Raw genomic sequence first — 229,846 nt, 5'->3', positions numbered from 1 at the left:
CTGAGCTTCCTGCGCACCGACCCGCAGTTCTATGCCAAGACCCCGCAGGAACTGCTCGATCGCGCTGCGTGGATTTCCAAGCGGGTGGACGGGCAGGTCGGCAGGTTCATCGGCACGCTGCCGCGCGGGCGCTTCACCATCAAGCCGGTGCCGGACGATATCGCCCCGTTCTGGACCGCCGGCCGCGGCGGCGCCACCACCTACTGGGTCAACACCTACAACCTGCCGTCGCGGCCGTTGTACAACCTGCCGGCGCTGACCCTGCACGAGTCCTCGCCCGGGCATTCGCTGCAGGGCTCGCTGGCGCTGGAGCAGGGCGACCAGCCGGCGTTCCGCCGCGAAAACTATATCTCCGCCTACGGCGAAGGCTGGGCGCTGTACACCGAAAAGCTCGGCCAGGAGATGGGCATCTACGAGACCCCGTACGAGGAATTCGGCCGGCTCACCTACGAAATGTGGCGCGCCTGCCGGCTGGTGATCGACACCGGCGTGCACCACGACGGCTGGAGCCGCGAGCAGGCGCTGGCCTACCTGCGCGACCGCACCGCGCTGAGCGAGCACGAGGTCACCACCGAGGTGGACCGCTACATCTCCTGGCCCGGCCAGGCGCTGAGCTACAAGCTGGGCGAGATCAGCATCGTCAAGCTGCGCGCCGAGGCCGAACAGCAGCTGGGCGACCGCTTCGACATCAAGGCCTTCCACGACGCGGTGCTGAAGCAGGGTTCGGTCACCTTGCCGGTGCTGGAGCAGCAGGTGCGCGCCTTCATCGCCGAGAGCAAGGCGCGCCCGGCAACGTCCAAGCCCAGCGCTGCCGCGCCCTGACCCTGGCCACCGGTCCGCTCCACGTAGGAGCGGACCCGGCCGCGACGCCGTCCCGACCCTGGCGCCGCCATGGCCTCGATCCCAGGTCCAGGTAATCGTCGGCAGCTTCTCGCCCTCCCGGACGCTGTCTGCGACCAACCAGCATGTAGGCGAAGTGCCATCGCGCTGACCAGGACGGCGTCGCGGCCAGGTCCGCTCCTACGACCGCCCGTGTTGCTGCGTCGCGCCCGCCTGTTGCGTCTGATGGCGCCGCCGCGCCCTGACCCTGGCCACCGGTCCGCTCCACGTAGGAGCGGACCCGGCCGCGACGCTGTCCCCGGCCCCGTCCTGGCCTCGATCCCAGTTCCAGGTAATCGTCGGCAGCTTCTCGCCCTCCCGGGCGCTGTCTGCGATCAACCAGTCATGTAGGCGGAGTGCCATCGCGCTGACCAGGACGGCGTCGCGGCCAGGTCCGCGCTCCTACGACCGCCCGTGTTGCTGCGTCGCGCCCGCCTGTTGCGCCTGATGGCGCTGGCCAAACGGTCCGCTCCACGTAGGAGCGGACCCGGCCGCGACGCCGTCCCCGACCCCGGCGCCGTCGTGGCCTCGATCCCAGTTCCAGGTAATCGTCGGCAGCTTCTCGCCCTCCCGGGCGCTGTCTGCGATCAACCAGCATGTAGGCGAAGTGCCATCGCGCTGACCAGGACGGCGTCGCGGCCAGGTCCGCTCCTGCGATGCTGCGCGGCAGGCATGCGATTGTGTAACTGCCCTGGCCCCGATAGGCTGCGCCCATGCTGCTGCGTCGTGCCCGCCTGTTGCACCCCTTGCTGCGCCTGATGGCGCTGGCGGTGCTGGCCATGGGCGTACTGGTCGCACCGGTGGCCTGCGCGCTGGGCGATGTGCATGCGCTGGCGCACGACCAGATGCATCTGGAAGACACCGCGCCGCACGGCCATGACGGCGCCGACGAAGGCGATGCCGGCGAGCGCGATGGGGCCGGCCTGATGCACGCCTTGATGCATAGCGGCTACTGCCACGGCCAGAATCCGGCCGTCTTGCCGGCGCTGGCCTGGCTGCCGTTGTCCACGCACACTCAGGCCCAGCCCGTGGCCGTGCTCGCGTACTACCGCTCGCACCTGAGCGAGACCGGATTGCGTCCCCCGATCGCGGCCTGATGCATCGCCGGCAGCTGCCGGCCTGTCCATCGATCCCGATTCCGGAGACACCCTCATGTGGTTGCGACTGACGGCGCTTGCCGTCTTCGCGGTCGTGCCGTGCGCCATGGCGCAGGACGCACCGCCCAAGCCCGTGCTGACCCTGGACGACGCCATCGCGCGCGTCGCCCGGCAGCACCCCGACCTGCGTCTGGCCGATGGCCAGCGCGCGGTCCTTACCGCCGACGCCGAGCGCGACGCGCTGCGTCCGCCGTTGCGCATCGGCGCCGAACTGGAAAACGTGTTCGGCAGCGGCCCGACCCGCGCGCTGGACCAGGCCGAACTCACCGTCACCCTGGCCGGCGTGCTGGAACGCGGCGGCAAGCTGGACGCGCGCCGCACCCTGGCCCAGGCACGCATCGACGCACTGGCCCCGCAGCGGGCGCTGGCGCGGCTGGACGTGCTGGCCGAAGTCGCCCGGCGCTATCTGGCCATCGGCATGGCCGCGCAGCGGCATGCGGCCGCGCTGGAAACCCTGGCCCAGCGCCAGCGCACCGTCCGTGCCGCGCGCCAGCGGCTGCAGGCCGGCGCATCGCCCGAATCGGTGCTGCTGACCGCCCAGGCCCTGCAGGCGCGCGCGGAACTGGAGCGCGATCGCGCCCAGCAGGAACTGCTGGCCGCGCGCCGCCAGCTGGCGGTGTTGTGGGGCCAGCGCACGCCTGACTTCGGCGATGTTACTGGCGACCCATTGCAGCTGCCGGCGGTTCCCGAGTTCGAGGTGCTGGCGCAGCTGCTCGATGCCACCCCCGAACTGGCGCGCTTGAACGGTGAGCAGCGCGTGCGCGAGGCGCGGGTGCGGCTGGCACGCAGCCAGGCGCACCCCGACCTGGACTGGCAGGTGGGCGTGCGCCGGCTCGAAGCCAACGACGCCACCGCACTGCTGGGCAGCGTTTCGCTGGCGCTGGGCAGCGCCGCGCGTGCGCAACCGGAGATCCGCGCCGCCGAAGCGGAGCTGTCGTTGCTGGAGATCGAACGCCAATCGCAGGCACTGGCGCTCTACGCCACGCTGGCCGACGCGCATGGCCGCTACCGCGCCGCGCAGCTGGAAGTGGCGCGCATGCGCAGCGATGTGTTGCCCGCACTTGCGCGCGCCGATGCCGCCGCCGAGCGCGCGTACCGCGCCGGCGCCACCAGTTATCTGGACTGGGCGCAGCTGCAGGCACAGCGCAGCGATGCACGCCAGCAGCAACTGGCCGCCGCGTTGGAAGCGCAGTCCGCATTGATCGAAATCCAGCGCCTGACCGGGCAGCCGTTCGTGGCCGACAGCACTGCGCGGGTGGGGCCATGAGCGCTACCTCCGCTGCGCATTTTCGCCCTGCCTGCGTCCGCCTGGAGCCGCTGCGTCGGTATCGGCCTTGGCGCTTGCAACCGAATCGGCATCCAGCAGTCGCCAAGCGCTGCGCGCGCCTACCGCGCGTACTGCGCATCCAAGGCATCCGGCGCACACCATCTTCGTTCGTTCGCCCGACGCACAGCGTCGGCGCCAACCAGGATTTTCTTCGATGACACGTTTTCTGCTCGCACCGCTGTTGCTGGCGCTGCTGCTGCTGGGTGGCTGCGGCCGCAGCGGCGAACAATCGCATGACCACGCAACGCCCGGTGCCGAGGACGACGCCGACGCACATGGCGAGGAAGCCGAAAAAGGCACGCACGGCGGGCGCCTGCTCGAACAGGACGGCGACAGCGTGGAGCTGGCGATTGCCGAAGACGGCACGCCACCGACCTATCGCGCCTGGCTGTACCGCGACGGCAAGCCCTTGCCGCCCAGCGCCGGCAGTGTCGAAGTGCGTTTGACCCGGCTTGGCGGTATCAACGAAGTGCATCGATTGCGCGCACGCGACGATGGCAGCCTGTTGGCCCACAGCACGGTCGGCGAGCCGCATTCGTTCGATGTGGAAGTACGCGCCACCGTGCAGGGCAGGTCGCATCGCTGGGCCTATCCCAGCTATGAAGGGCGCACCACCATCGCAGCGAAGATTGCGCAGGACGCCGGCATCCGGGTCGCGCCGGTCGCTCCCGGCAGCATCGCCGACCAGCACGAAGTGCAAGGCCTGCTGACGCCGGCAGAAGGTGCGCAGGCGCAGGCCACCGCACGCTTCCCCGGGCCGGTGCGCAGCCTGCGCGTCAATGTCGGCGACCAGGTGCGCGCCGGCCAGGTGCTGGCCACGGTGGAGAGCAACCTGAGCCTGACCACGTATTCGGTCAGCGCGCCGATCAGCGGCACCGTGCTCGCCCGCAATGCCAGCCTGGGCAGCAACGCCAGCGAAGGCCAGGCGTTGTTCGAGATTGCCGACCTGTCGAGCCTGTGGGTGGATCTGCACATCTTCGGTGCCGATGCCGGGCACATCACTGCCGGCGCACCGGTGACGGTGACCCGCATCAGCGATGGCGTGGTGGCGCAGACCACATTGGAGCGCGTGTTGCCGGGCACGGCCACCGCAAGTCAGAGCACGGTGGCGCGCGCGGTGTTGCGCAACGACGACGGCTTGTGGCGGCCAGGCTCGGCGGTGAAGGCGCGGGTGACGGTGGCGCAGCAGCCGGCGGCAATGGTGGTGCCGGTGGGGGCCTTGCAGCAGTTTCGCGACTGGGAGGTGGTGTTCGTGCGGGTGGGGGATGTGTACGAGGTGCGGCCGGTGACGCTGGGCGCGCGCGATGCGCAGCAGGTGCAGGTGGTGTCGGGTCTGATCGCGGGTGACGCGGTGGTGGTGGAGCAGAGTTATCTGGTGAAGGCCGATATCGAGAAGTCGGGGGCATCGCATGATCATTGATCGCTGCGCTTCCGGTTTGCGTCTGCTTCGACCGCAAGCGCGTGCTTGCGCACAGTTCATCCATTCTTCGGTGAAACGTTTTTTACGTCGTCCACGCACTCAAGGTGCAGGCGATCACGCCAGTAACGGCGTGAGAATCTGTGCTGCGAAAGTCCGATGCGTCGGGGGCGAGCGCGATAGCGGCGAGGGTCGGGATCCTGGCTGCAGTGCCGCCGGCCGACGGCAGCCCGCTGCGATTGCACAGGCGTCGTGCGTGTGTACGCACGCGTTGATCGACGTGGCTGCGCACGCCGTTGCGACGCGTGTGCGCGGAGGTGCGCGTCATGCTCACTAACATCATTCGGTTCGCGATCGCGCAGCGGTGGTTGATGCTGGCGTTGACGGCGGTGTTGATTGCGATCGGGGCGTGGAGTTTTTCGCGCCTGCCGATCGATGCCACCCCGGACATCACCAATGTGCAGGTGCAGGTCAATACGGCCGCGCCGGGGTACTCGCCGTTGGAGTCGGAGCAGCGGGTGACGTTTCCGCTGGAGACGGTGCTGGCGGGCTTGCCAGGGCTGGAATCCACACGCTCGTTGTCGCGCTACGGCTTGTCGCAGGTGACGGCGGTCTTTGCCGATGGCACGGACCTGTATTTTGCGCGGCAGCAGGTGGCCGAGCGGCTGCAGCAGGTCAAGTCGCAACTGCCGGCCGACCTAGAGCCGCAGCTGGGGCCGATCGCGACCGGCCTGGGCGAGATCTTCATGTACACGGTCGAAGCCAAACCGAATGCGCGCAAGCCCGATGGCAGTGCGTGGACGGCCACCGATCTGCGCACCCTGCAGGACTGGGTGGTGCGCCCGCAGTTGCGCAATGTGCCCGGCGTCACCGAGGTCAATACCATCGGCGGCTACGCGCGGCAGATCCACATCACCCCGGATCCGGCACGCCTGGTCGCCCTGGGTTTCACGCTGGACGATGTGGCGCGCGCGGTGGAGGCGAACAACCGCAACATCGGTGCCGGCTATATCGAACGCAACGGCCAGCAGTTCCTGGTGCGGGTGCCGGGGCAGGTGGACGATATCGCGCAGATCGGGGCGATCGTGCTGGATCGGCGCCAAGGCGTGCCGATCCGGGTGCGCGATGTGGCGCAGGTCGGCGAGGGGCGCGAGTTGCGCACCGGTGCGGCCACCCAGGACGGCACCGAGGTGGTGCTGGGCACGGTGTTCATGCTGGTCGGCGCCAATAGCCGCACCGTGGCGCAGGCCGCCGCGCAGCGCCTGGAAGTGGCCAATGCCAGTTTGCCGGCCGGCGTGCAGGCGGTGCCGGTCTACGACCGCACCGCGCTGGTGGACCGCACCATCGTCACCGTTGCCAAGAACCTGATCGAAGGCGCGTTGCTGGTGATCGTGGTGCTGTTCCTGCTGCTGGGCAATGTGCGTGCGGCCCTGATCACCGCGGCGGTGATTCCGCTGGCGATGTTGTTCACCCTCACCGGCATGGTGCGCGGTGGCGTGTCCGGCAACCTGATGAGTCTGGGTGCGCTGGATTTCGGTTTGATCGTCGATGGCGCGGTGATCATCGTGGAGAACTGCCTGCGCCGCTTCGGGCAAGCGCAATTGCGGCTGGGGCGGGTGCTCGAGCGCGACGAGCGTTTCGAACTGACCGCCGAAGCCACGGCAGAGGTGATCCGGCCCAGCCTGTTCGGCCTGGGCATCATCACGGCGGTGTATCTGCCGGTGTTCGCACTCACCGGCATCGAAGGCAAGATGTTCCATCCGATGGCGATCACCGTGGTGCTGGCGCTGAGCGGTGCGATGTTGCTGTCGCTCACTTTTGTCCCCGCAGCGATCGCCTTGTTGCTCGGCGGCAAGGTGGCCGAGCACGAAAACCGCGCGATGCGCTGGGCGCGCGGCGCGTATGCGCCCTTGCTGGATCGCGCGCTGCGACACGGCCGTTGGGTCGGTGTCGGTGCGGTGGCGGCGGTGGCGCTGTGCGCGGTGTTGGCCACGCGCCTGGGCAGCGAGTTCATCCCGAACCTGGACGAAGGCGACATCGCGCTGCACGCCTTGCGCATTCCCGGCACCAGCCTGGAACAGGCCATCACCATGCAGTCCACGCTGGAAAAACGCATCAAGCAGTTTCCGGAGGTGGCGCATGTGTTCGGCAAACTCGGCACCGCCGAAGTGGCGACCGATCCGATGCCGCCGTCGGTGGCCGATACGTTCTTGATCATGCATCCGCGCGCGCGGTGGCCGGACCCGCGCAAACCCAAGGCGCAGTTGGTGGCCGAGATCGAGGAAGCGGTGAAGCAGCTGCCCGGCAACAACTACGAGTTCACCCAGCCGATCCAGATGCGCATGAACGAGCTGATTTCCGGCGTGCGTGCGGATGTGGCGATCAAGGTCTACGGCGATGACCTGGACACGCTGGTCAAGCTGGGGCAGCGCGTGCAGGAAGTCGCCAGCACGGTGCCGGGTGCGGCCGACGTGAGCCTGGAACAGGCCACCGGCCTGCCGATGCTGGCGGTGGTGCCCGATCGCGCCGCGCTGGCCGGGTACGGGCTCAATCCCGGCGTGGTGCAGGACACGGTGTCGGCGGCGGTGGGCGGGCAGGCGGCTGGGCAGTTGTTCGAAGGCGACCGCCGGTTCGACATCGTGGTGCGCCTGCCCGAAGGCCTGCGGCAGGACCCGACGGCGTTGGCCGATCTGCCGATCCCGCTGCGTGGCGATGGCGAGCGCGCCGATGTCGACGAGTCCAGCCGCGCGGCCGGCTGGCGCAGTGGCGAACCGACCACGGTGCCGCTGCGCGAGGTCGCAAAGGTACAAACCGTGCTCGGGCCCAACCAGATCAATCGCGAAGACGGCAAGCGCCGCATCGTGATCACCGCCAATGTGCGCGACCGCGACCTGGGCGGATTCGTCGCCGAGGTGCAGCAGCGTGTGCAGGCCGAGGTCGTGCTGCCCACCGGCTACTGGATCGGCTACGGCGGCACCTTCGAGCAATTGATCTCCGCCGGCCAGCGCCTGGCCTGGGTGGTGCCAGGCACCTTGCTGCTGATCTTCGCGCTGCTGTACTGGTCGTTCGGCTCGCTGCGCGATGCGCTGGTGGTGTTCAGCGGCGTGCCGCTGGCGCTGACCGGCGGCGTGGTGGCGTTGGCGCTGCGCGGCCTGGCGTTGTCGATCTCCGCCGGTGTCGGCTTTATCGCGCTGTCGGGGGTGGCGGTGCTCAACGGCCTGGTGATGATCGCCTTTGTGCGCAGCCTGCGGGCCGGGGGCATGTCGCTGGAGCAGGCCTTGCGCGAAGGCGCGCTGAGCCGCCTGCGCCCGGTGTTGATGACGGCGTTGGTGGCCGCACTGGGCTTTGTGCCGATGGCCTTCAATGTCGGCGCCGGGGCCGAGGTGCAGCGCCCGCTGGCCACGGTGGTGATCGGCGGCATCGTCTCGTCGACCTTGCTGACCCTGCTGGTGCTGCCGGTGCTGTATCGCTGGCTGCACCGCGAGCGGGCGGGAAGTGCAGGCTAAGTGCTTGCGGCACATAGGAAAGCCGTGCATAATGCGCGGCTCGCTGTGCCCGGATCGCTCCGGATGGCGGCACCCAGCGCGATGGGGTTGCCGGCTTGTTCCCAGCGTAAGTTCTTGATTCCCAACGTTGCGTGGCAGCTTGACGCTGTCGGGGCCGCCGCTCCCCAGGCTATGGGTGGCAATTCATTTATCGAGGTGCGTAATGTCCCGCGTATGCCAAGTGTCCGGCAAGCGTGTGCAGACGGGTAACAACGTCTCCCACGCAAACAACAGAACCCGTCGTCGCTTCCTGCCCAACCTGCACGAGCGCCGCTTCTGGGTCGCCAGCGAGAACCGTTGGGTGAAGCTCCGTGTCTCCGCGCATGCATTGCGCACCATCGACAAGAACGGGATTGATGCCGTTCTGAAAGAGCTGCGTGCGCGCGGCGAAAAGGTCTGAGGAGTAAGCAGTCATGGCAAAAGGCAAGCGTGACAAGATTCGTATGATTTCCTCGGCCGCTACCGGCCACTTCTACACCACGGACAAGAACAAGAAGAACACTCCGGGGAAGATGGAAATGATGAAATACGACCCGGTCGTGCGTAAGCACGTGATGTACAAGGAAGGCAAGATCAAGTAATCCACCGATTACCCGATCTGCATCCAGACAAACACCCGCCGCAAGGCGGGTGTTTGCGTTTGGGGAGTGTTGCGGGGGGTGATCGCAACAATGGTCGGCGTGCACTCCCCCTTCCCTTTGGGAGAGGGGTTGGGGTGAGGGTACGGGGCGAAGCCACTCGCAAGCGAGACGTCGTTTTTCCGATTGCATGCTCCGTCAGTCGCTGGCAGTTCGAGGCGAAGCAGCCGGCGTTTCACTTCCGAAGGCGCGTGGCGACGCGTTTGACATCGCAGACGGTGACCGCTCTCCGAGGCGCCCCTTATCCGCCCCTGCGGGGCACCTTCTCCGGCAGGTAAGAAAGAGTTACAGCCCGCGCGCACGCAATTGCGCATCCAGGCGTGGATACACCCGTCGCGCATTGCCTTCGAATACCTTGCGCTTGTCGGCGTCGGAAATCGCCAAGGCATCGATGTAGCGCTTGGTGTCGTCGAAATACTGGCCAGTCTGCGGGTCGATGCCGCGCACCGCACCGACCATCTCCGAGCCGAACAGGATGTTGTCGATGTCGATGACCTCGAACAGCAGATCGATGCCGGGCTGGTGATACACGCAGGTGTCGAAGAACACATTGCGCATCACATGCGTGGACAGCGGTGGCTTGCCGAGCATGTCGGCCAGGCCGCGAAAGCGTCCCCAGTGATACGGCACCGCACCGCCGCCGTGCGGGATGATGAAGCGCAAGTCCGGGAAATCAGCGAACAGATCGCCTTCCAGAAACTGCATGAACGCGGTGGTATCGGCATTGAGATAATGCGCGCCGGTGGCGTGGAAGTTGGCGTTGCAGCTGCCCGACACATGCACCATCGCCGGCACGTCGAGCTCGACCATCTTTTCGAAGAACGGATACCAGGCGCGATCGGTCAATGGCACGCCGTTCCAGTGACCGCCGGACGGGTCGGGATTGAGATTGCAGCCGACAAATCCGAGTTCGGTGACGCAACGTTCCAGCTCGGCGATCGACTGGGCGATCGGCACGCCCGGCGACTGCGGCAACTGACACACGCCGATGAAGGTCTGCGGATACAGCTGCACCACGCGCGCGATCAGGTCGTTGCAGTGGCGCGTCCACACCTGGCTGACCGCTTCGTCGCCGATATGGTGCGCCATGGTGCTGGCGCGTGGCGAAAAGATCGTCATGTCGGCACCGCGCTCGCGCAACAGGCGCAGCTGGTGCTGTTCGATGCTTTCGCGCAATGCGTCGTCGGAAATATGCGGATACACCGGCGCGGGCAAACTCGGATCGTCGTACTGCGCGATCTGCGCCTTGCGGAAGGCATCGTGCGCCGCGGGCGCGGTGGTGTAGTGGCCGTGGCAGTCGATGATCATGGCGAGGGTCTTGTTGAGGCGGCGGGATCGGTGAGCAAACGACCACGTACGCGAAAGGCGGGCCCACCCGGTGCGCGGAACCTGCAGGTGCCCACGTGGGGTGTGGTGCGCGCATTGATGCTCACGCGCAGGTCGCTGCGGCACGCGGTGTCGGCCATGCCGCGCCGCAGGCGCAGATCGTGGGACGGGCATGGCCGATGGCGATCGATCCAGCGTGGTGGCGCATCCATCCGCTCAGCCATACAACTGCCCATCGAACAGCTTGCGTGCAGTGCGCAGCACGGCGGTGCGCACCACCTCGCCGTGCGAATCGACCGTGATCACACAACTGCTCGCGCCGCTGGGATGCTCGACCTCCAGCTGCTGGGTGGTGCCGCCAGGCAGCTGCGCCAGGGCATGCGCGGGCGAGCCGGGCAGCAGGCAGGCAGTGGCCACGGTGACGGCGCCGAGCACGCCGATCGAGGCGTGGCAGCGGTGCGGAATGAACGAGCGCACGCTGATCGCGCCGCCATGGCGCGGGGCGGCGACCAGCATCATCTTGGGCACGGTGGCCTCGGCAACATCGCCCAGCTGCATCAACGGACCGGCCCGCAAACGAAGTGATTCCAGGCGGATTTTCAATGCCTCGTCTGCATCGAGGGTGTTGCGGTCTTCGTAACCGCTGATGCCCAGATCGCTGGCGCGCAGCACCACGCAGGGCATGCCGTTGTCGATCAGCGAGACCTCCACGCCATCCAGGGTGTCGACCCTGTTGCCTGTGGGCAGCAACGCACCACAGGAAGAGCCGGCGATGTCGGCAAATGCCAGCGCAATCGGCGCAGCGGTGCCGGGCACGCCGTCGATGCGGGCGTCGCCGTCGTAGCGCACCTGGCCACCGGGCGTCTGCACGCTGGCGGTGGCCAGCGTGCCGGTGTTGCGCATGAAGATGCGCGCCTCGGTTTCGCCATCGCGTGCCGGCAACAGGCCCCGCTCCAACGCGAAGGGGGCAACGCCGGCCAGCATGTTGCCGCAGTTCTGCGCGTCGCTGACCTGTGCCTGGTCCACCGACACCTGCAGGAACAGATAGTCCACGTCGGCATCGGCGCGTGCCGAGCGCGACACGATCGCGACCTTGGAGGTCAGCGGGTCGGCGCCGCCCATGCCGTCGATCTGGCGGACATCCGGCGAGCCGTAGGCGCGCAGCAGGAAGGCGTCGCGTGCGGCGCGCTCGCCCGGCAACTCGTCGGCCAGGAAAAAGCCGCCCTTGGAGGTACCGCCGCGCATCCACATCGCGCGGACGTGCTCAGACATAGCGCAGGCCCTTGGCCGCCAGCCGCTCGCGCATGGCGTAGATGTCCAGGCCCAGTTCGCCGCGTGCCAGGCGCTCGCGTTTGCGCAGTTCGCGCGCTTCGCGTGCCTGCGCTTCGGCCAGCACCGCGGCGGCGCTGGCGCGCGGCACCACGCACACGCCATCGTCGTCGGCCACCACCACATCGCCCGGCTGCACCAGTGCGTCGGCGCAGACCAGCGGCACATTGACCGAGCCCAGCGTCTCCTTGATGGTGCCCTGCGCGCAGATGGCGCGGCTCCAGGCCGGGAACTGCATCGCCGTGAGGTCGCGCACATCGCGTACCCCGGCATCGATGATCAACCCGCGGCAGCCGCGCGCCTGCGCCGAGGTGGCGAGCAGGTCGCCGAAATAGCCATCGCAGCAGGCGCTGGTCGGGGCGACCACCAGCACATCGCCGGGCTGCAGTTGCTCGATGGCCACATGCATCATCCAGTTGTCGCCGGGCGGGATCGACACGGTGACGGCGGTGCCGGCGATGCGGCAGCCGGCGTAGATCGGGCGCAGGCGATGGTGCAGCAGGCCGCTGCGCCCCTGCGCCTCGTGCACGGTGGCTACGCCGGCCTGCGCAAGCCCGTCGACGACGGCCAACGGGGTGCGCGCGATCCGGGTGACGACCTGGCTCATCCATCCATCCTCGTTAGGCGTGCACCGAGTCTGTGCGGCGAGCGCCTGCTGGCTCAAGATTCATTTGAGGTATGCATATTGGTTTTGCTTATAGTTAGAGCATGCCGCCGACTCCCGAGCCGAACCTTCGCCATCTTTACGCCCTGGTGGTGGTGCACCGGCTGGGCAGCATCAGCGCGGCCGCGCCGCAGGTGAATCTGTCGCAACCGGCATTGACCCAGGCGGTGGCGCGGCTGGAACAGCAGCTCGGCGTGCGCCTGTTCGAGCGGCATCCGGGCGGCATGGTCGCCACCGAGGCCACGCAGTTGCTGGTGCCGCGCGTCGCGCGGGCGTTGGAGCAACTGGGTCGCGGCATCCGGGTGGCGCGGCGGGCGTTGCGGTTGCCGGCCCGGCCCGGCCTGGAGCGACGGGTCTCGCTGGGGCAACTGCAGGCGCTGGTCGCGGTGGATGTGGCCGGGAGTTATTCGCTGGCGGCGGCGCGCGCCGGGGTCTCGCAACCGGCCATCTACCGCGCGGTGCAGTCGCTGGCCGATGTGATCGAGGTGCCGCTGACGGTGCGCCGCGGCAAGACCATGCAGGCCACGCCGGTGGCCACGCGGCTGCTGCGGCAGGTGCGCCTGGCGCTGGCCGAATTGCGCGCTGGCCTGGACGAAGTGAGCGCGTTGCGCTCGCAGCACGCCGGCCGGATCGCACTGGGAGTGATGCCGCTGGCGCGGGCGATCCTGCTGCCGCAGGTACTGGCGCGGTTTGTGCGCGCGCATCCCGGTGCCAGCGTCAACGTGGTCGAAGGCCCGTATGACGAATTGCTGGCGCATCTGCGCGAGGGCGGGCTGGACCTGCTGATCGGTGCGCTGCGCGAGCCGTTGCCGGTGCGCGATGTGCTGCAGGAGCCGTTGTTCGACGACGAGCCGGTGATCGTGGCGCGCAGTGGGCACCCGCTGGCCGGGCGCGCCTACGCGTTCGCGCAGTTGCTGGAGTACCCCTGGGTGATCGCCACCACCGGCACGCCGGTGCGCGCACGCTGGGAGTGCATGTTTCGCGATCAGGGCGTCGAGCCGCCGGCGTTGCGCATCGAATGCGGCGCGGAGCTGACCATCCGCGGGCTGTTGCTGGAAGGCGACTGGCTCACGCTGATGTCGCGCGACCAGTTCCTGTTCGAGCGCCGCGCCGGCTTGCTGTGCGAGGTCGGCCGCGCCGGGCCGCAGCTGCGCCGCCAGATCGGTATGACGCTGCGCAGCGACTGGCATCCCACCCGCGCGCAGTCGGCATTCGTGCAGACGCTGCGGCAGGTCTGTGCCGAGCGCGTGCAGCCGGCCGATGCGCAGGGTGGGCCGTTTCGCTATTGCGCGCCGATCGACGCGCCCGCCCCGTTGCGTTCACGCACCGGGCGGTCAGAATCGGAGCCTTCTTGAGAACGGATCGCTGATGCTGCCTGACTGGTTGCAAGGGACCTGGCTGTTGGCACTGGACTGGGCGATTCGCCTGGCCGCGCTGTTGTGGATTCCGGCCCGCACCACGCCGGGTGCGGCACGCAGCTGGTTGCTGCTGATCGGCTTCGTGCCGGTGGTCGGCCTGCCGCTGTATCTGCTGTTCGGGCATCCGTGGCTATCGCGGGTGCGGGTGGAACGCCAGGCCACTGCCTCGCAGGTGATCCGCGAGCAGCAACTGCCGCTGCATGCCTTGCGCTGGACCCCGCAGGCGGACACCAGCAGCGCCGAGGTGGTACCGCTGATCGAACGCCAGGGCGATTTCATGCCCACGCTGGGCAATGCGGTGGACTTGTTGGACGACTACACGCAGTCGCTGCAGGCCTTGATCACCGCGATCGACATGGCGGAAAAGCGCGTGCATCTGCTGTATTACCTGATGTTCGACGATGCGGTGGGCGATGCGGTGGTCGCCGCGCTGCTGCGTGCCGGTGCGCGCGGCGTGCGCTGCCGCGTGCTGCTGGATGCGGTGGGCGCCAAGCGCGGTCTGCGCCATTACCGCAAGCAGCTGCAGGCCGGTGGAGTGGACGTGCTGGCGGTGTTGCCCGGAGGCCTGCGCTGGCGCCGCAGCGGGCGCATGGATCTGCGCAACCACCGCAAGATTGCGGTGATCGACAACCAGGTGGGCTTTGTCGGTTCGCAGAACCTGGCCGAGGCCGGTTTCATCGATGGGGTGCCCAATCGCGAGCTGGTGGCGCGCGTGCGCGGGCCGGTGGTCAATCATCTGGAAGCGGTGTTCGCCAGCGACTGGTTCACCGAAACCGGGCAGCGCCTGGACGTATGGCCGGACGCACCGGTGTGCGAGGCCAACATCGCCACGCAGCTGCTCCCCAGCGGGCCGGCGTATCCGTTCGAGAATGCGCGCGATGCGATCAACGCGGTGATCCATCTGGCGCGGCGCAAGGTGGTGCTGGTGACACCGTATTTCGTCCCCGACGAGGCCTTGCTCAGTGCCTTGCGCATTGCCGCGGTGTCGGGCGTGGATGTGCAGCTGATCCTGTCGGAGAGCAACAACCAGATCCTGGCGGCCTGGGCGCAGGAGGCGTATTTCGAGGAGCTGCTGCGCTGCGGGGTCAAGATCGCGCTGTATCGCCCGCACTTCCTGCATGCCAAGCACCTGAGCATGGACGAGGACATCGCACTGGTCGGCTCGATCAACCTGGACATCCGCTCGTTCGCGCTCAATGCCGAGATCGGCATGCTCTGCTACGACCAGGGCGTGGTGCAGCACCTGCGTGCGATCGAGCAGGATTACCTGGCCAACGCACGCCAGCTGGAGCTGGAGCAGTGGCGCACGCGCCCGGCCTGGCGCCGCAGTCGCGAGGGCATTGCGCGGCTGGCCGATGCGTTGATGTAGTGCGGGCGGGGTCCACGCGCGCGCAGTGCCCGTTGTGGCGCAGCGCGATGCCTGTGGTGGCAGGTGAAGTGGGGGGGCGCGTCTGGGGCGGCAAGATCGCGCTGCATGCGAACGCGCCCGCGCTCGAATGGACGCGTCCGGCGACCGCTTTGTTGGACGGGGTGCGTCGCGCTGGCATGTGCGCGCGGGGCGATCCCGGCCATCGCGGCGGGCATGGCCGCTGTCATCGGTGCGACGCGACGCATCGCCTACAATTGCCGGATGAATGAATTGCGTGATCCCGGCGATGCAGTGATCGCCATCGTTGGCGGTGGCGCATCCGGGGTGCTGGTGGCGCTGCAGCTGTTGCGTCAGGCCGTGGCGCCGGTGCAGATCGTGCTGATCGAGCCGCACCCGGTGCTGGGCGAGGGCGTGGCCTACTCCACCGCGCGTCCCGAACATCTGCTCAATGTGCCCGCCGCGCGGATGAGTGCGTTGGTGGAGGCGCCGCAGGATTTCGTCGATTACCTGCGTGCGCACGCCTGCTGCCCGGAGCTGGAAGACGCACGGCTGCCGCAGGCTTTCGTCGGGCGCCGACACTACGCGCCCTACCTGCGCGAACGCCTGCAGGCCGCGCGCGCGCAGAGCCCGGCGACGCTCACCGTGCACAGCGCCCGTGTGCAGACGCTGCAAGCCGATGCCGACGGCGCGCGGTTGCAGCTCGACGATGGCCAGACCCTGCACGCCAGCAGCGTGGTGCTGGCGGTAGGCAATGCGTTGCGGCCGCTGCCGCTGCGCGGGGCCACCGGCCTGTCGGCAACCCAGCGGGTGGAAGCCTGGGATACCGAGGCGGTCGCCGCGTTGCCGCAGGACGCGGCGGTGTGCATCGTCGGCTCGGGATTGAGCATGGCCGACACGGTGGTGACGCTGGCCGCGCAGGCGCATCGCGGGGCGGTGCACGTGGTGTCGCGGCATGGGCTGCTGCCGTTGCCGCAGGCGCACTGCGTTGCGGCCGACTTCGATCCGCAGCCGTTGCTGGCGCTGTCGCTGCGTGCACGGATGCGTAGCTTGCGGCAGCACGCGCGGGTGGCGATGGCGCAAGGCCTGCCCTGGCAGAGCGTGATGGAGCGTGTGCGCCCGCTGAGTCAGGCCCTGTGGCAAACGCTGTCGGCTGCCGACCAACGCCGCTTCCTGCGCCACGTGGTGCGCTATTGGGATGTGCATCGTCACCGCATCGCCGCGCCGGTGCATGCGCAACTGCAGGCGATGCGGGCGCGCGGACAGTTGCAGCTGCATCGCGCGCGGCTGGATGTGGCGTTCCAGGCCGGCGCCTGCGTGCGGCTCAGTGCCGGCGCCAGTGCCGGGCATGCCTTGCAGCTGGATGTGCAGACGCTGGTCAACGCCACCGGCGTGGAAATGCGCGTGCAGGCGATGCGCAACCCGCTGCTGCAGCAACTGCTGGGGCAGGGCGTCGCGGTGGCCGGGCCGCATGGGATCGGGGTGGATACCGCTGCCGATGGCAGCTTGATCGATGCCGAGGGGCGCGCCAATCCGCGGTTGCGGGTGATCGGCAGCCTGCGGATCGGGTCGTTGTGGGAGAGCCTGGCAGTGCCGGAGCTGCGTGGGCAGGCTGCGGCGATTGCGCGGGATGTGTTGGGGCTGCCAGGGGGCGATTGATCGGCGTTGTTCCCTTCCCCCGCCGGGAGAAGGCGGCGCGTAGCGCCGGATGAGGGCGCCTCAGACATCTAACCGTGCCTGCAGTGACAAACGCGTCGCCACGCGCCTTCGGAAGTGATGCACCGACTGCTTCGCCCCGTACCCTCACTCCAACCCCTCTGCCGATGCAAGAGCGGCTTACCCAACCGCTTCATCCCAATCTCAGCCGCAGCGACGCCACAACCGGTAAAATGCGGCGGTGGATGTCTCTCATTTGCTCGATCATTTAAACCCCGCCCAGCGCGAGGCCGTTTCCGCGCCGCCGGGGCATTACCTCGTGCTGGCCGGCGCCGGCTCCGGCAAGACGCGCGTGCTGATCCATCGCATTGCCTGGCTCAACGAAGTCCAGGGCGTGCCCAACCACGGCATCTTCGCGGTGACCTTCACCAACAAGGCCGCCGGCGAAATGCGCCACCGCACCGACCTGCAGCTGCGCAACGGCAGCCGCGGGATGTGGATTGGCACCTTCCATGGGCTGGCGCACCGGTTGTTGCGCCTGCACTGGCAGGATGCGCGGCTGCCGGAAGGCTTCCAGGTCATGGACAGCGACGACCAGCTGCGGCTGGTCAAGCGCGTGGTGCAGGCGCTGGAGCTGGACGAGGGCAAGTATCCACCCAAGCAGATGAGCTGGTGGATCAACGAGCAGAAGGACGAAGGCCGCCGTCCGCAGCATATCCAGCCCGAGCCCAACGACGACTGGACCGAGGTACGCCGGCAAGTCTACGCGGCCTACCAGGAACGTTGCGACCGCTCCGGCCTGCTGGACTTCGCCGAGTTGCTGCTGCGTGCGCACGAACTACTGCGCGATACCCCGGCCTTGCTGGCGCATTACCGTGCGCGCTTTCGCGAGATCCTGGTCGACGAATTCCAGGACACCAACGCCATCCAGTACGCCTTCGTGCGCGTGCTGGCCGGCGAGACCGGGCATGTGTTCGTGGTCGGCGACGACGACCAGGCCATCTACGGCTGGCGCGGCGCCAAGGTCGAGAACGTCCAGCGCTTCCTGAAGGATTTTCCCGGCGCGCAGACCGTGCGGCTGGAGCAGAACTACCGCTCCAGCGCCAATATCCTGGGCGCGGCCAATGCGGTCATCGCGCATAACCCGGACCGGATCGGCAAGCAGCTGTGGACCGATTCCGGCGACGGCGATCCGATCGACCTGTATGCGGCCTACAACGAGGTCGACGAGGCGCGCTATGTGGTCGAGCGCGCGCGCCAGTGGGTGCGCGACGGCGGCAGTTATGGCGAAGTGGCGGTGCTGTATCGCAGCAACGCGCAGTCGCGCGCGCTGGAAGAAGCGCTGATTTCCGAGCAGCTGCCGTACCGTGTGTATGGCGGCATGCGCTTCTTCGAGCGTGCCGAAATCAAGGATGCGTTGGCGTACCTGCGCCTGCTCACCAACCGCAGCGACGATGCCGCGTTCGAGCGCGCGGTCAATACGCCCACGCGCGGCATCGGCGATCGCACGCTGGATGAAGTGCGCCGCCTGGCACGCGCCAACGCCTTGTCGCTGTGGGAAGCGTCGATGCTGTCCACGCAGGAAAACACCCTGGCCGCCCGTGCCCGCAATGCGCTGGCCGCGTTTCTGAGCCTGGTCGGCCAGCTGCATGCCGAAACCGGCGACATGGAACTGGCCGAACGTATCGATCACGTGCTGATGCGCTCGGGCCTGCGCGAGCATTGGGCCAAGGAAAGCCGCAGCGGGCTGGATTCGGAATCGCGTACCGAGAACCTGGACGAACTGGTGTCGGTGGCTTCGCGCTTCACCCGCCCCGACGATGAAGACAGCCAGGGCATGACCGAGCTGGTGGCCTTCCTGGCCTACGCCTCGCTGGAAGCCGGTGAAGGCCAGGCCCAGGCCGGCGAAGAAGGCGTGCAGCTGATGACGCTGCATTCGGCCAAGGGCCTGGAATTCCCCATCGTGTTCCTGGTCGGCCTGGAGGATGGCCTGTTTCCGAGTGCGCGCTCGCTGGAAGAAAGCGGGCGGCTGGAAGAAGAGCGTCGCCTGGCGTACGTAGGCATCACCCGCGCGCGCCAGAAGCTGGTGCTGTGCTACGCCGAATCGCGACGCATCCACGGCCAGGACAACTACAACGTGCCCTCGCGTTTCCTGCGCGAGATCCCGCGCGAATTGCTGCACGAGGTACGCCCGAAAGTGCAGGTCTCGCGCACCGCCTCGCTGGGCGCGGCCCGCGGTGGACCGGTGCATGGCGTGGTCGAAGCCGCACCGATCAAGCTCGGTGCCAATGTCCAACACCCCAAGTTCGGCGGCGGCGTTGTCGTGGACTACGAGGGGGCCGGTGCGCACGCGCGGGTGCAGGTGCAGTTCGACGACGTCGGCGCCAAGTGGCTGGTGATGGCGTACGCCAATCTGACGGTGGTGTAGGCCGGCAACCGCGTCGCATCGCCGGGCAATGCGCGGCAGGGATTACGCGCCCGGATCCGGCCGGGGCGGCGTGTTCGTCGCCAACACGCCGCTGGCCAGTATTGGTGCATCGCCCGATGCATTCCCCGCGGCATCCGTGACACCCTTGCGTTCGAATCGAACGTCCAGAGATCCACGGCCCGATGCGCACCGAAAAACACAAGATGCTGGCAGGCGAGCTCTATAACGCTGCCGATGACGAATTGCAGGCCGACCAGGCTGCAGCCGCCGACTGGATGGCGCGCTACAACGCCTGTGCCGCGCAGCCGCCCGCCCAACGGCACGCGCTGCTGGTCGAGCGGTTGGCCGAGGTGGGCGAAGGCGCGGTGATCCGCCCGCCGTTCCACTGCGACTACGGCTACAACATTCGTCTGGGCGCGGGCGTGTTCCTCAACTTCAATTGCGTGATCCTGGATGTCTGCGAGGTCAGCATCGGCGAGGGCACGCAGGTGGGCCCTGCGGTGCAGTTCTATGCCGCCGACCATCCGCGCGACGCGGCAGGCCGCGCCAGCGGGCTGGAGTTCGGGCGGCCGATCCGCATCGGGCGCAACGTGTGGATCGGTGGCGGTGCGATCATCCTGCCGGGCGTGTGCATCGGCGACGGCGCGGTGATCGGCGCCGGTGCGGTGGTCACCCGCGACGTGCCGGCCGGCGCGATCGCGCTGGGCAATCCGGCGCGCGTACGCGCAAGCCGCGACGCTGCCGATGCCGCGCCAACCGACTGAGTGTTGCAGCACGCCGCGTGGCCGCATTGATGCGCATCAATGCGTGTACCGCAGCGCACTGTCAGGCTGAGTGCGCCGGCAGCCAGGCCGGTCATCCAAGGAGGTCACCATGTACAAACGTATCCTGATCGCCATCGATGCGTCCGAGTTGTCGCATCGCGGTTTGTTCCAAGGCCTGGAATTGGCCAAGGCCACCGGTGCCAAGGTGGATATCGTCACCGTGTCCGAGCCGTGGGCCATGGGCATGTACGACGCGATGGGCTGGAGCGTGGGCTACGAGGCAAGTCCGGAGTACCGCAAGGAACGCGAAGCTGCCGCAGAGAAGATCCTGCGCCCGGCGCTGGAGCTGGCGGCTGCGGCCAATATCAAGGCCACGTCGCGCCACGTGCTGGACCGCTTCGCCGCCGAAGGCATCGTGCAGACCGCCAAGGAGTGCAACAGCGATCTGATCATCATGACCTCGCACGGCCGCCGTGGCATGCGCCGCATGCTGCTCGGCAGCCAGACGGTGGAGGTGCTGACGCACAGTTCGATCCCGGTGCTGGTGATCCGCTGATCGTTGGATGTTTTGCTGCGCCAGAGCAGATGCAAAGCGTCCTACGTTCCAAGTCGCACAATCTCTCGTAGGAGCGCGCCTGAGCGCGACGGGGCGTTATCGGTAAAGCCTCATCGCGCTCAGGCGCGCTCCTACGCGGATTGCGAATTGGAGGTCAGTTTTCCATTGGTGCCGGCTGTGCAAGACGCCGTAACGCGTCGGTATGCAAGGGAGCGGGGCGCACCGGTGGCAGGCCGGCACGCACCGGCGCGTCGTCCCGGCGTACGTGCTGGTTGAGCTCGCGCAGGAAGCGCCCCACCGGAATGTAGTGTCCGCGGCGTGGCGCATGCGTCGGCGGCGCGGCGCGGCACTGGCGGCGCCAGTGCATCGGCGGCATGCCGAAACGCTGCTGGAAACAGCGTTGGAACTGCCGCTCCGACGCAAAGCCCATCTCATATAGCAGCCAGGTCAGGCTGCACTCCGGGTAGGCTTGCAGGTAACGGTACGCGGCGTACAGGCGCTGCTCGCGGATATAGCTGGCCACGCCCCCGCGCGACTGGAACAGCCGGTACAACGACGCACGCGACAGCCCGAACGCCTGCTGCAGGGACTCGGTACCGAGCTCGGCCTCGCCGATGTGCTGCTCGATGTAGGCCAGCAGACCGCTCATCAGTGGCGCATGCGCCTGCACCGATGCCGATGCCTGCGGGACGATGGCGCCGTAATAGTTGGTGTTGCTCATGCGGGTGCTGCCTGCGGCCCACTCCCCGGGGCCTGTCATCTGGTCAACCGAGAAAAGCGGCGCCAACCCATCATTGCCTGTCGTGAACCCGGTGCTGCGTCACGCATTGGTGCGATCGACCGCAGTCCAGATCGATCGCCCGGTCCTTTCCTCGCTGCACCGCGACACTGGAAGCGCCTGGCCCGGCCTACGCGTCGGTGTGGTGGCTGATGCGGAGCCAATGGCATCGCATCGAGATCTGGGCTGGCAACGGCCGGCACGGGGTTGCGTGGGGTCGCACTGATTCGCCGCGTCGAACGGACAAATCCTGCAGCGCGATGCCGGTCGCCAAGCGAATACCGAGGGCACCACGGCCCGACGACCCGCAGCAAAAGCGGTCGCAGATCACATGCTCGATGTCGCGAGACGATTTGTCGGGTGGTTGGCGGAGCCGCTTCTAAGGTGGTGCAACGGTAGACGCAACAGCCGTCGCAATCACTTCCGCACACCTGCGATTGATCCCGACAGCCAACGGTATCGCGCGCTGGACGGGCAGTCGGACAGCTTGTTCTTGCCGCCTTTGCCGCACACGTTTCAAGCCAGTGCCCGCTCTGCAGGAGACTTCAATGTCGTTCAATATCATCAGTTGCGATGGCGGCGGAATTCGCGGCCTGATCACCGCGATCCTCATCCAGGACCTGGATCAACACAGCAGTATCCTCAGCCACGCCAATTGCTTTGCCGGCACTTCCACTGGCGGCCTGCTTGCGCTGGCATTGGTGAAAAACGTCCCGATCGGCACGATCATCGAGATGTACATGACCAAGGGCGCCAGCATTTTCGAACCCAATGGGTGGTTGCTCGATCAACAGGCGCAGGTGCAACGGCAAAGGGTGGATGCGGCACTGGGCAGCGGGCCGGGCTTCTTCAGCAGTCAGTACAAGAATGATGGCTTGATCCAGATCGCAAGCGGTCTCTTGGGTACAACGCAACTTGCACAAGCGCAGCGCCTCGTCGTCGTCAACGCCGCACGCCTGTGGGATGCGAGCAGTGCAAACTGGATGCCTGCCACGTTCTCCAACGGCGCCAACAATGCGTACAGGCAGATCAGCATGGTCGATGCCGCATTGGCGACGTCTGCCGCGCCAACCTACTTCCCGCCTTATCGGATCGCCGGCACGAACGAGGATTACGGTTTCTTCGCCGACGGCGGCGTGTTCGCCAACAATCCGGCAATGACCGCAGTGGCCGAGGCCATCGCCAGCGGCCAGGTGACCAACATCGGCGATATCCAGCTGCTGTCGCTTGGAACCGGCAGCAGCCCGCAAGGAATTCCGGCCGCCGCGATCGGTAATCCGCTGGGCTGGGGCGCAACGTCCTGGCTGCATCCCTGGGCCAGCGGCCCGGTCCCGGCCATGCCGTTGCTGAATCTGACCATGGACGCGACGGCCGAGCTTGCAAGCATCCAGGCCGAGCAGGTGCTGGCCGGCAACTTCAGGCGCGCCAATGTCGAGCTGCAACATCCCTACGCACTGGATGACTGGAAGCATGTCGCCGATCTGGCCAGCCAGACCCAGGCTTACCTGCAGACAGATGCCTGGAAACAGACGCGTGACTGGGTCGCCAGCCGCTGGACATAGGGCGGCTAGCGGATCTATGCGCACGCGCAGCGTGGAGCTTCCGTGCGTGCAGCCGCGTCGGCAGCCCGCTCGCGGCATTCAATCGTTTTGCCCGCAGCCACCAGGCAGCTCGCCGTGCGTGGCGTGCCGGCCCGGCGTTGACCCGGAATCCGGACGCGTTGGCAGCGCCAGCGTCGTCGTTTCCAGGTCGTAGCTGTGTTCCAGCCGGAACACATTGTGTTGGTTTGCCACCAGGAGAAAAAGAATGAGCATTGCATCGCCACATCTGCAGGATGAATCCGGCATCGAATGGACCGACGCCGTCAGTGACAAGGGCATTCCCTATCAGGTCGGGTTTCGCGGCAGCAACCAGGAGACGGTGCCAGCGGATGCTGCAGGTGAAGAAGCGAAGAAAGATTTCGGCATTGCGGTCGCTTGGCCGCTGACCGGAAACAACTGGACCGATACCACCGCAGAGGTCAAATCGATTGCTGCGATTCCTCGCTACAGTCTCGGAGCCTACGGCGGAACCTGGGCCTACATCCTGTATTTCAGCAACACCGAGCACTACGACTACTATTTCTACGACAAGACAGGCGATAGCTATCAGGTCAACACCTATCGCAACGGCGATCACTACGTCCGCTACAACTCGAGTGATCCGGCGATTGCCTTTATCAAAGGCAGCTGATTGCCGGACGTCGGCCAGGCGCCGGCCGCAACGCCGCGATTGCGGCCGGCGTCAATGCATCTCGATCCCGGCAAGGACCTGAAATGTTGTCTCGGTGGGTGTGTCCATCTGCTCCCTGATGTCGAGCGAACGTGGCAGAGGTTGGAAGCGGCATGAGTGCAGGCGCCGCCTCAAATGGTGTGCATGCTCTGGCGACATTCACGACTGCGGCGTCCAGCGACTCAGGGTTGTTTGCCACTGCAGGAGCTAGACCGCAACCGGGTGCGTTGTGCGTCAGTCCCACGTCTGTTGCCACCACCCGCGTCACGATGTCCTGGAAACCCGACGAAGAATGCGGAGTTGCGCATCCAGGGTCGCTGCAGGCTGCGTCAATGGTGTGCCAGGGTGCCGGGTGACCGGCAGCCCATGGCGAGAGGCGAGTCGGGGCAGCCTTCCCAGCCCCGAAAAAAGGGCACTTATCATGGCGATCACGATCCTTTCCGCTGTATACGGTACCGGCAATGCAGGAGTCGATGTCACCCAGCTATGCCAGAGTAGCGTCGATACAGGCAATGACGATATCACCGCAAGCAATACCTTCTTCGGGACCGACCCCGATCCGGGCACAGTCAAAAACTTTGCGATTCTTTACAAGAATCCGGCGTTGAACAATGGGAATCCCATTGCGCTCGGTTGTGCGGAAAATGGCCAGATCGATCTGGTGCCTAATCCGCCTACTGCCAGTACGCCCATTCCGGTGCCTAGCAACCCCAGTTTTACCGTCGTGCGTGCGATGTACGGGACCGGCAACAACGGTTACGACGTCACCTCGATCTGCCAGTGGCTGCTCAACAACGGCGGCACAGCGATCCCGGTGAGCAACGCGACGTTCGGCGGGGACCCAGATCCCAACGTCAAGAAGAGTTTTGCCATCGTCTACACCGCCGTGGGCGGCGGCGCGCAACAGTTCCGTGCCGGTGCAGAAGGTTCGACATTGAACTTGAGCTAGTCTTTTTTGAGCGGGGATCTACAGAGCTCACATGCCGCACATCAAGCGGACTGTTGGATCCGTGACGGTCCAGTGCCTTCTCCCATCAGCGGGGAAGGACTGGAAGGCATGCAGCGCAGGAGACGCTGCCGGAAGAGCGCAATACCGGGTCGTGAGGAGCAAAACCCTGTAGCGCAAGGAGCGATATCGTCAATCCGTATCCGGGCAAGCGCAACAACCCGATGGAAGGCACGCTGATCCGCAGCGAACTGGTGGATGCCGTGGCTCTGTGGAAAGGCAGGATCTACGGCCCGGCATCCGGCAAGACCGGCAATGCCACGCTCACGCATGGGCGGATGGCTTCTTGACGGTGGCGGGCTGCGTGGCCTTCTTCCGTCAGGGGCCGACCTGGTAGCCCGCACCGTGGTGGCTGTCCGACCCGGACGGCCCGACGCGCGTGGTTGGGGGACCAGGCAGGCGAGCTAAACCGTTTGGTTTTGAAGTGCCTGCCCGGTCGCCAATGCGGGATACTGCGCTCCCACGCAGGCGAGATGGACCGGATGTCCGAGCTGCCGATCACCGAGTTGTTGCAGGCCTGGCAGCGCGACGAGCCCGGCGCGGGCGACGCATTGGCGCGGCAGGTCTACGAGGTGCTGCGCGCCACCGCGTTGCGCGAGCTGCGGCGCGATGTGCGTGCCGGCCTGCAGGCGACCGAGGTGGTGCACGAGGCGTGGATGCGGCTGGAGCAGGGCCAGCAGGCGTTTCGCTCGCGCGCGCATTTCTATGCGGTGGCGGCGCTGCAGATGCGCCATTTGCTGGTGGATCTGGCGCGCCGCCATGCCAGCGCCAAGCGGCTGGGGCAGGCAGTGACCTTGACGATCAGCCTGTCCGACGGTACGCCACGGCCGGAGGCCTTGATGGTGGTCGCCGATGCCTTCGACAAGCTGGCGCGGGTGGACGAGCGCAAGGCCAAGGCCTTCGCGCTGACCGAGCTGGTGGGTTTCAGCGTGGCCGAGGCGGCCGAGCAACTGGAGGTGTCGGTGCCGACGCTGGAGCGCGATCTGCGCTTCGCGCGCGTATGGCTGGCGGCGCAGCTGTGAGCGGCGCCGCCACCTCCTGGCAGCGCTTGGAGGCCTTGTTCCATCAGGCCTGTCAGCTGCCGGTAGAGGCGCGCGAGGCATTCGCGCGTGCGCAGGCCGGCGACGATGCGGTCCTGCGCGATGAGTTGCTGGCGATGCTGGCGGTGGAATCGCAGGCCACGCTGCGCGTGCGTGCGCCGTTGCAACAGGCCGCCGCGGCACTGCGCGCGCCGCTGCCGGAACTGCCGGCCGGCACGCGCTTTGGTGCCTGGGCGATCGACCGCCTGATCGGCGCCGGCGGCATGGGCCAGGTCTATCTGGGCCATCGCGCCGACGGTGCCTACGAGCGCGAGGTGGCGATCAAGCTGGTGGCCGCCGAAGCCCTGGATGCGCAGGGCCGCGCCTTGTTCGAATTCGAATGCCGGCTGCTGGCGCAGATGGTGCACCCGGCGATCGCGCAGATCCACGACGTGGGCACCGATGCGCACGGCCGTCCGTATCTGGTGATGGAGTATCTGCGCGGCGAGCCGATCACCTGGTGGTGCGATGCGCACCTGCTGTCGCTGCAGGCGCGCGTGCTGCTGATGCTGCGGGTGGGCGAGGCGGTGCAGCATGCGCACCAGAAAGGCGTGATCCATCGCGATCTCAAACCGAGTAACGTGCTGGTCAGCGCGGTCGACGGGCGACCGATGCCGGGCGTGATCGATTTCGGCATCGCCGTCGATGCGTCCAACCCCGGCATGACCTCCGCGCATGGCCGCGGCACGCCCGGCTACATGAGCCCGGAACAGGCGCGCGGCGCGCCGGAGGTGGACGCACGCAGCGACATCTATGCGCTGGGCGCGATGTTCTACGAACTGAGTTGCGGGCTGGTTCCGGTGGCAGACCGCGACGGCGTGCCGCAGCCGCCATCGCAGCGGGTGGCTGCGGTGCCGGCCGATGCGCGCGCGCGAATCTGCGCGGCGCGTGCGACCAGCCACGGCAAGCTGCAGGATCAGCTGCGCGATGGCCTGGATGCGATCGTGCTGCGCGCGCTGGCGCCGGAACCGGGCGCGCGCTACGCGTCGGTGTCGGCCTTGCTGGAGGATCTGCACCGTTGGCTGGATGGTTATCCGCCAGGCGCGTCGCAGGCCGGCGGCTGGTTGCGGCTACGCAAGTTCACCCAACGCCATCGCAGCGGCGTGCTGGCTGCTGCACTTGTTTCGATCGCGCTCGTTGCCGGCCTGGGTGCAACACTGTGGTCGCTGCAACACGCTGCGCGCGATGCGCAGCGCGCGCAGGTCACCGGCGACTTCATGGGTTCGGTGCTGTCCAGCGTGGACCCGGGCATTGCGCAGGATCTGGACAAGACGCTGATGCTGCGCGTGCTGCAGCAGGCCTCGCAGCGTGCCGCGCGTGAGTTGGCCGATCAGCCGGATGCTCGTACGCAGGTGGAGCTGACCCTGGGCCGCACGCTGATCGCGCTGGGCGACTATCCGCAGGCGGTGCTGCATCTGCGCATCGCCCAGACCTTGGCGCGGCAGCACATGGGCGCGGCCAGCGTGCCGGCCCTGAAAGCGGCCTCGATGCTTGGCCAGGCGCTGACCGGCGCCGGCAAGGCCAGCGAGTCCGAGCACGTGCTGCGCCAGAGCATCGCGCTGGCGGCAGGCGGCGATGCAGAACAGCAGGCGCTGGGCAACGAGATGCGCGCGCGCTTGGCCTGGGCGTTGCGCGACCAGGGCCGCATGGCCGATGCCATGGCAGAGGGCCGGCATGCCTATGTCGCCGCGCTGGCCAACGGCGCCACCACCGCCGATCAACGCATCGATGCCGGCAATGTCTATGCTGGCCTGCTGGCCGACGTCGGCCAGCTGCTGCCGGCGATCGCCCTGCAGCGCAGCCTGCTGCGCGAGCGTATCGCCATGCGCGGGCCGGAGCACCCGCTGGTGCTGTCGATGCGCAACAGCCTGGCGGTGTTCCTGCTGATGCAACGCGACTTTGCCGCTGCCGAAACCGAACTGGCCTCGTTGCTGCGCCTCACCCGCAAGCTCTACGGCGACAACGCCGCCGACACCTTGATGGTGGAAAGCAACCTGGCCCACGCATTGCGGCAGCAGGGCAAGCTGGCCGACGCCGGCCCGCATTACCGCGCAGTCCTGGAGCGCGCGCGCACCCTGTTCGGCGACGATGCGCCGGCCACCATCGGCTATCGCAGCAGCCATGCGTTGTGGCTCTTGGACAGTGGTCAGCTGGATGCCTCGCTGGCCGAACAGCGCGCGTCGCTGGCGTCGTCCATGCGGGTACTGGGCCGTGCGCATCCACAGACCGCCGAGATCCTGCGCGGCCTGTCCGAAGCCGAGCGCAGGCTCGGCCAGCTGGCCGCCGCGCGCGACCACGCGCAGCAGGCATTGCAGATTCTGACCGGCATCTATGGCGATGCCGAGCAACCCTTGCGCGCCGCACGCCAGACCTTGGCACTGGTTGCCCCGGCCAAGGCGCTTGCCGCAACCTCCAACGCAGAAACCATGGAGTCGGTGGCGCAACGCTGAGATGAAGTATCGGGCCGGCCAGGTGCCGCCGGCCGTCTGCTGCCGCAGGGCGACAGCACAGGCAATCCCTGTCGCCATGCGGCGGCGTACCGAAACCGGCGGGCCATCGCGCCCGGCACTAGGCTGTCACCGAAACCAGCGCCGCAAGACCCGCCAGGCTTACGCTCTACGATTCCCGATTCCCGATTCCCGATTCCCGAATCACCAGCTATACAGCTTCCAATACACCTTGTTGACCTTGTCCTTCTCCGCATCGGTATGCCCGTCGTGGTCGCGGTCGTACAGGAAGTAGGGCGCACCGCGGGCAGGCGTCACCCGCACCATTTCCAGCTGGCCGTTGACCCGGTACTCGTCGATCTTGTCGCCGTTGCCCATGGTCTTGCTGGTGACATCGGCACCGGCGGGGATACCGTCGCCGGCAGTACCGCCGGAGGTGGTGGCGCAGCCGCCGAGCAGCAGTAACGGCAGCAGCAAAAGACTCGCTCTCTTCATCGTCGTCATCCGTTCTAGGTCGTCGGCAAGTATGCGCCGGCACGATGTGGCGTGAGCGTGCAGCGTAGAATTGGCGCATGAGCAGATTAGTCCTGATCGACGGGTCCAGTTACCTGTACCGCGCGTTCCACGCGCTTCCGCCGCTGACCAATGCCCAGGGCGAGCCCACCGGTGCCTTGTTCGGCGTGGTCAACATGCTGCGCGCCACCCTGAAGGAACGCCCGGCCTACGTCGCGTTCGTGGTGGATGCGCCGGGCAAGACCTTCCGTGACGATCTGTATGCCGACTACAAGGCCAATCGTCCGTCGATGCCCGACGACCTGCGCGCGCAGGTGCAGCCGATGTGCGACATCGTGCATGCGCTGGGCATCGACATCCTGCGCATCGACGGCGTGGAAGCCGACGACGTGATCGGCACGCTGGCCCTGCAGGCCGCCGCCGACGGCCTGAGCGTGACCATCTCCACCGGCGACAAGGACTTTGCCCAGCTGGTCCGCCCGGGCATCGAACTGGTCAACACCATGAGCGGCAGCCGCATGGATTCGGACGAGGCGGTGATCGCCAAGTTCGGCGTGCGCCCCGACCAGATCGTCGACCTGCTGGCGCTGATGGGCGACACCGTGGACAACGTGCCCGGCGTGGAGAAGTGCGGCCCCAAGACCGCCGCCAAATGGCTGGCCGAATACGATTCGCTCGATGGGGTGATCGCCAACGCCGACAAGATCAAGGGCAAGATCGGCGACAACCTGCGCGCCGCATTGCCACGGCTGCCGCTCAACCGCGAACTGGTCACCATCAAGACCGACGTGACCCTGGCCAGCGGCCCGCGCGCGCTGGACCTGCGCGAGCCCAACGCCGAAACGCTGGCGGTGCTGTACGCACGCTACGGCTTCACCCAGGCGCTGCGCGAACTCGGCGGTGCAGCCGCCCAGGCCGGCCTGCCGACCGAACCGATGCCGTTGGGAGCCGCCGCAGCCAGCGCCCGCACCGAACCCGGCCGCGCGCGCGGCACCGGCTTCGTGTCCGGCCCGGCCAGCGCCCCGGTGGACCTGGACCCCGCGTTGTCGGCGCCCGGCCAGTACGACACCATCCTGACCCAGGAACAGCTCGACAGCTGGATCGCGCGCCTGCGCGCCGCCGGCCAGTTCGCCTTCGATACCGAAACCGACAGCCTGGACCCGCTGCAGGCCGACCTGATCGGCCTGAGCGTGGCCGCCGAGCCCGGCCAGGCGGCGTATCTGCCGTTCGGCCACAACTTCCCCGGCGCCCCGGCCCAGCTCGACCGTGCCCAGGCGCTGGCGCAGCTGGCGCCGCTGCTCACCGACCCTGCGGTGCGCAAGCTCGGCCAGCACGGCAAGTACGACCTGCACGTGATGCGCCGCCACGGCATCGCCCTGGCCGGCTACAGCGACGACACCTTGCTGGAGAGCTTCGTGCTCAATTCCGGCAGCGCCCGCCACGACATGGACAGCCTGGCCAAGCGCTACCTGGGCTACGACACGGTCAAGTACGAGGACGTCTGCGGCAAGGGCGCCAAGCAGATCCCGTTCGCCCAGATCAGCCTGGACGACGCCACCCGCTACGCCGCCGAAGATGCCGACATCACCCTGCGCCTGCACCAGGTGCTCGGCCCCAGGCTGGCCGCCGAGCCGGGCCTGGAGCAGGTCTACCGCGACATCGAGATGCCGCTGGTGGAAGTACTGGCACGCATCGAAGCCAACGGCGTGTGCGTGGACGCGGCCGAACTGCGCCGCCAGAGCGCGGACCTGTCCAAGCGCATGCTCGCCGCCCAGCAGAAGGCCACCGAGCTGGCCGGGCGCAGCTTCAACCTGGATTCGCCCAAGCAGCTGCAGGCGCTGCTGTTCGACGAGCTCAAGCTGCCCGCCGTGGTCAAGACGCCCAAGGGCCAGCCTTCGACCAACGAAGAGGCGCTGGAAGCCATCGCCGACCAGCACGAGTTGCCGCGGGTGATCCTGGAATACCGCGGCCTGACCAAGCTGCGCAGCACTTACACCGACAAGCTGCCGGAAATGATCCACCCGCAGTCCGGGCGCGTGCACACCAGCTACCACCAGGCCGGCGCGGCCACCGGGCGGCTGTCCTCGTCCGATCCGAACCTGCAGAACATCCCGATCCGCACCGAAGACGGCCGCCGCATCCGCCGCGCCTTCGTCGCCCCGGCCGGGCGCAAGCTGATCGCCTGCGATTATTCGCAGATCGAGCTGCGCATCATGGCGCACCTGTCCGGCGACCCGGGCCTGGTCGGTGCGTTCGAGTCCGGCGCCGACGTGCACCGCGCCACCGCCGCCGAGGTGTTCGGCCGCACCATCGACACCGTCAGCGCCGACGAGCGCCGCGCCGCCAAGGCGATCAACTTCGGCCTGATGTACGGCATGAGCGCGTTTGGTCTGGCCCGCCAGCTCGGCATCGGCCGCGGCGAAGCGCAGGACTACATCGCGCTGTACTTCAGCCGCTACCCGGGCGTACGCGACTTCATGGAAACCACCCGCCAGCAGGCGCGCGACAAGGGCTACGTGGAGACGGTGTTCGGCCGCCGGCTGTATCTGGACTTCATCAACGCCGGCAGCCAGGGCCAGCGCGCCGGCGCCGAGCGTGCCGCCATCAACGCACCGATGCAGGGCACCGCGGCCGACATCATCAAGCGCGCCATGGTCAGCGTGGACGGCTGGATCGCCGACCACGCCGAGCGTGCGCTGATGATCCTGCAGGTGCACGACGAACTGGTATTCGAAGCGGAGACCGATTTCGTCGACACGCTGCTGAGCGAAGTGACCACGCGCATGTCGGCCGCGGCCGAATTACGCGTGCCGCTGGTGGTCGATTCCGGCGTTGGCGATAACTGGGATGAGGCGCACTGACGCAGCAGATAAGGCGGATATGCTGAATGCGCAGACCAGACATAATACGAATCGAGCCTGCGCCAATGGAATGAATAACCGCTAAATTCTACATATTTTTAACAGTTATCTTCACGATCCATCAATGTAGAAAATGGTGTTATATCCCTCGACGGGCGCAATGCCTGTCGGCAGATCTCTCCCATCCCCTGGAGCAGATCTCGGAGCGGAAACTACTCCCCAAGTTTCCGTTCCCTGGCCCCGCCGACCTCCCCCTGGTCTGCGGGGCTTTTTATTTCCGGCCTGCAATTATTTTGCTACGCAACATAACCGGTTCATCGTATTGCACGCTCCACCGGCGTCGCTGGAAATCACAAATTTAAATAGGTCGAATTAACTCAATCGATCAACACAGCGTTTCATTAGCGCTGCGTTTTTTTAATTGACCGATTCAACCGAGCCAGTCGCGCGGGACCAGATAGTCCATCAGCCGCGCCTCGGCGCTGCCCGGTTCTGGCGTAAAGCCGTATTCCCAGCGCACCCGTGGGGGCAGGCTCATCAGGATGCTTTCGGCCCGCCCGCCACTTTGCAGGCCGAACAAGGTGCCGCGGTCGTAGACCAGGTTGAATTCCACGTAGCGGCCGCGGCGGTAGAGCTGGAACTCGCGCTCACGCTCGCCGTAGGGCGTGTCCTTGCGGCGCTCGACGATCGGCAGGTAGGCATCCAGGAAGCCGTCGCCAACCGCGCGCTGGTAGGCGAAGTCGCGTTCGAAATCCTGCCCCAGGTCGTCGAAGAACAGCCCGCCCACGCCACGCGTCTCGTTGCGGTGACGCAGGAAGAAGTACTCGTCGCACCAGCGCTTGTGCGCGGCATAGCGCTCCTCGCCGAATGGCGCGCACAGTGCCTGCGCGGTGCGGTGCCAGTGCAGCACGTCTTCGTCCACCGGATAGAACGGGGTCAGATCGAAGCCGCCACCGAACCAGGCCGCCACCACCTCGCCATCGCGCTCGGCACGGAAGTAGCGCACATTGGCGTGGGTGGTGGGGATGTGCGGGTTGTGCGGGTGGAACACCAGCGACACGCCGCAGGCGCGCCACGTCGCCCCTGCCAGCTCTGGCCGGTGCGCACTGGCCGAAGGCGGCAGGCGCGAGCCGGACACGTCCGAAAACCCGATGCCGGCCTGCTCGAACACCGCGCCATCGCGCAGGATGCGGGTGCGCCCGCCACCGCCTTCCTCGCGCTGCCACAGGTCTTCGGCAAAACGCGCGCTGCCATCGATGGCTTCCACGGCAGCGCAGATACGGTCCTGCAGGCCGGTCAAATAATCGCGTACACGGTCGAATTCGTTCATGCCACGATTCTAAGCGGTGCATCGCGCTTCATGCAGTCGGGCAAACGCGCCCGTTTGTCGCAGGGCGAGGCGCTGCGGCGTGTAGGCAACGGGTGCTTGGCCAGCCGGGCTTTACCGGGTCGTCCCACGCCAGGATTCATATGCCGGCTGTTTTCTAGTTGGGACCGGGCAGTGTGGGCGAGGCAGAAGCAGCAGAAGCGGAAGAGGAAGCAGAAGCAGGGCATGCGATCGGCGGTCTGGCTGCAGGGCCCTTACCCGCCCACCCTCGCAGGACACGCCGCAAGTACGTCCCTGTAGGCTCTTACGCGGCATCCATGCCGCGTAAGGTCCCGCGAGGGTGGGCGGGCAAGGACCTGTCAAGATGGTCGGTGTGCATGGTTTCGACAGAGCAACCGGTAACCGGTGCGGTGTCCTCGCCGCGCCCTCGACGCCGTGAGTTGGCTGCAGGGCCCTTGCCCGCCCACCATCGCAGGACACGCCGCAAGTACGTCCCTCTTTAGGCGCTGACGCGGCATCCATGCCGCGTCAGGTCCCGCGACGGTGGGCGGGCAAGGACCCGTCGCGATGGTGGGTGTGCATGGTTTCGACAGAGCAACCGGTAACCGGTGCGGTGTCCTTACCGGTTCCGGGACCCTTGGCGGCATGGATGCTGCCAGGAAGCCTCCACAGACGGATTCCCGGCGTGTCCCGGAAGTGGTGAGGGCATCGCGCCCTCGACTCACCGAACCTTTGATTCAAGCCTCGTGCCGTTTTTAACCGTCGCCACGGCTCAAGATCTCGATTCCCTCATGCGTTGCGCCCGCGCGAGGCGGCAAATTCGGCGCGCACTGCGGGCGTGCACAACCGCCATGCCAGCGCTGTGTGGAGACAGCCGATTGCCAGCACGCCCAGGCCTGTCAGCAGCAACGCCGCCTGGCGGGTTGCCTGCAGGCGTGCCTGCAGCTGCGGCCACTCGGGGCTGTGCACGACATCGGCAGGCAGCATTGCCTGCACGCCCTCGAACAGCGGCCCGATCAACGCCAGGCCACCGACATTGAGCAGTGCGGTCACCAGCAACACCGCCACGAACCCGACCCGCGCCCACTCGCGTCGCTGCAGCAAGGCCCAGCTCAACCATGCAAATGCCACCGACAGCACCACGCCTACGACTGACAATGACAACCCATGATCGATCAACCACTGCAACGAGGTGGGCAGGCTGATCCCTTCGGGCAAGCCCAGCGCCGCCGCGTCGGGCATCAGTACGATCATCGCGATCTGCAGCAGGTTGGACATCGCACTGACGACACCCAGCAGCAGGGACACCCATGCCAGCGGCGTGACGAAGCCGCCGCGCGGTCGAGGGCGCGGTGTCGGCGCGCTCATTGCAGCGATGCGATATGGGCGGCCACGGCGGCCTGGCCATCCGGATCCAGGGCCGGCTGCAGTTGCGCGTACCAACCGGGCAGCGCGTCGGCCGGCAGGCACTGGCGCAACAACGGTGTGCTGCGCTCCAGGAAGGCTTCGAAGAAGGGCAGCCCGCGCACGTAGAGGAAGTGGCTGTCGGTGATCGACATGCCGGCGTAGGCCTCGCGCAACCACTCCAGATGCGGCAACGCGTGCGCGCCGTGACCGGCGCGGGTCAGCGCGGTGAGGAAACTGGTGCGTGCGGTGGCCGGCGAGGTAGAGCGCTCCTGCGCATTCAGATCGTCGAAGGTCAGCAACCACTGTTCGCCACGATCGATCTCGTTGCACATCACCGAAGTGGTCGCCAACTGCAATGCGTTGTGCGCGGTAGGCTCCAGTTCGTATAGCGCCAGCCAGTGCGGGTATGCCTCGCGATAGCGGTCCAGCGCGCTCAATGCCAACGCGCAAAGACGTTGCGCGTCGGCACCCAGGTGCAGCTGCGCTTGCGCAGCGTTGTAGGCGCCCAGCTGATCGCCGCGCTGGAACAGGCTCAGTGCGGGCTGCAGTGCCGGGTCGATCTGGACCTCGGTATCGGCGTCATCCGCTGCAGCTGCCGGCACTGCGGTCGGTTCGGCTCGGGGCGTCTTCGCCACCGGGGTCTTGCGTCCAAACAAACGGTCCCACAGGCCCATCGCAATTACCTTCTGCGCGCCGCGAATCGGAAACCGCTGCGGTGCCGGCGGCGCTCCGGTCGGGCGGCGGGCCGGCAAAGGGGAGCGCAATGCGCCAGCGGTCTGCCGATCCTGCGCCAAGCTTAGGGCCAGTTGCGTACGTGCAGGTGAGTGCCGGGCAGGGTGATGCATGGCGATGGCTAGCGTGGCAGCGCATCACGCGTGCAACCTGGGCGATCTGTCGCTTGCTGCAGCATGGGGATGCCGGCGCCGCGCGCCACGTCATCGACCGGGCGATGCAGCACGCATCGCCCGGCCGCAGCGGCATGGCTTACGGCTTCACCTGCTCATTGAACAGCTTGAGGATGCGCTTGTATTCGTCCAGCCACGAATCGGCACGCGTAAAGCCATGGCGTTCCAGCGGATACGGTGCCACCTGCCAGTTGTCCTTGTGCAGCTCCATCAACTTCTGGGTCATGTCGACCGAGTCCTTGAAGAACACGTTGTCGTCGATCATGCCGTGCGCGATCAGCAGATGGTCGCGCAGTCCGTCGGCGTAGTTGATCGGCGATGAGGTCTTATAGGCCTCGGGATCGAGCTCGGGCGTGTTGAGGATGTTGGAGGTGTACTCGTGGTTGTACTGCATCCAGTCACCGACCGGACGCAGCGCCGCGCCGGCCTTGAAGGTGCCGGGGCTGCGGAACAGCGCCATGTAGGTCATGAAGCCGCCGTACGAGCCGCCGTAGATGCCGGCGCGGGCGCGGTCGCCCTGCTTCTGCGTCACCAGCCACTCCAGCCCGTCCAGATAGTCTTCCAGCTCCGGGTGGCCCATGTTGCGGTAGATCGCGGTGCGCCAGTCGCGGCCGTAGCCTTCCGAGGCGCGGTAGTCCAGGTCCAGCACGATGTAGCCCTGCTGCACCAGCAGGTTGTGGAACATCTGCTCGCGGAAGTACGGCGTGTAGCGCTGCGAGACGTTCTGCAGATAGCCCGCGCCGTGCACGAACATCACGATCGGATACTGCTTGCCGGGCTCGGGGTTCTGCGGCCCGTAGTACTTGCCCCAGACCGTGCCGGCGCCATGCCTGGACGGTACCTGCACGTACTGCGGTGCGATCCACGGCTGCGCCTTGAACGCGGGCGTGCGGGTGTCGGTCAGCAGCGTGGCCTGGCCGCCTGCGGCCGGCACCACCGCCAGCTGCGGTGGCAGGTAGCTGCCTGAGTAACGCACCAGCAGTTGCTGCCCGTTCGGCGACAGGCTGAAGCCTTCCACGCCATTCAACGCAGTGACTTCGCTGAGCTGGTCGCTGCGCAGATCCAGCTTGCACACCTCGTAATCGCCCGGCCATTTCTGGTTGCACAGGAAGAACATGCTGCTGCCGTCGGCGCTGGGCACCGGCATCGACACTTCCCACTTGCCGCGCGTGCGCTGGCGCGGCTTGCCATTGCCTTCCACCGTGTACAGCTGCGAATAGCCGGATTCTTCCGACAGCAGCCACAGCGTGCGGTTGTCGGGCAGCCAGCCGAAATCGTTGAAGTCCCAGTTGATCCAGGCGCTGTCGCTCAGGCGGTGCCGCGGCTGCAACGTGGCGTTGGCCAGGTCCACGCTGGCGATCCAGCGGTCCTTGTTGTCCACCGCGCGAATCTCCACCGCCACGTTGCGCCCGTCGTCGCTCCAGTGCACCGCCGGCCCGCTGCCGTCGCCGTCGCTTTCCACACGGACGGCGCGGTTGCCCTTGAGCGCGTCGCGCTTGGCGGCCTTGCGCAGCGCGGCCAGCGGGTCGGTGGCGATACCCGGCAGGGTGTCGAAGGACAGCGGTCTTGCAGTGCCGGCGCTGACATCGACCAACCACAGCGCATGCGCCACCGGCGCATTGCGACCGACGCGGGTGCGCACTTCCTGGAATTCCTCGTAGCCGGATTCGGTCACGTACTTGGGCATCTTGCCGGCCTGGCCCTCTTCGGCACCCTTGGCCTGGGTGACCACCAGCAGGTGGCGGCCGTCCGGCGACAACGCGCTGTCGACGATCTCCACCTCATCGCCCAGGTACACCGGCGCTGCCGCACGCGTGGCATCGGCGCGGCGCCAGGCGTCTTCCTGGGTGCGTAACGCATCGCGCTGCTCACGGTCGCGCCGCAGCGTGGCCAGCGTGGCCAACTGCTGCTCGCGCAACACATCGGCCTTGGGCGCAGCGTTGGGATCGCGCTCGGCCTTGACCATTGCAACCTGCGCCGTGCCGCCGTCGGCGCGCCAGTGGTACCAGTTGTTGCCCGCGCGCCAGATCGCGCCGCCATCGCTGGCAAATTGCGGCCGCGATTCGACCTCGTTGCTGCGGGTCAGCTGGGTCAGCGCGCCGGAACGCAAATCGCGCAGGAAGATGTCGCCATTGCGCGCGAACAGCATGCGCTGGCGGGTCGCGTCGTAGCTCGGGTTATCCGCATCCAGGCCGGCGCGGGCGTTGTCGGCCACGCGTTCGGCGCTGCCGCCGCCGGCGCCCTGGCGATAGGTGTCGCGCACCGGGGAACCGTCGCGCTTGAGCAGGTATTGCACCTGTTTGCCGTCCCACTGCCACCAGGCCTGATCCACCGACGGCCCGATCCAGTCCGGATCGGCCATCACCTGTTCGATGGTGAGCGGTGTGGCGGATTGCGCATGCGCGGTGACAGCCAGCAACAACAAGGACAGCGGCAACAATCTGGGCATCGGTAACAACTGGACGCAACGAGGAGCGGACAAGCCTAGCAGCTCGCTTCCGCCGGGGGCTTGGGCCACAGGTCATGTGCGCGGTGGGGCGAGTACGTCATCGAACAGGCAAGGCATGGACGAGTGGCGGACGCGACCACAAGCGGTTGTGCGCGCATTGGCTCGCACGGGCGTACGCGCTTGACGGCCAATGCACTCCAGGTGCGATGCGCTGCTGCAATGAGTTGGAATGCGCTTGGCGCACGGGCCTTGCCAAGGTTCCCGACCGCCGCTTCCGTGGCGCAGCCGGAAACCTCCCGACTTGCCAGCAGGGCAGGTGGCGGCCAAGCTAGCGCGCTTTTGCGATTGCCGGTTCTCATGTCCAGCCTGCCTGTTCCTGCCGTTTCCCACCCGATGGCCGTCGGCGCGTCCGGCCGGCCGCTGGCCTGGCGCGCGGGGCAGTCGGTCGATCTGGCCACCTTCATTGCACACGTGCATGGCCTGGCGCAGCAATTGCCGGACGGTCGCCACGCGGTGAATCTGTGCGAAGACCGCTATCGCTTCATGGTCGCGTTCTATGCGTGCGCATTGCGCGGGCAGGTGTCGCTGCTGCCGTCCTCGCGCGCGCCGGCCGTGGTTGGCGAGGTGCAGGCGCGGCATGCCGATGCCTACTGCCTGGGCGATCTGGCACTGGAGCTGGCACCGCCGCGCTATTGGCAGCTGCCGGCCGAGTTGCCGCAGGCCGCAGGCCCGATTCCGCAGCTGGCCGACGATGCCCTGGTGGCTATCGGCTTCACTTCCGGCAGCACCGGCAGCCCGCAGCCCAACCCCAAGACCTGGGGCAGCTTCCTGACCAGTACGCGTCAGGATCTGGTCGCGCTGGAAAGCCTGTGGGCGCACACCGATGCGGTGCCGCACGTGGTCGCCACGGTGCCGCCGCAACATATGTACGGCATGGAACTGTCGGTGCTGCTGCCGATGGTGACCGAGCTTGCAGTGCATGCGGGCCGCCCGTTCTTTCCGGACGATGTGGCGCGCGCGCTGTCGGACATTCCTGCCCCGCGCGTGCTGGTGACCACGCCGGTGCACCTGCGCGCGCTGGTCGAATCCGGCGTGGCGTTGCCGCCGCTGGTCGGCATCGTCTCGGCCACCGCGCCGTTGGCGCAGGACGTGGCCGCGGCCGCCGAAGCGCGGTTTGGCGGCGAGGTACGCGAAATGTTCGGTTCCACCGAAACCTGCGTGTTCGCGGTGCGCCGCACCGCGCTGGAGGCGGCGTGGACACCGCTGCCCGGTGTGCGCCTGGAAACGCAGGCGGCAGGCACCTTGGTGCACGCACCGCATCTGGCCACGCCGGTGCTGCTGGCCGACATGATGGACGTGGCTGCCGACGGCACCTTCCAGGTGCGCGGCCGGCAGGCCGATCTGCTGGAAATCGCAGGCAAACGCGCCTCGCTGGCCGATCTGACCCGTCGCCTGCTGGCCATCCCGGGCGTCGTCGACGGCACCATCGTGCAGCTCGCACCCGAGCCCGGTCAGGCGGTCGGCCGCATCGCCGCACTGGTGGTCGCCCCGACCCTGGACGAAGCGCAGATCCTCGCCGCCCTGCGCATCAGCGTCGACCCGGTGTTCCTGCCGCGCCGCCTGCGCAAACTCGCCGCCCTGCCACGCAACGAAACCGGCAAGCTGCCACGCGATGTGGTGCTGGGTTTGCTCAACGGCTGAGCGCAGGCCTCGCCACGGAGCATTGCTGCTGCGTGGCTGCAGCGGTCATCAGTACTGATGACCGCAATCGCTCACCCATGCACCCCATCGATCTCCACCGCCAGCTCGTCGCGGCAGATCACCGCGTGCAGCAGCAGACGCGGCACCGCGTCGCCGAAGCGGGCGTCCAGGGCCTGCGCGACCTTGGGCAGATCATCCTGCTCGCGCACGTAGACCTTCAGGCGGGTGCCGGCGCCGAACTGCGCGGGCAGGGCGGGGGCGTGCTGGCGGGCGGCGCCGAGCAGGGCATCGAAGTTGGCGAAGGTCTCTTCCAGCTGCGCCAGCAACTGGCCGGTGTGCATCGAGGCATGCCCGACCACCGCGGCGGTGCCTGACAGCAGCAGCGGCATGTCGCTGCCGGCCGGCGGCAGCATGGCGCGCGCGAAACTCGGCGGCTGCGGGCCGTACTGGCGCGGGTAGTTGTAGGCACTGACCTGGCGCGGGTTTTCCAGCGGGGTGCCGGCGTCGCTGGCGGCCAGCCAGTAGATCTGGATGATGCGCTCGGCATCGCAGCGTCCCACCGCGGTGGCGGCCGGCAATTGCGCATTGTCGAAGGCGCCCAGGCCGCGCGCACGGCCCACGCAGAACTGCCGGTAGCGTTCGCGGTCGCCACTGCCCAGGGTGATGGCGTCCAGATAGTTCCAGATACGCAGCAGGCGCGGGGTCTGGCTGCCGGTGACGAAGGCGGTGATTTCCGTATAGGCCTTGGCGGCGGCGGCTTCGATATCGACATCCTGCTCGTCGATTTCGATCACGCCGAACTGCAGGCGGCCGTCGCTGGCCCAGGCGATGTTGCCATCGCGGCCGCTGTGCACCGCCGCGTCGGTCCGCCACACTTCCAGCACGTCGGCGTGGTACGGCTGCAGCGGCACGCGCAGGTAGCGCGGGTCGTCCAGGCGCGGCGCCGCCGTGCCGAAGCCGAACACGGCCAGCACCTGCGGGTCGGCCAGCAGTGCAGACGGGTCGGTCTGATCGACATAGTCGACCTGCAGGCGGGGATGGCGCACGGTATGCGGGGTCTGGGCCGGGGAAACGGTCATCGTGTGTCTCGTTGTTGCGTGTCGCGTTGCAAGGTGTCGCCATCGAAGCCGAGCGTGGCCTGACGTCGGCGTTGGCGCCAGGACTGCCAGGCGCGCGGCATCATCGACAAGGTGGTCAGTGCATAGATGGCGCGGAACGCGCGCAGACGCAGGCGCACCCTGGGGCTGTCGAATACGTCGCCGGCCAGCATCGCCACCACCGCTTCCTCGATCTGCCAGGTGTTCTGCGGTTGTGCGAACAGGGCGCGCATGGTCGGTGAGGTGAAGCGGTAGATGAACCACTTGAACTCGTCCACGCCGCGCTTGAGCTCGCGCTGCAAGGCGCGCTGCAGCCTTGCCTCGTGCTGCGGCATGCGCAGGGCCTGGTCCACCATCGCCGCACCGCGCTCGGCGCTGTGCATGGCCAGGAACACGCCGGACGAAAACATCGGGTCGACGAAGGTGTAGGCATCGCCCAGCATCAACCAGCGCGGGCCGGACATGCGCGTGCATTCGTAGGCGTAATTGCCGGTGGCATGCACCGGGGCCACGCGTTCGGCGCCGAGCATGCGCGCGCTGAGCTCGGTATTGAGCGCAAGCGTGCGCATGAAAAAGCCCTCGCTGTCGCCTTTGCGGGTCTTCATGTATTCCGGGTAGCAGACCGCGCCCACGCTCATGATGTCGTCCGGCAACGGGATCAGCCACATCCAGCCATGCGCATGGCGATAGATGCTGATGTTGCCGGCATCTTCGCCCGGTCGACGCGTCACGCCGCGGAAATGGCTGAACAATGCGGCCGATTGATGCCTGGCATTGGCGCGCTTGAGCTTGAGGCGGTTGCCCAGGAAGGTGTCGCGGCCGCTGGCATCGAGCAGATAGCGCGGGCGGAACTGCTGCGCACCCGCCACGCCCTGCGCCTGCAGTACCGGCTGCTGCCCGTCGAACTCCACCGCTTCGACCTTGACCTGGTCGCGCGCATCCACGCCCACCGCCCGCGCGCGCTCGAACAGCACCTGGTCGAACTGCGCACGCGGCACCTGGAAGGCGAAATCGGCCTTGGCCTCCAGCGCATGCGCGAAGCGGAAGGTGTTGTAGCCGCCGCTGTCATTGGGAAAGTCCGCACCGCGCTTGAGCACGCCGATGCTGCGCACCTCTTCCAACACGCCCAGGCGTTCGAGAATCGGCATGTTCATCGGCAGCAGCGACTCGCCGATATGGAAGCGCGGATGCTGCGCCTTCTCCAGCAAGGTCACCTGCCAGCCCTGCTGGGCCAGGACGATGGCCGCCGCGCAGCCCGCCGGCCCGCCGCCGATGATCAGGACATCCGGACACTCGGGTCCGGGGGCCGGCCCGGCTGCCGGCTTGGCGGTCGGGGTAGGGCCAACAGCGGTGGAAGTCATCCTGGAACGAACCTGCAGCGGGCGAGCGTCATGCAGTCATGATAGCCTGACCGGCGGCCCGGACAGGTATGCCGGCCGCCGACTCGCTGTTGCAGACCGATCGACACCCTCGCCAATGCGGCCGCAACGCCGGTGCGGCGGGCGCTCGGAATCGGCCGGCACGGCAACGTACACTGTCTGTGCCCTGCAGCATCGCCGATGCCGGCCTGACGGTTGTCTGCGCCGCTGTGGTTGTTCTGCAATTTCGCTGTGAATCTGTCGCCCGACCCTCACCTGGAAGCTCTCTGGATGTCCTCGCAAACCGCTGCCGAACGTGAACTGGCCGAACTCCTGGTCGAAAGCCTGAACCTGGAAGACGTCCAGCCCGCCGACATCGACCCGGAGGCGCCGTTGTTCAATACCGGGCTGGGACTGGATTCGATCGACGCGCTGGAACTGGCGCTGGCGATCAGCAAGCGCTATGGCTTCCAGCTGCGCTCGGACAATGACGAGAATCGTCGCATCTTCGCGTCGCTGCGCGCATTGTCGGCGCATGTCGAAGCCAACAAGACCGTCTGAGGTCGCGAACGCCGCGCCCGGCGATGCGCCCCCGTGGGTGCTGGGGCTGGGCGTGTTGCTGGCGGTGGCGTATTCGCCGCTGGCGCACTGGGCCAATGCCAGCCATCGCCCGGAGCTGGCTGTCATCGCCGGTGGCTTGCTGGTGCTGATGGTGCTGATCGAACCGATGGTCGCGCGCCGCGCCTGGGCCTGGGTGCTGGCCGTGCTGACCTTGCTGGGCCTGAGTGCGTTGTGGCACTCGCCGTACGCGATGCTGGTGCTGGCCGCGCCGCCGGTGGTGTTCACCGGCTGGGTCGCCTGGTTCTTCGGTCGCAGCCTGCGCCGTGGGCGCACGCCGTTGATCACGCGCATCGTCGAGGGGCTGTATCGCCAGGCCGGCATGCCGATCACTCCCGAGCAGTACCGCTACACGCGCCGCCTCACCCTGGCCTGGGCGCTGCTGCTGTGCGCGCTGACCCTGGTCAACCTGGTGCTGGGCCTGTGCGCCGAACCCAGTGGCGTGCTGACGCAACTGGGTTATGTCTCGCCGCTGCCGATCAGCGACGCGCGCGCATCGTTGTTCGCCAATCTGCTGGCGTACGGGGTGGTTGGCGGGTTCTTTGTAGGCGAATATCTATTGCGCGGCCGCTGGTTTCCACAGCGCCCCTATCGTAATCTGCCAGACTTCTTGCGCCAGATGGCGCGGCTCGGGCCGGAATTCTGGCGCGATCTGCTGCGCTGAGTGCGTGGCCAGGGGCAGCGACGTACGTGCACATTTTCGGGGACAAGACAAAGATGCCGCTGGCAAGGATGCCGTCGCGCCTGGCGTGGGCCGTGTTCAATCTGCTGCAACTGGCCTTCACGCTGACGTTTACCGCGGGCGGAATCGCCTATGGCCTGGCGTTGCTGGCGATCACGCGCGACACCGACCGCCTGCTGCGCATGGGCGCGTGGATGTGGTCGCCGGTGCTGTTTCGCGGTGCCGGCGCCACGGTGATCGTGGAAGGCCGCGAGCGCGTGGACTGGTCCAGGAACTACCTGTTCGTCAGCAACCACCAGTCCATCATCGATATCTGTGCGTTGTTCTACGCCTTGCCGGTGCCGCTGCGGTTCCTGCTCAAGGACGAAATGCTCAAGGTGCCGTTCGTGAACTGGTATGCACGGGCCACCGGCATGCTGTTCCTGGACCGCGACAGCCGGCGTGCCGGGGCGATGGTGCGCCGGCAGGCCGCCGCGCTGCTGCGCGAGGGCAAGCAGTTGTGTCTGTTTCCCGAAGGCACCCGCAGCCGCAGCGGCGCATTATTGCCGTTCAAGGCCGGGCTGTTGCAGGCCGCTATCGATGCTGGTGTGCCGGTGGTGCCGGTGGCAGTGGATGGCTGCGGCAAGGTGCTGCCGGTGGAGGGTGTGTTCAGGGTGCGCCCGGGCATCATCCGGGTACGTATCGGCGATCCGATCCCGGTGACCGGGCCGGATGCGCCGGACCGCCAGCAATTGACCAAGCAGGCACACGACGCCGTGGCTGCGATGCTCCAACCCAGGATTTGAGTTACCCGCTTATGGATTTCGTCGTGCCGCATGATCATCCCTGCCTGCCCGGGCACTTTCCGGGGCGCCCCGTGGTGCCTGGTGTGGTCGTGCTCGACCATGTGCTGCAGGCAGTGGAGGCCGCGTATGGCCCACGCGCGGCGGCACGCCTGCCGCAGGTGAAGTTCGTGCAGCCGTTGCTGCCCGGGCAGACGGCATCGGTCATGCTGGACGGCGCCGGCCCACGCTGGCGCTTTCGCGTGCAGCGCGCCGACGAGCTGCTGGTCAGCGGCGAACTGGTGGCGGAGGCGGCGCAATGAGCAGTCAGTGGAAGCAACGCCCGGAAGGCGGCGGACGTTTCGCGCTGTGGCTGATCCGCGGCATCGCCCAGCATGCCGGGCGTGCGGTGGGGCGCGCGCTGCTGTACCCGATCACGCTGTACTTCCTGCTGGTGCGTGCGCCCGAGCGCAGCGCCTCGCGTGCCTATCTGACGCGCGTGCTGGAGCGCCCGGCCACGCTGCGCGATGTGGCGCGGCATATCCACACCTTCGCTTCGACGATTCTGGACCGCGTGTACATGCTGTGCGGGCAGATGCAGCGCTTCCGGGTCGACATCACCGGGCTGGACCAGCTGCATGCGCAGATGGATCGCGGCCGCGGCGTGCTGATCTTCGGCTCGCACCTGGGCAGCTTCGATGCGCTGCGCGTGCTGGCCACCGAGCGGCCGGACGTGCAGGTCAAGGTGGTGCTGGACAAGGCGCACAACCGCGCCATGACCGAACTGCTGGGCGCGCTGAATCCGCAGCTGGCCGCCAACATCATCGACGCCGGCATGGACGCCACCTCGATCGTCATGGCGATCAAGGACGCCACCGACGCCGGTGCGCTGGTGGCGCTGCTGATCGATCGCCCGCGCGAGGGCGACCCGGCGTTGCCGGCGACGTTCCTCGGCCGCAACGCGATGTTCCCGACCTCGCCGTGGCTGATCGCCGCAGCGCTGAAGGTGCCGGTGGTGCTGGCGTTCGGCCTGTACCGCGGCGGCAATCATTACGAGCTGGCGTTCGAGACCTTCAGCGAGGGCCTGGACGTGCCGCGTCGCCAACGCGCACCGGTGCTGGCGGTACTCATGCGCGATTACGCGGCCAGGCTGGAACATTACACACGCTATGCGCCGTACAACTGGTTCAACTTCTACGATTTCTGGAACACCCACCATGCCGATGTGCCGCACCCTGCCGTGGATGCTGATACTGCTGTTCAGCGCCGCACCGCTATGCGCCGCACCGCCTGAGACGCTGGACGTCGGCCAGGTGCTGCAGCGCCTGGCACGCCCTGCACCGGTCAGTACCGAGTTCGTCGAACTGCGTGGCTCGGCGCTGCTGAAGACGCCGCTGCGCGTGCAGGGCCATTACCGTCGCCCGGACGCGCAAACCCTGGTGCGCGAGGTCAGCGCGCCGTATCGCGAGACCACCACGTTGCAGGGCGACGAGGGCGTGCTGGAACGCGAAGGCAAATCGCCGCGGCGTTTTTCGCTGAGCCGGGTGCCCGAGCTGGCCGGCCTGAAGTCCGGCTTCGGCGCGTTGCTGGCCGGCGACCGTGCGCTGCTGGAGCAGCACTACCGCATCAGCGGGCAGGGCCAGCCGCAGGCCTGGCAACTGACGCTGCAGCCCAAGGACGCTGCCGTGGCCAAGCAGGTGCGCGAGTTGCGGCTGTACGGGCGCAATGACGAGTTGCGCTGCATCGAGAGCCAGCCGGCCAAGGGCGACGTGCAACGCACGCTGCTGGCCGGTGCGGCGCGCGCGGCCGCAAGCGTGACCGATGCGGCCGCGCTGACCACGCTATGCCACGGATCGGGCGCGTGACGCAGCGCGCCCACGGCGCAAGCAAGCCGCTCGCACGATCCCATGCCGCGCGCGCGGCCGGTGGACGTTCCGCTGGCACAGCGAGGCTTGCGCATGGCGTTTAAGTTGAACGCAAACCGCCGCATCGGCCTGGCGCTACTGTGGCTGGTGTTGCTGGCGGTGGCCGGGTTCTGGTTGAGCGAGACGCTCAAGGTCACCGGTGATCTGCGCAAATTTATGCCCGCCCGCAGCAACGAGAAGGCGCCCGCACAGCCCGATGCCGCGCGCGCGGCCGGTGGACGTTCCGCTGGCATAGCGAGGCTTGCGCATGGCGTTTAAGTTGAACGCAAACCGCCGCATCGGCCTGGCGCTGCTGTGGCTGGCGTTGCTGGCGGTGGCCGGGTTCTGGTTGAGCGAGACGCTCAAGGTCACCGGTGATCTGCGCAAATTCATGCCCGCCCCGCGCACGCCGGCGCAGAAACTGCTGATCGAAGAGCTGGGCGAAGGCCCCGGCTCGCGCCTGTTGCTGATGGCTTTGTCCAACAGCGACCCGGCCACGCTGGCCGCGCAGTCGCAGGCACTGCAGCAGGCCCTGGCTGCACAACCGGAACTGTTCGAGCTGGTCGGCAATGGCGGCACTGCGGGGCTGGATGCGATCCCCGAGCGCCTGCTGCCGTATCGCTATCTGCTCAGCGACAGCTTCGACACCACGCCGCTGGATGCGCACACCCTGCAAGCTGCATTGCAGTCGCGCGTGCAGGATCTGGGGTCGCCGGCGGCGGCGCTGGTGGAGCCGTTGCTACCGCGCGACCCCACGCTGGAAGTGCTGCATCTGGCCGAAACCCTGCAGCCGGCCGCGGCGCCGCAGACGCGCAACGCGGTGTGGTTCGACCGTGCCGGTACCTCGGCCTTGCTGGTCGTGCAGACGCGCGCAGCCGGCTTTGATCCCACCGGCCAGCAACTGGCCTACGACGCGGTGCAGGCGGCCTTCGCCAAGGTCAGCAAGGGCAGCACGACCCGGCTTACCTTGACCGGCCCCGGTGCATTCGCCGTGGAAATCACCGCGCGCACGCAAGGCGAGGCGCAGTGGATCGGGACGCTGGATACGGTGGGACTGGTGTTGTTGCTGCTGGTCGCCTATCGCAGCTGGAAGATTCCGGTGCTCGGCGTGCTGCCATTGGCCAGCGCCGGCCTGGCCGGTCTGGCTGCGGTGGCGCTGCTGTTCGATGGCGTGCATGGCATCACCGTGGCCTTCGGCTTCACCCTGATCGGCGTGGTGCAGGATTACCCGATCCACCTGTTCAGTCATCAGCGTCCGGGTCTGGATCCACGCGACAACGCGCGTCATCTATGGCCGACGCTGGCCACCGGCGTGGTGTCCACCTGCATTGCCTATGTGACCTTCCTGTTTTCCGGGGTGGACGGCTTGCGGCAGCTGGCGGTGTTCACCATCGCCGGGCTGGCGACCGCCGCGATCACCACGCGGTGGCTGTTGCCGTCGTTGATTGACCCGGCACCGCGCGACTACGCCGATTCACGCATGCTCGCCGCGCTGTGGCGCGGCATCGCGCGCCTGCCACGGCCGCGCATCAGCCTGGCGCTGATCGCGCTGGTCGGCATCGCGGTGATCGCGTTCGCGCCGGGGCAGTTCTGGCAGAACGATCTGTCGAAATTGACCCCGGTGCCGCCCAAGGCCCTGGCGCAGGACACGCATCTGCGCCAGGAACTGGGCGCCCCCGACGTGCGTTACGTGCTCGCGCTGCCTGCCGCCAACGACGAGGCCGCGCTGCAGGCCAGCGAGCAGTTGCGCCCGCGCCTGGATGCCCTGGTGCGCGACGGCGCATTGACCGGTTACGACATGGCCGCGCGCTATCTGCCCAGCATCAAGACCCAGCATGCGCGTCAGGCCGCGTTGCCGGATGCTGCGCAAGCGCGCGCATTGACCGACAGTGCGGTGGCCGCCACACCGTTTCGCAGTGACGCGTTCGCGCCGTTCCTGCAGGACCTGGACGCTGCCAAGCGCGCCGCCCCGCTGTTGCCGAAGGACCTGGCCGGCTCGCCGATGGCAACGTCGGTCGGCGGACTGCTGCTGGGTCGCGGCGATCGCAGCACTGCGTTGGTGTCGTTGACCGGCCTGCGCGATCCGTCGGTACTGGCTGCCGCCGTGAAAGGCAGCGGCGCGCAGTTGCTGGATCTGAAGGACGCGTCAGAGTCCCTGGTGGCCGCGTATCGCGGACGTGTGCTCGGCGCGCTGGTACTGGCCGCGCTGTTGCTGGCGGTGACGGTGGCGATCGCGTTGCGCAGCCCGCGCCGGATCGTGCGCGTATTGCTGCCGATGGCGCTGACCACGGTGCTGATCCTGGCGATCCTGCGCGGCATGGGGGTGGAGCTCAACCTGTTCCATCTGATCGCGCTGATCCTGGCGGCAGGCCTGGGCCTGGATTACGCATTGTTCTTCGACCATGCCGGCGACGATCACGCCGACCAGCTGCGCACGCTGCATGCGCTGATCGTGTGCAGCCTGATGACGCTGCTGGTGTTCGCGCTACTGGCTGCCTCCAGCATCCCGGTGTTGCGTGCGATCGGCAGCACGGTGGCGCTGGGGGTATTGTTCAATTTCATCCTCGCCTTGCTGGTGTCGCGCGAGCCGACGCTGGAGCGCGTAAGACACGGAGATGCACATGCAGGGACGTGAGGCAATTGCCGCGCTGATTCCACACCAGGGCAGCATGTGCCTGTGGGAAGCAGTGCTGGAATGGGATGCGCAGCGCATTGTGTTGCGCAGCGATGCCCATCGCAGCGACACGCATCCGCTGCGTTGCAATGGCCGCCTGCGCGCGCTGCATCTATGCGAATACGGCGCACAAGCCATGGCTGTGCATGGCGGCTTGCTCGGCCGGGAATCGGGCAAGCCGGTGCGCCCGGGCATGCTGGTGGCGCTGCGTGCGGTGGACTTGCACGTCGCGTATCTGGACGACCTGCCCGATGCGATCGTCTGCGACGCACAGGTGTTGATGCAGGGCGAGGACAGCCAGCAATACAGTTTTCGCCTGAGCCACGCCGATCAGTTGCTCGCCGAAGGGCGCGCCACGGTGATGTTGGGCGCCGCGCAGGCCACCCCGGCCCCGTAGGAGCGCGCTTGCGCGCGATGGCCTTACCGCTGACGCCGCATCGCGCGCAAGCGCGCTCCTACAAGATGTAGGCGATCAATGCTGGATCTATTCCTGCGCCTGCTGCGAGTCGTTAGGATGAGGCTCTTTCCGCCGTCGCGTCTGCGGCTTTCATTGAGGCTTCCATGAGCACTTCCATTCCACAGCGCCGCGCACTCGTCACCGGCGGCAGCGGCGATCTTGGTGGTGCGATCTGCCGTCAGCTGGCGGCGCAGGGGCGCCATGTGATCGTGCATGCCAATCGCAATATCGCCCGCGCCGATGACGTGGTTGCAGCGATCGTGGCCGACGGCGGCAGCGCCGAGGCGGTGGCGTTCGATGTGGCCGATGCGCAGGCCAGTGCGGTGGCGCTGGCAAGCCTGCTGGAGGGCGGCCCGATCCAGATCGTGGTCAACAACGCCGGCATCCACGACGATGCGCCGATGGCGGGCATGAACGCCGAACAGTGGCATCGGGTCATCGACGTATCGCTGCACGGGTTCTTCAATGTCACCCAGCCGCTGCTGCTGCCGATGGCGCGTACGCGCTGGGGCCGCATCGTCAGCGTGTCGTCGGTGGCGGCGGTGCTGGGCAACCGCGGGCAGACCAACTACGCCGCGGCCAAGGCCGCCTTGCACGGCGCCAGCAAATCGCTGTCGCGCGAGATGGCCAGCCGCGGCATCGCCGTCAACGTGGTCGCGCCGGGCGTGATCGAAAGCGAGATGGTCGGCGAAAGCTTCGCGCCGGAAGTGATCAAACAACTGGTACCGGCCGGCCGGGTCGGCAAGCCCGACGAAGTGGCCGCGTTGGTGGCGTTTCTGTGTTCGGAGTCAGCCGGCTACATCAACGGCCAGGTCATCGGCATCAATGGTGGGATGGGCTGAGGGCGCCTAACGAAAACGACCGTGTTCGCCACCTGATGAGCACGATCCCCGACCAGCCCTGCTTTGGGATGTCGTAACGACGCTGAAGTTCAGCGCCTTGTTTGGCGTGAGAGCGATTGACCCGTGCAGATGCGTCGGCTGTAGAGCGGAGGAGCTGCGGCTTGGCCGCAGGGAACGTTGCGGGACAGGCTGCAAGTACGTCCATGTAGGCTCGGGCTGGCCGCCGGTGTCGCCGTGGTGCATCACACGCGCGGGGCAAGCTAGTGCAAATCAAGAAAAAACGCGCCGTTGCCGGCGCGGTTTTCAAACTCACGCCGCGTCGGCGTACCAGGCGGCGGTGAGGATCGGCTCGCCGATGGCGTTGGCGGTCAAGGCGTCCAGCCCATGGTCCGGCAGTGCGGCATGGCGTTGGCGTGCCTGCTGCAGGATCTCGCGTGCCAGCACCGCCATCTGCGCCACGTTGCTGTGGATGCGTGCGGCAAAGGCATCGTCGTCGAGGGTGTCGTTCAAGGCGCCATTGAGTTCGTTGAACCAGCCGATCAGGTATTGATCGAGCAGGCGCCCGTCGTCAGTGGCCAGGCCTTGTGCAGTGTTGTGCTGGCCCCAGTCGTGCAGCACACGCTGCATTGCCAGATTCATGTCGCGCGCATAGAAGAAATCGGACTTCATGCGCGAGAGCAGGCTGAGGTCGGCGATGCGTCCGCTGCAGAACAGCGGCGCCAGCAGCGACCAGTAGTAGGTGTAGTCCCAGATCACCTTGACCGGCATCACCTGCGCGTCGCCGAACAGCGCGTACTGATCCTGGTACAGGGTCAGGGTGTTTTCGTAGAACGAGAAATACAGCTGCTGATACAGCTCCACATACGGGCTGAGCGATCTGCCGGCGCGGTCGCGGCCGATCAGTTCGCAGATGTAGGTATTGGAAATCGCAATGAAGTCGCTGCCGGGCGAATAGAACGGGTCCAGGAACAAGCCCGCCTCGCCGGTCAGCGCCCAGCGCTGCGGCGAGAACACCTGCTTGCAGCCATAGGAGAAGTTACGCAGGAACAGGAAGTCCTGCAGCCGGTAGTCGGCCTTGTCGAGTGTGGCGGCGACCTGCGGCTGATGCGTGCGCAGCCAGGTCATCGCCTTGTCGTGGGTGTTCATCGTGTCCAGCGGGTGCATCGTTGCATCGCAGACGATGCCCAGCGAATGCGCGCCGGACGATAGCGGAATCAGCCAGAACCAGTAGCCCGGCCCGCACATGTGGTTGGTCGAGCGCCAGCGGTCCGGCGGCGTGCAGCGCTGCAGCCAGTTGCTGTCCTGCGACCAGCCATTGGGGTCGATCAGGCCTTCCACACGCCACCATACCGCATTGGCGTCGTGCGCATTGTCCTGCGCCAGGCCGAGCTTGCGCTTGAGCAGGCCGGCGCGGCCGCTGGCATCCACCACCCAGCGTGCGCTCAGCGTGCCGGCCTCGCCCGCGCGCTCGTAGCGCACGGCGTGGTCGGCCTGGTCATCGGACAGGTCCACGCCCTTGACGCTGCAGTTGTCGACAAACGTGATGCCCTGCGCGCGGGCGCGCTCGCCGAGGAAATTTTCGAAGCGGCCACGGTCGATCTGCCACGACGGCGTCGGCAGGATCTGGCTCACGCCCAGCTCGGTGCAGCGGTCGATGTCCTCGCGCTTGTCGGAGAAGAAGAAGCGGAACCCGAACTTGCGGATCTGCTCGGTTTCCAGATGCTCGCGCAGGCCCAAGACCTCGGCGAAGTAGTGCGCGCCGATCTCCACCGTGGACTCGCCCACCTTGAACGCCGCCTCGCGCACCGGGTGCGCACGGCGCTCCAGCACGGTGATCGCCAGTTCGGGGTCGCGTTGGCGCAGCTGCAGGGCCAGACTCAGGCCGGCCAGGCCACCACCGGTGATAACGACATCGGCACGCTGTGCATTCATGGGGATGGCTTGCTCTTGGTAACCGCCGGCACAGTAGCAAATTCGCCGTCAGCGTCGTCGATCAGCACCGGGTTGGCGCGCACGCGGCGGTACTCGCGCCAGATATGCCCGTAGCTCCAGGCCTGGACCACCACATGCGAGGTGATTTCCCACAGATCGCGTACCAGGCGGAAATGGCTCTTGCGGAACGCGCCCGGCGAGGTGCCGGCGTAGCGGGTTTCGATCGGCACCGCGACCACGCGCGCGCCGGCCTGGCGTGCGGCGGAAATCAGCAGTTGCGCTTCGAACACGAAGCCTTCGCCGGGCACGTCGGGCAGGGTGAACACCGAGGCCGGATACAGGCGCTGGCCGCTCTGGCTGTCGACCAGCTGGAAGCCGCAGGCCCAGGCGATGCCCCAGTCGCCGAAATCGTTGCCGATGCGGCGGATGGTGGGCTGGGTGGCGCGCTTGCGCATGCGGGCGCCGACGATGACGCAGCCGGGGTGGCGGTTGGCCGCCGCCAACAGGCGCGGGAAATCGGCGGCCTTGTGCTGGCCGTCGCCGTCCATGGTCATCACCGCGCGCATGCCCATCCGCTGCGCCTGCGCAAACCCGCTGCGCAACGCGGCGCCCTTGCCCTTGCGCTGCGGGTGCCGGATCAAGGTGATCGGCAGGCCGGCGATGCAGTCGGCAGTGCCGTCATCGGAGCCGTCGTCGATCACGATCACGTTGGAACAATAGGTCAGCGCATCGTTGACCACTTCACGGATGCGCAGCGATTCGTTCAGCGCCGGCACCAGGATCGCGGTGTCCTCGCGGGTCAGTGGCTGCCGGCTCACTGCTGGAGCTCCACGCGCAACACCCGGCCCGGGCCGGCGTACAGCGCCACGCGTTCGCCGCCAGTGGCGATCAGGTCGAACAACGGCAGCATCGGCGCCATCGCATTGGCGGCGACATGCCGCGCCAGCGGGCCGGCGCCCGTCGTCGGCGTGCCGTCGTCCAGCCACGCCCGCAACTGCGGCTTGCCGGCCTGGCCGGGCGCACCTAGCACCAGCGCGCCACCGAGCAGCCCCTGGCTGGGGGCGACCCGACCCAGCGGCCCGACCGAGCGGGCGTCGTAGCCGGCCAGCAGCACTGCGTCCATGCCGGCGGCACGTTGGACCAGCGCCTCCAGCAAGCCTTGCGCGAAGCTGCCCAGGCTGGCGCTGATCGCGGTGGCCGGGGTCATCGCCCCGGCGCCGATGGTCCAGTAGCCGGCCGCGGCGTTGTGCACCGAGTTGTGGAACTTGGTCGGCGAGATCGCCGTGGGGTCGCTGGCCAGGGTGGTGCACATGTAGTCGGAGATGGCCAGGTCGCCGTACGTGGAAGTGAAGATCGACGGCAGGCTGGCCGGCTCGCGGCCGGCGGCGGTGCAGGCGGCCAGCGCGGCCTCCAGCGAGACCGCCACCGTGTCCGGTGCGCGACGGCGCTCGTTGGCGGCCAGCAGCTGCGGCGCCGGGCGCGCGCCGGTGTCCTGCAGCGCGCCGCCGCGCACGAACGCCGCAGCGGCGTCCCAGCTCGGCAGGCCCTGGGTCCAGAAGCCGATCCCCTCGATGGTGGCAGCCAGCATCAGCGGGCCTGCCCGAACAGCAGCGAGCAGTTGTTGCCGCCAAAACCGAAGGAGTTGTTCATTGCGTAATCGATCTTGGAATGGGCATTGTCGAAACGGATCTGCGGGCCGCAGGCGGGGTCGGGCACTTCGCTGTTGAGCGTGCCCGGCAGCACGCCGTCACGCAGCGCCAGCAGCGCGATCACCGACTCGACGATGCCGGCTGCGCCCAGGGTGTGGCCGGTCCAGGCCTTGGTCGAGCTGGCGTGCAGGGTGGCCGGGAAGATCGCCGCCACTGCGGCGGCTTCGACGCTGTCGTTGGCCGGTGTGGCAGTGCCGTGCAGGTTCAGGTAGCCCACCGCGGCCGGCTCCAGGCCGGCGCGTTCGAGCGCGCCGCGCATCGCCAACTGCGCGCCCAGGCCCTGCGGATGCGGGGCGGACATATGGTGCGCATCGCTGGATTCGCCATAGCCGTACAGCCACAGCGTTGCGTCCGGTGCGGCAGCGGTGCGTTCGAGCATGGCAAAGCCGCCGGCCTCGCCCAGGCTCAGGCCGACCCGGCGCGCATCGAACGGCTGGCACAGCTCCGGTGCCACCACCTGCAGCGAGTTGAAGCCGAACAGCACGCTGCCGCACAAGGTATCCACGCCGCCGACCAGGGCGGCATCCACCACCCCGGCATCGATCAGGCGCGCGGCCTGGGCAAACACCTTGGCGCTGGACGAACAGGCGGTGGCCACGGTCACGCTCGGGCCGCGCAGGCCGGTGGCGTGCTGCATGAAGTCGCCCAGCGAGTGCGGGGTGTGCACGATCGGGCGATCCAGGTCGTCGGGGAAGCGCGCGCCGTCGGCGTCTTCGACCAGCCGCGTGTAGGCCTCTTCGCTGGCGCCGATGCTGGAGGTGGAAGTGCCGATGATCACCGCCACGCGCTCGGCGCCGTAGCGCTGCGCGGCGGCCTGCACCGCCTCGGCCATGCCGTCCTGCTGCAGGGCCAGCCAGGCCAGGCGATTGTTGCGGCAGTCCCAGCCTTGCAGGGCCTCCGGCAACACGATGTCTTCCACGCCGTCGACGCGGCCGATCCAGCACGCCAGCGGCTGCGGGCCGAAATCGTTGCGACGCATGCCGCTGCGGCGAGCAGTCAGGGCGGCGGCCTGGGCATCGAGCCCGGCGCCGAGCGCGGTGGTGGACGTAAAAGCGGTGACGGCGACCGGGGCCATCTGGGACGAATGCTGCGCTTGGCTCACGGTGGTCTGGCTGGCAAGAAGTGGGCTCAGTATATCGATGGCGGGTGCGCCTCCCGTCGATGGCGCAACTGAACGTGCCGGTCATGTCGCTGACGGGGCTGGAGTTTTCGCGCGTTGCCGCGCTTTCGCCATCGGCGCAATTGGGACACAATCCTGCGACACACTTGCCGATCGAGCGCGACCACGCGCGCATGCACGCCTACGTCTATAAAAGCCAACGCAAGCAGGACACCTTCGTCTATCTCGCCACGCGCGACGACTTCTCCGGTCTTCCCGCCGCCGTGCACGCGCAGCTGGCGCCGTTCGCGTTCGTGCTGGAGGTGGCGTTGACGCCGGAGCGCCGTCTGGCGCAGGCCGACGTGGCCACGGTGCGCGAAGCGCTCGCCAGGCACGGCTTCTATCTGCAACTGCCCAAGACGGTGGTGCTGGCGGGCGAGTGCGACTATGACTGAGGCCGCACGGGCCGCACGCTTGCGGGCCGCAGCGCTGGCCGGCCTGGCCGGCGTGGCGTTGTCGTTGCTGGGCGGCATCGGCGGCGGTGTCGCCGCGGTGACGCTGTGGCTGGCGCAGCCGGCGTTCGCGCTGGCGGTGTCGTGGGCGCGCGGTAGCCGCGCACTGCCCAGCCAGCCGCGTGCGGTTGCGCAGGCAGTGCCGCCGTTGCTGACGATCTGGGGTGTGGGCCTGCTGGCGCTGGCCGCCCTGATCAGCTGGCCGCTGACCGCCCTGCGCGACAGCGGCAGCCTGGCCGCCGCATTGGCCTTGAGTGTGGCGGTCAGCGCCGCGTTGCTCGGGTTGTGGCGGACCTGGCCGCTGTGGGGCGAGGTCGAACGCGATGGCGGCGCCCTGGCCCCGCGCTGGCATGCGCTGGCGACGCAGGAGTTGCACGCCTGGCGCGGCCTGCTGGCCGCTGCCCTGGTGCTGGCGATGTGCACGCTGGTGGTGGCGCTGGCCTGGCCGGGCTGGTTGTCGAGCAGCCTGCGCTGGAGTCTGGCGATCGCGGCCAGCGTGCTGCTGCCCGCTGCCCACCTGCTGTTGCAACGCACGGCCGCCCCGGCGCGCAGCGATGCCCCGGCGGCCCTGCAGGCGGCCGATTTCTTTTCCGAAGCGGCGGCCGAGCCGCGTCCGCTGGAGCCGGTGGCCCAGCACCAACTGGTGCCGGAGCTGTTCGAGGCCGCGCGCAGCGGACGCGTGGACCGCGCGCTGCAGTTGCTCGACGCCGGGGCCGACCCGCAGGCGATGCCGCTGCCGGAGTGGCGCGACCAACGCAGCCTGCCCGCGCTGGCCGCGGTGCTGCCGGATCTGCGCCTGCTGCGCGAGCTGATCGTGCGCCGCGTCGACGTCAACCAGCCGCATCGCGGCATGACCCCGTTGCTGGCCGCCACCCGCGACAGCTGGCATGGCCGCCCGGATGCGGTGATGACGCTGCTGGCCAACGGGGCCGACCCGCGCGCCTGCGACAACGACGGCAACACGCCGCTGCACCACGCGGTGCGCAGTTCCGACCCGGGCGTGGCCGCGCTGCTGCGCGATGCCGCCGCCGAACTCGATGCGCTCAACAACGAAGGCCACTCGCCGCTGGCGATGGCCTGCCAGGTCGGCAACTGGCGGCTGGCCAAGTTCCTGCTGGAACGCGGCGCGCACTCCGAACCGGAAGGTGGCGCGCCGGTGCTGCTGGCCGCGGCCGGCACCGAGGAAGACGACCCGGCCGGCGTGCAACTGCTGCTCAAGCACAAGGCGCGCGTGGATGCGCGCGACCGCCAACGCCGCAGTGCCCTGCACGAAGCCGCGTTGGCCGGACATGGCGACATCGTCGAGGCGCTGCTGGCGGCCGGCGCCAATCTGGAAGCGCGCGATCTGCTCGGCCGCACGCCGTGGCTGGATGCGGCGCGGCAGGCGCGCAGCGGGGTGCTCGAACGCCTGGTCGCACGCAAGGCCGACGTGCTGGCCATCGACGGCGAGGGCCGCAATGCGGTGATGCTGGCCTGCGCCGCCGACAGCGTGTCGCCGGCGCTGATCCGGCGCCTGCTCGAGCTGCAGGTGCCGGCCGACAGCGCCGACGCGCACGGCCGTCGCGCGGTGGATGTGGCCGCCGAAGCCGGGCGCTGGGCGATCGTGCAGTTGCTCGATCCCGGCTATCCCTTGCCGGCGGCGGTCAGTGACGCGCACGGCGAGAGCCCCGGCGTGACGGTACTGCCCGATCGCCCGCCACTGGTTCTGCTGCGCGAAGGCCTGCAGTTCGGCCAGCGCGACGGTCTGGTCGCACTGGCCCGCCTGTGCGGCCCAGAAGAACTCGGCGGCCTGCTGCACGACGCGCATCTGGCCTTGAACGCCGATGCGGTGGACTGGCTGCTGCGCCACGGGGCCGATGCCGAAGTGCGCGATGCCTGCGGCGATGTGCCGATGTTTGCGCTGCTGTCGCGGGGCGTGGAGGCGGTGCCGGCGCTGCAGGCGCTGCTGCGCCATGGCGTGTCGCCGGCCGGTGCCGGCGGCCTGACGCGGCTGCTCAGCGCCTGCGTGCAGCACGATGCGGCATCGCGCGGGCTGGAACAGTTCGCGCTGGAACTGCTGGAACGCGGCGCCGACCCGTTCGCCGCATCGGCGGCCGGCGATCCGCCGTTGTCGCTGGCGGTGCGGCTGGGCTGGCTGCGCCTGCAGCAGTGGCTGCTGGAACACGGCGTGGACCGCGAGGCGCGCGACAGCCATGGCATGACCGCGCTGCACCTGGCCACCGCGCTGGGCCGCGAGGCGTCGCTGAAATTGCTGGTCAAGCAGGGTGCCTCGCCGGAAGCGCGCGCTGCCGACGGGCAGACCCCGCTGGGTGTGGCGCTGTCGATCGGCCGCCGCGACCTGGCCGACTGGCTGGACTGGCGCATCTGGTCGCTGCCGCAGCGCAGCCTGCGCGAAGCGGATGTGCCGGCCGCCGCAATGGTCGGCGACACCGATGCGGTGCGTCGGCTGATCGATCTGGGCCTGCCGGTCGATGCGATCGATGCCCAGGGCTGCACCGCGTTGCTGCGTGCCGCCGGTGGTGGCCATCTGGGCGTGGTGGCGCATCTGCTCGGTCGCGGCGCCGACCCGCAACGCGCGGCCAATAGCGGCGCCACGCCGTTGTCGGCGGCGGTGAGCATGCGCCAGACCGAGATCGTGGCCGCGCTGCTGCAGGCCGGCGCGCAGATCGAGCACCGCCTGCCCGGCGGCGTCACCGTGCTGATGCTGGCCTGCGCGCTGGGCCTGCCGGATATCGTGGCGCGCCTGCTCACCGCGGCGGCCGATGTGCACGCCAACGACGGCCAAGGCCTGGCGCCGCTGCATTGCGCCGCGCTGTACGGCTTCACCGCGCGCGACAAGAGCCGCCTGCTGGCCTTGCTGGATACCTTGCTGCTGGCCGGCGCCGACCCGGACTACCTGGCCGGCGGCCGGGTCAGCCCCTTGCTGCTGGTGCTGGGCGCGCGCGCCGAACCGGGCACCGCCTGCGACGAGCAGGTGGTGCTGGCCGGCGTGGAACGCCTGCTCGACGAAGACGTCTCGCTGGACGTGGCCGATCAACGCGGTTTCGGTCCGCTGCACCTGGCCGCACTGCACGGCCTGCCGTTGCTGGTGCAGCGCCTGCTGCGTGCCGGCGCCGATGCCGACCGCCGCGACGCGCTCAACCGCACCCCGCGCGAGATCGCGATCATGCGCGGCTTCATCGATGTGGCCGGCCAGTTCGAACCCGCCTTGCCGGGGGTGTCCTCGATGGCGCGCTTCCTGCGCGAAGGCCGCTGAGCCAGCGCGGCGGCACACCGCTGCGGGTGCTGTTCGTGTGCAGCCGCAACCGGCTGCGCAGCCCCACCGCCGAGCGCGTGTTCGCCGACTGGCCGGGCGTGCAGACGCAATCGGCCGGGCTGGCCGCCGATGCGGAGGTACAGCTCACCCCGGAGCTGTTGCACGAAGCGCAGCTGGTGCTGGTGATGGAGCGTCGTCACCTGCAGTTGCTGCGTAAGCGCTTCGCCGCGCATCTGCGCCATTGCCGGGTGATCTGCCTGCAGATTCCCGACGATTACGCGTACATGGATCCGGCACTGATCCGTCGCCTGGAACACACGGTGCCACCGTTGCTGCGTCTGCCGGCGCAGTCGTAACCTGATCCCGACACCGCGCATGCAAAACTTGGCGCTCCCTCGCACGAAGGAAGCGCCTCTACGATGAGCGTGCGTATCGAGGACCACGCCATGCTGGGCAATTGCCACAGCGCGGCCCTGGTCGACCACCGCGGCACCATCGACTGGCTGTGTCTGCCACGTTTCGATTCCGATGCGTTTTTCGCGTCCCTGCTGGGCGATGAGCAGCACGGGCAATGGGCGTTGTCGCCGGCCGGCGACTTTCGCAGCGAGCGTGCCTACGAAGACGACAGCCTGGTGTTGTGCACGCGCATGCACACCGACACCGGCATGGTGGAACTGGTCGACTTCATGGTCGCCAGCGATGAAGGCGACGGCCACCAGCACCTGGTGCGGATCGTGCGTTGCGTGCAGGGCCAGGTGCCGATGCACATGCGCCTGACCTTCCGCTTCAACTATGGCCGCACCGTGCCATGGGTGACGCGCATCGACGGTGGCATCCGCGCCATTGCCGGCCCCGACCAACTGGCGCTGCGCTCGCCGCAGGCGCTGCACGGCGAGGACATGGGCACCGAAACCGACTTCACGCTGCGGCAGGGCGAGAGCACCTGGTTTGTGCTCAGCCACGGCCTGTCGCATCAGCCCACGCCGGCGGCGATCGATCCGGAACAGGCGCTGCAACGCACGACCGCGTTCTGGCATGGCTGGGCGCGGCGCTGCACCGATGTCGGCCCCTGGACCGCGCAGGTGCGCCGCTCGCTGGTGGTACTGAAAGGGCTCAGCTATCTGCCCACCGGCGGCATCGTCGCCGCACCGACTGCCTCGCTGCCCGAGCATCTGGGCGGCAGCCGCAACTGGGATTACCGCTACTGCTGGCTGCGCGATTCGGTGTTCACCCTGATCGCCTTGCTGCAGGCCGGCTATCGCGACGAAGCAGAAGCTTTTCGCGACTGGGTGCAACGCGCCATCGCCGGTTCGCCGGATCAGTTGCAGGCGCTCTACGGCATCGCCGGCGAGCGCCGCCTGCAGGAGTGGGAGGCGCACTGGCTGCCCGGCTATGAAAATTCCGGGCCGGTGCGGATCGGCAACGGCGCGGTGGACCAGTTCCAGCTCGACGTCTACGGCGAGTTGATCGGCGCGTTCCATTACGCGCGCGAAAAGGGCGTGGCGCCGCCGTCCGATGACGATGGCTCGTCGGCATCGTTGCTGGAAAAGGTGCTGGAAACGCTGGAAACGCTGTGGCGCCTGCCCGACGAAGGCATCTGGGAAATCCGCGACGAGCGCCGTCATTTCGTGCATTCCAAGGTGATGGCCTGGCTGGCGTTCGACTGCGGCGCGCGCGATGGCATCACCAACGCCGATGCGGCCAAGCGCGCGCACTGGGGCCGCATTGCCGACGACATCCGCGCCGAAGTGCTGGAAAAAGGCGTGCACCCGGACGGGCACTTCGTGCAGAGCTACGGCTCCGATCGCCTGGATGCGGCGTTGTTGCTGATCCCGATCGTGGGGTTCCTGCCGGCCGACGACCCGCGCATCGCCGCGACTGCCGATGCGATCGCACGCGATCTGACCATCGATGGATTGGTCGAACGCTATCGCGCCGACGACAGCGCCGACGGCTTGCCGGCCGGCGAGGGCACCTTTCTTGCCTGCAGCTTCTGGCTGGTGGAAAACTACGCCCTGCTTGGGCGCACCGAGCAGGCGCGCGCCCTGCTCGAGCGCCTGCTCGGGCTGTGCAACGACGTGGGCCTGCTCGCCGAAGAGTACGACCCGCGCAGCAAGCGCATGCTTGGCAACTTCCCGCAAGGGTATTCCCACGTGGCTCTGGTCAATGCGGCATTGCGCCTGCACGGACGCATGGGCAAAGAGGAAACACATCCATGAACGAACAAGCCACCACCCCGCCGTGCATCATCGTGGTGTTCGGTGCACGCGGCGATCTGACCAAGCGCCTGGTGATGCCGGCGCTGTACAACCTGCGCCGCTCCGGCGCACTGGGCGAGCAGTTCGCCATCGTCGGCATGGATCACGGCGATATCAGCGAGCGTTCGTGGCGCACCATGATGGGCCAGTCGATGACCCAGCTGCTCAGCAGCCGTGATGCCGAATTCCAGACCGACGAGTTCGACACCGACACCTGGGAGTGGCTGCGCGAGCGCATGCATTATCTGCGCGGCGATTTCACCGACCTGGGTGCCTATCAAACCCTGGGGGGCGCGCTGGAGAAGCTGCACAAGCGCTACGGCACCCAGGGCAACGTGCTGTTTTACCTGGCCACCGCCGCACGCTTCTTCGAGCCGGTATTGCTCAACCTGGGCGAAGCCGGGCTGGTCAAGCAACGCGAGGGCGAGGGCTGGCGTCGGGTGATCGTGGAAAAACCCTTCGGCCACGACCTGCCCAGCGCCGTCGCGCTCAACGCCACCGTCGCCAAGGTGCTGCATGAGGACCAGGTGTTCCGCATCGACCACTTCCTCGGCAAGGAAACCGTGCAGAACATCCTGGCGTTCCGCTTCGCCAATGGCCTGTTCGAGCCGGTGTGGAACCGCGACCGCATCGATCATGTGCAGATCACCGCCGCCGAAACCATCGGCGTGGAAGGGCGCGGGCGCTTCTACGACCCCACCGGCTGCCTGCGCGACATGGTGCCCAATCACCTGTTCCAGTTGCTGGCGATGATTGCGATGGAGCCGCCGGCTGCATTCACCACCGAAGCGATGCATCGCCGCCGCGCCGAAGTGATCGAGGCGGTGCGCCCGATCAGGCCCGAAGACGTGGTGCGTGGCCAGTACGCCTCCGGTGCGGTCAACCGCAGCGCCGTGCCCGGCTATCGCGAAGAAGACACGGTGCCGGACGATTCGGAAACCGAAACCTATGTGGCGATGAAGCTGCAGGTCGACACCTGGCGCTGGGCCGGCGTGCCGTTCTACCTGCGCACCGGCAAGCGTCTGCGCGAGCGCACCACCGAGATCGCGATCCGCTTCAAGCCCGCGCCGCTGGCGCCGTTCCGCAGCACCGAAGTGGGCGGCTATGGCCCCGACTGGCTGGTGCTGCACATCCAGCCCGACGAAGGCATCTCGCTGCAGTTCGACGTCAAACGCCCCGGCGCGCAGGTCAGCCTGGCACCGGTGCGCATGGACTTCCGCTACCGCGACTGGTTCCCCAAGGAATACACGGTGGGCTACGAGCGCCTGCTGCAGGACTGCATGAACGGCGAGGCCGGCCTGTTCCAGGATGCGGCAATGGTGGAAGGTGCCTGGCGCATCGTGCAACCGATCCTGGATGCCTGGAAGCAACCGCCCAGCGATTTCCCCAATTACGCCGCCGGCAGCGCCGGCCCCTCGGCCGCCGACGCCTTGCTGGCGATGAACGGTGGACACGCCTGGCGCGCGCTCACCCCCGGCCGCAAGCCACCGCCGCGCCGCGCACCGGAAGCGCGCAGCAGCGCCACCACGCCGATCAAGAAAGCCACCGGGAAGACGGTCAAGAAGGCTGCCAAGGCGCCGGCCAGGAAGATCACCAAGGCGGCAGCCGAAAAGGTCACCAAGGCGCCAGCCAAACGCGCATCCGCGGCTGCAGCAAGACCATCGCAGGATGCGGCTACGTCGCCGGGCAGTGCGGCAAAGAAAGCCGCGGGCAAACGCGCAACCAGCAAGGTCGCAAAGACCGCCGGCAAAACCGCGGCAGGCAAGAGCGCAGCGAAGAAGTCGGCCAGCAAGACCGCGGTGCGCGCGCCACGCCGCTGACGGAGGCAGCCGCCGCAGCTCCACGTAGGAGCGTGCCTGCGCGCGACGGGCTTTATCGGTAACGCCCGGGTCGCGCGCAGGCACGCTCCTACGAACGGCGCAGCGATGGTGGGTGGTTGGTGGGGGCGCTGCTGCAGGTGGTGTTCGCCTATATCGGCCCGGCCGCCATCACATCGGCGTATGACTTGGACGCAATCGGCCGCTTGCGTGCAGGTCGTCGCCGAGGCAACGATGGCGCCGTTGCCGTTGACGAACGATGCACCACATCCACGTAGGAGCGTGCCTGCGCGCGCCGGGATTTATCGGTAACGCCCGGTCGCGCGCAGGCACGCTCCTACGAACGGCGAAGTGATTGTGGGTGGTTGGTGGGGCTCGCCATCACATCGGCGTATGACTTGGACGCAATCGGCCGCTCGCGTGCAGGTCGTCGCCGAAGGCAGCGACGGCGCCGTTACCGTTGACGAACGATGCACCACATCCACGTAGGAGCGTGCCTGCGCGCGACGGGCTTTATCGGTAACGCCCGGGTCGCGCGCAGGCACGCTCCTACGAAGGGCTCAGCGATCCTGTGTGGTAGGCGCGGGCTCGCCGTCCACATCGGCCTTGATGTCGGCTTCGAACAGATTCATCAGGTCGGCGCGTGCGTCGCGCGAGGTCTGGATCACCTTGGCTTCGTCGTCGTAGACCAGGTGCTGGCGATGCAGCAACTCTTCGTCGTGCTGGCGGAAGCGTTTGACGTGATCCTTGGCGACCGCCTCGCCCAGGCCGAGCGAGGTCAGCACGCGTTCGCTCAGTTCCAGGCTGGAGGCGAACACCTCGCGGAACGGTTCGGCGCCCAGGTCCATCAGTTTCCAGGCGTGCTGGCGATTGCGTGCGCGCGCCAGCACCGTGGCCTGTGGATACAGCCGGCGGATCAGCCGCACCGTCTTGATGTTGGTGTCCGGGTCGTCCACCGCGATCACGAATACCTTGATGCGGTCGGCGCCAGCGGCGCGCAGCAGTTCCGGTCGCGTGGGGTCGCCATAGTACAGCTGGCTGCCGAAGCGGCGCAGATCTTCCACGGTGTCCGGGTTGTGTTCCAGCGCCACGAACGGCACATGCCGCGCGGTCAGCAGGCGCGCGACCACCTGACCGAAGCGGCCCATGCCGGCGACCAGCACCTTGGGCGTCTGCGCATCGATGGTGTCGAACGGGCGGTCGGACTTGGGCGCATGCAGCCGCAGCGGCCCGTTGAGGATGCGCTGCATGCCCAGCAGCAACAGCGGGGTCAGCGCCATCGACACGCCGACGACGGCCACCAGCCGGTCGTGGTTGGCGCGCTCCAGCAAGCCGACCCGATCGGCCTCGTTGAACACCACGAAGGCGAATTCGCCACCCAGCCACAACACGCTGCCCAGCATCAGGCTGCTGCGCAGCGGCAACTTCGCCACGCTGCCGATGCCGACCAGCAGCGAGAACTTGACCACCAGCAGGATCGCCACGCCGCCGGCGATCAGGCCTGGCTCGGCGACCACCCGGTTCAGATCGATGCCCATGCCGACCGAGATGAAGAACAGCCCCAGCAGCAATCCTTCGAACGGCTCGATCTGCGATTCGAGCTCATGGCGGAATTCCGAATCGGCCAGCAGCACGCCGGCGATGAAGGCGCCCAGGCTGGCGCTCAACCCGGCTTCCTGCATGATCCAGGCGGTGCCCAGCACCACCAGCAGGGCGCTGGCGGTGAACACTTCCGGCATGCGCGTGCGCGCCACCACGTTGAACAGATGGCGCAGCACGAAGCGCCCGCACAGGATCACCAGCGCCAGTGCTGCGACCGCCTTGGCCACGTCCGGCCATGCCAGCGTGGCGTTCTTGCTGCCGCCGAGCAGCGGAATGGCCGCCAGCAACGGAATGGCGATCAGATCCTGGAACAGCAGGATGGCGAACGCCAGGCGCCCGTAGTCGCTATTGAGCGCCTTGCGCTCGGCCAGCAGCTGCAGGCCCACCGCGGTGGACGACAACGCCAGCGCCACGCCGACGATCAACGCGCTCTTCCAGCCCAGGTTGCCGAGCATCAGCAGGCCACCCAGGATCAGCGTGGTCACCACTACCTGGGTGGCGCCGGCACCGAACACCGAATGACGCATCACCTTCAGGCGGGCCGGCGACAGTTCCAGGCCGATCACGAACAGCAGCATCACCACGCCGATCTCGGCCGCGCCGCTGATGCGCTCGGCATCCTGCACCACGCCCACGCCATCGGGCCCAAGCACCACACCGGCGACCAGATAGGCCAACACCGCGCCCAGGCCGAAGCGCTTGAACACCGGCACCGCCACGATGGCGGCCAGCATCAGCACCAGAGCCAGTTCCAGACCACCGCTATGCATGCACGTTCTCCGTTGAGGTTCGCATTATGCCGCCCGCGGTCGGCTGCTGGCCTGGATCGGCGTGCGCTGCGTGCAACTGTGTGGATTGGCGGTGTGCTCTGGTCCGGTGATGCAAGCCGGCAGCACCACATCGCGGGCAGCAATGCGCCACGTCGTCCGCATGACTGAGCCGCATGTCGCCAGGTCGTTCCGCATTGCATGCGTGCACGCAGCCGCCGTTGCAGGCAATGACCCACGGTCCTGGTCGGTCGCGCACGGCCGGTCGTCGGGTGCAGTGCAGTCGCTTGTCGACATGACAGGCCCGGCGTTGTGGCGTCCGCCTGGACGCCCGCTGAGCATGGCCTGCGCAGGGCATTGACCAAGCGGGCGCAGGCGCGCAGACTGCGCCGCGCTGCCGCCCGGATCACCGGTCGGTACGCACCCTTCGGAGCCCTTACTCATGTCCAGCGACAGTCACCCTAGACCCGGGTCGATGACCCAGCTGGCGCACGCCTGAGGCTCAGGTTCGCCGGCTGTCATCGACGACGGTCGTCACCAGGCGAACCACCATGTACAACGAAACCCTGCGCCTTGCCCAAGGCGTCGATGCCTTGATCGCACCCATCGCCGACTTCAACACGGCCGATGCGGTGGAATACCTCAACACCCTCGACCGCGACGAGGCCGCACAGGTGCTGGCCGCGCTGCCGCAGCCGCGTGCGGTGAAATTGCTCGAACAGCCCGAGCTGCATGCCGCCAGCGCGCTGGTCGCGTTGCTGCCGGCCGAGCAGGCCGCCTCCCTGCTCGGGCAGATGGCCGACGACCGCGCCACCGACATCTTCCATGGCCTGGATGCCGAGCAGCGCCAGCCGCTGCTGTGGCTGCTCAGTGCCGAGGCGCGGCTGTCGATCCAGGCGTTGATGCGCTACCCGCCCAATACCGCCGGCGCGCTGATGACCACCGAGTTCGTGGCGGTGCCGGCCGACTGGACGGTGGGCCGCACGCTGCAGCACATCCGCGAGGTGGAGCGCAGCCGCGAGACGGTCTATGCGATCTATCTGCTCGACCCGCACAGCCGCGTGCTGACCCAGGTGGTCACCATGCGCCGGCTGATCACCGGCGCGCCGGAGGCGCCGATCCTGGACGTGGCGCAGGTCAACCCGCCGGTCACGGTGGACCCGGCACTGGACCAGGAAGAAGTCGCCCGCCTGATCCGCCGCCACGACCTGCTGGCGATCCCGGTGGTGGATGCGCACGGCCATGTGCTCGGCATCGTCACCGTGGACGATGTGCTGGACGCATTGATCGCCGAATCCACCGAGGACGTGCACAAGTTCGGCGGCATGGAAGCGCTGGACAAGCCCTACATGCAGATCGGCTTCGGCCAGATGATCAAGAAGCGCGCCGGTTGGCTGAGCGTGCTGTTCCTGGGCGAAATGCTCACCGCCAGCGCGATGCAGCACTTCGAGGACGAGCTGTCCAAGGCGGTGGTGCTGACCCTGTTCATTCCGCTGATCATGAGCTCGGGCGGCAACTCCGGCTCGCAGGCCACCTCGCTGCTGATCCGCTCGCTGGCACTGCGCGAGCTGCGCCTGGGCGACTGGTGGAAGGTGGCGCTGCGCGAGCTGCCGACCGGGCTCACCCTGGGCACCATCCTGGGCATCCTGGCGATCGTGCGCATCACCATCTGGCAGACCGCCGGCCTGTACGACTACGGCCCGCACTGGCAGATGGTGGCGCTGACCATCGGCGCGGCGCTGATCGGCATCGTCACCTTCGGCTCGCTGTCCGGCTCGATGCTGCCGTTCGTGCTGCAACGGCTCGGCTTCGACCCGGCCAGCGCCTCGGCGCCGTTCGTGGCCACGCTGGTGGATGTCACCGGGCTGGTGATCTATTTCAGCATTGCCGCGGCGATCTTGAGTGGCACGCTGTTGTAATCGGTTGCCTTGGAGGCCTGGCGAGCAGTCGCCAGGCCTCTATCCATGCCGGACGTGTCTCGACTGACCGGAAGGGTGAATGCCTGCGTCCTTGGCGCATCAGGTGCATCGGCCTGGCGCATCGCCGACTCTAGCGATGCCTCTGCACCCCGGTAAGGGTGGTGACCCCGGCGTGACACACTCATGGTGCACAGCGCGCCGATGCCTGGATCCATCAGTGCGTGTACCGTAGCGCGATGGCATTGTTCTCTTCCGCACGATGAGTACCTACCACCTGCAGCAGGTCTTTCGTCCCACCACCGTGGCGGTGGTCGGCGGCAGTCCGCGCGATCGCTCGGCCGGGCGGGCGGTGGTGCGCAATCTGCGCGCGGCCGGGTTTCCCGGGCAGATCGGCTGGGTGAGCCCGCGCTACAGCGAGATCGATGGCGTGCGCACGGTGGGGCGGCTGACCGATCTGCCGTGGGTGCCGGACCTGGTGGTGATCACCGCGCCAGCGCGCATCGTGCCGCGCATCGTGTCGATCGCGGCGCGGCGCGGGGTGGCCGCGGCGATCATCCTCACCGCCGGGCTGGGCAACGGCCCCGGCTCGCCGGCCGCGCGCATGGAGGCAGCCGCGCGCGCCAAGGGCATGCGCATCCTCGGCCCGCACTGCCTCGGCGTGATCGCCCCACATGCGCGGCTCAATGCCAGCATCGCCGCGCATTGCCCGCAGGCCGGCGACCTGGCGCTGATCTCCGAATCCAGCGCGATTGCCGCAGCCTTGGTGGAATGGGGCGTGGCACGCTCGGTGGGGTTCTCGGCGGTGGTGTCGCTGGGCGATACGCTGGATGTGGATTTCGGCGATCTGCTTGACTACTTCGCTACCGACTACCGCACCCGCGCGATCCTGCTGTACGTCGAACGCATCGGCGATGCGCGCAAGTTCATGTCGGCCGCACGCGCCGCCGCGCGCGCCAAGCCGGTGGTGGTGGTCAAGTCCGGGCGTCAGTTCCGCATCAATCCCAATGCCGACACCCACGCGCAGGCGCTGGCCGGCTCGGACGCGGTGTATGGCGCGGCATTCGCACGTGCCGGCCTGTTGCGGGTGGGCGCGCTGGACGAATTGTTCGCCGCCGCCGAAACCCTGGGCCGGCTCGGCAGTTTTCCCGGCCGGCGGCTGGCCATTCTCAGCAACGGCGGCGGGGTGGGGCAGCTGGCGGTGGACCAGCTGGTGCTGCGCGGTGGCACCCTGGCCGAGCTGTCGGCCAAGACGCTGGAGCGGCTGGATCAGTCGCTGCCGCAGGGCTGGTCGCGCAGCAATCCGGTCGACATCATCGTCGATGCCGACGGGCCGCGTTATGCGGCGGCGATCGAAGCCCTGCTGGACGATCCGGAGAACGACGCGCTGCTGGTGGTCAACGTGCCCACCGCGTTCACCTCCTCGGCCGATGCGGCCAAGGCGCTGACCCGCGCGCTGGACCAACGCAACCGCTACCAGCGCGAAAAGCCGGTGTTTGCCGTATGGCTGGGCCAGGACGATGCGGCGATCGCCGCGCTCAATGCCGCGCGCGTGCCCACCTATGCGACCGAGTCGGACGCGGTGCGCGGCTTCACCCACCTGGTGCGCTACCGCGAGGCGCAGGCGGCGTTGATGGAGACCCCGCCCAGCCTGCCGGAAGATTTCGTGGTGGATGCCGGCATCGCCCGGGCGGTGGTCGACGACGCCCTGGCCGCCGGTCGGCGCTGGCTGGACCCGGTCGCCACCAACCGCCTGCTGGCCGCCTACGGCATCCCGATCGTGCCGCTGCAGGTGGCTGCCACCGCCAACGAGGCCGCGTTGCTGGCCGACCCGTTACTGGCCGTCGGCCGCACGGTGACCTTGAAGGTGCTGTCCAGCGACATCGCGCACAAGTCCGATGTGGATGGCGTGCGCCTGAACCTGTCCAGCGTGGCGGCGGTGCGCGAAGCGGCGACCGGCATCCTGGCGCGTGCGCGCGCCGCGCATCCCAATGCGCTGATCGAAGGAGTGATCGTGCAGCCCACCGTGCTGCGGCCCAAGGCGCGCGAACTGATCGCCGGGATCGCCGACGACCCGGTGTTCGGCCCGGCGATCGTGTTCGGGCGCGGGGGCACCGCTGTGGAAGTGATCAACGACCGCGAACTGGCGTTGCCGCCACTGGATCTACGCCTGGCCCACGAGCTGATCGGCCGCACCCGGGTGTCGCGCATCCTCAAGGCCTACCGCGACGTGCCGGCCGCCGACGAGCGCGCGGTGGCGTTGGTGCTGGTCAAGCTGGCGCAGCTGGCCGCCGACATCCCCGAAATCACCGAGCTGGACATCAACCCGCTGCTGGCCGACCGCGATGGCGTGATCGCGCTGGACGCGCGCGTGGCGGTGGCGCCGGCGCGCAAGCTGCACAAGGGCCGCGGCCATCCGCGTTTTGCGATCTTCCCGTACCCGAAGGAATGGGAGCGCCAGATCGGGCTGGGCGATGGCACGCATGCGCTGGTGCGCCCGGTGCGCCCGGAGGACGACGCGCTGTTCCGCGCGTTCTTCGCACGGGTCACCGACGAAGACCTGCGGCTGCGCTTCTTCCAGTCGGTCAAGCATTTCAGCCACGAATTCATCGCGCGGCTGACCCAGCTCGATTACGCGCGCTCGATCGCGCTGGTGGCCATCGACCCCAAGACCGGCGACATGCTCGGCGCGGTGCGGCTGCATGCCGACGCCGACTACGAGCGCGGCGAATACGGCATCCTGATCCGCTCCGACCTCAAGGGCCACGGCATCGGCTGGCAGCTGATGCGCATCATGATCGAGTACGCGCGCTGGCTGGGCCTGAAGCAGATCGAAGGCCAGGTGCTGCGCGAGAACCGCACCATGCTGGCGATGTGCCAGAGCCTGGGCTTCGGGGTCCGCCCGGATCCAGACGATGCGACCCTGATGGCGGTGACACTCCCTATAATGGGCGAGCCACGCCCGGCCTGACCTCGCGTCACGCCGCGGTCCCCCATCCTCCACCGCATGCCGGATCTGCCGGGCCTCACCCTGGCCGGTTGCTTCGGCTGTCGTCTCGGCCCGCCTGGGAGTGTCAATGTTCCGCGATTTCAGAATGTCGTTTTTGGTCACAGCGATCTGCCTGGGCCTGGCTGCCTGGTGGGGTCATACCTCCTCGATGGGTATCTGGCAGGCGCTGTGGCTGTGCCTGGTGCTGAGCGTGCTGGAGGTGTCGTTGTCGTTCGACAACGCGGTGGTCAACGCCGGCGTGCTCAAGCACATGAACGCGTTCTGGCAGAAGCTGTTCCTCACCGTCGGCATCCTGATCGCGGTGTTCGGCATGCGCCTGGTGTTTCCGATCGTGATCGTGTCGGTGGCCACCGGCATGGGCCTGGTGCCGGTGATGCAGATGGCGCTGAAGGAGCCGGACCGCTACAGCCAGGTGCTGACCGACAACTACCCGTCCATTGCCGCCTTCGGTGGCATGTTCCTGTTGCTGGTATTCCTGAACTTCCTGTTCGACCAGGAGCGCAAGCTGCACTGGCTCGGCCCGGTGGAACGGCTGGTCGGCAAGCTGGGCAAGGCCGATGCGATGTCGGTGATCGTGGCGGTGACGGTGCTGCTGTGCACCAAGCTGTTCCTGCCCGAGGCCATCTTCCAGAGCGTGCTGTTCGCCGGCCTGGGCGGCATCCTGCTGTACCTGCTGGTCGGCAGCGTGGATGCCTTGTTCGAGTCCGAAGAGAGCGAAGACGGCATGGGTCCGGCCAAGCGCTCGGGCATTGCCGCCTTCCTGTACCTGGAAGTGCTGGACGCCTCGTTCTCGTTCGACGGGGTGATCGGCGCGTTTGCGATCACCCGCGATGTGGTCATCATCATGCTGGGCCTGGCGATCGGTGCGATGTTCGTGCGTTCGATGACGGTCTATCTGGTGCACAAGGGCACGCTGGACGAATTCGTGTTCCTGGAGCACGGCGCCCATTACGCCATCGGCGTGCTGGCGATCATCATGCTGGTCGGCACCGTGTACCACGTGCCGGAAGTGCTGACCGGCCTGATCGGCGTGGCCTTCATCGCCGCCTCGGTGTGGTCGTCGATCCGCTACCGCAAGCGCCACCACATCGGCCCGACCGAGATCTGATCTCGCGCAAGGCGTCACGCCATCCACTCAGCGCCTTTGTGGCCATCTGTGGCTTGGCTGCAGGGCCCTTGCCCGCCCACCACCGCGGGACACGCCGCAAGTACGTCCATGTAGGCTCTTACGCGGCATCCCTGCCGCGTAAGGTCCCGCGACGGTGGGCGGACAAGGACCAGTCGAGATGGTCGGTGTGCGTGGTTTTCGATAAGGCAACCGACGGACTTTCTAGTGCGGTGTCCTCGCCGATTGCGGGACCGTGCGGCGGCATGCATGCCGCCACCGAGTCCCCAGGGACGGGTTCACGGCGTGTCCCGCGAGCGGTGAGGGCGCCGCGCCCCTCGACCCAACGTCGGCAGCGGCGAGTTCCTCCCATTGCCGGTGTCAGGGCAGGCGCTCCAGGCGTGCGGTGCCGCCTGAGGCAGGGATCGCACAACTGTGACCAGCTTCAGTCTCGATGGGTGTCGCAGCCAACCCAACCGGACCCAACTGATCGACAGAATTACCGGTTTGGGCCTTGACTGCGCAGTCCAATTGGACGGGTTCGCAGCTCCGCGCCGACCGTTCGTCAGACAGTGCTTTGTGCTGTAAGGGTTTTCGGGATTTTCCTACATTTGGTGTTGACCCCTCCGGGGGACCCCACTATCTTGGGGGAGTCGGTGGTTGGTCGCCCCAAGGCGTCCGGACCAGTGAGAGCATGATTTGCAGCAGGTTGCCAATCAAACGCCTCTCCGCGGCGGCAGCAACGAACGATCACAGCCATCCGGGCGTCGCCTGGAGCAGGCGGCGTGGTCTCGTTGCGCCGCGGTTGTTTCGCCACCGACCACTGCGCGACAGCACACCGCGCGGTGGCGGCCGTGGAATCTCCGGGAAGGAGATGGCTGGTGAAGGCGATGCCGCCGCAGACCGTGGGTCTTGCGTGCTGGTCGTCGCGCACCGCCATCGCTATCCAGGGAGTCCGGATCCGGCCGCAACCCGTCCCCAGCCGGGTTCGTGTGCCTACGCATGGAGGACGCATGACCACCAACGACACCCTTGCCGCGATCGCCACCGGTACCGCAACACCCACCAGCGTTCCTGCCAGTGTCAGCGCGCCCGGTTGCGGCGCGCCGGAGTTGACCGACCCGTCGGACATCGTGCCGCCTCCCCGCCAAGCCATTGCAATGCACGCACAGACCATCGAAGAACAAGCCGTCGCCACCTGGATCACCAAGGAAGCCGGCAACCGTCGGATTCCGTTCGAGCCGGAGCGCCTGGAGCGCGCCATCGACCAGATCCATGCCGAATTCCCGCAGCTGGACGTGGCCGACTACAAGCGCTCGGTGTTCGGCTTCGTCGACCGCAAGGACAGCGTCAACGCTGACGACCTGGTCGACCACCTGATCCGCGAGGCCGAGGCCCGCGTCGATCTGACCACCCCGGAGTGGGAGCACTTTGCCGCGCGCCTGTACCTGCGCCGCCTGTACAAGCGCGCCAGCCGCAACCGTTTCTACGACGCCAGCCAGAAGTACGGCTCGTTCGTCGGCCTGCAGGAGAGCCTGGCCGACCGCAATGTCTATTCCAACGACATCCTGCGCCGCTATTCCAAGGACGAGCTGATCGAAGCCGGCAAGATGATCGAGCCTGAGCGCGACAAGCTGTTCGCCTACAACGGCCTGTACCTGCTGGCCACGCGTTACCTGGCCACCGACAACTCGCGCGGCGTGTTCGAGCTGCCGCAGGAGCGTTGGCTGACCATCGCGCTGTACCTGATGCAGGACGAGATCGGCAACGGCAAGGGCAGCCGCGAGCGCCGCATGCAGTTGGTCGGCGAGGCCTACTGGGCGCTGTCCAACCTGTACATGACCGTGGCCACCCCGACCCTGGCCAATGCCGGCAAGGTCGGCGGCCAGCTGTCGAGCTGCTTCATCGACACCGTCGACGACAGCCTGCAGGGCATCTACGACTCCAATACCGACGTGGCGCGCGTGTCCAAGCACGGCGGCGGCGTGGGCGCGTACCTGGGCTATGTGCGTTCGTCTGGTTCGGCGATCCGCGGCGTGTCCAATTCCTCCGGCGGCGTGGTGCCGTGGATCAAGCAGCTCAACAACACTGCGGTGTCGGTGGATCAGCTGGGCCAGCGCAAGGGCGCCATCGCGGTCTACCTGGACATCTTCCACCGCGACATCGAGGCGTTCCTGGATCTGCGCCTGAATAACGGCGACCAGCGTCTGCGTGCGCACGACGTGTTCACCTCGGTGTGCATCCCCGACCTGTTCATGGAAGCGGTCGAGCGTCGCGGCGACTGGTATCTGTTCGATCCGCACGAAGTGAAGCGGATCAAGGGCTGGTACCTGCAGGACTTCTACGACGAGAAAAAGGGCGACGCCAACAGCAGCTTCCGTCGCAAGTACGAGGAAGTGGTTGCCGACGAGCGCATCACCCGCAAGACGGTCAAGGCGATCGAGATCTTCAAGCGGATCATGGTCAGCCAGCTGGAAACCGGCAACCCGTTCATGTTCTATCGCGATGAAGTCAATCGCAAGAACCCGAACAAGCACGAGGGCATGGTCTATTCGTCCAACCTGTGCACCGAAATCCTGCAGAACATGAGCCCGACGCGGATGATGCAGGAGATCATCAGCGGCAATCAGATCGTCACCACCAAGAAGGCCGGCGACTTCGTCGTGTGCAACCTGTCCTCGATCAACCTGGGCCGTGCGATCACCGTGCAGGCAGACCAGGCCGATCTGCTGGGCGCCGACGTGCTGGAGCGCTTGATCCCGATCCAGGTGCGCATGCTCGACAACGTGATCGATCTGAATCAGTTGCCGGTGCCGCAGGCCACCATCACCAACCAGAAGTACCGCGCCATCGGCCTGGGCACCTTCGGCTGGCACCATCTGCTGGCGCAGAAGTCCATCCACTGGAATGCCAAGGAAGCCGAGGACTACAGCGACGAGCTGTACGAGCGCATCAACTATCTGACCGTGCAGGCGAGCATGGAGCTGGCCAAGGAAAAGGGCACCTACAGCGTGTTCCGCGGCAGCGATTGGCACACCGGCGAGTACTTCCGTGCGCGCGACTACAACAGCCCGCAGTGGCTGGAGCTGTCCGCGCAGGTGGCCGTCAACGGCGTGCGCAATGCCTGGATGCTGGCGGTTGCGCCGAACATGAGCACCGCGCAGATCGCCGGTTCCACCGCCTCGATCGACCCGATCTACAGCGCGTTCTACTACGAAGAAAAGAAGGACTTCCGTCGTCCGGTCGCCGCTCCGGGCCTGTCGCTGGAAACCTGGCCGTACTACGAAAAGGGCGCCTACAAGGTCGACCAGTTCGCCAGCGTGCGCCAGAACGCGCGCCGCCAGCGGCACGTCGACCAGTCGATCAGCTTCAACTTCTACGTGCCCAGCACCATCCGTGCGAGCACCTTGCTGGACCTGCACATGACCGCCTGGCGCGAAGGCCTGAAGACCACGTACTACGTGCGCTCCAACGACATCGACATCAGCGAATGCGAGTGGTGTTCGAGCTAAAGCGCATGCAGTAGCTAAAGCGCATTCGCGCTTTCGCTTCCACGGTTCGCGTTGCGAACCGTGGACCCTGCTTCACCAGCTCCCACACCCCGCGCCTTCGGCGCGCCCCCTGACTCAGGGGCTTTCCTCCAGATTGATTTGTTGCGCCGCCGTACGCGCGACGCCTGAAACACGAGTAGAAACCCATGTCCGCAACATCGCTTGAGCGCATCAAGATCCTGGAGCCGCGTCACCCGAACCGCTCCACCGCCATCATCAATGGCCAGACGTCCGGCATCCTCAACTGGAACGACATCCCGTACCCGTCCTTCTATCGGGCTTACAAGGAGCTGTCGACCAACTTCTGGATCCCCGACGAAGTGGACATGAAGGGCGACGCGCGCCAGTACAACGAGCTGTCGGCGCGCGAAAAGAACGCCTACGACTCGATCATCGGCCTGTTGGCCACGCTGGATTCGCCGCAGACGCGCTTCATTTACAACGTCGCCGAATACATCACCGACCCGGCTGCGCATGCCAATGCCGCGATCATCGGCCAGCAGGAAGTGATCCATAACGAGAGCTACAGCTACGTGCTGGCCTCGATCACCGGCCTGGCCGATCAGAACCGCGTGTTCGAGATCGCGCGCACGCATCCGACCATCATCAAGCGCAATGCGCCGATCATGGGCGCCTACGAAGACTTCATGCGCGACAAGACGGCCGAAACGCTGATCCGCGCGCTGATCCAGTCCTCGATCCTGGAAGGCATCAACTTCTATTCCGGCTTTGCGTATTTCTACAATCTGGTCCGCCAGAACCGCATGACCGGCACCGGCAAGATTATCAGCTTCATCAACCGCGACGAGCTGGCCCACTCCAAGTTCATCAGCGAGCTGATTCGCGCCATCATCGGCGAGAACCAGGCATTGCAGGGCGACCAGCTCACCGACTACGTGCACAAGGCGTTCGAGCACGCGATCGACCTGGAAACCCAGTGGACCGCCGAAGTGCTGGACGGCATCGACGGTATCGATGTCGACGAGATGATCCGCTACGTGAAGTACCGCGCCAACAAGATGGCCGGCATGCTCGGCATCGAGAAGCTGTACGAAGGCGCCAACGACAACGTGATGCCGTGGATCAAGGCCTACGCCGACAACTTCACCGAAACCAAGACCGACTTCTTCGAGATGCGGAATGCCTCGTACAAGAAGACCAACTCGGATAACGGCTTCGACGATCTCTGAGGAGCCGGGATTAGGTATTCGGGATTTGGGATTCGTCGCAGCCGCATCGATGCGCTTTACGAATCATCAAGATCCGGGATTGGAGAGTGGGTAGGTGGGATTTGCAACAGCAACTTGATGTGCTTTGACGAATCTCCAGTTCGACTCTCCAATCCCTGCTTTAGACGAATCCCTAATCACGACTCCCGAATCCCCGCCCCATGAACATCCTGCTCGCACTGGCCTCGTTGAGCGGCAACACGCGCGATGTCGCGCGCAGTGTTGCACTGCGCTGCGAAGCGGCCGGGCATGCGGTGACCTGGGTGGAAACCGATGTGCAGACGCTGGCGCAGGTGCCGCATGCGCCGGGGCAGTACGAACTGTTTCTGCTCGGTAGCTGGACCGACAACGGCGGCCGTACGCCGGCAGAGATGAAACGCTTCATCGTCGAGTTGGTCGAGACGCTGGGCAAGCCGCCGCGGGTGGCGGTGTTCGGCACCGGCGAAACGCAATGGGGCGAGGACTATTTTTGCGGCGCGGTGCATCGCATCGCTCAGTTCTTCGCCAGCCCGTTTCCACGTTTGACCATCGAACAGATGCCCCACGGCCAGCGCGACGCGCAGGTCATCGCCGCCTGGACCGACGAGGTCCTGGCCCAATGCAAGAACGATCCCCATGATGCAGACCATTACCGTCACGTCGCCTGAGCACTACACCGCCGCCCTGGCTGCGCATCCGCGCTTGCTGGTCGACTATTACAAGGACAATTGCCCGGGCTGCAAGATGCTCGACATGTCGCTGACCAAGTTCGCCGCGAGCGAGGACGCCGCGGGCGTCGCACTGCTCAAGGTGAAGCTGGAAGTGGTTGGCGAGGAGTTCTTTCGCAGTCTGGGCCTGCGGCAGACGCCGACGTTGGCCTTGTTCAAGGACGGTGCGGAAGTGACACGTCTCCCCGGTTTCCAGTCGCCGGCGCAGGTCGAAGCGGCGGTCCGTAGCGGGCTGTGAGCGCGCCGGAAGTCCATCGCAACCGCGCAGGCTTCCGGCGATGAACGCCACCGTCACCATCGTCGCCTGGAGCTTCCTGCTGGCGGGGCTGGGGTTGTTGACCGGTGCGGCGCTGTTGCCCGATCAGGCGCGCTGGATCTTGTTGCTGCTGGGCGTGGCGTTCGGCGGCGTGGGGGGCGGCATCCTCGGTTATCGCGTCTGGCATGCGCGGCGTGCTGCGTGGTTGCGCCGGCATGGCACGGTGGTGGAAGCCCGCTTCGTGTGCGTCGAACGCAATGCGTCCTTGCAGGTCAACGGCGTGCACCCGTTCCGTATCCTTGCCCATCGCCAAGACCGCACGCACAACACCCTGACTGAGTATCGCAGCGACAACCTGTGGATCGATCCGCAGCCGTTTCTGGTCGACGGGCAACCGCTGCGGGTCCTGGTCGATCCACGACGCCCGGCGCGCTACCACATGGACCTGAGCTTCCTGCCGACGCTGCGCAGCTGATCTGGCTGGCTTTCCTTCCTCCTTCCGGTACCGCCTTCATGAGCAGCTCCACCACCGTTGCACCGACCGAGGCCCGCATGGCCGAGATCGTGTTTCCCAACCACACCAACCACATGGGTACGCTGTTCGGTGGGCAGGCGCTGGCGTGGATGGACAAGGCCGCATTTCTGGCAGCATCGCGCTATGCGCGGCGTTCGGTAGTCACTGCACGCTCGGATCAGGTGGATTTCAAGCTGCCGATCCGCCAGGGCCAGATGGTGGAAACCATCGCGCGGGTGGTGTCGGTGGGGCGCAGTTCGATCAAGGTGGAAGTGGAACTGATCGCCGAAGACCTGCTCAGCGGCGCACGCGAGCTGTGCACCCGCGGCCACTTCGTCATGATCGCGCTCGGCGACGACGGCAAGCCGACCACGGTGCCGCCGCTGCCCGCGGTCAGCAGCTGACGGCGCTTATTCCTCGACCTCGCGGTCCTCGCGCTTGGTTTCCGCCATCGCCTCGGGCTCCAGCTCTTCGGCGCTGCGATTGAGTTTGACGAATACGCCCCAGGCGATCAGCAACAGCGCCGCGCACAGGCCCACCGCCGCCGCATACGGCAGCTTGGCCGGGTCGTCGTGCATCAGCTCGAAGATCGACACGAGCGTTTCGATCGCCAGCGCAATCACGATCACCACGAAGAACCGCGACAGGTAGCGGCGTACGCGCGTGGGGCCGCTGACCTTGACGTCGCGCAGGATCTCTTCCTCGAAGATGGTCTGGCCCAGCTCCAGCGTCACCAGCGCCACGGTGAGCAGGCCGATCGCCTCCAGCACCACGTTGAAGCGGTCGCGCACCACCATGTCGCCGCCCGGGGTAAAGCCATGCCACAGCTCCAGCCCGGCCATCGCCACCAGACCCGCCGCGCACAGCACGAAAAACGCCAGGATCACGAAATGACCGGCACGGAACAGGTGGCTGAGCGCTTTCATCGGCGGCGACACGGGCAAGGGGACGCAGAGCATCGTGTGCACCGCGTCGTTGCAGTGCGAAGGCAATGGCAATGCCCACGCCCATGTCGGCGGTGGCGCGTTGCGGCAGATGTCGCCTTGCAGTGGTCGTGCGTTGACACTGCAACGCACGCGCCCGATCGAAGCAGGCATCAGGAACCGGCTTCTTTGCGAAGACCGCTTCAACGATCAGCGCCGAAAGGACACCAATCAGCTGCAACAAGCGTGGAGGTGCCAGAGAGGGAGGGCGCCACGCGAAAAGCCGTCCGCTCCAGGTCACAGCCCGTCCCCCACCGGGGGAAGGTGCCCGCAGGGCGGATGGGGGTACGGTGCACACGCAGCCCAACAACCGCCCAAAACCCTCAGCTATGCCGCAACACCTGATACGCCTGCAGATGCACATTCGCCGCCATCAGCAGCGGCGCGTTGCGCCCTGTCTCGCGCACCCGCTTCAACATGTCGCCGACGATCTGCGCCGCTTCCACGTCCTGGCCGGCTTCCAGATCGCGCAGCATCGAGGCCTTCAGCGGCGAATCCACCTGCAACAAGGTCTGCAGCGCCTTGGCGCGCGCAGCTTCCGGAATCGGCTGCCCGGCCGCATCGGCGGCCCACAGGCACTCGTTGTACAGGCCGTTGATCAACGCCCGGCCGTCGTCGGTGGCCACGATCGCCCCGACCGGCGCACGCATCAGGCAGGTGGCCGCCGCCAGCGCGGTGAGGAAGCTGTACTTGATCCATTGCTCCTGCGCGATCTGCTCGCTGGCCACATGATCGATGCCGGCCTGCGCGCAGGCCGCCGCAAGCGCCTGCACCCGTGCCGACGCGGCGCGGCCATCGCGCTCGCCGAAGGTCATCGCCGCCGGCTTGCCCAGGTGCAGGATTTCGCCGTGCTCGCCCTTGGTCGCGCTGATGAAGCACAGCCCACCCAGCACCCGCGCCGCACCGAAACGCTCGTCCAGCGTCGCGTAATGGCGCAGGCCGTTGAGGATCGGCAGCACCGTCGTGTGCTCGCCCACCGCCGGCGCAATCGCCTCGATCGCGCTATCCAGGTCGTAGGCCTTGCAGCTGAGGATCACCAGATCGAACGGCCGCTGCGCCACCAGGGCCGGCAGGTCCTGCGCGGTGACATGCGCCACCGGCAGATCTGCATCGCCCAGCGGGCTGCGGATGCGCAGGCCATCGGCCTGCAACTGCGCCGCCCGCGCAGCGCGTACCAGAAAGGTCACATCGACCCCGGCCTGCGCCAGGCGTCCGCCGAAATAACCGCCGGTGCCGCCGGCACCGAGGATGAGGATACGCATCGCCATCGTCATCAGCTCCGCAAACCCACGCCACGGCGCAGCAGCCACAGCGCCAGCGCGCTGAGCACCGCGACAAAGCCCAGCATCAGCGCGTAGGCGACCCAGATCGGCACGTCCGAGCTGCCGAGCAGGCCGTAGCGGAACGCGTTGACCATGTAGAAGATCGGGTTGGCGTGGGTGGCCGCTTCGGCCCACGGCGGCAGCAGCTTCACCGAATAGAACACGCCGCCCAGATAGGTCAGCGGGGTCAGGATGAAGGTCGGCACGATCGCCACGTCGTCGAACTTCTTGGCGTACACCGCATTGACGAAGCCCGCCAGCGAGAAGATGGTCGCGCCCAGCAGCACCGTGGTCAGCGTGACCAGCGGATGCGGGATGCGCACCGGGGTGAAGAACATCGCGATGATCAGCACCAACGCGCCGACCATCACCCCGCGCAGCACCGCGCCGGAGACGTAGCCCCACAGGATCACCCAGTTGGGCATCGGGCTGACCAGCAGCTCCTCCACATGCCGGCCGAACTTGGCGCCGAAGAAGCTGGAGGAGATGTTGCCGTAGCTGTTCTGGATCACGCTCATCATCACCAGGCCCGGCACGATGAACTGCATGTACGAGTAGCCGCCCATGTCGCCCACGCGCGAGCCGATCAGCCCGCCGAAGATCAAGAAGTACAGCGTCATGGTGATGGCCGGCGGCACCAGGGTCTGGCCCCAGATGCGCAGGATGCGCTGCACTTCGCGGCGCACGATGGTGCCCAGCGCAGTCCAGTTGCGGCGCGCGTTGGTGGGTTCGGTCACGGTGCGAATCTCGTTCATGGCTGGCCTCCGCTGCGCGGCTGCGCGGGCGGTGTGCCGTTGGGGGCGACGGGCGTGGGGGCGGTGGCCGGTACCGGGGCGTCACCGGTCAGGCGCACGAACAGCTCTTCCAGGCGATTGCTCTTGGTGCGCATCGAGCGCACCCGGATGCCGGCGCTGCCGAGCGTGGCGAACACGCGGTTGAGGTCCATCGCGCGCGGCATGTCCAGGTCCAGCGTGTGGCCATCGATGGCGGTGAGCGTGGTGCCTTCGATCACCGGCAGTTCGGCCGGCAGCACACCGTCGATATCGAACAGGAAGCCTTCCACGTCCAGCTTGGCCAGCAGTTCGCGCATCGGCCCCTGGGTGACGATCTGGCCGTGGTTGATGATGGCCAGGTTGCGGCACAGGTGCTCGGCTTCTTCCAGGTAATGCGTGGTCAGGATGATGGTGGTGCCGGCGGCGTTGATCTCCTTGAGCACGCGCCACATGTCGCGGCGGATCTCGATGTCCACGCCGGCGGTGGGCTCGTCCAGGATCAGCAACCGCGGCTGGGTCATCATGGCGCGGGCGATCATCAGCCGGCGCTTCATGCCGCCGGACAGCGTGCGGCTCATCACCTGGGCCTTTTCCCACAAGTGCGAGCGGCGCAGCTCGGCTTCGGCCAGCGCGGCGGCCTGCTCGCGCGGCATGCCGTAGAAGCCGGCGTAGTTGACCAGGATGTCGAAGGGTTTTTCGAACAGGTTGAAGTTGACCTCCTGCGGGACCAGGCCGATCAGGCGCATCGCATCGCTGCGTTGGCCGACCAGGTCGGTGCCGAACACTTCCACCTGGCCGGCGGACAGGTTCACCAGCGAGCTGATGATGCCGATCAGGGTGGATTTGCCGGCGCCATTGGGGCCGAGCAGGGCGAAGAAATCGCCTGGCGCCACGTCCAGCGAGACGCCCTTGAGCGCCTGGGTGCCGTTGTCGTAGGTCTTGCGCAGATCGCACACACGCAACGCGGGTGCGGTGATCGGAGATGGAGAATTCAAGATGTTCCTTCGCGTCAGCGTGACGGCGCAGCGAGTTGCAGGCCGTTATTATAGAAGCCCGCGGGGGCAAGCCCCGATCACAGACTGTCCCAAATACGTTCGTGCCCGTTCAATTCCCCCTCAAGCTTGTCGACCGGCGCATGATTGCGCCCACCGTGGCCCACTGCCAGTTCCTGCGTGACGACGGGCAGCCGCTGGATTTCCAGCCCGGGCAGTTCATCCAGATCCATTTCGATGCCGCCGACGGTACGCCGACCAAGCGCAGCTATTCGCTGGCGACCATCCACGACCATGCGCTCGGACCGGGCGAGGCGGTGGATATCGCGGTGAGCTTCGTGCCCGGCGGCTCGGCCACCGCGCTGTTCGAAGGCCTGCAGATCGGCGACCAGTTGCAGGCCAGCGGGCCATACGGGCGCTTCTGCCTGCCGCCGGGCGACCACAACCGGCGTTATGTGCTGATCGCCACCGGCACCGGCGTCACCCCGTACCGCTCGATGCTGCCGCTGCTGGCCGAGGCGATCGCCACCCGTGGCGCGCAGGTGCTGCTGCTGCAGGGCGCACGTACGCCGGCCGAGCTGTTGTATGGCGACGACTTCCGCGCGTTTGCCGATGCGCACCCGCAGTTCCGCTATGTGCCGTGTTTTTCGCGCGAGCTGCCCGAGCAGCCGCATGCCGATGTGCGGCACGGTTACGTGCAGCAGCAGCTAGCCGAATGCGCGCCCGACGCGCAGGGCGATATCGCCTACCTGTGCGGCAACCCGGACATGGTGGACAGCTGCATCGAGGCGTTGAAGGCAGCCGGCCTGCCGAACGCGCAGATCCGCCGCGAGAAATACGTCAGCCCGGCTCCGGCGAAAACCTGAGCCAGTCGCGCGGTGCCGGGCTGGCTTGCTCGGTACCCGCCGATCGCGCCCGGTACGCGGGTCCCGACGCGTTCAAGGCCGCTCGACAGCATTGCGATGCTGTCCCGGGCATCCTCCCCGCCCACTGTGCGCTGCTGCAGTCGCATCCTGTGCTCCGGCGCGTGGTGCAACTGGAGCCACTGCTGCTCGGGCTGGCATTCTCGCTGACCGCTTCCGCGCTCACTACTGCAGGGGGCGCCGAATGCAGCGCGCCGCCGAATCGTCAGGCTGCAGCCCGCGTCGCTGGCGGGCGCTGCAGCTCGACGGTGATGTGCACCAGTTCTTCGTGGATCTGCAGGGCAGCGCGGACTAGGTCCGCATCGATGTCGGCCGCCGTGACCAGGCTGACGACGCAGGCATAACGATCGCTGCCCACGCGCCAGACATGCAGGTCGCCGATGTCGATGGCGTGCGGCAGCTCGGCGATGACCTGCTTCACTTCTTCCACCACCGGCGCATCCATTTCCGCATCCAGCAGCACGCGGCCGGTACTGCGCAGCAGCCCCCACGCCCACACGGTGACCAGCACCGCGCCGAGCATGCCCATGATCGGATCCAGCCAGGTCACGCCCCAGTACATGCCGGCGAGCAGCGCGACGATCGCCAGGACCGAGGTCGCCGCGTCGGCCACCACGTGCAGATACGCGGCACGCAAGTTGAGATCGGCATGCCCATCGTGGTGATGACCATGACCATGACCGTCATGCGCGTGGTCGTGGTGATGACCATGCGCATGGCCGTGCGAGTCGCGTAACCACCAGGCGCAGATCAGGTTGACCAGCAGGCCGATGACGGCAATGACGGTGGCTTCCTGGTACTGGATGGGCTTGGGCGAGAACAGCCGTTCCAGCGACTGGAACGCCATCAGGCCGGCCACGCCCAACAGCAGGATGGCGCTGGTATAGCCGCCCAGCACTTCGACCTTCCAGGTGCCGAAGCTGAAACGCAGGTCGTTGGCATTGCGCCGCGCGAAGCGGTAGGCAAACAGTGCCAGCCCCAGCGCCAGTGCGTGCGAGCTCATATGCCAGCCATCGGCGAGCAGGGCCATGGAATTGAGCGTCCAGCCGCCGACGATCTCCACCACCATCATGACCACGGTCAGGATGACGGCCTTGCGGGTGCTGCGCTCGGCAAGCGGGTTGGCGCTGGCGAATGTGTGCGACTGCGCGCAGTGCGGTGCGGCGTGCGTGATCGACATCGGAGGGGGCTCTGGCTACGATACCCCCCTAGGGTATCTCAGGTACCCCCGGGGGGTATACGGCAATGGCACATCTGAATCAGGACAAATCCAAACTGCTCGCCCGCGTGCGCAGGATCCGCGGGCAAGTGGAGGGGCTGGAGAAAGCCCTGGCGCAGGACGTGGACTGCACCGCGTTGCTGACGCAGGTGGCGGCGTTTCGTGGCGCTGCGCAGGGCTTGATGGTCGAGCTGCTCGGCGAGCACTTGAAGCACCACGTCGCGGCACCGGAGGCGCTGGGCGAGCGCGAGCTGGCGGTCGACGACATCACCGCCATTCTCAAGACCTATCTCAAGTAAGAGCGGTCATCAAAACGACCGCGCTCACCGTCAGATAGGCGCGGCCGGTGCTTGGAATGGGCGTGTACCACTCGTGCACTGCGGCTCCTGCGCGCTACGTTTTGTTTGCAGCTTCAAGTCCTGCACATCGGGTCCAAGCGATCCCGCCGATTCGATTTCAACCTTGTGCGCTGCGCGGGCTGAGCGACGGCCCAGCGCGCTGGACCTTGATGATGTCGTGCCTGCAATGTCCTGCGGCGATGCGCGCGACATGCCGCAGCGCACGCATGCCGCACCCGATGTCGCGAACGATGCACGGTCGGGACATCGCGCCGAACTGCGCGCATCGTTGCGCGCACGCAATCCACACCCAACGCCTCGCCTGATTGCAGGCGCAACGGCGTGCCGGGCGCTCAGCGTGCCGACGGCTCCAGCGTCATCAGCACCACATCGTTGCTGCGCATCGGCACGCGGATCTCCACCACGCCATCGGCGCCGACGCGCACGCGCCGGTCCTGCTCGGGCGTGTCGCGCGTGGCTTGCTGCAACTGCGCCAGCTGCCGCGGCGCCAGGTCCTTGGGCATGCCCATGTCGATGTACAGCGACAGCGGATCGTTGCGCCGGTAGCCGGTCTTGCGCACCTGCAGCCTGTAGTTGCCGGCCGGCACGTGCGCCAGGCGGAAGACCAGCGCTGCGCTGTCGGTGCTGGGCACCTGTTTGGTATAGAACGGGGTATTGCTCACCGCCTGCACCGGCTGCTGCCAATCCCAGGCCAGCGCGGCGATGCGCTGGCCATCCACCGCCGCAAATGCGTGCGCATCGCGCAGCGGAATATCGCGGCCCTTGAGCGCGTTCAAGTACTTGTAGGCAAACCACGCCGGCTTGCGGATGCCCTCGCGATTCATCAGCCCGAAGCCGCCGTGGAAGGGCGTGGGCGGCGGACCGGGTTCTTCGAACAGGTCGGTGTAGGTCCAGTAGCTCATGCCCTGCACCAGGCCTTGCACCTGCTTGAGCTTGGTCAGGATGTAGGGCGCGTTGATGTAGCTGTCGTGGACGAAATCGCGCGGCGTATAGCTGCTGCTCCACTCGGTGAAGTACAGCGGAAGATCCGGAAATGGCGAGGCCTGGATCTGCGCACGCACGCGGCGCACGTCGCCGACGATGGCATCCGGCGATGCCGACAGCTTGACGTCCTGCTTGCCATCTTCATCGAGAAAGCCGCCCTCCACGCCATAGGTATGCGTGGTGACGAAGTCGATCGGCAGTTTGTGCTTGGCAACGAAGGCCAGCAGTTCCGGCACCCAGTCCGCACCGGCGGTGGAGGGGCCACCGACGCGCAGCTGCGGATCGATCGCCTTGATCGTGCGCGCGGTGTTCGCATACAGGTCGAAGTAGGCCTGCTGGTCGGCGTTCTCCCAGAAATCCTTGAGGTTGGGCTCGTTCCACACCTCGAAATACCACTGCCGCACCTCGTCGGCACCGTAACGCGCACGGATGTGGCGCACGTACGCATCGATCAGCTGCGTCCACTTGGCCGGGTCCGGATGCGAGGTGTTGCCCTTCCAGTAGAAGAGCGTCTGTTCGGAGGTCTTCATCGCGGCGGGCGTAAAGCCCAATTCCACGAACGGACGGATGCGCTTGGCCAGCAGCGCATCGTAGAGCTGATCCAGTTTGGTCCAGTCGTAGACGAGCGTGCCGTCGACGTCTTTCACCGTGCCGAGCACGTCATGGAACACGTCGTGGAAGCGGATATAGCGAAACCCCAGCTCCTGCACCGCCGGAACCAGTTGCGCCTGGCTGTCGCTGCGGATCAAGGTGCCGGGAAAGTCCGAGCCGATCGACAGGTCGTAGAACCGGTCGACCGGCCCGGCGGCGCTGGCCAGATCCAGCTCGATCGTGCGAGGCGCCGCCTCCTGCGCCATGGCAGAGCTCGCCATGCAGCCGCTCAGTGCAATTGCCAACCAGATCTTCAGACGCATCACCGCTCCCGCCAATGTTCGATCGCGGAGCGTAACCCAGCTCCGGCCCGGTGCTGCGGACGGGCGTGCTTGGTCTTCCTGCTGCCAGCGTTGCGTGGCGATGGGCAGGGATTGCACGCGGTCGAGTGTGTAAAGGGTGCTTGACAGCCGGCCGCGCCCGGCGCATCGTGCCTGTCAAGTTGACTTGACAGGCGAAGGGAATGCGTCAGCAGCATCGGCAATGGGAGTGCATACCGGCGTGGTCGGCGCAGCGGTCGCTGCGCAGCGATACCGGGATGGAGGGCACTGACCTGCCAGTGCGTCCATCGGACCGCGCGAGGCAACGCGCATGACCCGCTGCAGACGCAATGCGCTACTGGCGCTCTGCCTGGGAGCCGGCCTGCTCGCCGTCAGCGCGCTCGGTCGTTGGCAACTGCTGCCGCTGAGTGCCCACCTTGCCGGGCTCTGTGCCGGCGCGGGCGTGTCCTGCCTGGTGCTGTCGCTGCTGCTCTTGCTGTCGCGCGGCAGCCTGCGCGACAGCACACGGCCGGCATTGGCGCGGCGCTAATACCGCGAATTCGGCGTGCCGATGGGCTTGTATGTGGTGGTGATGCTGTTCTGGAGATATTTGCTTGCGCATGTGGATCCGAGCTGGGCACGCGTGCTGATCGCCTTGTTGCCGGCCGTGCTGGTCGCCCTGGTGATCCGCGCGGTGGCGCGCTACGTGCGCGACTCGGACGAAATGCAGCGGCGCATCGAATTGGAGTCGATCGCCATTGCCGCCGGCCTGGTCAGCGGCGCGTACATGACCGGCGGGTTCCTGCAGGCCGCCGAGCTGATCGACATCCCCGCGACGGTGGCGATGTTGTGGGTATTTCCGATGTTGTGCGCCATCTACGGCATCACCAAAAGCATCAATGCCCGACGGTTCGAATGAATAGCCGGGTGCGCGAATTGCGCGAGGCCAGCGGCTGGTCACAGGGCGAGTTGGGCGAACGCCTGGGCGTATCGCGGCAGACCATCAATGCGCTGGAAACCGGCAAGTACGATCCCAGTCTGCCGTTGGCATTTCGCATCGCGCGTCTGTTCGGGGAATCGATCGAGCACGTCTTTCTTTACGAAGACGGGCAGTAGCCGCGCCGGTCACACCCGACCGGATGCGGCGTCAGGGGACAGGAACTATCAGGAGAGATGGTGAACATGGTGAAGCAACCCACACTGGTGGCGGCGCTGCTGATCGCATTGCTGGCAACCGGATGCCAGCCTGCGGACCAGCCGGCTGAAAACACGGCTGCCACGACCAAGACGGGCGCAGCCACGCCCGGCCTCGCGCAGCCGCAGACCGGCACCGCCGCAGGCAATCGTTACGGCACGCTGCAATTTGCACCGTGCACGCTGAGTTCCGGCAGCGCGGCCGGCAATATCGAGGCGCAATGCGCCAGCCTGCGCGTGCCGGAAAACCCGGCCGCGCCGACCGGGCGCAGCATCGATCTGAAGATCGCCTGGCTGGAAAGCGAGGCCGGCGCCGGCAGCACACCGGATCCGGTGTTCTTCATTGCCGGCGGGCCGGGACAATCGGCCACCCAGGTCGCCGCGATCGTGGACATGGGGCTGCATGAAGTCCGCAAGCGGCGCGACATCTTCCTGGTCGACCAGCGCGGCACCGGCGGTTCGCATCCGCTTGCGTGCCGCGATGCCGCCGGCAAGCCGCTCGTACTGGAAAACAGCAGCGCCGCCACCGCCGAGCAATTGACCGATTACGCACGCCAATGTGCACAAGGGCTACGCAACGATGCCGATCCGCGCTATTTCACCACCAGCGAGGCGATTGGCGATCTGGATGCGGTGCGCGCCGCACTGGGCGTGCAGACGCTCAACCTGATTGGCGGCTCCTACGGTACCCGGGTCGCACAGCACTATGCGGCGCGCTATCCGCAACACACACGCACGCTGGTGATCGATGGCGTGGCGCCGAACGATCTGGTGATCGGCGGCGAGTTCGCGCGCACGTTCGAAGATGCGATCGCGTTGCAGGCCACCCAATGCCGCAAGGACGCGGCATGCGCCAAACGCTTTCCGGTGGACACGCGCACGCAGCTACGGCAGGTGGTGGAGCGCTTGCGTCAGGCGCCGGTGGCGGTGGATTACCGCGACCCGCGCACCGGTGAGCTGCACCACGAGCAGGTGACGGCCGATACCGTGGTCGGCCTGGCGTTCGGGTTTTCGTATGTGCCGCAAACCGCCTCGTTGTTGCCGCTGGTGCTGGACGAGGCGGCGGCAGGGCGTTACGCCTCGCTGATGGCGTTGGCGCAGATGAGCGCCTCGGACATGTCCGACCAGATGAATCGCCCGATGCAATGGTCGGTGCTGTGCAGCGAAGACGCCGGCCGCTACACGCCGCCATCCGGCAAGGACGACACCTTGCTGGGAGCGGAAGTGGCGCAGATGTTCTTTGCGCCCTGCAAGGCCTGGCCGACCAAGCCGACCCCGGCTGCCGACGCCGCACCGTTCAAATCCAAACTGCCGGTGTTGTTGCTGTCGGGCGAGCTGGACCCGGTGACGCCGCCGCGCTATGCCGAGCGTGTGCTGCAGGGCCTGCCCAATGGCCGTCACCTGGTGGCGCCGGGGCAGGGCCACGGGGTGTTTCGACTGGGCTGCATGCCCAAGGTGCTGGGCCAGTTCCTGCAGACCGCCAATGCCAAGGCACTGGATGCGCAGTGCGTGGCCAGCCTCAACAATGTGCCCGCGTTTACCTCGTTCAACGGATGGGAACCATGAGCCGCACCGACCACGCCACGGAGGCGCACGCATGATCGTCGTCGACAAGCTGCACAAGTCGTTCAAGACCAAGACCGGGCTGGTGAAGGCGGTCGATGGGGTCAGTTTCAGTGCTGCCGATGGCCAGATCACCGGCCTGCTCGGTCCCAATGGCGCCGGCAAGACCACCACCTTGCGCATGCTCTACACGCTGATGTCGCCCGACCAGGGCAGCGTTACCGTGGATGGCGTGGATGCCGCCCGCGACCCGGTGACGGTGCGCCGCGCGCTGGGCGTGTTGCCGGATGCGCGCGGCGTCTACAAGCGGCTGACCGCGCGCGAGAACATCGCCTACTTCGGTGAGCTGCATGGCCTGTCGCGTGCGCGGATCGCCGAGCGCACGCGCCTGCTGTCGGCCGCGCTGGACATGGACGACATTCTCGACCGTCAGACCGAAGGCTTCAGCCAGGGCCAGCGCACCAAGACCGCGATTGCGCGCGCGCTGGTGCACGACCCGCGCAACGTCATCCTCGACGAGCCCACCAACGGGCTGGATGTGATGACCACGCGCGCCATGCGTGGCTTCCTGCAGCAACTGCGTGCCGAGGGGCGTTGCGTGATCTTTTCCAGCCACATCATGCAGGAGGTGGCGGCGCTGTGCGATCGCATCGTCATCGTCGCCAAGGGCACGGTGGTGGCCTGCGGCAGCGCCGACGAACTGCGCGCCAGCACCGGCGAAGACAATCTGGAAGACGCCTTCGTCAAGGCGATCGGCTCGGACGAGGGACTGCACGCATGAGCACCACATCGTTGTTGTCCACGCTATGGACGGTGCTGCGCAAGGAGTTGCGCGACATCGGCCGCGATCGCCGCACGCTCGCACTGGCCTTGCTGCTGTCGCCATTGCTGTATCCGGTGCTGATCCTGGGCATGGGCGCATTGAGCGAAAGCCGCGTGCGTACGCAGATCGACAAGCCGTTGGAGATCCCCATGCTCGGCCGCGAGAACGCGCCCAATCTGGTGCGGTTCCTGGCCGCGCAGGGGCTCAATGCGGTCGATGCGCCGGCCGATCTGACCGCCGCGATCCGCAATCAGGATGTGGATGTGGCACTGCGCATCAGCGACAGCTACGCCGACGATTGGCGCGCCGGGCGTCCCGCGCTGGTGGAGGTCATCAAGGACAGCACGCGGCGCGAGGCCGACGTGCCGAGCCTGCGCCTGCAGGCCGCACTCGGCAGCTATAGCCAGCAGGTGGGTGCACTGCGCCTGCTGGCGCGCGGCATCGATGCGCAGGTGGGCAGGCCGCTGGAAATCGCCGCGCAGGATCTGGCCACTGCCGACGCCAAGCGCGGGCAGATGATGGCGATGCTGCTGCCGGTGCTGCTGGTGATCACCTCGTTTCTGGGTGGCGCCTCGCTGATTCTGGATGCCACTGCCGGCGAGCGCGAACGCCAGTCGCTGGAACCCTTGCTGGCCACCCCGGCGCCGCGCAGTGCGATCGTCAGCGGCAAGATCGCCGCCGCCTGCGTGATCGGCATGGTGTCGCTGTTGCTGACCTTGCTGGCCTTCAAGTTGAGTGCGCAGCTGTCCACCTCGAACCTGGGCCGCCAGCTCAACGTCGGCTTCGTGCCGATGCTGCAGATGCTGTTCATCCTGGTGCCGATGCTGTTCATCGGCACCTCGCTGCTGACCTATCTGGCCGCCGCCGCCAAGAGCATGAAGGAAGCGCAGGGGCATATGACCTGGCTGTTGCTGCTGCCGATGCTGCCGGGCTATGCGCTGATGGCGTATCCGTTGAAGACGCAGCTCTGGCATTTCGCGGTGCCGTTTCTGGCGCAGAACCAGATGCTGCTCAAGGTGATCCGCCACGAGCAGATCAACGCGCAGACCTGGGCGGTGTATTTGCTGGCGGGCTTCGGTGTGGCGGCGGTGCTGTGGTACGCGGCAGTGCGGCGCTATCACCAGGAGCGGCTGGCGATTTCCGGCTGATGTTCCTTCTCCCCCTCGGGAGAAGCTGCCCGCAGGGCGGATGAGGCTAGGGGTCACCAGCAAACAAAAAGCCCGCAGCGATGCGGGCTTTTTGTTTGGTGCCCGACATTCGCCGGGAGTGCAGTGCATCGATCATCGGCAGCCATCAGCCATCAGCCATCAGCCATCAGCCAGCAATCAACAAACGATCGACCAATCAAGCGATCAACGACCAAGCAACCAAGCAACCAAGCAACCAAGCAATCAAGCAATCAAGCAAGCAACAGACTCACTCACTCAGCCGCATGCAGATGTACCCGATCGCCAAACGCCCAACTCAGCCGCCCGGGTTGAACGACAGCGTGCGCCGCGTGGTCACCGGTGCGGCCACAGGTTCGAAGCGCCAGCGTTTGACCGCATTGAGCGCTTCGCGGTCGAACACGCGCGGCGGGGTGGCGCGCAGCACGCGCGAGGCGGTGATCGAACCGTCGGTGCCGACGGTGATCTCCACCAGCACTTCGCCGGAGGTGCCGGCGCGCAGCGCCTCGGGGGGATAACGCGGTGCCGGGGTGCTGATCGGGCGCAGCGACTGCGCGGCCGGTGCAGCTGCGGCAGTCGCCGGGGCCGGACGCGGGGCAGCCGGAGTTGGAGCCGGCGTCGGGGTCTCGGCCTGACGGCGCGCGGCGGCCTGGCGTTCGGCCTCGGCGCTCTGCTGGCGGGCGGCTTCCTGTTGCGCGGCGATCTGCTGCGCAGCGGCCGCCTCGCGGGTCTGCTGCTCGGCCAGACGCTTCTGCTCGGCCGCCTGCTTGGCCTTGTCTTCGACCAGCTTCTTGGCCTGCTCGGCATCCTGCTCGGAGCGGCTGGCGGCGGTCTTCATGCCGGTCTCCAGGCCGCTCTTTAGCCGCGGCAGTGCCGGTGCCTTGGGGTCGACCTTTTCGATCAACGCGATCAGGCGCTGCGCCTCGGGGAATTCTTCGCGGCTGATGCCCTGTTCGGCGGCGATCAGCGTGTACGGCAGCAGGTCGGTCAGCGCGCTGTTGACGGTGGCGTCCTGCGGCTGCTTTTCACGCAAGGCCAGGTAGTACTCCACCGCGTTGTCGCCGGCCGGGGCGTACATGCGATTGTCCTGCAAGGCCTTGGTGGCCGATGCGCGCAACTGGTCGGCGGCCATCGATTGCACCTGCGGCGACACTGCGGTGGCCGGCGTCGGCGCGGCGGCCGGTGCCGCAGGCGTGGCGCCGGTGGCAGGCGCGGTGGCGGCGGCCTTGTCGTCCTGCTTGGAGCAGGCGGCCAGGCCGACCAACAAAATGACCGGCGCGATCCGGCGTGCCATACGGCCCTGTGTCAGATCCAACATGCGTCCCCCTTACCCCGATTGCGAAAGATGCTGCGGCGAGGCCGGCCATTGTTCCCGCAATGGACGGCAAAGCGGCAATCTAGCATTGCTGGGGCGGTCTAAGCCAAGGGGAGCGCCTGCCGGGCGCGAAATTCATCGCACTCCGGTTGCAAGTGCGGCGTCGGCCGGCAGCCGCGTGGCCGGCTCGGGCAGCGGCGGCGCAGGGCAGTAGCGGCGCAGGAAGTCCGCATGCGCAGGCAGCCGCGCCAATGCGGCATCGACCCGCGTGCGGATGGTTTCCAGGAAATGACGAAGCTCGGCATCGCCCATCAGGTCGGCCACCGGGTGGTGGTGCTTCGGCGTGATGCCCTGGCCCAGCATCACCTGCACCCAGGAATTTTCTGCAAACAGCTCGTTGGCCTGGTGGAACACCCGCCCGCTCTGGCGGAACAACTCCACCCGGTGACGCAGCGTGTCGGGGATGTCCATCGCCGCGCAATCGCGCCAGAACGGCGTGTCGCGGCGGTCGGTGGCGTGGTAGTGCAGGATCACGAAATCGCGGATATGGGTGATTTCGGCGGCGGCCTGGCGGTTGTATTCGGCGATGTCGACATCGTTGATGACCTGCGGAAAGGTCTGCATCAGCCGGATGATGCCGCGCTGGATCAGATGGATGTTGGTCGATTCCAACGGCTCCAGGAAGCCGCTGGCCAGCCCCAGCGCCACGCAGTTCTTTTCCCAGACCCGATGCCGCTGATTGGGCGTGAAGCGCAGTGCGCGCGGCTGGGTTAGTGCGCGGCCGCTGAGATTGCGCTGCAGTACCTGCGCGGCGCTGTCCTGATCCATGTAGCGGCTGGAGTACACGATGCCGTTGCCGACGCGGTGCTGCAGCGGAATGCGCCACATCCAGCCCGCCTGATCGGCGCGCGAGCGGGTGTAGGGCACCGGCGCGCCGACCGATTCGGTCTGCACCGCCAGCGCGCTGTCGGCGAACAGCCACTGCGACCAGTCGTCCGTGCCCACACCCAGCACCTTGCCGATCAGAAGACCGGCAAAGCCGGTGCAATCCAGGAACAGATCGCCTTCCACCCGCGTGCCGTCGTCCAGCGTCAGCGCGGTGAGATAGCCGCTGTGCGCGTGGGTCTCCACGCTGCCGATGCGGCCTTCGATGCGCTGCACGCCGAAGCCTTCGCAGAAGCGGCGCAGGAAGCGCGCGTACAGGCCGGCATCCAGGTGGTAGGCGTAATTCATGCCGCCATTGGGCAGATGCGCAAAGCGGCCTTCCTGCGCGGCACGCAGTTCCAGGCAGTAGTCGCCGAAGTCGCGCGCCAGGCCACGCTGCCGGCCCTTCAACCAGAAATGCTGGAAGCCCGCGCTCCAGTGATCGGTGCCGGTGTGGCCGAAGGAGTGGATGTAATGCCGGTCCACATCGCGCCAGTGTTCGAAGCCGATGCCCAGCTTGATGGTGGCCTGCGTGGCGGCCATGAACGCGGCCTCGTCGATCTCCAGCAGGCGGTGAAAGGTGACCAGGCTGGGAATGGTGGCTTCGCCCACGCCCACCGTACCGATCTCGTCCGATTCCACCAGGGTGATCTGCAGGTGCCGGCCCAGCACTTTGGATAACGCGGCGGCGGCCATCCAGCCGGCGGTGCCGCCACCGGCGATGACGACGCGGCGTACCGGGCGCTGTTGTGGGTCGGAAGGGGCGGTGTCGGTCATGGCGTCAGATCCTCAGCGATTCAGGCGTTGCAGCAACCGCGCGCGCAGGCTGCGGGCACGGGCCTCGTCCATCGGCGCCAGGACGCCGCGCGCAGACTCCGGCATGTGTGCGGCGGTGTCCGCATCGGCATCGAACACGTAATGGTCGAACACGTCCTGCCAGATCGCGCGTTGTTCCGCTGGCAGGTCGCGGAGGGTGAGCAGCGCCAGCATCAGCGCGTTCATCGGCGAATCCATGTAGGCCGGGCTCTGCCGCCACCAGAAATTCACCAGCACGTTGAACGGCGTCAGCGCTTCGACGTGATGCCACCACATGCTGGGAATGAACAATGCATCGCCCGGTTCCAGCTCGGCCACCAGCGCGTGTTCCAGCGCCTGCGCATAGCGTGGAAAGCGCTGCAGGTCCGGCGCGGCGATATCCACCAGGCTGACCGGCTGACCGGCCGGGGTGAGATCGAGTGGGCCGATATACAGATTGGCCAGTTGCTGCGGCGGAAACAGGGTAAAGCGGCGGCGCCCGGCGACCACGCAGGCCAGGTTGTCGGGCAGGTCCTGATGGGCGGCGATGCGGGTGCGGTTGCCGATCCAGATACTGGCCAGCGGCTCGCGCTGCGGCAGCGCGATCGGGTTGTGCGCGCGCAGGCCGGGCAGGTAGGTGTCCAGCGTGGTGGAGCCGACGTAGATCGCCGGTGGCTGCGGGTTGTGCAGATCGCGCAACAAGGTCTCCAGCACCACGCCCAGTGGCACGCGCTCGGGACGGAAATTGAAGCCGCTCATGTCCGCGTTGTAGAAGAAGCGCCCGCCGATGTCCGGCGGGCCGACCTGTGCCACCACCGCTTCACCGCGATCGAAACCGCGCAGGTAGGCCGCCGCCGCCTGCGCCGAGGTGGCGCCGGCCTGCGCCAGTGGCCAGTCGCGCACCAGCCCGCGCAACACCAACGGCGTTGTCGAGCGCAGCACGGCCGGCTCCAGCTGCTGCGGGTCCAGTCCGTGCCGTTCTTCGATGGCGCGCGGCTCAGCCAGCATGACGGCGCTGCATGCGGTCGAGCAGATGGCGGAACTGCGCGATCGAGGCCACCGCCATGTACAGCGGTTCCAGATCGCCGTGCCGGTGCAGATTGAGCAGGGCCGCATCGTCGAGTGCGCGCAGGCGTTCCTCGTGCACGGCATAGAGCCCGGTCAGACGGCATTCCAGGCCGTTCTGCAGCGTGGCCTCGAACACAAACGGTTCGAGCAAGTCGTAGCCAAGCAAGCGGTCGACGAACGCCTCGCTCGCGGCCAGGCCATCGTGCAAGGTGCGCAACACCTGGCTGATGTGGTCGAGAAATTCGGTGGTACCGCCGTGTTCGCGAAACAGCACCTCGCCTTCGCTGCGGCTGATGCGCGGGCTGTCCAGGTCCACGTGCACCATCGGCCCGTCCGCCTGTTCGCCGATCAAAAACGGTTGCCGCTGGATCGCCAGCGGCACGTACGGCGCATCCCAGCGCGCGCCGTCCAGGAACAGGTTCTCGCCCAGGCGTAATCCCAGCAATGCCAGCGGCTGAAAACTGCGCTCGCCGCTGCGATGGAACACGATCGGGTACTGCGCCTGCAGTTGGCGGAACTCCTGCGGAAAGGTCGCGGCCGACATCACGTCGTCGCCGTAGGCGGCGCCGTGCGTGGTGATCACGCGCAGGTCGCGGTGATCGAGATTGTTCAACAACACGGCATTGGTCATGGGGGGGAAGACACATCACGCGGGGCGCGTGGCCCATGCTTGGACAGTTGCTTCGGCATGGCAAGTCCCGGATGCGACACATCCGGGAAACGCCACGAGAGCGCCGTGCGAAACGCCCCGGCAGACTCGCTGCCGGGAGCGCTTAAAAGAACATCACTGCATGACCAACGCGCTGCATCACCAGAACTTGTAACGCACGCCCAGCATGTAGCGCGGGCCGGTCTGGGTGGCGTAGATGATCTGGTTCGGGTGACGGCCGTGCTGGCGCTGCACCTCGTCGGTGAGGTTGATCGCCTCCAGGCTCAGCGACAGGTTCTCGGTCCACTGGTAGCCGATGCTCAGGTCCAGCTGGCCATAGGCTTCGGTGTAGACCGGGTTGGGCTGGCCGCTGCCGTCGAAACGTGCAGCCAGGAACTCGTCGCGCCAGTTGTAGGCCGCACGCACCTGCCACTTGTCCCTGTCGTAGAAGCCGACCACGTTGGCCGAATCGCTCAGCCCTTCCAGCGCGAACTGCTCGCCGATCACGTAGTTGTCGTAAGTCAGGCCGGAGTCGACCTTGGTGTAGTTGGCCGACACGCCGAAGCCGCTGTCGCCGAACATGTGCTGCAGGTTGAATTCCCAGCCGTCCAGCGAGGCCGAGCGCTGGTTGGCCGGCGCGGTGATGGCGAAGTTGGCCACCGGATCGCCCGGCTGCCCGCTGATCACGCCGGTGGCGTTGCCGTTGGAATCGTCCTGCCCGCGTACCACGCCGGGCGCACCGCCGCGGTTGCGGAAGATGTAGTTGCGGATGCAGGTCAGGTCGGCCGAGGCGCAGCCGTTGCCCAGCGCTTCGTTCCAGTACGCACCACCCACCGGCGTGTTCAGCCCCAGCGAGGAGTCGTTGCGCGTGGTCACACCGATGTAGTTGTCGATGTTCTTGCGGAAGAAGCCCACCGAGGCGTAGCTGGCATCGCTGTAGTACCACTCCAGCGAAAAATCGATGTTGTGCGAAAGCAGTGGCTTCAGGCCGGGATTGCCTTCCTGGCCGGTGCCGCCTTCCAGGCGCGCGATCTGGTTGAGCGTCTGCCCGCCCTGGATATCGCCCCAGCCGGGCCGGCCGATGGTTTCGCCGTAGCTGCCGCGCAGCACCAGATCCTCGGTGAGCTTGAAGCTCAGGTCCAGGCTGGGCAGCCAGTATTCGTATTTGCCGCTGCCGCTGGCGAACGCCGAGTCGGCCAGGCGGATCGGCAACTCGTTGTTGGCGACCCAGTCGATGCCCACCGCCACCGGCACCAGTGCCTGCGCCTCCACCTTGGTTTCTTCGTAGCGCACACCGGCGGCCAGGCTGATCGGCACGCGCAGATCGTCCCAGCTGTTGTTCCACTGCAGGTAGGCGTTCTTGGATTTTTCGGTCACGCGGCGGTCGGTGGTGAACACCGGCGAGGTGCGGTACAGCGCATCGTCGCCGGCCACCTGCGCGGCCGCCTGGCGGGCACGTTCGAAGTCGAACAGGAACAGCTGGTTGAACTGCGCCGGATTGCCGCTGCCGTCGATCGCATCGAAATACTGCGCAAACGAACTAGGAATCCACAGATCGTCCGGATAATCGGCCGCGGTGCCGGCACCGCCCCAGGTGTCGCGCTGCACGTTGGAGAACGCCGAGCGGTTCTTGACCTCGGTGCTGCCGATACCGAACTTCAACTGCGAATAATTTTCGAAGGTGAAGTCGCCGTTGACCTGGGCCTGGTCGATCTCCGACTTCATGTAGCTGTTGCGGAACGCCGAGCCGGTGACCAAGGTGCGCGACGGATCCAGCCCGGTCAGGCCGAAGCCCAGCTGCTGCTGCAACACCGGGAAATCCTTGCTGAAATCCACTACCGAGGTGCCGCGGTAGAAACCGGACACGCCCAGCGAATTGCTGGAACCGAACGGGCTGTCCGCACCGGCTTCTGCGGTGGAGCGGTGGATGTCGAAGTTGAGCTTGAACTGGTCATTCACCGCCCAATCCACGTTGAAGCCCAGCGACTTGTTCTGGTTGCGCGTGGCCGCATTGGAGCCGGCGGTGGCCAGATCGCTGGTGGCCGGATTGACGATTTCCGAATAGGTCACCGGCCCGGCGACCGGGCCATTGGTCCAGGCGCTGGCCGACGGCCCATAGTTGAACCACACCGACATCTCGTTGCGCTGCTGCTGGATCTTGTTTTCCGAATAGGTGTAATCCAGCGTCGTGGTGACGTTGTCCAGCGGCTTGTACTGCAGCGTCAACTGGCCGTTGGTGCGCTGGCGCTCGACGCCGACCACGCGGTAGTTGAGGTTCTGCGGCACCGAATAGATGTCATTCGGGCCGGGGCGGTTGACGATGTTTTCCGAGCCCGGTGTACCCGGCTGCGGGATGGTGCCGTAGGCGGTGGAATCGCCGCGGAACGAACGCCAGCCGTTGGGCACGCCGACCTGGCTATAGCCGAAGTCGCGTTCCTGGTAGCTGCCGCTCAGCGATACGCCGAAGCGTCCATCGGCCGAGGTGTTGCTGAAGATGCCGGAGATTTCCGGGGTCAGCGCATCGCCCTGCAGGCGTCCGGGCAGATTCTCGTTGGAGCTGTCGTGCACGCCCTTGAGGCCGACGTTGGCATGCAGGCCCGGGTTGTCCAGCGGCCGGCTGGTCTTGATGTTGATGGTCGCACCGATGCCGCCGGTGGGCGTGCTGGCGCGGCTGGTCTTGAACACCTCGATGCCGGAGATCGACTCCGACGCCAGGTTGGCGAAGTCGAACGCGCGCGAATTGGAGGCGTTGGATTCCTCGATGCTGGCGCCCGGCATCTGCCGGCCGTTCAACAGCACCAGGTTGAAGTCCGGGCCGACGCCGCGCACGGTGACGCGCGAGCCTTCGCCCAGCGAACGGTCGATCGACACGCCGCTGATACGTTGCAGCGACTCGGCCAGATTGGTATCGGGGAACTTGCCGATGTCTTCGGCCACGATGCCGTCAACGATGCCTTGCGCATCGCGCTTGACGTTCATCGACGAGGTGAGGCTGCCGCGAATACCGGTGACCTGCACCGCATCGAGCGTGGCGGGATCGGCCTGGCTCGCGCCGGGGACGGTGGATGCGGACTGCGGTGCCGGCGCGGTCTGCGCGGCCAGCGGCGTCGACAGGGCAAACAGCAGGGCAGACGTCAGACGCCGCGTGCGCGGCAGGGTGCGTGGCTCTCTCACGATGATTTCTTCCCCAAATGAAGATAGCCGGCCCCAGGCGGGGCAGGCAAAGGTCGATGACACAATCGTGCATTTGTGAGCGCAGGCTTAACCAAGTCAACTTGCACTGCAGCATCGGCCACGAGCCAATCGCGTCACACATCGTTCCAGCCAGCACCACCGCACGCGCACGCGCCGGTAGCGGGCTTGGTCGTACCATCGATCGCCAAGGCGCGCGCTGCGTGCCACCCCCTGCCGAACTGGAGCGCACGATGATCGACCTGTACTACTGGCCCACCCCCAATGGCCACAAGGTCACCTTGTTCCTGGAAGAGGCCGGGCTGGACTACACGCTCAAGCCGGTCAACATCGGCAAGGGTGAGCAGTTCGAGCCGGCCTTCCTGCAGATTTCGCCCAACAACAAGATGCCGGCGATCGTCGACCACGCACCGGCCGACGGCGGCCCGGCGCAGAGCGTGTTCGAATCCGGCGCCATCCTGCTGTATCTGGCCGAGAAGACCAGCCGCTTCCTGCCGCGCGATGCGCGTGGCCGCATCGCCGCGCTGGAATGGCTGTTCTGGCAGATGGGTGGGCTGGGGCCGATGAGCGGCCAGATGGGCCACTTCAACGTCTACGCGCCGGAAAAGATTCTCTACGCGATCGAACGCTACAACGCCGAGGTGCGTCGCCTGCATGGCGTGCTCGACAAGCGCCTGGCCGAGCAGGCATTCCTGGCCGGCCCCGAGTACGGCATCGCCGACATGGCCAGCTATCCGTGGATCGAGGTCTACGCCGACATCCGCCCCGATTACGCCGAGTTCCCGCACCTGAAGCGCTGGCACGACGCCATCGCCGCGCGCCCGGCCACGCAACGTGCGTATGCGCTCAAGGAGCAGGTCAACCCCAACGCCGGCAAGCCGCTGAGCGAGGAAGAGCGCAAGCATCTGTTCGGCAAACGCTGAGGGCGCAGTAACAACAGCGCGGCACGCACGGCAGTTCCACCCGGCGCCCGAGTTCCTCTCCCCCGGGAGAGGGGTTGGGGTGAAGGTACGCAAGTGGAGCCAGACCCACCGCCCCCCGTAACCTGCGCACCACGAAACGCGCATGTACCATCCGCAGCCCGCCAACTGCGACCATCAGCCCAAACGCACCTCTGCTCGCTAGAAACTGAGCGACAACAACCCAGCACCATGCTGCAGCACACGCGCAGAACCGCGCGCAGCCCTTCATCGCGCACGCGCAGCATCGCCGCGCTTCTCAAACACCCCACACGCCCGCATCCTGTGTGCTATCTCAAGACAGGATCTTCGATGCGCGCCCTGTTCGCCGCCCTTGCCCTCATGCTCAGCACGATCACCACCGCCCACGCCGAAAAACTCACCCTCGACGCCATCACCGGCCCATTGCCGTTGTCCGGCCCGACGCTGATGAAACCCAAGGTCGCCCCCGACGGCTCGCGCGTGAGCTTCCTGCGCGGCAAGGACAGCGACCGCAATCAGCTGGATCTGTGGGAGTACGACATCGCCAGCGGTCAGACCCGGCTGCTGGTGGATTCCAAAATCGTGCTGCCCGGCACCGAAACGCTCAGCGATGTCGAAAAGGCCCGCCGCGAGCGCCAACGCATCGCTGCCTTCGCCGGCATCGTCGATTACCAATGGGCGCCGGACGCACATGCACTGTTGTTCCCGCTCGGTGGCGAGCTGTATCTGTACGACCTGCGCAAGACCGGCGCGGCGGCAGTGCGCAAGCTCACCCACGGCGAAGGCTTCGCCACCGACGCCAAGCTCTCGCCCAGGGGCGGCTTCGTCAGCTTCGTGCGCGAGCGCAACCTGTGGGTGATCGACCTGGTCAGCGGCAAGCAGCTGCAGCTCACCAGCGACGGCAGCGAGACCATCGGCAACGGTGTGGCCGAGTTCGTCGCCGACGAGGAAATGGATCGCCACACCGGCTATTGGTGGGCGCCGGACGACTCGGCGATCGCCTTCGCGCGTATCGACGAATCCGGCGTGCCGGTGCAAAAGCGCCCGGAGGTCTATGCCGACCATACCGAGGTCATCAGCCAGCGCTATCCGCAGGCCGGTCAGCCCAATGTGGCCGTGCGGCTGGGTGTGATCGCACCGCGCGCCAACGCCGCCCCGCGCTGGATCGAGCTGGGCAGCAATCCCGATATCTATCTCGCACGGGTGGATTGGCGCGATGCGCAGCGGCTGACCTTCCAGCGCCAGTCGCGCGACCAGAAAACCCTCGAGTTGATCGAAGCCACGCTGGCCAGCGGCAAGCAACGCGTGCTGATCACCGAGACCTCGCCGACCTGGGTACCGCTCCACAACGATCTGCGTTTTCTCAAGGACGGCCGTTTCATCTGGAATTCCGAGCGCAGCGGCTACGAACATCTGTATGTGGCATCGGAAGATGGCCGCACGCTCACGCCGCTGACCTCCGGCGCCTGGGTGGTCGATGCACTGCTCGCCGTCGATGAGCAAGCCGGCACGGTGTATTTTTCCGCCAGCAAGGAATCGCCGACCCAGGCCCACATCTACGCCGTGCCGCTGGCCGGCGGTGCGATCGAACAACGTTCGACAACCCACGGCACGCACGCCGCCAGCTTCGCCAACAACGCCAGCGTGTATGTCGACAGCTGGTCCAACACCGCCACGCCGCCGCAGATCGAGCTGTTTCACGCCAATGGCGAAAAAATCGCCACGTTGCTGAAGAACGATCTGGCCGATCCCCAGCACCCGTATGCCAGATACCGCGACGCGCAGCGCCCGGTGGAATTCGGCACGCTCACCGCCGCCGACGGCACCACGCCGCTGCAGTATCGCCTGATCAAACCGGACGACTTCGACCCGGCCAAGCGCTATCCGGTGATGGTGTACGTGTATGGCGGCCCCGCCGCGCAGACCGTGCTCGATGCCTGGCCAAGCCGTGGCGATGCGCTGTTCGATCAATATCTTGCGCAGCGTGGTTACGTGGTGTTTTCGCTGGATAACCGCGGCACCCCGCGACGCGGCCGCGACTTCGGTGGCGCGCTGTACGGCAGGCAGGGCACGGTGGAAGTGGACGACCAGCTGCAAGGCGTGGCGTGGCTCAAGGCGCAGCGCTGGGTCGATCCCACCCGCATCGGCGTGCAGGGCTGGTCCAACGGCGGCTACATGACGCTGATGCTGCTGGCCAAACACAGCGACGCCTACGCCTGCGGCGTAGCCGGCGCACCGGTCACCGACTGGGGCCTGTACGACACCCACTACACCGAGCGGTACATGGACCTGCCGGCCGGCAACGCCGCCGGCTACCGCGACGCACGCATCGCCACCCATCTGGACGGCCTGCGCGCCAAGCTGCTGCTGATCCACGGCATGGCCGACGACAACGTGCTGTTCACCAACTCCACCGCGCTGATGAGCGCGTTGCAGGCGCGCGGCACTGCCTTCGAACTGATGACCTATCCCGGCGCCAAGCACGGCTTGTCCGGCAGCACTGCCCTGCATCGCTACAAGACCGCGGAGGCATTCATCCAGCGCTGCCTGATGCCCTGAGCGGCCGGCAATCGGGTGCCGGGGAGACGGAACTGCAGTGGTAAACGGTCGCCGATGCCTGGTATCGGCGACATTCACCAGAGCGGTCGGGCAGGAGATGCCCGTTGCAGTGTGGACCTGCACGGGCCGCGCGGCGAGGGAAGCCGGCGCCAGGTGGACGCCAGCCGCAAGCACGGGCGATGGCGCTAGCAAATGCTGACATTCGCCAGCACACCGCCAATCCAATCAACCTGGTAGCCGACCCGCAAGCGCCGCCGCACTCCTGCCGACCATGACCTAAGACGCATTGCCGCAGCCGCCGCGGATGGGTAGGGTCGCGCTACTCAACTTGCGGATCCGCCCCATGAAACCACTCGTTCTCGCCATTGCGCTGGCGCTCGGTGCTTCGCTGCCATTGCAGGCACAGACCGGTAAAGCCGCGCAGGCCCAGCCTGCCACGCCGGCCTGGGTGCAGACCAGCAATGGCTATGCACAGATCCTGCTGAACGCGCAGGCGCCGTTCCAGCCCGAATACGCCAGCTTCTTCGGCGTGCCCGGCTACGACGACCAGGTCATCGACCTGGGGCCAAACAACGCCGCGCGCTACCGCGATGCGATGAACAAGGCACGCGCCGCGTTGCAGGCCAAGCTGGCCACCGAGCGCGACGTCAATGTGCGCCAGGACCTGCAGATCATGATCGCTGCGGCCGAGCAGAACATCGAAGGCAGCGAACTCAACGAGCGCTATCTGTTGCCATGGAACGATGCCCCGCAGCTGGTCTTCAGCGGCCTCAATGGATTGTTGTCCGACCAGACCGTGCCCGAGCGCCGCGCCAAGGCGCTGGATCGCCTCAAGCGCTACGTCGGCCTGGTGCCGGGCAGCACGCCGACCACCACGCTGGCCCGCCAGCGCTACGAAGAACAGCTTGGCAACACCACCTTGCTGCAGCCCACCCAGCGCGAAGTGGAGCAGGCGCTGGCGAACGTGGACACCTACGTCGCCGGCATCGGCGAGTTGTTCGCCAAGTACAAGATCGCCGGCGGTGACGAAGCGCTCAAGGCGATGTCCACCCAGTTGAAGGATTACGCCAACTGGACCCGCACCAAAGTATTGCCGAAGGCACGCAAGGACACCCGCCTGCCCGAACCGCTGTATGCCTTCCAGCTCAAGCAGGTCGGCATTGATGTCGCCCCGCAGCAGCTGATTCAGCGCGCGCAGCTGGAATTCATGGAAACCCGCTCGGCGATGCGTCAGCTGGCGCCGCTGGTGGCTAAGGCCAAGGGCGTGCAGGGCAGCGATTATGTACAGGTGATCCGTGCGCTCAAGGGCAACAAGATCGCCGACGACCAGCTGGAAACTCACTACCGCGGCGTGATCGACCAGATCGACCCGATCATCCGTCAGCAGCGCATCGTCGATGTGCCCAATCGCCCGATGCAGATGCGCCTGGGCAGTGCCGCCGAAAGTGCCGCGCAACCGGCGCCGCACTTCCTGCCAGCACCGCTGATCGGCAATACCGGCCAGCAGGGCCAGTTCGTGCTGCCGCTGGGCAACCCGACCGCCGACGGCGCCAAGAAGGAGCAGTACGACGACTTCAACTTCGGATCGGCCGCCTGGACGCTCAGCGCGCACGAAGGCCGCCCCGGCCACGAGCTGCAGTTCACCGCCATGGTCGAACGCGGCGTGTCGCTGGCGCGCAGCCTGTTCGCGTTCAACTCGGTCAACGTCGAAGGCTGGGCGCTGTATGCCGAAGCCGAAATGGTCCCGTACGAACCGCTCGACGGTCAGCTGATCGCCCTGCAGTTCCGCCTGCTGCGCGCCGCCCGCGCCATGCTCGACCCGATGCTCAACCTCGGTCTGATCGACCGTGAACGCGCACGCCAGGTACTGGAAGACGACGTCGGCCTTTCGCCGGCGATGACCCGCCAGGAACTGGACCGCTACACCGTCCGCGCCCCCGGCCAGGCCGGTAGCTACTTCTACGGCTACACCCGCATCCTCGAACTGCGCATGCGCACCGAGCTGGTCCTGGGCAAGAAGTTCGACCGCCTGGCCTTCAACAACTTCCTGCTCGACCAGGGCCTGCTGCCACCAGACCAACTGGCCAAGGCGGTGGAAACGCAGTTCATTCCAGCGCAGCGAAAGTAACTGCGGTATCCGTGGTACCGGATAGCCGCTCTTATGGATAACTGCTTGGCCAGGTCGCGCGCTGAAACGCACGATCTGGCTTAGCGTTGTGCTGGTGAAGTATTTGCCAAAAGTCGTGTGCGGCTCGCCAGTCAAGGCCAGTCCGCTTGCGGGTTGAGTCCTCCAAGGCTCTGGGATGCGACTTATATAGATCTCGGGGTGAGCGTTTGTGTTGCTTGAAGCTGTCCTCTAACGACTCGCTGACCAATGGCTGTAGGCGCTTCATAAAGGCTGGCCGGTAAAGATGAATTAGCACCCCACCTGCTGTGGAGCATATGACCTGGCGGCTGCCCTTGGGGACCAGGAGAAGCGCTGCTCGCGCCAGCGGTACCAAATGCCGAGTACGCCATAAAGGTTCCCATGCTTCCTTGCCACAGCGCTGCAGCAACGGTAGGCATAGTGATGATGACAGTGGTAAGCAATAGACCGATGCCGCCTTGCTGCAAGGCTTGCAAGCTCAGGCCGTCCACGTCACTGCCCATCAGGCCGTTATTGATGGCTTTTGCGGCCCACAGTGCTGCTGCCACCTTGTAGGAGAGCTTGAGCACGATGGCCGAGACCACCGAGAGCATGGACATCGAGAACAGCGGGCCGATGACGTAGAGCAGCCATTTCTTGAACAGGTCCTTGGTGGAATCGAACATGAGCGCCAGGATGAAGATCGGCCCGACGTCGATCAAGAAGGCCATGGTGAACTTGAACAGCAGCAGCATGGAGCCCGCCGCCATCGCAGGACTTGCTGTGCCAAATCCGGCAAGCAGCATGGCATTGCTCTTCTTTTGAAGCGCCTCCGGATCATCGGAGTCGATGTTCACCACGTCTACAGCGGTTAGGGTCGTGAGATGAATTTACGATCACATAACTGCCTAAAACTCTTGAAATTTAGAATCTGAGCATGCTTGATATATGATCTTGCATTCGGCCTGTGGGGCGATTTTATTATCCTTCTCGCATCTTTTTAAAGCAAGACTACTTGCTTTTTTAACTGTGGCTGCGCCGACAAATCTCGAGAACCCAGCCGTCAGGGGTTTTCCATTTATTTGCGGTTCGGCTATTACGGCACACTGATTATAATAGCTGAGTCCCACCTGGCAGTTTTTCTCGCCATGAGATGCGCATCGCTTTAAGGCGTCTGATTCAGCTTCAGCTTTAGATAATTTCCCTGTAGTGACACCGTAACTCGTGGTTGAGTCAATGGACCCTATAGCTATAGCACCCCAGCTATCTATCCATTTCCCGGCGGGCTGGGGTGGTGGCTGTTTTGTTTTGTCTTGAGGAATTGGCGCGCAAGATACGGCGCCCTGGCCGCCTATCGGATATTGTCCAGGAGGACAGCCACCCTCCGCATGCGCAGCACCCATGTGAAATGGCAGGACCAATAAAATCAGATAACCGAACTTCATAAAATTTCCCTGTTTAATTCAGCTGATTCGGCTGTCATTTTGATTTGCAAGTCCTCTGGAGCCAGCGATTTCAGAGGTGGATGCCTGCTGGGAGTGCTGCGGTCCAGAGCGGTCCAGAAACGCGTTGGGTGGTCAAAGCTTGCACTGGCGCTGATTCTGAGACGGAGTTATTTCTTGTTTGCTGTGGAACATAAGACCCAGGCGGCTGCCCCTGTGGCCCAGGGGATGCGCTGCTCGCGCCAGCGGTACCAAATGCCGAGTACACCATAAACGTTCCCATGCTTCCCTGCCACAGTGCTGCCGCGACGGTAGGCATGGTGATGATGACCGCGGCTGCAATTAGCAATGATAATGCCGCCTAGCATCAGCCGGGTTGCAAGCTACTTTCAAGTATCCAATGAAAAGTAATAGAGTTAGAATTCTTGAAAAAATTGCTCCGTGCAATTCTTATATACAATTTTACATTCGACGTTGGCGGTAGTGCTGTTTTCACTTTTGCAGTTTCTTAATGCTATCCCACTTGCCTTTGAGACTGTTTCAGCGCCGGTGAATCTGACAAATCCTTTAGAAAGAGGTTTTCCATCGATTTGTGGTTCGGCAATGACTGCGCACTGATTTTCATAAGAAAGCGCAATTTCACAATTATCCTCGCCATGAGATGCGCAGCGTCTTAGAGCATCCTGTTCCGCTTCTGACTTTGAGGATTTACCAGAGGTAACCCCATAGCTCGTAGTCGAATCAATTGAACCCATAGCAATCGCTCCCCACGTTTTTATCCACTTTCCACTTGGACGAGATTTTTGCTGAACACTTCCTTGTGGGATTGGGGCGCATGTGATTGCTCCTTGACCTCCAATTGGGTATTGCCCCGCCGGACATCCGCCTTCAGCGTGCGCTAGAGGTGATAAAAAAATAATCAAAACTAGTGAGAGGATTACAGCTTGGATTCTCATATTGTTTCGCTCAAGTAAAGCGGCTGGTGTTATTGGCTGCACCCCTCGAGCCGCTACTTTCTTGTGGCGTTGAGGTCTGTAGGGCTCCTGAATAATTATGAGTACTCGGCAGCTGGTGTGAGGTTTCTGGAGTAGGGTTGTTACTTCCGCCGTGCTAGCGAATATGCGACCCAAGCGGCTGCCCTTGAGGCCCAGGGGCAGCACTGCTAGCACCAGCGGTACCAAATGCCGAGTACGCCATAAACGTTCCCATGCTTCCCTGCCACAGCGCTGCCGCGACGGTAGGCATGGTGATGATGAGGGTGGTCAACAGCAAGCCGATACCGCCTTGCTGCAAGGCTTGCGAGCTTAGGCCTTCGGTATTGTTACCCATCAGCCCGGTGATGCCTTTGGCAACCCAGAGCGCGATGGCGACCTTGGTGGAAAACTTGAGCACGATGGCCGAAGTCACACTAATGCATACGTACTGTGATCAGTCTAGGCTGTAAAACGTTCCCGAGGAAATTCCTTGGCTAGACGCCGAAAGGCTATGGGGAATTTGCAATTGATTTTACCTGAAATATAAGCGGAGACAAAAGGAGGATGGCTAAACGCATACTATTTCACAGCCATTCCGACCGTTCTGTGAGTCTGTGTTCTATTTAAACTAATTCAAAACTTCTCAAAAATTTGCTCAGAACAAGCGGTGTGAATTATTTTGCACTCAGTGCCTGGATTTTCCTCGCTACATCCACGAAGGGCTGCGCCTTTTGCAAGTTGTTCGGTAGGCTGCCTTGAAAACTCAATAATACCATCAGGTTTTGGCGATCCTTCGATTTGAGGTTCACCTATGGACATGCATTGATTGCGAAAAGTCGTCGAGGGCCGGCAGCCCTTGGCGCCTGACTTATTGCATCTATCCAAGGCCTCCCTTTTTGCTGCATCTTCTGAGGCAAGCCCAACCGGGACAGCATACAGAGGCTTGGCGTTAAGTACGCCTACTGCAACCGCGCCCCAAGTTTTTAACCACTTTCCAGCGGGGCGGGGCTGCGCGACCGTGGATTGCTGCTGCGGAATAGGGGCGCATGAGATCGCTCCCTGTCCTCCGATAGGATACTGACCTGTTGGGCAGCCTTGTTCCGCAAAAGCAGGATAAGACAGAGCAATCCCGGCGAGCATCATAGTTGCTTTTAGCATCAGTAAAAACCTCTGCAAACCAAAACTAGACAACCCGACCAGGATCGCCAGTCGGCGCGATGCCGCGCGATCCAGGCGCGGGCGCAACAGGAGCGCTACAGGAAACTCCCGATACTCGTGCAGTACTTAAATCGCGGATCTCTGTTGATCATTGCCTCTTGGCCCATCATTTCCTCGTTGTTGAGGACATGACGAGCCAGGCGGCTGCCCTTGGGGACCAGGAGAAGCGCTGCTCGCGCCAACGGTACCAAATGCCGAGTACGCCATAAACGTTCCCATGCTTCCCTGCCACAGCGCTGCCGCGACGGTAGGCATGGTGATGATGACAGTGGCCAGCAATAGACCGATGCCGCCTAGTTGCGATGCTTGCTAGCTCAAGCGTTCTACAACAAGTATAAAATTTATATTTTCTTGTCAGCTGGCGGCCTTGTTTGGCTGCTGCTGATTAATTCTGATAATTGAATAAATAAATTAAATCAATATTCTTCGAATACTTGCTCTGTGCAATCGCTATAGATAACGCTGCACTGGGCAGGAGTTGGGTTGCTTTTTTTGCATTGAGCTGACGCCGCAGTCGATGCTTTAGCGATGGTTTCGCCGCCAGAAAAGTGAACCGTACCTCCTGATGGTTTGCCCCCTATTTCCGGCGTTGATATTGCTGCGCATTGATTTTGATAGGTAAGCGTGATTTTGCAATCCTGTTCGCCGTGGGATGCGCATTTTTGCATTGCTTCACGCTGCGCATCGTTTTTAGAGAACTTGCCCGTCGAAACTCCGTAGTTTATGACTGAATTTACAGAGCCCATTGCGATTGCACCCCACGTTTTGATCCATTTTCCACTTGGTCGAGGCCGTGACTGTGAACTGTTTTGTGGGATTGGTGCGCATGCAACTGCCCCCTGTCCGCCAACAGGGTACTGCCCCGGGGGGCAACCTCCCTCTCCGTGTGCCGAGCTAACAGAGAAAGCTAAGATAATAATAAAAAATTTATAAATTCTCATAATGCCTCAGCCCAAAATTTAGATGACTTGGTTATTGCTCTGGGATGCGACACCTCTAGATCCCGGGGCGGGCGTTTGTATTGCTTGAGGCTGTCCTCCAGTGATTCGCTGACCGGTGGCTGTAGGCGCCTCATAAGAGCTGGGTGGCACAGATGAATTAGCACCCCTCTGCTGTGGAACATAAGACCCAGGCGGCTGCCCCTGTGGCCCAGGAGAAGCGCTGCTCGCGCCAGCGGTACCAAATGCCGAGTACGCCATAAACGTTCCCATGCTTCCTTGCCACAGCGCTGCCGCGACGGTAGGCATGGTGATGATGAGGGTGGTCAACAGCAAGCCGATACCGCCTTGCTGCAAGGCTTGCGAGCTTAGGCCTTCGGTATTGTTACCCATCAGCCCGGTGATGCCTTTGGCAACCCAGAGCGCGATGGCGACCTTGGTGGAAAGCTTGAGCACGATGGCCGATACCACCGAGAGCATGGACATCGAGAATAAGGTGCCGATCACATAGAACAGCCACTTCTTGAAGAGATCCTTGGTTGAATCAAACATCAGTGCCAGGATGAAGATGGGGCCAACGCCAACCAGGAACGCCATCGTGAACTTGAACAACAGCAGCATGGCGCCTGCCGCCATCGCAGGACTTGCTGTGCCAAATCCGGCAAGCAGCATGGCATTGCTCTTCTTTTGAAGCGCTTCCGGATCATCGGAGTCGATGTTCACCACATCCACGGCGGCCATCGCGAGCTGCGTATAGCCAAGATTTTCGTCGATTGCATCGGCTGCTGACGTACCGCTTTCGCCTGTGAACAGTTCGTGGATCTCCTGGTCCAGGTTCTGCGTCATCGTCTTGTGCAGCATCGCGCCGTTGCTTCCCACTGCAGTGGCGATACTCAGGATAAAGACGATTTTGGCGGCCTTGCCCATGGTCTCCATTGCCGAATTGCGAGACTGCCCGGTCGCCAGCCGATAGCCAACGATCATCACCCACAGCGTGACCAAAATCATGGCGATCACGCTCACCCACGTCATGGCACGGCCGATCAGCTCCATGCCGAACGTGTCGATTTCCTTATTCAGGTAATCATTGATCAGCTTGAAAAAGACATAGTCGCCAATGCCTGTATCGGCCATCGGCCTAAGCCAACTCAATGCACCCTGAAAAACGCTGTCCATATCCGCCCCGATTTGATCCTAATAAAACTGCCTGCCGTGCCCAGCAAATGTACAAGTGCACTCAATCAACTGATAATGCCGCCTTCAAAGCCGCAGCCTGTACCAGCTGGGTGACCAGTGGGATGCCGCCCTCCTTATTGCCGTCAAAGGCGCGCTTGGTCAGCTTTCGCTGGTCGCTTTTCAAAGAAGCTTCGTAGTAGTCGTAGGCTTTTAGCTTTGCCTGCCAGTAGTCGAGATCCATCGAGTTCTGCGCCACAAAACGCGCGACCTCGTTGTCATTTGCAGCAAGCGCGCCCTGGCTGGTTCCTACACCTTTCCGTTGCGACTGAATCTTCTGATCGAACTCTTTGTTGCGCTGAATCAATCGTTTGAGCATGCGGACAGACTCGTTGTAGCGCGCGTTTTCAGTCATCACCATCAACTGACAGATCTTGGTCTGCTCAGTCACCAGGTTGCCATCCATGTTGGGCAGCATACTTTTGATGCTTGTCATGATGCTTCCCAGGCCACTGCCTGCACCGGAGCATGCTGCTGCCATCCCGTAGTTGGGGTCACGCTCGGTGAAATTGTCTTCCATGTTGGTAATGCCAAAATTCAGGCTCTGCAGCTTGATCAACTGTTGCTGGTAGTGCGCATATTCTTTCTGGTATTGCGACAACGTTTCCTTCCAACGTTCGAAGTCCTTTCCGTATTCAGCAATCATGCTTTCCAGCGTTACCGGGTCATGGGTAATCACTTGTGCCTTTGCTTGACCAGCGCAAAGCCCCACGGAGAGGAGCAGGCCTGCTGCAAAGCGTGAAAATGGCACGCGTGAACGACGGACATGGTCAGTCATGGCAAGTCTCACTGAATTGGCTTGATACGGGAAAAAAGACAGGCGAAAGCACCAACGGGTCCTGTTGGCGGCTTGCCTGGGAGCGGGCGCAACGCCGCCGATACAGCCACAGGCGCCCGCGCTGGCGCTACTGTCAGCGCGGAAATTGTTCGTTTGAGTGCCTGCCACGGCCATCTTCCTTGTGTGCGGTTAAACGCAGGTCTGCCGTAAGGTGCCACAGAGCATGGCGCATTTCCAGACTTTTAATGCTCGGTTGTTTGATGAATACCTTCAGATTTTCGGGGGAAGCACTCTAGGGAGACGTGCGTGCTAGCCATTCGTCATCGCAAGGAAGCTTCGGCCCAGGCTGTAGTGAAGCGCCTCTCAGAGTTCTTTCGTAGATGTATCCCTGGCCCCCGCCGGCACCCAGATCGCCATGCCGGCCGCACGCTTCTGTGTGGTCGGGATGCCGATGCCCAGGCCACCGCCGACCCGGCCGCCGTAGCTGCCGCCGCCGACCGACAGGCCGCCGCCGGAGCGTTCCGAGCCCACGCCGACGATGACCACGCCGTTGGCGCCAAGCTTGGCGGCTTCGCGCTTGAGCCGTTGCACGGCCGCATCGGTCTGGCCCTGGGTGCCGAAACCGGCAGCGCTGGTGGATTCGAGCTGGGCGATTTCCACCGAGCCGACCGGTGCATTGGAGTACACCTGCACCAGTGACGGGTCGATCGGCGCGCGCGCCTGGCCCAGCATCACCTTGGAACTGCTGGCGCAACCGGCCAGCAAGGCAACGGTGGCAGCCGCGATGGCGGCATTCCTGATCAGCGATTGCATGTACATGGTGGAACCCCCTGTGGGTAATGGCAACGATGATCCGGCGCCCGGACTGAATCGCTCTGGACTTTGCCGCACCCTAGCCATGCCCACGTGAGGCTACCGCCAAGCCGCCATTGGTCAGGGTGAACATCTGCCCACAGCGCCTTGGCGGGCGCGGCGCTAAGCTCGTGGCTTCTTTGAATGGCGAGGTGGCACGTGGGATTGATCAGCCTGCTGTGGGGCATTGTGGCGCTGCTGTGGATGGTGCTGGCCTTCATCCCGTTGCTGGGCTGGGGCAACTGGTTCCTGATCCCGTTTGCGGCGTTGGGCGCGCTGATCGCGGCGATCGCGCTGCTGTTCACCTCGGCCGGCAATCGCGGACGTGCCAAGACCGGTCTGCTGCTCAACGGCCTGGTGATCGTGGTCGGGGTGATCCGCCTGAGCCTGGGCGGCGGCGTGATCTAGCACGCGGCGTCGCCTTCCAGGCAGGTCGCGCGAGTTCGGAGGGCCGTGCGCCGGCTGGCGATGGAGAAGATCGACGCGTGGCACCGCCGCCAGCCGGGCGCGTTCCCTGTGGGGTGAGCTGACCGCGTGGTCCAAGCGGATCACGCTTGCATTGCATTGATCACGGCGTGATCCGGCCCGTTGCACCGCTGCGACACAGCGTCGCAGCGCGTCCGGCGGCGGGTCGCGGGCGTAAACTTGCGGGCTGCTGACAGGAGCCCACGATGGCCCATCCCCACTACCGTCCCCGCCGCATGCGCCACGATGCGTTTTCGCGCCGTTTGATGCGCGAAAACACGCTGACCACCGATGACCTGATCTGGCCGGTGTTCGTGCATGAGTTGTCCGGCCGCGCGCCGATCGCGTCCATGCCCGGCGTCGAGCGCCTGTCGCTGGACGAATTGCTGCGCGAAGCCGAAGCGGCCCTGGAGCTGGGCATTCCGGTGATCGACCTGTTCCCGGTGATCGACCCGGCCGGCAAGAGCCTGGACGCGGCCGAGGCGTGGAATCCGGACGGCCTGGCGCAGCGTGCGGTACGCGCGCTGAAAGCGCGGTTTCCCGAACTCGGCATCATGACCGACGTGGCGCTGGACCCGTACACCACGCACGGCCAGGACGGCATCATCGATGCCAAGGGCTATGTGCTCAACGAGATCACCGTCGAGGCGTTGGTCAGGCAGTCGCTGTCGCATGCCGAAGCCGGTGTGGACATCATCTCGCCGTCGGACATGATGGATGGCCGCATCGGTGCGATCCGCCGCGCGCTGGATGCGCAGGACCATCTCAATGTGCGCATCATGGCTTATTCGGCCAAGTACGCCTCGGCGTTCTACGGCCCGTTCCGCGATGCAGTCGGCAGCGCCGGCAATCTGGGCAAGGCCGACAAGACCACCTATCAGATGGACCCGGCCAACAGCGACGAGGCCATGCGCGAGATCGCGCTGGACCTGGAAGAGGGCGCGGACATGGTGATGGTCAAGCCGGGCATGCCGTATCTGGATGTGGTGCGGCGGGTGAAGCAGGAATTCCGCGTGCCCACCTTCGCCTATCAGGTCAGCGGCGAGTACGCGATGCTCAAGGCCGCCGCCGCCAATGGCTGGCTGGACGAACGCAAGTGCGTGCTGGAAGCGCTGATGGCGTTCAAGCGCGCCGGCGCCGATGGCGTGCTGACCTATTTCGCACCGCAGGTGGCGCGTTGGTTGCGGGAAGGCTGAGTGCGCCGAGGCGGTGCTGTGACGCCCTCCAGGCCGCAATCGGCGCCTGCAGGCTTGGCCCGATTCGAAAAACCCAACGATCTCGCAGGCCGCGTTCTGTCCCGGCCTGCGCTGCGTGCGGCGCGCGCCATCCTTCCGGATGGGGAGGGAAGGTGTGGCGCAGGCAGCTTGATCAATCTGCTTCCCGCAGATCAATGGGTACCGGCGTTGCTGCAATGATCGAGTGACATAGCAGTCGCTGACTGACGGCGCTGCGGCAGTGGCATGAGCCTCGCAATCCCACGCAAACTGCGATAACGATTCTCATCTACAATGGCGAGCCCACTGTTTGCGGCTGCTCGCGCGTGCTCAAGACCGTCCTGTTCCAATTGCACTGGCTGCTCGGCATCACGGCCGGGCTGGTGCTGTCGGTGATGGGGCTGACCGGCGCGTTGATGTCCTTCGAAAACGAGATCGTGCGGTTGGCCAATCCGGCCATCGCGCAGCTGGCACAGCGGCATGCCGCAGGCGAGCGGCCATTGCCGGTGGATGTGCTGCTGCGCCGGCTGGACCTGGATCAGCAACAGGCGGTCACCCGTATGCTGATCGATCCGACTGGTAAGCGTCCGTCCAATGCACGCCTGGCCGGCAAGGACGGAGGCCGGGTGTACTTCGATCCTTACACCGGCGACAGGGTCGCCGCCCCGCGGCTGAGCGGCGCGTTTGCCTTTATCGAAGACCTGCATCGCCATCTGACCGCCGGCAAGCGTGGCCAGGCGGTGACCGGTGCGAGCACCCTGATCCTGCTGTTTTTCTGCGCTTCCGGCCTGTATCTGCGTTGGCCGCGACGCTGGTGGAGTCTGCGCACCTGGTGGGCAGTGGAATGGCGGCGGCAGGGGCGCAGTTTTCTGTGGAGCCTGCACGCGGTGTTCGGCACCTGGTGTCTGCTGGTGTACCTGCTGGTGGCGCTGACCGGGCTGACCTGGTCCTACAACTGGTACCGCGACGGCATGGTGGCCTTGCTCGGCACCGAGCCGGCGATGCGTGGCGGCGGGCGCGATCACCGCCCGGCCACGGTGGATTTTGCAGCCGTGCAACGCACCCTGGATGCCATCCCGGCCACACACAGCGCGGCACTGGACCTGCGTATCCCGCCGCGTGCGGGGCAACCGCTGAGCGTGCGGTTCCTGCCCGACCATCCCGATCACGATCGCGCCTACGACAATCTGGAGATCGAGCCGGGCAGCGGTGCGTTGCTGCGTCGCCAGGACTATGCACTGCTGCCGCGCGGGCAGCAGTTGCTGGTGAGCATGTTTCCGCTGCATTCGGGCAGCTTCTTCGGGCTGCCGGGCCGCATCGTGGTGATGCTGGCCAGTGTCGGCATGTCGGTGTTCTTCGTGACCGGCTGGCTGTTGTACCTGGATCGCCGCCGCAAGAAGCGCGCGCTGCGTGCCGCGCGCGATGTCCTGCACGGTGCCCCAGCGGCCTCGCAGGCCGAGCCGTGGTTGATCGGGTTCGCCAGCCAGAGCGGGTTTGCCGAACGGCTGGCCTGGCAGGCGGCCGGGCATCTGCAGGCGGCCGGTCTGCCGGTGCAGGTGCGCTCGCTGGCACAGCTCACCGCGCAGCATCTGCAGGGCACCCGGCATGCCTTGTTCGTGGTCAGCACCTTCGGCGATGGCGAGCCGCCCGATACCGCCCGCAGCTTCGAGCGCGAACTGTTGCGTCAGCGCATGACGCTGCCACAGCTGACCTATGCCCTGCTCGCCCTGGGCGACCGCCAGTACGCGCAGTTCTGCGGGTTTTCCCGACGCATCGAGCAGTGGCTGCAGGCGCAGGGCGCGCAGCCGTTGTTTCCGGCAGTGGAGATGGACAACACCGATCCGCAGGCCCTGGCGCAATGGCATGCGCAACTGGCGCAGATTGCCGGTGCGCCGGTGGCCGCCGTGCCGCTGGCCCGCCCGACGCTGCTGCACTGGACGTTGGCGGCGCGCACGCATCTCAACCCGGGCAGCGAGGGAGCACCGATCTGGCAGATCGATCTGCTGCCACCGCCCGGCACGCACTGGCAGGCCGGCGACATCCTCGAAGTGCAGCCGGCGCACGCCTACACGCACGTGCGCGCGTGTCTGGCCGCCTGGGGCCTGCCGCCCGACGCGCTGGTGCATGTCGATGCGCAGTTGCTGCCGCTGCAGCAGGCCGTCGCCGAGCGCGTGCTACCGGAGCCGCCCACGCGCCCGCCCACGCCGCATCCGGATCCGCAGACCTGGCTGGACGCCTGCGCCTGGCTGCCGACCCGCGATTACTCGCTGGCCAGCGTGCCGGCCGATGGCGTTGCGACCGCGGTGGTGCGCCTGACCACAGGCGCCGACGGCAGCCCCGGCCTCGGTTCGGGCTGGCTGATCTGCCACGCACCCATCGGTGGGCAGATACGCGCGCGGTTGCGCACCAATCCCGGATTCCATCGCATCGAACAGGCGCCGATGGTGTTGATCGGCAACGGCACCGGTATCGCCGGTTTGCGCAGTCTGCTACGCGAGGCCGAGCTGGCCGGCGTGCACGGACATTGGCTGCTGTTCGGCGAACGGCAGGCCGCGCACGATGGTCTGTTTGCCGACGAACTCCAGGCCTGGCACGCGCGTGGCCATCTGCAGCAGCTGGACCGGGTGTTCTCGCGCGACCAGGCGCACAAGCGCTACGTGCAGCATCACTTGCGCGAGACCGGCGACACCTTGCGCCACTGGATCGATCGCGGTGCGGTGATCCATGTCTGTGGCAGCCTGGACAGCATGGCGCGTGAGGTCGATGCCACGCTGCGCGAATTGCTGGGCGAGACGCGGCTGGAGTCGCTGACCGCAGCGGGACGTTATCGGCGCGATGTGTATTGAGCGCGGTCATGGCCACTACATCGCTGGGTTGGAGCGGCTAGTAAAACGTGGCGTGCGGTCGTCAAGCGGATGCGAACGGTTTGGGAAAATCCCGGTGAACGACGGAGACATGCTGCGTCCTAGCAAGCATCGACCGCGCCCTCCTTGCAGCGTGTGCGCTGGTTTTGTTAGCTGCCAACCATGGCGGCGTCTAAGCGCGGTCCGATGCTTGAATCAAAAGCCTGGTTGGTCGAGGACGTGATGCCCTCACCACTTCCGGGACACGCCGTGAATCCGTCCATGGAGGCTCCTTGGCGGCATCCATGCCGCCAAGTGTCCCAGAACCGGTAAGGACATCACGCCTGCCAAGTTGGTCGTGCGCTGATGGAACCGCACAAGCGGGATGACTTAAGCGAGGCGACTTAACGCAGCTGTCTGGCTGCTTGTATCCATGTGTGGATGACTATTAGCGATAGGGGGCAAACCCAATCCACTTACTGCCTGCATTCGACGGAAAGTTTTGGAAATCAGACCACGTCTGCCAGATCACAAGGATCATGCAACCACCGCTGCATCTGACCGCAGGCTGCCGGTCCCGCTTCTGACCATGCACACCGACCATCCCGACTGGTCCTTGCCCGCTCACCGTCGCGGGACCTTACGCGGCATGGATGCCGCGTAAGAGCCTACATGGACGTACTTGCGGCGTGTCCTGCGATGGTGGGCGGGCAAGGGCCCTGCGACCAAGCCTCAGATCAGCAGCTCTGCAATCAGACCTCGTGCAGCCAAACAGCAGATCAGCAGTCCTGCAGCGAGGACCCAGATCATCCGCTCTGCAACAGCTTGGCGTGAAGTCGTATTCCCAGCAGCCCCTTGGCAAGGGTCTGCGCACCCACCCATCCTCAACGGCAGCTCGTATCCCCCTCCACCGCCGGCGCCTTCATCCGGTAGATGTCCAGCTGCCCCGCACGCGGTGCGCGCGCGCTGCCGGTCACCAGCAACTCGCCTGGCTTGGCCGCATCCACCACCGCACCGAAGGTGCGTTCCTGCGGCCCGTTGAACGACAGCGGCACTGCCTGGCCCACGGCGTAATGGCCGTCGCTGCAGGTCGCCAGCAATAACTGGCTGGGACCATTTTGCTGGCCGCGTGCCCATACCAGCCCCCGTCCATCGCCAAGCCAGGCCGCATCCAGCTCGTCGGCAGCGCTGTTGATATCGCTCAATGGCACCGGCGCGATGAAGGCCTGCCCATCCCAGCGCGCCACGAACATGTCCATGCCGCCGGCGCCGCCGTGGCCGTTGCTGGCGAACAACAGGCGCGTGCCGTCCAGCGACAGTGTCGGGGAGCGCTCGTCGCCGCGGCTGTTGATCGCCGCGCCCAGCGATTGCACCGCACCGATCCGGCCCTGCGCATCCACCGGTGCGCGATACAGGTCGGCGCCGCCGGCACCGCCAGGGCGGCTGGAGGCAAACAGCAGCCAGCGGCCATCGGCACTGAACAGCGGGGAGGTCTCGTCCTGCGCGGTGTTGATCTGCAGCACTTCTGCGTTCTGCCAGCGCCCGCCATTCAACCGGGCCTGCCACAGATCCCAGCCCCCGGTGCCGCCGGCGCGGTCGCTGGCCCAGACGATGCGTTGCCCGTCCGGACTCAGCGTGGCGCGCGCTTCGTTGGCCGGCGTGGAGACCACGCCCATGCCTTCGATGCCGAATTCGGCAAGCCCCGACGCGGCCGGGACGCAGAGTAAACTTGCCGCCAGCGCGAGCAGTGTCCATCGAAGTTGCATGCGGGGTTCCTGCCTCAAGTCGCGCACAGTCTAGTCAACCAGAGAGCGTTTCATGCCCGTATCCCGTTATGCCGTGTTCGGTCACCCCGTCGCCCATTCGCTGTCGCCGGCCATCCATGCCGACTTCGGGAAGCAGACCGGCATCGCGCTGGACTACACCGCCATCGACGCACCGCCAGAAGAGTTCGCTGCCGCGCTGGAGCGCTTCGCCGACGAAGGCGGCAAGGGCGCAAACGTCACCCTGCCGCTGAAGGAGGCCGCCTGTGCGTTGTCGGCCAGCCTGAGCGATCGCGCGCGTCTGGCCGGTGCGGTCAACACACTGGTGCGCAACGACGGCCAGTGGCAGGGCGACAACACCGATGGCGCCGGTCTGGTACGTGACCTCACCGACCGCCACGGGCTGGATCTGCGCGGTCGCCGTGTGCTGCTGCTCGGCGCCGGTGGTGCCGCGCGCGGCGTGGCGCCGGCGCTACTGGAAGCGGGCATCACCGAAATGGTGGTGGTGAACCGCTCGCCCGAGCGTGCCGATGCCTTGTGCGATGCGCTCGGCGAGCCGGGGCGGGTGGTCTCGCGCTACATCGAAGACCTGCGCGATCTGGGCGACTTCGAACTGATCGTCAATGCCACCGCGGCTGGGCGCGATCGCGACGCCGGTGCGTTCGCCATGCCGCTGGGCCTGGTCAACAGCCTCACCGCGGCGGTCGATCTCAATTATGGCCCCACCGCCATCGCCTTCCTGGCCTGGGCACGCGCGGCGCAATGCCGCTACGCCGTCGATGGCCTGGGCATGCTGGTGGAGCAGGCCGCCGAGAGCTTCGCGCTGTGGCACGGAGTGCGCCCGGACACCGACCCGGTCTACGCCGCGCTGCGCGCGCGCGAGGCCGTTCTGGTCAGTGCCGACTGAGGTGGGCAGCGTCACCGCCACCGATATCCTGCTGACCCTGGTCACCAGCCTGCTGTCGCGCGTGCCGATGCTGATCGCGTTGCTGCTCGGGCTGGTTCTGCTGTGGCGTGCCTCGCAAAGCCCGTTGCGGCGTGCCGGGCTGGCCGCGCTCTGGCTGCTGCTGGGCTGCTTGTTTGCCGAGGTTGCCTTCCAGGCGATTCCGATGCTGTTGCTGCAGCAAGGCAATGTGCGTCAGATCAGCATGGTGACCAGCATCGCCCACTTCGTGCTGATGGCGATGCAAGGCGTGGGCATCGGCGTGCTGGTGTGGACGCTGGCAGGCAGCCTGCAACGCGTGCCGCCCGCCGCCGGCCCGCGCCCATGATTCCGCTCAAAGCCATCGCGCTGGTGGTGGTCGGGCTGGTCAGTGCCGGGCAGGGCGGGTGGACGCTGCTGCATCCGCAGGCGCTGGCTGCGGTCAATCGCGGCGGCCTGCTGTATGAGCGCTTCGGGCCCACTGGCGTGGGTGCCGGCATGTTGCTGATGGGCGTCGCAATGGTGGTCATCGGGCTGGTCTGGGCACGCTATGCATGGCCGCCGCGGACGCAAGGCCGCTGACAACGTGGAGCGACGCTGCCTGCTCGTTGTAGGCAGCGCAGGGTGATTGGGGCGGCATCCGTTGCGCGCCCCTTCGGGTCAGAACTTGCGGGCAGTGCCCGCCAGCGATGATCGGATCCGACGCATGCAGTGGCCGTGCAGCGTGCGTACCCGGGACCAAGATGGCGGTGGCGCCGCCCCGCGCCAGCAAACACGTTCAGCCGAGTGCCACGCCGGTCGCAGGCGCTGCGCCGGTCCGTGCGAAAATAGCGCGATGAATGAAGTCGCCCCACCGGCCGCGCCGTCGGCGCCGGTTCCCACCCAGCGCGTTCTGACCGATCCGATCAAGGCCGGCATCCGCGAGGCCTACGCCAAGCTGCAGGCCAACACGCCCGGCTTTGCCACACGGCGGGCGCAGAGCCAGATGATCGGCCTGGTCTCACGCGCGCTGGCCACCTCCGGCGGCATCGGCATTGCCGAGGCCCCCACCGGGGTCGGCAAGAGCCTGGGCTATCTCACCGCTGGCGTGCCGATCGCCCTGGCCACCAAGAAGAAGCTGGTGATCAGCACCGGCACCGTGGCGCTGCAGTCGCAGTTGGTGGAGCGCGATATTCCGGCTTTCCTCAAGGCCACCGGGCTGGAAGCCACGGTCGCACTGGCCAAGGGCCGCACCCGCTACCTGTGCACGCGCAACGCCGCCGAGCTGCAGGGCGAGACCAGCCAGGAAGGGATGTTCGACGACGAACAGGTGCTCTACGACCGCCCGCTCAGCCCGGCCGACGCGGATCTGGCCAAGCGCCTGGCCACGGCCTACGCCGAGCGCAGCTGGAACGGCGATCTGGACGATGCGCCCGAGCAGGTCTCGGTGCCGCTGCGCCTGCGCATCACCACGCCGGCCTCCGGCTGTGCCGGCCGCCGCTGCAGCTACGCCGCGCAATGCCCGGTGCTGAAGGCGCGCACCGACGTGCGCGAAGCGCAGATCGTGGTCACCAACCATGCATTGCTGTTGTCGTCGCTGTCGCTGGGCGATGCCGAGAATGGCCAGCCCTTGATCGCCCCGCCCGCCGACATGCTGCTGGTGCTCGACGAAGGCCATCACATCGCCGGCGTGGCGATCGACCAGGGCGCCGCCAGCCTGCCATTGGACGAGATGGCCAAGCGCACCGGTCGGCTGCAGATCCTCATCGCCGCCGCCTACCGCGCGGTGGACAAGGACAAGCTCGGCAATCTGCTGCCCAACGAGGCCATCGAGGTGGCCGCGCGCGTGTCCAAGCTGCTCAAGGCCTTCCACGCCGAGGTCGAACGCGTGTGGAAGCCCGAGCCCGGCGAGCGCGATCCCTTGTGGCGTGCGGCCAACGGCAAGCTGCCGCCGCAATGGGGCCCGGCCATCGAAGAACTCGGCGAAGAAACCCGCGCGTTGTTCAACTGGGTGCATGCCGCGCACAGCGCGATCGCCAAGGGCAAGCAGGACGACTCGGCGCGCGAACGCCTGCAGCGCAGCCTCGGCCTGGCTCTGGAAATGGCCGAGCAGCAACACAGTCTGTGGAGCGGCTGGCGGCGCGAAGACAAGGAAGGCCAGCCGCCGATGGCGCGCTGGATCACCCTCTCGCGCGACGGCGATCTGATCTGCCATTGCTCGCCGGTGTCGGCCGCGCAGGTGCTGCGCACGATGATCTGGAACGAAGTGGATTCGGTGGTGATGACCTCGGCCACACTCACCGGCGGCGGCGATTTCCAAGCGTTCGCGATCGACAACGGCCTGCCCGATCACGCCGAAATGGCCTCGCTGGCCTCACCGTTCGACCTGCCCAATCAGGCCGAATTGATCGTGCCCAATTTCCCGGTCACCCCAGACGATCGCGAAGGCCACCCGAAGGAAGTTGCGCGTTACCTGGTGCGCGAACTCGACTGGACCGGCAAGGGCAGCATCGTGCTGTTCACCTCGCGCTGGAAGATGGAAAAGGTCGCCGACCTGATGCCGCTGGCGCAGCGCAACCGCGTATTGGTGCAGGGCGAGGGCAACAAGTCGCAACTGATCACCGAACACCTGCGCCGTATCGCCGCCGGCGAAGGCTCGGTGCTGTTTGGCCTGAACTCCTTCGGCGAAGGCCTGGATCTGCCCGGCGATGCCTGCACCACGGTGGTCATCACCCAGGTGCCATTCGCGGTGCCGACCGACCCGCAGACCTCGACCCTGAGCGAATGGCTGGAAAGTCGCGGCCATAACGCCTTCAACCTGATCGCCATCCCGCACGCGCTGCGCACGCTCACGCAGTTCGCGGGCCGCTTGATCCGCAGTTCCAGCGACCACGGCCGCGTGATCATCCTCGACTCGCGCCTGCTGACACGCCGCTACGGCAAACGCATCATCGACGCGTTGCCGCCGTTCAAGCGGGTGATCGGGCGCTGATATTGGCATTGCGCGTGCCGTGCAGCGACAAAGCGCGCAACGGGTGAATAAGTCACCCGTTGCGCGCGTATCAACACTACACTGCTGCTGCACCACACCTGCCCGCCCAACTTACTGGCCCGCCAAGGGGAGCCATGAGCACTCGTTTTTATGCCTTGGCACTGTTCCCGATGCTCTTGGCGCATGCAGGCAGTGGCATGACCACGGTGCCGGATCGCTTTGTTGGTCAGTGGGCTGGGAGGGCCGAGTCTTGCGGGTCGGACGCAGACGATTTGATGCTGCGCATTGCGCCTGGGCATATCACCTACTGGGAGAGTGACGGCCCAATCAAGGCGGTTGTGGTTCGGGGAGATGCGGAGATTGCGTTGATCGTCGAGCTCTCGGGTGAGGGCGAGACGTGGCTGTCAACTGCACAGTTCACGCTGTCCCCAGACGGGATGCAGTTAGCGGACACGGTGACCATGCCAGGGAAGACATTGGTTCGTTACAAGTGCCCAGATGCCGTGCGCACGCCGCCTGAGCGTGTGTCGGAGCCACGTCTGCTTCGTGAGCCGGCTAAAGTGAGGCATTGAATAACACTTCAAGCGCCAGCGTTGCATTGCAGCATCGGTGCATCGCATTCGGCAGTTTCGTCATGCATTGCAGACATCGATAACGCAGCGCCGCCCAGGAAAGCGCTGTTATCTGCAACACGATGCCACATCGAAAGCGATGCTTATCACGCAACGCAGTCATCATCATGTTCGCCTATCGCAGCGATCATAACTAACGACTTCTCACGCTTCGGTCCGCTGGCCATGATTCAGCTCCCTCAAACGAGCTGACGCCATGCGCCCTGGATCCCTCATGGTGCTAGCCCTGCTAGCCCCGACGCTGATCGCCCCGCCGGTCTTCGCCCAATCCGTCCTGACCCGCGACAACGGCGCCAAGGTCGGTGACAACCAGAATTCGCAGACCGCCGGAGCCAATGGCCCGACCCTGCTGCAGGATGTGCAGCTGATCCAGAAGCTGCAGCGCTTCGATCGCGAGCGCATCCCCGAGCGCGTGGTGCATGCACGCGGCACCGGCGTCAAAGGCGAGTTCACCGCCACCGCCGATCTGTCCAGCCTGACCAAGGCCAAGGTATTCAGCGCCGGCGAAAAGACCCCGGTCTTCGTGCGTTTTTCCTCGGTGGTGCACGGCAACCACTCGCCGGAAACCTTGCGCGACCCGCATGGCTTCGCCACCAAGTTCTACACCAGCGAAGGCAACTGGGATCTGGTCGGCAACAACTTCCCGACCTTCTTCATCCGCGATGCGATCAAGTTCCCCGACATGGTCCACGCGTTCAAGCCGGACCCGCGCACCAATCTGGACGACGATTCGCGCCGTTTCGATTTCTTCTCGCACGTGCCCGAGGCTACACGCACGCTGACCCTGCTGTACTCCAACGAAGGCACCCCCGCCGGCTATCGCTTCATGGATGGCAACGGCGTGCATGCCTACAAGCTGGTCAATGCGCAGGGCGAAGTGCATTACGTCAAGTTCCACTGGAAGACGCTGCAGGGCATCAAGAACCTCGACCCCAAGCAGGTCGCTGCCGTCCAGGCCAAGGACTACAGCCACCTGACCAACGATCTGGTCGGTGCGATCAAGAAGGGCGACTTCCCGAAGTGGGACCTGTACGTACAGGTGCTCAAGCCGGAGGACCTGGCCAAGTTCGATTTCGATCCGCTGGACGCCACCAAGATCTGGCCCGACGTGCCGGAGCAGAAGGTCGGCCAGATGGTGTTGAACAAGAACGTCGACAACTTCTTCCAGGAAACCGAGCAGGTCGCGATGGCGCCGGCCAACCTGGTGCCGGGCATCGAGCCGTCGGAAGACCGTCTGCTGCAGGGGCGCATCTTCTCCTACGCCGACACCCAGCTGTATCGCATCGGTGCCAATGGCCTGAACCTGCCGGTCAACCGTCCGCGTGTGGCCGTCAACAACGGCAACCAGGATGGCGAAGGCAATAACGGCCACACCACCAGCGGCGTGAACTACGAGCCGAGCCGGCTGGAGCCGCGGCCGCAGGACACCGCTGCGCGTTACAGCGCGTTGCCGCTGTCGGGCACCACCCAGCAGGCCAAGATCACCCGCGAGCAGAACTTCAAGCAGGCCGGTGAGTTGTATCGGTCCTACAGCAAGAAGGATCGCGCCGATCTGGTGCAGAGTTTCGGCGAGTCGCTGGCCACCACCGACACCGAGAGCAAGCATCTCCTGCTGTCGTTCCTGTACAAGGCCGACCCCGAGTACGGCACTGGCGTGACGCGTGTCGCCAAGGGCGACCTGGCCCGGGTCAAGCAGCTGGCCTCCAGCCTGCAGGACTGACCCACCCACGGCATCGCGACCTGTGCCGCGGTGCCGTTTTCGCTATCGGGAGAGCCATATGCGCACCCTGCTGTTTCTGATGCTTGGCACCCTGTCTGCAGCTGCCAATGCTGCCTCGCCCGCGCCGATGTCCGCCAGCGCCACCGCTGCCGCCGCCGACCCGGCGCAGATCAAGCTGCAGTTGCGCGAGTACTTCTTCGACGCGGCACGCGAAGGGCGGCAGGACATGCTGGCCGAGTTCATCCGCTCGCACTACGACCTCAATACCCGTGACGAGAAGGGCTACACCGCCCTGATCCTGGCGGCCTATCACGGCCAGCGCCCGGCAGTGGAGCAGTTGCTCAGCGCCGGTGCCGACCCCTGCGCGCAGGACAAGCGCGGCAACACTGCGCTGATGGGCGCGATCTTCAAGGGCGAGCTGGGTATCGCCAAGCGGCTGATGCAGGCCGACTGCGCGCCGGACCAGCGCAACAATGCCGGTCAGACCGCCGCGATGTACGCAGCGCTGTTCCAGCGCACCGACGTGCTCAAGGATCTGGCCGCCAAGGGCGCAGACCTCAGCCTCAAGGATGGGCAGGGCAACGATGTGACCAAGCTGCAGCGCGGCGAGTTTGCGACGACCCCGGCGCGCTGAGCGCGCCTGTCATGCGTGGCGGGGCAGGTATGCGTGACGCCAGGCGTCAGCAGGCTCGCACCGGCGCCATGCGGCCGATACCGGCGTGAGCCGACGGCGATGCGTGCTGCAGCGTGCCGTACCACGATGCACCTGATGCACAGGCCAATCGCCTGCAGCCCGCATCCTGGCGGATTGCACGCATAGCGCTCGGCCGTCTTCGAAGCGCTGTAGGTGGCTGCGACGGCAGCTCCATCCCGGTGGCCGTCGGATGAGTCGCTGATTGGTATCGCCCGAGTCCTGCACCTCGATACCCGGAACCTCGACGGCCTCGCCTGCAGCACTCCACCGCGCGTACCGGCGACACCCGCTCAGTTATGACCACCGACGTGGTTCGGGAGGTAGCCGTTGCGTACCGAGCGCACCGCATGCTCGCTCTTAGATCGGCTGGCCGCGCGGTGACTTACTCAATCTGCCTTCATCACCTGCCGAGAGGCGCAACCATCGCCTCGGCCAGGTTCGGAGGTCAACCACTGTGCACCGAGCGCAGTGAATCCTCGCTCCCGGGTCGGCCAGTGGCTCGCCGACCTGCTCGATTTGTCTCCACGACCCGCTGGAAAACGCAGCCACCGCCTCCGCCGGTTTTCCGCCGCAGGCGCGTTGGATCTTTGGCGGCGGTGGTGATTTTTGTGCCACTGCGTCAGGAGTCCCCTGACACGGAAACCTTTGTGCGCCAAGGGTTTGACATAAGTCTGAGTGCGCGCTGACTTGCCTGAAATTTGTTCGGAAAAATCGCAAAAAACAGTTCAAGAAAGCACTGCGAACGCCGATGCTTCCGCTATCGCACACTGGAACCCCCGGACCATGAAGCTCGATCCCTCCATCCCTTTCCTGATGTCCCTGCTGGCGATGGTGCTGTGCACCGCTACCGCCGTGGTCGCGCTGGTGTTCGGTCAGGTACACGTGCTGGCCACGTCGTGGAGCTTCTACACCGTGCTGGGTACCGCCCTGATCACCCTGGTTGCCTCGTACCATGCGCTCGGCAAGCCGCTGAGCGCCGAAGAGCGTGTGGGCTTCCGCAACCCGTAACTGCAGATCCTGTCCAGGCGCAGTGCACGACGCCAGCACTGGACGACACAAGCTCCGCTCGTCATTGACGATGCACCGCGTTCGCCCGTTACGGGCGAACGCCCAGGCACTGCGCATCCTGCAGCGATGCCGCCCGATAACGCGCGCACCTGGCGTGCGAGGGCAACGACAGCAGCGCCAGCAGGGTGTCGTTCGTCTCTTTCGGTGGCAGTGATAGCCGCGATACCGGACGCCCAGGCGCGCCGCCAGCGGGTTCCATCAACGCGCGGCATGCCGACCTTCGCCAGCCCCTAAGGGTCGATCACATGGCGCAGTAAACCGGCGATCGATCAGCGGGCTCCAGCAGGACAGCCTCGCAGGATGCCATGCCGCGCTGCGGCAGATTCATCGACACCCGTGTAAGCTGTTGATCCTGCTCCGCATTCCGATGGCTGCCCGCTGCGGCCACATGTCAATGACCGCTTCCACAGATCGCTACGCCGCCTCCCTGCGCCTGTCCGTCGCCCCGATGATGGATTGGACCGACCGCCATTGCCGGGTCTTCCATCGCCTGCTGGCACCCTCGGCACGTCTGTACACCGAGATGGTGCACGCCAATGCGGTGATCCATGGCGATCGCACGCGGCTGATCGGGTTCGATCCGGTCGAACACCCGCTGGCGCTGCAATTGGGCGGCAGCGAGCCGGCGCTGCTTGCGCAGGCGGCGGCGATCGCGCAGGAGTGGGGCTACGACGAGATCAACCTCAATTGCGGCTGCCCGTCTGATCGCGTGCAGGCCGGGCGCTTCGGTGCCTGCCTGATGCGCGAGCCGGGCCTGGTGGCCGACTGTGTTGCCGCCATGTGTGCGGCGACCACGCTGCCGATCACGGTCAAGTGCCGCCTCGGCGTGGACGACGATGACGACTACGCCGTGTTCGCCAGCTTCGTCGATCAGGTGGTCGCAGCCGGTGCCGCCATGGTGGTGGTGCATGCCCGCAACGCGTGGCTCAAGGGCCTGTCGCCCAAGGAAAACCGCGAAGTGCCGCCGCTGCGTTACGACTGGGCGTATCGCCTCAAGCAGGAGCGCCCCGCGCTGCCGGTGGTGCTCAATGGCGGCATCGCGGCGGTGGAGACCGCGATGGAGCATCTGCACCAAACCGACGGCGTCATGCTCGGCCGCGCCGCCTACCACGACCCCTACGTACTGCATCGCCTGGATGCAGCCCTGACGCATCGTGCGGAACAGCCGCGCGACCAATTACTGCGCGCCTTGCGGCCCTACGTCGAGTCCCAACTGGAGCAAGGCCTGGCCTTGAAACACATGACCCGACACGTGTTGGGGTTGTTCCATGGCCAGCCGGGCGGACGCGCGTTCCGGCAGGTCCTGAGCGAGGGCGCACACCGGCCAGGTGCCGGCTGGGAGCTGGTCGAGCAGGCCTTGCAGCGGACCGACACCCAGGGCTGGCGCGTTGTGGCCTGAACTGGCCTGCCGCTTGCATTACCTGAACAGGCATTTCCGCTGTCTGCATCTGACCGGGATGCCAACTGCCGGGCACGGGCACGAGTTCCAAAAAAGTGCCGTTCCAGGCGTCCAAGGGTTCATTTCACTGAACAGCGTTAACACAAAGCTAAAAAGTTCAGATGGGATTCACCCCGAAAAATCAAGAATTTGGACCATTCTCGGGCTCGACCATGCTGTCACCGGTGGCCGGTTTCACGAATTTTGAATGTTCCTGAACAACCCGCTAGGATTCATTGTGACCCAGCCCTCCTGCCGCGCTTGCTATATCGTCCTGGTTGCCCTCGGGCTAGCCATGGCAGCGCCATTGGCGTGGGGGCAGGCATATCCGATGTCGCACGCGGGACGCGATCCATTGCCGCCTTCCGCGCGCGGTAACGGGCGCACGCTCTCGGACACCATCCGACAGGTGCAGCGGTCCACCGGTGGACAGATCCTCAGCGCCGAACGTGTGCCGTTCGACGGGGGCAATCTCAACCGCGTCAAGTACATGAAGGACGGCCGCGTGCATACCGTGTACGAGTCGGAGCAGATGCAGGCCGCGCCGCCGCGCAGCCAGGCGCCGCCGGATGCGCCACCACGCGACGATAACCACTAGACGTAGATAGTTCTGCGTTCAGTCTTATAAATTCCCCGGCCATTGGCCGACAACGTAACTAGGGAGAGTGCATGCGTATCCTTTTGGTCGAAGACGAAGCTCCGCTGCGCGAGACCCTTGCCGCGCGCCTGAAGCGTGAGGGCTTCGCTGTCGACGCTGCACAAGACGGCGAAGAAGGCCTGTACATGGGCCGCGAAGTCCCGTTCGATGTCGGCATCATCGACCTCGGCCTGCCCAAGATGTCGGGCATGGAGCTGATCAAGGCGCTGCGCGACGAAGGCAAGAAATTCCCGGTGCTGATCCTGACCGCGCGTTCGAGCTGGCAGGACAAGGTCGAGGGCCTCAAGCAGGGTGCCGACGATTACCTGGTCAAGCCGTTCCATGTCGAAGAGCTGCTGGCGCGCGTCAATGCGCTGCTGCGGCGCGCGGCGGGCTGGAGCAAGCCGACGCTGGAATGCGGCCCGGTCGCGCTGGATCTGGCCGCGCAGACGGTCAGCGTCAATGGCGCCAACGTGGACCTGACCAGTTACGAGTACAAGGTGCTCGAATACCTGATGATGCATGCCGGCGAACTGGTCTCCAAGGCTGATCTGACCGAGCACATCTACCAGCAGGATTTCGATCGCGATTCGAACGTGCTGGAAGTGTTCATCGGCCGCCTGCGCAAGAAGCTCGATCCCGATGGTGAGCTCAAGCCGATCGAGACCGTACGCGGTCGCGGCTATCGTTTCGCCATTCCGCGTACCGAAGGCTGAGTCCGCGCATCGGCAAACAGGAAGATCAGGTGCCGGGCCGCTCCAAGTGGTATAGACGCTGGCGGCCGCGCTCGCTGCAGGCCCGCCAGCTGCTGGCCGCCAGCCTCAGCCTGGTGGCCTTCCTGGCGCTGGCGGGTTACGCGCTGGATGTGGCGTTCGCCGATACCGCCGAAAAGAACCTGCGCGAGCGGCTGAAGAACTACGCCTCTGCGTATGCCGCCAATATCGATTTCGTCCGCGACGGCTCGCTGTACATCGGCGGCCAGCCGCCGGATCCACGTTTCGATGTGCCCGGCGGCGGGCTGTACGTGGAAGTCGTGCGCCCGGACGAAAGCTGGACCTCGATGTCGGCCGAAGGCCCGAACATTCCGCACGGGCGCATGCTCGAGCCGCGCCAGGAAGAATTCATCGGCCCGCTGGAGATGACCCAGATCGACGGCAGCGTGGGCCAGTTGTACCGCTACGGCCTGGGCGTGAGTTACGTCGAGCGCGAACACGGCGGTGAGATTCCCTACACCATCTACGTGATGGAAGATGCGCGCTCGATGGGCGCGCAGCTGCGCGTGTTCCGTGGCGCAGTGTGGTTCTACCTCGGCAGTGCCGGTGTGGTGCTGCTGGTGCTGCAGGCCTTCATCCTGCAGTGGAGTCTACGTCCGCTGCGGCGGGTCATCAACGAGTTGACCAAGGTGCAGCGCGGCGAGATCCAGCGCATGAGCGAGCAGCATCCGCGCGAACTGGAGCCACTGACCGAAAGCATCAACGCCTTCATCGAGAGCGAGCGCGACAATCTGGACCGCCAGCGCAACACGCTGGCCGATCTCGCGCACAGCCTCAAGACGCCGATCGCGGTGTTGCGCACCCAGCTCGATAGCGGCCAGTCCGAGCGCGACCTGCACGAGGAAATGGATGTGCAGTTGCGCCGCATGAACGATCTGGTGTCCTACCAGCTCGCTCGCGCGGCCTCCAGCGGGCACAAGCTGTTCGCCGCACCGCTGCCGATCGAGTCGACCGCCGAGGAGATCGTGCGCGGGCTGGAGAAGGTCTATTCGGTCAAGGGCGTGTTGTGCGAATTCGATATTTCGCCCGACGCGCGCTTTCATGGCGAGCCGGGCGATCTGCAGGAACTGCTGGGCAACCTGCTGGAAAACGGCTTCAAGTGGGCGCGTAGCCGCGTACTGCTGACCGCACAGCCTGGTCCCACCACTGGTAGCCGTCGCGCCGGATTGATCTTGTCGGTGGAAGACGACGGCCCCGGCATCGCGCCGGAAGACGTGGCCAAGATCCTGCAGCGTGGCGTGCGTGGCGATGAGCGCGTGCAAGGCCATGGTATCGGCATGTCAATCGTGCAGGATCTGATCAAGGCCTACCGCGGCGAGCTGCAGGTGGTGCGCTCGCAGGAACTGGGCGGCGCCCGCTTCGACGTGACCCTGCCGCCGGGACTGTGACCGGTGTGGGGCGCGGAATGAACCCGTGGTCAACGCTGCAGCGCACTCCGACAACCGTTTAACGCCCCGCGCGTTGGCTTGACCATACTGGGCCCGTTTCAGGCCGTTGCGATGGAGAGCTGCATGTTCGAGCGCAATGCACAGACGCGCTGGCTGAGCGCACGTCCAGCAGGCGCGCCCCGCCATCACCGGTGGCAGCTGGCATGGCTGTTGGCGGGCTGTGCTTTGGCGATGTCGTGCAGTGCTGCCAATTCAGCACTGACGCCGGCGCAGACGCGCTGGCTGCAGCGTGCGACCTACGGCGTGGATGCCGACAGCGCCGCGCAACTGCAGCGGCTCGGCCCCAAGCGCTACGGCAGGTCGCTGTTGCAGGCCAGCGACGATGCGGCGTTGCCAGCGCCGATCCGTGCACAGCTGCAGCACTTCGATGCGCTGCACACGCCCTTGCTGACCTTGCTCACGCAGTACGAGGCCGACAAGATCCGCCTGCAAGACATGCCCGATGGTGAGGAAAAGACCGCCTTGCGCAAGGCATGGCAGGCGCGTGGTGGGCAGATGCTGACCCAGGCGCGTCAGGCGCAGCTGTTGCGTGCGGTGTATGCGCCGGAGCAGACGCGCGAGCAGCTGGTGTGGTTCTGGCTCAATCATTTCAGCGTGTACGCCGACAAGGGGCGGGTGAAATGGATGGCGGCCGATTACATGGAAAACGCGATCCGCCCGCATGCCACCGGCAAGTTCGCCGACCTGGTGATGGCGACGCTGGAAAGTCCGGCGATGCTGGAATATCTGGACAACGCCAAGAACGCCAAAGGCAAAGTCAACGAAAATTACGCGCGCGAACTGATGGAACTGCACACGCTGGGCGTGCATGGCGGTTACAGCCAGAAGGATGTGCAGCAACTGGCGCTGATACTGACCGGCGCCGGCCTGGTGCCGGTCAAGGCCGAGGGCGCTCCGCCCTTGCCGACTGCCGTGCCGGGGCAACCGCAGGTGGTGCGCAAGGGGCTGTTCGAATTCAATCCCGCACGCCATCAACCCGGCGACAAGACCTTGCTGGGCCAGCGCATCGCCGCGGGCGGCCTGGATGAGATCGAGCGGGCGGTGCAGTTGTTGGTGCGGCAGCCGGCATGCGCGCGTTTCATTTCGCAGCGCTTGGCCGAGTACTTTGTCAGCGACAAGCCGCCGGCCGCGCTGGTCGAGCGCATGGCAAACACGTTTCAACGCAGCGATGGCGATATCGCCAAGGTGATGCAGGCCATGCTGGACGCGCCGGAATTTGCGCAGGCGCAACCGCGCAAGTTCAAGGATCCGAATCGGTTCGTGGTTTCGGCCATGCGGCTTGCGTACGAGGGCCAGCCGGTGGTCAATGCCGCGCCGATGGCGAGCTGGCTGCAGCAACTCGGCGAGCCGCTGTTCGGGCGCATCACCCCCGATGGCTGGTCGCTGCAATCGCAGGCATGGGCCAGCTCCGGGCAACTGGCGCGACGCTTCGAGGTGGCACGTTCGCTGGGTAGCGGACCCAAGCAACTGTTCCGCTTCGATGGCGATAACGACACGCCACTGCCGGCGCTGACGCAGATCGACATGCGCCCATCGTATCGCTGGGTGGCGCCGTCGCTCTCCAGCGGCACGCGCGATGCCTTGGCGCAGGCGCGTTCGCCTTCGGAATGGAACGGATTCCTGCTGTCATCGCCTGACTTCAACTATCGCTGATTCGAGAGTCGCCGATTCAAACCCGCTGTTCAACGTTCGACCAGCGATCACCGCCACGGGAGCGCGCCATGCAACGACGTCAATTTCTGCTTGCCTCTGCAGCGGCCGCAAGTCTGCCCTGGAGCGGTCGCCTGTTTGCTGCGCCACGCGACAGTGCGCGCATGCTGGTGGTGTTCCTGCGAGGCGGCTACGACAGCAATAATCTGCTGGTACCGCATGCCAGCGATTTTTATTATCAGGCGCGTCCGACCCTGGCGATCGCGCGGCCGGATGCGGCCAACCCGAACAGTGCCGTTGCGCTGGATACGCAATGGGGTCTCAACCCGGTGATGCGCGATGCGCTGCTGCCGCTGTGGCAACGCCGGCAACTGGCGTTCGTGCCGTTTGCCGGTACCGACGATCTGTCGCGCAGTCACTTCGAAACCCAGGACGATATCGAATCCGGTCAGGCCGGCCGGCAGCGCCGCGATTATCGTTCCGGCTTCATGGCGCGCCTGTCGGGTGTGCTCAGCGGAGTGCCGGCGATTGCCTTCACCGATTCCTTGCCGCTGACCTTCCAGGGCGGCGGCGACTTGCCCAATGTGTCGTTGCGGGGCATCGGCAAGGGCGGCCTGGATGCGCGTCAGGCGCAGATCCTGTCACAGATGTACGACGCAACCCCGCTGGCGGCGGCTGCGCGCGAGGGACTGGCATTGCGTCAGCAGGTTACCGCGCAGCTGCGCGAAGAGATGGAGCAGGCCGGTCGCGGCGCCGCCAGTGCGCGCACCTTCGCCGACGAAACCCGGCGCATGGCAAGCCTGATGCGCGAGCGTTATCGGCTGGGCTTTGTCGATGTCGGTGGTTGGGACACGCACGCCAATCAGGGCAGTGTCGAAGGTGGCCTGGCGAACAATCTGCGCAATCTGGGCGAAGGGCTGGCGGCGTACGCCGACGCCCTCGGGCCGGCATGGAAGGACACCGTGGTGGTGGTGCTGTCCGAGTTCGGCCGCACCTTCCGCGAGAACGGCAGCAAGGGCACCGATCACGGACACGGCACCACCTATTGGGTGCTGGGTGGCGGCGTGCGCGGCGGCCGGATCGCCGGCGAGCAGGTAGAAGTTGCGCAGGCGCAGCTGCTGCAGAACCGCGATTATCCGGTGCTCACCAATTACCGCAGCCTGTTCGGCGGTGTATTGAGCCGGTTGTGGGGATTGTCGCCTGCGCAGCTGGAACGGGTGTTTCCCGGAGCCAGGCCGCGCGATCTTGGGTTGGTGTGAGTGCGTGGCAATGCGCTGGCGATGTCGATCCGTCTCGCGTGCGGCCGCGTGCGGCATCGCGCATTGGTGTGGTCAGTTGCCTGAAACGCCTGCGATTGATGCGCGCGACAGCGTTGCATGACGACAGTCCCAACGCATGCAGGCATGTCGCCCCACCATCAGCGCTGCGTTGACGCCGCAAACGGCGACGGCCCATAGAAACGCGTCAGCTGTGCAGCGACATCCGGCATGAGGCGCGCCAGCAGCTGTGGCGCGGAGAAGTGGTATTCGCTTACGACCGCGAAGAATTCTTCCGGTGCCTCGGCGGCATACGGGTCGATCTCGGTGTCTTCGCCCGCATCGACGCGTTGGCAAAACGTATCGAAGGCGCGCTGGAAATCGCGTGCCCAGGCACGCTGCGCAGCGCGCGGCAGCGGCGGGGTGCCGTCGAGCGCGCCATCGAGTGCATCGAGCTTGTGCGCCATCTCATGCACGATCACGTTGAAGCCGGCCTGCGGGTCGTCCAGGTCGGCCTGTACGTCGGCCCAGCTGACGATCAGCGGCCCTTGCTCCCAGGCCTCGCCAATCAGGGTGTCGTCCCAGGCATGCATCACTCCGGCCGCATCCACATGCGTGCGTTGCACGCGGAATGCGTCCGGGTAGACGATCAGCTGCGACCAGCCACGCCAGCCGGCCGCGCCGATGTTCAGCAGCGGCAGGCAGCAGGTGGCAGCCAGCAGAACGTGATCGTGCGGTTGCAGCTGCAGCCCGTCGAGCGGGGAAATGGTTTTTTGCCGCAGGAACTGCGCGGTCAGTGCACGCAGACGGTGCTGGCGGGGCGGATCGAGCGCAGCGACCCAGGCGCAGCGGCGGCTGACCGGCAGCCATAAGGCATCGGGAATATCGGCCGGCGGCCGGCGCAGCCGGCGCAACAACCACTGGATCAGCGGAACATGCCCGGCAGGAAGCTATGCCAGCGCGGCATCGTGCGCATACGGGGGAACAGTCCGTCGCCGTCGCCACCACCACCGCCGGTGGCCGGCGCGGGCTTGTGCGCGGGAGCACGTGCCGGGGTTGCCGGCTCGCCGTTGGGGGTTCTGCCGCGTGCCGCCGAGTTGCTGCTGACGCAGCTCTCATGATCGCCATCGGCCAGCTGGTCCGATGCCAGTGCGGCAAGCGGAGCCAACAACAGGAGCAGGCAAACCGTGATTCGGCGCATCGTCCACATCCAGGGCAAGCGGCGTGAGTCGCCGATCATAACGTGCTTTTCACTCCCTCACGCAAGCCAGGCTGGGCGGGTGCGGACGCTTGGCGCATACTTTCGCGGATCGATTTGGGGACTTGCCGTGGATGACCGCGCCTTGCTGGCCAAACTTGCGAGCGGCCGGCTATCCGGCGATGCGTTGGCGCGCGATGCCGGGTTGACCCGTGCGGCGGTGTGGAAGCGGATCCAGAATCTGCGCGCGGCCGGGGTCGAGATCGAAGGGCGGGCCGGGGACGGCTACCGCCTGGCGGCGCCGCTGGACCTGCTGGACGACGCGCGCATTCGTGTGGCGATGGCGGCCGAAGCGCTGGCAGGCCTGGCGGCGCTGGAGATCGCCTGGACGCTGGAATCCACCAATACCAGCTTGCTGGCGCGCCCGGCGCCGGCGCAGGGCGTGGCGGTGCTGCTGGCCGAGCGGCAGACCGGCGGGCGCGGCCGGCGTGGGCGTCAATGGACCTCGCCACTGGGTGCGCACATCTATCTGTCGGCCTCGCGCCGTTTCAGCGGCGGATTGGGCCAGCTGGCCGGGCTCAGCCTGGCCGTGGGCGTGGCGGTGGCCGAGGCCCTGCGCGGTTGTGGCTTTGCCGATGTCGGGTTGAAGTGGCCCAACGATCTGCTGGCGCGCGAGCGCAAGCTGGGCGGCCTGCTGATCGAAGGCGGCGGCGAAATGGCCGGCAACGCGCGCGCGGTGATCGGGTTGGGTTTGAACGTGCATATGCCGGCGGCAGCGGCCGCTGCGATCGACCAACCGTGGGTGGATCTGGATACGCTGGCCGGCCACGCGGTGTCGCGCGATACCGTGGTGGCTGCAGTGTTGTCGGCGCTGCTGCCGGCGCTGGAGCTGTTCGAGGCGCAGGGGCTGGCCCCGTTCCTGGGCCGCTATGCGGACCTGGACGTCCTGAGCGGCCGCGCGGTGCAGGTCGAGGAAGCCGGCACCCGGCATCACGGCATTGCGCTTGGCCTGGCGGCCGACGGCGCGTTGCGGGTGCAACTGGGCGAGACGGTACGGCTGTTCCACTCCGGAGAAGTGAGCGTGAGACCTGCATGAGCGAGTGGTTGTTCGACCTGGGAAATTCGCGGTTCAAGTACGCACCGCTGCAGGGCGACCGCGCCGGCGACGTGCAGGCCTGGCCGCACGGTGCCGAGGCGATGGACGCGGCCGCGTTGTCGGCCTTGCCCACCGGACGCATCGCGCATGTGGCCAGCGTGGCTGCGCCGGCGTTGACGCAGCGCATGCTCGGCTGCCTGCGCGAGCGTTTCGAACAGGTGCGCATCGTGCGGACCGCGGCCGAATGCGCCGGCATCCGCATCGCCTATGCAGACCCGGGCCGCTTCGGGGTCGATCGCTTCCTGGCGCTGCTGGGCGCACGCGGCGACGTGCCGGTGCTGGTGGCCGGCGTGGGCACCGCGCTGACCATCGATGTGCTCGGCACCGATGGGCGGCACCACGGCGGCCGCATCGCCGCCTCGCCGACTACCATGCGCGAGGCGCTGCATGCGCGCGCGGTGCAGTTGCCGGCCAGTGGCGGGACCTATGTCGAGCTGGCCGACGACACCGACGACGCGCTGACCTCCGGCTGCGATGGCGCGGCGGTGGCGCTGATCGAGCGTAGCCTGCAGCACGCGCAACGCAGTCTGGGCGTGCCGGTACGGCTGCTGGTGCACGGGGGCGGCGCGCCGCCGCTGCTGCCGTTGTTGCCCGATGCCAGCTTCCGCGCCGCGCTGGTGCTGGACGGGCTGGCGACCTGGGCGAGGTCTGCGTCGGCGCCTTGAACGGCGGGCCATGCGATCGTGCGGCCACGCGGCGGGCGCGGCCGGGAGACGGAATCGGTCGGCAGCGCTCGTACACTGCGCCCACTACCCGGCATGGGCAGCAAGCCGACCAGCGCTCGCCGGTTGTGACTGCCCGCGCTTAGAATCCATCGCATGTATGTCCGCGCACTCATCGTCGTCCTGATCGTCCTCAATGCCGGTGTGGCCTTGTGGTGGGCGTTGCAGCCGGCACCGGCAGCAGTGGTGGCACCACCGCAGCCGGCCGGTGTGGCGCGCCTGGAAGTGCTGCCGAGCACTGCGGCAGCAGCGCCAGGCGAGGCGAGCGAGGCAGGCATGGGCCCGGCAGCTGCGGTCACCGCACCATCGGATGCACCTGCACCTGCACCTGCACCTGCACCTGCACCTGCACCTGCACCTGCACCTGCATCGACACAGACACAGACACAGACACCGACGGCAGCAGCGGCAGCGTCTTCTTCGATAGATGCGGCCGCCGCGAAGGTGGCCGCAACGTCGCAGACGTCGGCACAGGTTCCACCACCGACCAAGGTCGCTCCAACACCGAACGAGGTTGCGGCAGCGGCGATCAAACCATCGCCAGCGGTACCTACTCCCGCCGCTGCGCCGGAACGCTGCGCCAGCCTGGGGCCGTATGCGGCGCGCGCCGATGCCGATGCCGCGCTGGCACGCCTGCGTGGCCAGGCCCTGCGCACCAGCGTGCGCGAGGACAAGGACGCCGGGGTCAGTACGTTCCGGGTGATGCTGCCCAATGTCGGCGATCGTGCAGCGGCGCAAGCCTTGGTCAAGCGCATCGCCGCCGCCGGCATGGGCGACTATTACGTGATTGCCCAAGGCGAGAACAACACCATCGCGCTGGGGCAGTACCAGAGTCGCGAGCGTGCCGAGCGACGGCAGACCAGCCTGGTCGGTGCGGGGTTTCCGGCGCAGTTGCTGCCCAGCGGCACCGGGCAATCGCGCTGGTGGATCGATGTGCGCAGCACGGCTGCGATCGGCACATTGCAAGGCACCGCAGGTGCAACGCGTCAGCGGTCGCTAGATTGCGCCGCGCTGCGCTAGAATGCGCACCGGCGCGCAACGCGCCTGCCTTTGCCGGCATAGCTCAGTTGGTAGAGCAACCGCCTTGTAAGCGGTAGGTCCCCAGTTCGAATCCGGGTGCCGGCACCACGAAGGTTCTCTCGTCCTATCCCGAAATGTCCATGTAGCTCGGGGCTGACTGCGCTGTTGGGTCAGCGTCTCCGGGCCGCGCCTTGTCCGGTGTGATCGGCCGAAACAGCTATCTGCCCGCGGCCCGCCAATCACAACGCGCCAGTTGCTGTTGCCTGCGCGCAGGACGCGCAGCGACTCAGGCCGGGCGACCGGCCGACAGCAGTTCCAACGTGGCCTGGTCGGCATCGGTGGCGTCGACGCGCAGGCGTTCGGCCAGTGCGGCAACGACGATGGCGTGGGCCTGGCGGAGCACGCTGTCCGCATCGGCGCTGGCGTCCACGACGTGCTTCCCCGGCAACTGCAGCTGCGCAAAGATGCTGCGGCAGCGCTCCAGGTTGTCCTGGGTTTCGAAGTGATTGGGTGCATCGCCGCGGGCGCGGATACGCGCCAGGCCGGTGGGCGGGGGCAGGTCGAGCAGCAGCAGCACGTCCGGGCGCGGCGCGAAGGCGTTGCGGTCCAGCAGATCGTCCAGCGGCAGGCCGGCGGCGCCTTGGTAGGCGACCATCGAGGGGAAGTAGCGGTCCAGGATCACGATGTCGCCGCGTGCCAGCGCCGGCGCGATCAGGGTGTCCACGTGTTCGTGGCGGTCGCGGATCAGCAGCTCGGCTTCTGCGTCGGCGCTGAGGCGGCCGGTGGCGGCGGACTGGCGCAGCTGGGTGCCCCAGGGGCCGTTGGTCGGCTCCTTGCTCAGCACCACGCGCGCGCCGGCCGATTCCAGCGTGGTGGCCAGGCTGCGGGCGAGGGTGGTCTTGCCGGCGCCGTCGATACCTTCGATCGCGATCAGTAGACCGCCTGGCTTCAGTTCGATTGTCATCGCGCTACTTTATCCGATCATGGTGCTGGATCAGCACCTGGCATTGGCGCGGACGTCGCCCTGCAGCGGCCGATCCCGGCGCATCGGGTCTGCGCTGCGCGTTACCGATGGCACCGCCGCTGCCGCGCGTCGGTGCCTGTGCGAGATGGCTTGACGACCGTTATATCCAACGCAGTGCCGGGCATGCACAACAACCGCATCACGACCGCCGGCTGCTGGCGCTATTGCATATGCCGTATGACCGGTATGTCCTGCGCGATGTCGGGAACGTCCCGATGCCCTGATTTCTGGCTGCGCGGCATACTGAACAAGTCAGGCAAAGCGCTCGAATGTATGACGTTCGCGTCGCGTGTCTGGCATCAAGGAAGATGGACGCGTCGCCGCCACCCTAGAGGCGGCATCCCCCGCGTGACGCCCGATCAGGCACCGTCGTGACCGGATTCCTTGTTTTGCTCGTTCGCCGACCATGTCGGCATGCGCCACGCGCACGGCCGCTCAGCTGGTCGCCGAGGTGTAACGATAGGACAGCAGCGACTTCACCAGGAACGTGATCTGGGTGGCCGAGCGCGCGTCCACGCGCATGACCGGGATGCGGAAGCCTTCGGCCACCAGCGCGTCGCGGAACGGCGGCAGCAAAAAGTCCTGCATTTCGTCGGTCATGGTGATGCCCACCGCCAGGCTTGCCGCAGGTGCGATCTGCGAAAACTCGCGCAGCAAGGCCACGGTGGCATCGCGCATCTGCGGATCGCGCGCGCTGACCAGCACGATCACGCCCAACGCGCCGTCGCACACCAGCGGCCACATGAAATCCAGGTACTTCTGCCCGGGCACGCCGTAGACGTGCAGCAACTCGCCGTCTTCCAGTTCGATCGAGCTGTAGTCCAGTGCGACCGTGGTGTAGGTCTTGTCCCCGTAGGCATCCTGGCTGAGCGGCATCTCGGTGCTGACCGGCTCCACGTCGGAGATGGCGCGCACGGCGGTGGTCTTGCCGGCGCCCATGCCGCCAACGAACACCAGTTTGTTGGCCGGAAGACTCATGACTGCGCCTGAAAGAGAGAGAGGCCAAAGCGACGTGCGACCCAGGAGAAAAACCGGGAGTTGCTGCTGTCCGGACGGGGCTGCGTTGCAGGCACGGGAATCTCCGCAGTCTGGGCAAGGCCGCTGGCAAGTGCAGCGGCGAACAGGCATTCCACCGTTTGCAGCGGCAGCTTGCAAGCATTGGCCAGCGCCTGCGGGCGCCACGGGCGCGCATGCAGGTGGGCAATGGCAAGCAGCTGCGCCGGCGAACTGGTCTCGGCACTCAGCTCCGGCCATTGCCGCAACCGCAGCGCATGGCTGGGTTCGACCGCCGGCAGCGCGGGGCGCAGGTGCTCGGGCAGGGCGAAGTACAGCGCTTCGAAGGAAATACGTTGGCTCAGTGCGCTACCGGCGGTGTCCGGCGCAACCTGCCAGCCGGGGCGATCCAGGGCCGCCAGCAGCTCGGTCAAGGCGATGCCGGCGGGAAGCTGCACGCAGCTGTCGGCCGGGTCCACGCGCACCTGCAAATGTCCGTTGCGCAGCAGCACCGCAGCGGTGCCGAATTCGCCGCGGCAATGGCGGACCAGCAAGGCCGGCTCGGCGACCTGCGCATGATCGGAGGACGACAGCAACAGGCGCATCTGCTCGTTGAGTTCGCGCACGGTGGCGCCGTGCTTGAGCCATGCGCCGCCGACCGGTGTCCGCGACACCACCAGCACACGCACCGGTTGCCCCTGCAAGGCCTGCCAGGCGGCCAGGCCATCGGGGCTTTCCAGCCCCAGCACCACCACCTCGGCGGCGTGTTGCGGCCATTGCCCCAACTGCACGTCGATGCGCTCGGCCAGCAGCAACGAGCACGCCAGTTTCAGGCGCGTGGTGTGCAGCAGGTCCAGGCCGGCCGTGGCGACCCGCATGGTGTGAATGGGTGAGGTCATGACAGGGCGCCGCGTCGGCGCGTAGCAAGTGCGGTGCCTGCCGGTGCGCACCGGCAGGCCGGGCAGGCGACGCGTGCGCGCCGCCTGGTTGGCATCAACCGAAGTCCAGGGTCTTCTCGAACGCCTTGAGCTCATGACGGGCCATGGCCAGATTGGCCTTGGCGCGATCCAGCACGACGTACAGGAACAAGGTGCCGTTGCTCTCCAGCGGGCGCAGCAGGTGGTATTGACGCGCCAGGGTGATCAGGATGTCTTCGATGGTGTCGTTGAGGCCGAGCTGCTCGGCGATACGGCGCTTGGCACGCACCACCTCGGTGTTGCCGGCTGCGGCAAGTTCCAGGTTGAGATCGGTGCCGCCGGTCATGCCCAGCGCCATGCCGCTGTCGCTATCGACCAGGGCAGCGCCGACGAAGCCGGCGATCGAATGCAGGTGTTCCAAATTGAGTTTTGACACGGGTCGTCCTTACGAGCGGTGAGAAATTCAGTGCACTGGCACAAGCACGAACAGTGCCAAACGCTCAGTCGGCCGGCTGCGCCAGCGCTGTCGCCAGTCGGCCGGCGCAGTCGCGTGCGTTGAACAGCAGCGCTGCGGCATTGAGATCGCTGCTGCCCACCGCGGTGAGCGTCAGCGGTTTGTCGGCGCGAATGCGGATCAGCACCAGCTGCCCGCCGCGCGTACTGATGGTGGCGTAGTCGGCTTCGCTCAGACTGGATTCGCGTGCCAGGGTCTCGCCCAGGGTCAGGAACGAATTGGCCATCGCTGCCAGCCGGCGACCGTCCACATCCAGGCTGGATTGTTCGGCGATGGCGCGCCCGTCGGCAGTGGACAGCATCAGCAGACGGATGCCCGGCTCGCGCTCGATGGTCTGCGCGAACTCGCGCCCGATGCGCTGCAGATCGTATTGGTGCGACGCCCGCGCGACCTCGCCCACGGCAGCCTTGACGACCTGGTTGACGGCGTTATGCGGCATGAAATCCTCCCCTGTACGAAACCCGCTGCGCGATGAAAGACCTTGTCGATGACACCGGGTCCCGCGCTGGCGGGCGAACAGTAGCATCGGCACCTTCCGTCATCGTCATAGCACCCTCAATCTCTTAACTGTGCGGTCAGACAAGCACAGTCCGTAAAGCGCAGATACGCCACAAACTGCCCAACCACGTCACTTCAAGCGGCCAGAACGCGTTGGTCGCCGCCGCCAAGCGGGCGCGGCCGATGCACTGCCAGTGCTCCGGCCTGACTGCAGCGCGCCTGTACCGCGGTGTTGCGCCTGCCGTCCGTACCGGTCCGACCATTTGCCCGCTACGCACTATCGGCCGCACTTTCGATTGCTGCAGGGGCAAATGCGATTGCGTGATCGGTGACGCAGGCCGGACGCCGTGCTGCGCTGCCGCGCGTCAGCGCACGAGCCGGCGACTAGACTGCAGCGCTTTCTCGATGCTGGAGCAATGCATGGCGACGCAATACCTGCCGGTTTCCCTGATTGGCGTTCCCACCGACATCGGTGCCGGCCACCGTGGTGCGCGGATGGGGCCGGAGGCGTTGCGCATCGCCGGGCTGCAGGAGGCTTTGATCGGCCGCGGCGTGGAGGTGCACGACCTGGGCAACCTGGATGGCCCGCGCAATCCCTGGCAGGCCCCGCAGGCCGGCTACCGGCATCTGGACGAGGTGGTGGCCTGGAACCAGGCGCTGATGGAGGCCAGCTATGCGCAGCTGCGCGCCGGCCGCATGCCGGTCATGCTCGGTGGCGACCACTGCCTGGGCATCGGTTCGATCACCGCGGTGGCCAAGTACTGCCGCGAGCAGCAACGCCCGCTGCGGGTGCTGTGGCTGGATGCGCACTCGGACTTCAATACCAGCGAGGTGACGCCGTCGGGCAACGTGCACGGCATGCCGGTAGCCTGCCTGTGCGGGCTGGGCCCGCAGGCGTTGACGCATCTGGGCGGCAGCGCACCGGCGTTGCTGCCCGAGCAGGTGCGGCAGATCGGCATCCGCTCGGTGGACCCGGAGGAAAAGCGCCTGATCAAGCAGCACCGCATCGATGTCTACGACATGCGCTACATCGACGAGGCCGGCATGAAGCGCACCATGGAGACCGCCCTGCAGGGGATGAGTGATGACACCCATCTGCATGTGAGCTTCGACGTGGATTTCCTGGACCCGAGCATCGCACCGGGCGTGGGCACCACCGTGCCGGGTGGGCCCAACTACCGCGAGGCGCAGCTGGTGATGGAGATGATCGCCGACACCGGGCGTATGGGGTCGCTGGACATCGTCGAGCTCAATCCGGTCCTGGACAACCGCAACGCCACCGCCGAGCTGGCGGTGGATCTGGTCGAGAGCCTGTTCGGCAAGTCAACACTGATGCGAGATTGATCGATCGCTGAACGCAGCACGCCGCGTTCACATCAAATCCACGGCCGCGCAGTCAGATTTGTCGCCAGACACGGTGCGTCTGCACCGAACGCAGAACTGAGGAAGACCGATGAAGCGACTGCTGACACTGATGGTACTGGGCCTGTTTTCGGCCGGCGTGATGACTGGCTGCAACACCATGGCCGGCGCCGGCAAGGACATGCAGGGTGCAGGCGAGAAGGTCGAAAAGAAGGCCGACAACTGCAGCGACGGTAAGTGCTGATCCTTGCGTTTTGAACCCTAGTTGTTTGATTTGATTGATCTGCGGCAAGCCGCCGCTTTACCCACGAAGGAGTCTGTTATGAAGCGTGCAATTGTGCTGCTGGTGCTGTCGGTGTTGTCGGTCGGTATGCTGTCGGGTTGCAACACCGTCGCAGGTGCCGGCAAGGACGTGCAGGGCGCTGGCGAGAAGGTGGAAGACGCTGCGCGCAAGTAATCTAGCGCTGCATGCAGAAAAAACGGGCCGCAAGGCCCGTTTTTTTTGCCTGATGCCTTGCGCAGGCAGGGCAGCGCGGCGACGCATCTGGGCATGCGACGGCGCGGTCATGCGTAGAGCTGCGCCGCAAGCGTCGGCAACCGTTCAGTGCGGTGAGTGCGGGTTTGACGGCTTTTGATCTGCGGCGAACGGTGCGGTGGGCAACCTGCGCAGACGGTCAATCGCGGCCGCATCAGCGGAGTCGACGCAATGAACACTGACATCATTTCCGGCAAGTGGACCCAGCTCAAGGGCAAGGCGCAGGCCAAGTGGGGCGACCTCACCGACGACGATTTCAAGGTTGCCGAGGGCAACGCCGAATATCTGCAGGGCAAGCTGCAGGAGCGCTACGGCTGGGATCGCGACCGCGCCCAGACCGAGGTGCGCGCCTTCGAAAAGTCGTTGCGCGACGACACCTGACGGTGCCACGCAACCGCGCCCACCCGCCGTGGTGAGCGCAACTGCGCAGGACGGGCCGCTCGATGCGGCCCGTCTTGCGTCTGCCGCCGCTGCCGGTAGCGGCAGGTACAAGGCACCGTCTCGTTCATGTCAGGGGCACGGAACCGCTAAACTTGCGTGCTGACTCCCTGGCCTTACGCAGATGACCACTCGCGTCCTTACCGGCATCACCACTTCCGGCACCCCGCATCTGGGCAATTACGTCGGCGCGATCCGCCCGGCCATCCAGGCCAGTACGGCTGCCGATGCGGAAAGCTTCTACTTCCTGGCCGACCTGCACAGCCTGATCAAGGCGCAGGACCCGGCGCGGACGCAGCGCTCCACATTGGAGATCGCCGCCAGTTGGCTGGCCTGCGGCCTGGACCCGGAAACGGTGTGGTTCTATCGCCAGTCCGATGTGCCGGAGACCACCGAGTTGCTGTGGCTGCTGACCTGCGTGGCCGGCAAGGGCATCCTCAACCGTGCGCATGCCTACAAGGCGGCGGTGGACAAGAATCGCGCCGACGGCGAAGACGACGATGCGGGCGTGACTGCCGGCCTGTTCATGTACCCGGTGCTGATGGCCGCAGACATCCTGATCTTCAACGCGCACAAGGTGCCGGTGGGGCGCGACCAGATCCAGCATATCGAGATGGCGCGCGATTTCGCCCAGCGCTTCAACCACGTGTATGGCCGCGACTTTTTCACTCTGCCCGAGGTGGTGATCGACGAGCAGGTCTCGACCTTGCCGGGTCTGGACGGCCGCAAGATGAGCAAGAGTTACGGCAACACGATTCCGCTGTTCGCCCCGCGCGAGGAATTGCGCAAGCTGGTGTTCTCCATCCTCACCGATTCGCGCGCGCCCGGCGAAGCCAAGGACACGCAGGGGTCGGCATTGTTCCAGCTGTACCAGGCCTTTGCCACGCCGCAGGAAACGGCGGCCTTTGCGCAGGCCTTTGCCGATGGCATCGGCTGGGGCGACGCCAAGCAACAGCTGTTCGAGCGTATCGACCAGGAGATCGCACCGCTGCGCACGCGCTACGAGGCGCTGATGGCCGAGCCGGCCAAGATCGAGGCGATTCTACGCGCCGGTGGCGCACGTCTGCGCGCACGCTACGCCACTCCGTTCCTGACCGAGCTGCGTGCTGCGGTGGGGCTGCGCGATCTGTCCAGCCAGGGCGATGCGGCTACGACGCCAGCGAGCGAGAAGAGCGCGCCGCCGGTGTTCAAGCAATACCGCGAGAGCGACGGGCAGTTCTATTTCAAGTTGACCGACGGCGCCGGTGCGTTGCTGCTGCAGAGCGATGGCTTCGCCTCGCCACGCGATGCGGGCCAGCTGATTGCGCGGCTGAAGCAGGCCGGGCAAGGCAGCGACCTGCAATTGCCGGGCGTGCATGCGCAGGTGGAGGCGGAGGTGATCCTGGCGGCGCTGCGCGTGTTGCGCGAGGCGTAACGACACCTCTGTGGAGCCGGTGGCTAGACTGTGGCCTCTCGCATAGCCGTGAGGGAGCAATGACAGCGACCGCCGATTCCAGCATCCACACCATCGACGCCGGCTTTGGCGGGGTGCAGTTCGATGCGGCGTACCTGATCGTCGAGGCGCAACGCGGCGCCTTCGTCGATTGCGGCACTTCGCTGTCGGTGCCGCAGATGCTGGCCGCATTGCAGTCGGCCGGGCTGACGCCGGCGCAGGTGGACTGGCTGATCCTGACCCACGTGCATCTGGATCACGCCGGAGGAGCGGGTGCCTTGCTGCAGCATCTGCCCAATGCGCGGGTGCTGGTGCATCCGCGCGGCGCGCCGCACATGATCGACCCCGCCCGACTGATCGCCGGTGCCACGGCGGTGTACGGCGCGGCGGAAATGGCGCGCAGTTACGGCGCGATCGTGCCGGTGCCGGCCGAGCGCGTGCTGGAAGCGGCCGACGGACAGACCGTGATGCTGGGCGAGCGCGCGCTGCGCACCATCGAGACGCCGGGCCACGCACGCCATCATCTGTGCGTGTGGGATGCGCGCAGCCGCAGCTGGTTCACCGGCGACACCTTCGGCCTGTCGTATCGCCAGCTTGATAGCGCGCAAGGCGCCTTCATCCTGCCGACCTCCTCGCCGGTGCAGTTCGAACCGGAGGCGATGCTGCACTCGATCGCGCGGCTGATGGAGACCGCGCCGCAGGCGATGTATCTCACCCACTACGGCCGGGTCGAATCGCCGGCACCGTTGGCGCAGGCACTGGTCGAGCAGATCCATGCGATGACCGCCATCGCGCTGGACTGCGCGCAGCATGCTGACCGCCATCGCTGCATGGTGGCGGCGCTGACCGACCTGTATCTGCAACGCGCCCGCCTGCACGGCTGCCGGCTGGACGATGCACGCGTGGCGCAGTTGCTGGGCACCGATATCGAACTCAACGCGCAGGGCCTGGCGTGCTGGCTGGATCGCGCGACGCGTACCAATTAGCACCACTGGAGTGGGTAACACCCCACTAGAACGCTGCAGCGAGTCGTCGCGTCGTTCGGCGACAGTCAAAAGCCGCGTCGGTCGAGCGCGCGGTGCCCTCACCGCTTGCGGGACTTGCCGTGAATCCGTGCGTGGAGGCGCGGTGGCGGTATCCATGCCGCCACACGGTCCCGCAACCGGCGAGGACACCGCACCAGAGAGTTGGTCGGCTGCTTTTGAAAGCTTGTTGCTCGGCTAGTGGTCGTAGCTGAGACGTTTTAAGTTGCGTGTTGACGCGTGTCCGCCGCTCGGCTTGTGATCGAAAGATGGTGAGGCGCTAATCGAACGCACAAGTGATCCGACCGGCGCAGGTCATGCACCGCTTTTAACCATGCACACCGACCATCCCGACGGGTCCTTGTCCGCTCACCGTCGCGGGACCTTACGCGGCATGGATGCCGCGTAAGAGCCTACATGGACGTACTTGCGGCGTGTCCCGCGATGGTGGGCGGGCAAGGGCCTTGCAGCCAAGCTGCAAATCATCAGCTCTGCAGCTGATCTATCCGCACTGTCCAGGCTCTCGAAGCACAACGCCAAAGCAATCGAGACTTCGAACCGTAGTCATGTTTAGGCGCGATCAGAGGCGTGAACCAAGAGCTCTGTGAGCGGAGCGCGCGGTGTCTTTGCCGCTTGCAGGACACACGGTAAATCCGCCATCGAGCTCCGTGACAGCATCCATGCAGCCCAAGGGGCCTGCTAGAGAGGAAGACATCGCGCCTGCCAACGCTGGTCAAAGCGCTCCCGTGACGGCCGCGCGCTTGTAAACTGTGTGTCATCTATCTGTTGCAAGGCCATGCCGTGAATCCGATGCGCATCCTGTTGTTGTCCGCCTGCCTGTTCGTGGGGGGCGTGGCGCAGGCCGCCAACGATCTGCCCGGTGGCGGCATCGATGCCGAAGCGTTGTCGCGGCATGTGCGCCTGCTGGCCTCGGACGAGTTCGAGGGCCGTGCGCCGGCCAGTGCCGGCGAGCAGCGCACGGTCGATTACCTGGTCGAGCAGTTCAAGGCTGGCGGCCTGCAGCCGGGTGGCGAGCAGGGCGGTTGGACCCAGGCGGTGCCGTTGGTGCGCGCGCAGGTCGATGGCCCGGTGCGCGCCAGCCTGCGTGTCGGCGGCAAGAGCCAGACGCTGGTCAATGGCACCGATGTGACCCTGCAGAGCCTGCGTCCGCAGGACGCGGTGCGCTTGAAGCATGCACCGCTGGTGTTCGTGGGCTACGGCATCAGTGCGCCGGAGCGGCAGTGGGACGACTACAAGGGCGTGGACCTGCGCGGCAAGATCGCGGTGATGCTGATCAACGATGCCGACTTCGAATCCAGCCAGCCTGGCGCCTTCGATGGCAAGGCGGTGACCTACTACGGCCGCTGGACCTACAAGTACGAAGAGGCCGCGCGTCGTGGTGCCGCCGGTGTGTTGATCGTGCACGAGACCGCGCCGGCCGCGTACGGCTGGGCGACGGTGCAGAGTTCGGGCCTGTCGCCGTTGTTCGATATCGAACGCAGCGATGCCGATGCGAAGGCGCAGCATGTGCCGGTGCGTGGCTGGATGCAGCAGACGTTGGCGGTGTCGCTGTTTCAGCGCGCCGGGCTGGATTTTGCGCAGTCCAAGCTGCGCGCGCAGCAGCGCGACTTCGCCCCGGTGGCGTTGGGCGATGCGACGCTGTCGGTGGACTTCAAGCTCAAGCGCGAGCGCGTGGTCACGCACAACGTGGTGGCCAAGCTCACCGGCAGCCAGCATCCGGACGAGACGGTGATCTTCTCCGCGCACTGGGATGCCTTCGGCGTAGGCAAGGCCGATGCCGGCGGCGACACGGTGCGGCGTGGCGCGGTGGACAACGCCACCGGCGTGGCCAGCGTGCTGGAACTGGCGCGCGTGTTCGCGGCCGGCCCCAAGCCGCAGCGCACGCTGTATTTCATCGCGTTGACGGCGGAAGAGAAGGGCCTGCTCGGCGCCAACTATTACGCCGCGCATCCGCTGGCGCCGCTGGACAAGACCGTGGCGGTACTCAACATGGAGATGTTCAGCCCCGATGGCCCCACCCGCGATATCGCCTCGTGGGGACGCGGACGGGTGTCGCTGGAAGGCGATCTGGAAACCGCGGCCAAGGCGCGCGGCCGCAGCTATTCGCCGGACCCGAATCTGGAAGCGGGCTTCTTCTACCGCGCCGACCATTTCGCCTTTGCGCGCATGGGCGTGCCGGCGATCACCGCCGGTCCCGGGCTGGACATGCTCGACGGCGGCGTGGCGGCCGGCAAGGCGCTGCGCGACAAGTATTTTGCCGAGTGCTATCACCAGCCCTGCGATCGCTGGACCCCGCAATGGGATGCCAGCGGCCACGCGGCCGACACCACCCTGGTCTACGACGTCGGCGTGGCGCTGGCCAACGGCCGGCAGTGGCCGAGCTGGCAGGACGGTTCGGAGTTCAAGGCGATCCGCGCCAGCAGCGACGCCGCGCGCAAGTAGGGCCAGCGGTGTGCAAACGCCTGCTGCTTTCGAGCCCGGGCGTCGGGCGATCGGCGAGGCGAACGTCAGTGCATCCGGCCATTGCGTGGCGGTTGGTCTAGCCGGCTTGCGGCGACCGAGCCGCCTATTTGCGGCACGGGTAGCGCTTGGCCAGCGCCTGCACGATCAATGCGGGTGCGGCCTCGTCCAGGCGTGCATCGGGTAGCGCGCCGATATCGCTGATGATCGCCTGCATGTCCGGCGGGCCGCTCTTGCCGGCCGGCATGCACCATTGCGTGCGGTAACTGCTGCTGGCGACGCCGAGCAGGTAAGCGCCGGCGCGGTTCGCCGAGAGCATGACCTTGAGCTCGGTTTGTTCGGGCGCGATCTCCGGCGCCAACGAACCGTCCAGCCCGGCCTCGAGGAGCTTGCGCCCGCTGGGCTCCCAGGGTTCGGGTACGCGTGCCAATGCACTGGCCGATAGCACGGTCAGGGCGGCCAACATCAACCAGGGGACGCGACGCTGCATATGCACTCCGGGCCGGGGATCAATGCGCACCATACCGCGGCAGGCGCCCGAGAGGCGTACGACGTTGGCGTGGGCAGGTGATCTAGAATTGAAGCTTCCGCTGTATTTGGCAATCTTCGATGTCCTCTTCACACGATGCTGTAGCGCCTGCGCGCAGCGGCCTGGTCGTTGTCGCGTTGTTGCTGGTCTATGTGGTCTGGGGCTCGACCTATCTGGCGATCCGCTTTGCGTTGGAAGGCGGCGCGCTCCCGCTGACCATGGTGTCCGGGGCGCGCTTCATCGTGGCCGGCACGGTGCTGTATGCGGTGCTGCGCTGGCGCGGGGTGGCTGCGCCGACGCGCGCGCAATGGAAGAACGTGGCGATGATGGGCGCGGCCCTGTTGCTGCTGGGCAACGGCATGGTGGTGCTGGCCGAGCGCAGCGTGTCGTCCGGCCTGGCCGCCACCTCGGTGGCATCGGTGCCGCTGTGGATGGCCTTGTTCGGCGCCTTGCGCGGGCAGCACGCCAGCCGTGGCGAATGGCTGGGTATCGTGATCGGCTTTCTGGGCGTGGTCTGGCTCAACGCCGGCAGCAGCCTGACCGCCACGCCGGGCGGGCTGGTGTTGTTGCTGATCGCGCCGATCGGCTGGGCCTTCGGCTCGGTGTGGTCGCGCGGACGCGACCTGCCGTCGCCGTTCATGACTGCCGCCGGGCAGATGCTGTGCGGCGGCGTGTTGCTGGTCAGCACCGGCCTGCTGATCGGCGAGCGCCCACAGAGCCTGCCGACCTCGCAGGGGCTGCTGGCCGTGGCCTACCTGTGCGTGTTCGGCTCGATCGTGGCGTTTACCGCCTACGTGTGGCTGCTGCATCACGTGCGCCCGGCGTTGGCCGGCAGCTACGCCTACGTCAACCCGGTGATTGCGGTGGCGTTGGGTGCGTGGCTGGGGCATGAGCGTTTCAGCGCGCACGACATCGGCGCGATGGCGGTGATCCTGTCCGGCGTGCTGGTGGTGACCCTGGCCAAGGCGCGGCGATGACGACGGTCTCGCCGACCGAGGCGCGTCGCGGGCTGTTGATCACCGCATCGACCTTCGTGATCTGGGGCCTGGTGCCGCTGTACTGGCACCTGCTCAAGGCGGTGCCGTCGCTGCAGATCATCGCGCACCGCATCGTCTGGAGCGCGCTGCTGGTGGTGGCGTGGTTGCTGGCCACCTCGGGCCTGCGCTGGTGGCGCGCCATCGCCACGCAGCCGCGCGCGCTATGGATGCTGGCGGGCAGCAGCGTGGCGATTGCGTTCAACTGGGGCCTGTATATCTGGGCGATCAACGCCGGGCATGTGATCGAGGCCAGCCTGGGCTATTTCATCAATCCGCTGCTGAGCGTGTTGCTGGGCGTGCTGGTGCTGAAGGAACGCCTGCAGCGCATCCAGTGGGTGGCGGTGGTGTGTGCGGCGGTGGGCGTGCTGTGGCTGACCCTGGATGCCGGTGCGCCGCCGTGGATCGCGCTGGGGCTGGCGTTCTCGTTCGGTGCCTACGGCCTGCTGCGCAAGCTGGTGGCGGTGGATCCGGTGGCCGGGCTGGGCGTGGAAAGCGTGTACCTGTTCGTGCCGGCGCTGCTGCTGGCGGGCTGGGGCGAGCAGGGCCATGGCGGCGCCTTCCTGAGCGGCTGGGATCTGCGTACCGATCTGCTGCTGATCTTGGGCGGCGTGCTGACCGCGGTGCCGCTGATCGGGTTTGCGTATGGCGTGCGGCGGATTCCGCTGTCGCTGGTGGGCATCCTGCAATACATCGCGCCGAGCCTGCAGTTGCTGCTGGGCGTGTGGTTCTTCCACGAGCCGTTCGATCAGGGGCGCGCGATCGGATTTGCCGCGATCTGGGTGGGGCTGCTGCTGTTCGTCGGCGATAGCCTGTGGCGGCAGCGGCGGCCGGTGGTGGTGACGCCTTAAGCATCGGTCGCTGCGCGATCCGGGCGATCGCGCAGCGGCTGCGTTGCGCGGTGGGCAGCAGCGCGGTGCGCGCTTCGACAGCCTGCCGTTGCGCAGCTCCTGCCTGGATTCAGGGCGAGCAACAGACCACTGCGTTCACCGCAGGGCGGGTGCAGTCAACGGCATATCATTCAGACCCACCGTTTCGTAACGCGCGGTTAGCTACCGCCTGACGACTGTTGGCGACGTCTGTCAGCCGCTCTCAGCCGCGCGGCGCCAACGCCGGTGTCGCCACCGCCAGCGTGGAGGTCGGCAGTGCCTGCGGCGCGGGGCAGTGGCCTGGATCCTGTTGCGTCTGCGCCAGCCACTGGTCGATCGGCCCACCCAGCAGATCCAGCCGCAGCGGCAGGCTCAGATGGGTTTCGCCAGGCAGCTCGACGTAGTGCGCGCGCGGGCTGGCCAGCGCCAGCGCACGCCCATGCGCGACTGGGATGTGCTGATCGGCATCGCCATGCACCAGCAGCACGCAGCTGCGCGTGTCGGCCAAGGCCTGCGTGACATCGACATGGTCCAGGTCCAGCTGCAGCTGGCGGTCGGCGGCGGCGATCACCGCATCGATATCCTGGTCGGCATAGCGCCAGCGCGCATACGCGGCCACCGCCTGCCCACGCCAGCCATTCGGTTGGCTGGCGAGCAGGTGCGGGACCATGTCGCGAATGCCGCGCCCGGCGTTGGCGAAGGATTCCATCGCTACCACGCCGGTCACACGCGGCCCGAGCTTGTCGGCGGTGAACAGCGCGGTGGCGGCGCCGTAGGAAATGCCGAACAGGTACAGCGGGCCACGGATCTCGCCACGCGGTTGCAGCGCATTGAGCACGTCGATGACATCGTCGGATTCGCGCGTGCCGTAACCGGACGGGCCACCGCCGGAATGGCCGTGGTTGCGCAGGTCGATGGTGATCACCCGGTAGCCGGCCTGCGCCAGCTCCAGCGACCATGGCAGCAGCGAATCGCCATCCATCATCCAGCCATGTAGCAGCACCACGGTGCCGCGTGGCGTCGGCGGGGTCGCGGTGGGCACCTTGAAACTGAAATCGACATCCAGCGCATGCGCCGGATCGTGGCGCTGGCCGAGATAGCGGTAGTGCATGGCGTACTGGCCGGGGTCGATCGCGCGCCAGAAGATCGGCACCTGATCGCGCGTGACCACATGCCCGCTGCGGTTGGGCACCGTGGCGATGGTGGCGGCAATGCGCTCCTCGTCCAGCAACGGCGAGGTGCCGCCGGGCGCGACCAGGCGCTCGCTGAGCGAGGTGGAGGACGAGGAACAGCCGGCCAGCCACAGGCAGGCGCAGGCCAGCAGAATCAGGCGCGTCATGGGCGAAGATCGATGGATGCAACGGCCGGGCAGCCTACGGCCTGCCCGGCCCGCGCATCTACCGCAGTGCAGTGACAGAACGATGACAACCCGCATTGCGTTCAGCCGCAGCAGCGCACTTGCTCCGCTTTGGCTGTCACCAATCCCCACTCCCGATTCCCGGCGGGCCAAGGCCCGCGCTACACCTCACGCAAGGCAGTGGTGATCGGCAACCGCGCCGCGCGCAAGGCCGGGAACAGCCCGCCGACCAGGCCAATGCCCAGCGCCCATTTGAGCCCGCTCCACAACAGCTCCGGCGAGACCTTGAACTGGAACACGATCTGGCTGAAGTTGCTGCCCAGCGTGGACACGCTGTAGCCATTGAAGATGGCCCAGGCGATCAGGCCACCGAGCAAGCCGCCCAGCAGCGCCAGCAGCATGGTCTCCAGCATCAGCGCCATGATCACCGGCGTGCCGCGGAAACCGATCGCCCGCATCGTGGCGATCTCGCGCGCGCGTGTGGCCACCGCCGCATACATGGTGTTGAGCGCGCCGAACACCGCGCCCACCGCCATGATCGCGCCGATCACCGTGCCCAGGATGCTGATCAACCTGTTCAAGCCACCGCCCTGTTTGCCGTAGTAGGCACGGGTGGTTTCCACATCCAGTTTGAGCCGCGGATCGGCGGCCATGGCGGTCTTGAACTGGCTGAAACCGGCCTTGCCGGTGGTGCGCACGCTGATCGACTGGTAGGCGCTGCGGTTGTAGGTGGTGGCCAGCGTCTGCGCATCGGTCCACAGCTCCGAATCGTGCGCATCGCCGGAGGCGAACACGCCGACCACGGTCCATTGCTGGCTGCCGAGAGTGAGCGTCTTGCCCAGCTGCAGTCCGCGGAACTGAGTCAACGCGCCCTTGCCGACCACGATCTCGCGCAGGCCGGGGGTGAAGCGCCGTCCCTGCACCAGCCTGACCTTGTCGTGCACCGCCCAGGCCTGTTCGCCCACGCCACGCAGTTGCGCGTTGACGTCGGTGCCATCGGATCTGGAGGCGATGTTGACCACCTGCGAGAGCTCCGGCGAGAGCAGCGGGCGGCCCCTGGCATCGGCGGCGATGCCGGGCAGGCTGCCGATCAGCGGCACCAGGTCGCGGGTGATCACCGAGTTGGTTTCGGCCTGCGAGCCGCCGCGCAGAACAATCGCGGTGGTGTCGTCGCCGGTGCTGTTGAGCGTGGCCTGAAACCCCTGGCCCATCGCCAGCATCGCCACCAGCACGCCGACCACACCGGCGATGCCGACCACGATCACCGAGCTGGCACCCCAGCGTTGCGGCAGTGTGGCAATGCCGATACGTGCGGCGGCCAACGACAGCCGGCCGCTGCGCGTGACAACCAGCCACACCGCCAGCAAGGCGGCGGCGACCAGCACGCCGATCCACGGCAGCGCGATCCACACGGCCAACCCGACGGCCAGCGACACGACCGACAGCAGGTTGACCAGACGGTTCTTCCATTGGGTTTGCATCTGCATGCTCCTGTCAGCGGCCGGCGAGGGCATCGACGATCTTCAAGCGCTGCGCGCGTCGCGCCGGCAGCACACCCACCACGATGCCGATGCCGGCCATCAGGCCCAGCCCGACCAACCAGGTCTGCAGCGGCACGCCCTGCACCGGCATCACCCCGCCGCTGCGTGCGGCCACCAGCGGGATCACCAGCGATGCCAGACCCATGCCGATCAACCCGCCCAGGCCGATCAACAGCACCGACTCCACCATCACCAGACTCAACACGGTGCGGTCCTGAAAGCCCAGCGTCTTGAGCGTGGCCAACTCCGGTATGCGCTCGCGCACCGCCTGCGCCATGGTGTTGCCGGTCAGCAGCAGCAAGGTGAAGAACACCGCGGCCATGATCGAGGTGACGATCAGGCCGATATCGGCGAACTGTTTGATGAAGGCCTGCTGGAACGCCGATTCGGTCTGCGACTTGGTTTCATGATCGGAGTTGGCCGACAACGCGTCGATCGCCTGCGCCACACGCGAGGCCTGGTCGGCGTTGCGCAACGTCACCGTGTACCAGCTGACCCTGCTCTTGATGTAGTCGTTGGACTCGTCGAAGTATTTCCAGTTCATCATCAACTGGCGTTCCTGATTGGCCGCCACCGCGCGGTCCTTCATGCGGAAGATGCCCACCAGTTGCAGCGGCCAGTCGTTGCTGCCGCCACGCGGGAAGATGGTGGCCTGCAGCGGAATGGTGTCGCCGATCTTCCAGCCATTGGCCTTGGCCAGGGTCTCGCCGACGATGGCGCCGGTGCGCGTGGTCTGGAACGCCTTGAGCTGTTCCTTGGGCAGCTCGTACTCGCTGTAGACGTCGAAGAAATTGGGCGCTACCGAAAAGTTCGGGAAGAAATTCTTCGGGTCGCGGTAGATGCCGCCGAACCACATCGCCGAGGTCACATCGCGCACGCCCGGCACGCTGCGGATCTGCGGCTCCAGGCTGATCGGCAGCGATTGGGTGATCGACAGGCGCGAGGCCACCACCAGGCGGTTCACGCCGCTGACGCTGCCGCCGGAAGTGAAGGCCACGCGCACCGAATCGAGCATGCCGAACAGCAGGAACGCCGCCACCACCGACAGCAAGGTCAACAAGGTGCGGGTCTTGCTGCGGAACAACTGCGCCCACACCAGCCAGAGATACTTCATGGCAGCACTCCCTTAGAGCACGAGCGGCGCATCGGCCAGCTCGCCCTTGTCCAGATGGATGGTATGGGTGGCGTACTCGGCGGCCTTGGGGTCGTGGGTCACCATCACGATGGTCTTGCCGTGTTCGCGATTGAGTTCCTGCAGCAGGCGCAGGATCTCCTCGGCGTTATGGCGGTCCAGATCGCCGGTGGGTTCGTCGCAGATCAGGAAGGTGGGGTCGGACACGATCGCGCGTGCAATCGCCACGCGCTGCTGCTGGCCGCCGGACAGTTCGCTGGGCTTGTGGTTGCGGCGTTCCTGCAGGCCGACCAGGGTCAGGGCGATTTCCGCATTGCGCTTGCGTTGCGCGGCGTTGAGCGCGGTGAGCAGCAACGGCAGCTCCACGTTCTTTTGCGCGGTGAGCATCGGCATCAGGTTGTAGAACTGGAACACGAAGCCGACGTGGTGACTGCGCCAGGTCGCGAGCTGGCCGCCGCTCATGCGGTCGATGCGCTCGCCCTGGATCTCGATCTCGCCACCGCTGGGGTTGTCCAGCCCGCCGATCAGATTGAGCAAGGTGGTCTTGCCCGAGCCGGACGGCCCCATCAATGCGACGAAGTCGCCACTGGCGATTTCCAGGTCGATGCCGTGCAGCACCTGCACCTGCTCGGGGCCGCGTTGGTAGGTCTTGGTGATGTTGCGCAAGCTGACGAGAGCGGTCATGGCGACTCCTGACGGTGCAATGGAAAGAGGCAAGCGCGATGCGGCATGGCGACCGCGATTGCATGAGGCGGCAGCACGGCGATGCGGTGACGGTGAGGCGGCAAGACGGTGCGAGGCTGGATGACGACAGACGCAACTGCTGGGACATGCGCGACGACGCATGGCGGCGACAAGCCAGGCGGCTAGGTCTGCACTGACCGATGACGCCGCTGGCTGTGGATCACCAACGCCGCTGTGATCGTTGCTATGTGGTTGCATCGCCTTGCGCGATCGCAGCGCCATCCAGGTGCCACGACCGCATCAGCCATTGCCGCCACCGTGGGCGCCGCGCTCCCCGGAGCGGCGTCGCTGCCCAGCTGGTGATTGCAGTGACCGGCGCAGTCACTCGGCAGCGGCCGCGTCGGCTTCGGCCACCGTGTCGCCGTCTTTCAGGCCTTTTGGCGGATCCAGCACCACGCTGTCGCCCGCACTCAAACCCGACACCACCTGGCGGTCCTCGCCCATCACCATCCCGGGAGTGACCGTCTTCATGCTGACGGTGTTGCGCTCGCCGACCACGAACGCGACCGTGCGCGTGTCGCGTTCGACCAGTGCCGCAGCCGGCACGCGCACGCCTTGCGGCTTGCTGGCCTCCTGCGTATTGGCCCGTTCCAGAAAGCTCACCCGCACGCCCATCTCCGGCACGATGCGCGGGTCCTTGAGCTTGAGCGCCACGCGCACCTTCACCGTGGCCTTGCCGCGGTCGGCCGTGGGAATGATGGCGATCACCTCACCGGGAATCTTCCATTCCGGATACGCGTTGAGCACCGCTTCCACCGGCATCTTCGGCTGCACGCGGCCGATGTAGGACTCGCCCACTTCCACTTCGATCTCCAGCGATTCCATGTCCACGATGGTGCCGATGCCGGTGCGGGTGAAGCCGCCGCCGGCCGACAGCGGCGAGACGATTTCGCCGGGCTGCGCGGCCTTGGCGGTGACCACGCCGGCAAACGGCGCACGCACCACGTTGAAGTCCGAGCGGATTGTCGAGATCGCCAGCTGGTCCGATGCCACGCGCACATTGCGTTGCGCATTCTGCAGCTGTGCGCGCAAGGCATCGCGCTGTGCGGTGGCCTGCTCGTACTGCGAGCGCGACACCAGTTGCGCACCGACCAGCGATTGCAGCCGCGCCGCATCGGCATTGGCCACTGCCAGTTGCGCCTGCATGTTGTCGACCTGGCTGCGTGCGGCCGACAGCTGCGATGCCGACAGCGTGCGCTGCGCATCGGCATCCAGCGGGTCCAGCGTGGCCATCACCTGGCCTTGTTCGACGCGCATGCCTTCTTCGATCATCACCTCGCGCACCTTGCCGGTGACCTGCGCCGACACCGTGGCCATGCGCCGCGCCACCACGTAGCCCGATGCGTCCAGCACCGAGGCACTGCGGCTGCCAGCGCCGATCGCCACCACCGCTGCGGTCTGTACCTTCGCCACCGGGCGACGGGTGAACCACCACGCCGCGGCCGCCAGCAGCACGATGACGATCACGGCGGCGATGATCCAGCCGCCGCGCCGTGCAGGTTCGGGGGCGGCAGGACGCTGGCGGTCGATGCGGAGTTGCTTGAGCAGATCGGCGGAAGTATTCATCGATGACCAGGACGGGATGCTGCGCGAAATGTGACCGGCCGCAGGCGGCGCCGCAAGCTGCCGGAAGTCACCAATGCGATCGCGGCGACGAACGGTAGCGCGACCAACGCTGCTGCCAGGTGCTGCGCAGCATGCGACCGCGATGGCGGCATCCACCAGTGACAGCTGTCACCTGCCGTGCATGACAGCGGCAACTGGCCGCGCCCTTCAGGATGGGCGAGGCTGCAGCATCGGGCGCCCGGTCGGGCCCGGCAGTGGCAGAATCCGATCACCCACATGGACCCACCCCGATGCGCGTGTCGTTACCCGCCTGGCTTCGCCCCGCCGCCAATTCGCAGGTTGCCGCGCGGCTGGCGCAGGGCCAGTCGCCGTGGATGGATGGCGTGCATCTGCTGTGGTCGAGCTGGGTGTTCGTGGTGCCGGTGTTTTCCTCGCGGGGGTACGACAGCACCTGGCTGCTGTGCACCCTGCTGTCGTATCCGGTCTTCCTGCTGCTGTATGCGCGCATGTTGCTGGCGCCGCGCGGCACCCTGTATCGCTATGCCTGGGCGATGGGTGTGCTCAGTGCCGCGTTGCTGCCGGTGTATCCCTCGGGAATCAGCTATTTCGTCTTCGCCTGCCTGAGCCTGCCCCCGTCCACACGGCAGGCCCTGTGGCGGCACTTCGCGATGCTGGTGGTGATGAACGTGCTCTACCTGGGCTGGGCGCACTGGCTGGGAATGCGCCTGCAATCGCTGGTGTGGCTGCCGGTGTCGGTGCTGGGCATGGCCGGTGTCGGTGCGGTGTACAGCATCAACGAACGCAAGGACGCGTTGCTGCGCCTGTCGCAGGACGAAGTGCGCCGGCTGGCCACCACCGCCGAGCGCGAACGCATCGGCCGCGACCTGCACGATCTGCTCGGCCACACCTTGTCGCTGGTGGCACTCAAGTCCGATCTGGCCGCGCGCCTGATCGCGCGCGATCCGCAGGCCGCGCGCGGCGAGATCGATGCGGTGGCGCAGATCTCGCGCGACGCCCTGGCGCAGGTGCGGCGCGCGGTCACCGGCATTCGCGCCGCCGGGCTGGTGGCCGAGCTGGCGTCGGCGCGGGTGTTGCTGGAGATGGACGGCATCGTGCTGGAACACGCACTGGAAACGCTGGCATTGCCGCCCGAACACGAAACCGCACTGGCACTGGTGGTGCGCGAAGCGGCCACCAATGTGCAACGGCATGCGCAGGCCAGGCATATGCGCGTGAGCCTGCGCGCGCAGGGCGAGCAGGCGGTGCTGGACATCAGCGACGACGGGCGTGGCGGGGTGATCGTGCCCGGCAATGGCCTGGACGGCATGCGCACACGCCTGCACGGCCTGGGCGGCGCGCTGGAAGTGGAAGCGCTGCCGCGCGGCATGCGCCTGCGCGCCAGCGTGCCGTTGCCGCAGCCCACGCTGGCGACGGCGCAGCCGCCCTTGCCGGTGCCGCTGCTGCCACCGTCGCGCTGATCGCGCACACGTCCACCGCATTGCACGCAATGCACGGCGGGCCCAAGCGCTGCTATCGTGCGCCACCGTTGTCTGCATATGAGCGCGCGCGATGATCCGGGTGTTGTTGGCCGAAGACCAGGCGCTGCTGCGTGGCGCGTTGGTCGCCTTGCTTGGGCTGGAAGACGATATCGAGGTGGTCGGCAGCGCAGGCGATGGCGAAACTGCCTGGCGCGAGCTGCAACGCCTGCAGCCGGACGTGCTGATCACCGATATCGAAATGCCTGGCCTGACCGGTTTAGAGCTGGCCCAGCGCATCCAGCGCCAGGCACTGCCGGTACGGGTGATGATCGTCACCACCTTCGCCCGCCCGGGATTTCTACGCCGCGCGCTGGATGCCGGTGTGGCGGCGTATCTGCTCAAGGACGCGCCGGCCGAACAACTGGTCGGCGCCCTGCGTCAGGTGCAGCGTGGCGGGCGGGTGATCGACCCGCAACTGGCGCTGGATGCCTGGGTCGAAGCCGATCCCTTGAGCGAACGCGAGCGCACGGTGTTGCGGCTGGCCGGCGAAGGCCGCTCGGCCAGCGAGATCGCGCAGCAGTTGCAGTTGTCGCATGGCACGGTGCGCAATTACCTGTCCGAATGCATTGGCAAGCTGGGCGTGGCCAATCGCATCGAAGCGTATCGGCTGGCGCGGCAGAAAGGCTGGCTGTGACGCAGTGACGCAGACGCGTTGCGCTGTCAGCGAGCGCAGCAATGGATGGCATGCTGCGCCGCGTATCTGTTGTGCATTGCCGCCTGCCGCTATTCCGAATAACGCGAAAAGCATGCCGCGCAGGCGCGGGTACACTGCCGGGCCAGAACGATCCCTGCGAGCGAACGGCATGAAATCCCTGTGGCTGTTGGGCCTGCTGATGGTGTGCGCATTCAACGCGTCTGCCGAGCAATTCAAGATCCTGGTGGCGGCGATTCCCAACCAGTATCACCACGACTATATCCCGGTCGCCAAGCCGCAATTCGAAGCGATGGCGCGCAAGCATTATGTCGAGTTGGTGTGGGCGTGGAATGCCAAGGCCTTCGATGGCGATCTATCGCAATACGCGGCGATCGTGCTGCTCAATACGCCGGCCACCGATCTGGATCCCACGCAGCGTGCGAACTTTCAGACCTACGTGCGCAACGGCGGCGGCGTGGTGGCGGTGCACAAGGCGTTTGCGATCAAGCGCGGCGAATGGGAGTGGTACGACCATCTGATCGGCCGCTCGTTCCGCACCCATCCGTACATGCAGACCGCGATGGTCGACGTGGTGGACGCCAACTTCCCGGCCACTGCCGGCCTGCCCGCGCGCTGGGTGTGGACCGACGAATGGTACGAATACGATCCGCCGTACAGCGACGACCTGGTCACGCTGATGACGGTGGACGAAACCAGCTACGACCCCACGCTGATCTGGCCGGGCCAGGTCGCCAAGGGCATGGGCAAGCAGCACCCGGTGGCGTGGTACCACCACTTCGAAGGCGGCCGCGTGTTCGCCACCGCGCTCGGCCACCTGGCCGAGGCCTACAACGACCCGCGCTACCTGGAGCATCTGTACGGCGGGATTTACTGGGCCGCCACCGGCAAGGGCATCCAAGCGTCCGCGCCAGCGGCCAAGACAAAACGCCAGCGTTAAATCCTAGCCCCTCTCCCGCTGGGAGAGGGGTTGGGGGTGAAGGTTAGAGGCAACGCCATTCCAGACGGTGGCGAACCCGATGCTTCGCCCGTACCCACATCCGCCCCTGCGGGGCACCTTCTCCCGGCGGGAGAAGGGAGCCAGCAGCCATCCATCAACGCGCAGACCGCTCGCCACGCGCCATGCTGGAAAACACGCCATCGCGGCGCACCCAGGCATGGAACAGCGCCGCGCTCAGATGCCCCAGCACGGTGGCGAACAACAGGTACGCCAACCAGCCGTGCGCGCTCCGCAACCAGGCGTACAGCGCAGGATCGTGCGGCGCGATCGCCGGCAGGTTCGCGCCCGGCCACAGCACGATCGGATAAGCGCCGGCCGACAGCATCGCCCAGCCGATCAACGGCATGCCCAGCATCAGCGCATACAACAACCAGTGCGAAGCGGTCGCCGCGGCCTTCTGCCAGGCCGGCAGGTCGGCCGGCAGCGGCGGCGGGCGGTTGCGCAGGCGATTGATCAGGCGCAGCACCGCAAGGATCAGGATCGCGATGCCCAAGGGGCGATGCAGATCGATCAACCACGGCCGCTGCGTCACCGACGCCACCATGCCCACGCCGACGAACAGCATGGTCAGGATCATCGCGGCCATCAACCAGTGCAGCACGCGTGCGGGCAGATTGAAGTGGGTGTGGCTGCTCATTGGTGTGCTCCCTGGCCGGTGGCGGCGCTGCCTGTGCCATTGGCGATCTCATGCTCGCGCCGGTTGAACGATTGCGAATACACCGACGAGCGCGCCGCCAGGATCGGGTCGTTGGATCCGGCAATGCCCTTGGGCAGGATCAGCGGGTCGTAATTCAGGTCGCGGCACGGGCCGGTGGCCTGCGGCTCGGCATGGTTGATTGATACCGTGCCGGCGACGATCTGCTTGCGGCTTTCCGGCCATGGCTGCGAGGAATCGTCCACCGCATCGCCCGGCTCGGCCACGGTCAGCACCAGGTCCCAACGCAGCGGCCCCTGCGCCAGGCGCGTGTCCAGATCGGTGGCGAGAAAATCGCCATCGGCCTGCGCGCGCTGTTCGGCGCTGAGCTCCTGGAACGGGGTATGCGGACGCATCGACCAGCGGATGTAGCGCTCGCGTCCATCGGCGGCAATCGCGCGGAACGCATTGACCCCGTTGTATTGCGTATTGGCCCAGCTGTTGGACCACGGTGCGGTCTTGGCCCACTGCTGGAACTTGGCTGCTTCCGGATACTGCTTGCCGAACGCGGCCAGCTTGGCCGGGTCTGGCTTGCCGGTAGCCGGGTCCGGCCGCGATGCCACGTTCAATGCCTGGAAACCGGCCGGCGTGGCCACCACGAAGAACGGAAAACTGTTCATCGCGGTGCGCCATTCCTGCCCGTCGTCGCTGCGCAACAGCAATGCCATGCTGCGTACGCGTGCCGCACCATCGGCGCCATGCGGGTCGCCGCCGCCGATCGACAGGCGCCCGAGCACCGGCGTACTGGCCTGGCTGAAGATGCGTGCCGACGACAGCCAGGTGGCCTTGCCGCTGGCCTTGAAGTCCCCGCTCACACACACGCCCTTGGTATGTGCGCGGCGAAAGCCCGGATGCGGCGGCCCGCTGGCCTCGATGGTGTCGGTCATGCGCGCGGCGGTCAGCCGGTCGCCACCGATCCAGCCGGCGGTCCAGGCGAACGCAACCGCCAGGCCGCCGGCAATCGCGGCGATCCCCAGCAAGGGCGCCACGCGAACGCGTCCATGCTGTGGCGGTGGGGAAGGAGGTGGCAAGGTCATGGCTGGCTCCAGGGGTCGGTGCGGTGAGTGGTCGATGCAGTGAGACGACGTGCAGGCCGGATTATTCCCGTGATCGCCCAGGCGTTGTGGCACGCGCATCGAACGTGGGAATAGTCCACGCTCCAGCGCGTCTACTGTGTGATGCCACCACCAAACCTGCCGATGGATGCTCTGGACGATGACCAACTGCGTGCCGTGCTGCCGGCGCTGCGTCGCTTCGCGCGCTCGCTGAGCGGCGAGCCCGCCAGCGCCGACGACCTGGTGCAGGCCACGCTGGAACGTGCGCTGCGGCGTTGGCGCACCCGCCATACCGCCGAGGCCCTGCAGCCGTGGCTGTTCGCCATCCTGTACCGGCAGTTTCTGGACGGGCAGCGCCGCGCGGCGCGCTGGCAGCGCGTGGTGGGCCTGTTCGCGCCGCAGCAGCCCAGCCAGTCCGCATCGGCCGAGCAGGTGCACGACGGCCGCGCCATGCTGGCCAGCCTGGCGTTGCTGCCGCCGGAACAGCGCGCCTTGCTGCTCCTGGTCAGCGTGGAGGGTTTCAGCTACCGCGAGGTGGCCGATACCCTCGGCATCCCGATCGGCACGGTGATGTCGCGGCTGTCGCGCGCGCGCGAACGCCTGCGTGCATTGAACGAAGGCCACGTGCGCCACGCACCTGCATTGAGGATCCTGAAATGACCAGCACCCCGCCGCCTGACGAACATGCACTGCACGCCTATGTCGATGGCCGGCTGGAGCCGGCGCAACGCGCAGCGGTGGCCGCCTGGTTGCAAGAGCACCCGGCGCAGGCCGCGCGCGTGGCGGGCTGGAAACGCGATGCCGAAGCGCTGCGCGCCGCGCACGCCGGCCTGGAGCCGGAGATGGCCACGCTTGCGCTGACGCCCGCGGCGATTCGCCGTGGCCTGCAGCAACGCCGCCGGACCCTGGCGGCCACGGCCGCCAGTTGCGTGCTGGCGCTGGGCCTGGGCACCGGGCTGGGCTGGCAGTTGCGCGAGAGCCGGCTCGCGATTCAGCGCGTGCCGATGGCCGATGCGGTGGCTGCCTACCGCCTGTTTGCCGATGCCGACGCGCATCCGGGCGCTATGTTGGACGTGCAGCGCCGCGCGGAGTTGGAGCCGTGGTTGCGCACGCATTTCGGCAATGCCGGTGTGGTACCGGATCTGCGTGCGCAGGGCTACGTGCTGCGCGGCGGGCAGTTGCTTTCCACACCCGAAGGCGCGGCAGCGATGCTGGTCTACAGCGATGCCGACGGTGCGCGTATCGGCCTGTATCTGCGTCCACGCAGCGGGCCGATGCCCACCGGCGAACGACGCGATGGCCGTCTACTGGCGCAGTACTGGGCCGAAGGCGAGACCGCGTTTGCGCTGGTCGGCCCGGCGACGCAGACGCGCATGCGCGCGATCGCGCCGTTGCTGCGCAGCCAGGGATGACCGGCGCGACTCAAGCTGCGTGCTGATGGCCCGCGCGCGTTGCGTGCGCGGCGAGCTCTGCGAGCTCAGCCGCCGTAGCGTTGCTGGAGCATCGCAAAGGCCGAGCGCAGCGCCAGCGCCTCGCCGCCCGCCGGGCGGCCGGGGCGGTCGCTGTCGTTCCAGGCATACACGTCCAGATGCGCCCACAGCTGGCCCGGCGCGACAAAGCGCTCCAGGTACAGCGCGGCGGTGACCGCGCCGGCCATGCGCGAGCCGGCGTTGGCCATGTCGGCGACATGGCTGTTGAGGTAACGCAGATACGGGCGCCATAGCGGCATGCGCCAGACCGGGTCGCGGGTCTGCTCGCCGGCACGCAGCCAGGCCTGCGCCAGCGCATCGTCGTTGGCGAACAGCGCGGGCAGGTCCGGCCCCAAGGCGATGCGTGCGGCACCGGTGAGCGTTGCGAAATCCAGGATCAGATCGGGGCGCTGCTCGGTGGCGTAGCTCAGCGCATCGCACAGCACCAGGCGGCCTTCGGCATCGGTGTTGTCCACTTCCACCGTGACGCCGGCGCGGGTGGTGATGACTTCGCCCGGGCGGAACGCATCCGGGCCGACGGCGTTTTCCACCGCGGCAATCAACAGGGTCAGTCGTACCGGCAGCTGCTGCGCCATCACCAGGCCGGCCAGCGCCAAGGCATGCGCCGCGCCGCCCATATCCTTCTTCATGTTGCGCATGCCATCGGCCGGCTTCAGATCCAGCCCGCCGGTGTCAAAGCACACGCCCTTGCCAACCAGCACCAGATGCGGATGCGCCGCATCGCCCCATTGCAGCTGGATCAGCCGCGGCGCCCGGTGCGAGGCGCGCCCGACCGCGTGGATGGTGGGGAAGTTCTGCGCCAGCAATTGCTCGCCGACGATGGCATCGACCTGGGCGCCGTGCGTTTGCGCCAGTGCGCGCGTGGCCTCTTCCAGATGCTGCGGGCCCATGTCCTCGGTCGGCGTATTGACCCAGTCGCGCACGCGGATGCAGGCCTCGATCAAGGCGCGCGTCTGCGGTGTCGGCGTGGCGGCCAGTTCGGCTGGTGCACGCGGCACCTTGCGGTAGCGCGAGAAGCGGTACGCACCCAGGCCCCAGCCCAGGTGCAGCAGCGCCTGCTCGCTCTCGCTCAGTGGGTTGGCCAGCGTCCAGCGGCTGGCCGGCGGCAGCGCCATCGGTGCATGCGCGTAGGCGTAGGCATCGGCGCGGTCGCCGATGCCCAGCACCGCGCCGGCCAGCCCCTGTTCGCCCGGCAACAACAGCACGCTGCCTGGCGCGGCATCGAACCGTTGCGCCTGTGCCCACGCCAGCACGCGCGTGGGCTGCTCGGCGCACCAACGTGCAAAGCCTTCGCGGTCGAGCACATGCAGCGGCAAGGCTGCGGCGTTGGGATCGATGAAACCGGTGAGCTGCGACATGGAAATCCTCGGAGGCGGCGCCATGCGCCGAGCAAAAAGTGGCTCAGGCGGGAAGGCGGATGCCGGCGTGTGCGGGGTCGGGGTGCGGCTGCTGCGCGTCCAGCCAGTCGGCCAGCCCGGTCATGGAGTCGAACTCCAGATCCGGTTGCTGGGTCGGGTGCGACCACTGCGCTCCATCACGGTTGATCCAGCAGGCGCGCAGCCCGGCATCCAGCGCGCCCAGCACGTCCATGCGCACGTGGTCGCCCACATGCAGCACCTGCGTCGGTGGCACCTCCAGCCGCGCACATGCGGCCAGGAAGATGCTCGGATCCGGCTTGGCGCTGCCGTGCTCGCGCGAGCCCAGCTGAAACGCGAAGTGATGCATCAGCCCGATGCGTTGCAGATCGGCATTGCCATTGCTGAGCGCGGCCACCGGCACATGCGCGGCGATACGCGCCAGCGCGTCCAGCGCATCCGGGTAGCACTCCACCTGGTTGCGCGCGGCATAGAAGACTTCGTACGCAGGCTCCAGCAAGGCCAGGTCGCCGCCGCTCTCGCGCAGCGCCATTTCCAGCGTCAACCGCCGCAGCGCGCTGAGGTCATGATGCAGGTGCGGGTTGTCGGCAAAGCTGCGCTCGCGCAGTTCGCGCATTGCCTCTACCGGAAACCGCTCGGCGGTGACTGGACTGTGCTCGCGCATCCAGTCGTACAACACCTGGTCGATGCGCGCCCCGATCGGCGCAAAGGGCCACAACGTATCGTCGAGGTCGAGAGTGATGGCGCTGATTTGGAAGCTCATCGCCAGATTTTACGGTCTTGCGTTGGGATTGGGGAATCGGGATTGGGGATTGGCAACGGCAACTGCGCGGTTGCGTTTACCAATCCCCAATGCCGAATCCCCAATCCCGGCTACTCCAACAGCCTGGCCCAACGCTGCATTCCCTCCACCCGGCTCAGCACCATCTTGATGCAGACCAGCAGCGGTACCGCCAGCAGCAGGCCGACCATGCCCCATAGCCAGCCGAACAGCATCAGCGCAAGGATCAGCATCAGCGGCGAGATCGCCATGCGGCGGCCAAGCACGATCGGTGTGACCACCTGGCCTTCGATGGTATGCAGCGCCAGGTACAGGATCGCCGGCAGCATCGCCGACAAGGTGGTGCGGAATTCCACAAAGCCCATCAGCAGCATCAGCATCACGCCGATCAACGGGCCCACATACGGCGCGAAGTTGAGCAGCGCCACCACCGTGCCCCACAGCAGCGCTTCGGGCAACGGAATCTTGAGCACGTAGAGAATGCCGGCGAAGACCAGCCCGACCAGCGTATTGATCACGCTGATGGTGAGCACGTAGCGCGAGACCTCGCGCTCGATGTCCAGCATGATTTCGGTGGTGAAGCGTTGCTGCTGTCGGTTGGGCAGCAAGGCGATCGCATGCCGTTGCAGGCTTTCGCCGTAGACCATGAAGAAGAACGTCAGCAGCACCACCGCAAGCACCGAGGCGGCCAGCTTGGGCGTGCGCACCAGCGCCTTGTAGGGGTCGTCCATCTGCGTGCGCACGATCTGCACGCTGCGCTGGCCATCGCCGCCGGCCGCGCGTGCAAAGTTTTCCGCGGCCTGGTTGGCCTGCATCACCGGCTTGGTGAAATCGCGCACGTCGCGCGCGATCTGGCGCATCTGCCGGGGCGCCTGCTGCACCCATTCGGCGGCCGGCCCGGCCAGCTGCGCGGCCAGTGTCACGGTACCGGCCAGGCCCAGGCACAACACCATCAAGGCGCCGAGGAAGCGGGGGATGTACAGCTTGCGCAGACCGCGCAGGATGGGGTTGCCGATCAAGGCAAAGAAGGCGGCCAGCATCACCGGCAGGATGATCGTCTGCGCAGCCCACAGCGTATAACCCACCGCAAGCGTGGCCAGCACCACCAACGAGACCGGTGCGCGTGGGCGTGGTGCCGGTGGCGGCGGGAGTGAATCTGCCGCAGCGGCAGCATCCATAGAATCGACGGGAAGAGTCATGCGCGCCCTGGCAGCAGACTGGCGTGCTGCCAGCGGTGGGCCATTATCAGCCGAACGCGTCAACGCAGCGCACAGAGGGTGTGCGCGTAACGTCAGTCCTTAACAGCACCAGTAGCGGGCTCTGCCGCGCATCGGGCGGCAGACATCCGCAGCGTGATCCCGAGCGACGCTCGGGAACGCTTCATTACGCGGCGCGGTCGATCGGTGCCTGCACCACGGTCACCGGCGGATCGGCGGCAACTTCTTCGGCACTGTCTGCAGCACGTTCGGCCTGCTCGGAGGCTTCCTGCGCACGGTGTGCGGTGAACAGCGCAGAGATCGTACTGATCATCTGCAGAATCTTCGGGATACCGCCGAGCTTGCTGGCGATGCTGCCCAGTGCCGCCTGCGGTTCGTTGCGGCCGGTGACAAAGCCCAGGCCGAAACCGACAACCATGATCCGCAACGGCGACCACCCGGCACGCCAGGTGTCACGCAATTGTCCCCAATGCAGGCGCGTTTCCTGAGCGCGCCCCTCCACCAGGAATTCGGCGCGTTCCACGCGCTGACGCAAGGTGCCAAACTTCATGTGCGTGCTCCATTGGCAGCCGATGCATTGGCATCGTCGTCGTCGCTGCTGTCATCGAAGATGCCCAGCTTGACCAGCTGACGACGTGTTGCATTCAGGCCGGTGTGGTCGAAGTAGAAGAACACCCGCCACGCCGCAATGCCGGTGACCAGCAAGCTGGCCAACGCGGTGAAAAACATCGCCTGGAACCACGACAGGCCGGCGCGTTGCAGCAGCGCGATGATCGCACCTGCCAGCAACAGCCACGACGACGCGCCGAAGACCACGGCAACGCATGCCCAGGCCAGTCCGCGCCCGAAGGCACTGCGTGCAAGTTGCAAGTCGGCCGACACCAGCCGGCGCAACGCGCGGCTGGTGTCCTTGGCCGAGCCCAGCGTGGCGCGGCCGGCTGCGCCGACCGCACGTACGCTTTCGTCCAGTCCTGGCGTTTCCGGACGCGCGTTGGGCGCGTCGGAGCCGGCAGCTGTAGAGGCCTGGTCGCTCACGACTTAGTTGTCGTTGCTGCGTGCCAGCTTGGCAATGATCCAGCCGGTCGCAAACGCAACGCCGAACGCAGCCAGCGGGCGCTCACGAATCAGATCGGTGGCGCTTTCCAGCAGATCGTTGCCCTTGCTGACCAGCACGTCGAGCTGTTCCTTGGCAGCGGCGCCGCCGAACTCGGCAGCAGCCATGCCGGCCAGTGCGGTATCGGAGAGCTCAGCCTTGACGTTGGCGCGACCGAGCTTGAGCTCATCGCCTGCAGCGCTGGTGGCGCCCTTGACGGCTTCGCCTGCGGCGCTGGCGGCAGACTTCAGGTGGGTGCCGGCTTCGCTCAGGTTTTCTTTCAGCTGGTCGGTATTGGTGGGGCTCATGTGATATCTCCTTCGGTCATTAATGGCAGCCGCGACAGCGTGCGGGCGTGGTGCAGCAATAGCATCGCTACGGTGTAGGAGGTGTTAGTGCGCGCCGATGGCAGTGCACGCCACGTCAACGCATCAACGCGTCGTACTGCGCGTTGCCGCGCAGGATGCGCACGACCAACTGCTGCGGCTTGCGCTGGAAGTTGGCACGCCAGCTGGCCAGATCGGCAAACTCGCCCACGCTGCTGGCCACGATCACATCGCCGCTGACCAGACCATTGGCTGCGGCACGACCGCCGCGTTTGACCTCGCTGACCATGACGCCGGTAATGCCGGACTGGCGCAGCGATTCGGGCAGGTCAACGAAGGTGGCGCCGCCCAGGCGTGGGTCGAGCATGTCGCCGGTGACTGCGCGGTCCTGCTCTTTCAGTTTGGCGGTGAGGGTGAGGGGTTTGCCATCGCGGCGAATCTCCAGCCTGACCGGGCTACCAACCGCCTGCAGGCCTTCGTAGTTGTGCAGCGCCTCTGCACTGTCCACGCGCTGGTCATTGGCCGCCACCACCACATCGCCCGGCTGCACGCCTGCGGCGGCCGCAGCGGACCCTGGCAACACACGCGTCACCAGCGCACCCCGCAACGAATCCACACCCAGGCCCTGCAGCATCTGCTGGGTGAGGTTCTGGGTTTCCAGCCCGAGCGTGCCACGCACCACCACGCCCTTGGTCACCAATTGCTCCACCACATTGCGCGCCAGGTTGGAGGGGATCGCAAGACCCAGGCCGATATTGCCGGCCATGCTGCCCTGGGGATTGAAGCTGGCAGTATTGATGCCCACCAACTGGCCCTGCAGGTTGACCAGCGCACCGCCGGAGTTACCCGGATTGATCGAGGCATCGGTCTGGATGAAATTCTGGTAGCCCAGCCCGCGAATACCGCTGCGGCCCACTGCCGAGACGATGCCGGAGGTCACCGTCTGGGTGAAGCCGAACGGGTTGCCGATCGCCACCACGAAGTCACCCACGCGCAGCGCATTGCTGTCGGCCAGCTTGATGTCGGTGAGGTTGTCGGCCTTGATGCGGATCAGCGCGATATCGGTATCGGCATCGGAGCCAATGAACTCGGCCTTGACCGTGCGCCCGTCGCCAAGCGTCACCTGCACATCGTCGGCATTTTCGATGACGTGGTGATTGGTCAGCACATAGCCTTTTTGCGCATCGATGATCACGCCAGAACCCAGCGACTCGTTGATGCGGTCCTGCGGCACCTGCGGAAACAGCCGGCGCAGGATCGGGTCGTTGAAGAACGGGTTGCGCACGCGCACCACTTGCTTGGTATTGACGCTCACCACCGCCGGCATCGCCTGTTGCAGCATCGGCGCCAGCGACGGCACCGGTTGCCCGGCGACGGCGGCCGGCAGTGCGGCGGCCGCGGGCAGGCTAAAGGTGGTGGACGCGCCGGCCGGTGCGGCCTCGGCGCGGTTGTCCATCCAGGCATTGATGCCGGTGGCGGCAAATCCGCCGAAGGCAGCGGCCAGGGAAAGGGTCAGCAAGGTGGGCAGCGGGCGCATGCAACGAGTCCGGGTTACGCGGTGGAAGAGGAATAGGGCGTCTGACTGCGTAAATCAAGCTGAACGAGAGTGCCAGCGGGCAATTTAACGCCTGGTGAAAGCGCCGCCGAGCCCTTGCCGGCGCTGCGTTGACAGTCGCTTGAGCCCGGCGTAGCGTCCGCTTGATCCGATGCCTGTTCAGCATACGCATGCCGCTGCGCATCGCCCGCGTTTTCAGCACTGATGCCCTTAAGGAGGGTCCTATGAGCAACGGCAATGGTGTGACGGCAACCCTGTCCGAGGCTGTCGATAGCGTCAAGAGCACTGCCACCGAACTGGGCGAGACCATCGCCAGCACCACCAGCGACGCGGTGGCCAGCGTGCAGGACGCGGCCGGCACGGCGGCGGCAGAGGTCAAGATCCGCGTCGCCAAGGCCCGCAAGGCCGTGGTCAAGGTCGAACAGCGCGTTGTCGAAAAGGCCGGCGATGCAGCCACCGCGGTCAAGCGCAGCGTGGCCAAGACCAAGCGCTCGCTGGTGTCGGGCAAGGAGGCCGCCAAGGACAAGTTGACCGCCACCAAGGACGCTGCCAAGCAGAAGCTTGCATCTACCAAGGATGCCGCCAAGCAGAAGCTGAGCAGCACCACCGATGCTGCCAAGAAGAAACTGGCCAACACCAAGGCCAGCGCCAAGCAGAAGCTGGAAACCGCCAAGGCCAATGCCAAGGCCGAAGCCGCAGCACTGAGTGCCAAGACCGCGGCCAAGAGCGCAGCGCGCAAGAGCGCGGTGGCCACGGTAGGCGCGCGTACGGCAGCGAAGAAGGCTGCGGCCAAGGCGGCGCCGGTCAAGAAGCCGGTCGCCAAGACCATCGTCAAGCCCGCCGCCAAGAAGGCACCGGTGGCCAAGCAGACTGCCACCAAACAGGCCGCAGTGAAAAAGGCCCCGCTCAAGAAGGCGGTGACCAAGACCACCCTGAAGAAGGCCGCCAAGGTCACCAAGACCCCGGCCACGCGTGCCGTGGCCAAGACCACCGCCGCCCGCAAGGCGGTGGGCAAGAAGGTGGCCAAGCGCGTGACGCGTTGATGCTGCAGCACCAAGATGGCATTGCACGCTGACGATGCGTTGGCCGTGCAGACTGACAAAGGCCGGCGCTGTCTGTACAGCGCCGGCCTTTTCTGTGGTGTGACCGTTAACGAGGCGGTCCCTTGCTTGCTGCGCTCATCTGATCGGGCAAGTGACTGGATCTGACATCTGAACCAGATGGGCATCTGTCCGCACCGCTCGCCAGATGCGGGACAGCAAGCCACTCTCCTCACGGAGCGAGAAGGTACGGCTTGCACGCCATGGGCGCGCGTCCTTGAGCGCCTGCGCTGCAAGAATGGGTTGGGTGTGCAGCGGCGGTAGCGTGAAACCGACGAAGCCGCATGTCGTCGCGAGGCTTCGCCCGTACCCTCATCCGCCCTGCGGGGCACCTTCTCCCGATGGGGGACGAAAACTGGAAGCCATCGCTTCCGCTAATCCGATTCCCAAATCCCAAATCCCAAATCCCAGCTACTCCATTCCCTTGACCAACTGCTCGGCGCCCTTGCGAATACCGGCCTTGGCGGCGTCGTAGGCGCCCAGGCTGGCCTTGATGTTCATTGCGCTCGGATACTGTTTTTCGACATAGGCGGCGAGCAGGCGGTTGCTCTGCGCGTCGAAGATTTCCACCGCGTAGCTGACCGAGCCGGAAAACGCGCCTTCCTTGCCGCGTGCGGCCTGCACCGCGTTATAGGAACCGCCACCCAGATCCACCTTCATGAAGGTGCCCAGCACCCGCTTGCTGGGCTTGGCACCGGTCAGGCTGATGCGCACGCGCAAGGTGTCGCGATCGGCCACCGTCGCGCGCTGCCAACGCTGCCCGATCGCATTGCCGAACTCCTGTTGCATGTAATCGGCGAGCATGCGTTTGTCCTGCTCGGGCACGTCTTCGAATTGCGCGTCAGGACCGCGATAGATGCTGACCGGCTCGACCAGTGCGGCGCGGTAGCGCGTCCAATCCACCTCGCCCTGGTAGGCGTATGGCATGCGGTCACCACGGCTGCCATCGTGCGGACGCAGATAGCTTGAAGACGGCAGCTGGCTGTACGGCATCGGGCGCGTACTGGCACAACCGATCAGCGTCACGCCGACAACCAGCAGCGCGCAGCAACGGACAAGGGAATGCAACGACATGGGCAAATACCTGGAGAGGAAGCAGATAGGGGCAAGCACGCGCCAGCGGGGCCGCGCGCTCAATGCATCAGATAGCTGGCCACCGCCAGCGCAAACACCACTGCGGCGGCAGTGAACAACACCCCGCTCTTGGCCCACTGCTGCAGCCGGCGCGCCTGACGCGCGCTGCGGATATCCGGCAGTTCGCTCCAGATGTCGCGATTGCGCGTGCCGGTGCGGCCACAGCGAAAGTCCAGCAGGAGGACATCGGCGACCGGGGCAGGGGCAACGCTGTCGTTGGCAGCCGTATGTGGTGCCAGCAGCGCGATGGCGGCGGGGGAGAGCGGGGTGGAACGGATCGAGTGAAACATCACCATGCATCCTGGATGCGTGCGGTGAGTGCACTGTAGGTAGCGGGTGTTGGAAACTTATTGGGTTGGGCGCTGGGCGATCGCCACGCGCCACCTGCGTTCAGCCGGTGCGGCGCACGCCCTCGCTGGCGAACACCACGCGCACGCACAGGCCGCGGCCCTCGTGGCCTTCGCAGGTTTCGATGCTGGCTTCGTGCAGGCGCGCGATGCCGGCCACCAGCGACAGCCCGATCCCGCTGCCCTGCACCTGGCTGCCGGCAACCCGGTAGAAGCGTTCGAAGATGGACGCGTGGGCACTCTCCGGCACGCCCGGGCCGTCATCGCTGACCTGCACGAACGGATGCAGCGCATCGGCGCGCAGGCAGTAGCCGCAACTCACTTCCACCATGCCGTGAGGCCGGCCATAGCGGATGGCGTTGTCGACCAGGTTGCGGATCAGGATGCCCACCGCATCCACGTCGCAACGCAGCAGGCACGGCGATGCTTCCACCTGCAGATTGACGTGGCGGGCCTCTGCCTGCACGCTGAATTCGTCCAGCACATGCGAGATCAGCTCGCCCATGTCCACCTGCTGGTACGCCGCCGAACTGATGCCTGCATCCAGCCGCGCCAGATCCAGCAATTGCTCGGCCAGCCGATTGCTGCGGCGCGCGGTTTCCAGCAGCTGCTGCAGCGCCGCGTCCTTGGCCTCCAGCGTGGGTGCGCGCAGCGCGACCTCGGCGTAGGCATGCAGCGCAGACAGCGGGGTGCGCAGTTCGTGCGCGGCGTCTGCCACGAAATCGCGCTCGGCCTGCACAGTCTTTTCCACGCGGGCCAGCAGCGAATTGAAGGAGCCGATCAGCGGGCGAATCTCGTCCGGCACCTGCGCCAGCGGCACCGGTTCGGTTTCCAGCCCGGTGCGTTGCGCGATGGCGCCGGAGATGGCGCGCAGCGGTGCGAGCGAGGTGCGTACCGCCCACCACACCAGCACGCCCAATACCCCCAGTTGCAAGGTGTTGAGCACCATCGCAATCAAGGTCTGCTTGAAGCTCATGCGCGAGGACACATTGCCGATCGGGGTGTGCGCATCGACCGCGGCCGGCGGCTCTGGTTGCGTATCGAAGCGGTGCTCCAGCGCGTCGGGCAGGGCGCTGATCAACTGGTCGCCGAACATGTTGAGCTCCTGCTCGAACACGCTGTGATGGCCCTGGGTGACCAGGGCGACCAGGATCCACAACGAGGTGGACCAGCTCAACAACACGATTGCGGCCAGCGCCGCCAGCATGCGTGCCTGCAGCGATTTCATTCCGGTGCCTTGCCGACCATGTAGCCCTGGCCATACACCGTGGAGATCAGCTCGTCGCCCAGCTTGCGGCGCAGCTGGTGCACGTACACCGCAATCATGTTGCTGCCGCCTTCGGACGGACCGCCGTAGACGCCTTCTTCCAGTTGATCCTTGGTGACCACGCGCCCGGCGCGTTCCATCAGCGCCAGCAGCAGGCGGTATTCGTGCGCGCTCAGCGCCACCCACTTGCCGTCGCGGGTGACCTTGCGGCTGCTCGGGTCCACGCAGACATCGCCCTGCGTGAGCAGCGGCACCACGCGTCCCTGGCTGCGTCGGGTGATCGCACGCAGCCGCGCCATCAGCTCGTCGAACTGGAACGGTTTGACCAGATAGTCGTCGGCACCGGCATCCAGGCCGCGGATGCGGTCGGTGAGCTGGCCGCGCGCGGTCAGTGCGATCACCGGCGTGGCGTCGTAATGGCCGCGCATGAAGCGGATCACCGTCAGCCCGGACTCGCCCGGCAGGCCGATATCCAGCAGCACCGCGGTGTAGCGGTGGTCCACCAGCACGGTCTTGGCGGCATTGGCGCTGCCGACGTGGTCGATGGTCCAGGACTGCTGGCGCACGCCATCGCAGATCGCGTTGGCCAGCATGGTGTCGTCTTCGACAAGCAGCAGGTGCATAGGGGTTCCGCCGGGCCCAGGGCCAGTCCGAGATCGGCAGCACTGTCGGAGATGGTCGTTAGGCAAATATTAGTGCATGGCCCTCCGAGCCGTTACAGGCGGCCGGCAGCCCTGCCATTGCGCAGGGCCCCAGGGCCACGCAGGCGCTAGCGCTGCAGGATGGCGCGCAACGCCGCTTCCAGATGGACATACTGGAAGCGGAAGCCGGCATCCAGCGCGCGTTGCGGCAGCACGCGCTGGCTGATCAGCAGCAGCTCGGCCATCTCGCCGAAGCCCAGCCGCAGCAGGCCGGCTGGCAGCGCCAGCAGTGTCGGACGATGCAGCACGTGGGCCAGGGTGCGCGCGAACTCGGCATTGGTGACCGGGGTCGGTGCGGTGGCGTTGTAGGCGCCGGGCTGGCCGTGTTCCAGCAACCACAGCAGCAAAGCCACCATGTCGGCGCGATGGATCCAGCTCATCCAGTGGCGGCCATCGCCGAACGGGCCGCCGCCGCCGAAGCGGAACGCCGGCAGCATGCGGGCCAGGGCGCCGCCGTCGCGGTCGAGCACGATGCCGGTGCGGACCCAGCTCACGCGCGGGCCGAGTGCGCCGATCTTTGCCGCTTCGGCTTCCCAGTCGCGGCACAGCTGCGCAGAGAAATCGTTGCCGGCGTGGTCCGCCTCGGTCAGGACGCTGTCGCCCCGCTCGCCGTAATAGCCCACCGCCGAGCCGGAAATCAGCACCGCCGGGCGCCGTTCGGCCGGCTGCTGCGCGATCCAGGCATGCAGCTGGCCGGTGATGCCCAGGCGCGAGGCGCGGAAGCGCTGCTTGCGCGCATCGGTCCAGCGGCCGGCCGCCAGCGGCTCGCCCGCCAGATTGATGACCGCATCGGCCTGCACGCCATCCAGCGTGTCCACCACGGTCATGCCGGGCGGGCGACGCGCCGCGCGCCGCAGGTCGCGGGTCAGCACGCTGACCTGGTGCCCGGCCTGCACCAGTGCCGGACACAAGGCCTGGCCGATGAACCCGGTGCCGCCGGTGATGAGCAACTGCATGGGACATTCCTGCGCCGAATCGATGCGGCACGATAGGCCAGCGCTGCCTGCTGCAAAGTGAAGTCGCTGCTGCACGTGGCGCGAGGACCGCGCGTGGCACCAGGACGGCGGCCGCGCGGACGGCGTGTCCATCGGCAAGATCGGCAAGGCCCAAACGCCAACGCGCCGGACAGGCCGGCGCGTTGGGTGCTTGCAGACGCTGCAACGGGCTCAGCGCGAGGAGGACACCGCGTGGGCACGCTCGAAGTGCGCCGACACCACGCGCCGGCTTTCTTCCAGATGCTGCTTGACCGGCGCGCTTTCGGCGGCGGGCAGCAGTTCGGCGTCGATGATCTTGATGGTGTCGCCGTGGTCGCTGACCATCGTGCGCAGGAAGGCATTGCGGTAGGCGTCCTTGCCATCGGGCAGGGTCGCCGTCTTTGCCAGTGCGTCCACCGCTGCCTTGCCCTTGGCGCGCATTGCATCGGCACGCGGGCTGTCGGTGGCACCCAGTGCCTTGCTCTTCTCCAGGTTGGCTTCGTGGTCGTGCAGCAGCTGCTTGGCGAAGGTGTCGGTCGCACCGCCCAGATCCTGGGAGATGGCCTGCTTGGCCAGCGCGATTTCGTTTTCATCCAGCGCCGCCAGCACGCCGAGCACGGCGGGATCGCCCTTGGCCAGTTCGGCAGCGCCGGTGCCGCTGACCGGTGCGGCAGTCGGTTCGGGCGATACTGCCGGCGCAGTCCGCGAGGCATCGCCGCCGGGGCGATCGCAGGCGGTCAGGGAGAGCATGGCAAGGAGCGATGTCGCGACAAGAAGGGATTTCATGGAGGTCCTAAAAGAATGCGGCTAATACTGCCGACGGTGAAATGCAAAGGAGCCGCTACGCGGCTCCGGTGATGCGTGGATCGGCGCCTGCCGGTCAGGCCAGCTGCGCCTGGGCGGCTGCGCCAAGGCCCAACGGTCTGGCTGGCGGACGCACGCTGTCCTGTGCGGTGCGGCACACGCGCGCCATGCGTGCGGTGCGCTCGCGAATCAAAGCGTGTTCGCTAGCCGGGGCGCTGCCCAACAAGCTGGCGACATGGAAGCCTAGGATGTCCTCCGCGCGGTCGCCCTGGTCGCTGACGATGTGCGGAACCAACCGCTCCAATCGCTCCAGCTCCTGCTGCACTTGATACGGGGTTTTCATGATGCTCTCCAGTGAGTAACGGTCTTGCTCAACACATACTGCTCAACTATTGCGTGCACCCAGCCGCTGCCAGCAGTCGGTGGCCAATTGCTCGTAATTGGACTGGGTGCTGGATGAAATGAAGTGATGTTCCAGGCGGTCGCGAAACAGGCGCAGACGTTCCTGATCGCTCGAACGCGGCGCCTGCAGATAGATATCGCAGGCCATCTTGACCACCGGGGACAATTCGCTGAACTTGCCTGCACCCAGGTTGCCCTGCGCGTGCCGCGCTTGCCAATGCGCGATTTCGGCTTGTACATCGATGACGGATGGGTCTCTGCTCATGACTTCGCGTGGTCCGGGTTAAACAAACTTGACATGCAGGGTAACTGCGGCTGTGTCAACGAATGATCATCGAACCCGACTATTCAACGCACTGCCGCGCTGCGCGCTTAACTGGTCAGCTTGCAGTTGCGCCTCTACACGCTGCGTATGCAAGCCATGTCGCGCATGACGTGCAGTGCGATCGAGGCGATGGCGTCGTGCTGAGTAATAGCCAGCAATCGATTGCATTGGCTGAAATGTCGGCAATCGAGGTGTGAGGCTTGCATCGCGCATCGGCTGGTGGCTGCATTGATGAGCGAGAAAACGCCTGCGCAATGCCGCAATTTACGGAAGATTCTGAATCGTTCCACACTTGTGTAACGTCTGATGCTTAGGATGTGGGATGACTTTAGGGAGATGAGAGTACTCAGGATGCAGGACAGCGAAAGCAGCCGTAAGCCGCCAGCCGCCAGCGGTACCTCCGAAGCACGCGTGTGGTGGCATGCCTTGGTGGAGCTACGAGGGGGACGTGTCGCCATCAGCTTGATCGTCGTCCTTGCGATCGTATTTGCGTTCTATCTGACGCTGAAATAAGCCGTTTCTCCCGGGCATCGCATAGCGCTGTATCAATGCCTGCATACGTCTCAACTGTTTGAACAAGCCAGCAACGGCACGCGGCTCGACGCTGCGAGGGGAGACGTGATGGCGCACAGGCAGTACTGCCAGGTCGTGGGGCATGTCACGCGTCCGGTGCCCGAGGACGGTCATGAGCGTGCCACGCATGCCTGGGTCTGCGGTGAAATCGCAAGGTTGCTGGGCGTTCGCGGCGCAGGGCACGCCAGTGACTCCAAGCATGTTGTTCCTGAGACCGTGTTTCATGTGCCCGATGAGACCTTGACCTCGGAACAGGCGCATGGACTCGGTATCGATGACGCGGCGGATTTGCTGGGCGGCATCGTGCCGCATGCCTTCCTGGCGACCAAGGTGATCGGCCACCCGCTCATTGCCGACCATGCAGCCAGCATCACCGGATGGAACAAGGCACTGGCCACCGCGCTGATCCCGGCAACATTGGCGGGCTATACGGTGTTTTCGCGCATCGATGCCCTGCGTGCATTGGAGCTCCTGCTTCCGGATGGCGGTGTGCGACTGAAGCTGCCGACCGGCGTGGGTGGCAACGGCCAATGGCGTATCGCCGGTGCAGCGCACCTCGCGCAGGTGCTGGACAGCCTGCCGGAGCATTATTTGCGCACGCATGGCGCGGTGCTGGAGCGCAACATCCTGCAGCCCGTGACGCATAGCGTGGGCGAGCTCTGCCTTGCCGGTGTCCAGATTGCCTATTACGGCACGCAATGCAGTGTGCGCAACACGCAGGATGAAGAGGTCTACGGCGGCTCGTCGCTGCATGTGTATCGCGGATCGCTCGAGGCACTGGCCATGACCGCGCTACCGTTGCTGCAACAGCGGGTGGTCGAGCAGGCCTGCAGATACGATCGATTCATCACCGCCGCCTATCCTGGGTTGCACATCTCGCGGCGCAACTACGACGTGGTCAGCGGCGACGATGGGCAGGCCGGTCCGGTCTGTGGTGTGCTGGAGCAATCCTGGCGCGTCGGCGGCGCGACACCGGCCGAGCTGGCCGCGATCTCCAGCTTTCAGGATGACGCCAACCTGCAGTGGGTGCATGCATCCACGCATGAGATCTATCAGGGCGAACCGCCCGCGGATGCGCAGATCTACTACCGCGCGGAGCGCGTCGGGCCGGGTCCGCGCTTCAAATACAGGAGGGTATCCACCGCATAATGGAAGCCAAACTTTCCAGCATCCAGATCCCGGTCGACCAGGACGAACTCAGCGGCACCTTGCTGACGCCTACCGGCATTCCCGCCGTGTTGTTCGTCCACGGTTGGGGCGGCAGCCAGCATCACAGCCTAGTGCGTGCGCGCGAAGCGGTCGGCCTGGGCTGCATCTGCATGACCTTCGACCTGCGCGGTCACGAAGGCTATGCGTCGATGCGTCAGAGCGTGACACGCGCGCAGAACCTGGACGACATCAAGGCCGCCTACGATCAGCTCGCTGGCCTGCCGTACGTCGATCCGCAGTCGATTGCGGTGGTCGGGCTCAGTTACGGCGGCTACCTGTCGGCATTGCTGACGCGCGAACGCCCGGTGGAATGGCTGGCGTTACGCTCGCCCGCGCTCTACAAGGACGAGCACTGGGATCACCCCAAGGTGAGCCTCAACGCCGATCCGGAGTTGATGGACTACCGGCAACGCGTGCTGACCCCCGACGACAATATCGCCCTGGCCGCCTGTGCCGATTACAAAGGCGATGTGCTGTTGGTGGAGGCGCAACACGACGTGATCGTGCCGCATCCGGTGTTGCGCAACTACGCCAATGCCTTCGTCAATGCGCGCTCGCTGAGTGCACGCGTGATTGCCGGTGCCGATCACGCATTGAGCGTCAAGGAACACCAGCAGGAATATACGCGCACGCTGATCGACTGGTTGACCGAGATGGTGGTCGGCCGGCGCATCGCCCTGGCCAAGGAAGTGGTGGCCGCGCGCAAGCACAGACTCAAGCAGCAGAGCGATGCGCTCTCCTCGCCGGGGCAGGGCACGAATGAATTCCGTGGCGATATCCGTGCGGTGGAGAACAGTTCCAGCTGATTCGCGCGTTGGCTAGAACGCCTCGTGCATGGCAGTGCTTTCCACAAAGAAGAACGGGCCCGTGGGGCCCGTTCTTCTTCCAAGACTTCAACCTGGCTCGGCGCCAGGCCGTATGAGCTTAGACGCGCGGGTCGGTCGGGTTGCGACGTGCCGCATCACCGTGATGCTCGGAATCGAAGGCTTCGCGCACTGCGTGCTTGGCCTTTTCCCAGCTCAGGCGCGAGTTGGACTTGAACCGGTCCCAGCCGTCGCCCAGGTCGCGTTCCAGATGGTCGTCCCACTGGCGGCCGGCGTGTTGCTGACGCGCCTGCATGCCATAACGATAGGCCGGACGATAATCGTCATAGGAATACTCGGCATCACGATAGCTCGCGCTGTCGAAACGGCCTTCGTAATGCGTGTCGCCCTCACGATAGACGCTATGCGTGCGATCGGCGCGTTCCCAGGCATCACGCGCAGCAAGGCGCGCTTCTTCCCATTCCAGTCGCGATTCCCCGCGATTGCGCGGCCACTCGCCGGCCAGGGTCGCTTCGGTTTCTTCCCAGGTGCTGGTTGGGCGCGTTTCGCGCGCCTGCAGGCCGAAGCCGTACACGGTGGCGTAATCGCGATCGTAATCGGTGCCTTCCTTGTAGTAAGGACGGTTCTGATATTCCTGGCGCCAGTATTCGGTTTCCACTGTCGGGTCCAGGCGCTCGGCCACGCCCTTGCCGGCTGCAGCGCCGGCCACCACGCCCACCGCAGCGCCGATCAGGGTGCCCAGCGGGCCGAACACCGTACCGGCCAGCGCGCCTGCGGCAGCGCCGCCTGCAACGCCGCCCACACCCACGCCTACCGGATGCGAACCGGGTGCGCCGGAGATCGGATCACGATTCAAATCCTGCGCTTCGGCCTTGCGTTCCTGCTTGTCGAGAGGGGTATCGTGGTTGCTCATGTCGTCTCCGGGGTGGCTGTAGGTGCGTCTGTCGAGCAGATCGCGAACGTGGCGCCACCTTGGCCAGCGAGGAGTGAAACGCGTGTGCTTGGACGTGAGTGCCGTCGCGACAAGACTGAACTGTGCATCTGTCGGTATGGATGAGGTCGCTGCCGCCAGCCTGCAATATCGCGCTCAAGCAAGCTTGCACCGCAGGTGTATTGATTTATCGAATGGCCTTACGTGGCTGGTGTGTACGGATAATCTGTACCAAGACGTCAGCCGATAACGCCAAGCGTATTTCCACAAAGCGGTGGCCTTCAGAAGATGCGGCCGTATTGCCCTGCAGGTCATCGAAATGCCTTCGAAAGCAGGCACTACAGATGTTTCAGCGATCGCTATTTCTGGCTGGCTGTGCGAAACGCAGTACCTGCGGCCATGTCGATGCACGGGCGCTTGAACGATGCTCGACGCGGCAACGCAGGTGGACGACGCCAGCATGACCACAAGGTCATTGACGCGATGACAGTGCAGACGTGCGATGCAATCCATCCGCAGCCAGCCGGGCTGCAGCGCTCAACGATCAAGCGTCATCGATGAAAGCAGGGCAGGCACGCCGCTTCCAACGTCAAACCACGCTCACCCGCCGTGCGTGCCCAAGGTACGTGCGCCGGTCAAGATCATGCGCAGCATCTGCGAGATCTGTTCGATCAATTCGGGATCTTTTTCCGGCGGCGAGTCCATCGCCACTGCACCCATCGCAAACACCAGCCGGGTGATCGCCTTGGACACCAGCGCCGGTGCATGCAGCTTGGCGTTGTCGGCGGCGGCCAGGCGGATCAGGTCCACCCGCAGCTCGTCTTCGAAATAGCTGAGCTCGCGCTCCACTGCCTGCTTGAATGCATCCGAGCCCACCGCGCCTTCGCGCAGCAGCACATGCAGCAACTTGTCGTCGGCGCGCAGCTGCTCCATGAAGGCTTCGACCGACACGCGGATGACGCTGCGGTCGGTGGAGGTGGCGCGCTGGCGGGCCTGGCCGATGATGGTGCGCAACGAACGCCCGGCCAGATCGATCAAGGCCACCGCCAGCTCGTCCATGTCGCGAAACTGGCGGTAGAAGCTGTTCGGCGCGATGCCGGCTTCGCGTGCCACCTCGCGCAGGCTCAGCGTGGACAGGCTGCGATGCGGTCCGATCAGCGACAGCGCCGCGGCGATCAGGTCCTCGCGTGAAATCGCCGGCTTGCGTGACGGCGGCGCGTCTTGGGAAGGCAGGGCGATGGAGGTCATGAGGCAGCAGCTAGGCGTGGGCCTGAATCATAGCTCCTCTGATCGATATACAACTGTATACACGGCTGTGCATGCATGCGTATAGTGCAATCCATGAACCTGGCATCTCCTCCCAAGTCCAAGTCCCCATTGCCGACGCGTCTGGCGCGCCGGCTGGTGTCGCCGCAGCTGTTCGACTTCTGGGCGACCCGGCTCAATCCGCTGTGGACGCTGGAACGGCCGATGGCCCGCCTGGTCGCGCGCACGGCGGCCAGCCGCGACGCGGTGACCCTGGTGCTGCGGCCCAATGGCCACTGGCAGGGCCTGCAGGCCGGCCAGCACGTGAGCCTGGGCGTGGAGATCGACGGCCGCCGCCTGCTGCGCAGCTATAGCCCGACCGTGCTGGCCGATGGCCGCCTGGCGATCACCGTCAAGGCGATCGAGGGCGGGCTGGTCAGCCGCTACCTGGCCGGCGCTGCGCCGATCGGGACGGTGGTGTCGCTGGATCCGGCCTTCGGCGACATGCTGCTGCCGACCACCCCGACGCCGCTGTTGCTGCTGGCTGCCGGCTCGGGCATCACCCCGATGCGCGCGCTGCTGCAGGCCGCCGCGCAGGCCGGCATGCCGATGGACGTGGACCTGCTGTACTGGGTGCGCCAGCGCGACGAAGCCTGCTTCGTCGACGAATTCGAGGCGATGGCCGCCGCCCATCCGCGCTTGCGCGTGCGGCTGCTGACCACCCGCGAAGGCGCCACGCCGGCGGCGCGCATCGATACCTATCCGTTGGAGCAGATTGCCGATCTCTCCAGCCGTCACGTCATGGTCTGCGGGCCAGGCGGTTTCGTACAGGCGGCGCGTGCGCGCCTGCAGGGCCGCGTGGCCGCGTTCCAGGCCGAAGCCTTCAGCGTGCCGACGCTGGAAGACGGCGAAACCGGTGATGTGCAGGTCCAGCTGTCACGCAGTGGCCGTACGCTCAGCCTGCCGCGCGGCCAGTCGCTGCTGGAAGGGCTGGAAGCGCAAGGCCTGCGCCCGAAATACGGCTGCCGCATGGGCATCTGCAACAGCTGCGCCTGCGCGCGCCAGTCCGGCACCACGCGCCACCTGTTGACCGGTGAGCGCAGCAATGAACCCACCGCACAGGTCCGCCTGTGCATCAGTGCCCCGAGCACTGACCTGATCCTGGATCTGTAAGGAATCTTCATGAGCCGAGTCCATAACCGCGCCCTGTCCGCTGCCGAACTGCAGTCCTTCGGCGACGAGCTCGATGCCATTCGCGCCCGCGTGCAGAGCCAGGTCGGCGCCGCCGATGCGCGTTACATCCGCCGCATTGTGGCGGCGGTGCGCTGGACCGGCGTGGCCGGTCGCGCGCTGCTGTTCCTGGGCGCGTTCGTGCACAGCGTGCTGATCCCGGCCTGGATCGCCGGCGTGGTGCTGCTGACCCTGTCCAAGATCCTGGAGAACATGGAGCTGGGCCACAACGTCATGCACGGCCAGTACGACTGGATGGGCGATCCGCAGCTCAACGGCAACACCTACGAGTGGGACATCGTTGCCACCGGCGACAACTGGCGCAAGACGCACAACTTCAAGCACCACACCTACACCAATGTGCGCGGCATGGACGACGACATCGGCTACGGCCTGCTGCGCATCTTCCCCGAGCAGCGCTGGCGCCCGTTCTACCTGCTGCAGCCGTTCGTGGCGGTGTTCTTTGCGCTGCTGTTCGAATGGGGCGTGGCCATCCAGGACCTGCGCCTGGGCCGCTGGTTCGCCGGCAAGATGAAGGCGGCCGAATTGCGCGCCTCGTTCCTGCCGGTCGGCCGCAAGATGGGCCGCCAGATGCTCAAGGACTACATCGTGTTCCCGCTGCTGGCCGGCCCGTTCTTCCTGACCGTGCTGCTGGGTAACCTGGCCGCCAACGTGCTGCGCAGCATCTGGACCTTCGTGATCATCTTCTGCGGCCACTTCACCGCCGATGCGGAAGTGTTCCCGAAGGAGTCGATCCGCAACGAGTCGCGCGGCCATTGGTATCTGCGTCAGCTGCGGGGTTCCTCGAACCTCACCGGTGGCAAGCTGATGAACGTGCTGTCGGGCAATCTGAGCCACCAGATCGAGCATCACTTCTATCCGGACCTGCCGGCCAATCGCTACGCGCAGATTGCGGTCGAGGTGAAGCAGGTCTGTGCGCGTTACGGCCAGCACTACAACACCGGCTCGCTGCCGCGTCAGTTCGGCCAGGTGATGTGGCGGATCGTGCGGCATGCGTTCCCGAGCCGGCCCAAGCCGGTACGCCGCCAACGCGAAGGCGCCTTGCAAAGCGCCTGATCGAAAGGGCCGCCATTGGCGGCCTTTTTTTTTTGGTGCAGTCAGTCCCAGTAGGATCGCCACACGAGATTGCACCTTGCCGGGTGCTCGGCATCGGTGCTTGCGGCAGGGGTGAACGCAAAGCGGTAGCGCCAGCTCGGGCAGCACGCGTTCGGGCAATTTGAGCTTGCGTGCGGGCGAGATCAGTACCTGTGCTGCGATTCGAGCATGCCGTGCGCGCACAACGTTTATCTAGGTGCCTGGATCGCCGTGGCCGTTGGTCGACTACGCGTCCTGACGGTCCAGGTCAGTGCAGGGCGCCGTCCCGGCGCCGGTCAGTGCGCAGCGCCGCGCATCAGTGCGTGGTAGGCGATGAAGCCGGTAGCCGGCAGCGCGCGCGAGAACAGCCAGCCCTGCGCCAGATCCACGCCGTGCGCGCGCAGATAGTCCAGCTGCTCCTGCCGTTCCACGCCTTCGGCAATGGTGCGTAACTGCAGCGTCTTGGCCATGTCGATGATGTGCGAGGTCACCGCGCTGGTGGCCGAATGGGTGCCGATGGTATCCACGAACGACTTGTCGATCTTCAGCGCATCCAGCGGCAATCCCTGCAGGTACTGCAGGCTCGAGTACCCGGTGCCGAAGTCGTCGATCGACACCGTGTGGCCGGCACCGCGCAAATGGGTGATGGTGGTGCGTGCCGCTTCGATGTCCATCAGGCTGCGTTCGGTCGCCTCCACCCACAACTGCCCGCTGTCCACACTAGTGCCGTGCAGCGCCTGGGCAAGCACGGTCTGCACACGGCCGCTCTTGATGTCCTCGGCAGAGACATTGATGGCCACGTGCAGGGAGGGGTCAGCCGCCAGGGTGGGGCCGAGGTCGCGGATGACTTCGGCCACCACCAGGTCGGTGATCGGCAGGATCAAGCCGCTTTCTTCGGCCAGCGGGATAAAGGCATCGGGCGGGATCAGCACGCCATCGGGTTGCTGCCAGCGTACCAGCGCCTCGGCACCGACGCAGGCGCCGGTGTCGAGCGCGATGATCGGCTGGTAATGCACGACGAACTCGTTGCGCTGGACGGCGATTTCCAGCCGTGCCAGCGGCGACAACCGCCGCCGCGACACCCAGATCACCAGGCTGACCAACAGCAGCGCCAGCGCAATGCCGACCGGTACCACCTGCAGCCGCGCGGCCGCCAGCGGCCCGCGCAGATAGGCCGCCGGCTCGGTGACGACCGCGGCCCAGTCGCCGCGACGGTCGCGGCCGGACAACACCTGGGCATCTGCGCCGGTGCCGGAGGCGTCGGTCGGCGCTGCGATCAGCAGCCGCTCGGCGGCAGTGCCTGTACTGCTCAGTATCTGTCCGTCCGGCGTGCCGATCGCCAACTGCAGGCCGGGCGGCAGATTGATGTCGGTCAGCGTGGTCGGATTGATCAGGACGTTGTAGTCGCGCAGTTGCAGGGCCATCAGCGGGTGTTGCGGATTGGCCAGCGGACGCAGCCGCGTGGTGACCGCAATGCCACGCTTGACCACGAAGTCGGCAGCGGTGTGCGCAACCGCCTGCGGCGATGGCCCCCATGAGGTACAGCGCAACCGGCCCTGCTGCATGTAGCCGAGTTCGACGATGTAGTGACTGGCCAGCACCAGTGCGCGCATCTGCGCCAGATGCGACTGCGAGCAGGGCGGCAGCTGCGATGCGCCCATACTCAGGAGCGCGCCATGGGCCTCGTCGAAGGCAGTGTCGGTGCGTCGGATCGACAGCGCCGCGAGCTGCGCGAGTTTGCTCTCCTCGCGGTCCAGCGCCAGCCGCCATGCCAGATAGTAGGACAGGCTGATCGGAAGCATTGCGCCCAGCAATACCAGCAGCACGGTCAGACTGATGATGCGTTGACGCTTCACCTCACCACCCACATCTGCGTGGAGGGGTGCTCACGCACGACAGCCCGTGCAGAGCGACGCTGACGCGTATCGCCCCGCCACTGGCGCAGCATGCCGGTGCCGCACGCGGACGTGCCGCGCGAGGACGCTGGAGACAGTGACGGTGGACTGATGAGGCTGCACGTCGCGAATGTACGACAGACGCGCGGGTTGCGCGCGTCCGCGGAGCGAAGCAGACGTGATTTTCTGCAAACGACGATGCCGGCAAGTGTGGCAATCGGCCTCGTCAACGGATTCACGCGCCTGCACCAGGCGGCGCGCTAGGGTCGAAGTGTCTGTGCTCCCAAGCGGGAGCCACGGCGCCACCCGGCCCCGTGCAAGGCACTCTCCCTGGAGGAATCACCATGACAACGCAGAAAGAACGCGTCGGCGGCACCGATACGGTGCCGATCTTCAAGATGCAGGAAACCACCCGCGATGGCGAGCTGACCAAGTACGTGGTCGGCGACACCGGCGTCGCCTTCGACAGCCTGGAAGGCGCGCAGGCTGCGGCCAAGGATCTGGGTGCGCTCGACGGTTGAGTCGGGCTGCAGTCCGGTCGCCAGTCGTCCAATATCAGATAGGCGAGGGGGGTAGGTCGAGGGCGCGGCGCCCTCAGCGCTCGCAGGACACGCCGTGCATCCGTCTGTGCAGGCTCCCTGGCGGCATTGATGCCGCCAAGGGTCCCACACTGGCAAGTTGGTCGGCCGCTTTCTCGAAAGCGTGTTCCTGAGCTTGCGGCGGGCAGACGAGACGTTTGTCGGTTGCGTGTTGAACACCTGTGTGCTGCGCGGCTTGGGATGGGAAGCCGGGGGCATGCAGTGATCCGACCAACCATGTCTTGCCCTGCTTGCCCCATGCACACCGACCATCTCGACTGGTCCTTCGCTGCCTACCGTCGCGGGACCTTACGCGGCATGGATGCCGCCTAAGAGCCTACAGGCATGTACTTGCAGCGTGTCCCGCGATGGTGGGCGGGCAAAGGGCCCTGCAGCCAAGTTGCAGATTCAGCCGCTCTAGAGTCGGTCTGGCTTTACGGTCGAGCTATCCGCAACCCCGATCCCCAAAGACACAAGCCATTCGCTGGCCGAGGAAGCGTGCCCAAGCGAGAAACGTTGAAGGCTGCTTTGTCGGCTTGGCGTCGCTGTCAGGGAAGTGGCTGCTCGGTCAGTCGCCCGGTGTGCGGGGTGTGGATCAGCGGGGCCAGATCGAAGCCCTGCTCGCGCGCATGCGCCAGATAGGCCTGGGTGGTGTTTTCGTCCAGTTGCGGCAGCCTTGCCAGCAGCCACAGGTACTTGCGGTCGGGTCCGCCGACCAGCGCGGCGGTGTAGTCCGCATCGATGCGCATCACCCAGTAATCGCCTTTGGTGAACGGAATCCAGCGCAGGCCTTCGGGCAGGAAGGTGACCTCCAGTCGTGCATTGCTGTCGTCGATGGCGCGCGCCTGCCCGATCGCTTCTTCCAGCTCGCCCTCGGCGGTCAGGCAGCGGTTCTGCACCCGCACCGTGCCATCGTCCTGCAACGAATAGTGCGCCGACACATCGGTGCAATCGGCATCCTCGAAGCGAATCGGCAGCCGTGCGATTTCGTACCAGGTGCCCAGATAACGATTCAGATCCAGGGACGGGACGGTTACTAGGTCGGGAAGTCGGCTCATGACGGCCTCTGCGCAATGGGAAGGCGGACGTTGTACGTGCATCGCCATGAAATGGATGTTGCGACGCTGGAGAGAGCGTGTGGACGTATCGGCGGATGCTGTGCCGCCGGATGGAAGCACGCGTACGCGCCCTGCCGACGAACCGGCAGCAGATAACCCTTCGATGGAGACAGCGATCGATCGCATTGCCGTCTGGAATTCCTTAGCATCCTAACGAAACTGCGCGGCATCGTCGTACGGTGGACCACTGCCACCACGTTGAGGCGTTTGGATCGGCGCTGCTACGCCGCGCTCGCCGTGCCGATGGCGCGATCCAGTTTGCGGTAACCAATGGCCTCGGTCAGATGCCGGGTGGCAATGGCCGCACTGTCGTCGAGATCGGCAATGGTGCGGGCCACGCGCAGGATGCGATGCATCGAGCGTGCGGAGAGCTGCAGGTGTTCGATGGCGCGTTCCAGCAGCACCTGATCGTCGCCTTCCAGGCGGCAGTGGTCATCGGTCTGTGCCTGATCCAGGTGAGCGTTGGGTGCGCCGGCACGCGCGAGTTGCCGTTGGCGTGCGGCGACCACGCGGGCACGCATGCTGGCGCTGTCTTCGCCGGGATCGCCGCTGCGCAAGGCCTGCGGGGGCAGTCGCGGCACTTCGACATGCAGGTCGATCCGGTCCAGCAACGGGCCGGAGATGCGGCTGCGATAGCGGCGGATGCTGTCGCTGCTGCAGCGGCAGCGCCCGCTGCCATCGCCGGCCCATCCGCACGGGCATGGGTTCATGGCAGCAACCAGCTGGAAGCGTGCCGGGAAATCCACGCTGCGCGCGGCGCGCGAGATCGTCACCAGGCCGGATTCCAGGGGCTCGCGCAACACTTCCAGCGTCTGCCGTTGCCATTCGGGCAATTCGTCCAGAAACAGCACGCCGTTGTGGGCCAGCGAGATCTCGCCCGGGCGCGGATGCGTGCCGCCTCCGACCAATGCGACCGCGCTGGCGGTATGGTGCGGAGCCCGGTAGGGCCGCTGCCGCCAGCGCGCAAGATCCAGCCCGCGGCCGCTGACCGAGGTAATGGCAGCGGTTTCCAGTGCCTCGGCCTCGCTGGATTCCGGCAACAGGCCGGGCAGGCGCGAGGCGAGCAGGGTCTTGCCGCAGCCAGGGCTGCCGACCAGCAATAAATGGTGACCACCGGCAGCGGCGATCTCCAGCGCGCGACGCGCGTGCGGCTGGCCGCGCACATCGGCCATGTCGGGCAGCGCGCGCGCGCCGAGCGCCGGAATCGCTACCTCGGCAGCGGGCGCCCGTTGGCTGCCGTTGAGTGCGGCGCAGACTTCCAGCAGCGTACGCGCGGTGAAGGCCTCGACGTGCCCGGCGACAGCCGCTTCGGCGCCGTTGGTCAGCGGCACGATCAGCCGTCGCCCGGCCTGCGCGGCAGCCAGGGCGGCCGGCAGCACGCCATCGACGCCGCGCAATTCGCCGGTCAGCGCCAGCTCGCCGAGAAACTCGTAGTCGGCCAGGGTCTGGCGATCGATCTGCCCGCTGGCGGCCAGGATGCCGAGGGCGATCGGCAGGTCGAAGCGGCCGCCTTCCTTCGGCAAGTCGGCCGGGGCCAGGTTGATGGTGATGCGCCGGGCGGGAAATTCGAATTGTGCGCACAGCAGCGCCGCACGCACGCGTTCGCGCGATTCGCGTACCGCAGCCTCGGGCAGGCCCACGATCTGGGTGGAGGGAAGCCCGCCGGAGAGATGCACCTCCACCCGGACCTCAGGTGCATGCACCCCCACGCGGGCACGGCTGTGCACCAGCGCCAGACTCATGGTGGAGGGTCCTGGTCAGGGAGCGGCAGGTGGCGCTGCGGGCGGCGTCGCGGGCGCACGGGCTTCCAGCGCGGCCACGGCTTGCTCCAGCGCCTCGAGTTTTTCGCGCGTGCGCAGCAGCACCGCGCGCTGCACGTCGAACTCTTCGCGGGTGACCAGGTCCAGCTTGCCCAGGCCGGCCTGCAGCGCGCCCTTGAAGGTGCTCTGCAGTTCTTCGCGCGATTGGCGCAGGCCCGGCGGCACCAGGTCGCTGAGGCGGCGGGCGAGGTCGTCGAGCTGGTTGAAATCGATCATGGGTGTTCTCCGCAGGTCCGTAGGAAGCCTAGTGCAGGCCGGGACACGCGGGACATCGGCAAGGCAGTCGGCAGGCGGTAAGGATAGTCCCATTCGACTGTCGGCCGCGGTGACGGGCGCACGCTGCCGGGTGAGTGTTACGGCCGTCCACGGTATGCTGCGCGCCCTGTCATGCCGCTGGATCCGCACCGATGAAAATGATCATGGCCATCGTCAAACCGTTCAAGCTCGACGATGTGCGCGAAGCGCTCGCCGGCTGCGGGGTGGCAGGCATCACGGTCACCGAGGTCAAGGGCTTCGGGCGCCAGAAGGGGCACACCGAGCTGTATCGCGGTGCCGAATACGTGGTCGATTTCCTGCCCAAGGTGAAGATCGAAGTGGCGGTGACCGACGACCAGGCCGAGCGCGTGGTCGAAGCCATTGTGACCGCGGCCGGGACCGGCAAGATCGGCGACGGCAAGGTGTTCGTCTACGACCTGGGCAGCGTGGTGCGCATCCGCACCGGCGAGCTGGACAGCGACGCGCTGTAAGGCGTCAGCGGGCAGCGCCTTTGGCCGCTGCTGCGCCGTTGGTACTCAGGCGATTGGCCGATTGCTGAGATACCGCACCCGTCATCGCCCGATTGCCGCGACACAGCGCCACGGCGTCCACCACTGCGTCGTGGGTCACCGTTCGCCGTGGGTAGGCGGCACCTGGCATCGACGGCCGACGCGTCTGCGAGACGGTGCCCCGTGCGCAACCTCATCCGGGGCGGTTGGCCCGCGACATGACCCGAGCGGTACCACGCCCACGCGTGTGCTCATACCATTTCAATACCGCAGATCAAATCCGGCGCCTGAGGCCAGCAGCGGCCTCAGCGTTGTGCCGTCACGCAGCCTGCCGTTCTGCTCTGAGGAAATGTCGTGAGGCCGGGCCCGCTTGTCGCCACGCGACGACTTGCCTACTCTAGGGCCTAATACCATTTCAATACCGGAGTTCGGGGATGAAGCGACGCGATAGGAAGTCGGGCTTGCGCCCGCTCTCGCTCTGGCTGGCAGCGGGCCTGGCAGCGGCAACCGTCCCCGCGCTGGCACAGCCAGTCACCCAGCCGGCGATCTTCCCCACGCCGGTTTCGATCACGCTGCAGGGCGGCACCGTCACGCTGGGTCAGTCAGTGGTGCTGGTGGCGGCGCCGGGTGCGGATCCGGAATCGGTCGCGCTGGTACGCCGCATCCTCGGTACGGCCGGCGTCACCAAGATCGCCACCGCGGCGCGTCTGCCGGCCACGCTCGACCGCCCGCACATCGTGCTCGGCACTGGCGAGGCGGCAGTGGTGCGCGATGCGCTGACCCGCAGCAAGGCGGTACAGGACACCCACAAGGAGGGCTATACGCTCGCCAGCGTGGCGCTCGGCACCGGCAGCCTGATCACGCTGGCCGGTCATGACAACGACGGGCTGTTCCATGCGGCGCAGACGCTGCGCCAGCTGGTCGAGCGCCCGGCCATTCCGACCCTGGCGATCCAGGATCATCCGGCGATGCCGATCCGCGGCACCATCGAAGGTTTCTACGGCGCGCCATGGTCGATGGCCGACCGCAGCAAGCACATCGCGTTTCTCGCCCGCAGCAAGGCCAATACCTTCATCTACAGCCCCAAGGACGACCCGTACGCGCGCGATCGCTGGCGCGAGGCATATCCGGCCGCGACGCTGAAGGCGCTGGGCAAGCTGGCGGCCACCGCCAGGCGCAACCATGTCGACTTCGTCTATGCGATCTCGCCGGGGCCGTCGGTGTGCTTCTCCGATCCGGCCGATGCCAAGGCGCTGCTGCGCAAGTTCGATGCCTTCCGTGCGCTGGGCGTCCGCAGCTTCTACGTGGCGCTGGACGATATCGAATACACCAAGTGGAACTGCGAGCGCGACAAGACCACCTTCGGCGCGTCCGGCGCGCAGGCGGCCGGTATCGCGCAGTCGCATCTGCTCAACCTGGTGCAGGCCGATCTGGTCGCCCGCCACGATGCAGCCTCGGAGCTGATCATGGTGCCGACCGAGTATTACGACGCCAAGGAAAGCCCGTACAAGGAAGCGCTGCGCAAGCATCTGGACCCGAAGATCGTGGTGCAGTGGACCGGCACCGACGTGGTGCCGCCGGCCATTTCCATTCCCGATGCACGCGCGGCCACCAAGGCGTTCGGCCGCAAGACGCTGCTGTGGGACAACTACCCGGTCAACGATTTCGAAACCTCGGCCGGGCGCCTGCTGATGGCGCCGTATGCGCGGCGCGAGGCCGGCCTGTCGGCGGAGTTGTCCGGCATCGTCTCCAACCCGATGAATCAGGAAGTGCCCAGCCGGGTGGCGGTGATGGGGCTGACCGCCTTCGCCTGGAACGACACTGGCTACGACGCCCAGCGCACCTGGCATGCGGCCGCACGCGACCTGGCCGGTGGCGACGCGCAGGTGACCGCCGCGCTGCTGACCTTCTTCGATACCCAGCATCTGGCGCCGACCTTCGGCAGCCAGCCGTGGCAGGAACAGGCGCCGCGCCTGAAGGCGGTGCTCGACCAGGTGCACGAGGCGATTGCGCTCGGCGATGCGGCAGCGCGCAGCCAGGCCATCGCCGAGCTGGCGCGTACGGCCGACGCGTTCGCGGCCGCGCCGCAGACCATTCGTGCAGGCGTGGCCGACAAGGGCTTTGCGGAACAATCGCGCCCCTGGCTGGAGGCGATGGAAGGCTGGGGCCGCGCGCTGCAGCAGACCGCAGCCGGGCTGGATGCCGCCAATCGCGGTGACGCGCAGGCAGCAGTTGCGTTTGCCGATGCCAAGCGGATCGCCGCCGAAGCCGCGGCGATCCCCTCGATCCCCGGCGCCACGCGCTTCGGTGGTCCGGTCAAGATCGCCGATGGCGTGCTGGACCGCTTCGTCGCCGACGCACCGCAGTTGATCGCCTACCGCGCGCCGTCGACAGCCAAAGCGGCCGGCGCGCAGTGAGGAGCCGGGGCGGCGACCGGACGACCGGCTAGCCGCCTGGAGGGCGCCGCCGGTGCACGGCATCGGCGCGTCCCCCTGTCCACTGTGGTTTCCCCGCGCCGTTGCGCATCACCTGGCGCTTGCTCGCCAGGAAGATCGGCGCACTGTTGGCGTGGCATCGGGATGGCCAGGCTTGCAGCCCGGTGGGAGTGGCCCGCGTCGCCGGATCAGCACGCGGGACGCAGATCGATATGCGTTGTTGCGCAGGTGCTAACGCCGGTGCTGAATGCAGGGCGCTGTTGCACGTCACCGGCCAGGCATCGCGCCCGGCGCGCGCTGCATTGGCGGCGGGTGGCCGTGGCCTGCCGGTCAGCGGGTTTCAGTCGGCACTGGTTGGCTGCGCATCGCGCTTCAGGTGCCGATACAGCCGCTTCCAGCTGCCGCGGATGGTGCGTACCCAGCGCGGCTCGGCGCTGCGTGCGGCCTCGTCGGCGGTCGGCGCGATCCCGGCCAGGCGCTGGCGCATCTTCTGGAAATTGGCCAGGTCGCTGCGCTGCAGTTGCCGCGCCAGCGTGCCGCGCCGCAACCAGCGCGGGAAGCGCCAGGCCGAGGTGAAATCGATCAGCACCGGCACGCCGGCACTGATCACCACATTGGTGCCGTGCAGATCATTGTGGGTGATGCCGACGGCGTGCAGGCGGCGCAGCGCCTGCTGCAATTGTTGGAACACTTCCTGGCCGACCACCGCACTGGCGCTGAGGGTGTCGCCGGGGATGAACTCCATGCCCAACGCCAGCCCGCCCAGCGTGCCGAGCAGGGCCGGCGCGTGCCGCCAGCCGTGCAGGCGGGCCAGCATCTTGGCCTCGTGCCGCACCATCAGCCGCGCGATCGGCGCCAGCAGCGTACGGCGGTAGCGGCTGTAGTCCTTGACCACCGCCAGCTGCCCATCCAGATGCGTGCGATAGACGTTGGGCTCGAGCAGCCGGGTGCCCTGCTTGAGCAGCACGGGCGTGACGATTTGCAGGCTGGAGGTGTCCAGCGGCTGGTAATGCATGGCAAGTCTCCGGACCTTGGCGGCGCGGAGGAATCACGCGTCTGGCAGGTTCACGATGATCGCGGGGGATCGGTCCGGTGAATTTTAGAACTTGCGAGTATTGAAATTACATTTGTTTAACAAATGAAATGTTCCGGGAGTGGAACGGTTCGAAGAATCAATAGGTTGCCGCGTCAGCTGCAGTCAATCTTGTCGATATGTCCATACGACGCGCTGCCTGCAGCGAGCGTGCGTGGAGCGCAGCGCACGCCGTACCCGTTGGCAGGAGCGCTTCTCGGGGCGGCCGGCTGAGCACTGCGCGCACCGGTCAGCGATCACAGCCCTTCTTGACAGCTTCTGAGACTCGATTCACTGTGCCGGCTGCGGTCAGGGGGCTGCATCACACGTCAGTACCGGCACGTCCACGCGGACGATGCCTGAAGCCGAGTACGCGCACGATCCGGTGATGCTGGGAAAGCCCCCGAATGGGACAGCAACTGCGCCACTTCCGGACGCCGCCAGGTCATGCCTGCGTGCGCATGGATGCGGGGACGATGGAGGACGACTCATTGGGGAATGCAATGAAAAGGACCGCAACATGGCTGTTGGCCTGCACGGCGCTGGGCTGCGTTTCCGACGCGGCCGCACAGTCGTTGTCGCGTGGCTGGGATACCTATCGGCAACAGCAAAAGCAGCAACAGGCCGCTGCACAGAGCGGCGCAGCGCAGCTGGCGACGCCAGCGGCATCGAGCACTGCAAAAACGAACGACGACGCGCTGCAGTCAGCCGCAGCCAATGGTAGTTACACAGCTGGACCTGCCGAAGCCACCACCATCGCTTCTGCTCCATCCACGGCCGTGGCGCCGTCGCCGGCTCTCGCGTATCGGTCGGCGACGCCACGCGAGGAAGAGCAACGTCTCAAGAGCGGTGTCTTTCTTGGTGTGCAGGGCGGTCAGGGGAAAGTATACGAAGGCATCGATCAGGACATGCTCGGCTTTAATGCCGGCTATCGCTGGCGGGCAGGCCCGGTGACGCTGATCGGCATCGAAGCGGCGGTGGGAAAGCTGGCTCGCATCAGCGATCACGAGGACTCCTACGTACCCGGCGTGGAATTCGGCAGTCTGGGCGGCACTGCGCGTTTCAACTTTGGTGACAGTCCACTTTTCGCTGTGGTACGCCTGGGCTATTGGTCGGCCAATTCCAACGGCGAATCGAATGAGCGCGTGTCAGGTGCGTACGCGGGTGCCGGCTTTGGCGTAGACATTGGCCGGCACGCCAGTTTGAGCGTGTTCTATACCAACTATCTTTATGCCAACGACTATTACTACTCCGACGAAGACATCACCATCAATCGTGCCGAAGTGTTGAACGTTGGCGCTGAAGTTCGCTTCTGACCGGTTGCTTGATCAAAAGTGCGTAACGACAGGGCGGATGGTGGCATCCGCCCTGTCGTGTTTGGAGCGTGGAGAGCGCTGAATCCTTGGATGAACCGAGGCCTGCAGCGCGTGCGATGCCGCAACCTGCATGCTGGATGTGGTGTCATACAAGACAACGCTGCGGCGCAGGCGATCACGACGAGGAAGGTATGGAGGTCTTTACGCAATTCCTGACCGATGAGCAGGATCCGGTGGCCGTGGGCAAGATCCTGCCCAAGGTGAACGAGCTGCTGACGCGGGACGAGCAGGTCGAGTACATCGCAGTGCAGAAGAAAATGGTGGTGAACCTGTCGCCGGCCGCAGTGGTGCTGACCACTCGCAGATTCATCGTGGTGCACCCCACGCTGTTCGGAATGACGTTTCGCGATGTCCCCTGGCGCGAGGTGCTCGACGTGCACATGAGCGAGCAGATGCTGGGAGCGACGATCATGTGCCGCACCACGCAAGGCGGCTACCTGTCCATCGACAGCCTGCCCAAGAAGCAGGCACGGCGGGTCTACGCCTATGCGCAGCAGGTGGAGGAATCGGCCTACGAAAAGCGCCAGCAGCTGGAGTTCGACAAGTTGCGCGCATCGGCAGGTGGCGTGGTGGTGCACGCACCCACCGCGCAGGGCAGCGCGTCCTCGTCACCGCAGAGCACGGCAGCGGCCGCGGACGATCCGATCCAGGTGCTGAGCAAGCTCAAGCAACTGCTGGATGCGGGACTGGTGACCCAGGAAGAGTTCGACGCCAAGAAAGCCGAGGTGCTGGCGCGGTTGTAGCGCGCTCTGCACGGTTGCCTGGTTACGGCCTGGCCGTGATTACTGGCGCGCCGCCCGCATCCGCTGGCGGCGCGCTACGGTGCGTGAGCCGTGCTTACTCGCCCAGTGCCTTGGCCACGAACGGCGGTGCGACCAGCACGCCGGTATGCAGGTGCGCGGTGTAGTACAGCGTCTCGAAGCCCTTGGCCTGCGCAGCGTCCTGGCGGAAGGCGAAATCGGCGTTGGCCTGCTTGCTGGCCATGGTCACGCTCCACCAGCCGGTCGGGTAGCACGGCTGCGGGAACGGCAGGGTCTTGAACGACTGGAAGCCGGCCTTGCCCATTTCGGTGCGCATTTCCTTGATCAGCTCCAGCAGCGCCAGCGGCGATTCGGACTGCTGCACCAGGATGCCGTCGTCCTTCAATGCCTTGAAGCAGCTCTCGTAGAAGGCCTTGTTGAACAGGCCCTCGGCCGGACCGACCGGGTCGGTGGAATCGACGATCACGATGTCCACGCTGCCGGCCGGGCAGTTGGCCATGTAGGCCACGCCGTCGTCGAACAGCAGCTCGGCACGCGCATCGTGGTTGGAATCGCACAGCTCGGGGAAATACTTCTCCGACATGCGGGTGACCTGCTCGTCGATGTCGCACTGGGTGGCGCTTTCCACGCCCGGGTGCTTGAGCACCTCGCGCAGGGTGCCGCAGTCGCCGCCGCCGATGATCACCACGCGCTTGGGCGCGGCGTGGGTGAACAGCGCCGGGTGGCTGATCATCTCGTGATAGAAGAAATTGTCGCGGCTGGTCAGCATCACCGCGCCGTCGATCAGCATCAGCTTGCCCCAGTCGGTGGTCTGGTAGATCTCGATCTTCTGGAACGGGGACTGCACTTCGTCCAGCTTGCCGCTGATGCGGAAGCCGATCGCCGAGCCGGTCGGCTGGAAATGTTCGATGTACCAGTTGTCGTTGGCGCTCATGCAAGGTCCTGAAAGATGGGGCTGTTCCTTCTCCCACTTGGGAGAAGGTGGCGCGAAGCGCCGGATGAGGGTCGGGCGCAGCCGCGCACAGGCAAGCTGCTGGCGGCCATCCCGAACCCCCGCCAACCCCGCTCTAATCAGGAGCAGGGCGTGAAGTCGGCGCGGATTGTAACGGACCCTGCGCGTGCCAGGCGTTACACTTCACGCCCTTTTTGCCCCAGCCGAGTCAGCGAAATGAGCGATTGGTCCCTCGACCAAGCCCGCAAGACCTATTCGATCCCGCATTGGGCCGACGGGTATTTCGATGTGAACGACGCCGGACATGTGGTGGTCACGCCGACCAGCGACGGTCCGTCGGTGTCGTTGCCCGAGGTGGTGGACGCCGCGCGCGCAGCCGGCGCCAAGCTGCCGCTGCTGGTGCGTTTCCCGGACATCCTGGGCCAGCGCCTGGGCAAGCTGCAGGCGGCGTTCGCGCAGGCGCAGTCCGAATGGGATTACGCCGGCGGGTACACGGCCGTCTACCCGATCAAGGTCAACCAGCATCGCGGCGTGGCCGGCACGCTGGCCAGCCACCACGGCGACGGCTTCGGCCTGGAGGCGGGCAGCAAGCCGGAGCTGATGGCGGTGCTGGCGCTGTCGCGTCCGGGCGGGCTGATCGTCTGCAACGGCTACAAGGACCGCGAATACATCCGCCTGGCGTTGATCGGCCGCAAGCTCGGCCTGCAGACCTTCATCGTCATCGAAAAGCCCTCCGAGCTGAAGCTGGTGCTGGAGGAGGCGCGCGCGCTGGACGTCAAGCCGGGTCTGGGCGTGCGCATGCGCCTGGCCTCGCTTGGCGCGGGCAAGTGGCAGAACAGCGGTGGCGACAAGGCCAAGTTCGGGCTGTCGCCACGGCAGGTGCTGGACCTGTGGAAGACCCTGCGCGACACCGAGTACGCCGACAGCCTGCAGCTGCTGCATTTCCACATGGGCTCGCAGATCTCCAATGTGCGCGACATCGCCAACGGCATGCGCGAGGCCACGCGCTATTTCGTGGAGCTGTCGCGGCTGGGCGCCAGGATCAGCCATGTGGACGTCGGCGGCGGCCTGGGCATCGATTACGAAGGCACGCGCTCGCGCAGCTATTGCTCGATCAATTACGGCCTGCATTCCTACGCCAGCAACATCGTGCAGCCGCTGGCCAGCGCCTGCGAAGAGCACGGCCTGACCCCGCCGCGCATCGTCACCGAATGCGGCCGCGCGATGACCGCCCACCACGCGGTGCTGATCGCCAACGTGTCCGAAGTGGAGCGGGCGCCGGAAGGCCGCGTGCCGGACGCGCACGACGACGAGCCGGCAGCGATCCGCCACCTGCGCGAGATCCATGACGAGCTCGATGTGCGCCCGGCGGTGGAACTGTTCCAGGAGGCGCAGCACTTCCATGCCGAAGGCTTGAGTGCGTATGCACTGGGCCAGATCGACCTGACCCACCGCGCGCGTATCGACGACCTGTTCTATGCGATTGCGCATGGCGTGCGTGCACGCCTGAGCTTCGACGAGAAGAGCCATCGCCCGGTGCTGGACGAGCTCAACGAGCGGCTGGTGGACAAGTACTTCGTCAACTTCAGTGTGTTCGAGTCGATTCCGGATGTGTGGGCGATCGACCAGGTGTTCCCGATCGTGCCGATCGAGCGCTTGAACGAAGCGCCGCAGCGGCGCGGCATCATCGCCGACATGACCTGCGACTCCGACGGCATGGTCAAGACCTACGTCGAGAACGAAAGCCTGGACAGCTCGATGCCGCTGCACACGCTGAATCCGGGCGAGAGTTATCGCATCGGCTTCTTCCTGGTCGGTGCCTACCAGGAAATCCTGGGCGATATCCATAACCTGTTCGGCGATACCGATGCGGTGGAAGTGGCCGTGGACGGCGATGGCTATCGCATCGCGCAGCAGCGCCGCGGCGATACCACCGATGTGATGCTGGACTACGTGGGCTATCAGCTGGACACGCTGCGTGCGACCTATGCCGAGCGCATTGCCGCCGCGCAGCTACCGCCCGAGCGCGCACAGGAATTGAGCGATGCGCTGGAAGCAGGGTTGACCGGTTACACCTATCTGTCCGACGAACCGTTGGGCTGAGGCACTGCGCGCTGCGGCCGAGGCCGTGGCGCGCCATTCTGTTTCACCTTTGCGCGCACTGCATTGACGAGACGGCCCGCAACACCGCTGTGCGGCCGTAATGCGGCATGGCTCCGGGTCCGAACCCGGCGCCATTGCCGGACGCCCTGGCTTCTGCGCGCCCTGGCCGAGCCCGGTGACGTCCTGCCCCGACGACGACGTGCGAGGACCAACACCATCCGCTCAAGTCAGCGTCAGGCGATCACCAGCAACACCTGTGCATGCGTAATCGCCGCGGTGTGGCAATGACAATCAAATAACCGTCGTGTGACCATGAGGTTGCAGGCGGCATTCAAAAAAAGCGCTGTGTCTTGTGGAATGGTTGTCCCTGTAACGCAATAAAATCAATGCCGCTGCATGCAGTGGTCTTGGTGCATGCGGTCCCGGATGCGACATGAAAGACGCAAAATTCCCGGCAAAAACGCCTCGCCGGGTTGCAGCGCGATGCATGGCGGTCTGTTCCGTAGCGTGCAGCGCGCGAAAAACGCGATCTGTAGACCTATGCATCCAGAACACTAGTTGAAATCACACTTCGGCAAAAAATTTTTGCGGGTGACGCGGATTTCGTGATTTTTGCACGGTTTATCGCGGCGGCTAATTGTTAGTGTTTGTTTAACTTGTCGGGAAACAAGTGTTTTAGGAAAGTCAGTGCACGTCGTTGTATCGACGCTGCACGCCGCTTCGTGATGCGTTCCCATTGTGCGTTTCCATCGTATATCGCCGGCATGCGCTGGCGGTCGTCGGTGTCTCTTACCCCACGTTTCAAGGCCAGGTGCTGATCCGGCGTTCCACTGCCCGCATTGCGGACATGGCGCACCGGGCGACTGCGCGCCACACAAGAAGGATGCACGCAATGCACACCGACGCCTCTCCCGTGTTTCCCCTGACCAAAGCGCAACGCGGCCTGTGGGTCGCCAGCAAGTTGCATACCGACAACACCTTGATGTTGTCCGAAGCCCTGGAAATGTTCGGCCCGCTGGATCCGCAGCTGCTGATCCGCGCCAGCATGCAGCTGACGCGCGAATTCGACACGCTGCGGCTATGCATCGCCGAGCACGACGGCGTGCCGCATCAGGTGGTCCTGCCCGAATACACCGCCGCGATTCCGTATTTCAACGTCAGCGAAGATCCTTCCCCGCGCAACGCCGCCGAGCATTGGGTCGACGAAGAAATCCGCAAGCCGGAAGATCTGCAGAACGGGCCGTTATGGCATTGCGCGGTGTTCCGCCTTGGCGAAGACCACCATATGTGGGTGCAATGCGTCAGCCATCTGGTAATGGATGGCTATTGCGCCTCGATCATGATGCAGCGCATGGCGGTGCTGTATAACGCCTACGCAGAAAACCTCGAGCCGGAGCCTGCGCAATATGGCAGCGCGCTGTCGCTGATCGAGCTGGAACAGCAGTATCGCGAGTCCGATCGTTTTCAGCGCGACCGCAGCTACTGGATGCAGCAGCTGGCCGATCTGCCGCCGCCGGCGACCCTGGCGCGTCCGGGCAATCACCTATCGACCGGGTTATTGCGTGGCACCGGACAATTCTCGCCGCAGCAGGTGGTGCGGCTGCGCGCGCTCGGCAAGGACTATGGCGCCAGCCTGCCGCAGATGCTGATTTCGCTGATCGCCGCGTACTACTACCGTTGCACCGGTGCCGAGGATCTGGTGCTGGCCATGCCGGTGACCGGCCGCATCAATGCGCGCTACCGGCAGACCGCAGGCCTGGTGGCCAATGTGATTTCGCTGCGCCTGAAAATGGATCCGCAGCAGCCGGTGCATGCGCTGTTCGCGCAGGTGTCCTCGGTGGTCAGGCATGCGCTGCGCCACCAGCAATACCGCTTCGAGGACGTGCGCCGCGATCTGGGCATGTTCGGGATCGATCAGAAGTTCGCACGCCTGGCAGTGAACATCGAAGCCTTTGACTACGCACTGCGCTTTGGCCAGGCCTATGCGATGCCGCATAACCTGTCCAACGGCCCGGCCGACGATCTGACCATCTTCTGCTACGAGCGCGGCGACGGTGCCGCGTTGCGCTTCGATCTGGATGCCAATCCGGCGCTGTACGACAGCGACGAGCTGGCCGAGCACTGCCGCCGCCTGACCCATCTGGCCGATGCGGTGCTGGCCGATCCGGAATGCGCGCTGGGCCAGATCGATGTGCTGGGCGATGCGGAACGCCGCCGCCTGTTGCAGTCCTGGAACGCCACCGCCGCAGCGCTGCCGGAGCCGGCCACGCTGCTGCACGGCATGCTGCAGCGTGCCGAGCTGATGCCGGCGGCAGTGGTGGTGCAATACGACAACCGCACCCTGGACTACGCCACGCTGTGCGAACTGGCCTCGCGCATCGCTGCGCAATGGGTGGCCGATGGTGTCCGCCCCGGCGATGTGGTCGCCATCGCGTTGCCGCGCAGCGAGCAATTGCTGGTGGCCCTGCTGGCGGTGATGTGGAGCGGGGCGGCGTATCTGCCGCTGGACCCGGAAAGCCCGGCTGCACGCAACCGGCAGATGCTCAACGATTCCGGTGCCATCGCGCTGGTCTGCGAGCCGGCGTTGTGCGAGCGCTATCTGCTCGGCGGCGTGGTCTGGCTGGATCCGCGCCCGGCGGTGCTGCCGGCGGCAATCGCGCCGCTGGCCACGCCAGACGGTACGGCCTATGTGCTGTACACCTCCGGCTCGACCGGCGCGCCCAAGGGTGTGGAAATCAGCCATCGCAACCTGTTCAATTTCCTGCATGCGATGGAGCATGAGCTTGCGTTGCGTCCACGCGACCGCGTGCTGGCGGTCACCACCATCACCTTCGATATCGCCGGACTGGAGCTGTATCTGCCGTTGCTGGTGGGTGCGCGCGTGGTCATCGCACCGGCCGGCATCACCCACGATCCACGCAGCCTGTCGCGGCTGATCGCGCAGGAGCAGATCAGCATGGTGCAGGCGACCCCGTCGCTGTGGCGCATCCTGCTGGCCAATCAGGATCTGGCGCTGGACCGTATCCACGCCCTGGTCGGCGGCGAAGCCCTGGTGCCGGAACTGGCGACCCAGTTGCTGAGCCGGGTCGGGCGCCTGACCCAGTTGTATGGGCCGACCGAAACCACGATCTGGTCGACCATCATGCCGTTGCAGCTCACCGACGCTGCCGCCCCGCCGATCGGCAGGCCGCTGCTCAATACCCGCGTCTATGTGCTCGATGCGCAGCGGCAACCGCTGCCGACCGGCGCGATCGGCGAGTTGTACATCGGTGGCGCGGGCGTGGCCAAGGGCTATCGCGGCAAGCGCCAGCTGACCAGCGAGCGCTTTGTGCGGGACCCGTTCGCCGACGACGGCAGCAACATGTACCGCACCGGCGACCGCGTGCGTCAGCGCCGCGACGGCATGCTGGAATTCATCGGCCGCGCCGATGCGCAACTGAAGATCCGCGGCCATCGCGTGGAGCCGGCCGAAATCGAAAACGCCTTGCTGCTGCATTCGCAGGTGGCGCAGGCGGTGGTGGTCGGTCACCGCGATGGCGACCACGACGCGCTGCAGTTGCTGGCGTATGTGGTGGGCAAGCATGGCGCGACGCCATCACCCGAGCTGTTGCGCGCACATCTGCAGCAGCGCCTGCCGGCGTCGATGATTCCCACCTTGTGGGTGCCGTTGCAGGCACTGCCGCTGACACCCAATGGCAAGCTGGATCGCCGCGCCTTGCCCTCGCCAGGTGCGCTGCCGCAGCGCGCGCATGTGGCGCCGCGCGATGCGCTCGAACACCAGCTGGCAGCGATGCTGCAGGACGTGCTGGGCATCGAAGTGGTGGGTGTCGAAGACAACTTCTTCGAGCTCGGCGGCGACTCGCTGCGCGCAGCAGAAATGGCAGCACGCTTCCCGCAGACGTTCGGTGTCGAACTGCCATTGGGCACCCTGTTCCATGCGCCGACGATTGCCGGCCTGGCCGAGGTGATCAAGCGCAACGCGCAGACTCCGAACGACCCGCTCGGTGTGCTGTTGCCGTTGCGTGCGGGCACCCCGGGTACGCCGCCGCTGTTCTGCATCCACCCGGTGGTCGGCCTGGGCTGGTCGTATCTCACCTTGCTCGGTCAGCTGGATCCGCAGTGGCCGGTGTATGCCTTGCAGTCGCCGGGCTTGAGTGACCCGCAGCATCGCCCGGAAAGCATCGAGGCGATCGCGCGCGATTACTTGGCGCGGCTGCGCACGGTGCAGCCACAGGGGCCGTACCGATTGATCGGCTGGTCGCTGGGCGGCTTGATCGCCCATGCCATCACCGCCGAACTGCATGCGCTGGGCGAAGAAGTCGAATTGCTGGCGATGCTCGACAGCTACCCGCACCTGGAGCAGGCCGCGTCGCTGCCGGAATCGGAAAACGTGCGTGCATCGGTGCATGCGCTGGGCCTGCATCTGGCACCCGGCCAGCCGATGCCCACCACGGTGGCCGAACTGGCCAGCCTGCTGTGCGATCACTACGGCTTGAACGACTTGCCCGCAGTGCGTCAGCTGCTCGAGCAACGCCCCACATTGCTGGACGACATGGGCGGCATGACCCAGCACCACCTGCATCTGGCGCGGCGTCATCGTCCCAAGCCGCTGGACCAGGATGTGGTGTTCGTCGAAGCGAGCGTGCGCATGACCTCCGGCGGCGACGATACGGCGTGGGTGGATTACCGGCCGCAGGCCTGGCGCCCGTATGTGCGCAACCTGCAGCTGCATGTGCTGGACAGCGACCACCACTCGATGCTGTCGTCCACGCATGCGGCCACGCTCAGCGCACTGCTGCACGCGGCCACCACGAAAGCCGCACAACGCGATGGCAGCATCGCCACCGCCAGCGACGGGGTGGCCGAATATGCCTGAGTCTTCCGTCAACGCGGGACGCCAGCGCCCGGTGCTGATCGCCACCCTGGGCACGCATGGCGATGTGCGCCCGATCATCGCGCTGGGCCGTGGCTTGCAGGCGCGCGGTTACCCGGTGCGGGTGCTGACCAGCGCCAACTTCGAAGCGCTGATCCGCGCCAATGGGCTGGACTTCTTCCCGCTCAGCGGTGACCACCAGAAACTGCTGCAGGGCCATCCGGATGTCGCCGAGATGCGCGGTGGCTGGCGCGGCATCTGGGGCACCTTGCGCGCGCAGCTGCTGGAGTGGGCGCGCGACTGGGCCGAGCAGGGCCGCGCGGCCTGTGCCGATGCCGGCCTGATTCTCGGCGTCGGCAGCGCCAGCCTGCTGGCGCATAGCCTGGGCCAGGCCTACGGCCTGCCGGTGGTGTTCACGCAATTGCAGCCGCTGACCGCCTCGCGGCATGTGCCGTTGATGGTGATGCCCACCGTGCGCCTGCCCGGGCTGGTGAGCGTGGCGCTGCATCACGCGGTGCGCTTTGCCGGCTGGCAGCTGATGCGCCCGGCGCTCAACGGCATCGTGCGCCCGGCCTTGGGTCTGCCGGCGTATCCGTGGAGCGGGCCCGATCGCAGCGCCCAGCGCGTGGTGTATGGCTACAGCGAGCATCTGTGCCCACGCCCGCCGGACTGGCCGGACCGGGCCCAGGTCAGCGGTTTCTGGCAGTTGCCGCAGCCGCAGTGGCAGCCACCGGCCGCGCTGCAGGCGTTTCTGCAGGCCGGCCCGCCGCCGCTGTATATCGGTTTCGGCAGCATGATCAGCAGCGATGCGGCCCAGCTCACCGCCATCGTCAAGGCGGCGGTGCGTCTGACCGGTCAACGCGCGCTGCTGGCCAGCGGCTGGGGCGGGCTGGCGGCCGCGGAAGACGCATCCGACGATGCCCAGCGCTTCTTCCAGCTGGAGCAGGCACCGCACGATTGGTTGTTTCCGCGGGTGTCGGTGGCCGTGCATCACGGTGGTGCCGGCACCACCGGTGCGGCGCTGGCTGCGGGGATTCCGTCGGTGGTGCTGCCGTTCGGCTATGACCAGCCGTTCTGGGCGCACTGCCTGGCCCGACGCGGCGTCGCCCCGCCGGCGCTTGCACGGGTCGGGCTGCAGCCGGAGACCCTGGCCGATGCCATCGGCCAGGCCAGCGCGCCGAGCATGCGCGCAGCGGCGCGCGCGCTGGGGCAGCGCATCCGCGAGGAGGACGGAATCGGCCGTGCGGTGGAGCAGCTGGAAGCCTGGGGATTGCTGCAACCGGCGCTGTCGGTGGCGCCGGCCGTGCGAATCGAGCAGCAGGCCGTCGCGTGACACAGGCCGATGCGTGATGGTTGACGCTGTGGGGGGAGCCACAGCGTCAACATTGGATTGGCTGCGGCAATGCGGCTGGCCTCACCGAAGCCCCTTGGCTGCTGCACGGGCGTGGCGCTGGCGTGTTGCTGTCGCCGATGGGTGGTCGGCCGGACCATGCCTGCATGACGGAGTGAGGTGGAAACAACGTCTGCGTTGCTGATCCGAGCTGGCGAATGCGGCCAGCGCCGGCATCGTCGCATCGGTAGGATGCGGCACAATCGGGCTCCCTCGGCTTTGCATCGCCCGCATGCGCTACCCCGCTCTCGATCTGCTGCGTGGCTTCGCCATTGTCTGGGTGATGCTGTTCCATTCCTTCGTGGTCGGCGGTCTGGGGCCGGACTGGGCGTGGTTGTCGCGCTACGGCTGGATGGGCGTGGACCTGTTCTTCGTCCTGAGCGGCTTTCTGATCGGCACGCAGGTGCTGAGGCCGCTGGCGCGCGGGCAACGCCTGGACTTCAGGGAGTTCTATCTGCGCCGCGCGTTTCGCATCCTGCCGGCGTTCTTGCTGGTGCTGGTGATCTACATGGCGTGGCCGGATTTTCGCGAGTCGCCCGGGCTGGCGCCGTGGTGGATGTTCGTCACCTTCACCCTGAACCTGTTCGTCGACTACGGCCGTGACGCCGCGTTCTCGCACGCCTGGTCGTTGTGCGTGGAAGAACATTTCTATCTGGTGTTTCCGTTGCTGGCGACGCTGCTGCTGCGTCGGCCCTCGGCCGCACGCTTTGGCGTGCTCTGCGTGCTGGTCGTGGTTGCAGGCATCGCGCTGCGTGCCGGCATCTGGTGGCACAACACCGCCCTGGACAGCGCTGGCGTCGGTCTGCAGCGCAACTGGTTTATCGAAGACATCTACTACCCGACCTGGAACCGTCTGGACGGTCTGCTGGCCGGTGTCGTGCTGGCGGTACTGAAGGTGTTTCGCCCCACGCTCTGGCAACGGCTGCAGCAACACGGCAACGCCATCCTGTGTGCCGGCGTGGCGATTCTGGCGCTGGCACTGTGGCTGTTCCGCGAGCGCACCGGCCTGATCGGCAATGCGGTGGGCTGGCCGGTGCTGTCGCTGGGGCTGGCCTTGCTGGTGCTCGCCGGCACTGCCAGCAGCGGTGTGCTTGGCGGTTTGCGTGTGCCGGGCGCGGCATGGCTGGCGGCCATCTCCTACAGCCTGTATCTGACCCACAAGGCCGTCTTCCATCTCACCCAGGGCTGGTTCGGCCCGGCGCTGGAGGGGCGGGGCGTGCTGGCATTTGCGGTGTATGGCCTGGTGGCAGTGCTGGGCGGCGCGCTGTTGCACTACGCGGTGGAGCGCCCGTTCCTGCAACTGCGCGACAGGATGCTGCGGCCAGGCGCGCAGCCGTTGGCTGCCGCCGATCGCGGCTGACCAGGCAGAGCAAAACGCCGCGCAATGCGCGGCGTTGTCATCAGCCCTGGCGGTACGCCGGTTGCCGCGCCGCACCGAGCTTGGATGCGGCGCAATCTGCCAACGCGCCGACCAACCCACCATCGGATCGCGACGCGACCGAGGCATTGGCGTTGCAGGCCATCGTCACTGCGCGTCGCGCGCCACCTGGAAACCGGCGAACGACTGCGTGACCGGCATGATTTCCAGCCGATTGATGTTCAGATGCGCCGGCAGGCTGGCGACGTAGAAGATCTGCTCGGCGATGTCCTCGGCGGTCATCGGGGTGGCGCCGCGGTACAGCGTGTCGGAGGCGGCCTGGTTGCCGCCGGTGCGCACCAGGGTGAATTCGGTTTCGGCCATGCCCGGTTCGATCGAGGTCACGCGTACGCCGGTGCCGTGCAGGTCCGCGCGCAGGCCCAGCGAAAACTGCTGCACGAACGCCTTGGTGCCGCCGTACACGTTGCCGCCGGTGTAGGGGTAGGTCGCCGCGACCGAGGCGATGTTGATGATGGCGCCGCGGCGTGCGATCAGCGCCGGCAGCAGGCGGTGGGTGAGGGTGACCAGCGCGGTCACATTGGTGTCGATCATCTGCTGCCACTGGGTCAGGTCGGCCTGTTGTGCAGGCGCGGTGCCCAGCGCCAGCCCGGCGTTGTTGACCAGCACATCGATGTCGGCAAACTCGGCCGGCAATGCGTCGATCGCTGCCGACAAGGCCTGCGCATCGCGCATGTCGAAGGCAGCGGTGTGCACCTGGCCGGCAGGCAGCTCGGCCGCCAACGCATCCAGGCGCTCGGCGCGGCGGCCGGTGGCGATGATCTTCCAGCCGGCGGCGGCAAAACGGCGCACGGCGGCGCTGCCGAATCCGGAGGTGGCACCGGTGATCAGAACAGTCTTGGACATGGGGGATAACTCCTGCGAACGAGGGGGTCAGGCAAAGGGATCAGGGGGTCGTGGCAGCGCCGGGTGCGTGGGCCTGGGCACGGCGCGCGCGCAGCTCGGCCTCACTGAGCGGCTCGCGCGTCACTACGCGACCGTGTTGCACCTGCAGGAGCAGATACGGTGCTTCTGCGGTGCCGGGTGCGCTGTCGCCGGCGCTCGCGGCGGTTGGCAGGGCGATCACCAGCTCGCCATCGATCCAGTCCGCGGCGACCGGGGCGGTTCGTCCGGGGAACAACACCTCGAGCGGTAACGCCGGCGGCGCGGTGTCGCAGGCACCGATGACGATGCGATCCAGCAGCACTTGCGTCTGCTCCACGCGCCAATCGGCCTGGTAACCGCGCCAGTTTGCACTGCAACTGCCCAGCGCCGGCCGCGCATGCGCTACGAACCGTTGCCAAGTGGCCTGGTCGTCCAGCACCGGCGCCAATGGCTCGGCCAGCAGCACCGCGTCCTGCCCGTCGATCCGGATGCGGTCGGGAATCTGCTCGGTGGCGTGCGCCGCGCCGATCAGTCCCCACCACAACCACAGGCCGGCGGTGCGCTGCAGCACGGCGGCTACTGCGCCTTGATCGCAATGGCGGGCAAGCCGCTACCGGTCAGTTTCTGCTTGGCTTCTGCCAGTTCGCTGGCGCTGCCGTACGGCCCCATGCGCACGCGGTAGACGGTCTTGCCGCTGATGTCGGCCGACTCCACGCGTGCGGCCAGGCCCATCATCGCCAGCTTGGCCTTGGTCGATTCGGCATCGCCGGAGGCGCCGAACGAGCCGGCCTGCAGGATGTAGCGGGTGTTGTCGGTCACTGCAGAGGCAGCTGCCGGGGTGGCAACTGCTGCTGTCGCTGCCGGCTTCGGCGCAGCGGTTGCAGCCGGCGTGCTCAGTGCCGCAGTGCTGGCCGGGGCCGGCGTGGCGGCCGGGCGTGCCGGGGCGGTCTCGGCCAATGGCTTCGGCGCGCTGGCGGCCGTTTCGGTCAACGGGACCGGCACGCTGGCGGCCGGCGTGGCTGCCGCCACACTCGCACCCGGTGCAGGCGCGACCGGCTTGCCTTCCAATGCGGCGCGCGCACGTGCAGCTTCCTCGGCGCGCGCGCTGGCCGCCAGTTCGGCATCGGACATCTGCACTTCCTTGCCGGGCAGCAAGGTATAGAAGTCGTACTGGGTCTGCGCATCGCCCGGCTTGGCCTGCGGCTTGGGCGGTTGCGCGCTGGGCTTGGGCAGCTCGGCCGGCGTATCCACGTCGGCATCGGCCACCGGCTCGGGCTGTGCGTCGGGGTTGGCGCGCGGGCCTACGCGCAGGAAGCCGTCGCCGTCCTTCTTGAACAGGTTGGGCGCGGCCAGAAAGATCACTGCCGCAATCGCAGCGCCCGCCACCAACCACACCCAACCGGGGGTGCCATTGCTGGTGTTGCGTCGCGCCTGACTCTTACCGCGTCGTGCTGCCATCTACCACTTCTCCGAATCACGTCGTTGCGGGCCATGCGGCCCGGCTTACATCTTTTCTGGGGCGCTGACGCCAAGCAGTTCCAGGCCGTTGGCGAGCACCTGTTGCGTGGCGACGGCGAGGGTGAGCTTGGCGTCGCGCTCTGCGGCATCGTCCACCAGCAGTTTGGTGTTGTGATACCACGTGTGGAAGGCGTGCGCCAATTCACGCAGGTATTGCGCGATCTGGTACGGCTCCAGCGTCTGCCCGGCGATTTCCACCACCTCCGCATAGCGCGACAGCTCGACCATGACGTTGAGCGAATGCTCGTCGTCCAGGCGCGCCAGCTCGGCCAGTCCATGCGCCTGCTCGTACTTGTAGCCCTTCTCCTGCGCCTGCCGCAGCACGCTGCAGACGCGGGCATGCGCGTACTGCACGTAGAACACCGGGTTGTCGTTGCTCTGCTGCCGGGCCAGGTCGATGTCGAAGGTGAGCTGCGAGTCGGGCTTGCGCGCGATCAGGAACCAGCGCACCGCATCGGCGCTGGTTTCCTCGATCAGATCGCGCAGGGTGACGTAGCTGCCGGCACGCTTGGACAGTTTCACTTCCTCGCCGCCGCGCATCACCGTGACCATCTGGTGCAGCACGTACTCCGGCCAGCCTTGCGGGATGCCCAGTTCCAGCGCCTGCAGGCCGGCGCGCACGCGCGTCAGCGAGCCGTGGTGATCGGCCCCCAGCTCGGTGATCGCGCGCTCGTAGCCGCGCTGCCACTTGGTCAGGTGGTAGGCCACGTCCGGCACGAAGTAGGTGTAGGTGCCGTCGGACTTGCGCATCACCCGGTCCTTGTCGTCGCCGAAGTCGGTGGACTTCAACCACAACGCACCGCCTTCCTCGTAGGTATGGCCGGAGGCGATCAGCTTCTGCACCGCCTCTTCGACCTTGCCGTCCTTGTACAGCGAGCTTTCCAGGAAATAGATATCGAAATCGACGCGGAACGCGGCCAGGTCGTGGTTCTGCTCGTTACGCAGGTAGGCCACGGCGAAGCGGCGGATCGCGTCGAAATCGGCAGGGTCCTTGCCGCCGGTGACCAGGTGGCCTTCCAGGTCGACGGTGTCGCCAGCCAGGTAGGCGGTGGCCACATCGGCGATGTAGTCGCCGCGGTAGCCGTTCTCCGGCCAGCCGTCGCTGTCGGGGGTGAGCCCCTGCGCGCGCGCCTGCACCGACAGGGCCAGGTTCTCGATCTGCACGCCGGCATCGTTGTAGTAGAACTCGCGCTTGACGTTCCAGCCGTTGGCATCGAGCACGCGCGCCAGGCTGTCGCCGATCGCCGCGGCGCGGCCGTGGCCGACGTGCAGCGGGCCGGTCGGGTTGGCCGAGACGTATTCCACGCCCACCGAGCGGCCGTTGCCGGCCAGCCCGCGGCCGTAGTCGTGGCCCTGCTTGAGCACATGCGCCACTTCGCGCTGGTAGGCGGTGGGGGCGAGGTGGAAGTTGATGAAGCCCGGGCCGGCGATCTCCACCTTGGCCACGTCGTCGCTGGCCGGCAATGCGGCGACCAGCGCCTGGGCCAGCGCGCGCGGGTTGCTGCGCGCCGGCTTGGCCAGCAGCATCGCGGCATTGGTGGCGAAGTCGCCGTGCTCGCGCGTCTTGGGCCGCTCGACCACAAAATCCGGCGGCAGGGTGTCGGCAGGCAGGGTACCGTTGGCGCGCAAGGCTTCAATGCCTTGGCCGATCAGTGCGCGGAGTTGGGCTTTCACGTGGGATCTGCTTGGAACGAAACCACCGATTTTACCCGACCGCGCGCCCCGGGGTCGGGCCGATGGTTCAGGTCACCGCCGCGCGCTCATCCCAGCCAGCCGCGCTCGGCCAGCGAGACCGGACGCCCGTCGCCGATCACGAAGTGGTCCAGCAGGCGGATATCCACCAGCTCAAATGCATCCAGCAGGCGCCGGGTGACCGCGCGGTCGGCCTCGGACGGCTCCGGATTGCCTGAAGGGTGGTTGTGCCCGACGATCACCGCCGCGGCATTGTGCAGTAGCGCCCGCCGCACCACTTCGCGCGTGTGGATGTCGGCCCCGTCGATGGTGCCGGTGAACACTTCCTCGAAGGCGATGGCGTGATGGCGGGTGTCCAGGTACAGCACCGCGAACACCTCGTAGGGGCGCGCACGCAGCCGCTGCGAAAAGTAGCGGCCGACGCTGGGCGGGTCGCTGAGCGCGTCGCCGCGTTCCAGTGCGCTCAGCAGGTGGCGGTGCGCCAGTTCCAGCGCCGCACTGAGCTTGCAGGCCGAGGCCGGACCCAGGCCGGGCAGGCGCGCCAGGGCGGGCGCCGTGTGATCCAGCAGCACGCGCAGCGGGCCGTGGCGCAGCAGCAGATTGCGTCCGGTCTGGACGGCGTCCTGGCCGCGCAGGCCGGAGCCGACAAAGATCGCCAGCAGCTCGGCATCGGACAGGGCAGGCGCCCCGCGCGCCAGCAGTTTCTCGCGCGGGCGTTCGTGGGTGGGCCAGTCGTGAATGTGCATATGGCGAGATTGCCGGTGCTCATCGCTCACGCCTATCAGGCCGGACGGGGGCATCGGCTAATCTAGTTGTCCTTGTAACCGTAGGACGACTCCGACGTGATCGGCTCCACTCAGGCCCGCCCCCTGGACGGACAGCGCTTGCTGCTGTGCGTCGGCGGAGGCATTGCCGCTTACAAATCGCTCGAACTGGTCCGTCGCCTGCGCGACGCCGGTGCGCAGGTGCAGGTCGCCATGACCAGCGGCGCGCAACAATTCGTCACCCCGCTCAGCTTCCAGGCACTGTCCGGGCAGCCCACCCGCACCACGTTGTGGGACAGCGCCGCCGAGCAGGCGATGGGACATATCGAACTGGCGCGTTGGGCCGATCAGGTGATCGTCGCCCCGGCTACCGCCGACCTGCTGGCGCGGCTGGCGCACGGCCTGGCCGACGATCTGGTCAGCACGCTGTGCCTGGCCACCACCGCGCCGCTGACCGTTGCCCCGGCAATGAACCACCGCATGTGGCTGCACCCGGCCACGCAGGCGAACGTGGCGACCCTGTCCGCGCGCGGCGTGCGCGTGGTCGGTCCCGAGGACGGCCCGCTGGCCGAAGGCGAGTCCGGCCCCGGCCGGCTGGCCGAGCCGGCGGCGATCATCGCCGCCCTGGCCGGCGGTGCCGGCAGCGCCGCGCCGCTCGCCTCCAAGGCTGCTGCCGCCCCGGCGTTCGTGCCCAGCAGCGCGCAACTGGACGGCCTGTGCATCGTGATCAGCGCCGGCCCCACCTTCGAGGACCTGGACCCGGTGCGCTACGTGGGCAACCGCAGCAGCGGCAAGATGGGCTATGCCCTGGCCGCTGCCGCTGCCAGCCAGGGCGCCGACGTGGTACTGGTCAGCGGCCCGGTGCACCAGACCACCCCGGCCGGGGTGCGGCGGATCGACGTGCGTTCGGCTGCGCAGATGCGCGATGCGGTGCTGGGCGCGTTCCCGGCCGACATCTACATCGGCGCCGCCGCAGTGGCTGACTACACCCCCAAGCGGGTGGTCGCGCAGAAGATCAAGAAGACCGGCGAGACGCTGACCCTGGAGCTGGTGCGCACCCCGGACATCCTGGCCGAGGTCGCCGCGCAGACCGGCGCGCTGAAGCTGGTGGTCGGCTTTGCCGCTGAAACGCACGACGTGGAGCATTACGCGCGTGGCAAGCTGGCCGCCAAGCGGCTGGACCTGATCATCGCCAACCAGGTGGGGATCGAGGGCGGCGGCTTCGAAAGCGACAACAACGCCGCCACCGCCTACTGGCAGGGCGGCGAGCGCGCCTTCCCCAGCAGCAGCAAGACCGAACTGGCCGACCAGCTGTTGGCCCTGATCGCGGAGAGATTGCAGGCATGAGCACCCCGACCCAGTCCTTGCAGGTGAAGCTGCTCGACCCGCGCTTTGGCGATCTGTGGCCGCTGCCGGCCTACGCCACCGACGCCAGCGCCGGCATGGACCTGCGCGCCGCGCTGGAAGCGCCGATGACGCTGGAACCGGGCGATGCGGCGCTGATTCCCAGCGGCATCGCCATCCATCTGGCCGACCCGCAGCTGTGCGCGGTGATCCTGCCGCGCTCGGGCCTGGGCCATCGCCACGGCATCGTGCTCGGCAACGGCACCGGGCTCATCGATGCCGATTACCAGGGGCCGCTGCTGATCAGCACCTGGAATCGCGGCCGTGAGGCCTTCACCATCGAGCCGGGCGACCGCATCGCACAGCTGGTGATCCTGCCGATCGTGCGCGTGGGCTTGCAAGTGGTGGATACTTTCGTCGACAGCGCGCGGGGAGCGGGTGGATTCGGCCACACCGGCGTGCGCTGACGGGGGACGTCACATGAGCAAGGCGAACGAGCGCAGGCAGTCGATGTCCAGCGTGCGTACGAGTGGTCCGGTGTTGGGGGGGGTGTTGGTGCTGCTGGCTGCCTGGTTCGGCTGGAGCAGCTATGCGCAATGGCGCCAGGATGCGGTTGCGCAGGAGCTGGAACAGGCGCGCGACCGCGCCGTGCAGGACATCAGCCGGGCCATGGCCCAGCAGGCCAGCCAGCTCGACGCCGTGCTCAAGCAACCGCAGGTCATCGCCGCGTTGGCCAATGGCGACGCGCTTGCGGCTGCTTCGAGCATCCGCGAGCGCTTCAAGGGCGCCGAGGATGTGCAGGTCCTGTCCGGCGACCTCACCGCCGCCTACGACAATCCCAAGGACTTCGGCTACGCGCGGCTGAGCCTGCTCGAGTCGGCACTGGTGGCCGAGCGTGCGCAGGTGCACGTGGTGCGCGATGCCAAGCAGGTCCGTCTCGGCGTGGCGGCAGCGGTGCGCCTGGGCGCGCAACCGGCGGTGGCGTACGCGCGGCTGCCGTTGTTGCGTCTGACCGGCCCGCTGGATGCGATCGTAGTGCCCGGCAGTGCGTACCTGGCCTTGCGCCAGGGCAGCTACAACGTCGCCCAGCAGGGCGATCTGGTGCTGGCCGATGCTGCCGAAACCCTGGCCAGGCCACTGGGTAACAGCGGCCTGCGCGTGGCCGCCGCGGTGCCGCAGCGCGATGACGGCCCGCTGGGTCTGGGCGCCGTGGGCTGTGCGATCGTGGCCGCGCTGCTGCTCGTCATCGCCGTGCTGTTGGTGCTGGCCAGCCGTGGCCGCGTCGCCTTGCCGCGTCGCCGCGTGTCCGGCGAGCCGACCGCCGACGAACCCACCTTCAGCCAGAGCCTGCAGCACGACGCCAGCCTCGCCAGCCAGGCGCGCGCGCTGGAGGCAGATGCGCCGCCCTCACCGCCAGCGCTGGTACCGGCCGTGCAGGTCGCCAGCGAGATGTTCCGCGCTTACGACATCCGCGGCGTGGTCGGCAAGGATCTCAATCCCGGCGTCGCCGCGTTGATCGGCCAGGCCATCGGCAGCGTGATGCAGGCGCAGGGCCTGCGCGAGGTGGTGGTCGGCCGCGATGGGCGGCTATCGGGCCCGGAGCTCGCCAATGGCCTGATCGACGGCCTGCGCCGCGCCGGCTGCCAGGTGATCGACATCGGCCTGGCGCCCACTCCAGTGGTGTATTTCGGCGCCTACGAACTGCGCGCCGGCAGCTGCGTGGCGGTCACCGGCAGCCACAATCCGCCCGACTACAACGGCTTCAAGATCGTGATCGGTGGCGAGACCCTGTCCGGAGCGGCGATCGCCGAACTGCACCAGCGCATCAACGAAGGCCGCCTGCACACTGCGGCAACGCCTGGCGATCTGGAACAGCGCGACATCAGCGACGCCTACATCCAGCGCATCGCCGACGACGTGCAGCTGGACCGCCCGATCAAGGTGGTGGTGGATGCCGGCAACGGCGTGGCCGGCGATATCGCACCGCGCCTGCTAGAAGCGATCGGCGCCGAGGTCATCCCGCTGTACTGCGAGATCGACGGCACCTTCCCCAATCATCATCCCGATCCGAGCGAGCCGCACAACCTCGACGACCTGGTCAAGATGGTGCAGCGCTTCGATGCCGATATCGGCGTGGCCTTCGATGGCGATGCCGATCGTCTGGGCGTGGTCACCAAGCAGGGTGCCATGGTGTTCCCGGACCGTCTGCTGATGCTGTTCGCCGCCGATGTGCTGCAGCGCAATCCCGGCGCGCTGGTGATCTACGACGTCAAGTGCACCGGCAAGTTGTCCGATCACGTGCTGCGCAACGGCGGCAGCCCGTTGATGTGGAAGACCGGGCATTCGTTGATCAAGGCCAAGATGCGCGAGACCGACGCCGAACTGGCCGGCGAGATGAGCGGGCACTTCTTCTTCAAGGAGCGCTGGTACGGCTTCGACGATGGCATCTATGCGGCCGCACGCCTGCTGGAAATCCTGGCCCAGCGCGAGGAAACCCCGTCGGAGGTGTTGGACGCCCTGCCCGAAAGCGTGTCCACGCCGGAAATCAAGGTGCCGGTGGACGGCGATGCGCACGCGCTGGTCGCGCGCTTTGTCGAGCGTGCCCAGGCTGGCGAGGAATCGCCGTTCGAATCGGCGCGGCTGTCGACGATCGACGGGCTGCGTGCGGACTTCGCCGACGGCTGGGGCCTGGTGCGTGCCTCCAACACCACGCCGATCCTGGTGCTGCGCTTCGAGGCCGATACCGAAGACGCACTGCAGCGGATTCGCGGATTGTTCCGCAGCCAGTTGCAGGCCCTGCTGCCGGATCATCCACTGGAATTTTGACCGGCCGGTGCGTCACGGGCGACTGCCCTGCCGGCTTACCGCCAGGGCAGGTCGCGTCGCCACAGCTGCCGACCACACCGTGCTCGGCGCAGGCAGATGCAGGCCATCACCGCAGCGCGCGGCCCGCTCCGACAGGCGTAGGCGGTCGACCTCAGACGTCGCCCGAACAGACGCCGCTCGACGTCAGACGTTGGTCGAGCAGGCGCCGCGCGACGTCAACGTTGATCAGGCAGACGTCGCTCGCACAGATATCCCGCAAGGCTGACAGGCGAAGACGCGGGTCGGTCTTTCCGGCTCAAGCCAGACGAATGCACGCGATCACGGTCACCTGCCTTCCGGACCCGGCATACGTGCGCGATCATCAGGCGCTGCAATCGCGGCGCCGTGTGCAGCGTGGTCATGCAACAGCCAGACCGCATCCCAGTACGGATACCCACCGATCTGCGCGGCCAGCCCTGCGCGTACTGGCAACGCCACCAGCGCGCGCGCGAACTGTCGGTGGTCCTCAGTGGGCGCAAGCGCCGATGCCTGCATCTGCGGCTGCCACACCGTCCCGCCACGGCCGCGCGCGCGATTGACCGCCTCGGCAGCCGCCTGTCGTGCGACCGCAGCCAGTTGCAGCAGCGCAGCCTTGCCCGGCGCCTGCAATAGCGCACACCAACTGTCCGGCAGCAGCACCCAGCACAGCAACTGCGCACCCTGCCAATGACCGGCCGCCGCAAGATTGGCCGCTGCCGCTCGCGCGCAACGCCAGTCGGCAAACAACGGCACCTGCTGATGCGTGTACAGCCGCAGGTGCCAATGCGCCGCAATCGGCGTCGACTCGGACAACGGACGATGGAGGAGCGCGCTGGACATAGGCAAAGCATGCCGATGAGCAAACAGCCGCGGCATCGGCCACGCGCCTCATTCCAGGTCGGTAACCAGCGCATCGCGACGTACGAAAAAACGCGTTGACCCCAGCTAGCGAGCCCCTGCCGTTATCCACTGAAAGCAGAGCCAGTGCAGCACGCTCAATCCAGCTCAGCTACGCAGCCAGCATCGCCTCAAAGCCCGGAAACGTCGAGCAGGAGTGCCGCACTTACGAATCTCCAATCCCCACTCCCCAATCCCCAATCCCCAATCCCAGCTCAATGCACCGCCCGATCCCGCCTCCAGCCGCGATGCTTCACATCCAGATACAGGCTGTAGAACGCGGTGAACGCCGGAAACAGGTTCTGCAGCACGCCCACCGAATCCTGCTTGGCCGAGAACACGAAGTAGCTCAGCGTCATCAGGCTGCCGACCACGCTCATGTACCAGAACATGCGCGGGATCACCGGCTTGCCGGCGCGCTTGGAAGCGACGAATTGCACCAGCCAGCGGCCGCCGAACATCAGTGCGCCCACATAGCCGATCAGCTTCCAGCCGGTGACATGCAGCCCGGTCCAGTACAGCCAGGTCAGCGGTTGATCCAGCCAATGCAGTTCCATCAGCGCTCCTGCACCACGGTGCGCTTGCTGCGGGTGATCAACCAGGCCACGCCGCGCAGGTCGCGGATGCCGACCAGCGCGCGATTGAGGTTGTTGTACTTGGACACGCCGGCGGTGCGATGGCGGTGATGCACGGGTACGCTCACCGTGCGCCAGCCGGCACGCTGCATCAATGCCGGCAGATAGCGGTGCATATGATCGAAGTAGGGCAGGTCCAGGAACGCCTCGCGCTCGAACAGCTTGATGCCACAGCCGGTATCGGGGGTGTTGTCGTGCAGCATGCGCGAACGGATCGCGTTGGCCCACTTGCTGGCCCAGCGCTTGGACCCCGAATCCTGGCGGTTGACCCGCCAGCCGGCGAACAGCTTCACCTGCGGCTCGGCACTGGCGCGGGCGGTCAGCAGCTTGGGAATGTCGGCTGGGTCGTTCTGGCCGTCGCCGTCGAGCGTGGCGATCCAGCTCGCACGCGCGGCCTTGACGCCATTGCGCACCGCCGTGCTCTGGCCGCTCTGGGTCACGTGATGCAACACGCGCAGTTCCGGCGTGGTGGTCTTCAGGCCTTGCAGCACCGCCAGGGTGTCGTCGCGCGAGTGGTCGTCGACATAGACGATCTCGAACGCCACCAGCCCGCGCAAGGCGGCGACGATTTCGCCGACCAGGGCGGCGACGTTGTCGCGCTCGTTGAACACCGGGACGACGACGGAAAGCTGGGGTTGGCTCATGGATTCGTGGTGCCAGATGAAGGCTGAGCGAAAAAGATCGCGCATTGTGCCCTGACTGTCTGAGTCAGGCATGAAGCGAACCTGTGCCCTAGGCGCGCTCACCGAAATAACTGCGGCACCAGTCCACCACCTGCGGCAGGCCGTGCTCGACCGGGGTGGCCGGCTCGAAGCCGAAGGCGGCGTGCGCGCGCTGCGTATCGGCCATGGTGCGGATCATGTCGCCTGGCTGCATTGGCCGGTAGACCTTCTCGGCCGGGCGCCCGGCGGCCTGGGCAATCACGTCGATGAAGTATTCCAGCTCCACCGGGGTGTGGTTGCCCAGGTTGAACACCCGGTGCGGCACCGGCTCGCCGCTGGGTGTGTCCAGCGCGCCCAGCACGCCGGCCACGATGTCGTCGACGAAGGTGAAGTCGCGCTGCATCCTGCCGTGGTTGAACACCTCGATCGGCCGCCCCGCCAGCACCGCGCGGCTGAAGATCAGCGGCGCCATGTCCGGCCGGCCCCACGGCCCGTACACGGTGAAGAACCGCAGCCCGGTTGCGCGCAGGCCGTACAGCTGCGCATAGGTATAGCCCATCAGTTCGTTGGCGGCCTTGGTCGCCGCATACAGCGAGCGCGGCTGGTCCACGCGCTGGTCTTCGGAAAACGGCGGGGTGGCCGAGTCGCCGTACACCGAACTGCTCGAGGCATACACCAGGTGCTGCACGCCCCGATGCCGGCACAGCTCGAGCATGTTGACGAAGCCGACCAGGTTGCTGTCGACGTAGGCGGACGGGTTTTCCAGCGAGTAACGCACCCCGGCCTGCGCGGCCAGATGCACCACGCGCGTGGGCCGGATCTGGTCGAACAACGCGGCCAGGCCGTCGCGGTCGGTCAGGTCCAGCGTGCGGATGTCGATGCCCGGGCACAGCGCCGCCACCCGGTCGCGCTTGAGCTGCGGGTCGTAGTAGCTGTTGTAGTTGTCCAGGCCCATCACCGACTCACCGCGCGCAGCCAGCGCGCGGCAGGTGTAGGCCCCGATGAAACCGGCGGCGCCGGTGACGAGAATGGTCATTGCAGTGGTCCTGGAGATATCGGAAGCGGGCGGGCAGGTGGCGCTCAGAACAGCCCGAAGCGCTTTTTGGCGACGTTGACGCGATCGAGCGCAATGATGTCCCCAATCCCCTTGGCATCGAAGCGATCCAGCAGCGCATCGCTGCCGTCCTTCAGTTTCAGCGCCATCTCCTCCGGGTACAGCGGCACCACCGTCATGAACACGATGGTCTTGTCGGCATCGATGGCCAGGCGCGCAAATCCCTCGGGCGTGCTCACCGGCGGCAGCACGATGGCGCCGTCGAAGCGCACGCCGGGTGCGTAGGGTTCGGCCGGGTGGCCATTGGGAATGGTGTGGCCGAAGCCCAGCCAGGTCTCGAACTTGTGCGGCAGCCGGGCCAGGGTCTTGAGCAGGCGGACCGGCCAGTAGTGGCGCAGGTCTTCGAAGTCGCACTGGTCCATCGGCCAATCGGCGGGCAGGCTCAGCATCAGCTCCATGTACTGCGGCGCTTCCACGCCCTCGGGCAGGGTCATCGGCCGGTCGCTCATGCCCGAGGTCACCAGCCGCAGGTACGGGACATCCGCAGTGGCGGGCACCACATGCACGTCCAAATGCACGGCGTCGGAAATGATTTCGTGCAGCACGGCCGAGATCGGCCCCAGGTGCTGCTCGATATGTGCGCTGATCTGCTCGATGCAGTCGCCGCCGTGTGCCGGCTCGAATGCCTTTTCCTGCGCGTGCAGCATCAGCGTGCTGCCGCCGGGGCTGATCTGGTCGTCTTCAGTGCTCATGGGTTGCTCCGGTTGATGGCCGCACCTGATCGCATGCGCGCACTCACCCCAGACTGAGCGGTGCTTCGCTGGCCAGGGTTGCCTTGCGTTCGGCGCTGAACGCCCACCAGGGCCGTGGCGCCTCGCCTTGCATGAAGCGCGTGATCGACAGGAACACGTCGATCACGCAGGGGTCGTGCAGCACGCCGGTGCGCAGACACAGCTGCGCATACATGTCGTAGGCATCGCGACCGCGCAGTTGCGCGGCAACCCGGATGCCGATCCGCTGCAGATCCTTTTCGCAGGCCGGCCCCACGTTCGGCAGGTCGGTCAGATGCAGCAGGTGCTTGCGATCGACCTTGGCGGGATTCATTGCCGGGGATGCTCCTGGTGCGGGTGCACAGGCTCAGCTGCGCTGCAGGCGCAGGCGTTCGAGCACGCCGTCCAGCGTGTCCAGGTCGGTGTAGTGGATCACCAGCTTGCCCTTGCCGCCGCGGCCGTGGTTGAACACCACCTTGGTGCCCAGCGATTCGGACAGTTCGGTTTCCAGCGAGGCGATATCGGCCTGCGGCGCAGCGGCGGCCGGCTTGCCCTTGCGCAGGGCACCGGGCACCTTGCCGGCGGCGAACTGCTGCGCACGGTGTTCGACCTCGCGCACCGACCAGCCCTGGTCGGCCGCTTCCTGCGCCAGCTTGCTGGCCAGCTCCGGCGCCAGGGTGAGCAGCGCACGCGCATGGCCCATTTCCAGGCGTCGGGTTTCCAGCAGCACGCGGATCGCCACCGGCAATTCCAGCAGCCGCAGCAGGTTGGACACCGACGCACGCGAGCGGCCCACCGCACCGGCGGCCTCGGCGTGGGTCAGCGAAAATTCGTCGATCAAGCGCTGCAGCGCCTGCGCTTCTTCCAGCGGGTTGAGGTCTTCGCGCTGGATGTTCTCGATCAGCGCCATCGCGATGACGGTGCGGTCGTCCAGCTCGCGCACCACCACCGGGACTTCGCTCAGCCCGGCCAGCTGCGAGGCGCGCCAGCGACGTTCGCCGGCCACGATCTCGAACTGCCCCGGTGCCAACTCGCGCGCCACGATCGGCTGGATCACCCCCTGCGCCTTGATCGACTCCGCCAGCTCGGCCAGCTTGACCTCGTCCATCTCCTTGCGCGGCTGGTACTTGCCCGGCTGCAATTGGGTGACCGGCAACCGGCGCAGGCTGTCTCCCGGCTGCAAGGCTTCCTCGCTGGCCGCGCTTGGCGCCGCGGCGGCGGCCGCGCCCTTCGGCCCCAGCAGCGCTTCCAGGCCACGGCCCAGGCCGCGCTTCTTTGCGGGGATCGGCTTGTTCATCAGACGGTCTCCACGGGCCGGTAGGCCTTGTTGCGGTCGTTCTGGCGGCGCACGATTTCGCCGGCCAGCCCCAGGTAGGCCACGCCACCGCGCGAGGTGCGGTCGTAACCGACGATGCTCTGGCCATGGCTGGGCGCCTCGGCCAGGCGCACGTTGCGCGGCACGATGGTGCGGAACACCTTGTCGCCGAAATGCTCGGTCAGCTCGGCCGACACCGCATTGGCCAGGTTGTTGCGGATGTCGAACATCGTGCGCAGCACGCCTTCGATTTCCAGCGCCGGATTGAGATTGGCGCGCAACGCCTCAATGGTTTCCAGCAGCGCGGTCAGTCCTTCCAGCGCGTAGTACTCGCACTGCATCGGCACGATGATCGAATCGGCCGCGGTCAGGGCATTGAGCGTCAGCAGCGACAACGCCGGCGGGCAGTCGATCAGGATGAAGTCGTACTCGTCGCGGATCGGCGCCAGGGCGCGCTTGAGCCGCTGCTCGCGCTCGCCCTGATCCATCAGCTGGATCTCGGCAGCGGTCAGGTCGATGTTGCCCGGCAGCAGGTCGAAGCCTTCCGGCGCGGTGACGCGGATTTCGGCGGCGGTGTTTTCGCCCAGCAACAGGTCGCAGGTCGAGGCGGCCACATCGCGCTTGTCGATGCCGCTGCCCATGGTCGCGTTGCCCTGCGAGTCCAGATCCACCAGCAACACACGCTTGGGCGCGCGCGCCAGGCCGGCCGCCAGATTGACCGCGGTCGTGGTCTTGCCGACGCCGCCTTTCTGGTTGGCAATGGCGATGATCCGGGCCATGCGGGAGAGCCTCGTGGGCAGGGAGTAAGACCGGCCATTATGCGGGCAGGGCGTCGGATCGGGAAATGCCACCCGCCGCAGTGCGCTGCACGGGCGGGAATGACGGCTGCGCCGGTCAGCCGGTTGGCGCCGCGCCGGCCGGCGGCTCCTTCATCGCCCGATAGCGCTGCAGGATGTCGGCGATCTCGCCGTCCAGCGCCACCCGTTGCTGCTCGAAGCTGGTCTGCAGACGCAATTGCGCCATCAGCTCGCGATGGCGTTGCTGGATGTCGGCGGCCAGCTTGTCGGCCACCGCCTGGCCGGCCAGTTCGCGGTCGCCGGCGCTGCGCAGCATGCTGGCCAGCCCTTCGCGCAGGCTGGTCACGTTGAAGCGCGCGGTGTGGATGTTGTTGTCGACGATGGCGATGCGCTCGTTGAAGACCCGGCGCAGGTCGTCCTCGCTCTGGTAGGACATCAACATCGCCTGGTCGGTGCGCTGGCGCATCTGCTCGGCGGCCAGGTCGGCCTGGCGTTGCTGCTCGCTGGCGGCTGCTGCGGCGCGCTCGTCGCTGTTCATGGCGCGCTGCACCTCGGCGCTGCGCAGGCCGCTCTTGGCGTTGAATTCGTCACGCGCCTGATTGACCGCTTCCGGCGGCAGCGTATCGCTGCACACCCGGGCGCCGTTCTGGTTCCAGCAATACAGCTTCTTCGCGGCCGGCTTGTCCTGCGCAATGGCAGGTGCGGCGGCCACGGCTGCCGCAACGGCGGCGAGTAACGCCAAACGGGTGTGTCTCGGCATCATCGCAGCCCCCTGTCGCCTGCCGTCAGCCTGTGGTGTCGGTGCCGTAGCGGCCACGATAGGCCAGCAGCGGTTCCCGGAAGCCCACAAGGTCGGCGTTTCCTGCCGCAAAAGCAAGCAGGTCGCCCAGGTTGGCCACCGCGATCACCGGGATGCCGGCCTCGGCCGCCACCGCCTGCGCAGCCGAGCGGCGATCCTGCTCGGAGGCGATCTCCTGCCGGTCCAGCGCCACCACGATCCCGGACGGAATGCCGCCGGCGCCACGGATGATGCCCAGCGCCTCGCGGATCGCGGTGCCGGCGGTGATCACGTCGTCGACGATCAACACCTTGCGGCCCTCAAGCGGCGCACCGATCAGGCTGCCGCCCTCGCCATGGTCCTTGGCTTCCTTGCGGTTGAACGCCAGCGGCAGGTCGCGCCCGCGTCCGGCATAGGCGCAGGCCAGTGCGGTCGCCAGCGGGATGCCCTTGTAGGCCGGCCCGAACAACAGATCGAACTCCACCCCGGCCGCGTCGATCGCATCGGCGTAGCACTGCGCCAGCTGCGCAGTCTTGGCGCCCGAATCGAAGCGCCCGGCATTGAAGAAATACGGGCTGAGCCGCCCGGACTTGAGCGTGAACTCGCCAAAGCGCAGGGCATCGGCGCCCAGGGCCAGCTGCAGGAAACGGGTGCGGTGGTCGGTCATGGTGACGAGATTGGGGAATGGGGATTCGGGATTGGAAAGCATAGCCGGTCGCGCCTTGCGGCATCCGCTGATGCGGTACGCTTTCCCGAATCTCCAATCCCCATTCCCGAATCCCGGCTCTTCATTCATGCGCATCATCAGTTTCAACGCCAACGGCCTGCGCTCGGCCGTCACCAAGGGTTTCTTCGAGTGGTTCGCCGACCAGGACGCCGACGTGCTGTGCGTGCAGGAGACCAAGGCCCAGGAGCATCAGCTGGCCGGTCCTAAGTTCCTGCCCACCGGCTACAAGGCCTGGTTCCGCGATGCCAGCACCAAGAAGGGCTACAGCGGCGTGGCCATCTACAGCAGGCACGAGCCCGATGAAGTGCGCACCGCGCTGGGCTGGCCCGAGTTCGACGAAGAAGGCCGCTATGTCGAAGCGCGCTTCGGCAACCTCAGCGTGGTCTCCTTCTATATCCCGTCCGGCTCGTCGGGCGAGTTGCGGCAGGGCTACAAGTTCCAGGTGATGGAATGGCTGCGGCCGATCCTGGAGCAGTGGCTGGCCAGTGGCCGGCAGTACGTGCTGTGCGGCGACTGGAACATCGTGCGCTCGGCGCTGGACATCAAGAACTGGAAGTCCAACCAGAAGAATTCCGGCTGCCTGCCGCCCGAGCGCGACTGGCTCAACGGCCTGTGTGCCGATGCGCTGGAAGACGCCAACGCCGCCAGCGGCCGCGGCTGGGTCGATACCTACCGCGTGCTGCATCCCCAGGGCCAGGACTACACCTGGTGGAGCAACCGCGGCGCGGCGCGCACCAACAACGTCGGTTGGCGCATTGACTACCAACTGGTCACCCCCGGCCTGCGCGACAAGGTGAAGGCCTGCTCCATCTACCGCGAGCAGCGCTTCTCCGACCACGCGCCGTACATCGTGGATTACGCGGAGTGAGTGAGGTCATCAAGCCACGTCGGCGCTGGCAGCAAGTACTGACTAACCTGCGCCAGCGCAAAGTGCTGGCGATGCTGCTGCTGGGCTTCAGTTCCGGTCTGCCGTTGTATCTGGTTGGCAACACGCTCGGCTTCTGGATGCGCAAGCAAGGCATCGAGCTGGACACGATCGGTTTCCTGTCCTGGGTGGGCCTGGCTTACACCATGAAGTTCTTGTGGGCACCGATTGTCGACAAGACAGACGTGCCGCTGCTGGGCCGATTGGGACGCCGCCGCGGCTGGATGCTGCTATCGCAGGCGGTCGTGGCGACGGGCCTGGTCGGCATGGCGCTGGTCCAGCCCAAGGGTGGCCAGATACTGGTGATGGGCGTCGCCTGGGAACACTTGGTAGTGTTCGGCGTGATGGCGGTGATGGTTGCCTTTGCCTCCGCTACCCAGGACATCGTCATCGACGCATGGCGCATTGAAAGTGCCGACAATAGTGAACAGCTCGGCCTGCTGACGTCTGCGTCGGCACTAGGCTACCGCTCGGCCCTGTTAGTCACCGATGCGCTGATCCTGATCATCGCCGCACGCGTCGGCTGGCAAGTGTCCTACGAAGTCATGGCGGCGCTGATGGTGCTGGGTGTGATCGCCGTAACGATGGCAGGTGAGCCTGCCCGCGAAGTCATCGCCGTACAAGCGCAGGCTGCGTCGCTATGGACGCCGCGAGGGCTGTTCGACGCCATCGCCGGGCCCTTTCTCGCCTTCATTCGTGAGCACCGCAGTGGTGCAATCCTGATCCTGGTGGCCATCAGCGTCTATCGCATGGCCGATTTCGTGATGGGGCCGATGGCCAACCCGTTCTACGTCGACCTCGGCTTGTCCGAGGATACCGTCGGTGCCATCCGTGGCTCGGTGGGTCTGGTTGCCACGTTCGTCGGCATTGCAGCGGCCGGTTTGGTCTCCGTGCGATGGGGAGTGCTTGCGACCTTGATGGCTGGTGCAGTATTGGGTCCCTGTTCGAATCTGGCATTTGCATGGCTGGCCTATGTCGGGCCGGACACAAGCAAATTTGCAGTGGCGATGGCAATCGATAACTTCGCCAACGGCTTTGCCGGAACCGCGCTGATCGCCTACATGTCCAGCCTCACGAGTTTTGGCTATACCGCAACTCAGTACGCTTTACTGAGCTCGTTCTATGCCATGCCGGGCAAGGCCCTGAAAGGCTTCTCGGGCTGGTCGGTCCAGGCACTGTCACAGGGACGAAGCCTGCTGGAAGGGTATGCCTTGTTCTTCGTCGGGACAGCGCTGGTTGCGATCCCCGTAGTGATATTGTGCGGGATGCTTATCCTGCAGCAGCGTCGGCACGCTGCCGCAGCTTGACGGTTGCAGGTGGACCCGGCGCTGCGGGATGATCATCCAACGCGCCGGAGACCTTGCGAATAGGGAGTAGGCATGACCGATCTGGTGTTGCGGGACATCGATCCATTGCTGGTGGACAGGATCCGTCGCATCTCCGTCGCTCGCGGCTGGACCCAGCACCAGACCGTGATGCATCTGCTCGAACAGGGCCTGTTCGCCAGCGAATACGAAGTCACCGGCGGCCTGCAACACCCGGAAGTCGATGCCCTGGCCGAAGCGATTGCCGCGCTCAAGGCGCTGCCGGCGGGGAATAGTCCGTAGCTGCAAACGGTCAGCCAGCGCTGCCTCGCGTGCGAATCCATCCGGCGCGAGGATGTTGCGACTGCGGGCGCTCGCAACTGATCCAGGCCTGTCACGCCGGATGGATCGCTCCCAGCAACCGCGGCCCGGCCGCCCCGGTCACCGACGGCAGATTGGCGGCCCGGCCTGCGAGCAGCTCCGCGGCCAACCATGCGAACCCCATCGCCTCCAGATAGTCCGGATCCAGCCCATGCCGCGCGCTGGATTCCACCACCACGCCCGGCAGTCGCGCCGCCAGTCGTGCCATCAATACCGGATTGCGCACCCCGCCACCGCACACCAGCACCCGGCGGGTATCGGGCTGCAGCCGCAGCAACGCGTCGGCGACACTGGCCGCGGTCAGTTCGAGCAGGGTCGCCTGCACATCGGCCGCAGACAGCGCCACGTCTCCCAGCGACCGCATCGCCTGCATCGCCCAGTCCAGATGGAACTGTTCGCGCCCGGTGCTCTTGGGCGGCGCCAGCGCAAACCAAGGGTCGGCCAGCAACGCCTGCAGCAGTGGGGTATCGACGCGCCCGCTGGCGGCGAACGCACCGTCGGCATCGAACGCCGTGCCGCGATGCTGCTGGCACCAGCTGTCCAGCAATGCATTGGCCGGCCCGGTATCGAAGCCCAGCACCGCGCCATCGCGCGGGATCAGCGTCAGGTTACCGATGCCGCCCAGATTGAGCACCGCGCGGTCTTCATCGCCCGTGCCCAGCATGGCCAGATGAAAGGCCGGCATCAGCGGCGCGCCCTGACCGCCGGCAGCCACATCGCGACGGCGGAAATCGGCCACCGTGGTGATGCCGGTGTGCTCGGCAATCCGGCTGGCATCGCCGATCTGCCAGGTAAAGGCCGGATCGGCCTTGGGTCGATGCCGAATGGTCTGCCCATGCGAGCCGATCGCGCGAACGCGCCCACGCGCGATGCCGCTGTCGCGGATCAGTTGATTGGCCGCGGCCGCAAACGCCAGCCCCACCTGCGCATCCAGGTGTCCAAGCGCATCGATGGCGATCACGTCGGCGCCCTGGCCCAGCATCACCAGCGTGTCGCGCAGTTGCGGCTCCCAGGCCACGGTGGTGCCGGCAACCAGTTCGCAGCGGCGATGGCTGTCATCGGCAAAGCGCACCAGTGCGGCATCGATGCCGTCGGCGCTGGTGCCCGACATCAGGCCCAGGTAGAGCGGGGATTCCAGGTGTTCCGGAGCAGACATGCCAGAGCCAGTTGCACAGTGGTCATGCAGCTTGTGCAGCCGGGGTGGGAGAGTCAACCGCCCCGGCACGCCTCACGGTGAGGCCAATCGGCTCTACGCTCGACAGTCAGCGCTGCAGCGGCAGCGCCGACTGTCGCGTCGACATCATGGTTTCCACTGGACGCTGGCAGCGATCCGGTGCCGGCCGCAACGTTGCATGAGCTATCAGCTCCTTCGCGAACGCCGCGCAGCCATCCGACCGGCGATGGCCATGTCGGCGGCTGAGGAGTCAGCCGCCGCCACTCAACCGCGCGGCTTGCCCTTGGCGGGCTTGCCGGCGTCGGCGTAGATCAACTTCTCCATGCCTTCGATACGCGCCAGCGCCGGCGCCGTCTGCGCGCGGAAGGCGGCCAGCTCGGCACCCTGCAAGGGCTCGGGCGGCGGCATGGTCACCGACATCGGGTTGCGCTGCTGCCCGGCAACGCGGAATTCGTAATGCAGATGCGGGCCGGTCGCCAGGCCGGTCATGCCGACATAGCCGATCACCATGCCCTGGTTGATGCGCTGGCCGGCCTTGATCTTGCCGAAGCGCGACATATGCCCATACAGCGTGCTGAAGTTCCTGCCGTGGTCCAGGATCACCACATTGCCGTAGCCGCGCTGGGTGCCGACGAACACCACCCGCGCATCGCCGGCAGCCATGATCGGCGTGCCCGAGGCTGCCGCGTAGTCCACGCCCTTGTGCATGCGCATGGTGCCCAGCACCGGATGCTTGCGTGCGCCAAAGGTCGAGCTGATGCGGCTGTAGGCCACCGGCATGCGGATGAAGCTCTTCTTCAACGGCCGGCCGGTGATGTCGAAATACTCGGCCGGCTTGCCGGCACGCTCGAAGCGGAAGCCGGTGTAGGTCTTGCCGCCGGTGGTAAAGGTCGCTGCCAGGATGTCGCCGGTATTGATCCGCTCGCCCTCGCGCCAGGTTTCGTCCATCACCACGCTGAAACGATCGCCCGGCTGCAGATCCTTGTCGAAGTCGATGTCGTACTTGAAGATCTCGTCGGTCATGACCGCCACCGCTGCCGGCGACAACCCCGACTTGCCGGCCGAGGCGTACAGCGAGCTGCTGATTTCCCCACTCGCCACCACCGTGCGCGTGGTGGTCGCCCGCTCGGTGACGTTCTCGCGCACGCTGTCGCCCAGCAGGCGCAGCTCCACGCGGTGGCTGTCGTCGCGGTCGAAGCGCAATGCGCGCAACTCGCCCGGCGTCGGCATATCGAAGGCAATCTCGGCGCCCGGACGCAGCTTGGTCAGCGCCTCCTTGGTGCCCGGATGCGCCAGTACCTGGTACATCACCGCGGTCGGGATTCCCAGCTCGCCGAACAAGGTGCTCAGCGTCTGCCCGGACTTGACCTGCAGAATTTCCCAATCGGTGCTCGGCGCCAGTTGCTTGCGGCTCGGCACCAACGGCGGCAGCGGCAAGGCCAGCGTGGAATGGCTGGACAGCGGGGTATCGATGGCGTTGGAGAAGCCCGGCACGATCGTGGCCACCAGCGCACCGATGGTCGCGAACAGGCTGGCATGGATCCAATGACGGCGTGTCCACCGGTCGTTGAACGCCGCCGGGAGATGCGCCTTAAGCTTGCGATGCAGGGCAGTGTCGTGGAGGACGTGGAGGCGTTCGTGAAAGCGCCGCTTGCGTGCACGGCCCTGCTCTGAATTCTGCATCGTTCAAATTCCTCGCTGGCTCGAAGTGCGAGCCCAATCGCCGGTACCATAGACAGCCTGTAACAGCGCGTCAAACCATTGAGCCTGTTCAACATTTTCATTTGGCGCGGAATTAACCCGCGTTTAACATCGTTCACGTTGTTGACGGCAAACGCCGCTGGAGTCTGTGGTTGGCCACTATCGAAGAATCCCTCGCACTCATCGGTCGCGGCACCGAGGAGATCCTCAAGCTCGATCAGCTCGAAGCGCGACTGAAATCAGGCGTGCCCCTGCGGGTCAAGGCCGGTTTCGATCCCACCGCGCCGGATCTGCATCTGGGCCACACCGTGTTGCTCAACAAGATGCGGCAGTTCCAGCAGCTCGGGCACCAGGTGATCTTCCTGATCGGTGACTTCACCGGCATGATCGGCGACCCGAGCGGCAAGAACGTCACCCGCAAGCCGCTGAGCCGCGACGATGTGCTGGCCAATGCGCGTACCTATGAGGAGCAGGTCTTCAAGATCCTGGACCGCGAACGCACCGAGGTGCGCTTCAACTCCGAGTGGTTCGGCCAGATGAGCGCGGCGGACATGATCAAGCTGTCCGCGCAGCACACGGTGGCGCGCATGCTCGAGCGCGACGACTTCGCCAAGCGCTTCACTGGCCAGCAGCCGATCGCCATCCACGAATTCCTGTATCCGCTGGTGCAGGGCTACGACTCGGTCGCCCTGAAGGCGGACGTCGAACTGGGCGGTACCGACCAGAAGTTCAACCTGTTGATGGGCCGTGGCCTGCAGGAGCACTACGGCCAGGCCCCGCAGGTCGTGCTGACGATGCCGCTGCTGGAAGGCCTGGACGGCGTGGCCAAGATGTCCAAGTCGCTGGGCAACTACATCGGCATCAACGAGCCGGCCATCGACATCGTCACCAAGACCATGAAGATCGGCGACGAGCTGACCTGGCGCTGGATCGATCTGCTGTCTTTCGACATCAGCGTGGCGGAAGCAGAGCGCCTGAAGGCGCAGGTCGCCTCGGGTGAACTGCACCCGCGTGAGGTCAAATTGCGGCTGGCACGCGAACTCACCGCACGTTTCCACGACGCTGCCACCGCAGAGCAGGCCATTGCCGGCTGGCACGCGGTAGTGACAGGGCAGGGCGACACCAGTCTGTTGCCGCTGCAGGAGGTCGCTGTACCGGCCGAAGGTCTGCGGATCGCAAGCCTGCTTACTGCAGCTGGCCTGACGCCAAGTAATTCGGAAGCTACGCGCAAGCTCAAGGAGCGAGCGGTCAAGGTCGATGGCGAAGTGGTCGAAGATCCGGCACGCCAGTTCGGGCCAGGCTTCGAAGGTGTCATCCAGGTAGGTAAACGCAATTTCGCCCGTGTGGCGCTGGTCGGCGGCTGAGCTGCCGCGAGGTTGCTGCATAGCGGCAACCCCGCTGTGCGGTGACCTCTATATAGAGAGGGGCGTAACGCCTGAGTCGGATCGGCGGCTTGCCATAGCGCACTACAAGGGCGTGCCGTTGCAGCAGAGAAGAGCATCGTGAAATTTTTTTCACAAAACCCTTCCCAAATGCTCCGCTTGGGCCTA

201 protein-coding genes, 1 tRNA gene and 3 pseudogenes (1 of these 205 only partly in view) are annotated in these 229,846 nt (G+C 66.3%); 112 read left to right on the top strand and 93 right to left on the bottom strand.

The genetic code is table 11. The features are described 5' to 3' along the window. The 7 genes from AC1PLS_RS20160 to rpmG all read left to right on the top strand — a co-directional run. A protein-coding gene (locus AC1PLS_RS20160; RefSeq protein ID WP_184434961.1) for a DUF885 domain-containing protein crosses the window boundary here: on the top strand, positions 1–822 show its end. Its footprint begins 999 nt before the window's first position; the window shows 822 of its 1,821 coding nt (coding positions 1,000–1,821); the start codon falls outside the window, past its left edge; the stop codon is at positions 820–822. A gap of 770 nt (positions 823–1,592) precedes the next feature. Then, positions 1,593–1,976, top strand: a complete 384-nt coding sequence (locus AC1PLS_RS20155; protein WP_016902720.1) for a hypothetical protein — start codon at positions 1,593–1,595, stop codon at positions 1,974–1,976. 55 nt (positions 1,977–2,031) lie between these two features. Further along, positions 2,032–3,303, top strand: a complete 1,272-nt coding sequence (locus AC1PLS_RS20150) for a TolC family protein (RefSeq protein ID WP_184434958.1) — start codon at positions 2,032–2,034, stop codon at positions 3,301–3,303. 214 nt (positions 3,304–3,517) lie between these two features. Continuing rightward, positions 3,518–4,783 carry an efflux RND transporter periplasmic adaptor subunit gene (locus AC1PLS_RS20145; protein ID WP_184434955.1) on the top strand — a complete coding sequence of 422 codons (1,266 nt, stop codon included), beginning with the start codon at positions 3,518–3,520 and terminating at the stop codon, positions 4,781–4,783. A 323-nt stretch (positions 4,784–5,106) separates the two neighbouring features. Further along, positions 5,107–8,286, top strand: coding sequence for an efflux RND transporter permease subunit (locus AC1PLS_RS20140; protein WP_184434952.1), 3,180 nt, complete (start codon positions 5,107–5,109; stop codon positions 8,284–8,286). Between the two features lie 202 nt (positions 8,287–8,488). Then, entirely contained in the window at positions 8,489–8,725 is a 237-nt protein-coding gene (rpmB, locus tag AC1PLS_RS20135; RefSeq protein ID WP_002809459.1) for a 50S ribosomal protein L28, read from the top strand. 13 nt (positions 8,726–8,738) lie between these two features. Beyond that, on the top strand, positions 8,739–8,906 hold the full coding sequence (gene rpmG / locus AC1PLS_RS20130) for a 50S ribosomal protein L33 (RefSeq protein ID WP_002809462.1): 168 nt from the start codon (positions 8,739–8,741) through the stop codon (positions 8,904–8,906). Positions 8,907–9,248: 342 nt separating this feature from the next. On the opposite strand, the gene AC1PLS_RS20125 is transcribed toward rpmG, so the two are convergent. The 3 genes from AC1PLS_RS20125 to AC1PLS_RS20115 all read right to left on the bottom strand — a co-directional run bounded on the left by AC1PLS_RS20125 (position 9,249) and on the right by AC1PLS_RS20115 (position 12,225). Further along, positions 9,249–10,271: an amidohydrolase family protein gene (locus tag AC1PLS_RS20125; protein ID WP_184434948.1), complete on the bottom strand. Its 1,023-nt coding sequence runs from the start codon at positions 10,269–10,271 to the stop codon at positions 9,249–9,251. 234 nt (positions 10,272–10,505) lie between these two features. Beyond that, positions 10,506–11,561 (bottom strand): 4-oxalomesaconate tautomerase, encoded by a 1,056-nt coding sequence (locus tag AC1PLS_RS20120; protein ID WP_481104000.1) that lies wholly within the window; start codon positions 11,559–11,561, stop codon positions 10,506–10,508. Then, entirely contained in the window at positions 11,554–12,225 is a 672-nt protein-coding gene (locus AC1PLS_RS20115; protein ID WP_047130083.1) for a 4-carboxy-4-hydroxy-2-oxoadipate aldolase/oxaloacetate decarboxylase, read from the bottom strand. Before AC1PLS_RS20115 ends, AC1PLS_RS20120 begins: the two co-directional genes overlap by 8 nt. A gap of 101 nt (positions 12,226–12,326) precedes the next feature. Here AC1PLS_RS20115 and AC1PLS_RS20110 point away from each other — a divergent pair, with 101 nt between their 5' ends. The 6 genes from AC1PLS_RS20110 to AC1PLS_RS20085 all read left to right on the top strand — a co-directional run bounded on the left by AC1PLS_RS20110 (position 12,327) and on the right by AC1PLS_RS20085 (position 20,470). Next, on the top strand, positions 12,327–13,637 hold the full coding sequence (locus AC1PLS_RS20110; protein ID WP_184434943.1) for a LysR family transcriptional regulator: 1,311 nt from the start codon (positions 12,327–12,329) through the stop codon (positions 13,635–13,637). 13 nt (positions 13,638–13,650) lie between these two features. Then, complete coding sequence (gene cls, locus AC1PLS_RS20105) at positions 13,651–15,069, top strand: cardiolipin synthase (RefSeq protein WP_184434940.1); 1,419 nt, start codon at positions 13,651–13,653, stop codon at positions 15,067–15,069. Positions 15,070–15,330: 261 nt separating this feature from the next. Next, a complete protein-coding gene (locus tag AC1PLS_RS20100; RefSeq protein WP_481103999.1) occupies positions 15,331–16,725 on the top strand; it encodes an FAD/NAD(P)-binding protein in 1,395 nt (464 codons plus the stop codon). Between the two features lie 238 nt (positions 16,726–16,963). Further along, positions 16,964–19,150 (top strand): DNA helicase II, encoded by a 2,187-nt coding sequence (uvrD, locus tag AC1PLS_RS20095; RefSeq protein WP_481103998.1) that lies wholly within the window; start codon positions 16,964–16,966, stop codon positions 19,148–19,150. Between the two features lie 182 nt (positions 19,151–19,332). Then, the gene (locus AC1PLS_RS20090) at positions 19,333–19,914 is read left to right on the top strand and encodes a sugar O-acetyltransferase (RefSeq protein WP_126966205.1); all 582 of its coding nucleotides are present in this window, start codon (positions 19,333–19,335) and stop codon (positions 19,912–19,914) included. 109 nt (positions 19,915–20,023) lie between these two features. After that, complete coding sequence (locus AC1PLS_RS20085; RefSeq protein WP_016902734.1) at positions 20,024–20,470, top strand: universal stress protein; 447 nt, start codon at positions 20,024–20,026, stop codon at positions 20,468–20,470. A gap of 154 nt (positions 20,471–20,624) precedes the next feature. On the opposite strand, the gene tagK is transcribed toward AC1PLS_RS20085, so the two are convergent. Then, positions 20,625–21,257, bottom strand: a complete 633-nt coding sequence (gene tagK, locus AC1PLS_RS20080; RefSeq protein WP_184434931.1) for a transcriptional regulator TagK — start codon at positions 21,255–21,257, stop codon at positions 20,625–20,627. A 539-nt stretch (positions 21,258–21,796) separates the two neighbouring features. Between tagK and AC1PLS_RS20075 the strand changes: the two genes are divergently transcribed. Then, the gene (locus tag AC1PLS_RS20075; protein WP_481103997.1) at positions 21,797–22,810 is read left to right on the top strand and encodes a patatin-like phospholipase family protein; all 1,014 of its coding nucleotides are present in this window, start codon (positions 21,797–21,799) and stop codon (positions 22,808–22,810) included. A gap of 78 nt (positions 22,811–22,888) precedes the next feature. On the opposite strand, the gene AC1PLS_RS20070 is transcribed toward AC1PLS_RS20075, so the two are convergent. Further along, positions 22,889–23,062, bottom strand: a complete 174-nt coding sequence (locus AC1PLS_RS20070; RefSeq protein ID WP_155758421.1) for a hypothetical protein — start codon at positions 23,060–23,062, stop codon at positions 22,889–22,891. Between AC1PLS_RS20070 and AC1PLS_RS20065 the strand changes: the two genes are divergently transcribed. From AC1PLS_RS20065 to AC1PLS_RS20045, 5 genes are all read left to right on the top strand, one after another. After that, on the top strand, positions 23,055–23,480 hold the full coding sequence (locus tag AC1PLS_RS20065) for a hypothetical protein (protein WP_024937547.1): 426 nt from the start codon (positions 23,055–23,057) through the stop codon (positions 23,478–23,480). The two genes, AC1PLS_RS20070 and AC1PLS_RS20065, sit on opposite strands and share 8 nt — an antisense overlap. Before the next feature lie 460 nt (positions 23,481–23,940). After that, the gene (locus tag AC1PLS_RS20060) at positions 23,941–24,468 is read left to right on the top strand and encodes a hypothetical protein (RefSeq protein WP_146010821.1); all 528 of its coding nucleotides are present in this window, start codon (positions 23,941–23,943) and stop codon (positions 24,466–24,468) included. A gap of 221 nt (positions 24,469–24,689) precedes the next feature. Next, the gene (locus AC1PLS_RS20055; RefSeq protein WP_184551855.1) at positions 24,690–24,815 is read left to right on the top strand and encodes a hypothetical protein; all 126 of its coding nucleotides are present in this window, start codon (positions 24,690–24,692) and stop codon (positions 24,813–24,815) included. A gap of 192 nt (positions 24,816–25,007) precedes the next feature. Next, positions 25,008–25,547, top strand: coding sequence for an ECF-type sigma factor EcfK (ecfK, locus tag AC1PLS_RS20050; protein ID WP_184435025.1), 540 nt, complete (start codon positions 25,008–25,010; stop codon positions 25,545–25,547). Further along, on the top strand, positions 25,526–28,054 hold the full coding sequence (locus tag AC1PLS_RS20045; RefSeq protein ID WP_481103996.1) for a serine/threonine-protein kinase: 2,529 nt from the start codon (positions 25,526–25,528) through the stop codon (positions 28,052–28,054). The genes ecfK and AC1PLS_RS20045 overlap by 22 nt, the downstream gene beginning before the upstream one ends. A 201-nt stretch (positions 28,055–28,255) precedes the next feature. Here the strand turns inward: AC1PLS_RS20045 and AC1PLS_RS20040 are convergent, their stop codons facing one another. Then, a complete protein-coding gene (locus tag AC1PLS_RS20040; RefSeq protein WP_104553162.1) occupies positions 28,256–28,546 on the bottom strand; it encodes a DUF2782 domain-containing protein in 291 nt (96 codons plus the stop codon). 77 nt (positions 28,547–28,623) lie between these two features. Here AC1PLS_RS20040 and polA point away from each other — a divergent pair, with 77 nt between their 5' ends. Then, a complete protein-coding gene (gene polA / locus AC1PLS_RS20035; RefSeq protein WP_481103995.1) occupies positions 28,624–31,425 on the top strand; it encodes a DNA polymerase I in 2,802 nt (933 codons plus the stop codon). A gap of 430 nt (positions 31,426–31,855) precedes the next feature. On the opposite strand, the gene hemF is transcribed toward polA, so the two are convergent. From hemF to AC1PLS_RS20015, 4 genes are all read right to left on the bottom strand, one after another. Next, on the bottom strand, positions 31,856–32,755 hold the full coding sequence (hemF, locus tag AC1PLS_RS20030) for an oxygen-dependent coproporphyrinogen oxidase (RefSeq protein ID WP_024937543.1): 900 nt from the start codon (positions 32,753–32,755) through the stop codon (positions 31,856–31,858). Between the two features lie 786 nt (positions 32,756–33,541). Next, on the bottom strand, positions 33,542–34,120 hold the full coding sequence (locus tag AC1PLS_RS20025; protein WP_184434922.1) for a hypothetical protein: 579 nt from the start codon (positions 34,118–34,120) through the stop codon (positions 33,542–33,544). After that, positions 34,117–34,833 carry a hypothetical protein gene (locus tag AC1PLS_RS20020; RefSeq protein ID WP_184434919.1) on the bottom strand — a complete coding sequence of 239 codons (717 nt, stop codon included), beginning with the start codon at positions 34,831–34,833 and terminating at the stop codon, positions 34,117–34,119. Before AC1PLS_RS20020 ends, AC1PLS_RS20025 begins: the two co-directional genes overlap by 4 nt. Before the next feature lie 310 nt (positions 34,834–35,143). Then, positions 35,144–37,504, bottom strand: coding sequence for a S9 family peptidase (locus AC1PLS_RS20015; protein WP_184435022.1), 2,361 nt, complete (start codon positions 37,502–37,504; stop codon positions 35,144–35,146). Positions 37,505–37,870: 366 nt separating this feature from the next. Here AC1PLS_RS20015 and AC1PLS_RS20010 point away from each other — a divergent pair, with 366 nt between their 5' ends. Further along, positions 37,871–39,214 (top strand): AMP-binding protein, encoded by a 1,344-nt coding sequence (locus AC1PLS_RS20010; protein ID WP_184434916.1) that lies wholly within the window; start codon positions 37,871–37,873, stop codon positions 39,212–39,214. A 71-nt stretch (positions 39,215–39,285) separates the two neighbouring features. Here AC1PLS_RS20010 and AC1PLS_RS20005 read toward each other — a convergent pair whose 3' ends face one another. Then, complete coding sequence (locus tag AC1PLS_RS20005) at positions 39,286–40,293, bottom strand: chorismate transformation FkbO/Hyg5 family protein (protein ID WP_184434913.1); 1,008 nt, start codon at positions 40,291–40,293, stop codon at positions 39,286–39,288. After that, the gene (locus tag AC1PLS_RS20000; RefSeq protein ID WP_104608784.1) at positions 40,290–41,672 is read right to left on the bottom strand and encodes an NAD(P)/FAD-dependent oxidoreductase; all 1,383 of its coding nucleotides are present in this window, start codon (positions 41,670–41,672) and stop codon (positions 40,290–40,292) included. The genes AC1PLS_RS20005 and AC1PLS_RS20000 overlap by 4 nt, the downstream gene beginning before the upstream one ends. A 288-nt stretch (positions 41,673–41,960) precedes the next feature. Between AC1PLS_RS20000 and xanC the strand changes: the two genes are divergently transcribed. The 10 genes from xanC to fabG all read left to right on the top strand — a co-directional run bounded on the left by xanC (position 41,961) and on the right by fabG (position 49,607). Next, a complete protein-coding gene (gene xanC / locus AC1PLS_RS19995) occupies positions 41,961–42,230 on the top strand; it encodes a xanthomonadin biosynthesis acyl carrier protein XanC (RefSeq protein ID WP_011260626.1) in 270 nt (89 codons plus the stop codon). A 37-nt stretch (positions 42,231–42,267) separates the two neighbouring features. Beyond that, positions 42,268–42,951 carry a COG4648 family protein gene (locus tag AC1PLS_RS19990; protein ID WP_081008645.1) on the top strand — a complete coding sequence of 228 codons (684 nt, stop codon included), beginning with the start codon at positions 42,268–42,270 and terminating at the stop codon, positions 42,949–42,951. Positions 42,952–43,004: 53 nt separating this feature from the next. Continuing rightward, positions 43,005–43,754 (top strand): lysophospholipid acyltransferase family protein, encoded by a 750-nt coding sequence (locus AC1PLS_RS19985; protein ID WP_024937535.1) that lies wholly within the window; start codon positions 43,005–43,007, stop codon positions 43,752–43,754. A gap of 11 nt (positions 43,755–43,765) precedes the next feature. Next, positions 43,766–44,053, top strand: coding sequence for an ApeI family dehydratase (locus AC1PLS_RS19980; protein WP_046345049.1), 288 nt, complete (start codon positions 43,766–43,768; stop codon positions 44,051–44,053). Continuing rightward, the gene (locus AC1PLS_RS19975) at positions 44,050–45,024 is read left to right on the top strand and encodes an LpxL/LpxP family acyltransferase (protein ID WP_039524636.1); all 975 of its coding nucleotides are present in this window, start codon (positions 44,050–44,052) and stop codon (positions 45,022–45,024) included. The genes AC1PLS_RS19980 and AC1PLS_RS19975 overlap by 4 nt, the downstream gene beginning before the upstream one ends. After that, positions 44,948–45,595 carry a LolA-related protein gene (locus AC1PLS_RS19970; protein WP_039814875.1) on the top strand — a complete coding sequence of 216 codons (648 nt, stop codon included), beginning with the start codon at positions 44,948–44,950 and terminating at the stop codon, positions 45,593–45,595. Before AC1PLS_RS19975 ends, AC1PLS_RS19970 begins: the two co-directional genes overlap by 77 nt. A gap of 42 nt (positions 45,596–45,637) precedes the next feature. Then, a complete protein-coding gene (locus tag AC1PLS_RS19965; protein WP_184434908.1) occupies positions 45,638–45,913 on the top strand; it encodes a hypothetical protein in 276 nt (91 codons plus the stop codon). After that, on the top strand, positions 45,903–48,269 hold the full coding sequence (locus AC1PLS_RS19960) for an MMPL family transporter (protein WP_184434905.1): 2,367 nt from the start codon (positions 45,903–45,905) through the stop codon (positions 48,267–48,269). Before AC1PLS_RS19965 ends, AC1PLS_RS19960 begins: the two co-directional genes overlap by 11 nt. Then, positions 48,256–48,705, top strand: a complete 450-nt coding sequence (locus AC1PLS_RS19955; protein ID WP_184434902.1) for a hotdog family protein — start codon at positions 48,256–48,258, stop codon at positions 48,703–48,705. The genes AC1PLS_RS19960 and AC1PLS_RS19955 overlap by 14 nt, the downstream gene beginning before the upstream one ends. Positions 48,706–48,869: 164 nt before the next feature. After that, positions 48,870–49,607 carry a 3-oxoacyl-ACP reductase FabG gene (gene fabG / locus AC1PLS_RS19950; RefSeq protein WP_046345042.1) on the top strand — a complete coding sequence of 246 codons (738 nt, stop codon included), beginning with the start codon at positions 48,870–48,872 and terminating at the stop codon, positions 49,605–49,607. A gap of 309 nt (positions 49,608–49,916) precedes the next feature. Here fabG and AC1PLS_RS19945 read toward each other — a convergent pair whose 3' ends face one another. The 4 genes from AC1PLS_RS19945 to AC1PLS_RS19930 are packed head-to-tail and all read right to left on the bottom strand — an operon-like array spanning position 49,917 to position 54,323. Next, entirely contained in the window at positions 49,917–51,539 is a 1,623-nt protein-coding gene (locus AC1PLS_RS19945) for an NAD(P)/FAD-dependent oxidoreductase (RefSeq protein WP_184434900.1), read from the bottom strand. After that, a complete protein-coding gene (locus AC1PLS_RS19940) occupies positions 51,536–52,357 on the bottom strand; it encodes a glycosyltransferase family 2 protein (protein ID WP_065033431.1) in 822 nt (273 codons plus the stop codon). Before AC1PLS_RS19940 ends, AC1PLS_RS19945 begins: the two co-directional genes overlap by 4 nt. Then, complete coding sequence (locus AC1PLS_RS19935; RefSeq protein ID WP_184434895.1) at positions 52,354–53,127, bottom strand: beta-ketoacyl synthase chain length factor; 774 nt, start codon at positions 53,125–53,127, stop codon at positions 52,354–52,356. Before AC1PLS_RS19935 ends, AC1PLS_RS19940 begins: the two co-directional genes overlap by 4 nt. Then, positions 53,127–54,323 carry a beta-ketoacyl-[acyl-carrier-protein] synthase family protein gene (locus AC1PLS_RS19930; RefSeq protein ID WP_184434892.1) on the bottom strand — a complete coding sequence of 399 codons (1,197 nt, stop codon included), beginning with the start codon at positions 54,321–54,323 and terminating at the stop codon, positions 53,127–53,129. Before AC1PLS_RS19930 ends, AC1PLS_RS19935 begins: the two co-directional genes overlap by 1 nt. Positions 54,324–54,541: 218 nt before the next feature. On the opposite strand from AC1PLS_RS19930, the gene AC1PLS_RS19925 reads away from it, so the two are divergent. From AC1PLS_RS19925 to zwf, 5 genes are all read left to right on the top strand, one after another. Beyond that, positions 54,542–54,802, top strand: a complete 261-nt coding sequence (locus tag AC1PLS_RS19925) for a YcgL domain-containing protein (protein WP_039529613.1) — start codon at positions 54,542–54,544, stop codon at positions 54,800–54,802. Next, positions 54,795–58,115, top strand: a complete 3,321-nt coding sequence (locus AC1PLS_RS19920) for an ankyrin repeat domain-containing protein (protein WP_481103994.1) — start codon at positions 54,795–54,797, stop codon at positions 58,113–58,115. The genes AC1PLS_RS19925 and AC1PLS_RS19920 overlap by 8 nt, the downstream gene beginning before the upstream one ends. Before the next feature lie 26 nt (positions 58,116–58,141). Then, positions 58,142–58,471, top strand: a complete 330-nt coding sequence (locus tag AC1PLS_RS19915) for a low molecular weight protein tyrosine phosphatase family protein (protein ID WP_016902847.1) — start codon at positions 58,142–58,144, stop codon at positions 58,469–58,471. Positions 58,472–58,534: 63 nt separating this feature from the next. After that, the gene (locus AC1PLS_RS19910) at positions 58,535–60,334 is read left to right on the top strand and encodes a glycoside hydrolase family 15 protein (RefSeq protein WP_184434886.1); all 1,800 of its coding nucleotides are present in this window, start codon (positions 58,535–58,537) and stop codon (positions 60,332–60,334) included. Continuing rightward, positions 60,331–62,193 (top strand): glucose-6-phosphate dehydrogenase, encoded by a 1,863-nt coding sequence (gene zwf / locus AC1PLS_RS19905; protein ID WP_184434883.1) that lies wholly within the window; start codon positions 60,331–60,333, stop codon positions 62,191–62,193. The genes AC1PLS_RS19910 and zwf overlap by 4 nt, the downstream gene beginning before the upstream one ends. Positions 62,194–62,750: 557 nt before the next feature. On the opposite strand, the gene AC1PLS_RS19900 is transcribed toward zwf, so the two are convergent. Then, complete coding sequence (locus AC1PLS_RS19900) at positions 62,751–64,562, bottom strand: monovalent cation:proton antiporter-2 (CPA2) family protein (protein WP_054591201.1); 1,812 nt, start codon at positions 64,560–64,562, stop codon at positions 62,751–62,753. A 548-nt stretch (positions 64,563–65,110) separates the two neighbouring features. Between AC1PLS_RS19900 and mgtE the strand changes: the two genes are divergently transcribed. The 9 genes from mgtE (at position 65,111) to AC1PLS_RS19855 (ending at position 77,251) form a co-directional block, all read left to right on the top strand. Then, positions 65,111–66,478: a magnesium transporter gene (gene mgtE, locus AC1PLS_RS19895; RefSeq protein ID WP_184434880.1), complete on the top strand. Its 1,368-nt coding sequence runs from the start codon at positions 65,111–65,113 to the stop codon at positions 66,476–66,478. Positions 66,479–66,737: 259 nt separating this feature from the next. Continuing rightward, entirely contained in the window at positions 66,738–69,446 is a 2,709-nt protein-coding gene (locus AC1PLS_RS19890) for a bifunctional acetate--CoA ligase family protein/GNAT family N-acetyltransferase (protein ID WP_104575744.1), read from the top strand. Between the two features lie 106 nt (positions 69,447–69,552). Further along, the gene (locus AC1PLS_RS19885) at positions 69,553–70,593 is read left to right on the top strand and encodes a DUF475 domain-containing protein (protein ID WP_039814914.1); all 1,041 of its coding nucleotides are present in this window, start codon (positions 69,553–69,555) and stop codon (positions 70,591–70,593) included. Positions 70,594–71,603: 1,010 nt separating this feature from the next. Then, the gene (locus AC1PLS_RS19880) at positions 71,604–74,102 is read left to right on the top strand and encodes a ribonucleoside-diphosphate reductase subunit alpha (protein ID WP_046345023.1); all 2,499 of its coding nucleotides are present in this window, start codon (positions 71,604–71,606) and stop codon (positions 74,100–74,102) included. Between the two features lie 185 nt (positions 74,103–74,287). Next, positions 74,288–75,331 (top strand): ribonucleotide-diphosphate reductase subunit beta, encoded by a 1,044-nt coding sequence (locus AC1PLS_RS19875; protein ID WP_046345022.1) that lies wholly within the window; start codon positions 74,288–74,290, stop codon positions 75,329–75,331. Positions 75,332–75,531: 200 nt separating this feature from the next. Then, complete coding sequence (locus AC1PLS_RS19870) at positions 75,532–76,017, top strand: flavodoxin (RefSeq protein ID WP_184434877.1); 486 nt, start codon at positions 75,532–75,534, stop codon at positions 76,015–76,017. Then, entirely contained in the window at positions 75,989–76,315 is a 327-nt protein-coding gene (locus AC1PLS_RS19865) for a thioredoxin family protein (protein WP_024940689.1), read from the top strand. Before AC1PLS_RS19870 ends, AC1PLS_RS19865 begins: the two co-directional genes overlap by 29 nt. A gap of 40 nt (positions 76,316–76,355) precedes the next feature. After that, a complete protein-coding gene (locus tag AC1PLS_RS19860; protein ID WP_167764360.1) occupies positions 76,356–76,808 on the top strand; it encodes a hypothetical protein in 453 nt (150 codons plus the stop codon). 38 nt (positions 76,809–76,846) lie between these two features. After that, entirely contained in the window at positions 76,847–77,251 is a 405-nt protein-coding gene (locus AC1PLS_RS19855; protein ID WP_184381480.1) for an acyl-CoA thioesterase, read from the top strand. A gap of 6 nt (positions 77,252–77,257) precedes the next feature. On the opposite strand, the gene AC1PLS_RS19850 is transcribed toward AC1PLS_RS19855, so the two are convergent. From AC1PLS_RS19850 to AC1PLS_RS19835, 4 genes are all read right to left on the bottom strand, one after another. After that, entirely contained in the window at positions 77,258–77,773 is a 516-nt protein-coding gene (locus AC1PLS_RS19850; protein ID WP_024940686.1) for a hypothetical protein, read from the bottom strand. Positions 77,774–78,153: 380 nt separating this feature from the next. Next, on the bottom strand, positions 78,154–79,098 hold the full coding sequence (panE, locus tag AC1PLS_RS19845) for a 2-dehydropantoate 2-reductase (RefSeq protein ID WP_184434874.1): 945 nt from the start codon (positions 79,096–79,098) through the stop codon (positions 78,154–78,156). A 5-nt stretch (positions 79,099–79,103) separates the two neighbouring features. After that, positions 79,104–79,907, bottom strand: a complete 804-nt coding sequence (locus AC1PLS_RS19840) for an ABC transporter permease (protein ID WP_046345017.1) — start codon at positions 79,905–79,907, stop codon at positions 79,104–79,106. Then, positions 79,904–80,920 carry an ABC transporter ATP-binding protein gene (locus tag AC1PLS_RS19835; RefSeq protein WP_024940739.1) on the bottom strand — a complete coding sequence of 339 codons (1,017 nt, stop codon included), beginning with the start codon at positions 80,918–80,920 and terminating at the stop codon, positions 79,904–79,906. The genes AC1PLS_RS19840 and AC1PLS_RS19835 overlap by 4 nt, the downstream gene beginning before the upstream one ends. Before the next feature lie 35 nt (positions 80,921–80,955). Between AC1PLS_RS19835 and AC1PLS_RS19830 the strand changes: the two genes are divergently transcribed. Further along, the gene (locus AC1PLS_RS19830; protein ID WP_184434871.1) at positions 80,956–81,783 is read left to right on the top strand and encodes a ferredoxin--NADP reductase; all 828 of its coding nucleotides are present in this window, start codon (positions 80,956–80,958) and stop codon (positions 81,781–81,783) included. A gap of 262 nt (positions 81,784–82,045) precedes the next feature. Here AC1PLS_RS19830 and dmeF read toward each other — a convergent pair whose 3' ends face one another. After that, positions 82,046–83,020, bottom strand: coding sequence for a CDF family Co(II)/Ni(II) efflux transporter DmeF (dmeF, locus tag AC1PLS_RS19825; RefSeq protein WP_184434868.1), 975 nt, complete (start codon positions 83,018–83,020; stop codon positions 82,046–82,048). Positions 83,021–83,085: 65 nt separating this feature from the next. On the opposite strand from dmeF, the gene AC1PLS_RS19820 reads away from it, so the two are divergent. After that, complete coding sequence (locus AC1PLS_RS19820) at positions 83,086–83,358, top strand: metal/formaldehyde-sensitive transcriptional repressor (RefSeq protein ID WP_102582115.1); 273 nt, start codon at positions 83,086–83,088, stop codon at positions 83,356–83,358. Positions 83,359–83,750: 392 nt separating this feature from the next. Here the strand turns inward: AC1PLS_RS19820 and AC1PLS_RS19815 are convergent, their stop codons facing one another. Continuing rightward, positions 83,751–85,316, bottom strand: coding sequence for a GH39 family glycosyl hydrolase (locus tag AC1PLS_RS19815; protein ID WP_184434865.1), 1,566 nt, complete (start codon positions 85,314–85,316; stop codon positions 83,751–83,753). A 328-nt stretch (positions 85,317–85,644) separates the two neighbouring features. Between AC1PLS_RS19815 and AC1PLS_RS19810 the strand changes: the two are divergent. The 5 genes and pseudogenes from AC1PLS_RS19810 (at position 85,645) to AC1PLS_RS19790 (ending at position 90,041) form a co-directional block, all read left to right on the top strand. After that, positions 85,645–86,232 (top strand): annotated as a pseudogene (locus tag AC1PLS_RS19810) (hypothetical protein). Continuing rightward, complete coding sequence (locus AC1PLS_RS19805) at positions 86,229–86,429, top strand: helix-turn-helix transcriptional regulator (protein ID WP_016903655.1); 201 nt, start codon at positions 86,229–86,231, stop codon at positions 86,427–86,429. The pseudogene AC1PLS_RS19810 and the gene AC1PLS_RS19805 overlap by 4 nt, the downstream one beginning before the upstream one ends. Positions 86,430–86,489: 60 nt before the next feature. After that, the gene (locus AC1PLS_RS19800; RefSeq protein WP_184434862.1) at positions 86,490–88,073 is read left to right on the top strand and encodes an alpha/beta hydrolase; all 1,584 of its coding nucleotides are present in this window, start codon (positions 86,490–86,492) and stop codon (positions 88,071–88,073) included. Between the two features lie 31 nt (positions 88,074–88,104). Continuing rightward, a complete protein-coding gene (locus AC1PLS_RS19795; protein WP_024940732.1) occupies positions 88,105–88,851 on the top strand; it encodes an ABC transporter ATP-binding protein in 747 nt (248 codons plus the stop codon). After that, positions 88,848–90,041, top strand: a complete 1,194-nt coding sequence (locus tag AC1PLS_RS19790; protein WP_102251113.1) for an ABC transporter permease — start codon at positions 88,848–88,850, stop codon at positions 90,039–90,041. Before AC1PLS_RS19795 ends, AC1PLS_RS19790 begins: the two co-directional genes overlap by 4 nt. 316 nt (positions 90,042–90,357) lie before the next feature. On the opposite strand, the gene AC1PLS_RS19785 is transcribed toward AC1PLS_RS19790, so the two are convergent. From AC1PLS_RS19785 to AC1PLS_RS19765, 5 genes are all read right to left on the bottom strand, one after another. Then, positions 90,358–91,377 (bottom strand): energy transducer TonB, encoded by a 1,020-nt coding sequence (locus AC1PLS_RS19785; protein WP_047127581.1) that lies wholly within the window; start codon positions 91,375–91,377, stop codon positions 90,358–90,360. Positions 91,378–91,509: 132 nt separating this feature from the next. Continuing rightward, positions 91,510–93,075 (bottom strand): tryptophan halogenase family protein, encoded by a 1,566-nt coding sequence (locus AC1PLS_RS19780; RefSeq protein ID WP_184434856.1) that lies wholly within the window; start codon positions 93,073–93,075, stop codon positions 91,510–91,512. A gap of 12 nt (positions 93,076–93,087) precedes the next feature. After that, positions 93,088–94,101: a cupin-like domain-containing protein gene (locus tag AC1PLS_RS19775; protein ID WP_184434853.1), complete on the bottom strand. Its 1,014-nt coding sequence runs from the start codon at positions 94,099–94,101 to the stop codon at positions 93,088–93,090. Continuing rightward, on the bottom strand, positions 94,091–94,792 hold the full coding sequence (locus AC1PLS_RS19770) for a SapC family protein (protein WP_184434850.1): 702 nt from the start codon (positions 94,790–94,792) through the stop codon (positions 94,091–94,093). Before AC1PLS_RS19770 ends, AC1PLS_RS19775 begins: the two co-directional genes overlap by 11 nt. A 177-nt stretch (positions 94,793–94,969) precedes the next feature. Then, the gene (locus AC1PLS_RS19765) at positions 94,970–97,984 is read right to left on the bottom strand and encodes a TonB-dependent receptor (RefSeq protein ID WP_154832850.1); all 3,015 of its coding nucleotides are present in this window, start codon (positions 97,982–97,984) and stop codon (positions 94,970–94,972) included. Positions 97,985–98,235: 251 nt separating this feature from the next. Between AC1PLS_RS19765 and AC1PLS_RS19760 the strand changes: the two genes are divergently transcribed. From AC1PLS_RS19760 to AC1PLS_RS19750, 3 genes are all read left to right on the top strand, one after another. Continuing rightward, complete coding sequence (locus AC1PLS_RS19760; RefSeq protein WP_104569620.1) at positions 98,236–98,925, top strand: glutathione binding-like protein; 690 nt, start codon at positions 98,236–98,238, stop codon at positions 98,923–98,925. Between the two features lie 348 nt (positions 98,926–99,273). Further along, a complete protein-coding gene (locus AC1PLS_RS19755; RefSeq protein WP_184434847.1) occupies positions 99,274–101,502 on the top strand; it encodes a S9 family peptidase in 2,229 nt (742 codons plus the stop codon). A 343-nt stretch (positions 101,503–101,845) separates the two neighbouring features. Then, positions 101,846–103,630: a DUF885 domain-containing protein gene (locus AC1PLS_RS19750; protein ID WP_184434844.1), complete on the top strand. Its 1,785-nt coding sequence runs from the start codon at positions 101,846–101,848 to the stop codon at positions 103,628–103,630. A 182-nt stretch (positions 103,631–103,812) separates the two neighbouring features. Here AC1PLS_RS19750 and AC1PLS_RS19745 read toward each other — a convergent pair. The 9 genes and pseudogenes from AC1PLS_RS19745 to AC1PLS_RS19705 all read right to left on the bottom strand — a co-directional run. Further along, positions 103,813–104,502, bottom strand: a pseudogene (locus tag AC1PLS_RS19745) (type IV secretion system protein); the annotation flags it as partial. A gap of 33 nt (positions 104,503–104,535) precedes the next feature. Then, on the bottom strand, positions 104,536–105,072 hold the full coding sequence (locus AC1PLS_RS19740; RefSeq protein ID WP_080689419.1) for a DUF4189 domain-containing protein: 537 nt from the start codon (positions 105,070–105,072) through the stop codon (positions 104,536–104,538). A gap of 413 nt (positions 105,073–105,485) precedes the next feature. Further along, positions 105,486–106,025, bottom strand: coding sequence for a DUF4189 domain-containing protein (locus AC1PLS_RS19735; RefSeq protein ID WP_080689418.1), 540 nt, complete (start codon positions 106,023–106,025; stop codon positions 105,486–105,488). Positions 106,026–106,185: 160 nt separating this feature from the next. Continuing rightward, positions 106,186–106,482 (bottom strand): annotated as a pseudogene (locus tag AC1PLS_RS19730) (type IV secretion system protein); the annotation flags it as partial. Between the two features lie 194 nt (positions 106,483–106,676). Beyond that, entirely contained in the window at positions 106,677–107,234 is a 558-nt protein-coding gene (locus AC1PLS_RS19725; protein WP_481103993.1) for a DUF4189 domain-containing protein, read from the bottom strand. Positions 107,235–107,677: 443 nt separating this feature from the next. Beyond that, positions 107,678–108,007, bottom strand: a complete 330-nt coding sequence (locus AC1PLS_RS19720) for a DUF4189 domain-containing protein (RefSeq protein ID WP_161961241.1) — start codon at positions 108,005–108,007, stop codon at positions 107,678–107,680. A 213-nt stretch (positions 108,008–108,220) separates the two neighbouring features. After that, positions 108,221–109,375 (bottom strand): TrbL/VirB6 family protein, encoded by a 1,155-nt coding sequence (locus tag AC1PLS_RS19715; RefSeq protein WP_184434838.1) that lies wholly within the window; start codon positions 109,373–109,375, stop codon positions 108,221–108,223. Between the two features lie 61 nt (positions 109,376–109,436). Continuing rightward, positions 109,437–110,378, bottom strand: coding sequence for a hypothetical protein (locus AC1PLS_RS19710; protein ID WP_311551649.1), 942 nt, complete (start codon positions 110,376–110,378; stop codon positions 109,437–109,439). 195 nt (positions 110,379–110,573) lie between these two features. Next, entirely contained in the window at positions 110,574–111,029 is a 456-nt protein-coding gene (locus AC1PLS_RS19705) for a hypothetical protein (protein WP_024939084.1), read from the bottom strand. Between the two features lie 198 nt (positions 111,030–111,227). Here AC1PLS_RS19705 and AC1PLS_RS19700 point away from each other — a divergent pair, with 198 nt between their 5' ends. The 3 genes from AC1PLS_RS19700 (at position 111,228) to AC1PLS_RS19690 (ending at position 115,587) form a co-directional block, all read left to right on the top strand. Further along, entirely contained in the window at positions 111,228–111,470 is a 243-nt protein-coding gene (locus AC1PLS_RS19700; protein WP_024939083.1) for a hypothetical protein, read from the top strand. A 263-nt stretch (positions 111,471–111,733) separates the two neighbouring features. After that, a complete protein-coding gene (gene hemB / locus AC1PLS_RS19695) occupies positions 111,734–112,723 on the top strand; it encodes a porphobilinogen synthase (protein WP_024939082.1) in 990 nt (329 codons plus the stop codon). A 344-nt stretch (positions 112,724–113,067) separates the two neighbouring features. Then, positions 113,068–115,587 (top strand): PepSY domain-containing protein, encoded by a 2,520-nt coding sequence (locus tag AC1PLS_RS19690; RefSeq protein ID WP_184434835.1) that lies wholly within the window; start codon positions 113,068–113,070, stop codon positions 115,585–115,587. 881 nt (positions 115,588–116,468) lie between these two features. On the opposite strand, the gene AC1PLS_RS19685 is transcribed toward AC1PLS_RS19690, so the two are convergent. Beyond that, positions 116,469–117,350: a TolB family protein gene (locus tag AC1PLS_RS19685; protein WP_184434832.1), complete on the bottom strand. Its 882-nt coding sequence runs from the start codon at positions 117,348–117,350 to the stop codon at positions 116,469–116,471. A 52-nt stretch (positions 117,351–117,402) separates the two neighbouring features. On the opposite strand from AC1PLS_RS19685, the gene aroE reads away from it, so the two are divergent. The 14 genes from aroE (at position 117,403) to AC1PLS_RS19615 (ending at position 132,559) form a co-directional block, all read left to right on the top strand. Further along, a complete protein-coding gene (gene aroE, locus AC1PLS_RS19680) occupies positions 117,403–118,254 on the top strand; it encodes a shikimate dehydrogenase (RefSeq protein ID WP_024939079.1) in 852 nt (283 codons plus the stop codon). Then, positions 118,244–118,618: a hypothetical protein gene (locus tag AC1PLS_RS19675; protein WP_016902791.1), complete on the top strand. Its 375-nt coding sequence runs from the start codon at positions 118,244–118,246 to the stop codon at positions 118,616–118,618. The genes aroE and AC1PLS_RS19675 overlap by 11 nt, the downstream gene beginning before the upstream one ends. Next, positions 118,615–118,851, top strand: coding sequence for a hypothetical protein (locus AC1PLS_RS19670; RefSeq protein WP_126966442.1), 237 nt, complete (start codon positions 118,615–118,617; stop codon positions 118,849–118,851). The genes AC1PLS_RS19675 and AC1PLS_RS19670 overlap by 4 nt, the downstream gene beginning before the upstream one ends. 253 nt (positions 118,852–119,104) lie before the next feature. Beyond that, positions 119,105–121,240, top strand: coding sequence for an ATP-dependent DNA helicase DinG (gene dinG / locus AC1PLS_RS19665; RefSeq protein ID WP_184434829.1), 2,136 nt, complete (start codon positions 119,105–119,107; stop codon positions 121,238–121,240). Positions 121,241–121,374: 134 nt separating this feature from the next. After that, positions 121,375–121,812 (top strand): hypothetical protein, encoded by a 438-nt coding sequence (locus tag AC1PLS_RS19660; RefSeq protein ID WP_024939076.1) that lies wholly within the window; start codon positions 121,375–121,377, stop codon positions 121,810–121,812. 274 nt (positions 121,813–122,086) lie between these two features. After that, entirely contained in the window at positions 122,087–123,592 is a 1,506-nt protein-coding gene (gene katB, locus AC1PLS_RS19655) for a catalase KatB (protein ID WP_180968604.1), read from the top strand. Positions 123,593–123,650: 58 nt separating this feature from the next. Next, positions 123,651–124,226 (top strand): ankyrin repeat domain-containing protein, encoded by a 576-nt coding sequence (locus AC1PLS_RS19650; protein WP_054591226.1) that lies wholly within the window; start codon positions 123,651–123,653, stop codon positions 124,224–124,226. An 843-nt stretch (positions 124,227–125,069) separates the two neighbouring features. Next, the gene (locus AC1PLS_RS19645; RefSeq protein WP_016902784.1) at positions 125,070–125,294 is read left to right on the top strand and encodes a hypothetical protein; all 225 of its coding nucleotides are present in this window, start codon (positions 125,070–125,072) and stop codon (positions 125,292–125,294) included. 454 nt (positions 125,295–125,748) lie between these two features. Further along, positions 125,749–126,753, top strand: coding sequence for a tRNA dihydrouridine(20/20a) synthase DusA (dusA, locus tag AC1PLS_RS19640; RefSeq protein ID WP_054591278.1), 1,005 nt, complete (start codon positions 125,749–125,751; stop codon positions 126,751–126,753). Positions 126,754–127,087: 334 nt separating this feature from the next. Continuing rightward, complete coding sequence (locus AC1PLS_RS19635; protein WP_054591227.1) at positions 127,088–127,390, top strand: hypothetical protein; 303 nt, start codon at positions 127,088–127,090, stop codon at positions 127,388–127,390. A gap of 71 nt (positions 127,391–127,461) precedes the next feature. Then, on the top strand, positions 127,462–128,145 hold the full coding sequence (locus AC1PLS_RS19630; RefSeq protein ID WP_002808458.1) for a response regulator transcription factor: 684 nt from the start codon (positions 127,462–127,464) through the stop codon (positions 128,143–128,145). A 74-nt stretch (positions 128,146–128,219) separates the two neighbouring features. After that, a complete protein-coding gene (locus AC1PLS_RS19625; RefSeq protein ID WP_024939071.1) occupies positions 128,220–129,590 on the top strand; it encodes an ATP-binding protein in 1,371 nt (456 codons plus the stop codon). A 231-nt stretch (positions 129,591–129,821) separates the two neighbouring features. Then, positions 129,822–131,303: a DUF1800 domain-containing protein gene (locus AC1PLS_RS19620; protein WP_439655024.1), complete on the top strand. Its 1,482-nt coding sequence runs from the start codon at positions 129,822–129,824 to the stop codon at positions 131,301–131,303. A 68-nt stretch (positions 131,304–131,371) separates the two neighbouring features. Continuing rightward, on the top strand, positions 131,372–132,559 hold the full coding sequence (locus tag AC1PLS_RS19615; protein ID WP_104590240.1) for a DUF1501 domain-containing protein: 1,188 nt from the start codon (positions 131,372–131,374) through the stop codon (positions 132,557–132,559). A 158-nt stretch (positions 132,560–132,717) separates the two neighbouring features. On the opposite strand, the gene AC1PLS_RS19610 is transcribed toward AC1PLS_RS19615, so the two are convergent. Further along, positions 132,718–133,473, bottom strand: coding sequence for a M90 family metallopeptidase (locus tag AC1PLS_RS19610; RefSeq protein WP_481103992.1), 756 nt, complete (start codon positions 133,471–133,473; stop codon positions 132,718–132,720). 8 nt (positions 133,474–133,481) lie between these two features. Continuing rightward, positions 133,482–133,796 carry a hypothetical protein gene (locus tag AC1PLS_RS19605; protein ID WP_024939067.1) on the bottom strand — a complete coding sequence of 105 codons (315 nt, stop codon included), beginning with the start codon at positions 133,794–133,796 and terminating at the stop codon, positions 133,482–133,484. Positions 133,797–133,836: 40 nt separating this feature from the next. Here AC1PLS_RS19605 and birA point away from each other — a divergent pair, with 40 nt between their 5' ends. The 4 genes from birA (at position 133,837) to AC1PLS_RS19585 (ending at position 136,760) form a co-directional block, all read left to right on the top strand. After that, positions 133,837–134,850 (top strand): bifunctional biotin--[acetyl-CoA-carboxylase] ligase/biotin operon repressor BirA, encoded by a 1,014-nt coding sequence (birA, locus tag AC1PLS_RS19600; RefSeq protein ID WP_311736858.1) that lies wholly within the window; start codon positions 133,837–133,839, stop codon positions 134,848–134,850. Next, the gene (locus tag AC1PLS_RS19595; RefSeq protein ID WP_184434817.1) at positions 134,847–135,575 is read left to right on the top strand and encodes a type III pantothenate kinase; all 729 of its coding nucleotides are present in this window, start codon (positions 134,847–134,849) and stop codon (positions 135,573–135,575) included. The genes birA and AC1PLS_RS19595 overlap by 4 nt, the downstream gene beginning before the upstream one ends. A gap of 153 nt (positions 135,576–135,728) precedes the next feature. Next, positions 135,729–136,652 carry an SPOR domain-containing protein gene (locus AC1PLS_RS19590; RefSeq protein ID WP_481103991.1) on the top strand — a complete coding sequence of 308 codons (924 nt, stop codon included), beginning with the start codon at positions 135,729–135,731 and terminating at the stop codon, positions 136,650–136,652. A gap of 32 nt (positions 136,653–136,684) precedes the next feature. Continuing rightward, positions 136,685–136,760 (top strand) — tRNA-Thr (locus AC1PLS_RS19585). 178 nt (positions 136,761–136,938) lie between these two features. On the opposite strand, the gene tmk is transcribed toward AC1PLS_RS19585, so the two are convergent. From tmk to AC1PLS_RS19560, 5 genes are all read right to left on the bottom strand, one after another. Then, the gene (tmk, locus tag AC1PLS_RS19580) at positions 136,939–137,616 is read right to left on the bottom strand and encodes a dTMP kinase (RefSeq protein WP_184434811.1); all 678 of its coding nucleotides are present in this window, start codon (positions 137,614–137,616) and stop codon (positions 136,939–136,941) included. 495 nt (positions 137,617–138,111) lie between these two features. Next, a complete protein-coding gene (locus tag AC1PLS_RS19575) occupies positions 138,112–138,654 on the bottom strand; it encodes a GTP-binding protein (protein WP_016904520.1) in 543 nt (180 codons plus the stop codon). Continuing rightward, complete coding sequence (locus tag AC1PLS_RS19570; RefSeq protein WP_065033461.1) at positions 138,651–139,568, bottom strand: hypothetical protein; 918 nt, start codon at positions 139,566–139,568, stop codon at positions 138,651–138,653. Before AC1PLS_RS19570 ends, AC1PLS_RS19575 begins: the two co-directional genes overlap by 4 nt. 94 nt (positions 139,569–139,662) lie before the next feature. Further along, the gene (locus AC1PLS_RS19565) at positions 139,663–140,022 is read right to left on the bottom strand and encodes a roadblock/LC7 domain-containing protein (RefSeq protein ID WP_016904518.1); all 360 of its coding nucleotides are present in this window, start codon (positions 140,020–140,022) and stop codon (positions 139,663–139,665) included. A 64-nt stretch (positions 140,023–140,086) separates the two neighbouring features. Beyond that, positions 140,087–140,539 carry a roadblock/LC7 domain-containing protein gene (locus AC1PLS_RS19560; protein ID WP_054591235.1) on the bottom strand — a complete coding sequence of 151 codons (453 nt, stop codon included), beginning with the start codon at positions 140,537–140,539 and terminating at the stop codon, positions 140,087–140,089. Positions 140,540–141,018: 479 nt separating this feature from the next. Between AC1PLS_RS19560 and rocF the strand changes: the two genes are divergently transcribed. The 7 genes from rocF (at position 141,019) to AC1PLS_RS19525 (ending at position 147,850) form a co-directional block, all read left to right on the top strand. Beyond that, positions 141,019–141,942, top strand: coding sequence for an arginase (rocF, locus tag AC1PLS_RS19555; protein ID WP_046346094.1), 924 nt, complete (start codon positions 141,019–141,021; stop codon positions 141,940–141,942). Between the two features lie 109 nt (positions 141,943–142,051). Continuing rightward, positions 142,052–142,204 (top strand): entericidin A/B family lipoprotein, encoded by a 153-nt coding sequence (locus AC1PLS_RS19550; protein WP_006451340.1) that lies wholly within the window; start codon positions 142,052–142,054, stop codon positions 142,202–142,204. Between the two features lie 78 nt (positions 142,205–142,282). After that, positions 142,283–142,417 (top strand): entericidin A/B family lipoprotein, encoded by a 135-nt coding sequence (locus AC1PLS_RS19545; protein WP_016904515.1) that lies wholly within the window; start codon positions 142,283–142,285, stop codon positions 142,415–142,417. Positions 142,418–142,666: 249 nt separating this feature from the next. Further along, positions 142,667–142,876 carry a CsbD family protein gene (locus AC1PLS_RS19540; protein ID WP_016904514.1) on the top strand — a complete coding sequence of 70 codons (210 nt, stop codon included), beginning with the start codon at positions 142,667–142,669 and terminating at the stop codon, positions 142,874–142,876. A 181-nt stretch (positions 142,877–143,057) separates the two neighbouring features. After that, positions 143,058–144,347: a tryptophan--tRNA ligase gene (locus AC1PLS_RS19535; RefSeq protein WP_184434809.1), complete on the top strand. Its 1,290-nt coding sequence runs from the start codon at positions 143,058–143,060 to the stop codon at positions 144,345–144,347. Between the two features lie 59 nt (positions 144,348–144,406). Continuing rightward, a complete protein-coding gene (locus tag AC1PLS_RS19530; protein WP_184434807.1) occupies positions 144,407–145,351 on the top strand; it encodes an MBL fold metallo-hydrolase in 945 nt (314 codons plus the stop codon). A gap of 846 nt (positions 145,352–146,197) precedes the next feature. Continuing rightward, complete coding sequence (locus tag AC1PLS_RS19525) at positions 146,198–147,850, top strand: M28 family metallopeptidase (protein WP_439655023.1); 1,653 nt, start codon at positions 146,198–146,200, stop codon at positions 147,848–147,850. Between the two features lie 124 nt (positions 147,851–147,974). On the opposite strand, the gene AC1PLS_RS19520 is transcribed toward AC1PLS_RS19525, so the two are convergent. Continuing rightward, complete coding sequence (locus AC1PLS_RS19520; protein WP_046344903.1) at positions 147,975–148,391, bottom strand: Rap1a/Tai family immunity protein; 417 nt, start codon at positions 148,389–148,391, stop codon at positions 147,975–147,977. Between the two features lie 86 nt (positions 148,392–148,477). On the opposite strand from AC1PLS_RS19520, the gene yedA reads away from it, so the two are divergent. Together yedA and rarD are read left to right on the top strand one after the other, a co-directional pair. Then, on the top strand, positions 148,478–149,374 hold the full coding sequence (gene yedA, locus AC1PLS_RS19515) for a drug/metabolite exporter YedA (protein ID WP_024939056.1): 897 nt from the start codon (positions 148,478–148,480) through the stop codon (positions 149,372–149,374). Then, positions 149,371–150,282 carry an EamA family transporter RarD gene (rarD, locus tag AC1PLS_RS19510; protein ID WP_184434805.1) on the top strand — a complete coding sequence of 304 codons (912 nt, stop codon included), beginning with the start codon at positions 149,371–149,373 and terminating at the stop codon, positions 150,280–150,282. The genes yedA and rarD overlap by 4 nt, the downstream gene beginning before the upstream one ends. A gap of 241 nt (positions 150,283–150,523) precedes the next feature. On the opposite strand, the gene AC1PLS_RS19505 is transcribed toward rarD, so the two are convergent. From AC1PLS_RS19505 to AC1PLS_RS19485, 5 genes are all read right to left on the bottom strand, one after another. Continuing rightward, a complete protein-coding gene (locus tag AC1PLS_RS19505; RefSeq protein WP_434982898.1) occupies positions 150,524–151,639 on the bottom strand; it encodes an alpha/beta fold hydrolase in 1,116 nt (371 codons plus the stop codon). A gap of 179 nt (positions 151,640–151,818) precedes the next feature. Then, on the bottom strand, positions 151,819–153,144 hold the full coding sequence (locus AC1PLS_RS19500) for an ABC transporter permease (RefSeq protein ID WP_374057821.1): 1,326 nt from the start codon (positions 153,142–153,144) through the stop codon (positions 151,819–151,821). Positions 153,145–153,151: 7 nt separating this feature from the next. Next, on the bottom strand, positions 153,152–154,312 hold the full coding sequence (locus tag AC1PLS_RS19495; RefSeq protein WP_046344898.1) for an ABC transporter permease: 1,161 nt from the start codon (positions 154,310–154,312) through the stop codon (positions 153,152–153,154). Positions 154,313–154,324: 12 nt separating this feature from the next. Continuing rightward, positions 154,325–155,014 carry an ABC transporter ATP-binding protein gene (locus tag AC1PLS_RS19490; RefSeq protein WP_024939051.1) on the bottom strand — a complete coding sequence of 230 codons (690 nt, stop codon included), beginning with the start codon at positions 155,012–155,014 and terminating at the stop codon, positions 154,325–154,327. Positions 155,015–155,395: 381 nt separating this feature from the next. After that, positions 155,396–156,640 (bottom strand): efflux RND transporter periplasmic adaptor subunit, encoded by a 1,245-nt coding sequence (locus AC1PLS_RS19485; RefSeq protein WP_184434801.1) that lies wholly within the window; start codon positions 156,638–156,640, stop codon positions 155,396–155,398. 290 nt (positions 156,641–156,930) lie between these two features. Between AC1PLS_RS19485 and AC1PLS_RS19480 the strand changes: the two genes are divergently transcribed. The 3 genes from AC1PLS_RS19480 to AC1PLS_RS19470 all read left to right on the top strand — a co-directional run bounded on the left by AC1PLS_RS19480 (position 156,931) and on the right by AC1PLS_RS19470 (position 159,770). Next, positions 156,931–158,118 (top strand): sensor histidine kinase, encoded by a 1,188-nt coding sequence (locus AC1PLS_RS19480; protein WP_184434799.1) that lies wholly within the window; start codon positions 156,931–156,933, stop codon positions 158,116–158,118. 91 nt (positions 158,119–158,209) lie between these two features. Beyond that, entirely contained in the window at positions 158,210–158,812 is a 603-nt protein-coding gene (locus AC1PLS_RS19475) for a response regulator transcription factor (RefSeq protein ID WP_039524779.1), read from the top strand. Between the two features lie 169 nt (positions 158,813–158,981). Then, on the top strand, positions 158,982–159,770 hold the full coding sequence (locus AC1PLS_RS19470; RefSeq protein WP_047129996.1) for a ThuA domain-containing protein: 789 nt from the start codon (positions 158,982–158,984) through the stop codon (positions 159,768–159,770). Positions 159,771–159,924: 154 nt separating this feature from the next. Here the strand turns inward: AC1PLS_RS19470 and AC1PLS_RS19465 are convergent, their stop codons facing one another. Together AC1PLS_RS19465 and AC1PLS_RS19460 are read right to left on the bottom strand one after the other, a co-directional pair. Next, a complete protein-coding gene (locus tag AC1PLS_RS19465; RefSeq protein ID WP_016902642.1) occupies positions 159,925–160,467 on the bottom strand; it encodes a cytochrome b in 543 nt (180 codons plus the stop codon). Continuing rightward, positions 160,464–161,561, bottom strand: coding sequence for a catalase family peroxidase (locus AC1PLS_RS19460; RefSeq protein ID WP_184434797.1), 1,098 nt, complete (start codon positions 161,559–161,561; stop codon positions 160,464–160,466). Before AC1PLS_RS19460 ends, AC1PLS_RS19465 begins: the two co-directional genes overlap by 4 nt. 162 nt (positions 161,562–161,723) lie before the next feature. Between AC1PLS_RS19460 and AC1PLS_RS19455 the strand changes: the two genes are divergently transcribed. Both AC1PLS_RS19455 and AC1PLS_RS19450 read left to right on the top strand, forming a co-directional pair. Beyond that, positions 161,724–162,239, top strand: a complete 516-nt coding sequence (locus AC1PLS_RS19455) for an RNA polymerase sigma factor (protein ID WP_016902644.1) — start codon at positions 161,724–161,726, stop codon at positions 162,237–162,239. Further along, positions 162,236–162,991 carry an anti-sigma factor family protein gene (locus AC1PLS_RS19450; RefSeq protein ID WP_184434794.1) on the top strand — a complete coding sequence of 252 codons (756 nt, stop codon included), beginning with the start codon at positions 162,236–162,238 and terminating at the stop codon, positions 162,989–162,991. The genes AC1PLS_RS19455 and AC1PLS_RS19450 overlap by 4 nt, the downstream gene beginning before the upstream one ends. Before the next feature lie 65 nt (positions 162,992–163,056). Here the strand turns inward: AC1PLS_RS19450 and AC1PLS_RS19445 are convergent, their stop codons facing one another. From AC1PLS_RS19445 to AC1PLS_RS19415, 7 genes are all read right to left on the bottom strand, one after another. Next, the gene (locus AC1PLS_RS19445) at positions 163,057–164,427 is read right to left on the bottom strand and encodes a leucyl aminopeptidase family protein (protein ID WP_184434791.1); all 1,371 of its coding nucleotides are present in this window, start codon (positions 164,425–164,427) and stop codon (positions 163,057–163,059) included. 43 nt (positions 164,428–164,470) lie between these two features. Continuing rightward, positions 164,471–165,208: an HAD family hydrolase gene (locus AC1PLS_RS19440; protein ID WP_184434788.1), complete on the bottom strand. Its 738-nt coding sequence runs from the start codon at positions 165,206–165,208 to the stop codon at positions 164,471–164,473. A 110-nt stretch (positions 165,209–165,318) separates the two neighbouring features. Further along, positions 165,319–166,425, bottom strand: coding sequence for an AI-2E family transporter (locus AC1PLS_RS19435; protein ID WP_024939693.1), 1,107 nt, complete (start codon positions 166,423–166,425; stop codon positions 165,319–165,321). Between the two features lie 184 nt (positions 166,426–166,609). After that, complete coding sequence (locus AC1PLS_RS19430; protein WP_054591247.1) at positions 166,610–166,993, bottom strand: hypothetical protein; 384 nt, start codon at positions 166,991–166,993, stop codon at positions 166,610–166,612. Next, positions 166,990–167,478 carry a hypothetical protein gene (locus tag AC1PLS_RS19425; RefSeq protein ID WP_104647835.1) on the bottom strand — a complete coding sequence of 163 codons (489 nt, stop codon included), beginning with the start codon at positions 167,476–167,478 and terminating at the stop codon, positions 166,990–166,992. Before AC1PLS_RS19425 ends, AC1PLS_RS19430 begins: the two co-directional genes overlap by 4 nt. 3 nt (positions 167,479–167,481) lie before the next feature. Continuing rightward, positions 167,482–167,844: a hypothetical protein gene (locus AC1PLS_RS19420; protein ID WP_102251076.1), complete on the bottom strand. Its 363-nt coding sequence runs from the start codon at positions 167,842–167,844 to the stop codon at positions 167,482–167,484. A 115-nt stretch (positions 167,845–167,959) separates the two neighbouring features. After that, positions 167,960–169,399, bottom strand: coding sequence for a Do family serine endopeptidase (locus AC1PLS_RS19415; RefSeq protein WP_481103990.1), 1,440 nt, complete (start codon positions 169,397–169,399; stop codon positions 167,960–167,962). Between the two features lie 242 nt (positions 169,400–169,641). On the opposite strand from AC1PLS_RS19415, the gene AC1PLS_RS19410 reads away from it, so the two are divergent. Next, entirely contained in the window at positions 169,642–170,460 is an 819-nt protein-coding gene (locus AC1PLS_RS19410; RefSeq protein ID WP_104569584.1) for a histidine biosynthesis protein HisIE, read from the top strand. Positions 170,461–170,928: 468 nt separating this feature from the next. Here AC1PLS_RS19410 and AC1PLS_RS19405 read toward each other — a convergent pair whose 3' ends face one another. From AC1PLS_RS19405 to AC1PLS_RS19370, 8 genes are all read right to left on the bottom strand, one after another. Beyond that, positions 170,929–171,591: a DUF3313 domain-containing protein gene (locus AC1PLS_RS19405; protein ID WP_047127539.1), complete on the bottom strand. Its 663-nt coding sequence runs from the start codon at positions 171,589–171,591 to the stop codon at positions 170,929–170,931. 59 nt (positions 171,592–171,650) lie between these two features. Further along, on the bottom strand, positions 171,651–171,941 hold the full coding sequence (locus tag AC1PLS_RS19400) for a hypothetical protein (RefSeq protein WP_102257208.1): 291 nt from the start codon (positions 171,939–171,941) through the stop codon (positions 171,651–171,653). A 100-nt stretch (positions 171,942–172,041) separates the two neighbouring features. Continuing rightward, complete coding sequence (locus AC1PLS_RS19395; protein ID WP_166771839.1) at positions 172,042–173,226, bottom strand: ATP-binding protein; 1,185 nt, start codon at positions 173,224–173,226, stop codon at positions 172,042–172,044. Further along, positions 173,223–173,888, bottom strand: a complete 666-nt coding sequence (locus tag AC1PLS_RS19390; RefSeq protein WP_016902656.1) for a response regulator transcription factor — start codon at positions 173,886–173,888, stop codon at positions 173,223–173,225. The genes AC1PLS_RS19395 and AC1PLS_RS19390 overlap by 4 nt, the downstream gene beginning before the upstream one ends. A 146-nt stretch (positions 173,889–174,034) precedes the next feature. Beyond that, entirely contained in the window at positions 174,035–174,922 is an 888-nt protein-coding gene (locus AC1PLS_RS19385) for a TIGR01777 family oxidoreductase (RefSeq protein ID WP_184434786.1), read from the bottom strand. Between the two features lie 210 nt (positions 174,923–175,132). Then, the gene (locus AC1PLS_RS19380; protein ID WP_039521011.1) at positions 175,133–175,726 is read right to left on the bottom strand and encodes a DUF4142 domain-containing protein; all 594 of its coding nucleotides are present in this window, start codon (positions 175,724–175,726) and stop codon (positions 175,133–175,135) included. Between the two features lie 94 nt (positions 175,727–175,820). Next, positions 175,821–176,087: a hypothetical protein gene (locus AC1PLS_RS19375; RefSeq protein ID WP_065033478.1), complete on the bottom strand. Its 267-nt coding sequence runs from the start codon at positions 176,085–176,087 to the stop codon at positions 175,821–175,823. Between the two features lie 42 nt (positions 176,088–176,129). Then, positions 176,130–176,411 (bottom strand): hypothetical protein, encoded by a 282-nt coding sequence (locus AC1PLS_RS19370; protein WP_003486531.1) that lies wholly within the window; start codon positions 176,409–176,411, stop codon positions 176,130–176,132. 62 nt (positions 176,412–176,473) lie between these two features. Here AC1PLS_RS19370 and AC1PLS_RS19365 point away from each other — a divergent pair, with 62 nt between their 5' ends. From AC1PLS_RS19365 to AC1PLS_RS19355, 3 genes are all read left to right on the top strand, one after another. Further along, positions 176,474–176,668, top strand: a complete 195-nt coding sequence (locus tag AC1PLS_RS19365; protein ID WP_184434783.1) for a hypothetical protein — start codon at positions 176,474–176,476, stop codon at positions 176,666–176,668. Between the two features lie 424 nt (positions 176,669–177,092). After that, positions 177,093–178,193, top strand: coding sequence for a DUF3182 family protein (locus AC1PLS_RS19360; protein ID WP_184434782.1), 1,101 nt, complete (start codon positions 177,093–177,095; stop codon positions 178,191–178,193). After that, positions 178,193–179,059, top strand: coding sequence for an alpha/beta hydrolase family protein (locus AC1PLS_RS19355; RefSeq protein ID WP_046344865.1), 867 nt, complete (start codon positions 178,193–178,195; stop codon positions 179,057–179,059). Before AC1PLS_RS19360 ends, AC1PLS_RS19355 begins: the two co-directional genes overlap by 1 nt. Before the next feature lie 118 nt (positions 179,060–179,177). Here AC1PLS_RS19355 and AC1PLS_RS19350 read toward each other — a convergent pair whose 3' ends face one another. Continuing rightward, positions 179,178–179,990 carry a hypothetical protein gene (locus AC1PLS_RS19350; RefSeq protein WP_102251070.1) on the bottom strand — a complete coding sequence of 271 codons (813 nt, stop codon included), beginning with the start codon at positions 179,988–179,990 and terminating at the stop codon, positions 179,178–179,180. Between the two features lie 618 nt (positions 179,991–180,608). Next, a complete protein-coding gene (fabR, locus tag AC1PLS_RS19345; RefSeq protein WP_016902665.1) occupies positions 180,609–181,256 on the bottom strand; it encodes an HTH-type transcriptional repressor FabR in 648 nt (215 codons plus the stop codon). Positions 181,257–181,349: 93 nt separating this feature from the next. On the opposite strand from fabR, the gene AC1PLS_RS19340 reads away from it, so the two are divergent. Together AC1PLS_RS19340 and AC1PLS_RS19335 are read left to right on the top strand one after the other, a co-directional pair. Next, positions 181,350–182,426 carry a ferredoxin reductase gene (locus AC1PLS_RS19340; RefSeq protein WP_026064359.1) on the top strand — a complete coding sequence of 359 codons (1,077 nt, stop codon included), beginning with the start codon at positions 181,350–181,352 and terminating at the stop codon, positions 182,424–182,426. 9 nt (positions 182,427–182,435) lie between these two features. Beyond that, positions 182,436–183,560 (top strand): fatty acid desaturase family protein, encoded by a 1,125-nt coding sequence (locus AC1PLS_RS19335; RefSeq protein WP_024939708.1) that lies wholly within the window; start codon positions 182,436–182,438, stop codon positions 183,558–183,560. Positions 183,561–183,874: 314 nt separating this feature from the next. On the opposite strand, the gene AC1PLS_RS19330 is transcribed toward AC1PLS_RS19335, so the two are convergent. Then, positions 183,875–185,434, bottom strand: coding sequence for an EAL domain-containing protein (locus AC1PLS_RS19330; RefSeq protein WP_102582067.1), 1,560 nt, complete (start codon positions 185,432–185,434; stop codon positions 183,875–183,877). 383 nt (positions 185,435–185,817) lie between these two features. On the opposite strand from AC1PLS_RS19330, the gene AC1PLS_RS19325 reads away from it, so the two are divergent. Next, positions 185,818–185,994, top strand: a complete 177-nt coding sequence (locus AC1PLS_RS19325; RefSeq protein ID WP_180969795.1) for a hypothetical protein — start codon at positions 185,818–185,820, stop codon at positions 185,992–185,994. 605 nt (positions 185,995–186,599) lie between these two features. Here the strand turns inward: AC1PLS_RS19325 and AC1PLS_RS19320 are convergent. The 3 genes from AC1PLS_RS19320 to ubiK form a co-directional block, all read right to left on the bottom strand. After that, positions 186,600–187,109, bottom strand: a complete 510-nt coding sequence (locus AC1PLS_RS19320) for a lipocalin family protein (protein WP_065033484.1) — start codon at positions 187,107–187,109, stop codon at positions 186,600–186,602. Between the two features lie 281 nt (positions 187,110–187,390). Then, complete coding sequence (locus AC1PLS_RS19315; RefSeq protein WP_104608731.1) at positions 187,391–188,911, bottom strand: YifB family Mg chelatase-like AAA ATPase; 1,521 nt, start codon at positions 188,909–188,911, stop codon at positions 187,391–187,393. A gap of 15 nt (positions 188,912–188,926) precedes the next feature. Beyond that, on the bottom strand, positions 188,927–189,205 hold the full coding sequence (gene ubiK / locus AC1PLS_RS19310; protein ID WP_104577275.1) for a ubiquinone biosynthesis accessory factor UbiK: 279 nt from the start codon (positions 189,203–189,205) through the stop codon (positions 188,927–188,929). A gap of 191 nt (positions 189,206–189,396) precedes the next feature. Here ubiK and AC1PLS_RS19305 point away from each other — a divergent pair, with 191 nt between their 5' ends. After that, entirely contained in the window at positions 189,397–189,735 is a 339-nt protein-coding gene (locus AC1PLS_RS19305; RefSeq protein ID WP_016904463.1) for a P-II family nitrogen regulator, read from the top strand. A 452-nt stretch (positions 189,736–190,187) separates the two neighbouring features. Further along, on the top strand, positions 190,188–192,170 hold the full coding sequence (locus AC1PLS_RS19300; RefSeq protein WP_184381528.1) for a glycoside hydrolase family 84 protein: 1,983 nt from the start codon (positions 190,188–190,190) through the stop codon (positions 192,168–192,170). Between the two features lie 358 nt (positions 192,171–192,528). On the opposite strand, the gene AC1PLS_RS19295 is transcribed toward AC1PLS_RS19300, so the two are convergent. Next, positions 192,529–193,203 (bottom strand): RIO1 family regulatory kinase/ATPase domain-containing protein, encoded by a 675-nt coding sequence (locus AC1PLS_RS19295; RefSeq protein WP_046344826.1) that lies wholly within the window; start codon positions 193,201–193,203, stop codon positions 192,529–192,531. A 560-nt stretch (positions 193,204–193,763) separates the two neighbouring features. Here AC1PLS_RS19295 and AC1PLS_RS19290 point away from each other — a divergent pair. Continuing rightward, positions 193,764–194,576 (top strand): hypothetical protein, encoded by an 813-nt coding sequence (locus AC1PLS_RS19290; protein ID WP_167710075.1) that lies wholly within the window; start codon positions 193,764–193,766, stop codon positions 194,574–194,576. 191 nt (positions 194,577–194,767) lie between these two features. Further along, entirely contained in the window at positions 194,768–195,379 is a 612-nt protein-coding gene (locus tag AC1PLS_RS19285) for a PH domain-containing protein (RefSeq protein ID WP_046344822.1), read from the top strand. 94 nt (positions 195,380–195,473) lie between these two features. Here the strand turns inward: AC1PLS_RS19285 and speE are convergent, their stop codons facing one another. After that, a complete protein-coding gene (gene speE / locus AC1PLS_RS19280; RefSeq protein ID WP_024939717.1) occupies positions 195,474–196,331 on the bottom strand; it encodes a polyamine aminopropyltransferase in 858 nt (285 codons plus the stop codon). A 234-nt stretch (positions 196,332–196,565) separates the two neighbouring features. Here speE and speA point away from each other — a divergent pair, with 234 nt between their 5' ends. From speA to AC1PLS_RS19260, 4 genes are all read left to right on the top strand, one after another. Continuing rightward, a complete protein-coding gene (gene speA, locus AC1PLS_RS19275) occupies positions 196,566–198,452 on the top strand; it encodes an arginine decarboxylase (protein ID WP_184381529.1) in 1,887 nt (628 codons plus the stop codon). 892 nt (positions 198,453–199,344) lie between these two features. Continuing rightward, positions 199,345–203,328 carry an amino acid adenylation domain-containing protein gene (locus AC1PLS_RS19270; protein ID WP_481103989.1) on the top strand — a complete coding sequence of 1,328 codons (3,984 nt, stop codon included), beginning with the start codon at positions 199,345–199,347 and terminating at the stop codon, positions 203,326–203,328. Then, on the top strand, positions 203,321–204,658 hold the full coding sequence (locus AC1PLS_RS19265; RefSeq protein WP_184434774.1) for a glycosyltransferase: 1,338 nt from the start codon (positions 203,321–203,323) through the stop codon (positions 204,656–204,658). Before AC1PLS_RS19270 ends, AC1PLS_RS19265 begins: the two co-directional genes overlap by 8 nt. A gap of 289 nt (positions 204,659–204,947) precedes the next feature. Beyond that, the gene (locus tag AC1PLS_RS19260; RefSeq protein WP_184434772.1) at positions 204,948–206,075 is read left to right on the top strand and encodes an acyltransferase family protein; all 1,128 of its coding nucleotides are present in this window, start codon (positions 204,948–204,950) and stop codon (positions 206,073–206,075) included. A gap of 165 nt (positions 206,076–206,240) precedes the next feature. On the opposite strand, the gene AC1PLS_RS19255 is transcribed toward AC1PLS_RS19260, so the two are convergent. The 5 genes from AC1PLS_RS19255 to radC form a co-directional block, all read right to left on the bottom strand. Next, on the bottom strand, positions 206,241–206,996 hold the full coding sequence (locus tag AC1PLS_RS19255) for an SDR family NAD(P)-dependent oxidoreductase (protein WP_016901972.1): 756 nt from the start codon (positions 206,994–206,996) through the stop codon (positions 206,241–206,243). Between the two features lie 40 nt (positions 206,997–207,036). Then, a complete protein-coding gene (locus AC1PLS_RS19250; protein ID WP_184434769.1) occupies positions 207,037–207,585 on the bottom strand; it encodes a hypothetical protein in 549 nt (182 codons plus the stop codon). 5 nt (positions 207,586–207,590) lie between these two features. After that, on the bottom strand, positions 207,591–208,472 hold the full coding sequence (locus tag AC1PLS_RS19245) for an SPOR domain-containing protein (RefSeq protein ID WP_024940447.1): 882 nt from the start codon (positions 208,470–208,472) through the stop codon (positions 207,591–207,593). 45 nt (positions 208,473–208,517) lie between these two features. Next, a complete protein-coding gene (gene argS, locus AC1PLS_RS19240; RefSeq protein ID WP_016901969.1) occupies positions 208,518–210,206 on the bottom strand; it encodes an arginine--tRNA ligase in 1,689 nt (562 codons plus the stop codon). An 86-nt stretch (positions 210,207–210,292) separates the two neighbouring features. Next, the gene (gene radC, locus AC1PLS_RS19235) at positions 210,293–210,970 is read right to left on the bottom strand and encodes a RadC family protein (RefSeq protein WP_049818219.1); all 678 of its coding nucleotides are present in this window, start codon (positions 210,968–210,970) and stop codon (positions 210,293–210,295) included. Between the two features lie 96 nt (positions 210,971–211,066). Here radC and coaBC point away from each other — a divergent pair, with 96 nt between their 5' ends. The 3 genes from coaBC to AC1PLS_RS19220 are packed head-to-tail and all read left to right on the top strand — an operon-like array spanning position 211,067 to position 215,158. Then, positions 211,067–212,335, top strand: coding sequence for a bifunctional phosphopantothenoylcysteine decarboxylase/phosphopantothenate--cysteine ligase CoaBC (coaBC, locus tag AC1PLS_RS19230; RefSeq protein ID WP_184381533.1), 1,269 nt, complete (start codon positions 211,067–211,069; stop codon positions 212,333–212,335). Further along, positions 212,332–212,799, top strand: coding sequence for a dUTP diphosphatase (gene dut, locus AC1PLS_RS19225; RefSeq protein ID WP_016901966.1), 468 nt, complete (start codon positions 212,332–212,334; stop codon positions 212,797–212,799). Before coaBC ends, dut begins: the two co-directional genes overlap by 4 nt. 13 nt (positions 212,800–212,812) lie before the next feature. Next, positions 212,813–215,158, top strand: a complete 2,346-nt coding sequence (locus AC1PLS_RS19220; protein ID WP_184381534.1) for a phosphomannomutase/phosphoglucomutase — start codon at positions 212,813–212,815, stop codon at positions 215,156–215,158. 324 nt (positions 215,159–215,482) lie between these two features. On the opposite strand, the gene AC1PLS_RS19215 is transcribed toward AC1PLS_RS19220, so the two are convergent. The 10 genes from AC1PLS_RS19215 to pyrE form a co-directional block, all read right to left on the bottom strand. Next, positions 215,483–216,016: a hypothetical protein gene (locus AC1PLS_RS19215; protein ID WP_260214140.1), complete on the bottom strand. Its 534-nt coding sequence runs from the start codon at positions 216,014–216,016 to the stop codon at positions 215,483–215,485. A 272-nt stretch (positions 216,017–216,288) separates the two neighbouring features. Continuing rightward, positions 216,289–216,630: a lipid-A-disaccharide synthase N-terminal domain-containing protein gene (locus AC1PLS_RS19210; RefSeq protein ID WP_016901963.1), complete on the bottom strand. Its 342-nt coding sequence runs from the start codon at positions 216,628–216,630 to the stop codon at positions 216,289–216,291. Then, a complete protein-coding gene (locus tag AC1PLS_RS19205; RefSeq protein ID WP_024940453.1) occupies positions 216,630–217,352 on the bottom strand; it encodes a glycosyltransferase family 2 protein in 723 nt (240 codons plus the stop codon). Before AC1PLS_RS19205 ends, AC1PLS_RS19210 begins: the two co-directional genes overlap by 1 nt. An 88-nt stretch (positions 217,353–217,440) precedes the next feature. Further along, positions 217,441–218,406 (bottom strand): NAD-dependent epimerase/dehydratase family protein, encoded by a 966-nt coding sequence (locus tag AC1PLS_RS19200; RefSeq protein WP_184434766.1) that lies wholly within the window; start codon positions 218,404–218,406, stop codon positions 217,441–217,443. Between the two features lie 44 nt (positions 218,407–218,450). Beyond that, positions 218,451–219,176: a suppressor of fused domain protein gene (locus AC1PLS_RS19195; RefSeq protein ID WP_184434764.1), complete on the bottom strand. Its 726-nt coding sequence runs from the start codon at positions 219,174–219,176 to the stop codon at positions 218,451–218,453. A 43-nt stretch (positions 219,177–219,219) separates the two neighbouring features. Beyond that, positions 219,220–219,528, bottom strand: a complete 309-nt coding sequence (locus AC1PLS_RS19190) for a helix-hairpin-helix domain-containing protein (RefSeq protein ID WP_016901959.1) — start codon at positions 219,526–219,528, stop codon at positions 219,220–219,222. Positions 219,529–219,561: 33 nt separating this feature from the next. Next, positions 219,562–220,491 (bottom strand): ParB/RepB/Spo0J family partition protein, encoded by a 930-nt coding sequence (locus AC1PLS_RS19185; RefSeq protein ID WP_039510312.1) that lies wholly within the window; start codon positions 220,489–220,491, stop codon positions 219,562–219,564. Then, the gene (locus AC1PLS_RS19180; protein WP_016901957.1) at positions 220,491–221,288 is read right to left on the bottom strand and encodes a ParA family protein; all 798 of its coding nucleotides are present in this window, start codon (positions 221,286–221,288) and stop codon (positions 220,491–220,493) included. The genes AC1PLS_RS19185 and AC1PLS_RS19180 overlap by 1 nt, the downstream gene beginning before the upstream one ends. A gap of 115 nt (positions 221,289–221,403) precedes the next feature. Next, complete coding sequence (locus AC1PLS_RS19175; protein WP_100224744.1) at positions 221,404–222,069, bottom strand: hypothetical protein; 666 nt, start codon at positions 222,067–222,069, stop codon at positions 221,404–221,406. 22 nt (positions 222,070–222,091) lie between these two features. Beyond that, on the bottom strand, positions 222,092–222,751 hold the full coding sequence (gene pyrE / locus AC1PLS_RS19170; RefSeq protein WP_024940459.1) for an orotate phosphoribosyltransferase: 660 nt from the start codon (positions 222,749–222,751) through the stop codon (positions 222,092–222,094). Positions 222,752–222,878: 127 nt separating this feature from the next. Between pyrE and AC1PLS_RS19165 the strand changes: the two genes are divergently transcribed. The 3 genes from AC1PLS_RS19165 to AC1PLS_RS19155 all read left to right on the top strand — a co-directional run bounded on the left by AC1PLS_RS19165 (position 222,879) and on the right by AC1PLS_RS19155 (position 225,343). After that, complete coding sequence (locus AC1PLS_RS19165) at positions 222,879–223,679, top strand: exodeoxyribonuclease III (protein ID WP_039524873.1); 801 nt, start codon at positions 222,879–222,881, stop codon at positions 223,677–223,679. Continuing rightward, positions 223,676–225,043, top strand: a complete 1,368-nt coding sequence (locus tag AC1PLS_RS19160) for an AmpG family muropeptide MFS transporter (protein ID WP_184434761.1) — start codon at positions 223,676–223,678, stop codon at positions 225,041–225,043. Before AC1PLS_RS19165 ends, AC1PLS_RS19160 begins: the two co-directional genes overlap by 4 nt. A gap of 72 nt (positions 225,044–225,115) precedes the next feature. Continuing rightward, positions 225,116–225,343: a hypothetical protein gene (locus tag AC1PLS_RS19155; protein WP_016901952.1), complete on the top strand. Its 228-nt coding sequence runs from the start codon at positions 225,116–225,118 to the stop codon at positions 225,341–225,343. Positions 225,344–225,434: 91 nt separating this feature from the next. Here the strand turns inward: AC1PLS_RS19155 and AC1PLS_RS19150 are convergent, their stop codons facing one another. Both AC1PLS_RS19150 and AC1PLS_RS19145 read right to left on the bottom strand, forming a co-directional pair. Continuing rightward, entirely contained in the window at positions 225,435–226,577 is a 1,143-nt protein-coding gene (locus tag AC1PLS_RS19150) for an anhydro-N-acetylmuramic acid kinase (RefSeq protein ID WP_349778481.1), read from the bottom strand. A gap of 282 nt (positions 226,578–226,859) precedes the next feature. Beyond that, positions 226,860–228,278 carry a peptidoglycan DD-metalloendopeptidase family protein gene (locus tag AC1PLS_RS19145; RefSeq protein ID WP_481103988.1) on the bottom strand — a complete coding sequence of 473 codons (1,419 nt, stop codon included), beginning with the start codon at positions 228,276–228,278 and terminating at the stop codon, positions 226,860–226,862. Between the two features lie 170 nt (positions 228,279–228,448). Here AC1PLS_RS19145 and tyrS point away from each other — a divergent pair, with 170 nt between their 5' ends. After that, on the top strand, positions 228,449–229,660 hold the full coding sequence (gene tyrS / locus AC1PLS_RS19140; RefSeq protein ID WP_102251050.1) for a tyrosine--tRNA ligase: 1,212 nt from the start codon (positions 228,449–228,451) through the stop codon (positions 229,658–229,660). The last annotated feature ends 186 nt before the right edge of the window (positions 229,661–229,846 follow it).

The sequence above is a fragment of the Xanthomonas sp. NCPPB 3218 genome (assembly GCF_056725185.1).
This window is presented reverse-complemented; position numbering and strand designations above follow the sequence as displayed.

Bases quoted from the DNA above. Each gene is read 5' to 3' on its own strand.
- AC1PLS_RS19210 (WP_016901963.1), bottom strand. From the start codon at position 216,630: ATGGAACTGCATTGGCTGGATCAACCGCTGACCTGGCTGTACTGGACC.
- AC1PLS_RS19190 (WP_016901959.1), bottom strand. From the start codon at position 219,528: ATGAATCCCGCCAAGGTCGATCGCAAGCACCTGCTGCATCTGACCGAC.
- AC1PLS_RS20025 (WP_184434922.1), bottom strand. From the start codon at position 34,120: ATGAGCGCGCCGACACCGCGCCCTCGACCGCGCGGCGGCTTCGTCACG.
- AC1PLS_RS19795 (WP_024940732.1), top strand. From the start codon at position 88,105: ATGATCGTCGTCGACAAGCTGCACAAGTCGTTCAAGACCAAGACCGGG.
- AC1PLS_RS19870 (WP_184434877.1), top strand. From the start codon at position 75,532: ATGAACATCCTGCTCGCACTGGCCTCGTTGAGCGGCAACACGCGCGAT.
- AC1PLS_RS19955 (WP_184434902.1), top strand. From the start codon at position 48,256: ATGCAGGGACGTGAGGCAATTGCCGCGCTGATTCCACACCAGGGCAGC.
- AC1PLS_RS19545 (WP_016904515.1), top strand. From the start codon at position 142,283: ATGAAGCGTGCAATTGTGCTGCTGGTGCTGTCGGTGTTGTCGGTCGGT.
- polA (WP_481103995.1), top strand. From the start codon at position 28,624: ATGAGCAGATTAGTCCTGATCGACGGGTCCAGTTACCTGTACCGCGCG.
- AC1PLS_RS19755 (WP_184434847.1), top strand. From the start codon at position 99,274: ATGCGCGCCCTGTTCGCCGCCCTTGCCCTCATGCTCAGCACGATCACC.
- fabR (WP_016902665.1), bottom strand. From the start codon at position 181,256: ATGACCTCCATCGCCCTGCCTTCCCAAGACGCGCCGCCGTCACGCAAG.
- AC1PLS_RS19985 (WP_024937535.1), top strand. From the start codon at position 43,005: ATGCCGCTGGCAAGGATGCCGTCGCGCCTGGCGTGGGCCGTGTTCAAT.
- AC1PLS_RS20010 (WP_184434916.1), top strand. From the start codon at position 37,871: ATGTCCAGCCTGCCTGTTCCTGCCGTTTCCCACCCGATGGCCGTCGGC.
- hemF (WP_024937543.1), bottom strand. From the start codon at position 32,755: ATGAACGAATTCGACCGTGTACGCGATTATTTGACCGGCCTGCAGGAC.
- speA (WP_184381529.1), top strand. From the start codon at position 196,566: ATGAGCGATTGGTCCCTCGACCAAGCCCGCAAGACCTATTCGATCCCG.
- AC1PLS_RS19630 (WP_002808458.1), top strand. From the start codon at position 127,462: ATGCGTATCCTTTTGGTCGAAGACGAAGCTCCGCTGCGCGAGACCCTT.
- AC1PLS_RS19180 (WP_016901957.1), bottom strand. From the start codon at position 221,288: ATGGCCCGGATCATCGCCATTGCCAACCAGAAAGGCGGCGTCGGCAAG.
- AC1PLS_RS19605 (WP_024939067.1), bottom strand. From the start codon at position 133,796: ATGATCGGCGACTCACGCCGCTTGCCCTGGATGTGGACGATGCGCCGA.
- AC1PLS_RS19935 (WP_184434895.1), bottom strand. From the start codon at position 53,127: ATGCTGGCTGCCACCATCGAGGGGATCGGCTTCTGGACCCAGGGCCTG.
- AC1PLS_RS19560 (WP_054591235.1), bottom strand. From the start codon at position 140,539: ATGCCGCATAACGCCGTCAACCAGGTCGTCAAGGCTGCCGTGGGCGAG.
- dmeF (WP_184434868.1), bottom strand. From the start codon at position 83,020: ATGTCGATCACGCACGCCGCACCGCACTGCGCGCAGTCGCACACATTC.
- AC1PLS_RS19365 (WP_184434783.1), top strand. From the start codon at position 176,474: ATGATCATCGAACCCGACTATTCAACGCACTGCCGCGCTGCGCGCTTA.
- AC1PLS_RS19215 (WP_260214140.1), bottom strand. From the start codon at position 216,016: ATGTCCAGCGCGCTCCTCCATCGTCCGTTGTCCGAGTCGACGCCGATT.
- mgtE (WP_184434880.1), top strand. From the start codon at position 65,111: ATGTACAACGAAACCCTGCGCCTTGCCCAAGGCGTCGATGCCTTGATC.
- AC1PLS_RS19740 (WP_080689419.1), bottom strand. From the start codon at position 105,072: ATGAAGTTCGGTTATCTGATTTTATTGGTCCTGCCATTTCACATGGGT.
- AC1PLS_RS19850 (WP_024940686.1), bottom strand. From the start codon at position 77,773: ATGAAAGCGCTCAGCCACCTGTTCCGTGCCGGTCATTTCGTGATCCTG.
- AC1PLS_RS20065 (WP_024937547.1), top strand. From the start codon at position 23,055: ATGAGCATTGCATCGCCACATCTGCAGGATGAATCCGGCATCGAATGG.
- pyrE (WP_024940459.1), bottom strand. From the start codon at position 222,751: ATGACCGACCACCGCACCCGTTTCCTGCAGCTGGCCCTGGGCGCCGAT.
- AC1PLS_RS19875 (WP_046345022.1), top strand. From the start codon at position 74,288: ATGTCCGCAACATCGCTTGAGCGCATCAAGATCCTGGAGCCGCGTCAC.
- panE (WP_184434874.1), bottom strand. From the start codon at position 79,098: ATGGCGATGCGTATCCTCATCCTCGGTGCCGGCGGCACCGGCGGTTAT.
- AC1PLS_RS19575 (WP_016904520.1), bottom strand. From the start codon at position 138,654: ATGAGTCTTCCGGCCAACAAACTGGTGTTCGTTGGCGGCATGGGCGCC.
- AC1PLS_RS19200 (WP_184434766.1), bottom strand. From the start codon at position 218,406: ATGACCATTCTCGTCACCGGCGCCGCCGGTTTCATCGGGGCCTACACC.
- AC1PLS_RS19980 (WP_046345049.1), top strand. From the start codon at position 43,766: ATGGATTTCGTCGTGCCGCATGATCATCCCTGCCTGCCCGGGCACTTT.
- AC1PLS_RS19785 (WP_047127581.1), bottom strand. From the start codon at position 91,377: ATGTTGGATCTGACACAGGGCCGTATGGCACGCCGGATCGCGCCGGTC.
- AC1PLS_RS20005 (WP_184434913.1), bottom strand. From the start codon at position 40,293: ATGACCGTTTCCCCGGCCCAGACCCCGCATACCGTGCGCCATCCCCGC.
- AC1PLS_RS19685 (WP_184434832.1), bottom strand. From the start codon at position 117,350: ATGCAACTTCGATGGACACTGCTCGCGCTGGCGGCAAGTTTACTCTGC.
- AC1PLS_RS19325 (WP_180969795.1), top strand. From the start codon at position 185,818: ATGACAACGCAGAAAGAACGCGTCGGCGGCACCGATACGGTGCCGATC.
- AC1PLS_RS19615 (WP_104590240.1), top strand. From the start codon at position 131,372: ATGCAACGACGTCAATTTCTGCTTGCCTCTGCAGCGGCCGCAAGTCTG.
- yedA (WP_024939056.1), top strand. From the start codon at position 148,478: ATGTCCTCTTCACACGATGCTGTAGCGCCTGCGCGCAGCGGCCTGGTC.
- AC1PLS_RS19540 (WP_016904514.1), top strand. From the start codon at position 142,667: ATGAACACTGACATCATTTCCGGCAAGTGGACCCAGCTCAAGGGCAAG.
- AC1PLS_RS20045 (WP_481103996.1), top strand. From the start codon at position 25,526: ATGGCTGGCGGCGCAGCTGTGAGCGGCGCCGCCACCTCCTGGCAGCGC.
- AC1PLS_RS19910 (WP_184434886.1), top strand. From the start codon at position 58,535: ATGAGCGTGCGTATCGAGGACCACGCCATGCTGGGCAATTGCCACAGC.
- AC1PLS_RS19375 (WP_065033478.1), bottom strand. From the start codon at position 176,087: ATGAAAACCCCGTATCAAGTGCAGCAGGAGCTGGAGCGATTGGAGCGG.
- AC1PLS_RS19960 (WP_184434905.1), top strand. From the start codon at position 45,903: ATGGCGTTTAAGTTGAACGCAAACCGCCGCATCGGCCTGGCGCTGCTG.
- AC1PLS_RS19455 (WP_016902644.1), top strand. From the start codon at position 161,724: ATGGATGCTCTGGACGATGACCAACTGCGTGCCGTGCTGCCGGCGCTG.
- AC1PLS_RS19760 (WP_104569620.1), top strand. From the start codon at position 98,236: ATGATCGACCTGTACTACTGGCCCACCCCCAATGGCCACAAGGTCACC.
- AC1PLS_RS20020 (WP_184434919.1), bottom strand. From the start codon at position 34,833: ATGGGCCTGTGGGACCGTTTGTTTGGACGCAAGACCCCGGTGGCGAAG.
- AC1PLS_RS19490 (WP_024939051.1), bottom strand. From the start codon at position 155,014: ATGACCGCTCTCGTCAGCTTGCGCAACATCACCAAGACCTACCAACGC.
- xanC (WP_011260626.1), top strand. From the start codon at position 41,961: ATGTCCTCGCAAACCGCTGCCGAACGTGAACTGGCCGAACTCCTGGTC.
- AC1PLS_RS19595 (WP_184434817.1), top strand. From the start codon at position 134,847: ATGAGCGAGTGGTTGTTCGACCTGGGAAATTCGCGGTTCAAGTACGCA.
- AC1PLS_RS19970 (WP_039814875.1), top strand. From the start codon at position 44,948: ATGCCGATGTGCCGCACCCTGCCGTGGATGCTGATACTGCTGTTCAGC.
- AC1PLS_RS19535 (WP_184434809.1), top strand. From the start codon at position 143,058: ATGACCACTCGCGTCCTTACCGGCATCACCACTTCCGGCACCCCGCAT.
- radC (WP_049818219.1), bottom strand. From the start codon at position 210,970: ATGCACATTCACGACTGGCCCACCCACGAACGCCCGCGCGAGAAACTG.
- AC1PLS_RS19840 (WP_046345017.1), bottom strand. From the start codon at position 79,907: ATGAACGAGATTCGCACCGTGACCGAACCCACCAACGCGCGCCGCAAC.
- AC1PLS_RS20110 (WP_184434943.1), top strand. From the start codon at position 12,327: ATGCCGCCGACTCCCGAGCCGAACCTTCGCCATCTTTACGCCCTGGTG.
- AC1PLS_RS19495 (WP_046344898.1), bottom strand. From the start codon at position 154,312: ATGAAGTATCTCTGGCTGGTGTGGGCGCAGTTGTTCCGCAGCAAGACC.
- AC1PLS_RS19550 (WP_006451340.1), top strand. From the start codon at position 142,052: ATGAAGCGACTGCTGACACTGATGGTACTGGGCCTGTTTTCGGCCGGC.
- AC1PLS_RS19185 (WP_039510312.1), bottom strand. From the start codon at position 220,491: ATGAACAAGCCGATCCCCGCAAAGAAGCGCGGCCTGGGCCGTGGCCTG.
- AC1PLS_RS19335 (WP_024939708.1), top strand. From the start codon at position 182,436: ATGAGCCGAGTCCATAACCGCGCCCTGTCCGCTGCCGAACTGCAGTCC.
- AC1PLS_RS19150 (WP_349778481.1), bottom strand. From the start codon at position 226,577: ATGTCTGCTCCGGAACACCTGGAATCCCCGCTCTACCTGGGCCTGATG.
- AC1PLS_RS19715 (WP_184434838.1), bottom strand. From the start codon at position 109,375: ATGGACAGCGTTTTTCAGGGTGCATTGAGTTGGCTTAGGCCGATGGCC.
- AC1PLS_RS19945 (WP_184434900.1), bottom strand. From the start codon at position 51,539: ATGAATGCACAGCGTGCCGATGTCGTTATCACCGGTGGTGGCCTGGCC.
- AC1PLS_RS19790 (WP_102251113.1), top strand. From the start codon at position 88,848: ATGAGCACCACATCGTTGTTGTCCACGCTATGGACGGTGCTGCGCAAG.
- AC1PLS_RS20150 (WP_184434958.1), top strand. From the start codon at position 2,032: ATGTGGTTGCGACTGACGGCGCTTGCCGTCTTCGCGGTCGTGCCGTGC.
- AC1PLS_RS19175 (WP_100224744.1), bottom strand. From the start codon at position 222,069: ATGATGCCGAGACACACCCGTTTGGCGTTACTCGCCGCCGTTGCGGCA.
- AC1PLS_RS19900 (WP_054591201.1), bottom strand. From the start codon at position 64,562: ATGCATAGCGGTGGTCTGGAACTGGCTCTGGTGCTGATGCTGGCCGCC.
- AC1PLS_RS19475 (WP_039524779.1), top strand. From the start codon at position 158,210: ATGATCCGGGTGTTGTTGGCCGAAGACCAGGCGCTGCTGCGTGGCGCG.
- AC1PLS_RS19300 (WP_184381528.1), top strand. From the start codon at position 190,188: ATGAAGCGACGCGATAGGAAGTCGGGCTTGCGCCCGCTCTCGCTCTGG.
- AC1PLS_RS19705 (WP_024939084.1), bottom strand. From the start codon at position 111,029: ATGTACATGCAATCGCTGATCAGGAATGCCGCCATCGCGGCTGCCACC.
- AC1PLS_RS19350 (WP_102251070.1), bottom strand. From the start codon at position 179,990: ATGAGCAACCACGATACCCCTCTCGACAAGCAGGAACGCAAGGCCGAA.
- AC1PLS_RS19860 (WP_167764360.1), top strand. From the start codon at position 76,356: ATGAACGCCACCGTCACCATCGTCGCCTGGAGCTTCCTGCTGGCGGGG.
- zwf (WP_184434883.1), top strand. From the start codon at position 60,331: ATGAACGAACAAGCCACCACCCCGCCGTGCATCATCGTGGTGTTCGGT.
- dut (WP_016901966.1), top strand. From the start codon at position 212,332: ATGAGCACCCCGACCCAGTCCTTGCAGGTGAAGCTGCTCGACCCGCGC.
- AC1PLS_RS19355 (WP_046344865.1), top strand. From the start codon at position 178,193: ATGGAAGCCAAACTTTCCAGCATCCAGATCCCGGTCGACCAGGACGAA.
- rarD (WP_184434805.1), top strand. From the start codon at position 149,371: ATGACGACGGTCTCGCCGACCGAGGCGCGTCGCGGGCTGTTGATCACC.
- rocF (WP_046346094.1), top strand. From the start codon at position 141,019: ATGGCGACGCAATACCTGCCGGTTTCCCTGATTGGCGTTCCCACCGAC.
- AC1PLS_RS19380 (WP_039521011.1), bottom strand. From the start codon at position 175,726: ATGAAATCCCTTCTTGTCGCGACATCGCTCCTTGCCATGCTCTCCCTG.
- AC1PLS_RS20140 (WP_184434952.1), top strand. From the start codon at position 5,107: ATGCTCACTAACATCATTCGGTTCGCGATCGCGCAGCGGTGGTTGATG.
- AC1PLS_RS20115 (WP_047130083.1), bottom strand. From the start codon at position 12,225: ATGAGCCAGGTCGTCACCCGGATCGCGCGCACCCCGTTGGCCGTCGTC.
- ubiK (WP_104577275.1), bottom strand. From the start codon at position 189,205: ATGATCGATTTCAACCAGCTCGACGACCTCGCCCGCCGCCTCAGCGAC.
- fabG (WP_046345042.1), top strand. From the start codon at position 48,870: ATGAGCACTTCCATTCCACAGCGCCGCGCACTCGTCACCGGCGGCAGC.
- AC1PLS_RS19855 (WP_184381480.1), top strand. From the start codon at position 76,847: ATGAGCAGCTCCACCACCGTTGCACCGACCGAGGCCCGCATGGCCGAG.
- AC1PLS_RS20070 (WP_155758421.1), bottom strand. From the start codon at position 23,062: ATGCTCATTCTTTTTCTCCTGGTGGCAAACCAACACAATGTGTTCCGG.
- AC1PLS_RS20155 (WP_016902720.1), top strand. From the start codon at position 1,593: ATGCTGCTGCGTCGTGCCCGCCTGTTGCACCCCTTGCTGCGCCTGATG.
- AC1PLS_RS19205 (WP_024940453.1), bottom strand. From the start codon at position 217,352: ATGAGCCAACCCCAGCTTTCCGTCGTCGTCCCGGTGTTCAACGAGCGC.
- AC1PLS_RS19145 (WP_481103988.1), bottom strand. From the start codon at position 228,278: ATGCAGAATTCAGAGCAGGGCCGTGCACGCAAGCGGCGCTTTCACGAA.
- AC1PLS_RS19660 (WP_024939076.1), top strand. From the start codon at position 121,375: ATGAGCACTCGTTTTTATGCCTTGGCACTGTTCCCGATGCTCTTGGCG.
- AC1PLS_RS19780 (WP_184434856.1), bottom strand. From the start codon at position 93,075: ATGACCGACACCGCCCCTTCCGACCCACAACAGCGCCCGGTACGCCGC.
- AC1PLS_RS19415 (WP_481103990.1), bottom strand. From the start codon at position 169,399: ATGCGCCCGCTGCCCACCTTGCTGACCCTTTCCCTGGCCGCTGCCTTC.
- AC1PLS_RS19390 (WP_016902656.1), bottom strand. From the start codon at position 173,888: ATGCACCTGCTGCTTGTCGAAGACGACACCATGCTGGCCAACGCGATC.
- AC1PLS_RS19920 (WP_481103994.1), top strand. From the start codon at position 54,795: ATGACTGAGGCCGCACGGGCCGCACGCTTGCGGGCCGCAGCGCTGGCC.
- dinG (WP_184434829.1), top strand. From the start codon at position 119,105: ATGAATGAAGTCGCCCCACCGGCCGCGCCGTCGGCGCCGGTTCCCACC.
- AC1PLS_RS19220 (WP_184381534.1), top strand. From the start codon at position 212,813: ATGAGCAAGGCGAACGAGCGCAGGCAGTCGATGTCCAGCGTGCGTACG.
- AC1PLS_RS19440 (WP_184434788.1), bottom strand. From the start codon at position 165,208: ATGAGCTTCCAAATCAGCGCCATCACTCTCGACCTCGACGATACGTTG.
- AC1PLS_RS19285 (WP_046344822.1), top strand. From the start codon at position 194,768: ATGGAGGTCTTTACGCAATTCCTGACCGATGAGCAGGATCCGGTGGCC.
- AC1PLS_RS19720 (WP_161961241.1), bottom strand. From the start codon at position 108,007: ATGGGCTCTGTAAATTCAGTCATAAACTACGGAGTTTCGACGGGCAAG.
- AC1PLS_RS19445 (WP_184434791.1), bottom strand. From the start codon at position 164,427: ATGTCGCAGCTCACCGGTTTCATCGATCCCAACGCCGCAGCCTTGCCG.
- AC1PLS_RS20100 (WP_481103999.1), top strand. From the start codon at position 15,331: ATGAATGAATTGCGTGATCCCGGCGATGCAGTGATCGCCATCGTTGGC.
- AC1PLS_RS19570 (WP_065033461.1), bottom strand. From the start codon at position 139,568: ATGACCTCACCCATTCACACCATGCGGGTCGCCACGGCCGGCCTGGAC.
- AC1PLS_RS19865 (WP_024940689.1), top strand. From the start codon at position 75,989: ATGCAGACCATTACCGTCACGTCGCCTGAGCACTACACCGCCGCCCTG.
- dusA (WP_054591278.1), top strand. From the start codon at position 125,749: ATGACCGCTTCCACAGATCGCTACGCCGCCTCCCTGCGCCTGTCCGTC.
- AC1PLS_RS19465 (WP_016902642.1), bottom strand. From the start codon at position 160,467: ATGAGCAGCCACACCCACTTCAATCTGCCCGCACGCGTGCTGCACTGG.
- AC1PLS_RS19195 (WP_184434764.1), bottom strand. From the start codon at position 219,176: ATGAGCACTGAAGACGACCAGATCAGCCCCGGCGGCAGCACGCTGATG.
- AC1PLS_RS19370 (WP_003486531.1), bottom strand. From the start codon at position 176,411: ATGAGCAGAGACCCATCCGTCATCGATGTACAAGCCGAAATCGCGCAT.
- AC1PLS_RS20120 (WP_481104000.1), bottom strand. From the start codon at position 11,561: ATGTCTGAGCACGTCCGCGCGATGTGGATGCGCGGCGGTACCTCCAAG.
- AC1PLS_RS19735 (WP_080689418.1), bottom strand. From the start codon at position 106,025: ATGAGAATCCAAGCTGTAATCCTCTCACTAGTTTTGATTATTTTTTTA.
- AC1PLS_RS19620 (WP_439655024.1), top strand. From the start codon at position 129,822: ATGTCGTGCAGTGCTGCCAATTCAGCACTGACGCCGGCGCAGACGCGC.
- AC1PLS_RS20125 (WP_184434948.1), bottom strand. From the start codon at position 10,271: ATGATCATCGACTGCCACGGCCACTACACCACCGCGCCCGCGGCGCAC.
- AC1PLS_RS19500 (WP_374057821.1), bottom strand. From the start codon at position 153,144: ATGCAGATGCAAACCCAATGGAAGAACCGTCTGGTCAACCTGCTGTCG.
- AC1PLS_RS19410 (WP_104569584.1), top strand. From the start codon at position 169,642: ATGAGCAACGGCAATGGTGTGACGGCAACCCTGTCCGAGGCTGTCGAT.
- AC1PLS_RS19650 (WP_054591226.1), top strand. From the start codon at position 123,651: ATGCGCACCCTGCTGTTTCTGATGCTTGGCACCCTGTCTGCAGCTGCC.
- AC1PLS_RS19480 (WP_184434799.1), top strand. From the start codon at position 156,931: ATGCGCGTGTCGTTACCCGCCTGGCTTCGCCCCGCCGCCAATTCGCAG.
- rpmB (WP_002809459.1), top strand. From the start codon at position 8,489: ATGTCCCGCGTATGCCAAGTGTCCGGCAAGCGTGTGCAGACGGGTAAC.
- AC1PLS_RS19925 (WP_039529613.1), top strand. From the start codon at position 54,542: ATGCACGCCTACGTCTATAAAAGCCAACGCAAGCAGGACACCTTCGTC.
- AC1PLS_RS19460 (WP_184434797.1), bottom strand. From the start codon at position 161,561: ATGACCTTGCCACCTCCTTCCCCACCGCCACAGCATGGACGCGTTCGC.
- AC1PLS_RS19770 (WP_184434850.1), bottom strand. From the start codon at position 94,792: ATGACCAATGCCGTGTTGTTGAACAATCTCGATCACCGCGACCTGCGC.
- AC1PLS_RS19420 (WP_102251076.1), bottom strand. From the start codon at position 167,844: ATGAGCCCCACCAATACCGACCAGCTGAAAGAAAACCTGAGCGAAGCC.
- AC1PLS_RS19245 (WP_024940447.1), bottom strand. From the start codon at position 208,472: ATGGCAGCACGACGCGGTAAGAGTCAGGCGCGACGCAACACCAGCAAT.
- AC1PLS_RS19385 (WP_184434786.1), bottom strand. From the start codon at position 174,922: ATGCAGTTGCTCATCACCGGCGGCACCGGGTTCATCGGCCAGGCCTTG.
- AC1PLS_RS19590 (WP_481103991.1), top strand. From the start codon at position 135,729: ATGTATGTCCGCGCACTCATCGTCGTCCTGATCGTCCTCAATGCCGGT.
- AC1PLS_RS19315 (WP_104608731.1), bottom strand. From the start codon at position 188,911: ATGAGTCTGGCGCTGGTGCACAGCCGTGCCCGCGTGGGGGTGCATGCA.
- AC1PLS_RS20040 (WP_104553162.1), bottom strand. From the start codon at position 28,546: ATGAAGAGAGCGAGTCTTTTGCTGCTGCCGTTACTGCTGCTCGGCGGC.
- AC1PLS_RS19880 (WP_046345023.1), top strand. From the start codon at position 71,604: ATGACCACCAACGACACCCTTGCCGCGATCGCCACCGGTACCGCAACA.
- AC1PLS_RS19435 (WP_024939693.1), bottom strand. From the start codon at position 166,425: ATGACTCTTCCCGTCGATTCTATGGATGCTGCCGCTGCGGCAGATTCA.
- AC1PLS_RS19265 (WP_184434774.1), top strand. From the start codon at position 203,321: ATGCCTGAGTCTTCCGTCAACGCGGGACGCCAGCGCCCGGTGCTGATC.
- AC1PLS_RS19520 (WP_046344903.1), bottom strand. From the start codon at position 148,391: ATGGTGCGCATTGATCCCCGGCCCGGAGTGCATATGCAGCGTCGCGTC.
- AC1PLS_RS19965 (WP_184434908.1), top strand. From the start codon at position 45,638: ATGCCGCGCGCGCGGCCGGTGGACGTTCCGCTGGCACAGCGAGGCTTG.
- AC1PLS_RS19340 (WP_026064359.1), top strand. From the start codon at position 181,350: ATGAACCTGGCATCTCCTCCCAAGTCCAAGTCCCCATTGCCGACGCGT.
- AC1PLS_RS19750 (WP_184434844.1), top strand. From the start codon at position 101,846: ATGAAACCACTCGTTCTCGCCATTGCGCTGGCGCTCGGTGCTTCGCTG.
- AC1PLS_RS20085 (WP_016902734.1), top strand. From the start codon at position 20,024: ATGTACAAACGTATCCTGATCGCCATCGATGCGTCCGAGTTGTCGCAT.
- AC1PLS_RS20000 (WP_104608784.1), bottom strand. From the start codon at position 41,672: ATGACTTCCACCGCTGTTGGCCCTACCCCGACCGCCAAGCCGGCAGCC.
- AC1PLS_RS19820 (WP_102582115.1), top strand. From the start codon at position 83,086: ATGGCACATCTGAATCAGGACAAATCCAAACTGCTCGCCCGCGTGCGC.
- AC1PLS_RS20060 (WP_146010821.1), top strand. From the start codon at position 23,941: ATGGCGATCACGATCCTTTCCGCTGTATACGGTACCGGCAATGCAGGA.
- cls (WP_184434940.1), top strand. From the start codon at position 13,651: ATGCTGCCTGACTGGTTGCAAGGGACCTGGCTGTTGGCACTGGACTGG.
- AC1PLS_RS19320 (WP_065033484.1), bottom strand. From the start codon at position 187,109: ATGAGCCGACTTCCCGACCTAGTAACCGTCCCGTCCCTGGATCTGAAT.
- AC1PLS_RS19930 (WP_184434892.1), bottom strand. From the start codon at position 54,323: ATGGCCCCGGTCGCCGTCACCGCTTTTACGTCCACCACCGCGCTCGGC.
- speE (WP_024939717.1), bottom strand. From the start codon at position 196,331: ATGAGCGCCAACGACAACTGGTACATCGAACATTTCCAGCCGACCGGC.
- AC1PLS_RS19470 (WP_047129996.1), top strand. From the start codon at position 158,982: ATGAAATCCCTGTGGCTGTTGGGCCTGCTGATGGTGTGCGCATTCAAC.
- AC1PLS_RS19395 (WP_166771839.1), bottom strand. From the start codon at position 173,226: ATGAAATCGCTGCAGGCACGCATGCTGGCGGCGCTGGCCGCAATCGTG.
- aroE (WP_024939079.1), top strand. From the start codon at position 117,403: ATGCCCGTATCCCGTTATGCCGTGTTCGGTCACCCCGTCGCCCATTCG.
- AC1PLS_RS19305 (WP_016904463.1), top strand. From the start codon at position 189,397: ATGAAAATGATCATGGCCATCGTCAAACCGTTCAAGCTCGACGATGTG.
- AC1PLS_RS20145 (WP_184434955.1), top strand. From the start codon at position 3,518: ATGACACGTTTTCTGCTCGCACCGCTGTTGCTGGCGCTGCTGCTGCTG.
- AC1PLS_RS19155 (WP_016901952.1), top strand. From the start codon at position 225,116: ATGACCGATCTGGTGTTGCGGGACATCGATCCATTGCTGGTGGACAGG.
- AC1PLS_RS19430 (WP_054591247.1), bottom strand. From the start codon at position 166,993: ATGAAGTTTGGCACCTTGCGTCAGCGCGTGGAACGCGCCGAATTCCTG.
- AC1PLS_RS19295 (WP_046344826.1), bottom strand. From the start codon at position 193,203: ATGCATTACCAGCCGCTGGACACCTCCAGCCTGCAAATCGTCACGCCC.
- tmk (WP_184434811.1), bottom strand. From the start codon at position 137,616: ATGACAATCGAACTGAAGCCAGGCGGTCTACTGATCGCGATCGAAGGT.
- AC1PLS_RS19815 (WP_184434865.1), bottom strand. From the start codon at position 85,316: ATGCGTCTGAAGATCTGGTTGGCAATTGCACTGAGCGGCTGCATGGCG.
- ecfK (WP_184435025.1), top strand. From the start codon at position 25,008: ATGTCCGAGCTGCCGATCACCGAGTTGTTGCAGGCCTGGCAGCGCGAC.
- AC1PLS_RS19485 (WP_184434801.1), bottom strand. From the start codon at position 156,640: ATGAATACTTCCGCCGATCTGCTCAAGCAACTCCGCATCGACCGCCAG.
- AC1PLS_RS19645 (WP_016902784.1), top strand. From the start codon at position 125,070: ATGAAGCTCGATCCCTCCATCCCTTTCCTGATGTCCCTGCTGGCGATG.
- katB (WP_180968604.1), top strand. From the start codon at position 122,087: ATGGTGCTAGCCCTGCTAGCCCCGACGCTGATCGCCCCGCCGGTCTTC.
- AC1PLS_RS19260 (WP_184434772.1), top strand. From the start codon at position 204,948: ATGCGCTACCCCGCTCTCGATCTGCTGCGTGGCTTCGCCATTGTCTGG.
- AC1PLS_RS19975 (WP_039524636.1), top strand. From the start codon at position 44,050: ATGAGCAGTCAGTGGAAGCAACGCCCGGAAGGCGGCGGACGTTTCGCG.
- AC1PLS_RS19890 (WP_104575744.1), top strand. From the start codon at position 66,738: ATGAGTACCTACCACCTGCAGCAGGTCTTTCGTCCCACCACCGTGGCG.
- hemB (WP_024939082.1), top strand. From the start codon at position 111,734: ATGGCCCATCCCCACTACCGTCCCCGCCGCATGCGCCACGATGCGTTT.
- AC1PLS_RS19885 (WP_039814914.1), top strand. From the start codon at position 69,553: ATGTTCCGCGATTTCAGAATGTCGTTTTTGGTCACAGCGATCTGCCTG.
- rpmG (WP_002809462.1), top strand. From the start codon at position 8,739: ATGGCAAAAGGCAAGCGTGACAAGATTCGTATGATTTCCTCGGCCGCT.
- AC1PLS_RS19505 (WP_434982898.1), bottom strand. From the start codon at position 151,639: ATGACGCGCCTGATTCTGCTGGCCTGCGCCTGCCTGTGGCTGGCCGGC.
- AC1PLS_RS19400 (WP_102257208.1), bottom strand. From the start codon at position 171,941: ATGTTTCACTCGATCCGTTCCACCCCGCTCTCCCCCGCCGCCATCGCG.
- AC1PLS_RS19450 (WP_184434794.1), top strand. From the start codon at position 162,236: ATGACCAGCACCCCGCCGCCTGACGAACATGCACTGCACGCCTATGTC.
- AC1PLS_RS19805 (WP_016903655.1), top strand. From the start codon at position 86,229: ATGAATAGCCGGGTGCGCGAATTGCGCGAGGCCAGCGGCTGGTCACAG.
- AC1PLS_RS19290 (WP_167710075.1), top strand. From the start codon at position 193,764: ATGAAAAGGACCGCAACATGGCTGTTGGCCTGCACGGCGCTGGGCTGC.
- AC1PLS_RS19530 (WP_184434807.1), top strand. From the start codon at position 144,407: ATGACAGCGACCGCCGATTCCAGCATCCACACCATCGACGCCGGCTTT.
- AC1PLS_RS20075 (WP_481103997.1), top strand. From the start codon at position 21,797: ATGTCGTTCAATATCATCAGTTGCGATGGCGGCGGAATTCGCGGCCTG.
- AC1PLS_RS19670 (WP_126966442.1), top strand. From the start codon at position 118,615: ATGATTCCGCTCAAAGCCATCGCGCTGGTGGTGGTCGGGCTGGTCAGT.
- AC1PLS_RS19525 (WP_439655023.1), top strand. From the start codon at position 146,198: ATGCGCATCCTGTTGTTGTCCGCCTGCCTGTTCGTGGGGGGCGTGGCG.
- AC1PLS_RS20090 (WP_126966205.1), top strand. From the start codon at position 19,333: ATGCGCACCGAAAAACACAAGATGCTGGCAGGCGAGCTCTATAACGCT.
- AC1PLS_RS19775 (WP_184434853.1), bottom strand. From the start codon at position 94,101: ATGCTGGCTGAGCCGCGCGCCATCGAAGAACGGCACGGACTGGACCCG.
- AC1PLS_RS19405 (WP_047127539.1), bottom strand. From the start codon at position 171,591: ATGTCGTTGCATTCCCTTGTCCGTTGCTGCGCGCTGCTGGTTGTCGGC.
- AC1PLS_RS20055 (WP_184551855.1), top strand. From the start codon at position 24,690: ATGGAAGGCACGCTGATCCGCAGCGAACTGGTGGATGCCGTGGCTCTG.
- AC1PLS_RS19165 (WP_039524873.1), top strand. From the start codon at position 222,879: ATGCGCATCATCAGTTTCAACGCCAACGGCCTGCGCTCGGCCGTCACC.
- AC1PLS_RS19635 (WP_054591227.1), top strand. From the start codon at position 127,088: ATGGCAGCGCCATTGGCGTGGGGGCAGGCATATCCGATGTCGCACGCG.
- AC1PLS_RS19270 (WP_481103989.1), top strand. From the start codon at position 199,345: ATGCACACCGACGCCTCTCCCGTGTTTCCCCTGACCAAAGCGCAACGC.
- AC1PLS_RS19255 (WP_016901972.1), bottom strand. From the start codon at position 206,996: ATGTCCAAGACTGTTCTGATCACCGGTGCCACCTCCGGATTCGGCAGC.
- AC1PLS_RS19360 (WP_184434782.1), top strand. From the start codon at position 177,093: ATGGCGCACAGGCAGTACTGCCAGGTCGTGGGGCATGTCACGCGTCCG.